The organism is Nocardia miyunensis NBRC 108239 (genome assembly GCF_001613065.1).
GTDB classification, from domain to species: Bacteria; Actinomycetota; Actinomycetes; order Mycobacteriales; family Mycobacteriaceae; genus Nocardia; species Nocardia miyunensis.
The window spans coordinates 1-171,332 of sequence record NZ_BDBQ01000040.1; the positions used below are offsets into that span (position 1 = coordinate 1).

152 protein-coding genes and 3 pseudogenes are annotated in these 171,332 nt (G+C 66.9%); 72 read left to right on the forward strand and 83 right to left on the reverse strand.

Translation table 11 applies throughout. The features are described from left to right. Positions 1 to 306: 306 nt before the first annotated feature. The 8 genes from speB to NM2_RS17130 form a co-directional block, all read right to left on the reverse strand. Positions 307 to 1,251 carry an agmatinase gene (gene speB, locus NM2_RS17095; RefSeq protein WP_067669721.1) on the reverse strand — a complete coding sequence of 315 codons (945 nt, stop codon included), beginning with the start codon at positions 1,249 to 1,251 and terminating at the stop codon, positions 307 to 309. Between the two features lie 48 nt (positions 1,252 to 1,299). Further along, positions 1,300 to 2,067 carry a class II aldolase/adducin family protein gene (locus NM2_RS17100; RefSeq protein WP_067669723.1) on the reverse strand — a complete coding sequence of 256 codons (768 nt, stop codon included), beginning with the start codon at positions 2,065 to 2,067 and terminating at the stop codon, positions 1,300 to 1,302. After that, positions 2,067 to 3,281, reverse strand: a complete 1,215-nt coding sequence (locus NM2_RS17105; RefSeq protein WP_067669726.1) for an aromatic ring-hydroxylating oxygenase subunit alpha — start codon at positions 3,279 to 3,281, stop codon at positions 2,067 to 2,069. Before NM2_RS17105 ends, NM2_RS17100 begins: the two co-directional genes overlap by 1 nt. A gap of 8 nt (positions 3,282 to 3,289) precedes the next feature. Beyond that, the gene (locus tag NM2_RS17110) at positions 3,290 to 4,156 is read right to left on the reverse strand and encodes a sugar phosphate isomerase/epimerase family protein (protein WP_067669727.1); all 867 of its coding nucleotides are present in this window, start codon (positions 4,154 to 4,156) and stop codon (positions 3,290 to 3,292) included. Continuing rightward, positions 4,153 to 5,127, reverse strand: a complete 975-nt coding sequence (locus tag NM2_RS17115; protein ID WP_067669729.1) for a C-terminal binding protein — start codon at positions 5,125 to 5,127, stop codon at positions 4,153 to 4,155. The genes NM2_RS17110 and NM2_RS17115 overlap by 4 nt, the downstream gene beginning before the upstream one ends. Positions 5,128 to 5,189: 62 nt before the next feature. Continuing rightward, positions 5,190 to 5,960, reverse strand: a complete 771-nt coding sequence (locus NM2_RS17120) for an amino acid ABC transporter ATP-binding protein (protein WP_067669731.1) — start codon at positions 5,958 to 5,960, stop codon at positions 5,190 to 5,192. After that, positions 5,957 to 6,700: an amino acid ABC transporter permease gene (locus NM2_RS17125; RefSeq protein WP_067669733.1), complete on the reverse strand. Its 744-nt coding sequence runs from the start codon at positions 6,698 to 6,700 to the stop codon at positions 5,957 to 5,959. The genes NM2_RS17120 and NM2_RS17125 overlap by 4 nt, the downstream gene beginning before the upstream one ends. Further along, positions 6,700 to 7,539, reverse strand: a complete 840-nt coding sequence (locus NM2_RS17130; RefSeq protein WP_169816181.1) for a transporter substrate-binding domain-containing protein — start codon at positions 7,537 to 7,539, stop codon at positions 6,700 to 6,702. The genes NM2_RS17125 and NM2_RS17130 overlap by 1 nt, the downstream gene beginning before the upstream one ends. A 249-nt stretch (positions 7,540 to 7,788) precedes the next feature. Between NM2_RS17130 and NM2_RS17135 the strand changes: the two genes are divergently transcribed. Next, on the forward strand, positions 7,789 to 8,721 hold the full coding sequence (locus tag NM2_RS17135; protein WP_067669737.1) for an Lrp/AsnC family transcriptional regulator: 933 nt from the start codon (positions 7,789 to 7,791) through the stop codon (positions 8,719 to 8,721). Between the two features lie 111 nt (positions 8,722 to 8,832). Here the strand turns inward: NM2_RS17135 and NM2_RS17140 are convergent, their stop codons facing one another. Beyond that, positions 8,833 to 10,251 (reverse strand): MFS transporter, encoded by a 1,419-nt coding sequence (locus NM2_RS17140; RefSeq protein WP_245718086.1) that lies wholly within the window; start codon positions 10,249 to 10,251, stop codon positions 8,833 to 8,835. A gap of 144 nt (positions 10,252 to 10,395) precedes the next feature. Next, positions 10,396 to 11,253, reverse strand: a complete 858-nt coding sequence (locus NM2_RS17145; protein ID WP_067669739.1) for an alpha/beta hydrolase — start codon at positions 11,251 to 11,253, stop codon at positions 10,396 to 10,398. 143 nt (positions 11,254 to 11,396) lie between these two features. On the opposite strand from NM2_RS17145, the gene NM2_RS17150 reads away from it, so the two are divergent. Then, positions 11,397 to 12,320, forward strand: a complete 924-nt coding sequence (locus tag NM2_RS17150; RefSeq protein WP_067669741.1) for a LysR family transcriptional regulator — start codon at positions 11,397 to 11,399, stop codon at positions 12,318 to 12,320. A gap of 407 nt (positions 12,321 to 12,727) precedes the next feature. Here NM2_RS17150 and NM2_RS17155 read toward each other — a convergent pair whose 3' ends face one another. The 4 genes and pseudogenes from NM2_RS17155 to NM2_RS47530 form a co-directional block, all read right to left on the reverse strand. Continuing rightward, the gene (locus NM2_RS17155) at positions 12,728 to 12,958 is read right to left on the reverse strand and encodes a hypothetical protein (protein ID WP_067669967.1); all 231 of its coding nucleotides are present in this window, start codon (positions 12,956 to 12,958) and stop codon (positions 12,728 to 12,730) included. Between the two features lie 35 nt (positions 12,959 to 12,993). Further along, positions 12,994 to 13,167 carry a CsbD family protein gene (locus tag NM2_RS17160; RefSeq protein ID WP_067669743.1) on the reverse strand — a complete coding sequence of 58 codons (174 nt, stop codon included), beginning with the start codon at positions 13,165 to 13,167 and terminating at the stop codon, positions 12,994 to 12,996. 232 nt (positions 13,168 to 13,399) lie between these two features. Beyond that, positions 13,400 to 14,050: a cysteine hydrolase family protein gene (locus NM2_RS17165; RefSeq protein ID WP_067669745.1), complete on the reverse strand. Its 651-nt coding sequence runs from the start codon at positions 14,048 to 14,050 to the stop codon at positions 13,400 to 13,402. Further along, positions 14,047 to 14,980, reverse strand: a pseudogene (locus NM2_RS47530) (transposase); the annotation flags it as partial. The pseudogene NM2_RS47530 and the gene NM2_RS17165, both read right to left, overlap by 4 nt. A 331-nt stretch (positions 14,981 to 15,311) precedes the next feature. Between NM2_RS47530 and NM2_RS17185 the strand changes: the two are divergent. From NM2_RS17185 to NM2_RS47540, 3 genes are all read left to right on the forward strand, one after another. Further along, positions 15,312 to 16,424 carry a ferredoxin reductase gene (locus NM2_RS17185; protein WP_067669754.1) on the forward strand — a complete coding sequence of 371 codons (1,113 nt, stop codon included), beginning with the start codon at positions 15,312 to 15,314 and terminating at the stop codon, positions 16,422 to 16,424. An 8-nt stretch (positions 16,425 to 16,432) separates the two neighbouring features. Further along, positions 16,433 to 17,674, forward strand: a complete 1,242-nt coding sequence (locus NM2_RS17190; protein WP_067669756.1) for a fatty acid desaturase family protein — start codon at positions 16,433 to 16,435, stop codon at positions 17,672 to 17,674. 479 nt (positions 17,675 to 18,153) lie between these two features. After that, on the forward strand, positions 18,154 to 18,714 hold the full coding sequence (locus tag NM2_RS47540) for a hypothetical protein (RefSeq protein WP_084531134.1): 561 nt from the start codon (positions 18,154 to 18,156) through the stop codon (positions 18,712 to 18,714). Between the two features lie 125 nt (positions 18,715 to 18,839). Here NM2_RS47540 and NM2_RS49080 read toward each other — a convergent pair whose 3' ends face one another. Next, entirely contained in the window at positions 18,840 to 19,070 is a 231-nt protein-coding gene (locus tag NM2_RS49080) for a hypothetical protein (RefSeq protein ID WP_067669758.1), read from the reverse strand. 502 nt (positions 19,071 to 19,572) lie between these two features. Between NM2_RS49080 and NM2_RS17205 the strand changes: the two genes are divergently transcribed. After that, positions 19,573 to 19,860 (forward strand): hypothetical protein, encoded by a 288-nt coding sequence (locus NM2_RS17205; protein ID WP_067669760.1) that lies wholly within the window; start codon positions 19,573 to 19,575, stop codon positions 19,858 to 19,860. Between the two features lie 155 nt (positions 19,861 to 20,015). On the opposite strand, the gene NM2_RS52990 is transcribed toward NM2_RS17205, so the two are convergent. Further along, complete coding sequence (locus NM2_RS52990; RefSeq protein WP_084531137.1) at positions 20,016 to 20,276, reverse strand: DUF305 domain-containing protein; 261 nt, start codon at positions 20,274 to 20,276, stop codon at positions 20,016 to 20,018. Between the two features lie 331 nt (positions 20,277 to 20,607). Between NM2_RS52990 and NM2_RS17210 the strand changes: the two genes are divergently transcribed. Both NM2_RS17210 and NM2_RS17215 read left to right on the forward strand, forming a co-directional pair. Further along, a complete protein-coding gene (locus tag NM2_RS17210; RefSeq protein ID WP_067669761.1) occupies positions 20,608 to 21,951 on the forward strand; it encodes a family 1 glycosylhydrolase in 1,344 nt (447 codons plus the stop codon). Positions 21,952 to 23,368: 1,417 nt separating this feature from the next. Then, the gene (locus NM2_RS17215) at positions 23,369 to 24,079 is read left to right on the forward strand and encodes a uracil-DNA glycosylase (RefSeq protein ID WP_067669971.1); all 711 of its coding nucleotides are present in this window, start codon (positions 23,369 to 23,371) and stop codon (positions 24,077 to 24,079) included. 94 nt (positions 24,080 to 24,173) lie between these two features. On the opposite strand, the gene NM2_RS17220 is transcribed toward NM2_RS17215, so the two are convergent. From NM2_RS17220 to NM2_RS17230, 4 genes are all read right to left on the reverse strand, one after another. Further along, the gene (locus NM2_RS17220; RefSeq protein ID WP_067669763.1) at positions 24,174 to 25,700 is read right to left on the reverse strand and encodes an acyl-CoA synthetase; all 1,527 of its coding nucleotides are present in this window, start codon (positions 25,698 to 25,700) and stop codon (positions 24,174 to 24,176) included. Between the two features lie 140 nt (positions 25,701 to 25,840). Then, positions 25,841 to 25,975 carry a hypothetical protein gene (locus tag NM2_RS52595; protein ID WP_281182451.1) on the reverse strand — a complete coding sequence of 45 codons (135 nt, stop codon included), beginning with the start codon at positions 25,973 to 25,975 and terminating at the stop codon, positions 25,841 to 25,843. 161 nt (positions 25,976 to 26,136) lie between these two features. Beyond that, positions 26,137 to 28,056 carry a vWA domain-containing protein gene (locus NM2_RS17225; RefSeq protein ID WP_067669765.1) on the reverse strand — a complete coding sequence of 640 codons (1,920 nt, stop codon included), beginning with the start codon at positions 28,054 to 28,056 and terminating at the stop codon, positions 26,137 to 26,139. Positions 28,057 to 28,313: 257 nt separating this feature from the next. Continuing rightward, a complete protein-coding gene (locus NM2_RS17230) occupies positions 28,314 to 28,763 on the reverse strand; it encodes a MarR family winged helix-turn-helix transcriptional regulator (RefSeq protein WP_067669767.1) in 450 nt (149 codons plus the stop codon). A gap of 197 nt (positions 28,764 to 28,960) precedes the next feature. On the opposite strand from NM2_RS17230, the gene NM2_RS17235 reads away from it, so the two are divergent. Then, positions 28,961 to 29,848, forward strand: a complete 888-nt coding sequence (locus tag NM2_RS17235; protein ID WP_067669768.1) for an NmrA family NAD(P)-binding protein — start codon at positions 28,961 to 28,963, stop codon at positions 29,846 to 29,848. A 174-nt stretch (positions 29,849 to 30,022) separates the two neighbouring features. On the opposite strand, the gene NM2_RS52995 is transcribed toward NM2_RS17235, so the two are convergent. Together NM2_RS52995 and NM2_RS51675 are read right to left on the reverse strand one after the other, a co-directional pair. Next, positions 30,023 to 30,271, reverse strand: a complete 249-nt coding sequence (locus NM2_RS52995) for a 2Fe-2S iron-sulfur cluster-binding protein (protein WP_369690321.1) — start codon at positions 30,269 to 30,271, stop codon at positions 30,023 to 30,025. Beyond that, a pseudogene (locus NM2_RS51675) lies at positions 30,245 to 30,613 on the reverse strand (MOSC domain-containing protein); the annotation flags it as partial. The gene NM2_RS52995 and the pseudogene NM2_RS51675, both read right to left, overlap by 27 nt. Positions 30,614 to 31,047: 434 nt before the next feature. On the opposite strand from NM2_RS51675, the gene NM2_RS17245 reads away from it, so the two are divergent. Then, entirely contained in the window at positions 31,048 to 31,992 is a 945-nt protein-coding gene (locus NM2_RS17245; protein WP_067669770.1) for an NADP-dependent oxidoreductase, read from the forward strand. 209 nt (positions 31,993 to 32,201) lie between these two features. Here NM2_RS17245 and NM2_RS17250 read toward each other — a convergent pair whose 3' ends face one another. The 3 genes from NM2_RS17250 to NM2_RS51680 are packed head-to-tail and all read right to left on the reverse strand — an operon-like array spanning position 32,202 to position 33,474. Continuing rightward, positions 32,202 to 32,489 carry a hypothetical protein gene (locus NM2_RS17250; protein ID WP_067669771.1) on the reverse strand — a complete coding sequence of 96 codons (288 nt, stop codon included), beginning with the start codon at positions 32,487 to 32,489 and terminating at the stop codon, positions 32,202 to 32,204. Next, the gene (locus NM2_RS17255) at positions 32,450 to 32,824 is read right to left on the reverse strand and encodes a DUF2218 domain-containing protein (protein WP_157121139.1); all 375 of its coding nucleotides are present in this window, start codon (positions 32,822 to 32,824) and stop codon (positions 32,450 to 32,452) included. Before NM2_RS17255 ends, NM2_RS17250 begins: the two co-directional genes overlap by 40 nt. A gap of 5 nt (positions 32,825 to 32,829) precedes the next feature. Continuing rightward, complete coding sequence (locus NM2_RS51680; RefSeq protein WP_439956886.1) at positions 32,830 to 33,474, reverse strand: class I SAM-dependent methyltransferase; 645 nt, start codon at positions 33,472 to 33,474, stop codon at positions 32,830 to 32,832. A gap of 338 nt (positions 33,475 to 33,812) precedes the next feature. Between NM2_RS51680 and NM2_RS17265 the strand changes: the two genes are divergently transcribed. Then, positions 33,813 to 35,555 carry an N-acyl-D-amino-acid deacylase family protein gene (locus NM2_RS17265; RefSeq protein ID WP_067669773.1) on the forward strand — a complete coding sequence of 581 codons (1,743 nt, stop codon included), beginning with the start codon at positions 33,813 to 33,815 and terminating at the stop codon, positions 35,553 to 35,555. A 74-nt stretch (positions 35,556 to 35,629) separates the two neighbouring features. Next, positions 35,630 to 36,226 carry a TetR/AcrR family transcriptional regulator gene (locus NM2_RS17270; RefSeq protein ID WP_169816182.1) on the forward strand — a complete coding sequence of 199 codons (597 nt, stop codon included), beginning with the start codon at positions 35,630 to 35,632 and terminating at the stop codon, positions 36,224 to 36,226. 501 nt (positions 36,227 to 36,727) lie between these two features. On the opposite strand, the gene NM2_RS17275 is transcribed toward NM2_RS17270, so the two are convergent. Further along, positions 36,728 to 37,234, reverse strand: a complete 507-nt coding sequence (locus NM2_RS17275; protein ID WP_067669775.1) for a MarR family winged helix-turn-helix transcriptional regulator — start codon at positions 37,232 to 37,234, stop codon at positions 36,728 to 36,730. A gap of 113 nt (positions 37,235 to 37,347) precedes the next feature. On the opposite strand from NM2_RS17275, the gene NM2_RS17280 reads away from it, so the two are divergent. Then, a complete protein-coding gene (locus NM2_RS17280; protein ID WP_067669776.1) occupies positions 37,348 to 38,286 on the forward strand; it encodes an NADP-dependent oxidoreductase in 939 nt (312 codons plus the stop codon). 684 nt (positions 38,287 to 38,970) lie between these two features. Here NM2_RS17280 and NM2_RS17285 read toward each other — a convergent pair. Continuing rightward, positions 38,971 to 39,840 (reverse strand): LysR family transcriptional regulator, encoded by an 870-nt coding sequence (locus NM2_RS17285; RefSeq protein ID WP_067669778.1) that lies wholly within the window; start codon positions 39,838 to 39,840, stop codon positions 38,971 to 38,973. Between the two features lie 122 nt (positions 39,841 to 39,962). On the opposite strand from NM2_RS17285, the gene NM2_RS17290 reads away from it, so the two are divergent. The 9 genes from NM2_RS17290 (at position 39,963) to NM2_RS17330 (ending at position 49,032) form a co-directional block, all read left to right on the forward strand. Further along, complete coding sequence (locus NM2_RS17290) at positions 39,963 to 41,297, forward strand: LLM class flavin-dependent oxidoreductase (protein WP_245718078.1); 1,335 nt, start codon at positions 39,963 to 39,965, stop codon at positions 41,295 to 41,297. A 48-nt stretch (positions 41,298 to 41,345) separates the two neighbouring features. Next, the gene (locus NM2_RS17295; RefSeq protein ID WP_067669780.1) at positions 41,346 to 42,908 is read left to right on the forward strand and encodes an ABC transporter substrate-binding protein; all 1,563 of its coding nucleotides are present in this window, start codon (positions 41,346 to 41,348) and stop codon (positions 42,906 to 42,908) included. Beyond that, positions 42,905 to 43,945 (forward strand): ABC transporter permease, encoded by a 1,041-nt coding sequence (locus tag NM2_RS17300; RefSeq protein WP_067669782.1) that lies wholly within the window; start codon positions 42,905 to 42,907, stop codon positions 43,943 to 43,945. Before NM2_RS17295 ends, NM2_RS17300 begins: the two co-directional genes overlap by 4 nt. Then, entirely contained in the window at positions 43,942 to 44,868 is a 927-nt protein-coding gene (locus NM2_RS17305) for an ABC transporter permease (protein WP_067669784.1), read from the forward strand. The genes NM2_RS17300 and NM2_RS17305 overlap by 4 nt, the downstream gene beginning before the upstream one ends. Further along, a complete protein-coding gene (locus tag NM2_RS17310; RefSeq protein WP_218025938.1) occupies positions 44,855 to 45,862 on the forward strand; it encodes an ABC transporter ATP-binding protein in 1,008 nt (335 codons plus the stop codon). The genes NM2_RS17305 and NM2_RS17310 overlap by 14 nt, the downstream gene beginning before the upstream one ends. Then, a complete protein-coding gene (locus NM2_RS17315; protein ID WP_067669786.1) occupies positions 45,859 to 46,905 on the forward strand; it encodes an ABC transporter ATP-binding protein in 1,047 nt (348 codons plus the stop codon). The genes NM2_RS17310 and NM2_RS17315 overlap by 4 nt, the downstream gene beginning before the upstream one ends. Continuing rightward, complete coding sequence (locus NM2_RS17320; RefSeq protein WP_067669788.1) at positions 46,902 to 48,032, forward strand: LLM class flavin-dependent oxidoreductase; 1,131 nt, start codon at positions 46,902 to 46,904, stop codon at positions 48,030 to 48,032. The genes NM2_RS17315 and NM2_RS17320 overlap by 4 nt, the downstream gene beginning before the upstream one ends. 65 nt (positions 48,033 to 48,097) lie before the next feature. Next, positions 48,098 to 48,289: a hypothetical protein gene (locus NM2_RS17325; RefSeq protein ID WP_067669790.1), complete on the forward strand. Its 192-nt coding sequence runs from the start codon at positions 48,098 to 48,100 to the stop codon at positions 48,287 to 48,289. Next, complete coding sequence (locus NM2_RS17330; protein WP_067669792.1) at positions 48,286 to 49,032, forward strand: alpha/beta hydrolase; 747 nt, start codon at positions 48,286 to 48,288, stop codon at positions 49,030 to 49,032. Before NM2_RS17325 ends, NM2_RS17330 begins: the two co-directional genes overlap by 4 nt. Positions 49,033 to 49,179: 147 nt before the next feature. Here NM2_RS17330 and NM2_RS17335 read toward each other — a convergent pair whose 3' ends face one another. The 3 genes from NM2_RS17335 to NM2_RS17345 form a co-directional block, all read right to left on the reverse strand. Then, positions 49,180 to 51,174, reverse strand: a complete 1,995-nt coding sequence (locus tag NM2_RS17335) for an alpha/beta hydrolase family protein (RefSeq protein ID WP_218025939.1) — start codon at positions 51,172 to 51,174, stop codon at positions 49,180 to 49,182. Positions 51,175 to 51,386: 212 nt separating this feature from the next. Next, positions 51,387 to 51,722 carry a YnfA family protein gene (locus NM2_RS17340; RefSeq protein ID WP_067669794.1) on the reverse strand — a complete coding sequence of 112 codons (336 nt, stop codon included), beginning with the start codon at positions 51,720 to 51,722 and terminating at the stop codon, positions 51,387 to 51,389. A 233-nt stretch (positions 51,723 to 51,955) separates the two neighbouring features. After that, positions 51,956 to 52,927, reverse strand: a complete 972-nt coding sequence (locus NM2_RS17345; protein WP_067669796.1) for an SDR family NAD(P)-dependent oxidoreductase — start codon at positions 52,925 to 52,927, stop codon at positions 51,956 to 51,958. Positions 52,928 to 53,047: 120 nt separating this feature from the next. Here NM2_RS17345 and NM2_RS17350 point away from each other — a divergent pair, with 120 nt between their 5' ends. Further along, on the forward strand, positions 53,048 to 53,563 hold the full coding sequence (locus NM2_RS17350; protein WP_218025940.1) for a TetR/AcrR family transcriptional regulator: 516 nt from the start codon (positions 53,048 to 53,050) through the stop codon (positions 53,561 to 53,563). Between the two features lie 34 nt (positions 53,564 to 53,597). On the opposite strand, the gene NM2_RS17355 is transcribed toward NM2_RS17350, so the two are convergent. Then, entirely contained in the window at positions 53,598 to 54,530 is a 933-nt protein-coding gene (locus tag NM2_RS17355; protein WP_067669800.1) for an SDR family NAD(P)-dependent oxidoreductase, read from the reverse strand. Between the two features lie 182 nt (positions 54,531 to 54,712). Next, positions 54,713 to 55,381 carry a cyclase family protein gene (locus tag NM2_RS17360; protein WP_067669802.1) on the reverse strand — a complete coding sequence of 223 codons (669 nt, stop codon included), beginning with the start codon at positions 55,379 to 55,381 and terminating at the stop codon, positions 54,713 to 54,715. Between the two features lie 151 nt (positions 55,382 to 55,532). On the opposite strand from NM2_RS17360, the gene NM2_RS17365 reads away from it, so the two are divergent. Both NM2_RS17365 and NM2_RS17370 read left to right on the forward strand, forming a co-directional pair. After that, positions 55,533 to 55,766, forward strand: a complete 234-nt coding sequence (locus tag NM2_RS17365) for a metallothionein (protein WP_067669804.1) — start codon at positions 55,533 to 55,535, stop codon at positions 55,764 to 55,766. A gap of 311 nt (positions 55,767 to 56,077) precedes the next feature. Continuing rightward, on the forward strand, positions 56,078 to 57,073 hold the full coding sequence (locus NM2_RS17370) for a helix-turn-helix transcriptional regulator (protein WP_067669806.1): 996 nt from the start codon (positions 56,078 to 56,080) through the stop codon (positions 57,071 to 57,073). Here NM2_RS17370 and NM2_RS17375 read toward each other — a convergent pair. The 11 genes from NM2_RS17375 to NM2_RS17425 all read right to left on the reverse strand — a co-directional run bounded on the left by NM2_RS17375 (position 57,021) and on the right by NM2_RS17425 (position 70,989). Next, positions 57,021 to 58,226, reverse strand: coding sequence for a cytochrome P450 family protein (locus NM2_RS17375; protein ID WP_157121141.1), 1,206 nt, complete (start codon positions 58,224 to 58,226; stop codon positions 57,021 to 57,023). The two genes, NM2_RS17370 and NM2_RS17375, sit on opposite strands and share 53 nt — an antisense overlap. A 372-nt stretch (positions 58,227 to 58,598) precedes the next feature. Further along, positions 58,599 to 60,059, reverse strand: a complete 1,461-nt coding sequence (locus tag NM2_RS17380; RefSeq protein ID WP_245718080.1) for a glycoside hydrolase family 27 protein — start codon at positions 60,057 to 60,059, stop codon at positions 58,599 to 58,601. 114 nt (positions 60,060 to 60,173) lie between these two features. Then, positions 60,174 to 60,410: a hypothetical protein gene (locus tag NM2_RS17385; RefSeq protein ID WP_067669812.1), complete on the reverse strand. Its 237-nt coding sequence runs from the start codon at positions 60,408 to 60,410 to the stop codon at positions 60,174 to 60,176. Positions 60,411 to 60,659: 249 nt separating this feature from the next. After that, positions 60,660 to 61,055 carry a PPOX class F420-dependent oxidoreductase gene (locus tag NM2_RS17390; protein WP_245718081.1) on the reverse strand — a complete coding sequence of 132 codons (396 nt, stop codon included), beginning with the start codon at positions 61,053 to 61,055 and terminating at the stop codon, positions 60,660 to 60,662. Positions 61,056 to 61,453: 398 nt separating this feature from the next. Further along, a complete protein-coding gene (locus NM2_RS17395) occupies positions 61,454 to 64,321 on the reverse strand; it encodes an aminotransferase class I/II-fold pyridoxal phosphate-dependent enzyme (protein ID WP_084531148.1) in 2,868 nt (955 codons plus the stop codon). A 217-nt stretch (positions 64,322 to 64,538) separates the two neighbouring features. Beyond that, on the reverse strand, positions 64,539 to 65,063 hold the full coding sequence (locus tag NM2_RS17400) for a DUF5666 domain-containing protein (protein ID WP_067669815.1): 525 nt from the start codon (positions 65,061 to 65,063) through the stop codon (positions 64,539 to 64,541). Between the two features lie 209 nt (positions 65,064 to 65,272). Continuing rightward, positions 65,273 to 66,124 (reverse strand): alpha/beta fold hydrolase, encoded by an 852-nt coding sequence (locus NM2_RS17405; RefSeq protein WP_245718082.1) that lies wholly within the window; start codon positions 66,122 to 66,124, stop codon positions 65,273 to 65,275. Then, positions 66,121 to 66,573, reverse strand: a complete 453-nt coding sequence (locus tag NM2_RS51685) for a MaoC family dehydratase (protein ID WP_067669817.1) — start codon at positions 66,571 to 66,573, stop codon at positions 66,121 to 66,123. The genes NM2_RS17405 and NM2_RS51685 overlap by 4 nt, the downstream gene beginning before the upstream one ends. Positions 66,574 to 66,583: 10 nt before the next feature. Further along, on the reverse strand, positions 66,584 to 68,293 hold the full coding sequence (locus NM2_RS17415) for a PHA/PHB synthase family protein (protein WP_067669821.1): 1,710 nt from the start codon (positions 68,291 to 68,293) through the stop codon (positions 66,584 to 66,586). 140 nt (positions 68,294 to 68,433) lie between these two features. Then, positions 68,434 to 69,612 (reverse strand): PucR family transcriptional regulator, encoded by a 1,179-nt coding sequence (locus NM2_RS17420; protein WP_067669824.1) that lies wholly within the window; start codon positions 69,610 to 69,612, stop codon positions 68,434 to 68,436. Between the two features lie 99 nt (positions 69,613 to 69,711). Then, complete coding sequence (locus tag NM2_RS17425) at positions 69,712 to 70,989, reverse strand: PucR family transcriptional regulator (protein WP_369690320.1); 1,278 nt, start codon at positions 70,987 to 70,989, stop codon at positions 69,712 to 69,714. Positions 70,990 to 71,158: 169 nt separating this feature from the next. On the opposite strand from NM2_RS17425, the gene NM2_RS17430 reads away from it, so the two are divergent. The 5 genes from NM2_RS17430 to NM2_RS17450 all read left to right on the forward strand — a co-directional run bounded on the left by NM2_RS17430 (position 71,159) and on the right by NM2_RS17450 (position 79,209). Further along, on the forward strand, positions 71,159 to 72,616 hold the full coding sequence (locus NM2_RS17430) for a class I adenylate-forming enzyme family protein (RefSeq protein WP_067669826.1): 1,458 nt from the start codon (positions 71,159 to 71,161) through the stop codon (positions 72,614 to 72,616). A gap of 33 nt (positions 72,617 to 72,649) precedes the next feature. After that, positions 72,650 to 74,470 carry a DUF3556 domain-containing protein gene (locus tag NM2_RS17435; protein ID WP_067669828.1) on the forward strand — a complete coding sequence of 607 codons (1,821 nt, stop codon included), beginning with the start codon at positions 72,650 to 72,652 and terminating at the stop codon, positions 74,468 to 74,470. Beyond that, the gene (locus NM2_RS17440; protein WP_067669830.1) at positions 74,467 to 75,924 is read left to right on the forward strand and encodes a phytoene desaturase family protein; all 1,458 of its coding nucleotides are present in this window, start codon (positions 74,467 to 74,469) and stop codon (positions 75,922 to 75,924) included. Before NM2_RS17435 ends, NM2_RS17440 begins: the two co-directional genes overlap by 4 nt. A gap of 90 nt (positions 75,925 to 76,014) precedes the next feature. Further along, positions 76,015 to 77,205, forward strand: coding sequence for an acyl-CoA dehydrogenase family protein (locus tag NM2_RS17445; protein WP_067669988.1), 1,191 nt, complete (start codon positions 76,015 to 76,017; stop codon positions 77,203 to 77,205). A 36-nt stretch (positions 77,206 to 77,241) separates the two neighbouring features. Beyond that, entirely contained in the window at positions 77,242 to 79,209 is a 1,968-nt protein-coding gene (locus tag NM2_RS17450; RefSeq protein WP_067669832.1) for an acyl CoA:acetate/3-ketoacid CoA transferase, read from the forward strand. A gap of 96 nt (positions 79,210 to 79,305) precedes the next feature. Here NM2_RS17450 and NM2_RS52600 read toward each other — a convergent pair whose 3' ends face one another. After that, positions 79,306 to 79,440, reverse strand: coding sequence for a hypothetical protein (locus tag NM2_RS52600; protein WP_281182452.1), 135 nt, complete (start codon positions 79,438 to 79,440; stop codon positions 79,306 to 79,308). Positions 79,441 to 79,609: 169 nt separating this feature from the next. Between NM2_RS52600 and NM2_RS17455 the strand changes: the two genes are divergently transcribed. Further along, positions 79,610 to 80,041 (forward strand): Rrf2 family transcriptional regulator, encoded by a 432-nt coding sequence (locus NM2_RS17455; RefSeq protein ID WP_067669834.1) that lies wholly within the window; start codon positions 79,610 to 79,612, stop codon positions 80,039 to 80,041. An 80-nt stretch (positions 80,042 to 80,121) separates the two neighbouring features. Further along, the gene (locus tag NM2_RS17460; protein ID WP_067669836.1) at positions 80,122 to 80,877 is read left to right on the forward strand and encodes an SDR family NAD(P)-dependent oxidoreductase; all 756 of its coding nucleotides are present in this window, start codon (positions 80,122 to 80,124) and stop codon (positions 80,875 to 80,877) included. Between the two features lie 12 nt (positions 80,878 to 80,889). Here NM2_RS17460 and NM2_RS49085 read toward each other — a convergent pair whose 3' ends face one another. Continuing rightward, positions 80,890 to 81,063, reverse strand: a complete 174-nt coding sequence (locus NM2_RS49085; RefSeq protein ID WP_157121142.1) for a hypothetical protein — start codon at positions 81,061 to 81,063, stop codon at positions 80,890 to 80,892. 15 nt (positions 81,064 to 81,078) lie between these two features. Beyond that, positions 81,079 to 81,219, reverse strand: a complete 141-nt coding sequence (locus NM2_RS49090; RefSeq protein ID WP_157121143.1) for a hypothetical protein — start codon at positions 81,217 to 81,219, stop codon at positions 81,079 to 81,081. A 330-nt stretch (positions 81,220 to 81,549) separates the two neighbouring features. Here NM2_RS49090 and NM2_RS17465 point away from each other — a divergent pair, with 330 nt between their 5' ends. Then, positions 81,550 to 82,704, forward strand: coding sequence for an SDR family oxidoreductase (locus NM2_RS17465; protein WP_067669839.1), 1,155 nt, complete (start codon positions 81,550 to 81,552; stop codon positions 82,702 to 82,704). Positions 82,705 to 82,819: 115 nt separating this feature from the next. Here NM2_RS17465 and NM2_RS17470 read toward each other — a convergent pair whose 3' ends face one another. Beyond that, complete coding sequence (locus NM2_RS17470; protein ID WP_067669840.1) at positions 82,820 to 83,410, reverse strand: TetR/AcrR family transcriptional regulator; 591 nt, start codon at positions 83,408 to 83,410, stop codon at positions 82,820 to 82,822. Positions 83,411 to 83,497: 87 nt separating this feature from the next. Between NM2_RS17470 and NM2_RS17475 the strand changes: the two genes are divergently transcribed. Beyond that, positions 83,498 to 84,442 (forward strand): alpha/beta fold hydrolase, encoded by a 945-nt coding sequence (locus NM2_RS17475; RefSeq protein WP_067669842.1) that lies wholly within the window; start codon positions 83,498 to 83,500, stop codon positions 84,440 to 84,442. 224 nt (positions 84,443 to 84,666) lie between these two features. Here the strand turns inward: NM2_RS17475 and NM2_RS17480 are convergent, their stop codons facing one another. From NM2_RS17480 to NM2_RS17495, 4 genes are all read right to left on the reverse strand, one after another. Next, positions 84,667 to 86,133 (reverse strand): amidase, encoded by a 1,467-nt coding sequence (locus NM2_RS17480; protein WP_067669844.1) that lies wholly within the window; start codon positions 86,131 to 86,133, stop codon positions 84,667 to 84,669. 439 nt (positions 86,134 to 86,572) lie between these two features. Then, positions 86,573 to 87,877: an NtaA/DmoA family FMN-dependent monooxygenase gene (locus tag NM2_RS17485; protein ID WP_067669846.1), complete on the reverse strand. Its 1,305-nt coding sequence runs from the start codon at positions 87,875 to 87,877 to the stop codon at positions 86,573 to 86,575. A gap of 310 nt (positions 87,878 to 88,187) precedes the next feature. After that, positions 88,188 to 90,422, reverse strand: coding sequence for a catalase/peroxidase HPI (katG, locus tag NM2_RS17490; protein WP_067669848.1), 2,235 nt, complete (start codon positions 90,420 to 90,422; stop codon positions 88,188 to 88,190). A 39-nt stretch (positions 90,423 to 90,461) separates the two neighbouring features. Beyond that, positions 90,462 to 90,905 carry a Fur family transcriptional regulator gene (locus tag NM2_RS17495; protein WP_084531158.1) on the reverse strand — a complete coding sequence of 148 codons (444 nt, stop codon included), beginning with the start codon at positions 90,903 to 90,905 and terminating at the stop codon, positions 90,462 to 90,464. A gap of 231 nt (positions 90,906 to 91,136) precedes the next feature. On the opposite strand from NM2_RS17495, the gene NM2_RS17500 reads away from it, so the two are divergent. Beyond that, positions 91,137 to 91,424, forward strand: a complete 288-nt coding sequence (locus NM2_RS17500) for an amphi-Trp domain-containing protein (protein WP_157121145.1) — start codon at positions 91,137 to 91,139, stop codon at positions 91,422 to 91,424. A 475-nt stretch (positions 91,425 to 91,899) separates the two neighbouring features. Continuing rightward, positions 91,900 to 92,832 (forward strand): TIGR03564 family F420-dependent LLM class oxidoreductase, encoded by a 933-nt coding sequence (locus NM2_RS17510; protein ID WP_067669856.1) that lies wholly within the window; start codon positions 91,900 to 91,902, stop codon positions 92,830 to 92,832. On the opposite strand, the gene NM2_RS17515 is transcribed toward NM2_RS17510, so the two are convergent. From NM2_RS17515 to NM2_RS17525, 3 genes are read right to left on the reverse strand one after another with little or no spacing between them, the layout of a single operon-like run. After that, positions 92,785 to 94,212 (reverse strand): amidohydrolase family protein, encoded by a 1,428-nt coding sequence (locus NM2_RS17515; protein ID WP_067669859.1) that lies wholly within the window; start codon positions 94,210 to 94,212, stop codon positions 92,785 to 92,787. The two genes, NM2_RS17510 and NM2_RS17515, sit on opposite strands and share 48 nt — an antisense overlap. Next, positions 94,205 to 94,954, reverse strand: coding sequence for a cysteine hydrolase family protein (locus NM2_RS17520; protein WP_067669861.1), 750 nt, complete (start codon positions 94,952 to 94,954; stop codon positions 94,205 to 94,207). The genes NM2_RS17515 and NM2_RS17520 overlap by 8 nt, the downstream gene beginning before the upstream one ends. Next, positions 94,951 to 95,406 (reverse strand): cupin domain-containing protein, encoded by a 456-nt coding sequence (locus NM2_RS17525; RefSeq protein WP_067669863.1) that lies wholly within the window; start codon positions 95,404 to 95,406, stop codon positions 94,951 to 94,953. The genes NM2_RS17520 and NM2_RS17525 overlap by 4 nt, the downstream gene beginning before the upstream one ends. A 139-nt stretch (positions 95,407 to 95,545) precedes the next feature. Between NM2_RS17525 and NM2_RS17530 the strand changes: the two genes are divergently transcribed. Further along, positions 95,546 to 97,105, forward strand: a complete 1,560-nt coding sequence (locus NM2_RS17530) for an AtzH-like domain-containing protein (RefSeq protein ID WP_067669865.1) — start codon at positions 95,546 to 95,548, stop codon at positions 97,103 to 97,105. A gap of 8 nt (positions 97,106 to 97,113) precedes the next feature. Here the strand turns inward: NM2_RS17530 and NM2_RS17535 are convergent, their stop codons facing one another. Both NM2_RS17535 and NM2_RS17540 read right to left on the reverse strand, forming a co-directional pair. Further along, entirely contained in the window at positions 97,114 to 97,836 is a 723-nt protein-coding gene (locus NM2_RS17535) for a GntR family transcriptional regulator (protein WP_084531162.1), read from the reverse strand. 180 nt (positions 97,837 to 98,016) lie between these two features. Then, a complete protein-coding gene (locus NM2_RS17540; protein ID WP_067669869.1) occupies positions 98,017 to 98,823 on the reverse strand; it encodes a BMP family ABC transporter substrate-binding protein in 807 nt (268 codons plus the stop codon). 36 nt (positions 98,824 to 98,859) lie between these two features. Between NM2_RS17540 and NM2_RS17545 the strand changes: the two genes are divergently transcribed. From NM2_RS17545 to NM2_RS17565, 5 genes are all read left to right on the forward strand, one after another. After that, positions 98,860 to 100,023 (forward strand): methylenetetrahydrofolate reductase C-terminal domain-containing protein, encoded by a 1,164-nt coding sequence (locus tag NM2_RS17545; RefSeq protein WP_084531164.1) that lies wholly within the window; start codon positions 98,860 to 98,862, stop codon positions 100,021 to 100,023. A 136-nt stretch (positions 100,024 to 100,159) separates the two neighbouring features. Beyond that, entirely contained in the window at positions 100,160 to 101,227 is a 1,068-nt protein-coding gene (locus tag NM2_RS17550; RefSeq protein ID WP_067669872.1) for a phosphotriesterase family protein, read from the forward strand. Between the two features lie 167 nt (positions 101,228 to 101,394). Beyond that, positions 101,395 to 102,465, forward strand: a complete 1,071-nt coding sequence (locus tag NM2_RS17555; RefSeq protein WP_067669873.1) for an ABC transporter substrate-binding protein — start codon at positions 101,395 to 101,397, stop codon at positions 102,463 to 102,465. After that, entirely contained in the window at positions 102,465 to 103,244 is a 780-nt protein-coding gene (locus tag NM2_RS17560) for an ABC transporter ATP-binding protein (RefSeq protein ID WP_067669874.1), read from the forward strand. Before NM2_RS17555 ends, NM2_RS17560 begins: the two co-directional genes overlap by 1 nt. 12 nt (positions 103,245 to 103,256) lie before the next feature. Then, positions 103,257 to 104,165 (forward strand): ABC transporter permease, encoded by a 909-nt coding sequence (locus NM2_RS17565; protein ID WP_084531168.1) that lies wholly within the window; start codon positions 103,257 to 103,259, stop codon positions 104,163 to 104,165. A 14-nt stretch (positions 104,166 to 104,179) separates the two neighbouring features. On the opposite strand, the gene NM2_RS17570 is transcribed toward NM2_RS17565, so the two are convergent. Together NM2_RS17570 and NM2_RS17575 are read right to left on the reverse strand one after the other, a co-directional pair. After that, complete coding sequence (locus NM2_RS17570) at positions 104,180 to 104,950, reverse strand: 3-hydroxybutyrate dehydrogenase (protein ID WP_067669875.1); 771 nt, start codon at positions 104,948 to 104,950, stop codon at positions 104,180 to 104,182. Next, on the reverse strand, positions 104,947 to 106,329 hold the full coding sequence (locus NM2_RS17575; RefSeq protein ID WP_067669992.1) for an MFS transporter: 1,383 nt from the start codon (positions 106,327 to 106,329) through the stop codon (positions 104,947 to 104,949). Before NM2_RS17575 ends, NM2_RS17570 begins: the two co-directional genes overlap by 4 nt. 104 nt (positions 106,330 to 106,433) lie before the next feature. On the opposite strand from NM2_RS17575, the gene NM2_RS17580 reads away from it, so the two are divergent. The 3 genes from NM2_RS17580 to NM2_RS17590 all read left to right on the forward strand — a co-directional run bounded on the left by NM2_RS17580 (position 106,434) and on the right by NM2_RS17590 (position 109,792). Further along, the gene (locus NM2_RS17580; RefSeq protein ID WP_067669876.1) at positions 106,434 to 107,396 is read left to right on the forward strand and encodes a LysR family transcriptional regulator; all 963 of its coding nucleotides are present in this window, start codon (positions 106,434 to 106,436) and stop codon (positions 107,394 to 107,396) included. Positions 107,397 to 107,705: 309 nt separating this feature from the next. Beyond that, on the forward strand, positions 107,706 to 108,986 hold the full coding sequence (locus tag NM2_RS17585; RefSeq protein ID WP_067669878.1) for an ATP-binding protein: 1,281 nt from the start codon (positions 107,706 to 107,708) through the stop codon (positions 108,984 to 108,986). A gap of 215 nt (positions 108,987 to 109,201) precedes the next feature. Further along, entirely contained in the window at positions 109,202 to 109,792 is a 591-nt protein-coding gene (locus NM2_RS17590) for a TetR/AcrR family transcriptional regulator (protein ID WP_067669880.1), read from the forward strand. A 76-nt stretch (positions 109,793 to 109,868) separates the two neighbouring features. On the opposite strand, the gene NM2_RS17595 is transcribed toward NM2_RS17590, so the two are convergent. Further along, a complete protein-coding gene (locus tag NM2_RS17595; protein ID WP_169816184.1) occupies positions 109,869 to 110,927 on the reverse strand; it encodes a PucR family transcriptional regulator in 1,059 nt (352 codons plus the stop codon). Between the two features lie 350 nt (positions 110,928 to 111,277). Then, positions 111,278 to 111,883 carry a TetR/AcrR family transcriptional regulator gene (locus NM2_RS17600; RefSeq protein WP_245718083.1) on the reverse strand — a complete coding sequence of 202 codons (606 nt, stop codon included), beginning with the start codon at positions 111,881 to 111,883 and terminating at the stop codon, positions 111,278 to 111,280. A 347-nt stretch (positions 111,884 to 112,230) separates the two neighbouring features. On the opposite strand from NM2_RS17600, the gene NM2_RS17605 reads away from it, so the two are divergent. Then, positions 112,231 to 113,829 carry a GMC oxidoreductase gene (locus NM2_RS17605; RefSeq protein ID WP_084531170.1) on the forward strand — a complete coding sequence of 533 codons (1,599 nt, stop codon included), beginning with the start codon at positions 112,231 to 112,233 and terminating at the stop codon, positions 113,827 to 113,829. 69 nt (positions 113,830 to 113,898) lie between these two features. Here the strand turns inward: NM2_RS17605 and NM2_RS17610 are convergent, their stop codons facing one another. From NM2_RS17610 to NM2_RS17625, 4 genes are read right to left on the reverse strand one after another with little or no spacing between them, the layout of a single operon-like run. Then, positions 113,899 to 114,993: an ABC transporter ATP-binding protein gene (locus tag NM2_RS17610; protein ID WP_067669883.1), complete on the reverse strand. Its 1,095-nt coding sequence runs from the start codon at positions 114,991 to 114,993 to the stop codon at positions 113,899 to 113,901. 27 nt (positions 114,994 to 115,020) lie between these two features. After that, positions 115,021 to 115,905: a carbohydrate ABC transporter permease gene (locus tag NM2_RS17615; RefSeq protein WP_067669885.1), complete on the reverse strand. Its 885-nt coding sequence runs from the start codon at positions 115,903 to 115,905 to the stop codon at positions 115,021 to 115,023. Further along, positions 115,902 to 116,747, reverse strand: coding sequence for a carbohydrate ABC transporter permease (locus NM2_RS17620; protein WP_067669887.1), 846 nt, complete (start codon positions 116,745 to 116,747; stop codon positions 115,902 to 115,904). The genes NM2_RS17615 and NM2_RS17620 overlap by 4 nt, the downstream gene beginning before the upstream one ends. Before the next feature lie 2 nt (positions 116,748 to 116,749). Next, positions 116,750 to 118,060, reverse strand: coding sequence for an ABC transporter substrate-binding protein (locus NM2_RS17625; protein WP_067669889.1), 1,311 nt, complete (start codon positions 118,058 to 118,060; stop codon positions 116,750 to 116,752). A 528-nt stretch (positions 118,061 to 118,588) separates the two neighbouring features. Here NM2_RS17625 and NM2_RS17630 point away from each other — a divergent pair. From NM2_RS17630 to NM2_RS17645, 4 genes are all read left to right on the forward strand, one after another. Beyond that, positions 118,589 to 118,885, forward strand: a complete 297-nt coding sequence (locus NM2_RS17630) for a hypothetical protein (RefSeq protein ID WP_067669891.1) — start codon at positions 118,589 to 118,591, stop codon at positions 118,883 to 118,885. Positions 118,886 to 119,290: 405 nt separating this feature from the next. Further along, entirely contained in the window at positions 119,291 to 120,229 is a 939-nt protein-coding gene (locus NM2_RS17635; RefSeq protein WP_067669893.1) for a universal stress protein, read from the forward strand. Positions 120,230 to 120,274: 45 nt separating this feature from the next. Continuing rightward, positions 120,275 to 120,937, forward strand: a complete 663-nt coding sequence (locus tag NM2_RS17640) for an Rv1733c family protein (RefSeq protein WP_157121147.1) — start codon at positions 120,275 to 120,277, stop codon at positions 120,935 to 120,937. Positions 120,938 to 120,983: 46 nt separating this feature from the next. Beyond that, positions 120,984 to 121,892 (forward strand): universal stress protein, encoded by a 909-nt coding sequence (locus tag NM2_RS17645; RefSeq protein ID WP_067669902.1) that lies wholly within the window; start codon positions 120,984 to 120,986, stop codon positions 121,890 to 121,892. Positions 121,893 to 121,928: 36 nt separating this feature from the next. On the opposite strand, the gene NM2_RS17650 is transcribed toward NM2_RS17645, so the two are convergent. Together NM2_RS17650 and NM2_RS17655 are read right to left on the reverse strand one after the other, a co-directional pair. Beyond that, positions 121,929 to 122,576, reverse strand: a complete 648-nt coding sequence (locus NM2_RS17650) for a response regulator transcription factor (protein ID WP_067669904.1) — start codon at positions 122,574 to 122,576, stop codon at positions 121,929 to 121,931. 38 nt (positions 122,577 to 122,614) lie between these two features. Beyond that, positions 122,615 to 123,157 carry a flavodoxin domain-containing protein gene (locus NM2_RS17655; RefSeq protein WP_067669906.1) on the reverse strand — a complete coding sequence of 181 codons (543 nt, stop codon included), beginning with the start codon at positions 123,155 to 123,157 and terminating at the stop codon, positions 122,615 to 122,617. Between the two features lie 197 nt (positions 123,158 to 123,354). Here NM2_RS17655 and ppsA point away from each other — a divergent pair, with 197 nt between their 5' ends. Both ppsA and NM2_RS17665 read left to right on the forward strand, forming a co-directional pair. Further along, on the forward strand, positions 123,355 to 125,811 hold the full coding sequence (gene ppsA, locus NM2_RS17660) for a phosphoenolpyruvate synthase (protein WP_067669908.1): 2,457 nt from the start codon (positions 123,355 to 123,357) through the stop codon (positions 125,809 to 125,811). 76 nt (positions 125,812 to 125,887) lie between these two features. Continuing rightward, entirely contained in the window at positions 125,888 to 126,859 is a 972-nt protein-coding gene (locus NM2_RS17665; protein WP_067669910.1) for an Acg family FMN-binding oxidoreductase, read from the forward strand. Positions 126,860 to 126,954: 95 nt separating this feature from the next. Here the strand turns inward: NM2_RS17665 and NM2_RS17670 are convergent, their stop codons facing one another. Continuing rightward, positions 126,955 to 128,325, reverse strand: coding sequence for a wax ester/triacylglycerol synthase family O-acyltransferase (locus NM2_RS17670; protein ID WP_067669998.1), 1,371 nt, complete (start codon positions 128,323 to 128,325; stop codon positions 126,955 to 126,957). A gap of 195 nt (positions 128,326 to 128,520) precedes the next feature. Here NM2_RS17670 and NM2_RS17675 point away from each other — a divergent pair. From NM2_RS17675 to otsB, 3 genes and pseudogenes are all read left to right on the forward strand, one after another. Next, positions 128,521 to 128,907: pseudogene (locus NM2_RS17675) on the forward strand (ATP-binding cassette domain-containing protein); the annotation flags it as partial. A 196-nt stretch (positions 128,908 to 129,103) separates the two neighbouring features. Further along, entirely contained in the window at positions 129,104 to 129,325 is a 222-nt protein-coding gene (locus tag NM2_RS49095) for a hypothetical protein (protein ID WP_157121148.1), read from the forward strand. 128 nt (positions 129,326 to 129,453) lie between these two features. After that, positions 129,454 to 133,449 (forward strand): trehalose-phosphatase, encoded by a 3,996-nt coding sequence (gene otsB, locus NM2_RS17680; protein WP_067670000.1) that lies wholly within the window; start codon positions 129,454 to 129,456, stop codon positions 133,447 to 133,449. Here the strand turns inward: otsB and NM2_RS17685 are convergent. Further along, positions 133,427 to 134,890 (reverse strand): bifunctional aminoglycoside phosphotransferase/ATP-binding protein, encoded by a 1,464-nt coding sequence (locus tag NM2_RS17685; RefSeq protein ID WP_067669912.1) that lies wholly within the window; start codon positions 134,888 to 134,890, stop codon positions 133,427 to 133,429. The genes otsB and NM2_RS17685 overlap by 23 nt on opposite strands. Before the next feature lie 282 nt (positions 134,891 to 135,172). On the opposite strand from NM2_RS17685, the gene NM2_RS17690 reads away from it, so the two are divergent. Then, positions 135,173 to 135,805, forward strand: a complete 633-nt coding sequence (locus NM2_RS17690) for a CBS domain-containing protein (RefSeq protein WP_084531186.1) — start codon at positions 135,173 to 135,175, stop codon at positions 135,803 to 135,805. 15 nt (positions 135,806 to 135,820) lie between these two features. On the opposite strand, the gene NM2_RS17695 is transcribed toward NM2_RS17690, so the two are convergent. From NM2_RS17695 to NM2_RS17720, 6 genes are all read right to left on the reverse strand, one after another. Beyond that, a complete protein-coding gene (locus NM2_RS17695) occupies positions 135,821 to 136,291 on the reverse strand; it encodes a hydrogenase maturation protease (protein ID WP_067669916.1) in 471 nt (156 codons plus the stop codon). 91 nt (positions 136,292 to 136,382) lie between these two features. Then, on the reverse strand, positions 136,383 to 137,156 hold the full coding sequence (locus NM2_RS17700; RefSeq protein WP_067669918.1) for an NADH-quinone oxidoreductase subunit B family protein: 774 nt from the start codon (positions 137,154 to 137,156) through the stop codon (positions 136,383 to 136,385). After that, entirely contained in the window at positions 137,156 to 137,965 is an 810-nt protein-coding gene (locus NM2_RS17705) for an FAD/NAD(P)-binding protein (protein ID WP_067670002.1), read from the reverse strand. Before NM2_RS17705 ends, NM2_RS17700 begins: the two co-directional genes overlap by 1 nt. 38 nt (positions 137,966 to 138,003) lie before the next feature. After that, complete coding sequence (locus NM2_RS17710; protein WP_067669920.1) at positions 138,004 to 138,507, reverse strand: Crp/Fnr family transcriptional regulator; 504 nt, start codon at positions 138,505 to 138,507, stop codon at positions 138,004 to 138,006. After that, positions 138,494 to 139,621 (reverse strand): 4Fe-4S dicluster domain-containing protein, encoded by a 1,128-nt coding sequence (locus NM2_RS17715; protein WP_067669922.1) that lies wholly within the window; start codon positions 139,619 to 139,621, stop codon positions 138,494 to 138,496. Before NM2_RS17715 ends, NM2_RS17710 begins: the two co-directional genes overlap by 14 nt. A gap of 162 nt (positions 139,622 to 139,783) precedes the next feature. Continuing rightward, a complete protein-coding gene (locus NM2_RS17720; RefSeq protein WP_067670004.1) occupies positions 139,784 to 140,428 on the reverse strand; it encodes a DUF2267 domain-containing protein in 645 nt (214 codons plus the stop codon). Positions 140,429 to 140,636: 208 nt separating this feature from the next. Here NM2_RS17720 and NM2_RS17725 point away from each other — a divergent pair, with 208 nt between their 5' ends. Next, on the forward strand, positions 140,637 to 140,915 hold the full coding sequence (locus tag NM2_RS17725; RefSeq protein ID WP_067670006.1) for a DUF1918 domain-containing protein: 279 nt from the start codon (positions 140,637 to 140,639) through the stop codon (positions 140,913 to 140,915). 24 nt (positions 140,916 to 140,939) lie between these two features. Here the strand turns inward: NM2_RS17725 and NM2_RS17730 are convergent, their stop codons facing one another. Continuing rightward, positions 140,940 to 141,422: an adenosine-specific kinase gene (locus tag NM2_RS17730; protein ID WP_067669924.1), complete on the reverse strand. Its 483-nt coding sequence runs from the start codon at positions 141,420 to 141,422 to the stop codon at positions 140,940 to 140,942. Between the two features lie 362 nt (positions 141,423 to 141,784). On the opposite strand from NM2_RS17730, the gene NM2_RS17735 reads away from it, so the two are divergent. The 6 genes from NM2_RS17735 (at position 141,785) to NM2_RS17765 (ending at position 148,689) form a co-directional block, all read left to right on the forward strand. After that, entirely contained in the window at positions 141,785 to 142,411 is a 627-nt protein-coding gene (locus tag NM2_RS17735; protein ID WP_067669926.1) for a CBS domain-containing protein, read from the forward strand. A gap of 439 nt (positions 142,412 to 142,850) precedes the next feature. Then, the gene (locus tag NM2_RS17745; RefSeq protein ID WP_084531176.1) at positions 142,851 to 145,241 is read left to right on the forward strand and encodes a heavy metal translocating P-type ATPase; all 2,391 of its coding nucleotides are present in this window, start codon (positions 142,851 to 142,853) and stop codon (positions 145,239 to 145,241) included. A 216-nt stretch (positions 145,242 to 145,457) separates the two neighbouring features. Next, positions 145,458 to 147,611 (forward strand): MMPL family transporter, encoded by a 2,154-nt coding sequence (locus NM2_RS17750; protein ID WP_067669930.1) that lies wholly within the window; start codon positions 145,458 to 145,460, stop codon positions 147,609 to 147,611. 82 nt (positions 147,612 to 147,693) lie between these two features. Further along, positions 147,694 to 147,963, forward strand: a complete 270-nt coding sequence (locus tag NM2_RS17755) for a metal-sensitive transcriptional regulator (RefSeq protein WP_067669932.1) — start codon at positions 147,694 to 147,696, stop codon at positions 147,961 to 147,963. Between the two features lie 36 nt (positions 147,964 to 147,999). Then, a complete protein-coding gene (locus tag NM2_RS17760) occupies positions 148,000 to 148,242 on the forward strand; it encodes a YgaP family membrane protein (RefSeq protein WP_067669934.1) in 243 nt (80 codons plus the stop codon). Between the two features lie 42 nt (positions 148,243 to 148,284). Continuing rightward, the gene (locus NM2_RS17765) at positions 148,285 to 148,689 is read left to right on the forward strand and encodes a DUF302 domain-containing protein (protein WP_067670009.1); all 405 of its coding nucleotides are present in this window, start codon (positions 148,285 to 148,287) and stop codon (positions 148,687 to 148,689) included. Between the two features lie 104 nt (positions 148,690 to 148,793). Here the strand turns inward: NM2_RS17765 and NM2_RS17770 are convergent, their stop codons facing one another. Continuing rightward, positions 148,794 to 149,897, reverse strand: a complete 1,104-nt coding sequence (locus tag NM2_RS17770; protein ID WP_067669936.1) for a glycosyltransferase — start codon at positions 149,895 to 149,897, stop codon at positions 148,794 to 148,796. A 224-nt stretch (positions 149,898 to 150,121) separates the two neighbouring features. Between NM2_RS17770 and NM2_RS17775 the strand changes: the two genes are divergently transcribed. Beyond that, on the forward strand, positions 150,122 to 151,897 hold the full coding sequence (locus NM2_RS17775; protein WP_245718084.1) for an ABC transporter ATP-binding protein/permease: 1,776 nt from the start codon (positions 150,122 to 150,124) through the stop codon (positions 151,895 to 151,897). 85 nt (positions 151,898 to 151,982) lie between these two features. On the opposite strand, the gene NM2_RS17780 is transcribed toward NM2_RS17775, so the two are convergent. Further along, on the reverse strand, positions 151,983 to 153,587 hold the full coding sequence (locus tag NM2_RS17780; RefSeq protein WP_067669940.1) for an HD domain-containing phosphohydrolase: 1,605 nt from the start codon (positions 153,585 to 153,587) through the stop codon (positions 151,983 to 151,985). A 476-nt stretch (positions 153,588 to 154,063) separates the two neighbouring features. On the opposite strand from NM2_RS17780, the gene NM2_RS17785 reads away from it, so the two are divergent. From NM2_RS17785 to NM2_RS17800, 4 genes are all read left to right on the forward strand, one after another. After that, entirely contained in the window at positions 154,064 to 155,287 is a 1,224-nt protein-coding gene (locus NM2_RS17785) for a glycosyltransferase (RefSeq protein WP_067669942.1), read from the forward strand. Continuing rightward, positions 155,284 to 156,627, forward strand: coding sequence for a lipopolysaccharide biosynthesis protein RfbH (gene rfbH, locus NM2_RS17790; RefSeq protein ID WP_067669944.1), 1,344 nt, complete (start codon positions 155,284 to 155,286; stop codon positions 156,625 to 156,627). Before NM2_RS17785 ends, rfbH begins: the two co-directional genes overlap by 4 nt. After that, positions 156,624 to 157,508 (forward strand): dTDP-4-dehydrorhamnose reductase, encoded by an 885-nt coding sequence (gene rfbD, locus NM2_RS17795; protein ID WP_067669946.1) that lies wholly within the window; start codon positions 156,624 to 156,626, stop codon positions 157,506 to 157,508. Before rfbH ends, rfbD begins: the two co-directional genes overlap by 4 nt. A 71-nt stretch (positions 157,509 to 157,579) precedes the next feature. Continuing rightward, positions 157,580 to 158,116, forward strand: coding sequence for a glutathione peroxidase (locus NM2_RS17800; RefSeq protein ID WP_067669948.1), 537 nt, complete (start codon positions 157,580 to 157,582; stop codon positions 158,114 to 158,116). Between the two features lie 124 nt (positions 158,117 to 158,240). Here NM2_RS17800 and NM2_RS17805 read toward each other — a convergent pair whose 3' ends face one another. Beyond that, on the reverse strand, positions 158,241 to 158,828 hold the full coding sequence (locus NM2_RS17805; protein ID WP_067669950.1) for a CGNR zinc finger domain-containing protein: 588 nt from the start codon (positions 158,826 to 158,828) through the stop codon (positions 158,241 to 158,243). Between the two features lie 103 nt (positions 158,829 to 158,931). Here NM2_RS17805 and NM2_RS17810 point away from each other — a divergent pair, with 103 nt between their 5' ends. Continuing rightward, the gene (locus NM2_RS17810; RefSeq protein ID WP_067669952.1) at positions 158,932 to 160,119 is read left to right on the forward strand and encodes an epoxide hydrolase family protein; all 1,188 of its coding nucleotides are present in this window, start codon (positions 158,932 to 158,934) and stop codon (positions 160,117 to 160,119) included. Between the two features lie 66 nt (positions 160,120 to 160,185). Here the strand turns inward: NM2_RS17810 and NM2_RS17815 are convergent, their stop codons facing one another. Continuing rightward, positions 160,186 to 161,757 (reverse strand): T6SS phospholipase effector Tle1-like catalytic domain-containing protein, encoded by a 1,572-nt coding sequence (locus tag NM2_RS17815; protein WP_067670011.1) that lies wholly within the window; start codon positions 161,755 to 161,757, stop codon positions 160,186 to 160,188. A gap of 429 nt (positions 161,758 to 162,186) precedes the next feature. Here NM2_RS17815 and NM2_RS17820 point away from each other — a divergent pair, with 429 nt between their 5' ends. Next, on the forward strand, positions 162,187 to 162,930 hold the full coding sequence (locus NM2_RS17820; protein ID WP_157121149.1) for a hypothetical protein: 744 nt from the start codon (positions 162,187 to 162,189) through the stop codon (positions 162,928 to 162,930). A 270-nt stretch (positions 162,931 to 163,200) separates the two neighbouring features. Next, on the forward strand, positions 163,201 to 166,749 hold the full coding sequence (gene car, locus NM2_RS17825; RefSeq protein WP_067669956.1) for a carboxylic acid reductase: 3,549 nt from the start codon (positions 163,201 to 163,203) through the stop codon (positions 166,747 to 166,749). A gap of 25 nt (positions 166,750 to 166,774) precedes the next feature. On the opposite strand, the gene NM2_RS17830 is transcribed toward car, so the two are convergent. From NM2_RS17830 to NM2_RS17845, 4 genes are all read right to left on the reverse strand, one after another. Further along, positions 166,775 to 167,218: an Hsp20/alpha crystallin family protein gene (locus tag NM2_RS17830; protein ID WP_067669958.1), complete on the reverse strand. Its 444-nt coding sequence runs from the start codon at positions 167,216 to 167,218 to the stop codon at positions 166,775 to 166,777. Positions 167,219 to 167,323: 105 nt separating this feature from the next. Continuing rightward, the gene (locus NM2_RS17835) at positions 167,324 to 168,028 is read right to left on the reverse strand and encodes a histidine phosphatase family protein (RefSeq protein ID WP_067669960.1); all 705 of its coding nucleotides are present in this window, start codon (positions 168,026 to 168,028) and stop codon (positions 167,324 to 167,326) included. Next, positions 167,961 to 168,950 (reverse strand): LysR family transcriptional regulator, encoded by a 990-nt coding sequence (locus NM2_RS17840; RefSeq protein ID WP_084531180.1) that lies wholly within the window; start codon positions 168,948 to 168,950, stop codon positions 167,961 to 167,963. The genes NM2_RS17835 and NM2_RS17840 overlap by 68 nt, the downstream gene beginning before the upstream one ends. A 194-nt stretch (positions 168,951 to 169,144) precedes the next feature. Further along, positions 169,145 to 169,954 (reverse strand): SAM-dependent methyltransferase, encoded by an 810-nt coding sequence (locus NM2_RS17845; protein ID WP_067669962.1) that lies wholly within the window; start codon positions 169,952 to 169,954, stop codon positions 169,145 to 169,147. A gap of 417 nt (positions 169,955 to 170,371) precedes the next feature. Between NM2_RS17845 and NM2_RS17850 the strand changes: the two genes are divergently transcribed. Continuing rightward, positions 170,372 to 171,332, forward strand: a 961-nt coding sequence (locus NM2_RS17850; protein WP_169816185.1) for a class I adenylate-forming enzyme family protein, incomplete at its 3' end; no start/stop codon positions are given.

Sequence of the window (171,332 nt, forward strand, 5' to 3'; positions counted from 1 at the left end):
CAAGGACCGTCGAGAACTGTGCTGCCCATGAGTTTCCTCCCGATCGTGTCGGTTCCGGGAAGGGATTCGCCGAGTTCGGGGGGTAATCGCACCGCATTGATCCCGGATATCTTGCGTGACACCGCGCATCGCGGAGCGGGGCCCGATACAGGGTTCGCGCATCGTTGCTCGAACGGAAGAACTGTCTCGACGAGACCGTGGGTGCGAGTCTAGTTTCGATCGCGGGTTCGTGGGCCGGGCCGAGAGTTACAGCTCGTTAAGTGTGTGCAAACAACCGACGCGGGACACTCCTGGGGGACCGAAGGTTCATCTCGGAAAGGTCCGCGCGGCCATCGCGGACAGCAGTTCGTATGCCACGTGGGCAGCGGCGATACCGGTGATCTCGGCGTGGTCGTAGGCAGGGGCCACCTCGACGATATCCGCGCCGACCAGGTTCGCCTCGCCGAAAGCCCGGAGCATGTGCAGTAGCTCGCGGCTGGTCATCCCGCCTGCCTCGGGCGTTCCGGTGCCGGGGGCGTGGGCCGGATCCAGCACGTCGATGTCGACCGAGACGTACACCGGCCGATCCCCGATCCGCGCGCGCATCCGCTCGACGGCCGCCGCGATGCCGTCGATCTCGATCTCCGGACTGGTGACCGCGGTGAAGCCGAGGCCGCTGTCGGCGGCGAGATCCCCCTCGCCGTAGAGCGGCCCGCGAATGCCGATGTGCATACTCGCCTCTCGGTCGATCAGCCCCTCCTCCGAGGCACGCCGGAACGGGGTGCCGTGCGTGTGGGACGCGCCGAAATACGTGTCCCAGGTGTCCAGGTGAGCGTCGAAATGCACGACCGCGACCGGGCCGTGCCGCCGTGCGGCCGAGCGCAGCAGTGGCAGGGCGATGGTGTGATCGCCGCCGATGGTCAGCAGCCGGGCTCCGGATCCGGTGAGAGCATCTGCGCCGCTTTCGATCTCGGCGATGGCCGCGGCGATGTCGAACGGATTGCAGGCCAGATCGCCCGCGTCGCAGACCTGCAGCGAGTCGAACGGTGCGACGCCGACCGCGGGGTTGTAGGGGCGCAGCAACTTCGACGAGGCGCGCACATGCCCCGGCCCGAACCGAGCGCCCGGACGATAGCTGACCCCGCTGTCGAACGGGACACCGACGATCGCTACGTCCGCGGCCCCCACCTCGTCGATGCGCGGCAGCCGCGCGAACGTCGCGGGCCCGCCGAAGCGCGGCACGGTAGTGGCATCGACCGGTCCGATCGTCATGGTCGGGATCTCCTCAGCGATAGTAGGTTGGGCACGGCGCAGGCGAATTCAGTCCGCGTAGCGCGGGTCGATCCGGTCGAGCAGCCGCAGCAGCGCCGCCCAGGCCATGTCGTAGGCGGCGGGGTCGGTGAAGTCGTCATCGATGTCCGCACCGGCCAGTTGCCGGGCACTGCGCTCGCAGACATCCGCAGCAGGCAGGTTCAGCGTCCCGGTGGCCGCCGCGCTCACCTGGATCTCGCACGCCCGATTCAAATAGAACATGCGCAGAAATGCCTGTGCCGCAGTCGTTCCCACGGTCAGCAACCCGTGGTTACGCAGGATCAGCGCGGGGTGCACACCGAGATCGGCCACCAGGCGAGCCTGTTCGTCCAGGCTCAGCGCGACGCCCTCGTAGTCGTGGTAACCGACCCGGTCGTAGAACTCCATCGACATCTGGTTCACCGGCAGCAGCCCCTCGACGGTCGCCGCGACCGCACACCCGGCCCGGGTATGGGTATGCAGCACGCAATGCGCGTCGGGCCGGGCGGCGTGCACCGCGGCGTGAATGACGAACCCGGCCGGATTCACCGGATGCCCGGTCTGCCGCTGCGCAATCCCATCCGGGCCGACAACCACCAGGTTCGAGGCGGTGATCTCCTCGAACAGCAGACCGTACGGATTGATCAGGAATCGTGCTTCGGGTCCGGGCAGGCGCAGCGAAATGTGGGTGAATATCAAGTCGGTCATCCCGAAGTGCGCAACCAGTCGATACACCGCCGCGAGCTCGCGCCGCAACCGCTGTTCGGTTGCGGCGCCGGACGGGGACTCCGCGTGCATCAGTACCCTCCCATCCGCTTCGCCACGCGCTGCTGGAACAGCGCGGTGACCTGATCCCAGTGCGAGACGAGGTTCGTCGCGTCGGCGGCCGGTGAGTGCCGGCCGGCCTGCAGGCGTTGCAGGATCGGCAGATCCTGCTCGTTGACCCGCCACAGCACCTCGGTCAGTTGCTCGCGCGCGGGCTCGAATTCCGCACCGGCGGCCGCGGAGTCGACGAAGACCGCCATATGTTCCACGGTGCGATCCGGCGCGAGCGGGTGATATCCGATCACCTGGAACCAGTCGGCCTCGAGGAACAGCAGTGCATTGGGAAAGACGCAGAAGATGTCCTGGCGCTCGAGCCGCTCCGCGGGCACATCCCCCAGCCATGGCAGTACCCGATCGGTCTTGTCGGCCTTGCCCACCGCCCCGCGCGGATAGCTGCCGCCCATGATGTCCGGGTGCAGTGCCACATCGTCCACGTCCAGCGCGGCGGTCACGGCACCGACCTGCGGGTGCACGAACGGCAGATGGTAGAAGTCGAGGAAGTTCTCCACCACCAGCTTCCAGTTCGCCGCCACGTCGTAGCGACGCTCCCCGGCCAGGTTCAGGCGGCCGAAATCGATATGGTCCCAGCGGGTCAGCAGCGGCGCGAGCCGCTCTCCGAAGTCCCGCGCACAGACTTGCGGGTCGGTGTGCGCCGCCGACAGATCGACGAAGACCATGCCCGCCCAGACGTGGCAGGCCACGGGCAACAAGCCGAGCGTCGCGGCCACTTCCGGCTCCACCTTCGCCCCGCGCTCGCGCCCGTAATACGGTGCGGTGGACAGTGATCCGTCCAGCCGATAGGCCCAGCAGTGATAGGCGCACTGCAGGCGCCGGTGCACGACCAGCGGCTCCTCGGTCAGGGCCATCCCGCGATGACGGCAGGAGTTGTGGAACACCCGGATCCGGTCGTCGTCACCGCGAACCATCAGCAGCGGTTTGCCACCGATCGTGATCGGATGCACCGCACCGGGTTCGGCGAGCCAGTGCGCGTAGCCCGCCCACACCCAGCCGGCCGAGAAGAGGCGGTCCTGCTCGAGCGCGAACTCCGCCGCGCCGGTATAGGCGCGGGCCGGCAACAGCGCACGGCCGTCGGGCCGATCCGGCAGCGGGCCGTCGACGACGACGTTCCCCAGCGAAGTGGTCCGTCCGGGCAGCGGACATACCGTATCGCTCGTGTGACTGGACATATTTCTCCTCAGGACGAGATCCGCCCGAGGTGCGCGGCGGCGTATGCGGCCATCGCGCGCTCGCGCAGGGTCAGGGTGTCGGCCCACCGATCGGACAGTTCACGGCCGTCGCGGTCGGTGATGGCGTAGGGGGTGGTGCCGAGTTCGGTGCAGAACAGCACCGGTTCGGAGTCGGCCGTGCTCGCGCGCCGCTCCAGGATGGCGTCGAAGGCCCGGACCCACCATTGCTCGAACAACGCTTCCCATTCGCGGTGCTGCGGGAAGCCGAGCGGTATCTGCACCTGGCAGCGGGTGGCTATGCGGCCCTGCACCGATTCCGCGCGCGCGAACAGCCGCTCGAGGTGGCCCTCGATCTCCGCGGTGGGCGGCACCGGGAATTCGCTACCGCAGACGTAGTGCGACAGGTCGATCGCGAGCCGCACCTGCTCGTCGAGCTCGCCCAGCAGCCTTGTGGTGCGGCGCATGTCGTCGGTGAGCGTGTTCCGGTGCGTCTCGAGCTGCATCGCCACGCCCGCCTCCGCACATCGGCGGAACCAGCGGTGCACAGCCCCGGCGACGGCGGCGTCCTCTCCGAAAATACAGCCGCACACCACCATCCGGTACGCGCCGATGCATTCGGCGTAACGCAGCGCGGCATCCAGATCGACATCGCTGGAGACGAAGGCGAAAACCAGCGCACCCAGCCCGCGTTCACGCAGCAGCGGAGCCAGGGCGGCCGCCTCGGGCCGGCGGCGAGCACCCAAGTCCACCGCTGCGCCATCGAATCCGGCCGCCGCCAGCCGGTCCAACTGCTCACCGAGCGTCCACGGCTCACCCCGGTACGGCAGGTCCTCCATGGCCCACAGCGAGTTGTAGATCTCCAGCGCGACAGTCATCGAGGCCCCCGCGGACTCACACCGCACCGGATCGCGGGCGGCTCGAGCGGACGTCCGGTGCGCTGCCAGTGCACAACGTTGCGCGCCTGGGTCAGGATGTAATCGCGGGCCGTCGCGTCGGACAGGTATGCCACGTGCGGGGTCAGCAGCACATTCGGATGTTCGGCGAGCCGGTCGCCGGCGGGGGGCGGCTCGGTGCCCAGGACATCGAGGGCCGCGCCGGCGAGGTGGCCGAGGTCGAGCGCATCGGCCAGCGCCCGCGCGTCGACGATGCCGCCACGCGAGACGTTGATCAGCCAGGAGCCCCGGGGCATCCGTCCGATCAGATCGGCGTCGAAGAGCCCAGAAGTGGCTCTGGTCAGCGGTAGATGGATGGACACCACATCCGAGCGAGCGACCAGATCCTCGAGCGACGTCCCGGTGACACCGGGCACGGACCGGCCCGGCCGGTCGAAGCCCAGGACGGTCTCGACCGAACCAACCGCGAATTCGGCGACCTCGGCGCCGATCCGGCCGAGACCGACCAGCCCCAACGTCAGCTCGGACAGGCGTCTCGGACCGTGAACCGGACGCTCCAGCCAGCCGCGCCCGCGCCGTGCGAAGAAGTCCAGCCGCCGCACCGCGGCCAGGATCAGAGCCCAGGTGTGGGTGGCCACCTCCGCGGTCGCGATGTCCCCGACGGTTGCGACCCGGATGCCTCGTGCGGCAGCGGCATCCACGTCGATGCTGTCGTGGCCGCGGGACAGGACCGAGATGATGCGCAGCCGCGGCAGGCGCGCGAGCAGGGCGGCATCGATCGGCGCGAAGCCCGCCAGCAACGCGGTGGCCCGCGCCGCCGAGGCGGCGATCTCGCCAGGATCGTGGGTTTCGAGCACACGGACCTCGAATCCCGCGGACTCCAGAAGCGCCACCCCGGGGGCAGGATCGAGGTCGCTGAGGTCGGTGTAGACCGCCAGTGGTCTGTCGGGCATGGGTATCGGTCCTCGCGGGAGTCGACGGTTTCGGGATGCACGTGAGGCAATGACGCTGCGCGTCAATGGATGTGGGACAGGAACGCTCGGGTGCGCTCGTGCGCGGGCTGGGTGAAGAACTGCTCCGGCGCGGCCTGCTCGACGATGCCGCCCGAGTCGAACAGCGCCACCTCGTGCGCCACCCGGCGCGCGAAACGAGTCTCGTGCGTGACCACTACCATCGTCATCCCTTGTGCGGCAAGATCTTCCATCACGGAGAGCACCTCGTTGACCAGTTCCGGATCCAGCGCGGAGGTCGGCTCGTCGAACAGCATCACCGACGGCTCGAGCACGAGCGCCCGGGCGATGGCGACCCGCTGTTGCTGCCCGCCGGACAGCTCGGAGGGATAGTGGCGCACATGCCCGGCCATGCCGACCCGCTCGAGCATCGACCGGGCCCGCTCGGCGGCCTCGGACCTGCTCAGCCCCCGCACCGCGGTCAGCCCCAGCATGACGTTGTGCAGCACGTCCAGATGCGCGAACAGGTTGAATCGCTGGAACACCATTCCGATATCGGCGCGCTGGCGAGCCAGTCGCCGCTCGGGCATCGGCGCCCGGTTCCCGCCGCGACCCGTCTCGACGCCGATCTCTCTGCCGTGCAACAGGATCGAACCTTCGTCGGCTTGTTCGAGCAGCGACATCAGCCGCAGCATCGTGGATTTGCCGGATCCCGAGGGGCCCAGCACGGCCTTCACCTGCCCGGGCGCGATGGCGAAGTCGACACCGTCCAGAATCAGGTTGTGGCCGTAGCTCTTGCGCAGACCCACGGTCTGCAGCAATGGAGTGGCGTTCAAACCTTCACCGCGTCTTTCTGTGTAGCAGTCTTCCGTTCGACGGCCCCGGGCGCGGCGGACCCCGTGGACACCCAGCGATACCGGCGCTCGATGAGGCTTTGCAGGCCCATCAGGGCGCTGACGATCACCAGGTAGTGGACGAGCGCGGCGCTGTAGTACTCGGCGTAGCGAAAGGTCGCCGAGACCTCGTTCTGGGCGCTGGTCAGCAGTTCGCGCAGCGAGATCACCGAGGCGAGGGAGGTGTACTTGAGCATCGCGATGAACTCGTTGCCGGTCGGCGGCAGCGCCACCTTGACCGCTTGCGGCAGAACGACCTTCAGCAGCACCCGATGGGGCGGCAGGCCGATCGCACGCGCCGCCAGATGCTGCCCCTCGTCCACGCTCGACAGCGCCGAGCGCAGAATCTCGGCCATATACGCGGCCTCGACCACGGCGAATCCGAGGAATCCAGCGATGAACGGAGTGAACCAGCTCTCCCGCAGGCTCGGGAACAGTTGCGGCCCGGCGTTCCAGATGATCAGCAACACCAGCAGCGTCGGAATCGCCCGGAAGAACCACACGTAGGCGCCGCCGAGCGCCCGCAGCACCCGGTTCCGTCCGATCCGCATCAGCGCCACCCCGAAACCGAGCAGGGTTGCCACCACCATCGAGACGGCGGCCAGCGCGAGCGACAGCCACGCGCCGTGCAGGAATTGTGCCGAGGTCAGCGCCGTCCAGAAGATGTGGGTGTCGAACGTCATTACGCGCCACCGCGGTGGATCCGTGCTGGGTCGAGCCCGTACTTGGCGGCCAGAGCACCCAGCGTGCCGTTGGCGGCCAGGGTGGCCACGGCCGCGGCCACCGGCTTGCTCAGCGGCGAGCCCTTGCGGGTGAAAACACCGAATGTCGTTTCCGCGGAGAAGATTCCGGGTGCGGACACCAGCGCGCCACTGGACTTCGCGACCATGTCGACGGTCGCGACATCGGTCTCTATCAGCGCATCGGCCTTGCCGTTGGTCACAGCCGCAACGGTTTCCGCTGTCTTCGGATACGCCTGTACGGTGATCGGCGCCTTGCCCGCCGCGGTGAACCCGGCCGAGAGCTGGTGCAGGGTTTTCTCGTTGGCGCCACCGCCCTGCACGGCAACGGTCTTGCCGGACAGATCGTCGGCGGACTTGATCCGGGAATCCCCGGTCCGCACGATCAGGCCGGGGCCGGTCCGCAGGAAGGGCGCCGCATCGGCCACCGCGGTGCGTTCGGGGCTGACGTACAGCGCCGACCACAGCACATCGCAACGCTGGGCCTGCAGCGCGGGCATGAGCCCGTCGAAGGCGGTGACCTGCCAGCTCACCTTCACCTTCCACAGATCCGCCAGGGCCCGGGCACCGTCGGAGTCGAAGCCGGTCGGATCGGTGGTGTCTGCGCCCTTGAAGTACTCCATCGGCGGATATTCCGGATCGGTACAGAACCTGACCTCGCCGCCGCGGATCAGCCCGGCGGGCGCCGCGCCGCTGGCCGCACTTCCGGCGGATCCACCACCGCAACCGGCGATCAGCAACGCCATACCCGATCCCATCGCCACCAGACCCAGCTTTTTCATCTGCTCAATCTCCTGCCAGTGCTGCGGCGTTATGGATAAAGTTCCCGCGCCGATCCTGCTCATCTCGATTGAGTAGCACCATAGAAACTGCGATAGGTTCGGTCCATAGGGGAAACCGGGATCCAGACATCGCTAATTGATTTTTGGACAAGATGATCGGCACACCCTCGGAAGTATCAGCATCGAAGGGAGAGTCATCTTGACGATAGGAAAATCAACACCGCTCCGGTCGGCGATTGTTAAGTTCCGATGACCGGGTCCGCGACATCGGCGGGGCAGGATCTGGATGCCCGCATCCTCGACGAGCTCCGCCTCGATGGGCGCATCGGCCGCAATGAACTCGCCGCCAAACTGGGCGCCTCCAGGCCGACCGTCTCCAAACGGCTCAATGCGCTGCTTACGACCGGTCGGGCCCGGGTGGTCGGCGTTGTGCATCCGGCCACCATCGGCCTGGAAGCCCTTGCGCACGTATCGATCAACGTCGATCAACCGGTGCGGCAGGTGGCCGCGCGGCTGGCCGCGCTCGCCGAGGTGCCGTATGTCTCGCTCACCAGCGGCCGCTATCCCCTGCTCGCCGAGATCCGCACCCTTGGTCCGGTCCAGCTCGCTGCCGCGCTCGACCGGATCCGCGGCATCGACGGTGTGCGCGAGACGAATACGCTGACCTACTCCGATCTGCTCATCGATGTGGGCCGGCCGGAGAGCGTCTCGGCGGCGTCGATCGACGGGCTCGATATGCGGCTGCTCGAGGTGCTGCAGGCTGACGGCCGCGCCTCCTACGCCACCCTCGCCGCGGCCGCCGAGACCTCACCCGGCACGGCACGGCTCCGGGTCAAGCGCCTGATCGAGGAGGGGGTGGTGCACATCGGGATGTTGTCCGGTGTGGCCCAGGGTGATTCGGAGTTCGCGGTGGGGTTCGGAGTGCGCGCGCGTGGGCACACCGCTAGCCTGGCGCCGCTGCTCGCGGAGATTCCCGGCCTGCATTTCCTGGCCGCGGCGATCGGGCGCTTCGATCTGGTCGGGACCGTGCACGTAGCGGCTCCGGAGGAGATCGTCGCCGCCCTCGATACCGTGCGCGCGCTCCGGCCGGTGCTCGAGGTCGACAGCTGGGTCCACCTGGTGACGGTCAAGGAGCGTTACGCGAGCGTGCCCATACTCACCCGGATTCGCAAGGAGAAGTGAAGGTTTCCGCCCTCGGCCAACCCCGGAGACACGCCTCGGTTCAGCGCGAATTCAGCGCGAACCGGTCCGGCGGTAGACCACCATTGCGGCAGTCGCCGAACGTGCACTCGATCACCTTGTAGCCCAGGACGTCGGGTCGATCATCTGATCGGATCGGCCCGCTGGGCGATGGCGTCGGCCGTTTCGGACAAGCCGAAGGCTGATCACGGCGGTGAGCAGGAATACGCCGATTTCGTAGGCCATGGCGTGGCCGAATGCGGCAGTCGGGCTCGCGGCCGGCAGGACGAAGACCAGTCCGGCCAAGCTCACGCCGATCGTTCCCCCGATCTGCTGCGCGGTAGGCAGCAGTCCGGAGGCCGAACCGGTGGCCCCGGGCTTGACGTCGGTGAGCACCAGGGAGAACACCGACGCCGTGAAGGTGCCGAACGCGGCGCCACCGACCGCCATCGCAGGCAGCGCTGCCCACCGGTGGCCGTCCCTGGTGATCACGACGGTGAGTGTTGCGATGGCCAGAGCCAGTAGTACCGCTGACGCGGGCAGGAGGGTGCCGCGATAGCGGCGGGCGAGTGCAGCGGCGGCACGGCTGCCGACGACGGCCGCCGCAGGGTAGGGCGCGGAGGTGAGCGCGGCGGCGAGGGGGGTAAATCCGAGTCCGGATTGCAGGTAGAGGAACAGCAAGTAGGTGAAAGACGGGACCCCGGCGTTGAAAACGAACACCAGGAGAATGCCGGATCGGGCGATTCGATCACGGAACACGCTGGGGTGCACCAGCGGCTCATCGTGGCGGAACTGGGTCAGAACGAACAGACCGAGAACCACTGCCGCGCTACCGAAACAGAGCCATGTCCAGGCCGGCCATCCGGTATCGGGGCCGACGCTCAGCGGAAAGACCAGCAGCCCCAGCCCGGTCATCGCGAGCGTGGCACCGACGACGTCCAATCGGGGTCGAGTGGTAGCGCGCGTGCTGGGGAGCAGGACGGAGCCGGCCAGCGCCAGCAGGCCGACCGGAACGTTCACCAGAAAGATCAGGCGCCAACCGAGACCGAACAGATCAGCCCCGAGGAGAATCCCGCCGAGCAGCGGGCCTGCCAGCGACGCGACCCCCATGGTGGCCCCGAGGAGCCCGAGCGCGTGGGGTCGTCGGGGGGCGGGCACTGCCGTTTGAATGATCGACAACACTTGCGGGGCCATCAGACCACTACCTGCCCCCTGAACGAGTCGGGCCAATACCAGAGCACTCGCGGTTGGTGCCGCGGTGCAGGCCACGGAGGCCAGGGTGAACAGGGACATTCCTACGGCGTAAAGCCGCCGGTAACCGTACCGGTCGCCCAACCTGCCCGCCGTGATCAGCAGGCAGCCGTAGGACAGTGTGTAGCCGGCGAGGACCAGCGGCAGGATGTCCTGGCTTGCCCGCAGATCACGCTGTATGGACGAGAGAGCAACCTGGGCGATCGTCACGTCGAGAAGTTGCATGAAGGTGGCGGTGAGCACCACCGGCAGGATGAGGGGGTGCGCTCGCAGGGCTGACACGGTCAACGTGAGTGTTCCAATCGGGGTGCGGTCTGCGGCCGTACGAAACGACTCGGCAACGGCGTGGCGTCGGATGAACCGCGTGGCCGAGACCACCAAGGCCGCGCGAATGTCGGCTCGCTGAACGCGCAGCTCCAGGCCGCGTCAGCGCTCGGTGGACAGCAAGGCGGCGGCAAGTTCTCCTGGGCGGGCGGCGAACGGCGTGTGGCTGCCCGGCAGGCTGCGGACGGTGAACGGATTGTCCGGAACGACCGCGTCGGCCTCCGCGATCATCAGATCCTGCAGCGCGGGCGTCGCAGCGCGGTCGTCGGTGCACCGAATGAAGGTGCGCGGGATACGGCCCCATCGCTGCCGAGTTACCGTGACCGGAGTGGTCGGCATCGCGATCGGCAGGTCGGGGCTCAGGGCGAGGCGCCAACGCGCGAACATCTCGGCAGGGATGTCGTGGTAGTGGGTCTGTCGCAGTTCCTCGACATACTCCGGATCGCGAGACATCGGGTTGATGCGGACGGCCCCGAGCGTTTCGGCATCGCCCAGCGGCAGGCCCCCTCCGAGCGCGGTGGCGGTCTGCTCGGTGGAGCCGAGGTAGTCGACGAAGCGCGGGCGACCGGCCGGGCAGAACGCCGAGAGGTAGACGATCCGGTCGACCAGGTCGGGGGCCTGCTCCGCGGCCAGGGACGCGGGTCCGCCGCCCGCGCTGTGCGCGACGAGCACGACTTTGCGGTACTGGCGTACCCCACGCAACGTGGACAGGATGGTGTCCGCGCACTGGTCCATGGTCAGCTCGGCCAGCACGGACTTCTGCGTGGTGAGCCCCGGTTGGCCGGGATCGAGGTAGCCGCGGGGGAGCGGCGCGTCGAAGCCGTGCCCAGGCATGTCGACCCCGACACTGGCCGCGCCGAGCCCGGCCAAGGCCCGTTGGGTAGCAGTCCACTGCCACGAGGAGTGCCAGGCGCCATGCACGAGCACGAACACCGTGACCGCTGTGGACGAGTAAGTCATGCGGAGATCACCTTCACCGATGGTTCCTGTTGATTCGTCGGAACCAGTTCACCCGGCTGACGCGATATCGTGTCATCTCATATCTGGGAGACCCCTCGGTGATATCTCTAGGGTATGGCCGTCGCGGACCGTAGGGTTGTGAAGTGGAGGCACGACATTTGCGCTACGCGCTCGCCTTGGCCGAGCACCAGCACTTCGGCCGGGCCGCGGCCGCCGTCGGTATCGCGCAGCCCCCGCTGTCCAAGCAGATCGCGGACCTGGAACGAGAAGTTGGCGCGCGGTTGTTCGACCGCACGCCGAACGGTGTACTACCAACCGCCGCAGGCGAAGCTTTTCTGATCAGGGCACGTCGGGCACTGTGTGAGATCGGCGCCGCGGCGACCGACGCAGGGCGAGCCGCTCGGGGCGAGACGGGTCGGCTCAGGCTGGGATTCATCGGCTCCGCGCTCTTGGGGGTGCTGCCCACTGTGCTCGGCCGATTCGTCCGTGACCACCCCGAGGTTCAGCTCGGGCTGCACGAGATGTCCACTGCCCAAAGCGCGTCGGCCCTGATCAGCGGCGAGCTGGACGTGAGCATCGGCTGGGGTGCGCCTCGGGGAGCCGGTGCCGAAGACCTGATGTCGGTCACGATCGCGCGAGACCGTCTGATCGCTGTCGTGGGCACTGCCCATCCGTACGCGGGCCAGGTCCGGGTCGGCCCGGAACAGCTCCGCGAACAGCACCTGATCGTGGCCCCCGCCGACGACGAACCGGCTATCATCGCCGGGCTTCGGGCACTGCTCGGCGACGTGCCCGCACTGGCCAGGGCTACCGAGGCGAGGGACGTGCACACGATCATCGGGCTCGCCGCGTGCGGGGTCGGCGTGGGCCTCGGCCCGGCGTGCATGGGAGCCGCCGCCCGGCCCGATACCTGGTTCTGCGAGGTGAGCCCCCGCGTTGAGCTGCCGGAACTTGTCATGTCGTTCCGCGCGAAGGACCGGTCGCCCGTACTCGCGGCGTTCCTGGAGATCACCCGGGAGCTTTGCCCCGGCGTGCGTGCTTCGCTGGACCGGCACAAGGCCCACTGACCGGCCCGGCGGTCGAGCCGCGGACCTGGGCACGGCGAATCCGGCGCAGCTGCGCGTCTCGTCCGAGTCGTCGATCACCCCTGGCCCGGCGAGCCGATTGCGCAGCCGCCCAACACATCCCGGCGCGTCCGGTTGGCCACGATCGTGTCGAACCAGCGATCGATACCGGCCATGGCCCCTGCCGAGAACATCGGAGAACGTCGGTCCACAGGGCTGGGGAGCGGGCGGGCCGTTAGCGCGTCCGACAGGTCCGATAATTGCGCGAAATTGCCTGCGGCACCGGTGGTGCCAGATTCAGCGTCGGCGTTGGTGGCCGGGTCCACCGCGGTGGCGGTGTGAGTGCTCTGATGTCTGTACCACACCGGCCGACCCGGTATCCACGTAGGATCGCCTCGGCACGGGCTGGGTTACTGGCTGGGTTGAGGGACGTCGACGTGGCAGTCGGCGATCTTCGGGTTTACTCCGAGGTAGTTCAGGGGGCCGGCGATGATGGTTACCGCTATGGTTCCGGTGCTTGCGCAATTGGTGGGGGCGCTGTCGTAATAGTGGCGCTGCCAGCCTGCAATGACGCCGATCACCAGCCATATCAGGACTATGGACATGACCAGCCGGGCGAGTGGGGACCTGGCGCCGTACATCGCGCGGCGATCGCTTGTGTAGCTTCTCATTTCAGTCACTTCCGGAAGGTATCTCTGATCTTCTCGGCCGTAGTCTTCAGATTGGACTTGACCTGGTCGGCCTTGCCTTCGTTCCGCAGCCTCGGGTTGTTGGTCATCTCGCCGATTTTTTCCTTGACCTGACCGGCGAGTTTGTCGGCCCGGTTCTTCGCCTTGTTCGTGAAGCCCATTACGTTCACCTATCGGTGTTGCCCGGCCGCCGGATGCTGCCGGTAGTTCTAGCAATAGACCGTTTCCGGGCTTTCAAACGGCGGCCGGCAGATATCCGACTCTCGCGGCGATCACAGAGATTCTCCGGCGTGCGCCCGAGATATCGTCAAATACTGTGGACCGGGCCAAGTTTCAGGTGGTTCCTTCCTTGGCTTGTAGTAGCGGTTGTTGGTGAATTTTGTATGTCGGGTGTCAATGGCCGTCCCCGGCTGTGGGGGTGCCGGCCAGGGCTGTGATCACTTCTTGGGTGGTGAGGATGTGCTCGGCGAACAGCGGGCCGTTGAGGTGGTGGGCTGCGTTCATCAGCTCGTTGCTGTAGGCGGCGGTCGCGTCGGTGACGAGCGTGACCAGGTATCCCAGTTCCATGGCGTGGCGGGCGGTGCCCTCGACACAGCCTGGTGCGGTCATTCCGGCGATGATGACTCGTTCGATCCCGCGCATGCGCAGCTGCAGATCCAGGTCGGTGTTCGCGAAGCCACTCATGCCCCAATGCTCGTAAGCCACGACATCGCTGTCCCCGGGTGCCAGCGGGGCATACCATCGGCCGCCGAAGCTGCCTTCGGCGAACAGGTGTGCCTGGACGACCGCGCCGTGCGGGCGGGGGGTGTGCTGCCAGCCTGCGCCGTCACCGGGGCGCCAACGCCGGTGTGGCGCATACATCACCGGTATGCCCGCTTGCCGGGCCGCGGTGAGTAGCTGTTCGAGATGCTCGCGAGTGCCGACTCGTTCGGCAACCTCGCGCAGCCGCGGCCAGACCTTGCCGCCCTCGGCGAGCATCTCGTTGTAGGGATCGACCACGACCAGCGCGGTCCCGGTGGCGTCGTAGTGCATCGCTCGCCTCATGAGGTGTCGGGCTTCTTTGACAGCTGATGCCAACTCGAGCACGCGGCGGGGTATTCCGGCCCGGACCTGCGTGCTGATCCGACCTGTGAGGCAACCTCCGTTCCGGTGGCGTCGGCCGGGCCGGTTGAGGCCGCCGGTGTGATGTCGCGGGGGCGTTCGAGAAGCTTGGGCAGCCTCGATCTACTTGTAGGCCATGGCGATTCCCGCTGCTCGCGCGCCAGGTCCCATGGTGACCTTGGTCCGGAGGCGTACGAACGCGAAGTCGACTCGATCGGGTTCGTCGTTCTCGAATGGATCCAGTGCTCGGCCGGGTAACGGTAGAACTCCATCAGCACGTCGAGTTCGTCGGTGATCTTCGCGACGGCTTTGGGATATTTTGCGGCGTAGTCGATTTCGAATGCTTTCACCGCCAGCTGTGCCTTGTCGATATCCGGCCATGTAGATGTCCTTCAAACGCGATCGCACCGGGATGCGCCGATTTCGGCAGTGCAGCAAGAACATTCGCCGATTTGTGGAACCAGCAGCACTGCTCCCGGGTTTCGGGCAAGACGTCCCGCAACGCTTTCCGGAACCCGAGCGCGCCATCACCGACCGCCAGCACCGGAGGTGCGAAGTCGCCGGTCGACAGACCGTGCAGATACAACAGCGGCAGCACCTCGGAAATCCGCGGCGAGCGGCGACACCAAGCTGGCAGGATCACCGAGGAAAACCGCTGGCGCTCATCGTTTCCGAATCGGTCCGCTTGTCGTTCACCCGTGGCGCACGGATGCTCACCGCGCCAGCAGAGCTCACGACCTCGCGTTCGACGTGGTAGCCGTTGCGCGCCACCAACCGGCGGCCCGCCTCGTCGACCTGGTCGGCGAACTGGTCGATGTGGGCGGCGACCTCCGCCTGCAACGCAGCGGCCAGCATCCGCCGAGCGTCCTCGCGCGGTCGACGTACATCGAGAGCGAGCTCGAATCCGAGTGTCGGCCTTCGGTGCTCGAGAGGACGCCGTCGCCCACAACCGTCCGTGGCCTGGGCATGAGCTTCGACCGTGTTTGCGGTCGTACTTGCCGGGTATTGCCAAGAACTAGGAAACACCTGTCCACCGGTGTGCATGCGTGGAGGAGATGATAGGTCACCGGCTGGATTGGTCTTGTGGCGGTCGTCGCGGGCGGCTCATCTGCGGTGCCTCAGCAGGGAGGCGTCGCCGTCGAGACGTCTCATCCTGAGCGAGGCAGATTTCAGTGTACAGTTGTGCACAGAAAGGGGATCTTCTGTGGGACTGCTGAAGTGGAGTAAACGTCCGGCCGCGGGTGTCGACGCGAACACTCCCGGGGGCAATGTCGTGCGCGGGCTGGTGGCCCGCGCAACCACACCGCTACTTCCCGACGACTACCTGCACCTGCTCAATCCGCTCTGGACCGCCCGTGAACTTCGCGGCAAAGTGCTCGACGTAGTGAAGGAGACAGAAGACACCGCCACGGTGACCATCCGCACCGGCTGGGGCTTTCCGGCAGCATACAAACCGGGCCAATACGTCGGTATCGGACTGCAGGTGGACGGCCGGTGGCGGTGGCGCTCCTATTCGCTCACCTCGATCAGCTCGGCCGAGAAGAAGACCATCGCGATCACCGTCAAGGCCAACCCCGACGGCTTCTTGTCCACCCACCTGGTCGATGGCGTCACGCCCGCCACCATCATCCGGCTGGCCGCGCCGCGCGGCGATTTCCATCTGCCCGAGCCCATTCCGGGCAAGATCCTGTTCGTCACCGCGGGCAGTGGCATAACCCCGGTGATCGCGATGCTGAGATCCCTCGCGGCACGGGGACAGCAGGCCGATATCTGCCACGTCCATTCCGCGCCGACCCGCGACGACGTCATTTTTCTCGACGAGATGGAAGCCCTCGCCCACAGCACGCCCGGCTATACCCTGAAACTCCAGCTCACCAGGGAAATGGGCAAGTTCACCGTCTGCCGTCTCGATGAGTGGGTGCCCGATTGGCGCGAGCGCGACTGCTGGGCGTGTGGACCGCCGCGCCTACTGGACGCGATGGAGTCGCATTACGAGCGTGGCGGCCTGCGGGAACGGCTGCACGTCGAACGGTTCTCGATCGCCCGCACCGACCACGGCGGCGAAGGCGGGACGGTGCGATTCGCCCTCTCGGACAAGAAGGCGGAGATCGATGGCGCGACAACACTTCTCGAGGCCGGTGAGAAGCTGGGAATCAACATGCCGTTCGGCTGCCGCATGGGCATCTGCCAAACCTGTGTCCTGCCACTCGCGGGTGGGTATGTCCGCGACCTGCGCACCGGTGAGGAGCGCCGTGAAGGAGAACGAATTCAAACGTGCATCAGCAGCGTCTCTGGTGAATGCACTCTCGATATCTAGGAGGCCGGGTGGCCATCACCGACATCGACATCTACGCGCATCTGACCCCGGCCGACATCGAGGCGCTCGGCGCCGAACTCGATGCCATCCGCCGCGATATAGAGGAGTCGCGCGGCGAGCGTGACGCCCGGTACGTCCGGCGCACCATCACGCTGCATCGCGCGCTGGCCGCCGGCGGCCGAGTCGCGCTGATGTTCAGCAACCGCAAGGCCGCATGGCTCGCCGGCACGGCGATGCTCTCGCTGGCCAAGATCATCGAGAACATGGAACTCGGCCACAATGTGATGCACGGCCAGTGGGACTGGATGAACGATCCGGAGATCCACTCGTCGTCGTGGGAGTGGGACACCACCTGTCCCAGCGTGCAGTGGAAACACTCGCACAACTTCGTTCATCACAAATACACCAACATCGTCGGAATGGACGACGATGTCGGTTACGGGATCCTGCGGGTCACGCGTGACCAGCGCTGGGAGTGGTGGAATATCGGCAACCCCGTATACAACCTGCTTCTCGGGACCCTTTTCGAGTGGGGCGTGGCACTGCATCATCTCGAGGTGGAAAAGCTGCGCGGGGGCGAGAAGACGTGGCGCCAAGCGTTCAAGGACCTGCGCATCATCGGAACCAAGGTCGGCAAACAGGCGGCCAAGGATTACCTGATCTACCCGGCGCTGGCTGGACGGAATTGGAAAACGACGCTGACGGCCGACGCCACGGCCAACTTCGTGCGCAACTACTGGGCTTATATGGTGATCTTCTGCGGTCACTTTCCCGACGGCGCCGAGAAATTCACCGTCGCGGAATTCGAGTCCGAGGACCAGCCGCGCTGGTATCTGCGCCAGATGCTGGGATCGGCCAACTTCCGTGCGGGGCCGCTGATGCGGTTCATGAGCGGCAATCTCAGCCACCAGATCGAGCACCACCTGTTCCCCGACCTGCCGAGCAACCGCTACGAGCAGATCGGCGTGCGAGTCCGGGAACTGTGCGACAAATACGACCTGCCGTACACGACCGGTTCGCTCGGCGGCCAATATCTCCAATCGTTCCGGACGATCGCCAAGCTCGCACTGCCGAACGCACTACTCGAAGCGACCCCCGACGACGCGCCGGAAACGGCATCGGAACTGCGGTTCGCGATCCGTGAAGGCATTCAGTCGCATTTCGGTGTAGATCCCGAAACCGGCAAGCGTCGCGGGTTGCGAACCGCGTTGCGCGAGTTGAAGAACTCTCGGGTTCGCAACGCGAACTGAGCTGAGGATTCTCCCGGCCGACTCACGCGGAACGGGACCTCGTCGGCCGAAGGATGTTGCTTCCCTGCGAAGCGGACCCCGGTCTATGCGGTACTCCCAGATCGCGCGCCGTCCGTCGGTGAAGAATCCACTGGGGTGGTGGTGCTGCTCGTCGGGGGTGCGGGCGAGGACTTCGGTGCGACATACCCCCGGCCCGCCGAGGATGTGGGCGGCGACCGGGCTCTCGAGCGTCGCGTCCGAGCCGTAGCAGGCCAGCAGCGCCTCTGGGGCGTGGCTCGCCAAGACCGTTTCCCATGCCCGGGTCACTCTTCGATGCCAGCCACGTCGCTTGTCTCTGTGGTGTTCTTCGCTGTTCCCACGTCTCCAGTGTGCGGTCCGGTATGCGATTCGCCGGAGCGTAATCGGGCATAGCTGAGTCGGCAGGACGGACCGCATCATCGCGTCGGTCCACACCGACACGTCGGCTGAGAGGAGACCTCATGATCCTGTTCCGGAACACCTCGCCGAGCACCGCGAGCCCCTCGCCCGTGGGACGGGCGATCCGCATCGCGATGGCCGGGGCGACCATCGGCTTCGTAGGCGGATGCGGTCAGGGAGCGCACTCGGCGGGCCCGGCCGAAGGCATGGCACCAGCCGCCGCTGTCGAAGCCAAGGCCGGTTCTCCGGCTACGGCCGACCCGGCCGAATACCACACCGATTACGGTACGACCTTCAAATCCCCGAGCGGTAAATTCCTCTGCGGAATGGACGCCGGCCGCGCGAGTTGTAACGGCCAATTCCCGCCCGACGCCCCGGCGGTCTCCGATTGCACCGGCAAACCGCTCAAACCCAATACCATCTCGGTCGGCACGGGCAGGAGGGCGTCGTTCGGCAACGCCTGCTCTCCGGTCGCGGGCCCGGATTCCAAGGTCCTGCCGTACGAGGTCGCCCTGCGCGTCGCCGACACCGAGTGCACCGTCCACGAAGCCACCGGCGTCACCTGCCGCACCGGAGACGGTCACGGATTCACCGTCTCCGACACCACCTATCACCTCACCTGAGATCGGTCGGCCCCATCGGCCCGTCCGTACCAACCGTCACGCAGCCCGGTGATCGATGAGCGGACCGCAGGACTGTCCGGGTGCGCGCCTGCTGTGCTCGGCGTGGCCGCTCGCGCCTTGCCATTTCATCGCAGACCGGGCCGCACGGCGGTGTCCCGATCGTGCGGTGCGTTGCCGAGGTGGGCGTGACCTGCGGGACAGGTGAGTGCGGGGCCGCGCCGGAGGACGAGACTCTCGATGCGATCCACGATCACAACGAGATCAGGGACGCGGTCGCCGAAGTAGTGCGACACCAGGTCGGTAGCGACGAGTGGTACGCGGCCGTCGCGGCGGCGAACCTGGCCAACAGCGATCATATGGCCGAAGAGAACGTGAGGGACTCACCGACTTCCGCCGCCTGGCCGGCCTGCAACGGCGACACCAACTGGCCGTCGCCTTCGCCGCTTACGAGGCACGCAATTACGCCGGTGTCGAGCCTGTGGACAAGGATCCGGCCGACTACGTTCGCGCGGCAGAGGCGACGATGCGCCGCGGGGTCAACGGATCGCTCAGTGTCGGCAGCCTGAGGCGCATGCCACCGAGCTGAGCACTTTCGGGCACATCTGGCGCCCCGGGGACCCGGCGGCGCTGTGGTTCGTGCGGATTCCGCGCGAACCACAGCCCGGCACCCGCGCTGACATCGGGTCGGGCGTGCCTGCCCGCACACCTGGTGTGTCTACCGTGCGGCGGGTGGCAAATGCGGTTCAATAACAGTGAATGACGAGTTCTACCTGCATGCTCCCGCCGGTTCTGAAGGCCATCCGGGCGAGTGGTCACGCCGGCATCACCCCAGCATCCGAGAGGACAACGAACGTGAGCATGGTTCTCGCCGCACATGAGACGTACACAACGGTGCTTGCCCAGATCGGCAACCCCACCCCGGAGACCCCTCCGGTGGCGGACAAGTTGCTCAAGATGGTCCATTACTTCACCTGGTTCACTCTGCTCTCCGGGGTCAGCGCCGTCACCTATGGCGGCGGCCGGTTCGCCTGGGAGAAGTGGAACGGCGGCAGCCTCGAGTCGCCGAAGATGGTGGCGGGCGCGATGATCGGCGGCGCCACCGTCACCAGCGCCGGAACCATCATGAACTCCGTCATCGGCAGCTGAGCCGATCCGCTCGTGCCCGGTTGATCGAGCGCGAGCGGGGTCTGCGCGCCACCGCCCGGGCGCCGCCTCGGCCACGCGCGCTCAGCCGATGATGTCGCTCGGATGAAGGTCCCGGTTGCGGGGACCTTCATCCGAGTATGTGATCAGGCTGTACGTCAGGATGCTCTACATCTGTTGGATCTGCGCCTGCCGGGTAGTGAGTATGCCCCGGCCACTGCCTTGGCGTCGGTGTTCATGCCGCTGGCCAGTTCGGTGTTCGACATCGTGATCGCCCCTTTGTGGAGGTCGATCATCATCGGCAACCACATCCTGTCGAAGGCCCAGCATCGCGTCGCTGCGCTGCCGTGTAGCCCATCCTGGCCAGCAGGGCGCCGAGTCGGTCGTTTGGTGTCCTTCTCGCGTAGGCCACCAGACATCAACGGTGGCAATCGGATTCACAAGTTTCCGCGCCTGGGTTGTCCATTGTAATCCTCTGCGGCACATGGTCTTTCGATCACTGATACCCTCGTACGGAATAGTAGTGCACACCACCGATTCCGGAGTTCCGTCAGTTCCATCCCATCGGCGGATCCGAGCTCGCGGGTTCGGCGGTCGCGGCCTGTACCGGAGCCACGCAGGGCACTTCGGTTGCCGCGCAGACCACGACGACCCGATGACGAAGGCTCATCACGCCGCGACGTCGCGCGGGCGGAGTGGGAATGGTGCCATCGCCAGCGCGGGCAGGGGTCCGTTCGTTACCCTGAATTGATGCGATCCTGGGTTCTTCGGATTGTCTCGGCGGTGTTCGTTGCTGCTGTGTCGGTGTCGCTGGCCGGGACTCCGGCACTGGCGGGGCCGCCGCGGGCGGCCGCGCTCTCGTCGCTGGGTTCCGGATTCCTCTGGGGGGTTGCCAGTTCGGGCTTCCAGTCCGAAGGTCGTGCGCCCGACAGTAATTGGACGCGTTATATCGCTCGGGATCGGGGATCGGAGCCGCTGGGGAATTCGGTCGACTTCGCCGATCGCTACCAGTCCGACATCCGGCTGGCCGCGGACATGGGGATGCGGGTTTTCCGTATCGGGATCGAGTGGGCCCGGCTGCAGCCCGCGCCCGGGATGTGGGACCAGCGCGCCTTTCGTTTCTACGATTCGGTCGTCGACAGCATCGTGCGGGCCGGCATGCGGCCGATGATCACCCTGGACCACTGGGTGTACCCGGGCTGGGAAGCGAGCCGGGGCGGCTGGCGCAATCCTGGAATGGTCGGGGACTGGCTGGCCGATATGCGTGCCGTCGTCGATCGGTACTCCTCGCGGAATCCGTTGTGGGTCACCGTGAACGAGCCCGTCGTATACATCCGAAACGAGGTCCGCGAGGGCGGCGCCGACGCCGACCGGATGCTGAACGAGATCGTCGATGTGCACAACGCCAGCTACGACTACATCCACAGCAAGCAGCCCGGCGCCCGGGTCACCGCGAACGTCGGATATGTTGCAGGTGCGGAGGACCAGGTCAACGGTGCGTTCGTCGACCGAATCGCCGCCCGGCTCGACTACGTGGGCGTGGACTACTACTTCGGCTTCGACCCGGCGCAGTCGCTGTACGGGGCGATCGGGCGGGCCACCGGTTCGGCGCTGCCGACCCTGCCGGGTCCGCGCATCTGGGAGATGCCACTGCGCACCGAGGGGATCTACTATGCGCTGCAGCACTATTCACGCCGCTTTCCGGGTAAGCCGCTGTACGTCGTGGAGAACGGCATGCCCACCGAGAATGCCCGGCCCCGCAGCGACGGCTACACCCGCGGCGACCATCTGCGCGACACCGTCTACTGGCTGCAGCGTGCGAAGGCCGCCGGTATGAACCTGATCGGGTACAACTACTGGAGCCTCACCGACAACTACGAATGGGGCAGCTACACACCGAGATTCGGCCTCTATACGGTCGATGTACGCACCGACCCGTCGCTCACCCGCCGCCCCACCGACGCTGTGGGCGCCTATGCGCAGATCGTCGCCGCGGGTGGAGTCCCCGTCGGCTATCGCCCCACCCGTGCCCCGGCTCTGTGCATTTTCGTCGACCCGCCGGCCAGCTGTCTCGACCCGGTCGCGGGGCCGTAGACCCGGAATCCACCTGATCGTCGGTGCAGTTCGGGATACCAACTGGCAGAAGATGATTCGGCTGTTCCGGTCGTGGCTCGAGATCAGGTTGCAGCGGTGTCGATGCGCGCGGTGACGGTGCCGGCCAGGTCGGTGGGATCGTAGGTTTCGGCGTAGCCCCAGTCGAGTTTGTCGATGTCGGTGAATACCAGCGTCCAGCGTGCCGGGTCGGGGTCGTGGGCGTCCCGCAGGCAGTAGTCGTCGCCGAAAGATCCACCCCCACTGGATCAGCGTCGCCGGATCCAGCGAGACCCCGTCCGGTACGTCGGCCGGGGGCTCGCCGAATTCATTGTCGCCGAGGGGTTCTCGCGCGGCGGGGGTGACCTCGGCCAGGTCCAGCCACGGTTCGGCGGCGGGCCGGAACAGGCGCAGCGCGTTGCAGAACCGTACATTCCCGTACACCGCCAGCAGTTGCGTGTAGTCCTGCGGCAGGCCGGTGACGCTGAGGCGTTGTTCGACTGTGGTCCAGTCGAACGATCGCCCGGCGTCGGGTGGGGGTGGCAGCAGCGTGGTCAGCTCCTGCAAGGCGGTCATCGCTGAGGTGGCCTGTCGTGCTGGTCGGAAGTTTCGGACGCTGCAGACGATGATGCGGCATGTTGAGTGAATATGGCTGTGGCCATCACGTTTTCGATGGCCGCCACACTGGAGGCGAAGGGTACGTGCCCCTGAAGGATGAACAGGTCAGGGTGCGCGCGAACGCCCGAACGATCCGGTCGCGCGTCCGGGCTCGGCGCCGAGTGCCCGTGCGTCAATGGGGATTACAGGTGAACAGGGTGCGACGTGCCGCTCCATGGATGCCCGCGATTGTGCGAGAACAGGTCTGCCGTTGTGCTCAACGATGTTGTGCCGCAGCATCATCCGTGGCAAGCGACGGACGGTCTGGTCGCACCGACAAGCTCGAAAGATCGGCCGCATCGAAAAACAGAAGCTTTCGTTTGTCGACGGACTCGATCGTCGACTGTAGCGACATGCGAATCAGAGAAAGCTGTTGAAGCAGAACGCAAACCGAGCAGTTTCACCGGCGGTGGTGAGCGGCGGGGCGAGTTTCCCAGCGTGATCTTCGAACGCTTGGAGGTTTGCCATGATCGAGGGCGCTGTTACTCAGCTCTCTGTGTGTGATCTTCGATCGTGTGCGAGGTGGCAAGCCTATTTCTCCTTTGGCCTGACGCCCAGTCCTACGACTCTACGAAACTGGTGGAGCATCAAACTCTCCGCGGAAACGGGAAAACCTCGAAATTCTGGCTGGCTGGCCTCCTCCTCGTTCCGATGGCCGCCGCACATCGCCGCCCGGGTCATCACCGCGCTCGCGCAGTTCACCGAGGGGAAACCGAGTCCCGGGGCAGTCGCCAATGGATCGCCGGGTCAGAATGGCTCGATGATGTGTCGGTCGATCGATGAACTCGACGGGGCGGTGGCCGACTGTCGGGCCTGTGCGCGTTTGGTTGCCTGGCGGGAGGAGGCCGCGCGCGTCAAGCGGGCGGCATATCGTGACGAAACCTATTGGGGACGGGCAGTTCCCAGTCTCGGACCGGCCGATGCTCGGTTGCTGGTGGTCGGGCTCGCTCCCGCCGCGCACGGTGGGAACCGGACCGGGCGCATGTTCACCGGCGATCGCAGCGGGGATGTGCTGTTCGCTGCGATGTACCGCGCAGGGCTGGCCAGTCAGCCCGACTCGACCAGGCGCGGCGACGGGCTCCGGCTGTTCGGCACGCGGATCACCGCCCCGGTGCACTGTGCACCCCCGGACAACAAGCCCACCCCGGACGAGCGCGATCGGTGCCGTCACTGGCTGATCACCGAGCTGGGCCTGCTCGCGCCGAGCCTGCGAACGATCGTCGTCCTCGGCGGCTGGGGCTGGCAGGCGCTGTTCCCCGCGCTGGCCGAATCCGGCTGGACCGTGCCCCGCCCGCGCCCCAAGTTCGGCCACGGCGTGCGCTGTTCGCTGGCCCCCGCGCTCCCCGGCCGCGCGGAGCTCACGATCTTCGGCTGCTACCACGTGAGCCAGCAGAACACCTTCACCGGAAGACTCACGCCGGCGATGCTCGAGGGCGTGCTGGTCGAGGCCAAGTCGACCGCTGGCCTGCGGTGAAGAAGACAACCCGGACGCACCCGTCCCGCAGGGGCTATCAGGTGGGAGGAGGCGGTGCTCCTTGCCGACCCGCGGGAATTCAGGACCGATCTGATCACCGATAGCGGTCCCGCAGCTTTCGCTTGACGAGTTTCCCCGTGGGGGTGCGGGGAAGCTCGTCGACGAAGTCGACACCTCGGGGCACCTTGTAGTGCGCGATCCGGTCCCGCAGGAAGGTGCGCAATTCCTCGGCGAGTTCGGGGGAGGCGGTGACGCTGGGGGCGGGTTGGACCACCGCCTGCACCGATTCGCCCATCTCCGCATCCGGGATCCCGATCACCGCGGAGTCGAATACCTTGGGATGCAACGCAAGTGCGTCCTCGATCTCCTGCGGGTAGATGTTCACCCCACCAGAGATGATCATGAACGCCTTGCGGTCGGTGAGGAACAGGAATCCCTCGTCGTCGACGTAACCGACATCGCCGGTGGTCGACCAGGCCGGGTGCTGAGGGTGGGTCGCCTCCGCGGTCTTGCCCGGATCGTTGTGATACGCGAAGGGCATCTCGTCGCGTTCGAAGTAGATCGTGCCGACCTCACCGACGGCGAGGTCCCGGCCGTCCTCCCCGCAGATGTGGACGACGCCCAGCGCCGGTTTCCCGACCGAACCCGGCCTGCGCAGCCACTGTTCGCTGTCGATCATGGTGACGCCGATACTCTCGGTGGCCGCGTAGTACTCGTACAGGACCGGGCCCCACCAGTCGATCATGGCCTGTTTCACTTCGACCGGGCAGGGCGCGGCCGCGTGTATGGCGACCCGCAGGCTGGACACGTCGTACGCCGAGCGCACGTCGTCGTCGAGTTTGAGCATCCGCACGAACATCGTCGGCACCCACTGGCTGTGCGTCACGCGGTGGCGTTCGATCGCGGCGAGCGCCTCTCGGGCGTCGAACTTCTCCATCATCACCACGGTGCCGCCGAGTGCCTGGACGGTGGCGCAGAACCGCAGCGGCGCGGCGTGGTAGAGGGGCGCGGGGGAGAGGTACACGGTCTCGGTGTCGAAGCCGTACATCGGCCCGAAGACCTGCGTGACATCGGTCGGCTGATCGACCTCGTGATCGCGAAGCGGCGGTTTGATGCCCTTGGGGCGGCCCGTGGTCCCCGAGGAGTAGAGCATGTCCATGCCCGCGGGCTGCGAGGCCAACGGTTCGGGGGAACTGCCCGCGAGTGCGTCCTCGTACGAGTCGTAGCCCTCGACCAGGCCCCGATAGGACAGCCGGATGGCCACCGCCGGGGTGTCGGGCACGATCTTCGCCGCCGTGTCCGCCAGATGCGCCGAGACGACCAGGGCTTTGGCGCCGCAGTCGTTCACGATGTACGCGATCTCGGCCGGGAACAGATGACTGTTGACGGCCGTGAAGTAGAGCCCGGTTCGCATTGCCGCCCAATAGACTTCGAACGTCCTGGGGTCGTTGTCGGTCAGCAGGGCGATATGGTCGCCGCGGCGCAGGCCCGCGGCATCCAGGTAGCGCGCCAGGCGCGCGGACTGCTCCTCCAGTTCGCGGTAGGTCACCACCCCCGTGCCGCCTGCGACGATGACGGCGGGTTTCTCCGGAAAATGCGCGGCATGGGCACCCGGGTACATACGGCCTCCTGAACTCACCGGACAGCGGCCGATCGATCGGGTCGCGCCGATCGCGAGGTTACCTGTTCGCAAGGCCACCCGGGGCGGCTCTCGGTTCTACATAGCTCGCACAACTTCGGGGTGGGGTAGCCCAGGATGGGCTACACCTCGGCGGTCTCGGTCTGCAGGTCCTCGACCGCTCGTGCCACGCCGGTGACGTCGATCAGTATCGTCAGCGATGATTCGGTCAGGCCGTCGATGTTACCTGCCAGTTGTCGAATCCGATTGTCGTGCAACGCATTCTACCAATTCCCGGTCCTGGTGACGCGGCCACTTCTCGGGCTCCTGGTCGCCTCGCAGGGGTGACGGGCGCGCCACCGTCACCGCCACCGAGCCGCGGTCCGTCATCCCCCGAATGCGATGACGGACCGGTCTCCGGTTTCTGCCGACGCCGGTGTCACATCCGCGACGACTTACCACGGCTGCGGAACACGAGTACTCCGCCGACGATCAGCCCCAGCGATACCACGCAAACCGCGATGACCAGGGCGAGGATCACCGGCGGCATTCCGTCGCCGGACTCCGCGGCCGCCGACACCGCCGACCGCCCGCCGGCACTGCCCGAGCCGGACGTGCCGGTCTGCGAGGGCGTCGCATTCTCACCGAAAGTGCCGTCCGCCGTGGATGATGCGTAATGCGGTCCTGGTTCGGGATGCCCGGCCACAGTGAGGTCCAGGCGAATCGGCACCGGGGCGCCCGCGCCTTCTGTTCTGGACGGGCCGACGGAGACGGCGATGTAGTACCAGCCGGGCAGGCTCTGTCCCCTGCCGCTGACGGGCCCGCCGTCACGATTGCTGTACCGCACGGGCAGGGTTGCCAGTGCGGGATGACCACTCGGCATCCCATACGGGGCACCGTCATAGGAGCTGAAAGCGTTATCGATCTCCTGGCGTACCGGCGTGTACAACGTGGACGTGACAGTCGACACGCCATCGAGGCCGTTTCTGTTCGATTGGAGGAAGTTCACCCGGTATGCCAGGCCCTGTCCCCAATCCAGCTTGACTCGATAGAACACGAACTCCCCGCGCTGCAACGTATCGGAGTAGCTGCCGGAATTGTTCAATATCGTTGCGGCATTGAATGATCCACCGCCCACCACCGGCACTTCGGCGCCCGAAGGCGCAGTGAAAGCCGTCGGTGTCGTCGATGTCGGCGGGCCAGCATCGGTGACGCCCGGCTCGATTCCGAACAGCAGTTCCATCGGCATCCGCTGGGGCATATTGTCGGCGGCGCGGTGCCATTCGGGAGCGAAGTAGTAGCGGCCGCCGCCGCGGCACTTGTCCGCTGATCCGTCCTCGGCGGACTTCGTCGCGCCGTCCCAGGCCTTCGTGACGGTGAGAGCCACGCCGCTACTGGTGTTCACCGCCTGCTCGAAGGTGAATTGGTTGCAGTCCCGGCCGTCGGCACCGTAGACCCGCAAATAAAGAACGCTGTTGTCGTTGGCGAGAGCCGGCTGCCGAATATGGGGGAACGCCGTCGTCGCACTGAAGTAGGCCATCGCGCCCTGCGGCACATCGATTGCGTAGTACCTGGTCTCGTGCTGGCCGATCGTATCCAGATACTGACCGGGTGCCGCGACCGGTGCGTCGCGATAGGTCGGCGTACCGGAAATCGGCGTCCCGATCGGTTCATAGGTCCGCAATGCCGTTTGAGTGACGCGTGGAAGTATGCGTTCGAGGGATTTGCCGTCGACCGCGTCGGTGTAGGTGCCGCCGGTCGTCTGGGCGATACATGTCAGCTGTTTCCGCGATGCCGCGTCGACGCCGAATCCGATGGCGTGGACGACGATTGCGACGCCCTGACGATTCAACTCCTGGGCAACCTCGCACGGATCCGGTGGGGCGCAGGTGTCTTCGCCATCGGAGACCAGCACGATCGACCGCGGACCCGATGTCGGCAGCGCCTTCGCGGCCGCGCGCAGCGAGGTTCCGATGGGCGTGTACCCGCTGGCCCGAATCTCCTCGACCGCTGAATTCAGTGCTGCCTTATCGATGGTGTCGGCGCCACGAAGCGTCCGCACATCCTGACATCCGGCCGCCTTTTCCGCATCCGAGGATCCGGTCCCGGTCCCGTAGACGGTCAGGCCGACCTTCGCCGCTGCCGGCGCGGCGCCCACGAAGGTGTGCACGGCCGTCTTGGCGGCATCCAACTTGGTCCCGCCACCAGGGTCGGCCGCCTGCATGGATCCCGACGCGTCGAGCACCAGCATCGTCGGCGCATACTCCGGTCTCGCCTCCTGCGCCTGTACCGGCACCGCTGCCGGCGTCAGTGCCGCGATTGCGGCCGCCGTCGTCAGCAGCTTCCTAATTGTCGACATACTCTCCAACTTCGGTGGTGACCAAGGTCGATCGACCTTACGCAGCCGGAGAGCCCGATGACCCTATCCGATTCACCACCCATGAAAACGGACAGTGAGAACATATCGGGCTCGGGCTCGAGGGGGCAGTGCATCACCGCGTGGATGATCATGTCGGCATGGAGGTTCGGGTGCGGGACTACGGGTGCCGTGCTGGATCATGAGCGTCACCCTGGCCGGCGCTGGCGGTCGCCGGTTCCCGGCCTGTACCGGGACGGTCACGACTGTGATGTCAGCCGGTCGTCCTCGGCGATTTCGTTCAACTGGTCGCGAAGCTGTTCTGCCACCGGCGTTCCGAGCGCTGTGGCGACGCGGTCCTGGGCCGAGCGCCACAGCGCGCGCGCCTGCTCGAACCGCCGCTGCCCTTCCTCGGTGAGTGTGACGTTCACGCTGCGCCGATCGGTGGCGTCCTTGTCCAGCCGGATCAGGCCGTCGCGCTGGAGCGGGCGTAGCGAGTGGCCGAGGCCCGAGCGGTCCAGGACGAGGGTCCGCGCCAGCTCGTTGATCGTGATCGGTTCGCCGTCGACGAGTTCACCGAGGATGGCGTACTGCGTCGAACGCAGACCGGCGGGAGCCAGCACGTCGTCGTAGAGGGCGGTCAGCCGCCGTGACGCCTTCCGTAGTGCCGTGGCGTAGCAGTCTCGCGTTGTCGACGCTTGTGGCTTCATCGTCTTCGCTCCTCCCGTCCATGGCGACTCTGAGCCGGGCAGGCCCCGTCCTCGCCTACGCCCGACAACGTCCGTTTTCAAGCCCGCATGCCGCAAAATACGGGTATGTGCCCCTAATCACAATGGGCATATGCCCGTATCTTGCGGTGTTGCAGCAGGCAGTGATCGAACCATCCATTGTCGGAAGGGATCTCGTTATGACTCGCCAGATACTCGTCACCGGCGCCACCGGTAAGACCGGTGCACACGCCACGAGCACGCTCCTGGACCAGGGCCACCATGTTCGCGCGCTGGTTCATCGCGCCGACGGCAGGGCCGAGCGGCTCGTTCGGGCCGGAGCCGAGGTCGTCGTCGCGGATCTGCTGGATTTGGACGCGGTGAGCGCGGCCGCCGAAGGTATGGACGCGGCGTACCTCACCTATCCGATCGCACCGGGATTGCTGGAGGCTACCGCCACGCTTGTGCAGGCAGCCGAAGAGAACGGCGTCGGCGCCATCGTCAATATGTCGCAGATTTCGGCCCGGCGCGACGCCGTCAGCAACGCCGCCCGTCAGCACTGGCTCGCCGAACGCGTCCTGGACCACTTCAGCGGGACGGTGACCCATATCCGGCCTACTTTCTTCGCCGAATGGCTGATCAGCTTCTGGGATGCCCCGACCGGAGAGCTACGGTTGCCGTTCGCCGACGCGCGCCACGCACCGATCGCGGCCGAGGATCAGGGGCGCGTCATCGCTGCGATTCTGGCTGATCCTGGGCCTCACGCCGGGAAGATCTACCCGCTCTACGGGCCGGTGGAGCTCGATCACCACCAGATCGCCGCGGCTATGACCCGGACTCTGGGCCGGCGGATCACTTACGTACCCATCGAACTCGACGAATTCCGGTCCGCGCTCGAACAGCGAGGATTCGATTCCCACTTCGTGCAGCATCTGGTCAATGTCGCGGTCGACTACCGCAACGGGATATTCGCCGGCACCAACGACATCGTCCGCGATCTCACCGGGGTGGAGCCGCTCACTGTCGAAGCCTTCATCGACCGGAACAGGCGGTACTTCGACGGCAGTGAAAGCTGGGGCAACCGCTAGTCCCGACCGCAGGAACTCCGCACTACTCCTCGCGTCGAGTGCCGAGGCTCTGGAGCGACCTCGGCGTCGCTTTTCGCTCGTCACGCGTGTGGTGTCGTGTGGGGTGAGGAGGCGTTCCGCGGTGTCCTCGACGGTGGGCATTGCGGCGATCTCGGCGGCGAGTCGGTCGGGCTGTCACAGATCCAGCACGATGTCGCTGTCCGGGCGGGCACAGCAGATCAGTACCCGACCGTTGTCGGGAGCCTCCAGTGGGTCGGGTAGGTACGTGGTGGCGCCGGCCAGGAGCGGGGTGATGCGTGTGTGGCACACGCCGGTGCGGCACGACCACCTGGTGGGCACGTCACAGGCCTCGGCGAGTTCGAGCAGTGATCCCGTATCGATCTGCCAGCGCGTGGACAAGCCACTACGACCGAACGTGACCATGGGTTCGAACTCGGCCTCACCGATCCGGTACCGGTCGCCGATGCACACATCCTGGTCGCTGAGCCCGTCCACGGTGAAGTTTTCGCCGAACTGGCCGAACTCGACCCCGGCGTGACCGAAGTAGTGCTGCCAGAACCGGATCGAGTCGATCTGGTACACGAGCACGGCGCGCTGCTCACCGCCGTGGCCGTCGAGGTCGCCCTGGCCATCGCCATCGATATTCAGTTTGCGCACCATCACCGAACCGCTGACCGGCGACTTGAATATCCCAGTGTGGACCGTTCGTCCGCGCCAGGCGACATCTTCGGGCATACCAACGTTGACCGAGAGCAAAGAAGCCATGGGTTTCGTCTCCGCGGTTGTTGTCGTATTCAAGCTACTCCGGCGCACAGTCATGTCCGAGGCTGTCGCGGATGCTCGGCGCCGACGACAATCGGCCGGATTACGCTGGTAGCCGCACCGGCAGGCCTGGAAGGTGCGGCGAGTCGAGCGGGTCGCTCGGGGACCTCACTGCGAGCATCAGGGCGGCGGAAACGGCTGAGCGGCCGATTGCCCGGCCCCATCGGCAGTACTTCGAGCGCGTCCGAGTGGAGGGAGCCGAGTCATGGGACTGTCATAGCAGCAGATCTCGGCACGACTGCCTGGTCCACCGTGACGACCGAAAGGTCAAGGGCAAAACGATCATCCGGGTTCGTCGGTAGCGACGCGGAGACAACGGAGACCCCTCAACGCCATAACGGGGGTAGGCGAGGACTGATACTGAGAGAGGTAGTCGGATGAAAGCGATCGTGGTGACGGACCGGGCCGCGGGAACTGCGGGGATGACGCTGGTGGAGCGGCCCGAGCCGGACGTGGCGAGGCTCGCCGGTCTCGAGGGCGCGAACTACGGCGACGTCGTCGTTGAAGTTCATGCGTCGGGATTCACCGGGGATGAGCTGGAGTGGCCCTCGACCTGGATCGATCGCCTCGGCCGTGACCGGACGCCGTCGATCCCCGGCCATGAGGTGGCCGGGGTGGTCACCGCTCTCAGCTACGGAACGACGGGGTTGTCGGTGGGACAGCGGGTGTTCGGCCTTACGGACTGGACTCGCGACGGCACACTGGCGGAATACGTTGTCGTCGAGGCGCGCAACCTTGCGCCACTGCCGGGCGACGTCGACTTCACGGTGGGCGCGAGCGTCGTGATGACGGGCCTGACCGCGTGGCAGGGGCTGTTCGAGCACGGCCACATCCGGGCGGGGCAGAGCGTCCTCGTGCACGGTGCGGCCGGCGCAGTCGGTTCGATGGCGACACAGCTCGCACGTGAGGCCGGCGTCTACGTCATCGGTACCGGACGCGCCGCCCACCGTCAGACGGCGCTCGATTACGGCGCGCAGGAGTTTGTCGACCTCGCGAACGACACGATGGAGGATGTCGGCGAAGTCGATCTGGTGTTCGACGTCTTCGGCGGCGACATCGGAAGGCGGTCCGCGGGTCTGGTTCGAGCCGGCGGAACACTGGTGACCGTCGCCGGTCCGCCCGAGGCACGGCCGGCCGGCGGACTGGCGATCGATTTCGTTGTCGTCTCCGATCGGGCGCAATTGAGTGAGATCGCCCGGCGGGTGCGGGACGGACGTCTGCGGACGCACATCGGACAAGTCGCGACTCTCGACGATGCTGTCGATGCTTTCAACCCGACCGAGCGAATAACGGGGAAGACGATCATCCGCGTTCGTCGGTGAGGACTCAGGGACAGGACGCATGCGCGATCCCAGGCCCCTTACGGAAAGCCGGTACGAATGTGAAGACCTTCGTGCGAGTGCCCGCGTCTGCACGACCAGGCTGGCTTTACCGAACAGCTGATGGAGACCAAGCTCTTCGCCGAAATCAAAATTCGGACTCCCCGCGCCGCGTCATGAGAAGCCTCTGTTTCGTGCTCCTTCATGACGCGTCAGCGCATCCCCGGCCGTCGGGTTGATCGCTGCGGTCCTGGAAATCCCCGCCGCCGGTGTGCGCGAAATACGGTGACCAACAGTAGTTTTCCCGCCAGCAGTGCGGTCATCGCGCCGAGAGCGGCAAGGGGCCGGTGCCACTGTGTGATCGCGTAGCCGATGCCCCCCAGGTGTATCGCCAGCACTGTCGCGAGGATTGCGGCCACCACGCCGTACGGTCCGGTGAACGAGTGCAGGTGCCGTGCCTTCACCGTGAACCGGCCGCCGGGGTGTCGCTCGGTGTCCATTCGATGATGAGCTCATTGCGTCCGAATCGCTCGAGATCACGGGTGACGATGTCGCGGATGCGTTGCAGCGCTTCAGCATCGGTGGCATCGATACGCACGCTCAGTACATTCGACGCCGCGTGCAGGACGCAGGTTCCCCACGGGGTGAAATGGGCGGTTACCTGATCGTCGTCCTGCTCCACACGCAGCATCGGCTCGCTCGTGGCATGGGCGGCGGTGTCGTGCATGCGCATGCGATGCCCTCGCGGTCCGGTCATTGCGGTGGCGTGTTCGCCGAACTGGCGCAGGTATCGTTCGGGCCGGTCGGTGCGGATGCGGGTGTGCAGGACGGGCATCGCGGTCACCTCCGGGTGGCGGTGGTCAGCCAGGCGGCCAGGCCGTCGGGTGCGGGGATGGTTTCCAGGCGGGCCGGTTCGATCGAGTCGATATGCCAGTCGCTAGTGAAGGCGGACTCGATGTCGGTGCGGGCCAGTCGATGTGGTCCCCATCCGCCGGGTTGCTGGTCGCTGAAGCCGAGCATGTAATAGCGGCCGCCCGGACGCAGTGCCGTGGCGACACCGGCGGCGTAGGCGGCGCGGGCGTCCGGGGCGATGACGTGGAACAGGCCGCAGTCCAGCACGGTGTCGAACGTTTCGCCGAGTTCGGACAGCCGCAGGGCGTCGTGGCGGCGGAATCGGACGGGCAGGCCGCGGTCGCGGGCTTTGCGTTCGGCGGCTTCGATGGCCTGTGCGGACTGGTCGATCCCGACCGCGTCGCATCCCAGCGACGCCGCCGCAAGCGCGTGTTCGCCTGTCCCGCAGCCGAGATCGAGCACGCGGCCGCGAATGTCTCCGGCCGCAGCCAGGGCGGCGAACACGGGCTGCGGGTGGTCGATATCCCACGGCGGTTTCGTGGTGTACAGGTCCAGGGTGGCGGCCGCTCGCGATACGTGTGCCCGAGCCGGGCCTCGAACCGGCTCACCGCCGCCGCCCCGGTCTCCGACCAGGCGAGCAGGACGAGACCCAGGACCAGCGCTGTCGCCGAGAGGATGAATTCGCGCGCGTGCACAGCGCCGGGACAGGATATGTCGTGGCTGATGAAGGCGGCTGGGCCGTGACCCGACGAGGGGGCGGCGATCGAGTGTTCGGGTCTCCCGGGCTGCCGGTCCAGCGACCGGAACGGTCCACAGGCGCGAGCGTGCAGTCGTGCGCCGGACCATCGCTGTCCTCAGTGGCTTGCCCTTGACGCGTGAAGACAAGAGTTACAAACTGTAACAATGGTCATACGTTACAAGCTGTCACAATAGTTGCCACGTGGCGTGACGCGGTGAGACGGGAGAAAACAGTGAGGTTTCAGTTACTGATCAAGGGCGGGACTGTGGTCGATGGGTCCGGGGCTCCGGCCTACGCCGCGGATGTCCGGGTGAGTGACGGTCGGATCACCGAGATCGGCGCGAATCTGCAGGCCGGCGTCGGCGAACGAGTGATCGATGCGACCGGCTGTTTCGTGACGCCGGGTTTCATCGAGACCCACAACCACTGGGACGGCGGGGTGTGGTGGTCGCCGAATATGGAGCCACTGCCCGCCTACGGTGTGACGACATCCATCAACGGCAACTGTGCCTTCTCGATGGCCCCCCTGCCGGACAAGCCCGAAGATCGGGAAAATCTCATCGAGATCTTCAACTTCTTCGAAGATATTCCCGAAGAGCCGATGAAGAAGCTCGTCCCCTGGGACTGGAGCAGGTGGAGCGAATACAAGCAGTCGATGCTCCGGAATGTTCGGGTGCCGGTCAACTACGCGGCATTCTGCGGCCATATTCCGATCCGGTTGTCGGTCATGGGACAGGAAGCCTGGAAACGCGCTGCGACACCGGACGAGATCGAACAGATGTGTGTCCTTCTCGATGATGCGCTGGCAGCCGGCGCCATGGGGCTGTCGTCGAACCAGTTGGATTACGACAAACATGATCGCCCGCTGCCCTCGCAATTGGCCGACGACGCGGAATACGAGGCGCTGTTGCGCGTCCTCGCTCGGTACGAGGGCGCCACCTTCCAGGTGATCGTCGATCACTTCATGCGCATGACCGGGCCGGATCAGACGGAGCGACTGGGCCGAATCGCGAAGGCGACCGGAGTCAGGATGCAGTGGGCCGGGCTGCCGACGCTGAAATTTCAGGCGGAGATCGGCAAGCGCTCCAAGGTTCTGCACGAGCGGTTCAAAGCCGAAGGGCTCGACTTCTATACGGGCTTCCATCATGTCTCGCCGACCTCGGTGATCAACTTCAGCCGGTCGCTGGTATTCGCTCAGAACGGTAATCAGGTGTGGCAGAACATGGTTGACGCCCCGACCTGGAACGAAAAGAGTGCGATGTTGTCCGATCCGGCGTGGCTCGATCGCGCCCGTGTCGCATGGGACGGTTCGTACAGCCACTCCTACCTTCACGATCCCTCAGCGCTCACTCTGCGGGAAAGCGAGTCCGGCTGGGGCCCTGTCGGACTCACCCTTGCCGATCTCATGGAACAGACCGGTACGGCGCACCCATCGGATGCTCTGGCGCGCTGGGTGCTCGAGAACGGAGCCGAATCGGTTGTGCACAAGCGCTCTTGGGAAGCCGACGAGGAGGTGCTGGTCGACCTGTTGCGCGACCCCAACTCGGTGGGCAACATCTCCGACGCGGGCGCGCATGGCAAGATGTTCTGCGGTGCGGGTGACAATGTCTACCTGCTCACCGACTTCGTCCGAGACCGTAAGTTGCTCACCATCGAGGAAGGCGTGCACGTGCTGACCGGCAAACTCGCTGCCTTCTTCGGGTTGGAGCAGCGAGGGCTGCTCCAGGTCGGGAAGGTCGCCGATATCACCGTGTTCGATCTAGACGAGATCGAGCGACGCCCGGAAGAGAAGATCTGGGATGTCTGGGACGGGCGTGGCGGTCGAACCTATCGCTACACCCGGGCCGCGGCGCCGATGCGGCTGACCCTGGTCAATGGCGTCCCGACGTTCGACAACGGAGCGTTCACGGGCCGCTTCCCCGGAGAATTCGTGGGTCCCGAGAAGAGCGGCGTGCTCACCGCCGCAACGGGATAAGGAACATGGCGGCCGAGTCGGAATCGGATCACGCGGCGTCGCCGGGTGACACCCCGGATCCACGCGTTGCGGGCTTGGCCGCCTTCCATCGTCGGCGTAAGCAGGACAGTCACGCTCGGATCGTCGACGCCGCGACCGAAAACTTCTGTGACCGTGGCTATCTGACGGTTTCCGTGGAGGACATCGCGGCCTCGGCGGGAGTGAGTCGGATGACCTTCTATCGGCACTTTCGCGGCAAAGCCGACCTCGCCGCGTTCTTGTTCAAGACCGCTGCCGCCACCGCGATGCCCGTCTACGCGAGCATCACGACTGTGGACTACACCCAGCGCAGGGACGTAACCGACTGGATCACAACGATATTCGAAGCAGATAGAAAAGAGAGCCGCCTACTGAAGGTGTTCGTCCAGGCCAGCGTCGACGACGGCGACTTCACTCCCCGTGCGCAACAGTTCATTCGAGATCTCATCAGTCGGCTGGGTACCGCGATACCGGCCTTTGCCGTCGACCCAGACAAGCCCGGCGAGCGGCGCAGATGGCTGGAGGCTTGGCTTCTGCTGTACGAGATCCTGGATCAAAGCAACCATGCGGCACTGGCTTCGGGCGTAGCCGGGGACCCGCTGATGATCGAAATCCTCGCGGATAGATTCCTGGGATTCGTAGAAGCCGGCTGAGCACACCCTGAGACCGGAGATTTCGATCGACAACGATGTAGGGGCGCAACGTAATTCGCGCTTTGGAATAGGCGACGCCCGCATCTTTCAGCTCGTCCTCGAGCAGCCAGGGTGCGCTCTTCGCGAACCGGTTGAGTAGTCCTCGCGGTTGGACAGGCCGGGTCATCCGGTAGCCGGCGAAAGGGGAGCCGTCGGGGGCGGTCGCGGCGAGAATCGCGGCCGGTGCGTGGCGCAGCAGGGAAAGCAGCCCACCGGAGGTCTCGTCATAGGCGAGGTCTTCCATCGGGCCATGACCGCCGGGGTAGACACGACGTCGAAGGCGTCCGGATCGACGCGGTCCAGATTCCGGTGGTCATCTGTGAGCTGGAGAGCTGATCGCGACTCTGCGACCCGATGATTCAGGGGGAGTCGCATGCGGCGAATGCCGATGCCGGCGGCACGATGGCGCTGGTGCTCATCGCACCGGCGATGGTGACCGGACCCCGCTACGCCGGCCGCTGGTCACCGCGTTCGCCGGCCGCGCCGCCGTGGTTCGGCCGAGCGCGGTGGCGTCCGGCGCATGTGGTCTCGCGCGCGGCCGAGGATGTCGGCGAGCGTCTCGATGTCGGTGCGGGACAGCGGGGTGAACAGCAGGTCGTCGATGACGGCGACGTGACCGGGGAAGACCCCCGCGAGGACGGCGCGTCCCTGGTCGGTGATGGTGACGGTGGTGCTGCGCTCGTCATCGGAGGACAGCGTGCGGGTCACCAGGCCCCGTTTCTCGAGTGTTTGGGCCTGGTAGGTCAGTCCGCTGCGGCTGTAGACGACACCGTCGGCCAGATCGGTCATCCGCCGGCTGCCGGTCGGGGAGTCGCCGAGGGTGGCCAGGAGCTGGAACTGCACGTAGCTGAGGTCCCCGGCCTCCCGCAACTGCTGTTCGACGGTGTGCTTGAGCAGGCTGCTCGCCTCGATGAGGGCGAAGTACGCGCCCAGCTGCGTGGCATCCAGGGACGGCGGCAAAGAGGGCATGAGCCGAGCCTATCAGTACTTCGAACTCGAAGCACTTGCTTCGAGTTCGAAGCAGTGCTAGCGTGGTCGGGAGTTGCTTCGAATTCGAAGCAAAATATCGAAGGGAAGACACCATGAAGGCAGTACGGTTCCACGAAACGGGCGGTCCGGAGGTTCTGCGCTACGAAGACGTCGACCAGCCGGTCCCCGGTGCCGGCGAGGTGCGCATCCGGGTCGCGGGGTCGGCGTTCAACCCGGCCGACGGCGGAATCCGCGGCGGCTTCCTGCCGATCCCGGTGACGCTGCCGCACGTTCCGGGCTACGACGTCTCCGGCACGATCGACGCGATCGGCCACGGGGTGGACGGCCTCGCCGTGGGCGAGAACGTCGTCGGGTTCATACCCATGAATGCCGACGGCGCGGCAGCGCAGTACGTCGCCGCCCCGGCGGAAGCGCTGGTGAAGGCTCCGACGAGCATTGCGCTGGCCGATGCCGCCGGGTTGCCGTCGGTCGGGCTCACCGCCTCGCAGGCGCTCTTCGAGGCGGGCGAGCTCGCAGCCGGGCAGCGGGTGCTGATCAACGGTGCCGGCGGCCCGGTGGGCGGGTATGCCGTGCAGCTGGCCAAGCGCGCAGGTGCGCACGTCATCGCCACGGCGAGCCCGCGCAGCAGCGAGATCGTCACCGCGGCCGGTGCGGACGAGATCATCGACCACACGGCCACCTCTGTGCTCGACGCGGTGACCGAGCCCGTCGATGTGCTGCTCAATCTGGCCCCGATCACCCCTGACGGGTTCACCGCCCTGGTCACGCGCGTGCGTGATGGCGGCGTGGTCGTCTCGACGACGCCGACCGTGACGACGCCGGGCGACGAGGAGCGAAACGTGCGCGCGGCCACGATCTTCGTGCACCCCGACGCGGAGACACTCTCGCACCTCGTCGCCCTCATCGACCGTGGCGAGCTGCACGTCGAGATCGCCCGGCGCGTGCCGCTGAGCGAGCTGCCCGCGATCCATCGGCAGGCCGACGCGGGAGAGATCCACGGCAAGGTCGTGGCCGTCCCGCCCGCAGTCTGACGCCGACACCTGAGTCGGGCCGGGAACTTCCCGCATGCGCCGGTTGCCTGGTCGGTTGTGCGTCCCCCGGTGTCCCTGGCGGGCGGTCGCCTCTCCAGCCCCGCCGCCTCGAACCGTGCATGCGGTCCTCCGGCACATGGCTCACCTACGCCGTTCACCGCCGGTATTCGGCTTCTCCCGCCAGGGCTTGTTCGCCCTGGGCGCGTTCACAGCTCCGTTCAGGTTCGCCACATTGCCACGGTGTCGGCGTTCCTGCGCGGGCCCGGCCAGTTCGGCGATCGCCCCGCAGCCCGAGAACGACTTTCTACCAACCGCCGGTCGCTGGCCGGCTGGGGTAGTGGCCGGTGAACGGGTCGGCGGACTTGGTTGCTGAGGACCCCTCGCGCGTGGTTCCGGGCAGGCGCGCCGATGGCTGCACGGCGATGCCGGCCGACATGTTTGTCGAACATTGGCACGGTTTGTGGGGCCGGGTGCCCCGAGTGCGCCCTCCGGCCGGTTCGGCACGCCGAAGTAAATACGCCTCCGATTCCGCCGATCCCGGGAGATCGAACGAATGGAGGGCTCTCCTGTGCAATAAATAAAATCATGTTGATTTCAACGAAGCATTCACGTCCTGAATCCTCGTCCGAGGAGAGGTCTGTATTTTAAAAATCATCATGATTGCAATGGCCGGTGGGTGAGATTTCACGCCCCCGCAGCCAGCCGCAGGTGCGGTGTGAGCAGTGGGCGCAGTGCGTCCGCCGCAATCGCCGCCGTCGCCGTCGGCAGACCTGGTCGAGCGCCCACAGACAGGCGCAACGGCTTCGCGGCGGGCAGGTCGGAGCGCGGGACGAGTCCCTCCGGCGTCTGTCCGAGCGTGGCGAGCAGTGCTACTCCCACGCCGGTCGCGACCGACGCGTGCACGCCGCCCAGCTGCGGTGCCTCGGCGCGGATCGACGCCGGGAGACCGGCCCCCGACAGGGTTTCCAGCGCGCGGCTGCGCAGTGCGCAGGGACTGTCGAAGGCGACTATCGGCACGGGATCCGGCCGGGGCGGGAGCTGCCAGCCCGGAGCGGAGTACCAGGTCAGCTCCAGTTCGCCCACGCGGATCGCGCTCGGATCATCGCTGTTGAGCAGCAATGCGAGGTCGATCCGGCGGCTCGCGAGACCGTCACGCAGAGCCATACCGCGGTCGATTCGGAACCGGACCGAGAGCTGCGGGGCCGCACGCTCGAGCGCGGTCGCGAGGGCTGGCAGCAGTTGTGCCGCGGCGTGCTCGGTCGACCCGATCGTGATGGTGCTCGTGGTCTCCGCGCCGAAGCTGCGCAGCGCGTCGTCGTGCAGGTCGAGGATCCGGCGAGCCACAGCGAGGAGTTCGTCGCCATCCGGCGTGAAGCGCGAGCCGCGGCCGTGGCGCTGGAACAGTTGCCGGCCGACCGCATCCTCGAGTCGGCGCACGTGCTGGCTGACGGCGCCTTGGCTCAAGTGCAGATGTGTCGCCGCTCGCTGGAAGCCGCCGCAGTCCGCGATTGCGACGAAGCTCCGTAACGGAGCAATGTCGAGGTTCTTCTGCATGATTCTTACGATTATGCACTCTCATCACGAATCATGATGGTTCCGATCACGAATGCTCGTTGGATAGGCCGCGGGAATTCCCGTAATTTCTATGGCGCAGGAAAATAATCGGACGGAGTGGCGTGCTGAGCAGACGGCAGATTCATCTGGGTTCCGTTCCCTATGGAACGGGTGGTCCGGGCAGCCACACCCTCTGGCTGGATCCGGACATCCCCGGCGACGCGAGCGTGAACATCGACTGGTTCACCGACGTCGCGCGGCTGGCGGAGCGCGGTCTGTTCGATCTGGTGTTCATCGTGGACAGCCAGTTCATCACGCCGTATTCGCCGCCGCACTACCTCAACCGCCTGGAGCCGTTGACGCTCCTGAGCGCGCTGGCGGTGCAGACCAGCCGGATCGGGCTGGTCGGCACGGCGACGACGAGCTTCAACAGCCCGTTCAACCTGACGCGAAGGTTCGGCTCACTCGACCTCATATCGCGCGGTCGCGCGGGGTGGAACGTCGTCACAACCGGTGACGCGGGCACCGCGCGCAACTACGGGCTCGACGAGCACTACGACTACGACACGCGGTACGGGCGAGCGCAGGAATACGTCGAACTCGCTCGGGCACTGTGGGATTCGTACGAGGACGACGCCTTCGTGCGGGACCGGGAGACCGGGCGGTTCCTCGACCGAAGCAAGCAGCATCGGCTGGACCACGACGGCGAATTCTTCCGGGTGCAGGGTCCGCTCAACCTGGTCCGCTCGCAGCAGGGGCACCCCGTGATCTTCCAGGCGGGCGACTCCGACCAGGGGCGGGACCTCGGGGCTCGCGTCGGCGAGGGCATCTTCACCCATGCCGCCGACATCCCCGCCGGCCAGGCGTTCTACGACGACATCAAGAGCAGGGCGGCACGGTACGGCCGCGATCCCGACCATGTGCTGATCCTGCCCGGTGTCAAGGTCGTGGTAGGTGACACCGACGCGGACGCTCGGGAGATCGAGGCCGCGAACAACGCGGCGGACCACACGTTCACCGCGGCGCTCGAGGAGTTCGGCCGACCCTTCGGGTGGCACGACTTCACGCGCTACGACCTCGACGCTCCGTTCCCCGCCGAGGCGCTGGTACACGGTGAGCGCTCCTTCTACACCCAGGCCAAGGCGATCACCGAGCGAGCCCAGCGCAACGGATGGACACTGCGGCAGGCCGTGGAGGCCACGCGCGAGCGGCGCAAGAGCGAGTTCGTCGGCTCCCCGGCGACGGTCGCGGACAAGCTCATCGAATGGTGGGAGGCGCGCGCGTGCGACGGCTTCAACATCGCCGTCGACCACCCCGCCAACTTCCGCCGGATCGTCGAGGAGGTCGTGCCGATCCTCCAGGAGCGCGGCGTGTTCCGCACCGAGTACACATCGGAGACCCTCCGCGGCCACCTCGGCCTGCCGATCCCGCCGAACCGATACAGCGCGGCCGTCTGACCACGCCGGTTACACCCGTCGCCCCCCGAGAAGGAACCAGCTCCGTCCATGTCTCTCAGCGTTCAGCGGACCGATCGCGCCGCTCCCGTCACCGTCAGCCGCCGGGCGATGCTCCGCCTGGGCCTCGGTGCCGGCGCCCTCTTCGCCCTCGGGGCCTGCAGCGATGCCGGCGCGGGCTCCGTCGGCGGCGGCGGTCCGGGCACCGTCTCGTGGGCCTGGCAGCTGCCGACCACATGGGATCCGGTGACCTCCTCCGCCGGCTCCGACGTCACGATGCTCGCGCTCGCCTACGACGCCCTGACCGCGCTGGACGGCGACGGCAACGCGGTCGGCTGGCTCGCCGAGCGGTGGGCCTACAACGAGGACGGCACCCAGGTCACGTTCACGCTCCGCCCCGGGCTGAAGTTCTCCGACGGCTCGCCACTGGACGCGACGGCGGTGGCCAAGTCCATCCAACGTGGGCGATCCGCACCGGGCTCCCTGATCGCCCCGCAGATCGCCGACCTCAAAAAGGTTGCGGCGCAGGGAGATCTGGATGTCGTGATCGATCTGAACGGGACCAACTACCAGTACCCGCTGCTGCTCGCCGGGAAGACGGGCATGGTGGTCAACCCCGCGGTGTTCGAGAAGGACGCGCACGCCCTCGCGACCCGGCCCGCCGGGTCGGGGCCGTTCACGCTCACCTCGTATGTCGACAACGACCACGCGGAGCTGCGCAAGAACCAGCATTTCCACCTGGCGGATCAGATCGGGATCACTCGGTTCCTGCTCTACCCGGCCGCCGACCCGGCGACCGTTGTCGCATCGGTGGCGTCGGGACAATACGACGTGGCGAAGATTCCGCCCTCGGGCATCAAGGCGGCCCAGGCCAGTGGCCTCGAGGTGCAGGTGCTCGACTCGATGTACGTCGCCGTGCTCGACGTCAACACCTCCAAGCCGCCGTTCGACAACCCCGCGGTCGTCGAGGCGCTGAAGTACGGCATCGACCGCGAGGCGATCAGGAAGATCGCCAACTTCGGCATCGGCGACGTCGACTACCAGCCCTTCCCGGAGGGATACGTCGGCTTCAACCCGGCGCTGAAGCGTGCGTTCGCCTACGACCCGGCGAGGGCGCGCAAGATCCTCGCCGATGCCGGGCTGTCCGGTAAGGTGCGCTCCACATTGTCGGCGGCGGCCCCGATCCCGGCCGCGGTGGAACAGATTCAGGCCCAACTCGCGGAGATCGGGATCGAACTCACCATCGACCCGGTGCCGATGTCACAGTGGACGCAGATCGTCTACCTCCATCGCGGCAAAGCGCTCGGCTACGACGGTTTCGCGGGCCGGGAGTCGCCGGTGCAGGCGTTCCAGGTCCTGTTCAGCTCCACCGGGCTGATGAATCCGGCGCGCTCCGGCGACCCGGAGCTGGTCGCCCAGTTGGCGAAGGTCGCCGCGACCCCGACCGACGCCCCGTCGTACGCCGCGACCCTGCAGGAGGCGACGCGCATCGCGGTCACCCGGTTCCCCAACACATTCCTGTACGAGGTGCCGAGCATCCTCGCGCGACGCAAATCGCTTGCGCCGCTGAAACAACACCCGAGTCTGCTCCGCTGGGAAGGAGTGCCCGCATGACGGCAGTGACGGCGACGCCCGGCGATCCCTCGGTCGCACCGACGCGCACGCCCTTCGGCCTGCTGGCGGCCCCGGTCCGCAGGTTCGCTCGCCTGCTGCTCACCTCGGTCACCGTGCTGTTCCTCGCGTCGGTGATCACGTTCACGCTGGGTGCGCTGAGCAAGAACAACCCCGCCGCCGTGGTGCTCGGCGAGACCGCGACGCCGCAGGACATCGCGCGGCTCAACCACCAGTTCGGGCTCGACCGGCCGCTCATGGTGCGCTACTTCGATTGGGTGTGGGCCGCGCTGCACGGCGATCTCGGACGGTCGTGGTTCACCACGGTCCCCGTCGCGCGGTCGGTTCAGCTCGCGTTCCCGGTGGATCTCTCGATCGCGTTGTACGCGTTGGTACTCGCGCTCGTCCTCGGTTTCGGCGCCGGTATCGTCGCCGCCGCCAGGCCCGGCGGAGTGGCCGACCGGATCGTCACCGTCGTCTGCTCGGTGCTTGCCACGATGCCGCCCTTCGTCATCGGTATCGCGCTGATCGTGCTGCTGGCGGTGAAGGCCCGCCTCTTCCCGGCCGGCGGCTACTCGCCGTACGCCATCGACCCGGTGCACTGGTTGCGCTACGCCACGCTGCCCGCACTCGCTCTGGCCCTCGAGGTCGCGGCGAACATCGCGCGCCAACTGCGCACCTCTCTGGTGACCGCACAGGCGGAGAACTACGCCATCGGCGCGCGCATGCGCGGATACAGCAGGGGGCGAGTGCTTTTCGGCCACGTGCTGCGCAATGCCGTCGCGCCGACGCTCGCCGTCGTGACCAACGCGCTCCCGCTGATCATGGGCGGCGCGGTGATGACCGAGAAGCTGTTCAACCTGCCCGGGGTCGCCCAGTTGGCGTTGCAGTCCGCCCAGCGCGGCGACGTGCCCGTCGTGCTCGGCACGCTGCTGGTCACCTCCGCTGTCGTGCTGCTCGGCACCGTGGCGCTCGCGGCGCTGCAAATCCTGCTCGACCCGGCCGCACGCCGCGGCGCCACCTCAGGAGGCCGACGATGACGACGTTGCGCAGACTCTTCTCGATCCCCAGCGCGCGGATCTGTCTGGTGATTCTCGGCGCGGTGTTGTTCCTGGCCGTCTTCGGCGCCGCGCTGGCGCCCTACGACGCGCTCCGCCAATCCCCGGACATCCTGCGGGGCCCCAGCGCCGCCCATCTGCTCGGCACCGACTACGTCGGCCGCGACGTACTCAGCCGCCTCATGGCCGGGACGCGGCTGTCGGTCGTCGGTGCGCTGGAAGTGGTCCTCGTCGGAATCTGCCTGGGCGTGCCCACCGGCCTCGCGTCCGTATGGGCGGGGCGGGCCGGCGAGTGGTTCGCGCTGCGCATGTCCGAGACGTTGACCGTGCTGCCCTTCACCGTTTTCACGATCGCGGTGGCCGCGACCCTCGGAAATGGCATGAGCCAGGCTATGATCGCGGTCGGGATCCTCTCCGCCCCAACATTTTTCCGCATCAGTCGCGCCGTTACCCTCGGCCTGCGCAGCACCCAGTACGTCGAGTCCGCCGAGCTGATGGGCGCATCCACCTGGTGGATCCTGCGCACGCACATGTGGAGCAAGGTGCTGCCGAACGTCGCGGTGGCTGCGGCGCAGGCCACCGGTGCGGCGCTGCTGATCATCGCCTCGCTCGCCTTCCTCGGGGTCGGTGTCACGCCGCCGACCCCGACCTGGGGCGGCATGCTGTCCTCGGACCTCGGATACCTGGAACTGCAGCCGTGGGCGCCGCTGTTCCCGGGCATACCGATGTTGCTCACCGTCGGTGCTCTCAACATCCTGGCCGACTGCGTCCGCGAGGCGGGCTCCGATGCGCCCCGCGCGCGGCGCGGCCTGTTCACGCGGCTCCTCGGGCGCAGTCCGTCGACCGCGGCTGTCGCGGCGAATCCCGCATTCCCCACCAAGGAGCTCGACCGTGTCACTGTCTGATGATCCGACCCCCGGCACCGACCGCTCGGTGCTCCGCGTCGACGGCCTGAACGTCGATGTCGGCGCCGGCCGCCGCGCCCTGCGGGACGTCTCCTTCGAGATCCGGCGGGGTGAGACCGTCGCGCTGGTCGGCGAGTCGGGGTCCGGCAAGACGCTGACCTGCCGCGCCGTCCTCGGGCTGCTGCCGCCCGGCGTCACGATCGAGGGCGGCGCCGTCAGGTTGGGCGCGGGCGAGTCCTCGATCGAGCTGACCGGCGCCCGGCCCGCCACCTGGAAACGGTTGCGCGGCAACCGGATCGCCGCCGTCTTCCAGGACCCCGGCTCGTATCTCAACCCCTCGCTGACCATCGGCCACCAGGTCGCCGAACAGTTGCGGGTGCGCGGGGGCCTGGCCCGTCGGGCCGCTCGGGACCGCAGCCGAGAGTTGTTGCGCGAGGTGGGGATTCATGATCCGGAGCGCGTCGATCGGCTGTACCCGTTCCAACTCTCGGGAGGGATGCTGCAGCGGGTTCTGATCGCCATCGCGATCTCGCTCGGACCGGAACTGCTGATCGCCGACGAGGCCACGACCGCGCTCGACACGGTCGTGCAGGCCGAGATCCTGGACCTGCTCGACCGGCTGCAGCGCAGCCATCGGCTCAGTCTGCTGTTGGTGACGCACGACCTGGCTGTGGTCGCCCGGACGAGTCACCGCGTCATGGTGATGTACGCTGGTGAACTCGTCGAGAGCGGGCCGACCGAGGAGGTCCTGCGCGATCCGCGCCACCCGTACACGCAGGCGCTGCTGCGTGTCGCGTCGCTGGGCGACTGGTCGCGGCGCACTCTGGAGACGATCGACGGGCAGCCACCGGCCGCGGGCGAGGAGATCACCGGCTGTCGTTTCGCCGCGCGGTGCGCGCATTCCGGGCCCGGCTGCGCCGAGGGCGTGATCCCGTTCCGTGAGGTCCATCCCGGGCATCTCGCACGGTGTGTCCGGGATCAGGTGGCCGCATGAGCACCGCACCACTGCTCCGGGTCACCGACCTTTCGGTCACCTACGGCGTACCGCGGCGGGGAGTGGGCCTGGGCACCGGCGCGGCATTGCGCGGCGCGAGCCTGGAGGTGTACCCGGGTGAGATCGTCGGGATCATCGGCGAAACCGGTTCGGGCAAAACGACATTGGCCCGCGCGACCGTCGGGCTGACCGCCCCGGCGGGCGGAACCATCGAGTTCGACGGCCGGGACCTGACCAGTTTGCGCGGCCGCGAACTGCGCAAATTCCGGCGGCAGGGCCGGATCCAGTTGGTGTTCCAGGATCCGCTGCGCTCGCTCGACCCCGATCTGACCGTCGCCCGGCTGGTCGGCGAGCCGCTCGAGGTGGCGGGCGGCCGCGACACCACCCGCGGCGAGCGGATCGACCGGGCGCTGCGTGAGGTCGGGCTGGATCCCGGCGTGGTGCGTGATCGCCGCCCGCGCGACCTGTCGGGAGGCCAGCGGCAGCGGGTGTCCCTCGCGCGCGCCATCGTCACCGAACCTCAGTTGCTCATCTGCGACGAGCCGGTCAGTGCGCTGGATGTTTCCAACCGCAACCTGGTGCTCAATCTCCTGGATCGGTTGCGGCGCGACCTCGGCCTCGCGGTCGTGATCATCGCGCACGACCTGTCCTCGCTGGCCGGTATCGGCGATCGTGTGGCGGTGTTCTACCGGAGCCGACTGGTCGAGCAGGGAAATCTGCACGAAGTCCTGACCCGGCCGGCCCACCCGTACACCGCGCTGCTGGTCGCGTCCGCACCGAGTCTCGGGGAACGGTCGGCGATCCGGCCCGACGACGTTCGCCTCGACCGCGAGGTCGCCGGTGCGGCGGACCCCGGCGGATGCGTGTTCGCCGACCGATGCCGGTTCGCGTTCGCCGACTGCGCGACACAGCCACCGCTGCTCGAGGTGGGTGAGCGCTGGTCCGCCGCCTGCCACATCGCAGCCCGGTGGCCTGACGAGATATCCGAGAACACTCCCATCCGGACGGGTAACACCGGCACACTCACGAAGGGCGACCGATGAGCTACGACGATGTCGAGATCCTGGGCATGATCGGCACCGCCGACGCCTCCGAGACGCGGGCGGGCGACGGAGCGGTGATCGACTCCGACTACACGATCCGGTTCGCCCGCGCCCACGAGGACGGGGGATTCGACCGGGTGCTGATCGGGTACGGCTCCGGCTGGCCCGAGGGCTCCCAGGTGGCGGCCGCCGTGGCCGCGCACACCGAACGACTCGGCCTGCTCGTGGCGCACCGGCCCGGCGTCGTGCACCCCACGCTGGCCTCACGCATGTTCACGACCCTCGACCAGTTCTCCGGCGGGCGCGTGGCCCTGAACATCGTCACCGGAAGCACCGACGTGGAGCAGCGTCGCGAGGGGGACTTCCTCCCGCACGACGAGCGTTACGCGCGTACCGACGAATACCTGCACATCCTGCGTGCCGCATGGGACACCACCGGGCCGCGCGACTTCTCGGGCGACTACTACCGATTCGAGGGATTCCACCCGCAGGTCCATCCCCACGAGGGCAGGCGCCTCGAGCTGTTCTTCGGCGGTAGCTCCCCGGCGGCGTACTCGGTCGGCGCGCGGCACGCTGACACCTACATGCTCTGGGGTGAGCCCCTGCGCGAGACGGCCGAGCAGATCGCCACCGTCGCCGACCGCGCTGTAGCAGCGGGCCGCGACCGCCGACCCCGGATCTCGGTGTCGCTCCGGCCGATCCTCGGGGCCACCGACGACGCCGCCTGGGAACGGGCACACCGCATTTTGGATACCATCACCGCCGGCATCGGCGGGGCGCACAACCTGCGCGCCAACCAACTCCACCCGCGCGGCGCCGAACCGCAGAACGCGGGCTCGCAGCGCCTGCTGGCCGTCGCCGAGAAGGGCGATCTGCACGACCGGTGCCTGTGGACCCCCACCGCGAAGGCGGTCGGCGGTGGCGGCAACTCCACAGCGCTGGTGGGGTCGCCCGAGACGGTGGCGGCCGCCCTTCTGGATTACATCGAGATCGGGGTGAACACCGTCCTGATCCGCGGGTACGACCCGCTCCAGGATGCGATCGACTACGGCCGGGACCTGCTGCCGCTGGTACGGCAGGAACTGGCCCACCGCAAGGCGACCCGCCCCGACCGGGCGGCGGTCTAGCGAGCTTTCCGGGATCCTCGACGCCCGGACTCCCTATCGCCTCGATCCCACAGTGAGGAGCTGGAATGACCCGACCTCCGATCGTCTCGGTGCAGACCGACAGTCCCGAGTCGGCTACCTTCGCCGACACCGCCGGGCGGCTGATCGACGACATCCCCGACGAGCGTGCGCTGACCGCCGCGATACGCGACGAGCTCGCCGCCGTACCGGCCGCCGGATTCGCCCCGTCCGCCTGGGCGGGAGGAGCGACCGAATGACCACGATGCGGACACACGCCGTCGCCGGCGCCTGGGACGAGCCCGAGGGCGCCACGCCGCGCGGCACCGTCGTACTGCTTCCCGGGCGTGGTGAGACCGCCGCGTCGTACGCGCGTCTGGGTCGGCGGCTATCCGCCGACGGGTACCGGGTGCGGTACGTACGGGTGGAGCTCGCGGACGTCCCCGGCACCCGCGCGGCCGTCGAAGAGCTGTTGGCGCAGGAGTCCCTACCGACGCCCCGGGTCTTACTCGGGTCGGACAGCGGTGCCGCGCTAGCGGCACGGTTCGTGTCGGAGCTGCCCGTGGAAGGCGCTGTGCTGGCGGCGATCGCGCTCCCGTCGTCCGCGTTGCGAAGTTCTGCGGCCGACACGGTGGATAGCGCTTGGGCAGACGAGATCGACGCGCGCACCGCGTGCCCGGTGCACCGCGCCGTGCTATCGGCGGACGAGGAGTTCGCGCGCGGCGCGATAGCTTCGCCGGTGCCGTGGGAGACCGTCGCCATCGGAGCACAGGACCGGCCGACGCTCGCTCTGCACGGCACCGACGATCGCGTCACGCCGCTCACCGCAGCCCTCGACGCGTACGGGCAAGCGCCCCGCACCGATGTCCGCCTCGTGCAGGGTGGGCGACACGACGTGCTCAACGATGTCGCGCACCGATCTGTCGCGGCGACGATCGTGCTGTTCCTCGAGTCGCTGCGAGTGGGGCCTGGTGCCCCGCCGATCGTGACCGGCCTGGGTTGAATGCATGACTCAGGGGTAGGTCGCCTGCGATCGGATGCGGGCGCGCGGACCGTGAGCCGACCAGGACCGCAACGGCCGAGTGCCGGGCGGGATCGGTGAGCGGCTCCGTTGCGGACTCGCTTTCTCCGGCCTGTCGAACTGTCCCGATCAGCGGTGCTCCTGCCCTCGGTCGTTCCGGAGGTTCTCGACGGTGACCGGCTCGATCCTTTCCGCAGCCGGTAGTTCGAATCCGAATACCTGTCCGTAGAAACTCAATTCGGAGTCCAGTGCCTTGCGGATGTTCTCGGCTCGTCGGAACCCGTGCTGCTCTCCGGCGAAGAGGAGGTAGGCGACCGGGATCTGCCGTTCGCGCAGCGCGTCGACGATCATCTGTGATTGATTGGGTGGCACCACGGCGTCCTCGCTGCCCTGTAAGACGATCAGCGGGCTGCGGAATCGGTCGATATGGTGGATCGGTGACCGTTCACGGTAGAGGTCACGTTCGGACGGGTATCGGCCGATCAGTCCGTCGAGATAGCGGCTCTCGAATTTGTGGGTCTCGGCGGCGAGGGCCTCGAGGTCGCAGATTCCGTAATGGTCGGCGCCCGCGGAGAAAGGTGTGTCCGCTCGGGCCAGTGCGGCCAGCGTCGTGTAGCCGCCGGCCGAGCCGCCGCGGATGGCGAGTCGGCGCGGATCGACGCGTCCGTTGTCGGCGAGCCATCGGGCGGCTGCGATGCAGTCGGCCACGTCCACCACACCCCAGGCGTCGCGCAGCAGTTCGCGGTAGGCGCGCCCGTAGCCGGTGGAGCCGCCGTAATTGACGTCCGCGACGGCGAATCCGCGGCTGGTCCAGTACTGGGTACTCGGTGCGAGCACGGGCAGCGCCTGCGAGGTCGGGCCGCCGTGGATGATGACCAGCAGCGGCGGCAGTTCCCCGTCGGGACCGCGGTATCGGCTGCTCGCGGGCGGGTAGTACAGCGCGTGCGCGGTGCGTGGTGCGCCGGTGCGATCTGTCGAAGGGAACGAGATCGGTTCGGGGACAGAGACATCGGTAGGTTCGAGACCGAGATCGCGTGGAGCGCGCAGGGTTTCGAGTTCGAGGGATGAGCCGGCGAACGTGATGCGATAGATGCCGGGTTCGGCGGTGGGTGTGCCCGCTACCACGATCACGGCGTTCTGGTCCGCTCGCTCGACCGCGGCGATCGCGGAGAAGGGGAGCTCCAGATCGGTCACCGATCCGTCCGGGTGACGCATGGCGAGTCCGTCGTAGCCGTCGCGCCAACGGGCGAACACGATGCGGTGATCGTCGAGCACCGCGTAGCGTGCCGAGCCGAGTTGCCATGCGGGCACACCGATTTCGGCACCCACCTCGATGACGGCCTCGATGTCGCCGCGGGGTGTCCATCGGTGGAGATTCCACCATCCGTTGCGGTCGGACAGGAACAGCAGAGAGCCGTCTTCCTGCCAGCGCGGTTCCTGCACCGACTCACCCGGGCCGCCCGCCACGACGGTGTCCGTACCGGTCGCCAGATCACGCACGCGCAGGACGGTGTCGTCCCATGGCATCGACGGGTGATCCCAGGTGACCACGGCGAGCAGGGCCTCGTCCGGGCTCAGTCGCGGTGCGGCGACGAAATCCGTTCCGCTGAACAGGATTTCCGGCTGTGAAGGTCGCTCGGCGGACAGCCGGACGATCTCGTTGCGTACATCGATCGCGCCGCGTCCGCCGACTGGATGGCTCTCCCGGATCGCCACGGTGGTGGCGCCGTCCGGACCGACTGCGCCGTCGCCGTAGCGGTCACCGCGCGGTACGGCGGGTTCCGGGCTCAGCGCGACGGGCACCCCGCCCGGCGCGATCCGGTACAGCCGCTGATCGGCCCAGTTGACGAAATAGAGCACTGCGTCGCGCACCCACCATGCGGCGCCGCCGTATTCGTGGACCGCGGTGCGGGCGTTCATCCCGTCGGGCAGCAGGTCGGTGCGCGTTCCGTCGGTGGCGCGGCGCACGATCTGGGTCCGGCCTCCTTCGTCGGGCCGTCCCTCCGACCAGTACACGTCGGTCCCGTCCACCCGTACCTCGCCGAGGCGCACAGCGGCGCTGACGACACTCTCGGAGGTGATGGAAGTGGGCCAAGACCCGAAGGGCAACTCGGTGATCGTCACCAGGACAGGCTAGTCGCCGTCGACGGCGCATTCGGGTGCCCCACAACCACCGCAAGACACCCATCGGGATACACCGACATCGTGCGGCGGGTAGATATCTCTTCGAGCTTCGGAAACAGTTTCGCGGGTTGCCGCCCCGGCAGGGCACATCGAACATGGGACCGGAAGTGACCCGCGGTTTTCGCGGCAACCCACGTGGTCCAGGTTCGGTCTCAGGCGCGGCGCGGGGCGTACATGATGACCGCGACGCCGATGAGGCAGATGATCGCACCGGTAATGTCCCAGCGATCGGGGCGGAACCCGTCGGCGGCCATACCCCACAGTAGAGATCCGGCGACGAACACGCCGCCGTAGGCGGCGAGGATGCGCCCGAAGTTGGCGTCGGGCTGGCCGGTGGCGACGAAGCCGTAGACACCCAGGGCGATGACACCGGCCCCGATCCAGACCCAGCCGCGGTGTTCGCGCACGCCTTGCCAGACCAGCCAGGCGCCACCGATTTCGGCGATGGCAGCCGCAACGAACAGCAGGATCGAGCGCACCACGGTCATCGGCGAAGTCTAAATGCCTGGTTGCGGCAAGACCCGGTGGCGCCTCGCCGGCCCGAGGCTCGCACAGGAACTCGCTGCGGGCCCACCAGCGGCGGGCCGTGGCCCGTTCAGCAGCCGCAGCTGCCTCCTTCACCAGTGCCCTCGGTGTCGAGCGGCACAGGGCAGATAGGAGATTCACCGCAGCCGAACCTCTTTCATATCGGCTGCACTGGTGGCGCGGACAGTGGCGCCGATTACGCTCGAAGAAGGTCGGTCGAGACCGCCCAGAGATGCTCCGCGGCAGCGGGATCGAGCGCCCATTCCTTGACGCCGTGCGGGTGCTGTGCGAGCTCGGAGTCGTTCGGCACGGTGTAGGCCTCCTGTGCGTCGTCGAGGTAGTGCCCACCGGTGTGCGCGAATTGCGGGGCGACGGCTGCGACGATGCTGGTTGCGGCCCCCTGCCCGACCGTCTTGTACGTGAAGACGCCGGCGGCCTCGGCCGCGTCGAGCGACTCCCTCTGCTGGGTCGTGAAGTTCCGTTGCAGCCCGGTCGCGACACCGCCCGGGTTGACCGCATTGGCGACGATGCCGTCGGACGCCCAGAGCCGGGTCGCTTCGACGGTGAACAGGGAGTTCGCGGTCTTCGATTGGGCGTAGGCGATCTGGGGATCGTAGCTTCGGCGCTCGAAGTGGAGGTCGTCGAAATCGATTCCGGAACGCATGTGCGCTGTCGAGCTGACCGAGACGATCCGCGCCCCGTCGCGCTCCGCAGCCCCCCGCGCCAATGCGTCGCGGAGCCCCACGGCGAGGCCGAAGTGGCCGAGGTGGTTCGTCGCGAACTGCAGCTCCCAACCCTCGGCGGTGCGCTCGAGGCCGCTCGTGACGACCCCGGCATTGTTGATCAGGAGATGCAGCGGGCCACTCCACGCATCGACGAAGGCGGTGACCGTGTCTCGGTTCGCAAGATCGAGTCGAACAACGCGCGGCCGGATCGCTCCGGTCGACCGCTCGATCTCGTCCGCGACGGTGTTTCCCGCATCACGATTACGGACCGCAAGTGTCACCTCAGCACCGGCTGCAGCCAGCACGCGGGCCGTCTCGGCACCGAGTCCGGAGGACCCGCCCGTGACGATCGCGCGTAGTCCGCCGAGGTCGATGCCGTAAAGCGCCTCTTCGGCGGTGGTGGCAGCGCTGAAAGCGGTGGTGATGAGAGCAGGCAAGGTCATATCGCCAACTATACGGAGTGAACGATACTTGTAAAGTTAGACTACTCCTCTTAGGCTCGACTCATGAGCAATCGGGAAGCACGCAGCGAGAGTGTGGCGACCGTCGGAGCGGATCGTCGCGTGGCTGTCCTGGATTCGGCGCTCGCCACATTCGCGCGATTCGGATACCGCAAGACATCGATGGAAGACGTCGCCCGGGCCGCACATATCTCGCGCCCCGGTCTCTATTTTCTGTTCGCGTCCAAGGAGGATCTCTTCCGCGCCGCCGTAGGCCAGGCTCTAGAGCAGGACATTGCTGAGGTGGAGCGGATTCTGGGGGAGTCCGACCGATCGCTCCGTGACCGACTTCTGGATTCGTTCGACCGCTGGGCTGGTCGTTACATCGGTCCGATGACCCGCGACGTCGCGGCAGTGATCGAGGGCAATCCCGACCTTCTCGGAACCATCGTGGAGACCGCGCCGCGACGCTTCGAAGAATTGATCACGGACGCGATTGCCGTCGAGTCGGGCGGAGAGGCGGCCGCCAAGGTGGCGCAGACGATGATCAGCGCATCGATCGGCATCAAGCACCAAGCCGGCTCACGGGAGCTCTACCTCGAACGCCTCGAGGTCGCTCTGGATCTCCTGGTGCCCTGAGGACGGCGTGCGGCCGAGCCCTCCCGCCGCCCTCCTATGGGGCTCCTTCGGGCGCGGCGAATGGATCGACGCCGGTGAGCATCGAACTGGCGGACCACAATTCGGCGGCGGTGCCGGGATCGGTCAGGTGCGCTCGGGGCGTCTCCCGATGTGCTTGTCCGCGAAGGCCGAAAATCCTTGGCCCCCACAGTTCCCCACCGGTGATGCCGGTGTCCAGGACCGTTCGGACGATGGCTCGGGCCCCCGCGTGCTTGCCGTGCAGCACGATGCCCGCGGGCAGTCCGCGCATTCGCTGGGACGCGGTGCGGACGAACAACGGTGGCCGAGCAGGAGTCAGCGAGTCCAGTGCGCCGCCGGGATGGACGACGATGCTGGCGGTGGTGGCACCGCGTGCTCGCAGCCGCCGATCGAGTTCGAAACCGAACAGCATCTGAGCCAGTTTCGATCGGCCGTAGCTGCGCTTGGCTCGATAGTCGTGCTCCGATTGCAGATCGGCAAGCTCCAGCCGCTCCGACCGCGCGGCGAAACTGCCCACGGTGATCACCCGGCTGTTCTCCGCCGCGGCCAGTACGGGCTCCAAGTGAGCGACCAGGGCGAAGTGTCCGAGATGGTTTGTCGCGAACATCAATTCGTGGCCTCGAGAGTCGATGCGGCGGTCCGGGCCCGAGGCCATCACCCCGGCGTTGAGTACGACCGCGTCCAGGCGCTCGACTCCGAGGTCGGCCACCGTCGCCGGCAGCGAGGACAGATCCGCCAGATCCAGGCGCACCCACCGGAGTCGAGCGTCCGGAACCCGTGCGCGGATCGTCTGCGCCGCGAGCTCGGCCTTGGCGGTGTCGCGGCAGCCCAGCACCACGGTGGCGCCGCCGGCCGCGAGTTGTTCGGCGACGAAGTACCCGATGCCCGCGCTGGCTCCGGTAACCAGAACCGTCTTCCCCTCGGCCCGCCGGCCGATATGCCATGTCATGCCCTCGAGCCTCACCTCCCGCGCTTGCACCGCGCTCACATTCCGCTGGCGCCGCACCTCCGGGGTTCGGCGCCAGCCGCGACGTTTCCGTACGCAGCTCTACGACGCGACCGAATTCGGTTCGACGTGGTGAATTGCTTTGACCGACGAACGTGGTGCGAGTTTCGTTCAGGCCGGATCGGCTACCCAGCACCGCCCTGATCGGTCCAGGCGACAACGCGTAACGGAAACGAGCCCATCCCGCGCACCGGCGCCGGCAGCGCGACCAGCCTGGCGCCGATGTCGGGAACCGCGTCCAGGTTGGTCATCTGCTCGATGATCGGAATTCCCGCACCGAGCAGAGCGTGATGGCACGGCCGCGTCGGCAGCGACGTGTCGTCGATGTCGAGCGAGTCGATTCCGACCAGCGCTACGTTGGCGGCGACCAGTGCATCCGCGACCTCGCCCACCAAGAAGGGATGGCCGGGGCCGCGGTACGCCGGCGAACCCCACCGGGCCGACCAGCCGGTGTGCACGAGTACCGCCTTGCCCCACAACCGTGCGGGGTCGCCGAGCGTATCCGGCCCCACCGCGCGGGCGCCCACCGCGCGGATCATCACGATCGCGACGTTGAACAGCCGTTCCAGCGGTAACTCGGCGATATCTGCGCGGTCGGCGTGGAATTGAAAGGGCGCGTCGATATATGTCCCGGTATTGCCGACCATGTTCACGCGCGCGATGTCGTAGGTCATGCCGATCAGCCGCGACCGCTCACGCGAGAGCTCCGTGGTGATCCGCGGACCAGGCAGGCCGGCGCAGGTGAGCATGCCGTCCGAGATCGGATGGGACAGCTCCACCATGACCTTGCTCATACCAGCGACCGTACCGGCCGACGCTCCGCCGTGGACTTGCGGATCTCGATGTCGTGATCGCGTTCGCCGGTCCCGGCCGGTATTCGAGGAGAATCATGGCGGTCACGGCGTTTTCGATTGCTGAACGGTAGCTGGGGCATATTATTGCTGAATGGCCCAATGTGAGGTTTGTGGCAACGAGTACTCGATGGCATTCACGGTCGAGGCGCAGGGCGCCCGGCACGTATTCGACAGCTTCGAATGCGCTATTCACAAGCTGGCACCTATCTGCGAGCACTGTCAGTGCCGGATCATCGGCCACGGAGTGGAGGCGGACGGGCGCTTCTTCTGCTGCGCGCACTGCGCGTTGTCCGAAGGCGCCAAGGGGTTGGTCGACCATATTTGACGGCGCGAGCGACTCCGCGGACTCCTAGGTCGGGGTATCCAGCACAGCGCGCAGCGGACACAGCACAAGGCGATCATCGCATCGTCGCCAACGACCGAGGGTTACAGCACGTTGTCTGCCCTCGGTCGTCTGGCGCTGTTGCCGTGCTGTTCATGGGGCGGGGGTAATCCGGGGTGAGATCGTCGATCGGCTCTGCCAGGACGGAAACACGTCGTTCCAGCACCGGCAATGTGTGAGTCCGGGTGTCGGGCAGAATAATCAGCGCACTAACCGCGTCCATCCGAATCTGCTGAGCCGATCGAGGTTTCGCATTGAACTACGACGAATGGCATGTGACCGGCGCCGCCGAATGGACCGAGCTGGCCAACAGCATCGTCCCGATGGATCACCGATATCGAGATCGGGATCGGTGGCAGGTCGATCTGATCATGCAATGGTCGGCCACCTACAGCCTGCTGAGCTGGGATCAGCCGGGCGACCGTGTCGCCTTCCGCACGCCCTCGCATATTCGCCGGGTACCTGCCGAGCACTTCTACTGGCTGGTCGTCCCGGAGCACGGCGGGTTCTCCGTCGGGGATGACGACGAAACCAACAGCATCGCACCGGGGCAGGCGCTGCTGCTGGGATTGGACCGATCCTGTCGGCTGCGGGTGCCCGGCTCGATGGCCTATGCCATGCAGATCCCGCGCACCGATGTCGACCACGCAATCTCGCCGATCGGAAGGCGGCGGCCGCATCTCGATCTGAGGTCCGGTCTGGGCCGGATCGTGCATGGCATGATTCGCGACCTGCATGCCGAACGCTCGCAGCTCACCAGCCGCCAATTCAACGCGGTCTGTGATCGGATCACCGAACTGGTGTGCATGATGGCCGTGGGCGATAACGGCCCGCAGTCGGCCCATCTGGCGGAGATCGCCGAGACCGTGCGCCGGTACGTGCGCGCCAACATCGGAGTCGCGGACCTGCGGATGCCCGCGGTGGCGCGGGCGCTCGGCTGGTCGCCACGACAGTTGCGCATTGCGTTGCAGCAAGCCGGGACTACGTATCGTGAAGTGCGCCAGGACGAATCACTGCGCGTCGCGCGCGATCTGCTCGAAAACTTGGATACGACAATGACGGTCGGTGAGATCGCGGTGCGAAGCGGATTCACTGTCACCTGGTTCTCGGCCGCGTTCAAGGTGCGATACGGCGAAACGCCACGAGAATTCCGCAGGCGCCGGCTCGCCGAGGGGCTCGGGCGGCCGGCGCCGCCGGTCAGTCGGCCGGATACAGCCGCACCGGCAGGGCGAGTGGGCCCGCGGTCATGATCTGCGGACTGATCGCGAGCAGTGCCGAATCTTGTGCCAGGCGCAACAGCGGGAAGCGGTTGAACAAGGCCGACAACGCAATACGCGCCTCCAGCCGGGCCAGCGGAGCACCCAGGCAGACGTGCGGGCCACGCCCGAAGGCCAGCTGACCACGGTGGTCATGATCGATGTCGAAAACATCGGCCTCCGGGTAGCGTTCCGGGTCCCGTCCGACATTGCCGTTCCAGATGACGATGGCGCCCTTCGGCAGGTCTACACCCGCGATGGTGACATCGCGCTGCGCGTACCGGAGATTGGCGCTGTACACCGGAGACCGGTAGCGCAGTGCCTCCTCCACCACATCCGCCCAGCGGTCCTGGGTCAGCGCCTTGTCCAGCTGTTCGGGATTGTCGCTCAGCGCGGTGATCGCGTTGGCCAGCAGGTGCACGGTTGTCTCGTGTCCGGCCATGATCACCAGCCACAACATGTTGACCATATCGTCGGTGGTGAGGTTGTCGGTGTTGGCCGCCAGCATCGCCGAAGTCAGGTCGTCACCCGGTTCGCGCCGTTTGGCCTCGAGGAAATCTCCCAGGAACGCCAGCATCTCGCCCATGGCCGCCTGCATCTGCTCAGCGGTGCTGGTGTGCGACATGAGGATGGCAGCCCAATCCCGCAACCGCGACTGATCTGCGTCCCGCACCCCGTACAGTTCGCAGATCACCCGCACCGGAAACGGAAGTGTGAAACGTGGAATGAGATCCACTTCGCCCTGCTCGTCGGCGAAGCCGTCGATGAGTTCCGCCGCGATCCGTCGGATCTGCGACTCGAGTGCGGCGACCCGCGCGGGTGTGAACGCGGCGCTGATCGTCTTGCGTAACCGTCGATGGTCTTCGCCGTCCTTGTTCAACATGTGGTCGATGTCGGTAAACGCGCGCATCGGCCAATCGGCGGGAATGGTGCCGTCGTGTAGAGCCGGACACTTCTGAGCATTCTTGCTGAAAACGGTGCCGTCGCCCGCGAGCACTTCGCTCACGGCTTGATAGCTCATCGCTGTCCAGGCCGCGACACCGCCGGTCAGTTCGACTGGAACCAGCGGCCCGCGCCGAGCGATCCGCTCGTAGGTCTCGAGTACTGTTTCTCCTGCGGTGGGTAGCTGGATGACCGAATCCGTCATGATGTCTCCGATGATCTGATCGAACGAGAGCGCCGGACCTTTCCGGTCCGTGCCTCGCTCAGTGTCGATCACCACCGCAGCCCTGGCGGGACGAGTCCAATTCTTTGCCTCGCAACGGAATTCGCAGTCTTCGGAACGTAACGCCCGAGTGTGGACGCTGTGCCGGGCGGGCGCGCACGCCGAGCCGCAAGTCCTTCGCGTCGAGAACGAAAACGGGAAAATCGGCGAGCGTCGAGCTCGGTGCAGATCCGGAAGTCGGAGTGAGTCGGCATGTCTGGCCTCGAGTTGCCGAAATCCTCAGCAGCACAGGCGAGTTCGAACGGTACCTGCGCAGGCCGACAGCCGATGACCGTTCATGGCAAGGGACTGAGCCTAGCCTCTAGCGCACTCCGGAGTCAGGCGCAGCAGCGCCAGGCCGTGGGGCGCGACGCCGAACTGGCTGACCAGACCGGTTGTCGTCGCCGATGTGTGGGCCCACAAGTCGCGCACCGTATAGCACTGTGCGCTCGGCAATCCGGCCGCAGAGGCCGTAGTGCTGATGTCGGCGGGGCGGTCGTCCGGGTTGTACAGGGCGACCGCGACCGAGCCGTCGGAGAGTGGTTTGACCATGACATGATCGTCGGTGGGCAGGAAGGTTCCCTGCACCGATGCCGGGTCCTGGTCGACGGCGATGACCTCATGGTTGGTGAGTATCGTCCGGGTCTGCTCGGTCATGGCACGTACGTCGTTGCCCGCGATCAGGGGCGCGGCCAGCATGGCCCACAGCGAGAAATGCGTGCGCTGTTCCTCGGTTGTCAGGCTGTACTGCGGATCCCGCAGGGCCGCAAGCTGTTCCGGGGTCAGCGTCAACAGCGATGTCGCGCGTTTGACGGCCGCGCGGGCGGAGATCCGCTGTTGCAGAGTCAGCGGCAGCGCCTTCAGCGCCGCGCTGGGCACCGTACCCGGGTGCATGCCGAGGAACTCGGCCAACTGGGTGCCGACGACCAGCATGTCGGGATCGTTCCAGTAGCCAGGACGGCTGCGCGCGGCGACAGGAGTCGCAGCGGCCAACTGATCGGTGATGCCCAGAAACTGCTCCGACGAGAAGTCGTTCACCGCGACGACCGGAGTTCCGTTGTGCCAGAACGGGTACAGATCGTGGGCGTTGCGAGTCAGGTCCGCGATACGGGACCAGTCGTAGTCCCGCGCCGCGTGCAGTCCGGCGGAACTGTTCGGGTTGATGCTGTAGAGGATGTGGCGGCCGGTGGCGCGCAACGCATCTCGCATCGCCGTGAACACGCGCACCTGAGTGGTCAGGTCGTCGTCGTTACGGCACCAGTCGTATTTCAGGAAGTCCACGCCCCAGGCGGCGAAGGTCCGCGCGTCCTGATTCTCGTGCCCGGCGCTCGCGTTCAGCAGGGATTGACCGCAGGTTTCGTTGTACGGGCTGGAGTACAGCCCCAGCAACATCCCCCGGTCGTGGGCGTAGCGCGCCAGCGCGGCGATTCCGCTGGGGAATCTTTGCGGGTCGGCCACCAGGTTCCCGGCGGCATCGCGAGCGGCTGCCGCCCACCCGGCGTCGAGATTCACATAGCGGTAGCCCGCATCCCGCATTCCCGAACTCACCAGGGCGTCGATCATCGTGCGGATGTTGGCTTCGGTCAACGGGATTCCGGAGTTCCACGAGTTCCATCCCATCGGCGGGCCCGCGCTCGCGGGTTCGGCGGCCGCGGTCGGTACCGGAGCCACGCCGAGCACCGCGGTCACCGTACAGACCGCCACAACCCAATGAAGAATCCGCATCGCGCCGCGACGTCGGGTGGCGGCGAACTTCACCGTTGTAGACCGGAGCATGACGTCATGGTCGCAGCGTCTCGCTGATGGGAAGGATTTGTGATCGCTCACATGGAGCCAGGGGAGGCGTTGACCGACGCCGTGATCGGTTTGCTGCCGGCGCCTCGCGCCGCGTCAGTCGACAGGCCCCCGGGCGGTCAGCACGGTTCTGAGCACGTGCTCGACCGCGGACTCGAACAGCGCTCCCCGTAGCTCGTTTCGTTCGGCGAGGTTGCGGGTGGCGAGGTCGAGCATCTGGTCGGGCGTCATGCGGCGAACCACCAGGGCGGCAACGTCTTCCAGATCGAGGTCGCTGTTCGCGTTGTCCAGTCTGGTCAGGGCGAACGCGACCACGATTTCCTCGTCGGTCATACCTCGCCTCCCGCCGTTCGCTCGTGCGGCAACCCCTTGGTAGCCAGGCTCAATGCTACGGCGTCGGTCCTCTTGCCTCCCATATGAGCGGGCACACACGATGCTGCGGCGGGCGGCGCAGCCCAGGTCATTTCGGGGCGAGACTTACAGGCGGTGGAACCCCCCGCGATGTGGTCAGGATCGCCCTCGACTTCAGCGGCGGCGTGACATCGGTGCGCCTGTCGCTGGTGATCATGTCGGCGCGGCGGCTCAGATCCCGTTGATCCGTTCAGGCTCGATGACGAACATGACCCGCACCTGGTCGCGGCCGCCGTACCACGGGTACGGCCCGCCGAGATAGCGCTGGGCGAGCTCCTCGATGTGCTGGGTCGCGCCCTCTTTCCGCACCTCCCGCACGCGTCCGCGTACCTGGAAGTACCGGCGCTGCTGCGCGGGATCGGTGACCGTGAGCGCCACCCGCGGATCGCGCTGGATGTTCTTCGTCTTCACGTGTGTGAGCACGCTGTTGATCAGCACATGCTCGCCATCGGTGTCCACCCAGGTCTGGGTGACCTGCGGCGACCCGTCCGGCATTGTCGTGGCCAGATAGCACAGCACGGGTTGCTGGAGCAGGTTGATGAGGTCTTCAGGCATCTTCACATGCATCACTCTATGAGCGCGTCTCGGCAACCCGCCTGTGGTCGGGTCGATCGCTGCCGATGCGGGTCCGTCCTCACCCACGTCCGAACCGTCTCGGGATGCCCTACACCCGACAACTCGGCGACCGCGTGCATCGCCGCCCACTCCGACCGGTGCCGCTCGGAGATCGGATGGTTGTGGATCGCCGAAATCTACTGGCGTGAGCGGGTTCTCGCCTCAGTGGTGTTCCGGGGGTACACGTCTCGATCGAAGGGCGGCGACGATCGGCACCCGGATTGGCACCGCGATCTCCAAGCTCATCCGGATGCCGAACCGGTGATCTACGCGCGTCGGCGCAGGGTGCGCACCCGCACCTGGGCCGACTTGTCCATCGGGCATGAGGTAGGGCGGCAACGTTCTGGAAGTCATTGCCTGACAGTGGAGTTCGCTCGCAGCGCCTCGTGTCGTCCGTCCATCGGTTGTGTGCTCGGGGTGGTCGGTTCCTGGTGCTCGGGTGAGGTCGCGGAGTGTGACGTCGGTGTGCTGCGCCCGGCTGAGGTGTCCGCGTGCCGAGCCGCGGTCAGGCGCGCGAGCGCGGCCTCGGTGAAGACCGACAACCCGAGATCGGGGTTGTATCCGTGAATCTCCTTGACGTCGAGCTGGGCCAGAAAATACAGGATGGCCCTCGAGATCACCTGGCCCGGGACGAGTACCGGGAAGCCCGGCGGGTAGGGGACGACCAAGGTGGTGGACACCAGGGGCTTTCCGTTGGCGAGGCGTCGCGCGGCGTCGCCGAGCAGGACGTGTTCGCGGTCGGACTCCTCGTACCCGGCGTAGAAGGCCGTTCGCATGTCGCCGAACGAGCTGGCGCCATCGGGACGGAATGCGCTGTCGAACTCACTGAAGTCGGGCAGCGGCGGCAGATCCTTGGTGATCTCGTCGACCCGGCGCTGGTGCAGGGCGCGATCGGCCCTACCGGCCGCGCTCTGGCCGCGTTCGAAGTCGGTTGCCACCCGGCGCAGCACGTCGAGCAAGTAGTGCACGCTCGACCAGGTGACGCCGATCGTGAAGATCAACAGCACACTGTTGATCGAGGTCTTGTTGATCTGGATGCCGAACCGGTCCATCAGGATCTTCTCGCGGAAGTCGTACCCGTTCATGCCGGTCTTGCCGATGAACAGGGTGACCCGGGTCGGGTCGAGCACGAACTGATCGGACCGCCACGCCTCGTTCCACTCTGCCAAGCCACCCTGCCTGACCTGCCGGTACGAGCTGACTTCGGACAGCCGGAACTCGTCGGGCACCAGGTCGGCCTCGTCGAGGATGCGGAACCACTTGCCGATCAGCCGGTCTTTGCGGACGCGGTGACGGAAGACCAGCGCCATGTTGTAGGCGTGCCGGACCATCTGGAAGCCTTCGAGGTCGACCTGCCGGCGCGCCAAGTCCAACGAGGCAAGGAGTTGCTGATTCGGCGACGTCGAGGTGTGGGTCAAGAACGCCTCACCGAACGCCTCGCGGGCGAGAGCATTGAAATCCTGGTCGCGAACATGGATCATCGACGCCTGCCGAAGCGCCGACAGTGACTTGTGGGTGGAATGTGTCGCGTACACGCGTACCCGCGCGCGTGCGGGGTCGGGAAGCAGCCGGTGATCGCTCCACTCGGCGCGGTCGACTCCCCGCATCGACGCACGCCACGCACGGTACTGTTCGGCGTACCCGGGCGAGGACAACGTCGATTCGAGTTGCTCGGCGGCGACCATCGCGGTCCGCTGCCGCGCCCACGGGACCGCGGTCGCGAACGCGTACCACGCCTCGTCCCACAGGAAGCAGATGTCCGGCTTGATCGCCAGGACCTCCTCCATCACGCGCCGGGGGTTGTAGACGATGCCGTCGAATGTGCAGTTGGTGAGCAGCAGCATGCGCACCCGGTCCAGTTGCCCGGCCGCCTCGAGGTCCAGCAGTGCCTTCTTGATGGTGTGCAGGGACACCGCTCCGTAGATCGCGAACGGCTCGAGCGGGTAGGCGTCCAGGTACATCGGGTATGCCCCGGCGAGCACCAGGCCGTAGTGGTGCGACTTATGGCAATTGCGGTCGATCAGGACGATATCGCCCGGCCGGGTCAGGGCCTGCACGACAATCTTGTTCGCGGTGGATGTGCCATTGGTGACGAAGTACGTGTGATCGGCACACCATGTCAGGGCGGCCTTGTCCATCGCCGCCCTGATCGTGCCGTGTGGGTCCAGCAGCGAGTCCAGCCCACCGGATGTGGACGACGTCTCGGCCATGAAGATGTTGCGGCCGTAGAACTCGCCCATGTCCTGCAGCGACTTGGAGTTGAAGATGCTGGCGCCACGAGCGACGGGAAGGGCGTGGAATTGGCCGACCGGCGCGGTGGCATAGGTACGCAGAGCGTCGAAAAACGGTGTGGCGTAACGGCTTCGGATGCCGGCGAGTATCGTGCTGTACAGGTCGGTGGCATCGTTGAGCCGATAGAACGTGCGGTCGTAGACGTCCAGCGCGTCCTCGGTCTCCGCGCCGATCGACTCGGCGGTGAGCAGATACAGGTCGATGTGCGGCCGTAGCTGTCTGATCCACTCGCCGCATTCGATCCAGTCGTGGGTTCGGTCGGTCACGACCGCGTCGTCGTTGACGCCGAGCAATGTGGTCATCAGCGGCACTCGGTCGCGTGAGCGCAGCGGCAGGTCGTGCCGGATTATCGCCGCCTGAATCTCGCCGTTCAACGCGACGGCGGTGATGGCGTCCTCGATGCTCGCCACGACGAGCAGCTCGAACTGGACATCTTCGGACGGGTCACGAAGCGCCCGCAGGCTCTGCGCCAGGCTCTCGGGAGCCTCGGGAGGGGAGTCGTCGCCGAGCAGGACGGTGTAGAACTGCTGCCGTTCGGTCCGCGCCACGAGTTCCTGATCGGGCAACGGCGCGGATGTGTCGAACACGGCCGCGTGGTCGCCGTATTCGGCAAGCAGGCGAACGGCCAGCGACACCTCCTCGGCGAGCTGTGCGGTGGCATGGTCGGCGAGATATCCGCGAAACGCCGCTACTCGCGCCGCGCCCGGATACAGCCAGTACCGCTCGTACGCCCCGAGACGATCGAGCAGCCGCCGCACCTGGGCGGCTTCGTGGGTGGTGTCCAGTCCGGCACGGTTGACATCGGCGAGCTGACGGCACGCATCGTCGAGCAGATTCCACGTATCGATTCGCGAGTACGACGGGTTCGCCACCGTCGCCAAGGCGGAAACATCGAGCCGTCTCGGGCGCGCGTCGTCTGGGTGCATGTCGTCGGTTTCGCCTCCGATCAGTGCGGGCGAAGCATATCGACGACGGCGGATCGACCCGGGGACATTCCTCCCTGCGCGTATCGCATCCTGCCGTCGAGCAAATTCCTGGCATACTCCGCCTGAAACATATTGTAGATACCTGGTCGTCCACCGGGAACGAGCAATCACCGCTCGCGAATCCGAGGCATGACAGGTCGAGGGCTCGGCGTAGCGATCATTTACCGGAAAGATCCAGGGGACCGCCGATGATCAAGGTCGCGACGATGGATCCGTCCGGGTTCGGGGCGCCGCGCACGAAAATCGTATAGCCGACGGCGATATCGGATATCCCTCTGACACCCAGTGCCAGCACCTCGGTGGCCGGGGTGCTGTGCACCACGACTGTGCCGCCGAGCAGCGCCTGCACGGTCAACGTCGTCCCGTCGGTGGCGGCGACCTGTCCGAACGTCATGTCGCGATCGGATTGCGCGGCGGCCGGGGGCGCGGCGGCCGGGGTGCTCGCCACCGGACGCGACGGCGCGGAGGGACGGTTGTCGCTGCGCAGGCAGGAGGACACTACCGCCAGCACCAGCAGCAGGCACAGTCCGATGACGACGAACGACGAGGGCGACATCTCGCGTATTCGCCGGCGCACGGCGGTCCACCGTGCTGGTGGCGAATGAACGACCTCGTCGCGCAACGGCTCCAGGGCATCGCCGGGTTCGGGCAGACGTGACCATGGTGTGCTCAGCTGCCGCATGACTGGAGGTTAGGCGCAATCACGCCGTGCCGCGCGAGACCTATTTTCACCACTGAGGTGGATCCCGCGCACCGGCGACTCCAGCGTCCGGTAACAGCATCCGATGTGCTACGCCGGGACGGGAACGTCGCGGGCAATGGCGATGTCCTCGACCATGATCGGAGATGTTGAGGCGCAATGCATCTCGCCCACCGATTACGGTGAATTGCTCATGGCGGTGCTCTTCCCCCGGCGCTGTTCGGTTCCGCGCGGAATGCTTCGATCACAGGGGCCAGCTCGCGGGCGTTGGTGATCAGGTCGACGTGCCCGCCCGCGTGCAGGCGCACGGTCGCATGGGGCAGCAACCGGGACATGATGCGCGCGTTGGCGATCGGGACGATCGGATCGTCGGTACCGGCCAGGATGAGTGTGGGCTGGCGGATCAGTGGCAGCGCGAACAGGCTGGTCCATACCGATCCGGCAAGGAGTTGATGCAGATAGCCGATGCGCGAGCCGGCCATCAGTTGCCGGTCGAACAGTTGCGCGACGCGACCGGAATCGGTGCGAGCGGTGCCGCCGTAGAGGTCGCCGGCTACGCGCGCGGCATACTCGTGGTCCAGAAAGCGTTGCGGGGTGAGCATTTTCAGCAGGATGCGTGGCCGACCCGGGATCATGAGCACGCCGGTGCCGGTGGAGACCAGGATGAGGGCGCGGCATCGGCGTGGATGCTGGAAGGCGAACTGCTGGGCCAGCGCGCCGCCCCAGGACAGGCCGAGGACATCGACTCGCCCGGGCGTGCCGAGTTTGCGCAACAGCTCGCCCAGCACTGCCGCGAGGTACGGGAATCCGTACGGCAGAAGCGAATCGGGCGACCCGCCGACCCCCGGGACGTCGAATCGCACCACGGTGGTCCGTGGTGCGAGGGCGGCGACCAGCGGATCGAGTACCTCGAACGCGGCCCCGATACCGTTGCACAGTACCAGCGGAACGCCCTCACCCCAGCGCACTCGGACCCGGATCTGTTGTCCCAGAACGGGGATGAGCCGCTCCTCGGCGGCGTCGTCGGGCAAGGGGGAGCTCACGGGTAGAGCACCACGACGTCGGCGACACAGGCGGGGCGGGTGCCGCCGTCGATCTCGTAGGTGAGCCCGAACACCGCCTCCACGCCGGAGGTTTTCTGCTGCGCGGCATTCAGCGTCACCACCGCCCGAATTTTCGACCCCACCGGTACCGGCGCGGGGAAGCGCACCTTGTTCAGGCCGTAATTCAGCGCCGCGGTGAGTTCGCGGATCTCGAGCACGTCGGCGATGATCTTCGGCGCGAGCGAGAGCGTGAGGTACCCGTGCGCGATGGTGCCATGGAAAGGTCCGGTGGCCGCACGCTGCGGATCGGTGTGGATCCATTGGTGGTCGCCGGTGGCGTCGCCGAATCGATCCACCTGTGACTGGGTGACTTCGATCCAGTCGGTGGTGCCGAGCTGTTGTCCGGTCAGTCCGATCATCTCGGCCGGTGCGGCGAGTTGTGTTGTCATGGAATGCCTTTCAGTGGGCGAGGACATAATTGCCGGGGGCCGGGTCCAGTGGCGGCAGTTCGGGGGAGCCGAGCGTCGCCGGGGCGGGTTTCTGCGGTCCGCTGCGGTCGGCGAGCCAGAGCGCGAAATCGGGCCACCACGAACCCTGTTGCTGCGCCGCGTTGTTCACCCAGACGCCCGGATCGGCCTCGTCGGGCGCGCCGATGCGGTAGGCGGCCTTCGGATTTCCGGGCGGATTCACCAGCGCGGCGATGTGGCCGCTGGTGGACAAGACGAACCGCGGATCCTTGCTGCCCAGCAGCCGGGCGCTGCGATAGCAGGCCTGCCACGGCGAGATGTGATCGGCGAGCCCGGCCACCACATAGGTGTCCGTGGTCACCCGCGACAGATCCACGGGGGTGCCGAGCATGGTCACCGAGCCGGGGACGGTCAGCGAATTGTGCACGCCCATGAGCACCATGTCGCGGTGCAGTGCGGCGGTCATGCGGGTGGTGTCGGCATTCCAGAACAGCACGTCGAAGGGTGAGGGCGCGCGGCCCTGCAGATAGTCGTTGACCCAGTATCGCCAGACCAGATCGGTCGGCCGCAGCCAGGCGAACACCTCCGCCAGCGCGCGACCGTCGAGATAGCCCTTGCGCTGGGAGACCGCAATGGCGATCTTGGCGGTCTCCTCGTCGATGGCGGCCGCGGCGAATCCGGCGCGGGACTGATCGAGGACGGTGACCATCAGGGTCAGCCCGGCCAGCCGATGATCCTGCCCGATCTCGGTGAGATGGGCCGCGGTCATCGCCGCCAGAATGCCGCCCGAGCACGACGCCTGCAGATGGGCGCGCTCGCAACCGGTGATCCTCTCGACGGCATCGAGCGCGTCGAGGATGGCCTGCCCGTAGGTGTCGAAGCCCCAATCCCGTTGTGCGGCCGTGGGATTGCGCCAGGAGATCGCGAACACCTGCTGCCCCTGCGACAGGAAGTATTCGATCATGCTGCGGTGCGGCGCGATGTCCATGATGTAGTACTTGTTGATCACCGGCGGCACCATCAGCAGCGGAATCGTACGCACCTGCGCGGTCTGCGGTGCGTACTGGATCAGCTCGAAGGCCTCGGTGCGCAGTACCACCGAGCCCGGCGTGACGGCGACGTTCTCACCAACGGTGAACGCGTCCGGCTCGACCATGGCGGGAACCCTTGGTGCACTGGCCATATCGCCGATGAAGCGCCGCAGGCCGCGCACCGCGCTGGCCCCGCCGGTGTCGACCAGCGCCTTCCAGCTCAGTGGATTGAGCAGCGGGTTGTTGCTCGGCGACAGCCCCTCCAGGACATTGTCGATCACGAAGTGCATCCACTGCTCGTCCTTCCAATCCAGGTGCGCGTCGGTGAGCAGTTCCTCGGCGGTGTCGCTGGCGGCCAGGTACGCTTGCATGCTGCGCTTCAGGATCGGATTGCCCTGCCAGGCGGGATCGGTGAAGCGCTTGTCCGACTTGGCCGGAGCTCGTTCGGATCGTCCGCGCACGATATCCGACAGCTCGTGCCGCAGCGCCGACACCCGTTCGCCGACCACGCGCGGTCGCCTGGCCAGGTGCACGGCCAGCCGGCTCCAAGAATTGTTGGGCAGCATACGGCGGCCGATGCCGATGGCCGAACTGGTCAGCAACAGGTCCAGCGGCGCGGCCAGTTCGTCGGCCTGTGCGAGGTCGTCGGCGTATTGGGTATTCGTCACCATGACTCACATCTCCTGTAATTGGGAAAAGAAAATCGGGGCGTTCGACCGCATGCCGTCTCCCTTCATGGTCGGGCGGCGCTGGTCCGGAGTCGATGTGTCGGCGCACAATGTGACCTCCGGGAGCGTGTGCGGCCGGACAATCAGAGCAACCGGCGCTGCACCTCGAAGGCGAAGACCAGTTCGGCCAGGTCTCGTGGTCGTGACAGCGACCGGCCGGTGCGCTCCTCGATGCGGTGTAGCCGGTAGCGCACCGTATTGGGGTGGCAGAAGAGCAGTTCGCCGGTGGCGCGCAGAGAGCCCTCGTGCTCGCCCCAGACCCGGAAGGTCTCGTAGAGCACCTCGCGTTCCTCCTCGGCCAGTTCCGCGAAGGAATCCAACAGGGGCGCAACAAGTTTCGTCGTCACCTCGGGTGCGCTCACGGCGGCGCTGCCGAGTATCGAGTTGTCGAAGATCGTTACGAACTCACCCGGTTCCGCCCGGCCGCGCAGGGCGATGCGGGCGTAGCGCAGGGCTTGGGCGGTGTCGCGCAGATCGTCGAAGCGGGGGCTCACGCCCACGCGGGCGGTGGCCGCGCGCGAGAGCAGGGCCAGTGCATTGCGCAATTGCGTATCGGTGCGGAAGCTCACGATGCCGACGCTCATTTCCGGCAGCCGCCACCAGGCCGAGAAGACATCGAGGCTGCGCAACTTGGGTTCGATCTCCGGCAGCGGCTCGGCGCCGAGCGCGGGCGCCCACGCGGCGATCACCACGAACGGTCCGGTCGTGGGCAGCCGTAGATGGTCGGCGGCTTCCCAGACGCTCCACTGATCGAACAACCGGCCGTGCAGCAGCGCGTCGACGAGGTCCGTGCGGGCGCAGGACTCACGCTGGATGCGGCGGGCCTGTTCGGCGCGGTAGCCGATCGCCATGGCGTCGGTGTAGCAGCCCTGTGCGGCCAGGACTCGCGTGGTGGCGGCGAGCCTCGCCTCGGCGGATGCGGACTCGGCCGCGTCGAGCAGGGTCTCCCAGAAGCGGTGGAACCCTACGCGGTAAGCCTCCAGCACGGCGGCCAGCGGCACGTCTTCGCGGGCGCGTTCGACGCCGACGACGGTCGCGGGGGCGGTATCGAAGTCCGTGCCGTTTGCCAGACCGTCCAGAACAGCACGCAGGTGCTCGGCGACCGCGGCGGCCACGATCGGGAACGACACCGGGACCGAACCGCTGTAGAGCACCACCTCCTTGGCGATCGCGCGGGCCAGTTCCGCGGTGAGTTCATCGGCACGCAGGGCCAGGGTCCGGGCTGCTGTGGCGATCTCGTGTACTGCTGCGCGGTCGTTCATGGCGAGAAAGGTAGGCCCTCGCCCGGCGGTTGCCATTGTCTCGCGGAGACGAAGATGTGGGCCGGTCTTGTCTTCCGCGGGGCGATCCGAACTCGGTGCTCAGCCATGATGCGGGCGCAGGACCGCTGGGCCGTACCAGTGGCAGGCCAGCAGCGCGAGTTCGACATCGAGCCGATCGGCGGTGATCGGCCGGCCGCGGCGCTCGATGGCCCGGCCGACGCGGTACTTCACGGAGTTGAAATGCAGGTCCAGTTCGGTGGCCGCCGCCTTGAAACTCGAACCGGCGCACAGGAATACGCGCAGAGTTTCGCGCAGCCGTTCGTTGTTGTCGGTGTCGCGGGCCAGCTCTCCCAGCACTTCGCGCACCCAGTCGCGGGTTTCGGCGAGATCACCGCCCAGCAGAGCCGCCGTGGCCAGGCCCGGGTCGGAAGCCGCCAGCACCGGATCCGGCGATCCGCTCGCGAGGGCCACCCCTTGTGCCCGCACGGCCTGCCGGTGGGAGGTTCGGAAACCGTCGAGGCCCGGCCGCGCCGGGCCGATGGCGATAGCGGGCGTGCCGGACTCGGCTGCGACGCCGGCTCGAATGCGCACGACCGGCTCGTGCGGGTCGGCGCGATAGGGCAGCCAGGCCCACGCGCCCGCTGGATCGGTGGCGACGAACAGGGGGCTCGCGTCCAGGGCCAGCTCCTGGCCGAGCTTGCGCACGAACTGCTGCAGCCGCGGGAGCCCGTCGTCCTGGGAGTCCCGATACCACAGCACCAGTGCCACATGATGCCAGCGCAGCGGGTAGCGGATGGTGGTGGAGGCCGTGTCGACGTCTACGGTCTTGCGGGTGGTCAGCAGTTCGCGGACGCGTAACGCGCGCAAGCTGTTCCGGTTCTCCAGCCATCGTTCGCGTTCGTCGTCGTAGATCGCCACGACCTGCTCGGTGATGCGATCGATGTACTCGAACAGGGTCGCGGTGATGCGCTCGATGGCGGTCACGCGTTCGTCCGCCGGGATGTCCATGGCGTGCAACTCGGCGAACACCATCTCGGTCATCCGGCGCTGCCCGAGCCGATAGGCGCGTACCAGCGCATTGGATGGAACGCCTTGCTGGGCAAGACGTCTGGCGTACTCGACGGCAGCTCCGGGGGCCTGGATGTGCGCTACCGGAATGTCGTGGCGCAGGGCGTGCAACAGGGTATCCACATTGGCTTCGACGCTGGCGCCGAGCAGGTCCACCATGCGGGGGTCGCCGCGCAGATCGACGATGTCGTCCTCGAGCGCGGCGCGAATGGCGGCGCTGACCTGCGTCACCCTGGCGTTCATCCGGGCTGCGATCGCTTCCACGTAGCTACCCACCGCGGCATCGATGCCGCGCCGCGCAATCGTCACATTTCCACTCTAGATCCGGGCGGCTCGATGGCGGCCCGATTCGCCGGGCGAGGTTTTGTCTTCTGGCGACAAGTGCGGGCCGGAACTTCGTTCGCGCACGACGGTGACCCGCGGATCGGCGCTTCCTACCGTGGTCAGCACCATTTTCCCTCCCATAAGGACACCGCTGATGAATCTCCCGGCACTTCCCGATCGCAGGGCAGCCCTGCGGCCGGACGCCCCAGCCCTCACCGACGACGGGGTCGATCTGTCCAACGCTCGTTTCCTCGAGGCGGTGCGCCGGGCAGCCGCGAGCCTGCGCGGCCGCGGCGTCGGCGTGGGTGACGTGGTCGCGGTGAGGTTGCCCAATACCGCGGATCTGGTGGTGACACTGTTCGCCGCGTGGCGGCTGGGGGCGGCGCTCACTCCCGTCAATCCGTCGCTGACCCTCGACGAGGTCACCTACCAGCTGGCTGACGCCGGCGCGAAGGTGCTCGTCACCGACAGGCCATTCGACGGCCCGGCGTGCGCGGTCGTGCCTGTGGGTGAGTTCGCCGATGGCGCGGGCGCCGACATCGAGCCGGTCGACGCGGACCCGGACGCGCTGGCCCTGGTGATCTACACCAGCGGCACCACGGGGCGGCCCAAGGGCGTCATGCTCGACCACGCCAACCTGCGCGCCATGTGCGGCATGGTCATCGACGCGCTGGAGCTGACCGAGGCCGACCACAGCCTGCTGATCCTGCCGTTGTTCCACGTCAACGGGATCGTGGTGAGCGTGCTGGCGCCGCTGCTGGCGGGCGGGCGTACCACCGTCGCGGGCCGGTTCGATGCGGGCAGCTTCTTCACCCGGATCGAAAACGCCCGGCCCACATACTTTTCCGCCGTGCCGACCATCTACACGATGCTGGCCGGGCTGCCGGAGGACGTGCATCCGGACACCTCGTCGGTACGGTTCGGCATCTGCGGGGCCGCTCCGGCGAGTGTGGAGCTGCTGGCGAGATTCGAAGCGCGCTACGGCATCCCGATCGTCGAGGGTTACGGCCTGTCCGAAGGCACCTGTGCCAGCACGCTCAATCCCGTTGCCGGTCAACGTAAGCCGGGCACCGTCGGTCTGCCGATGCCGGGTCAGAGCATCCGGATCCGGAGGGCGGACGGGGGTGACGCGCCGGCGGGGGAGACGGGCGAGATCGTGGTTTCCGGCCCGAATGTCATGCGCGGCTATCTGAATCGGCCGGAGGAGACCGCCACCACGGTGCTGGACGGCTGGCTGCGCACCGGCGATATCGGGCGACTGGACGCGGACGGCTATCTGATCCTGGTCGACCGGGTCAAGGACATGATCATCCGCGGCGGCGAGAACATCTACCCGAAGGAGATCGAAACCGTCGTCTACCAGCTGCCCGAGATCCGCGAGGCGGCGGTGGTCGGCCGGCCGGATCCGGTCTACGGCGAACAGCCGATCCTGTTCGTCGCTCTCGCCGCGGACTCGTCCCTGGATGAAGAGGCCATTCGCCGGTACGTCCGTAAGGGACTGGCGAAATACAAACTGCCGGTATCCATCTCGATTCTCGACGAGCTGCCCAAGAATGCGGTCGGCAAGATCGACAAACCCGCGTTGCGCCATCTCGACGCGCAAATGCGTTGATTCCCAACATTTTTCAGTAAAAGGAGTATCGTCATGGGATTCATCGGACCCGATCTGCCCGCCGTGGAGCCGGAGAGCTTCCTGCGGCTGCCGCTCATGGAGCGGATGCGGATTCTGGCCGTCAACTGGGCCGAACACGGCTTCGGCTCACCGCGCATGGTGCACACGATCTACATCCTGAAACTGATCGTGCTGTACGCCCTCGGCGGCATCGTCGTCGCCACCACCACCTCGCACCTGCCCGCCTTCTGGCACGTGGGCCAGTGGTGGAACCAGCCGATCGTCTACCAGAAGGTGATCCTGTGGACCGTTCTGCTGGAGAGTATCGGCATCGCCGGTTCGTGGGGCCCGCTGGCGGGGAAGGTGAAACCCATGACCGGGGGCATCCTGTTCTGGGCGCGGCCACGCACCATCCGGCTGCGGCCCTGGAAGTGCGTGCCGTTCACCGCGGGCGACCGCCGCGGCTGGTTCGACATCACGCTGTATGCCGCCCTGCTGATCAGTGTGGCCGTCGCCCTGTTCTCGCCTGGGGCGCACAGTGATTCGCTGTCGGCGGCGATGCCGGGCAATACCTCGGGCCTGGTGAACCCCGCGCTGCTCATCGCGCCGATCGTGCTGCTGGTCGTGAACGGGTTGCGGGACAAGACCATCTTTCTGGCCGCCCGGGGCGAGCAGTACCTGCCCGCGTTGTTCTTCTTCGCCGCGCTGCCCTTCGTCGACATGATCATCGCGCTGAAACTGCTCATCGTCGTCGTGTGGGTGGGCGCCGGTGTGTCCAAGTTCGGCAAGCACTTCGCGCTGGTGGTGCCGCCCATGGTGAGCAACAGCCCGTCGGTGCCGTTCGCCTGGTTCAAGCGCGCGCACTACCGGGACTTCCCGCGTGATCTGCGCCCGTCCCGCATCGCTGATGTGATGGCGCACGTCGGCGGCACCACGGTCGAGGTGATCGTGCCGCTGGTGCTGCTGTTCTCGACCGACCGGTGGCTCACCCTGGCGGCCGTGGCGGTAATGGTGATCTTCCACCTGTTCATCGTGTCGACCTTCCCGCTGGCTGTGCCGCTGGAATGGAACGTGCTGTTCGCCTACGCGACGGTGTTCCTGTTCCTGGGCTTTCCCAACTGGCACGGGTACGGCGTCTTCGACATCTCCTCGGCGTGGCTGGGACTCGCGTTGATCGCCGCACTGCTGGTCTTCCCGATCCTCGGCAACTTCCGGCCCGACAAGGTGTCCTTCCTGCCGTCCATGCGGCAGTACGCCGGGAACTGGGCCTCGGCGGTATGGGCCTTCGCCCCCGGCGCGGAGGGCAAACTGGATCGGGTGACGCGCACCGCGAGAAACCAGGTCGACCAGTTCGTCGAATTCGGCTACGAGCCGGAGTGGGCCGAGGTGACCATGCAGCAGGTCGTCGCCTGGCGCACCATGCACAGCCAGGGCCGCGGCCTGTTCTCGGTGCTGCTGAAGAACCTGCCCGACATTGATGCCCGCACCGTGCGCGAGGGCGAATTCCTGTGCAACTCGGTAATCGGCTTCAACTTCGGCGACGGCCACCTGCACAATGCGGATTTCATCGCCGCCGTGCAGCGCGAAGCCCACTTCGAACCCGGTGAGGCGGTCGTCGTGTGGGCCGAGTCGCAGGCGTGGGGCAGCCGGGTACAGCATTACCAGGTCATCGACGCCGCACTCGGTGTGATCGAGCGCGGCACCTGGAAGGTCGCCGATGCCGTGGCGGAGCAGCCGTGGCTGCCCGACGGCCCGATCCCGCTGACGGTCGACTGGACCCGGCCACAGCGAGAAGCGTTCGGTCCGAAGGAGATTCGCGACGAGCGGGATCACGATCGCGGAGCGCTGGCATGACCACCGCAACTGTCGTCGGCGGCGGGCCCAACGGACTCGCCGCCGGCGTGGCCCTTGCCCGGGCGGGCGTGCGGGTCACGGTGCTCGAGGCCGACACGGAGATCGGCGGCGGCGCCCGCACCGTGGAGGCCATCGTTCCGGGACTGCTGCACGACCAGTGCTCGGCGGTGCATCCGATGGCGGCGGGCTCGCCGTTCCTGCGCGAGCTCGGCCTGGATCGGTACGGATTGTCCTGGTGCACACCGGAGATCGACTGTGTGCACCCGCTCGCCGACGGCCGGGCCGGCGTCCTGCACCGGTCGGTCGAGCTGACGGCCGCTGGACTCGGCCGGGACGGGCGGCGGTGGAAGTCGTTGTTCGGCAAGCCCTCCGCCCGCTACGACACCCTGGCCGAGGACATCCTGCGACCCCTGCTGCGGGTGCCCCGGCATCCGCTGACCCTGGCCCGCTTCGGCGCACCGACCCCGTTGCCCGCTTCGGCGCTGGTCCGGATCTTCCGGACCGAGGAGGCGCGGGCGCTGTTCGGCGGTGTTGCGGCGCATGCCTTCCGGCCACTGCACCTGCCGATGACCTCGGCCATCGGCATGGGCATCCTCACCGCGGGTCACCGCTACGGCTGGCCCGTGGCGGCCGGCGGCTCACAGGCCATTACCCGGGCGCTGGCCGCTCTGCTCGTCGATCTCGGCGGCAGGATCGAGACCGGCGTCCGGATCCGGGCCGGCGCGCAGCTGCCGCGAGCGGACGTCACGATGTTCGATCTCGCCCCGGAATCGGTGGCCCAGATCCTCGGCGACCGGCTGCCGTCGCGAATCTCGCACGCGTATCGGCGATTTCGGCGCGGACCGGGTGCCTTCAAGGTCGACTTCGCGGTCGTGGAGGGTGTGCCCTGGGCCAATCCGGACGCCCGTCGCGCCGGGACGGTCCATCTGGGCGGCCCGTACCGCGAAGTCGCCGCGTCCGAGCGCGACATCCATGCCGGTCGCCTGCCCGAACGACCGTTCGTCCTGGTCGGTCAGCAGTATCTGGCCGACCCGCAACGCTCGGTGGGTGATGCTCACCCGATATGGGCCTACGCACATGTCCCGTACGGCTACACCGGCGATGCCACCGAAGCGATCATCACCCGCATCGAGCAGTTCGCTCCCGGTTTCCGGGACCGTGTCATCGGTTACACCGTCCGCCCGACTCTCGAGTTCGCCACCCACAATCCGAACTTCACCGGAGGCGACATAATGACGGGATCCAAGGATATCCGCCAGCTCGTGTTCGGGCCGCGAATCACCCTGTCTCCGTACGTGATCGGGATTCCCGGCATGTATATCTGCTCCGCCGCGACCCCGCCCGGGCCGGGCGCTCACGGAATGTGCGGCGCCAACGCCGCCGGGGCGGCCCTGGCCTACCTGGAGACGATGTGCCCTGGGACAACAGACGAGGGGCTTCGTTGTCGACCGTGACATTGTGAGGCCGCCGGTCCGGGCGCACCCTGACGAGAGTGATGTGGACCATACGTCCACGCTGGATGATTCTCGCGCATGGAGGCCGAAATGGATCTTCGGATCGGTGTCGCCGATGCCCTCGGGACCGACTACTTCTACTTGCAAGAACACCTCACCCCGGCGCAGCACGAGGTCCTGTTGCGGACGCGGGAGTTCGTCGCCGAAGAAGTCCGACCGGTCATCAACGACTACTGGGAGCGGGCAGAATTCCCGTTCCCCCTGGTGGAAAGGCTTGCCGAGGTCGGCATCATCGGTGACGGCATCGTCGGCTACGGGTGCCCGGACCTGGATCCGATCTCGGTCGGGCTGGCGTACATGGAACTCAGCCGCGGTGACGGCAGCATCGGCACTTTCGCCGGTGTGCAGGCCGGACTGGCCATGCAGTCGATAGCCCAGTGCGGTTCCGAGGAACAGAAACAGCGATGGCTGCCGGAGATGGCCCGGCTACGCAAGATCGGGGCGTTCGCGCTGACCGAACCCGAACACGGTTCCGATTCCATCGGACTCGAGACCAGCGCCCGTCGCGACGGGGACGGCTATGTCATCACCGGCGCGAAGAAATGGATCGGGAACGGCAGCATCGCCGATGTGATCGTGGTGTGGGCGCGCGACGCCGAGGACGGTCAGGTCAAGGGCTTCCTGGTGGAGAAGGGCACCCCCGGTTACCACGCGGAGGTCATCACCGGAAAGGGCGCGCTGCGCGCGGTGTGGCAGGCGCAGATTCGACTCGACGACGTGCGGGTACCGGCCGAGAGCCGGCTGCCCGGCGCGAACTCGTTCAAGGACTGCGCCAAGGTGCTGGTCGGTACCCGCAGTGCCTGCGCGTGGATGGCCCTGGGCCACGCCCTGGCCGGCTTCGACACCGCGCTCACCTACAGTCGACGGCGTACGCAGTTCGGCAAGCCGCTGGCCTCATTCCAAATCGTGCAGGACCGTCTGGTGAAGATGCTGGCCGATGTCACCTCCATGCAGTTGTACTGCCTGCAGATCGGCACGCTCGCCGCCGAGGGGCGCCTGCAACCGACCCTGGCCGGGCTGGCCAAGATGCACAACACCTCCACCGCGCGTTCGGTTCTGCACACTGCGCGGGACATGTTGGGCGGCAACGGAATTCTGCTGGACTTCCAGGTCATTCGGCACATGGCCGATGTGGAGGCGGTGCACACCTTCGAAGGCACCGAGACCATGCAGACCCTGATTGTCGGCCGCGACATCACCGGTATCAGCGCGTTCGCCTGAGACGCATCGCCGGTCGGCAGATTTCCGGGAGACGCGATGGCCGCATCAGCCGATATTCCGCCCATGTCCTCCGCTCGGGACAAGGTTGTCTCCGCCGCGGAAGCCGTCCGCCTCATCCGTGACGGTGATTCGGTCGCCGTCGGGGGCTTCGGGGGACAGTGCTTCCCCGAAGAACTCACGATCGCGCTCGAACGGCGCTTCCTGGAGTCCGGAACGCCGCACGATCTGGGCATCATCTTCGCCGTCGCCCAGGGCGATCGCAGGGGGCGCGGGCTGGACCGGATCTGTCACCCCGGATTGATTTCGCGCGCCATCGGCGGGCATTGGGGGATGAGCCCGGCCATCCAGAAGCTGGCCGTCGGCAACGAGATCGCCGCGCACAACCTGCCCCAGGGGGTGCTGTCGCAGCTGTTCCGCGACACGGCGGCCGGCAAACCCGGCCTGCTCACCCACGTCGGGCTCGACACGTTCGTGGATCCGCGGCTTGGCGGCGGCAAGGTCAACGAGCGCACCACCGAGGATCTCGTCGAACTGATCACCCTGGGCGGCAACGAGTTTCTGTTCTACAAGGCATTGCCCATGGATGTCGCACTGCTGCGCGGCACTACCGCTGATCCCGACGGCAACATCACCATGGAGCGCGAAGCGCTCACCCTCGAGGCGCTGTCCATCGCGACCGCCGCGCACAATGCGGGCGGGCTGGTAATCGTCCAGGTGGAACGGCTTGCCGAGGCGGGTTCGCTGTGCCCACGCGACGTGAAAATTCCCGGGGTGCTGGTGGATTGCGTGGTGGTGGCCGAGCGCGACCACCACTGGCAGACTTTCGGCACCCGGTACTCCCCGGCCTACAGCGGTGAACTGCGACGGGTGCCGCTGCACACCCTGGCGCCGCTGCCGCTGAACGAACGCAAGGTGATCGCCCGGCGCGCCGCGCTCGAACTGCGCGTCAACAGTGTGGTGAATCTCGGTGTGGGCATGCCCGAAGGCATTGCCGCCGTCGCGACCGAGGAGCGAATCGTCGACTACCTGACGCTGACCGCCGAACCCGGGGTGATCGGCGGAATGCCCGCCGGCGGAGCCGATTTCGGCGTGGCGGTCAATGCGCAGGCCGTGCTCGACCAGCCTTATCAGTTCGACTTCTACGATGGTGGGGGATTGGACGCGGCCTTCCTGGGCATGGCGCAGTCGGATCGGGACGGCAATGTCAATGTCAGCCGGTTCGGTAGCCGGCTCGCCGGATCGGGCGGATTCATCAACATCAGCCAGAACGCGAAACAGGTGATCTTTCTGGGCACCTTCCTCGCTCCCAGCCGCACCGCGGTGCTGGACGGGCAGGTGGTCGTCGAGCACGGGCCGGCCGCCGCCAAGTTCGTCGACGCCGTCGAACAGCGCACCTTCAGCGGGGCCCAGGCAGTGCGAACAGGTCAACCGGTGCTCTACATCACCGACCGGTGTGTGTTCCGGCTGACGGCCGACGGTCTGCAACTGACCGAGGTTGCGCCCGGCATCGACGTCGACCGAGACATCCTCGCGCACATGCCGTTCGAGCCGCTGCTCGAGGGGGATCCGGCCGTCATGGATGCGCGCCTGTTCACCCCGGATCCCATGGGGCTGAAGGACCAGCTCCTCTCGGTCCCGATGCCGGCCCGCATGACCTACGACGACACCCGCAACGTCTTCTTCCTCAATATGGAAGGCCTGGCTCCGGCCACCCCTGCCGAGGTCGAAACAATCCGTGCCGCAATCGAATCCCGCCTGATTCGGATCGGCAGGAAAGTGCACCTGGTCGCCAATTACGACAATTTCACCCTCCCCACCGACCTGCGCGACCTCTACGCCCGCTCGATACAGGACTTCGCCGAGCGCTTCTATCTGTCCGCGAGCCGCTACAGCACGAGTTCGTTCATGAGGCTCAAGCTTCACGACCACCTCGCCGGTCGTGGCGTCGCCCCGCACATCTACGAGAACCGCGCCGAGGCGCTGGCCAACCTGAGAGTGGATTGAGTCGGTCACCATGTCCGATGCCGGACGTGGCCGAGGTGTCCGCCGATCCGCAGTTGCGGGGGTCGCTGGGACGTCTCCGCACGCCGGGATCGGGGTTCAGGTATTGGTCGAGGCTGTATCCGGTTGTCCGGCAGGTAGTTCGATGGCCGACAGGTGCATTTCGAGGATCGGTCGGTAGAGGTCGACGTCGTCGAGTTCGCTGCCGAGGACGATTGCGTCGCTCGTGGTCACGAGGGTGTGCGCGGTGATGTCCGGGGCGGTAGCCGATTCACGGACACTGCAAGGTCGACTGATCGTCTTCGCAGTCTCCGACCACGGCCGGAATCTGCGAACAGTGATGGCTTGCCAACGATTGGTTGTAACTACTATGGTTACGACATGATCGGAAGGCCGGGGTGACGTGAGTGCCAACAGCAGGCTGACTGTCGCCGCGCATGCCCTGACCTGGATCGGGCTGTACCAGCGCCGCGGCAACGAGGTCGCCACCTCCGAACAGATCGCGACGAGCGTCAACACCAACCCGGTGGTGATTCGTCGACTGCTGGCCACGTTGCGCAAGGCTGGACTGGCCGACTCGCGGCGGGGTGCCGGCGCGGGCTGGACGCTGTCGCGAGATCTGGCGGCGATCACCTTGCTCGATGTCTACGACGCGATCGAGCCCGGGCCGATCTTCGCCCTGCATCCATCGACGCCGGACCCCGAGTGCGTTGTGGGCCACGGCATCGGACCCGCGATGGCTGCCGTCTACGACGGAGCCGAGGCCGCACTCCGCCGGGAGTTGGCGAAAACCACACTCGAGGACGTGCTGCGAGACATATTGCGGGTCGCCTAGCGTCGACCGGCCGCGCTGACGGCCTTCGACTCTGCCAACAGATGTAACAAAAGTAGTTACCTCGAAGATCGGAGAATCTCATGGGACAGCTGGACAACAAGACCGCCCTGATCACCGGAGCTTCCACAGGTATCGGACTGGCCGTCGCCCGCCGGTTCGCCGCGGAGGGAGCAACCGTCTACCTCACCGCGCGCCGCGAGGCCGAGCTGGACGCCGCCGTCGAACAGGTCGGCCACCGCGCCACCGGCATCCGGAGCGACGTGTCCGAACTCGACGACCTCGACCGGGTCTTCGCCGAAATCGCCGAGCGCAGCGGCCATCTCGACATCGTCGTGGCCAACGCCGGAGTCGGTGACTTCGGGCCGCTCGGTGAGATCACCGAGGAGGAATACGACCGCACCACCGCCATCAACCTCAAGGGCACCGTCTTCACCGTGCAGAAGGCCCTCCCGCTCCTGTCGTCCGGTGCGTCGGTGGTCCTGCTCTCCTCCAGTGTGGCCCTGCGCGCCGCCCCCGGCCTGGGCATCTACGCCGCCACCAAAGCCGCCATCCGCAGCCTCGCCCGCACATGGGCCGCCGAACTCGCCGGTCGGGGCATCCGGGTGAACGCCCTCACCCCAGGGCCGGTGACCACCCCCGGCGGCGACGAACTGCGAGCCGCGTTCCCACGAGACGATCAGGCCGCCGCCCCGGCCGAGTCCGCCGCACCCACTCCGCTCGGCCGCTCCGGACGTCCCGAAGAGGTCGCCGCCACCGCCCTCTACCTGGCCGGAGACCAGAGTTCCTTCACCACCGGCGCGGAACTGCTCGTCGACGGGGGCGTCACCCAGCTTTAGACCGCAGCTTGATCACCAATAGCCGCTGATGGCGGGCGGCGGGATCGTTCCGTGGATGCGGCCGATGAAAGTGGCGAAGTCCGCCATGAACCTGGTGGGGAACCGCGTGGTCGAGTCGTCGGGGACATCGCCGTCCGGGGTGAACACGTCCGGATGGAGCTGGATGCAGGCCTCGGGGGAAGTCATCCGCGGGGAATTGCGTCAGCCCAGCACGCTGCGCGGGCTGAGCTGAGCAATCGCGGTGCCGAGCTTGCCCGGCGAGGCGCCGATGACCGCGGACGGCTCGAGCGCGAACGAGTTGTGGCCCAGTCGATGGCGTTCTTCTGCGTGGGCACTTCCCACTCCCGGAGGGTGATCTGGCCAATACAGCCGTTGGCGTAACTGTGACACGGGACTGTGGCACGGGCGGCGCTGTTCGGTCGCCGGTATTTGCGATGCTTTCTGACAACCCGCTGACCAGCGGAAATGTGACCAGCGTGATCGCGTGAAGGCGGCCGGTCGATACCGTGCGGTCTGGGATAAACCGGGATACCATCCTCGAAATTACTGAATAAGGTTTTATTCGCGAACTGAGCGGTCGAAGGCCGTAGCAACAAGAATCCGGGAGGACTCATGCCTGGAGAGTGCGGTCGGCAGAACGTCTCGCCACTTCCGCCTGGTTTGACTGCCGATGTGCGGTGGAACCGGTCGATCTCGATCCGGTCGCCCACCGGGTCGGCGCACACCCCGCCACAACGGGTCCTGCTGACCGGCGGGACCGGGTTCCTCGGCGCCTATCTGCTGCACGAGTTCCTTACTCGTACGGACGCCAAGATCTACTGCCTGGTCCGGGCAGGGGGGCATGCCGAGGCATTCGATCGGATCGTGTCCGCGTTGCGCGGGTACAGGCTGTGGGATCCGCGGCACACCTCGCGGATCCTGCCGTTCGCCGGTGACGTGTCGGAGCCGGGGTTCGGTCTTCTCCAGCGAGAATATCGTGCGTTGTGCAGGTCGGACGTCATCGTGCACAACGCTGCCAGAGTCAACCACGTCGAGCCCTACTCCCGGCTGCGCAGCGCGAACGTGGAAGGGACTCGCCAGGTGCTCGAACTCGCGGCCGGCGGGGGGATACCGGTCCATTTCGTGTCGACGCTGTCGGTCGCCGCGGCCTGCGCACGACCGCCGGCCGGTCCGGTTCTCGAATCGGCCCGTCCGGGACCGGCCGAAGTGCACGGCAACGGTTATGTGTTGAGCAAGTGGGCGGGGGAGGAGCTGGTCGCGCAGGCGGGTGAGCGGGGATTGCCGGTGGCCGTTCACCGCCCCGACCGCGTCTGCGGCGGCGTGGTGACCGGAGCGGTGAGCACCGACGACGCCTTCTGGACATTGGTGCGCGCGGCGGTGATGCTCGGTGCGGTACCGCCGGAGTCCGCCGAATTCTCCCTGGTTCCGGCGGATTATGCGGCGGCCGCGATCGTTCACCTGGCCACCCACGGTGGCACGGGACGGACCTACCATCTGACGAATCGCTCCACTGCTCCGCTGACACTCGTGTGGGAAAGGTTGCGCGCCAGGGGATTCCCGCTGACCACGGCGACTCTGGCAGACCTGACCGCGCGTTTGACCGGTGCGGCCGCCACCGATCAGGGCCTCGCCCGCGCCGCGGCCATCCCCGTGCAGGGCTCGGTCGGCGAGGTGCGATTCGACGACAGCAATACCGTGCATGCTCTTGCCGGTACCCCGATCAGGTGCGCACCGATGAGCGCCGAACTCATCGACCGCCATATCGAGTACCTCGTCGACGTCGGTTTCCTGCCGTCGCCCCTCGTCGCTGCCGGGGCGAGCGCGTGATTCGAGCTGCGGGGATTTCATCATCGCTCCGGTTTGGGCCATAGGTCGGCTGTCCTCCGAGTTTTCCGGGTGTGGGTGCGCGGGAATGGACGGGAGCGGAACGCTCAGGACCTGGTCAGCTCCGGGCGCACAGCGCCTGCGAGAGCGCGCTCACGGTGATGTCGACTATCGCGTGGAGTTGCTCCTGACTCGCCCCGGCCCGGCTCATCACGGCCAGCGACTGGTTGACCGCCGCAATGTGCACGGCGAAGTCGTCGGCGTCGCTGTCGGCTAATTCCATGGTGTTCAAGGCGGTCCGCAGCCGCGCACGCTGAAAGCCCAGGGCTTCGATCGCGCGCGCGGCGATGCCGGGGCTCAGCACCGGTATCGCCATCGCGGTCTGGGCGACCAGGCATCCGTCCGGCACGTCGGGGTCGGCGATGCGCTTCAGTGTGACCTCGAAGAACTCCCGTACCGCTCGCAGTGGCTCCTCGGACGCAACTGATAGGGCCCGGTCGTACCTGTCCCCATAGCGCGTGGCGTAGCGGTCCAGACAGCGCAGATAGAGCGAGTCCTTGTCGCCGAGCGAGGAGTAGATGGAACTGCGGTTCAATCCGGTCGCCCTGGAGAGGTCGTCGAGAGATGTGTCGGCGTACCCGGCTCGCCAGAACTGAACCATCGCCGCATCGAGCGCGACGTCCACATCGAACTGCTTCTTTCCAGCCATCACGCACGCACCTCGTTCTCGGGTCCAGCCGTTGTGCCCTACATCGTATCTTGAACTAATCAGTTCAAGATGCGCTAGGCTCGAGACATGACCGACACCGCAACCACCGCGAACCGCTCGCACGAGCAGAACCCGATCTCCGGGTTGCCGCTGCACGACCTTGCGGGATTCACGCACCGCTGGGTCGACGCGGACGGCATTCGACTTCATGCCGTGGAAGGCGGCCAGCCGACCGGCCCTACCGTCGTCCTGCTCGCCGGATTCCCGCAGACCTGGTGGGCTTGGCGCAAAGTGATGCCAGGACTTGCCGACAGATTTCACGTGATCGCGATCGACCTGCCGGGGCAAGGCCACTCCGGCCGCCCGCGCGACAGCTACGACACGCACACCGTCGCTTCACGCATTCAGACCGCGGTGACGGCGCTCAACGTGCCGAAGTACTGGCTCGTCGCCCACGACATCGGGGCCTGGGTCGCCTTCTCGCTGGCCCTGAATTACGCAGAGCGCCTGCACGGTGTCGCTCTGCTCGACGCCGGCATTCCCGGAATCAGCCTCCCGGAGTCCATCCCAACGGATCCCGGCCGGGCCTGGAAGACCTGGCACTTCGCGTTCCACCTGGTGCCCGATCTTCCCGAGACATTGCTCGCTGGTCGCGAGCGTGACTACGTCGACTGGTTCTTGAAGGTCAAAGCATTGTCGCCGAACACGTTCGACAGTGCCGAGATCGACCATTACGCCGCCGCTGTCGCGGCCGAAGGAGGTCTGCGAGCGTCTCTCGCCTACTACCGCGACGCCGCCGAATCGGCGCGTAAGAATCATGACGCTCTCGGCCGACAGCACTTGACCGTTCCGGTCCTGGGAATCTCCAGCTCCCATGGCTCGATCCCCGACATGGCCGCTTCCATCAGCCCCTGGGCGGACAACGCGACAGGCGTCGTCATCCCGAACGCCGGGCACTTCATTCCCGACGAGCAGCCCGACGCGGTTGTGAACGCGTTGACCGCGTTCATCGATCACGAACGTGTGGGGTAGTTCGGTGATCACCATCATCGAATCCTCGACACCAGGCCGCCGCCCTCGTCTCGCACTGCGTGGAGTCGTCGCCTGAAGGTCCTGACGTAGAGTGGGTTTCGGGGGGACAAGCCGGGGATCCCGGTCGACGACCTGGACGGGCGGCCACGCCCATATGCGTGCCTCGATCTGCGATCGATGCTGCACCGCAGTCTATTTCGTGTCGCAAACCGCCCTGGCCTAGGTCATCGCGTCCGAGCTCGATCGGAGCTGCCCACGGTGCCGATCTTCTGCTCGAGCAGTTCGGCCAGCCGTAATGGGGTGCGGTCCTCGAACATCGGGCCGATGAGCTGCACTCCCACCGGCAGGCCCTCGGGGGACCGGCCCGCGGGGATGGCGGTGGCGGGCAGGCCGGGCATGGTCGCCAGACCGGCCCAGACCAGCTGGTCGAAGTACGGGTACTCGACGCCGTCGATGTCGATCCGGCGTTCCAGCAGATCGGGGTCGTGGTCGTGCGGGAACGCGGGAGTCGGCGTGATCGGGCACACCACGGCATCGAACTCGGCGAAGAACTGCCGCCAGCCGTGGCGGTGGAGCTCGCGACGGTTGTTCGTCTCGATCCAGTCGCGGTGGCTGAGCACCATGCCGCGCAGTCGCGCCGCGTCGAGACTCTGGTCGTCCGCGCTCAGTCCGTCGGCGCGGGTCCGTAGCTGCTCGTACGCGTCGACGGGAAAACGCGCGACGGAGCCCGAAAACAGCAATTGCGTATAGACCGTCCCGGATTCGGTCAGATCGGGCAGCAGCGGACTGTGCCGTTCGACGCGAGCCCCACCGGCGATCAGCGCGTCGGCCACCCGGTTCACGCCCGCCCGCACCGCGGACCCGGTCGGAATGAGCGGATGCTCGTCGAGGACCAGGACACGGAAGTCGCCGAGTCGCTCATGGCGCGCGGGCGGCAGGTTCGAGTCGTACGCGACGCCCTGCGTCAGCGGGTCCGGTCCGGCCATCACGTCGAGCAGGAGCGTGAGGTCGCGCGCGGTGCGCGCCATCGGACCGACGACGGCGAGGTCGAGATCGGTCGGCAGGGCCGGCGCGGTCGGCGCGACCATACCGCGAGTCGCCGCCAGCCCGACTGTCGGCTTGTGTGCGTAGACACCGCAGAAATGCGCGGGGGTGCGCAGCGAACCGGCCAGGTCGGAGCCGAGGGACAGCGCACCGAATCCGCACGCCAGGGCCGCCGCCGATCCGCCGGAGGAACCACCCGACGTGCGCTCGTGATCCCACGGATTGTTGGTGGTGCCGTAGATCTCGTTGAAGCTCTGGATATCTTGCAGCCCCAACGGCACATTCGTCTTCCCGAGCACCACCGCGCCGGCCGCCTTCAGTCGTGACACCTGTACCGCGTCCTCGGCCGGTACATAGTTCGCGTGTTGCGGCATGCCCCAGGTCGTGGGCAGCCCGGCCATGTTGTAGGACTCCTTGACCGTCACCGGAATTCCGAGCAGCGGCCGGTCCTCGCCGCGGGCGAGCGCCCGGTCGGCATCGCGCGCGGCGGCCCGCGCACGGTCGAAGTCCGGTACACAGATCGCGTTGATCACCTTGTCGTCCCGCTCGATACGCGCGATCGCCTCGTCGGTCAGTTCCACTGAGGTCACCTCACCGGCCCGCAACGCCGCCGACAATTCTTCTGCCGACCGAAGATTCCATTCCATGAATCCGACGGTATCGGCGCGCCACAGAAGCCATAAAATGGCGATTCACACAACGGGAAAGTCGAACCGTCCGCCGAAGTCACCCACCCGTTCTGCCTTCGTGGACGGTCTGCCCCAGGTCACGCTGCCGGCAGCGGGCCAACTCCGCCAGCACAGGCCATGAAATGCCGTTTCGCACAACGGGATACATGTCTCACTATTCGTCATGTTCGTCTCGGGCCGGAAGACTGTTCGCCTGACCGCCATGGCGGCGCGCGGCGAGTTTGCGACGACCGTCACCAACGCCCTGCCCAGTTCTCCGCGATACTCCTGTCCCGTTCGGCCATGCTCTGAACCCCGGTCGAGATCACGCGGGGCCGTCGTCGGTCCAGCGGATGCCGCGGGACCATCGTTTCGGGCAGTCCTGATCTGCCTCCGAATTCTGGTGCCGGATCGTGGATCAGTCTCGGAATCGTTCTCGCAGTGGGCGATCGGTGGCGGTGCTGGGATAGATGCCGCGGTCGACGAGGCGGGGCACGACCTCGTCGATGAACTCCCGGATGGCTGTCGAGCCCGTTGCGAACATGAGGTTGAAACCGCCGACGTTGCCGTCGGCGTGCCAGGCCGCGAAGTCGTCGACGAGGTCGTCGTAGGTGCCGACGAATTTGCGGTGCGTCGCCCCGCCGCGGCCGACCGCTTGTGCGACGACATCGCGCACCGTCACGTCGGGGTGCTGCTGAATCCAGTGGTAGAGCCCGACGTAGTTGCCGAAGGTGCTCTTGATCGTCTCCTCGACGTCTTGCGGGCGCGGTAGCAGATGGGCGGGGAACGGTTCGGTGATGTCGCCGAGCGGAATGTCGATGCCGAACTGGCCCAGCGCGAATGGTGCGAGGGGTTCCCAATCGACGTGACTGTCCAGTTCCCGCAGTTTCTCCTCGGCCTCCTTCGCGGTCCGGCCGAGGTAGGGGATGAGACCGGGGACGGCCGGGACCGAGCCCGGGGCCCGGCCCTGTTCGATGAGCGCCTTGTCCAGCGCCTCGCGGTAGACCGCGGCGCTGGCGCGGGTGGCGGAATTGGTGAACACCATCTCGGCATGTTTGGCGGCGACCACGATGCCGGGTCCCGACCCGCCGGCCTGCGCGATGAGCGGCCGGTGCTGCCGACTCGGCGCGATGTTGAGTGGTCCGGAGACGTGAAACAGGTTGCCCTGGTGGTCGATCGGTTCGGCGTAGAACCGGGGAAGGCCGTCGGGATCACGGCGAATCGCCCGGTTGTCCCACAATGCTCGCAGGACCTGGAGGAACTCGTCGGCGCGTTGATAGCGCGCCGCGCGATCCAGATGGTTGTTCAGGCTGTAATTCAGCGCGAACCGATCGATCACCGAGGTGACCGCGTTGTATCCGGCGCGGCCGTCGCTGGCCTGGTCGAGCGAGGCCAGCAGCCGGGCCAGGTTGTACGGGTCGTAGAAGGTCGTCGACGCCGTCGCGATCAGGCCGACGTGCTCGGTGTGCTGGGAGATCGCGGTCAGTGCGGTGATGGGCTCGGCCGGCCCGCCGTCGAATGCCGGAGACCCCTGCATGCCTGGGATGTCGCCGACGAACAAGGCGGTGAACAGACCCTCGTCGCCGAACGCACCGTACTCGAGCAGGCGCTCGAAGGTGCTTCGTTCGGGAACGCCCTGCGCCCGTTCGTATTTGTAGGCTCCCTGATGCAAGTTGAGGTCGTTGGCGACCAGGTTCAGATGCAGATGGCGTTGCTTCGGCATGGGCGGCTCCTGTCGTGGGCACACCCAGGGTATGAGGGCATCGTTCGCCGGCTACCCGTGAATCACGCATATTCGTGCCCCGGCACACCCACGCGGGTAGGGCGGCAAGGAAAGTCCATGATGCCGAATTGACCTGTGCGGCACCGACGATGGCTGCGGCAATTCGTGACGGCGCGGTCACGCCCCGCGTGAGCGCATCGGCGAGATCCGCCGACCACGCGTCCGCGTTGCGGAGACGCTCGCATGCACGCGATGCCCCGGCAGCGACTCGCCGGGGCATCGCATGCGGCGACCGCCCGAATAGGGGGTGTTACCGATGCAGGTCGAAGCGGTCGAGGTTCATGACCTTGGTCCAGGCGGCGACGAAGTCGCGCACGAACTTCTCCCCGGCACGGGCGGTGGCGTACACCTCCGCGACCGCGCGCAGTTCCGAGTTGGAGCCGAAGACCAGGTCGACGCGGCTGCCGGTCCACTTCGCCTCGCCGCTCGCGCGGTCCTTGCCGACGAATGTGCCGTCGTCGGCCGGTGACGGTTCCCATTTCGTGCGCATGTCGAGCAGGTTCACGAAGAAGTCGTTGGTGAGCGTCCCCGGCTTCGCGGTGAATACGCCCAATGGCGACTGCTTGTGGTTCGCGCCGAGTGCTCGCAGGCCACCGACGAGGACGGTCATCTCGGGAGCGCTGAGGGTCAGCAGGTTCGCCTTGTCGAGCAGCAGGTACTCGGCCGGGAGCCGGTTGCCCTTGCCGACGTAGTTGCGGAAGCCGTCCGCGGCCGATTCGAGCAGCGAGAACGACTCGATATCGGTCAGCTCCTGCGTAGCGTCGGTGCGGCCCGGGGTGAACGGCACCGTGATGTCGAATCCGGCGTCCTTCGCGCCCTTCTCGACCGCCGCGACCCCGCCGAGCACGACCAGGTCCGCGAACGAGATCCGCACGTTCCCGGACCGGTCGGAGTTGAACGACTCAGCAATGCCCTCGAGCACGCGCACCACCTGCGCCAGCTCGTCGGGTTCGTTGACCTCCCACCCGGCCTGCGGCTGCAACCGGATCCGGCCGCCATTGGCGCCGCCGCGTTTGTCGCTGCCGCGGAACGACGACGCCGCCGCCCACGCCGTTGAAACCAGCTGCGGCACAGTCAATCCCGAGGACAGGATGCGCTCCTTCAGGTCGGTGATCTCCGCGGGACCGACCAATTCGTGATCGACCTCGGGAACCGGGTCCTGCCACAGCAGCGTCTCGGCCGGGACGAGCGGCCCGAGGTAACGGGCCTTGGGACCCATGTCGCGGTGGATCAGTTTGTACCAGGCCTTGGCGAATTCCTCGGCGAGTTCCTCGGGATGGTCGAGCCAGCGCCGGGTGATCGGCTCGTAGATCGGGTCGAGTCGCAGCGCGAGGTCGGTGGTCAGCATCGACGGGGTGCGCGTGCGCGTCCCACCCTGCGGGTCGGGCACGGTGCCGGCCCCGGCGCCGTCCTTCGGGACATACTGCCAGGCTCCGGCCGGGCTCTTCGTTTTCTCCCACTCGTAGCCGTAGAGGATCTCCAGGAAGCTGTTGTCCCACTGCGTCGGTGTCGGCGTCCAGGTCACCTCGATACCGCTGGTGATGGCATCCGCGCCGACGCCGGTGCGGAAGCTGCTGCGCCAGCCCAGGCCCTGCTCCTCGAGCGGGGCGGCCTCCGGCTCGGGGCCGACGAGATCGGCATCACCGGCGCCGTGGGTCTTGCCGAAGGTATGGCCGCCCACGATGAGCGCCGCGGTCTCGACGTCGTTCATCGCCATCCGGCGGAAGGTCTCCCGGATGTCGACCGCCGCGGCCAACGGGTCCGGATTGCCGTTGGGCCCTTCGGGATTGACATAGATCAGGCCCATCTGCACTGCGGCCAGGGGGCTTTCCAGGTTTCGCTGGCCGGTGTAGCGCTCGTCGCCGAGCCAGGTGTGCTCGGGTCCCCAGTACACGTCCTGGTCGGGCTCCCACTGGTCGACGCGGCCGAAGCCGAAGCCGAAGGTCTCGAGGCCCATGGAGTCCAACGCCACGTTGCCGGCGAACACGATCAGGTCGGCCCACGACAGCGCCGGGCCGTATTTCTGCTTGACCGGCCACAGCAGCCGGCGGGCTTTGTCCAGGCTGGCGTTGTCGGGCCAGCTGTTGAGCGGTGCGAACCGCTGCATACCCCCGCCGGCGCCACCGCGGCCGTCGTGGATGCGGTAGGTGCCGGCCGCATGCCAGGACATCCGGATGAACAGTGGCCCATAGTGGCCGAAGTCGGCCGGCCACCAGTCCTGCGAGGTGGTCATGAGTTCCTCGAGGTCGCGGCGGACCGCGTCCACATCGAGGGTGGCGAATTCCGTGGCGTAGTCGAAGTCGGGGCCCATCGGGTCGGCGACCGCGGGATTCTGCGCCAGGATTCTCAGGTTGAGCTGGTTGGGCCACCACTCCCGGTTGCTGTTTCCGCCCTCGGCGGGGTACTTGAGACCGCCGGCGACCGGGCAGCCGCTGACGCCGGGCTCGGTGCTGGCCTCTCCGATGGGTGGGTGTTCCTCGGGCACGTCAATTCCTTTCGATAGCAAGCAAATTCGGGCTCTCGATCACGGATGATGTTGGGCGGAGGGAGAGTTCGAACAGGAAGGGCACAAACCCCAATAGACGACTTCGGCCTCGTCGATGACGAAACCGTGGCTGTCGGAGGCGGTCAGGCAGGGGATCTCGCCGACAGCGCAATCGACATCGGCGATCACGCCGCATTCTCGGCAGACGGCGTGGTGATGGTTGTCGCCGACGCGGGTCTCGTAGCGCGCCACCGAGCCCGTCGGCTGGATGCGCCGCAGCAGACCCGCCGCGGTCAGGGCCCGCAGCACGTCGTAGACGGCCTGATGAGACACCGCTCCCAGTGCCTCGCGCACCAGCCCGATGATCGAATCCGTATCCGAATGCGGCCTGTGATGCACCGCCGTGAGCACCGCTATCCGCGGTGCCGTGACCCGCAGCGCAGAGCTGCGCAGCATTGCCTCGAAGTCCGGGGGCGTGGACACACTCTGAAGTATGACTCATTCAATCAGGTGCATGGCAAGGTTCTGGCAAATCTTCAGAAATCCAGTGAGCTCGATTTTTTGATCTCGATCGCACGCTGTTGTGACCCTGGCAAACTACCGGACGCGACGGGCTGGCAGGTGGTGTTCGCGCGCCGGAAGGCCCTTCGGTGCACGTGCCGCGGGTAGTTCGACCCTGGTCGCGACCGGGGCCTCGGGGGTGTGCTGGAGGGTATGTCGAAGCATCGAAGGACTTACCGGGATCATCGCACGTTGACCCGGGCCGAGCTGGCTGCCGAACTGCGCCGCCTGGCCGACGACCTCGATGCCGGTGGGGAGCTGGGCTATGCCGGAATGGGCGGCGCCGTCAGCGTGCCTCAGCAGGTGATGCGGGAGCTGGAGATCGAGCGCAGCAAGGACGACACCGGCTGGAAGGTCGAGGTCGAATTCACCTGGGCCGACCGGCAGAGCGCGTTGGAAACGATCGCCACCCAGCCGGAACATTCCGCGCAGTCGCAGTAACCCGCGCAGGGGCCGGGCAGCAGCCGTGGCCGTCCGTCCGCCTCCGGCACCGAAACCCTTGCCGCACCACGAGCGAGCTGTCGTGGCGGTATCCGGATTCGCATGAACCGCCCGCGTCGTCGGTCCCGTCGCTGCCCCCGCGGGGCGTGGTGACCCTGCGCGAATGTGCCTGGCGTTGCGCGGATTTGGTTGATCAAGGCTCAGTGCCAGCGCCGTCGGCATCGTGTTCCTGGCCACCGCACTGGGGCGCCCGTTCGCGGGCGCCGCGGCGGACAGCGGCCGGGCTCGCACGGTGGTGAAACTCGGCGGGATTCTCACCGCGATCGGCGGATCGGGCATCTGGTGGCGCCCGATCCCGCCGTTCTGCTGTTGTCCAGGCTCTCCCGTCTCGGTCCGTCCGTAAATCGTTTTGATCACTGTGGTGCGAAAAGGGTTCCGGGGAAGGAGTGGGCCGATCGTGACGTTGTCCGAGAGCATGACACTCGGAGTAGCTCTCGCCGCGGACAATGCCGGCAACTACGTCGACGAGATCGTGCGGCAGGCACGGCTCGTCGCGGAGGCCGGCCTGGGATCGGTGTGGTTCGGGCAGCGAATGGATTACGATTCACCGACGCTGGCCGCGATCGTCGGACGGGAGGTGCCCGAGCTGCAGGTCGGCACCTCGGCGATCCCGGTGGTAGGACGTCACCCGCTGCTGGTCTCGTCGCAGGCGCAGACCGCGCAGGCGGCGACGCACGGTCGGTACCACCTCGGCCTGGCTCTCGGATCCGCCCTTGCCGCAAGCGCTTTCGGCGTGCCCTTCGACCGGCCGATCACCCGTCTGCGCGAATTTCTCACCGGGCTGCGGGAACTGCTGGAGACCGGGACCGCCGATGTCCACGGCGAACTGCTCACCACCGCGCCGCCGTTGCCGGCCGCGGTAGCCGGGGCGCAACCGCGGGTTCCGGTCCTGGTCGCCGCCATGGGCCCGCAGGCCCTGCGGGTGACCGGCGAACTGGCCGACGGCACGCTGCCGTATCTGGCCGGCCCGAAGACCCTGAGTGATCACATCGTCCCGGCGATCACCCGGGCCACCGCGACCGCTCCACGCGTCGTCGCCTTCGTACCGGGCGTGGTCACTTCGGATATCGACCGCATCCGCGCCAAGGCGGTGGAACAGCTGGCGTTCTACGAACAGGTGCCGTCCTACCGCCGCGTCATCGAACTCGAGGGGGCAACCCGGGCCGCGGACCTCGCCGTCATCGGCGATGAAGAGACCGTCGCCGCCGAAATCGAGCGCTACTACGATGCGGGCGCCACCGAGGTCGTGCTCACCACGACCGACCTGGCGGGTGAATCCGATCAGCACCGGACCTGGAAGCTACTCGGCGAGCTGGCGGCACGGCGGCGCGATTCGAACGGTCTCTAGGGTCCCGGGCACCAGCCCGTCGAGGCGTAGCCGCCTGCCCGCCTCGGCTGCCAGCGGGGACAGCGCCCGGCGCCCATCACTGACCATCGTGCCTCCCACGTAGACGCCGACGAGATTGCGCAGCCCGCAGGAGAGCACGTACGCGTCGACCGGTCGCCACAGCGGCCCGACGTCGGGAGCGGTGGGGTCGACGAGCACGAAATCGGCGAACTTGCCGGGCTCCAGGCTGCCGACGCGGTCGTCGACGCCCAGGATCCGGGCGGAACCGAGCGTGTGCATCTCCAGGACGCGCCGCATCGAGATCGCGGTCGGATCCCGCGTGCTCGCGCGCACGCTGTATGCGCCGATGCGCATGTTCTGCCAGGGATCGGCGAGGTCCGAGCAGGCCTGGTCGTCCAGGCCCATGCCGATCTCGATGCCGGCCCGTTCCAGCGCCGGGATGTCCGCGACACCCGAGCCCAGCCGGCCGTTGGCGGCGGCCTGCCAGCTCATCCGGGCGCCGGCGGCCGCGGTCCGCGCGATGAATTCCCTTGTCGGATGCACGAAATGGCCGAAGATGAAATCCGGCCCGAGCGCGCCCGCGCTGTCGTACCAGTCGAACTTCGCCCGCTGGCGCTCGAGAGCCACCGACGTCTCCAGGAAATGCGCCTGGTTGATGACGCCGAACTCCCGCATCAGCGCGACCTCGTGCCGGGCGGCGTCGCGGTTCTCGGCCCACTGGACCCCGCCCATGACGGCGGCGGCCAGCGCGTAGCGACGGTCCAGTCCGAGCACGTGGTCCACCGTTCCGCGGAACCGTTCGCGGATCTCGGCGAAGGTGCCGATGTCGGAGTCGGGGCGGGTGGCGTTGACGAACCGGATTCCGGCGTCGTACTTGGCGTCGATCTGACGCACGATGTGCTCGAGCGGTCGCAGGTGTGTGCCGGGTTCGGTGCGGTGACCGTCGACCATGTCCGCCCACGGTTCGCGCGGGTCGGTGAAGTCGAACGCCGTGGTGACGCCCGCGTTGAGGAAGTCGAAGGCACCGTGCAGCGTCGCCCAGTAGATCTGGTCGAGGGTGGCCTCGCGGGCCGCGCTCATCACGACGTTCGCCCAGTCGTAGAGCTGGTCGTCGGCGGCGAGCCCGCGCAGGCCCGAGGTCCACAGGTGACTGTGCGAGGAGACGAATCCGGGTGCCACGAACCGGCCCGCGGCGTCGAGCAGGGGCAGATCGCCGTGAACCGGAGTGCCTTCGCCGAATTCGGTCACGATCCCGTGGTCGATCCGTAGCCAGCCGTCGTCCAGGTAGTAGGGGAGGCCGGACTCCGGCGGGGCGCCGGTGATGAGCCGGGCGTGCACGATCAGCAGCGACGAGGTTCGCCGCGGGGTGTGGTCAGACATCGGATTCTTCCAGCATGGCGACGACGTCCTGCCATGCCGCGGTGAAACCGAAGCACTGGCGCACGTTGTAGACGGTGGCCTCGAGGCAGAAGGCGGGCGAGGAGGTGGTGGCCGCGCCCTCGACGAGCACGGTGTTGTAGCCGAGGCAGGCGGCGTCGGACAACGTGGCCAGCACGCATTGGTCGGCGTTGACACCGGCGAACAGCAGTGTGTCGACGCCGCGCAGACGCAGCACGCTGTCGAGTTCGGTGTCGAAGAAGCCGCTCATCCGGTACTTCGCCACCTGGATGTCCTCGTCTGCGACGGTCAGTTCGTCGACGACCGCGGCGCCCCAGCTACCGGCCGTGAGGACCGCGTCGCTGCGCCCGACCTGATCGCCGATGCCGCCGCCGGAGCCGTCCGGGTCGTACACGTGGATGACGTTCGCGGGCAGGTTCGCGCGATCGGGCCGGTTGCCCCAGTTGAGCCACACGACGGGAATTTCGGCGGCACGGGCCGATTCGGTCAACGCCCGGCAGGGCCCGATGGCCGCGCGAGGACCGGAAACATCCACACCGAGCGAGCCGAGCCAACCTTCGGGATGGCAGAAGTCGTTCTGCATGTCGATCACGATGACGGCGGCCCGCCGCAGGTCGAGGCCGAGTTCCTGGGGCCGGGCCGGGAGGCCGCGGATGCGCGGCGCGGGGGCCGGGGGATGCAGGTCGACGTGAGCTGCGGAACGAAGCCAGGATTGGCGGATCATGACTGTCCGAGACCGGCGAAGATCGCCTGCTTGTCCTGGTCGTCGAACGACGTCGGGGTGCCGGTGGTCACCAGGTGCTCGAATCCGTCCGGAAGTGAACCCTCGTCGTCCGTCGCCATGATCGTGACCGCGTAGAGGCGCTCGGTCGCCGAGGTGTTCCGGATCGTGTGCGTCGATCCCTTGGGCAGAACCAGTACGTCACCCCGGGTGAGCCGCACCACGTGCTCGTCGCTCGTGGCCTCGGCTTCACCGTTGAGGATCAGGAAGATCTCGACGGATTCCGGGTGGGAGTTCTTCGGTTGGGCTCCGCCGGGCTGCCAGATCTCGAAGAACACGCTCGCGGGCGAGCCGTCGGCGGGACCGGTCAACGGCACGAGTTTGACGGGGTCGGTGGGCGCGATGAGGCGTGCGACGAGGTCGTCGACGTGTTTCACCACTGGTGCTTCGGTCAAGGGAACTCCTCGATGGGGAAGGGGGCGACCGCGACTGCTCGCGTGTGGTTCATGGTCAGACAGCGCCATGACGGCGGAATTACACGACGTTTATCCCCGTGAAACGAATTCGGTCGGAAACAGGCGTTCTCATGAAGGCATGACCACGTCTCCGCTGTCTCCCGCCGTTCCCGTCGTCGCCGATTCCGAGTTGCCCGCGGGCTTGCTCGACGCGTTCTGGGCATACGATGCCGCCTTGCTGGCGAACGACACCGCGGCGATGGACGAGTTGTTCGTCGAGTCGGAGCACACGGTGCGGGGGGACCAGAACGGTGTACTCGTCGGGCACGACGAGATCGCGGCGTTCCGGCGCGCCCGCAACGATCGGCCGACCCGCCGCGTGCGCCGGCTCTGGACGCAGACGCCCGCTCCGGGCTGGGTGCTGACGCTGGCCGAGGTGGCCGGTGCGACCGGCGCGACCGGTTTGCAGACTCAGCTCTGGCGTCGGGACGAGTCCGGCTGGCGGGTGTACGCCGCGCACGTGATCCCACCGGCCGCGGCCATCGACCCGGCGGTGTGGCGAGTGGTCGGGGCTCCGCTGGTCACATCGACGGGTACCGGTGCGCTCGACGGTCACGGCATCGCCGTCAAGGACCTGTTCGCGGTGCGGGGGATCGCTCGTGGCGGCGGCGTCCGCGCCTACCTCGACGGGCAGGAGCCGCAACCCGCACATGCCGGCGCTGTGGCCGCGCTGTTGCGCGCCGGTGCGTCCGTCACCGGCATCACGCACACCGACCAGTTCGCCTTCGGCATCGGCGGGCGCAACGCCGACTTCGGCACCCCCGCGAATCTCGCGGCGCCCGCGAGGATTCCGGGAGGATCGAGCAGCGGTTCGGCCGTGGCTGTCAAGCGGGGCTGGGCCAGTGCCGGCCTCGGGACCGACACGGCCGGCTCGATCCGCATCCCTGCCAGTTACCAGGGCCTGTGGGGGTTCCGGCCGACGCACGGCGTGGTCGACACCACCGGGGTGCTGCCGCTGGCCCCGTCGTTCGACGCCGTGGGGTGGCTCGCCCGCGACGGCGAGACACTGGCTCGCGTGGGCGAAGTGCTTCTGCCACAGGACGTTACGCCGATCCGGCGCAGCCTCGTGCACAGCGACGACGTACTGGCGCTGGCGCCGGACCCGGTCCGTGCGACCGTCGAGCGGGCGTCGGCGCGGCTGGACATCGCGGGGAAGATCGGGCCGCTGCCCGACCTGGCACGGTGGACGGCGGCTTTCCGAGTCGTGCAGGCGTATGAGGCGTGGCAGCAGCACGGAGCCTGGCTCGAGTCGCATCCGGGCGCGGTCGCGGACGATGTGCGTCTGCGGTTCGAGGCCGGGCGGGATGTGACGGCGGGTCGGCTGGACGACGCGTGGGCGGTCCTGCGCGAGGCGCGAGCCGTGCTCGACGCCGCGCTGGAAGGCAATCAGCTCGTGCTTCCGGCCGCGAGCTCTGCGGCGCCGCCGCTCGACGCCTCGGCCGGGACGATCGAGTCCGTCAGACAACGCACGATCGCGCTGAACTCGCTCGCCTCGCTGGCCGGGTTGCCCGCCGTCACCATTCCCGCCCTGTCCGACGACGGCGCGCCACTGGGCCTGTGCCTCGTCGGCGAGCGGGGCAGCGACCTGTCGCTGCTGCGCATCGCGCGAGATGTCGCGACGCAGCTCGAGGCCGGGTGACCCGCGCGCTATCCGCGGCGCACGGCCCGGCGGACCATCCCGTACTCCAGGCCGTCCATCAGATGCAGCTCGTGCGCCCGGTAGAGGCGCGTGCCGTGCAGCGACGCTCCCACGAGCGTGATCGATAGAGCCGGGCGGGCGTCGTCGAGTGCCAGCACCTCACGCCACGCGCCCTCGGGGACCACCGCCCCGATCTTCGCGGACTCCCACTCCACCGACTCTCCCCGCAGCACCTCGACGGTCTCGAAGACCGAGTACTTCGTGTCGAAGACGACATCGTCGCGCCGCCGTGCGGGGATCACGTCCTCGGCGGCGATCCGCGGTGTGCCGTCGCCGAGCCAGCGCTTCACCACCCGCAGGCACTCCGATCCGGCCGGCACCGCGAGATCCGCGGCCTCGATGTCGTCCAGGGTGGACCATTCGACGCTGATGACGTCGACCTCGACCTCGAAACCAGCGTCCTCGAGCAGTTTCGACAGCTCGTAGGACTGGTCGATCCGCAGTGCCACGGAGAAGGCGCTCACGTTGGGGAACGTGCCCTGATGAGCTCGGCGGGCGACGAGCCCGTGCGCTTCCAGGCCCACCAGCGCCTCCCGCACCATGGGCCGGGACACGCCTAGACGCCGGGCCAGTTCGATTTCCGGTGGCAGGGGTGTGCCCATCTCCGCCGCTTCACGGCAAATGCGCTGCAATTGCTCGTGGAGCGAATCGGAGCCCGCCCTGTCTGCCATCGAATCTCCTGTTCGGTTGAAACGACACCTCTGGTGGTGAGAAAGCAGAGTAACCCGGCAGATGCGCCGGTGCTCGCCGAATCATCCTGTGACGCAACAGGAATGAAACCGCTGCGACCCGAGACCTTTACAACGCTGTCTTACCTTCGTGGTGTGCTTCTCCCCGTACTCCCGGCGTCGTCACGAAGGCGCGCGTTCGAGCCAGATCTCACCCGCCTCCCATGTGCACGTGTGAACGCCCGGCAGTTTCGTCCCGGCTACAGCTGTGCGGACCAGGTTTTCCAGCACCGGCGCGATCGCGCTTCGGATGCTCGCCGCGTCGTCGCCGACCGGTGTGAGGAATCCGTAGGTCGTCGCGCCGAGCCCCCGGGCAGCGGCCGTTGCCGCTGCGCCCGCCTCGTCGGCCGAATGCGCGACGAGGCCGCACCCGAAGTGCCGCACCAGGTGTCCGCCGGTGGCCGCGCCTCGGGCGGAGTCACGGAAATCGGGCAGGTGGACCACGACGACCGACCGCCGCTCATCCACAGCGGACACGCCCCGGACGAAAGCGGCCGCCGTTCGCCGCTGCGTCGGCACCGCGGGCCCCGCGACGAAACCGATCGGCCCCGCCGTCTCCGCCGCCGCGGCCCGGCCCGCGTTCTCCGCGCCCACCCACCAGCGCCAGTCCACGAGGGTGAGACCGGGCGGCGGCTCCGCGGCCCCGTCGGTGTACTCCAGCGGGACGTCGCTGAGGATCACCGACCGGACGGCGCCTTCCGTTCCGCCGAGCAGTTCGAGCGCCGCGTCGTAGTACTGGATGCCGTGCAGCACAACGACATCGGGCGCGGTACGGCCGAGCCATCCGCCAGGCAAGTCTCCGATCGCGGCCTCGACCTCCAGCCCGGTCGCGGTGAGGCGGTCGACCGCCTGCCACGCGCCGCCGATCCATCCTTCATCCCGGTCCGGTGCCGGGACCAGCACTCCGACCCGCGCTGACGACGCACTCATTCCGCCGCACTCTCCACAATCCGAATCGAGGACACCATGCAGACTGTGCTGCCCGTTCACCATAGCTGTCCCAAATCCATGAAAATCGGTCCCTGTGGCGGAGTATTCGCCGACGGCGGCTGTGAGACCGCGCCGGAGCACGCGTGCGTGTTCCTCGATCCGGGCCTGGCGACGCAGTACGCGGCGGACGAAACCACGTTCCTGACGAATCTTCCCGCGCCGGGCCCCGCCGGTGGGGGCAGCCGGTTCGAGCAGCGCCTGAAGTCGGGACGGTTCGCCGTGATCGCCGAGGTGAACGGCGCGGACAGTGCCGACGCGAGCGCGTTCGTCGAGGCGGCCCGCGTGGTGTCGAACGTCGCGGACATCGTGTCGGTCACCGATCACTCCGGCGCCAACGTGCACATGGGAAACATTGCGGCGGTAGCGCACCTGAAGGCGGCCGGAATCGAGGTGATGCCCACCTTCGGCTGCCGCGACCGCAACCGGATCGCCCTGCAGGGAGACCTGCTGGGCGCGGCCAGTCTCGGCGTCCGGGATGCGTTGCTGGTCACCGGCAATCATGTTCTGGTCGGTGACTCACCCGAGGCGACAGCGGTATTCGATCTGGACAGCCCGCGCCTGCTGGCGATCGCCGACCGGCTGCGCACCGAAGGCCGATTCGACAACGGCCGAGCGGTGGAGGTCAAACCCGACCTGCACCTCGGCAGTGTGGCCCACCCGTTCGCCCCACCACTGGGCGACCGCCCGCGACAGGTCCTGCGGAAGGTGCGTGCGGGCGCGGATTTCATTGTCACGCAACATATTTTCGACCTGCCCCGCTGGCGGGAGTTCATCGCCGGGGTCAACGCCCTGCGGGGCGACGAGCGTCCCTTCGCGCTGCTCGGCGGCGTCGCGATCATGCCGGATGAGCCGATCGCACGGGCGGTGAACGCCGGGCTGCGCGGGTTCTCGATCCCCGAACACATCCTCGAACGGTTACGCCACGCCAAGGATCCACAGGACACCGGGCTCGACATCGCCGCAGAGACCGTGCGGGAACTGCACGAGACCGACGGCGTGGCGGGATGCCTGCTCGCCCCGGTCACCGGCAGGCAGAACGCGCTCACCGCGTCCGCCGAGCAAGCCGAGCTGATCGCCGAGGTGCGGCGGCGCGCGGGCGTCCCGGTCGAGGCCTCCTCGCAGACCGGAGCGGTCGCATGAGCGAACGATCAACGCAGCGCGGTCCCGCGCACGACGAACTCCGGCGAGGTGGAGTGGTGAGTGCAGCGCAGCGGAACGAACCACGGGCACAACGTGTCCCGCGTTCGACGGAGTCGAGTGTCGGTGAGGTGGAGTCGTGAGTGGGAACGAGCTCAACGGGAAGACCGTGATGAGCGTGACCGGTCCGGTGGCGGCCACCGCCTTGGGCGTGACGCTGCCGCATGAGCATCTGATCGCGAACGCGGGTACGCAGTGGATCTACCCGTCCGATGTTGATTCGCTGGCGAGGTACACCCAGCCCTACCGGGCGGAGCTGCACGGAGCGGTTCAGCTGGAGCCGTTCTCGTACCGATCGGCGATGCGGCAGCTCGACTTCGACGTCGCGCGGGAGGAACTGGCCGGTTTCGCGGCTGTGGGCGGAACCACGGTCGTCGATCTGGGCATCCCCGGCTACGGCAGGGATCCGCAGGCGTTGCGCGCGCTGGCCGAACTGACCGGGATCACGGTCGTGATGGGATGCGGGGAGTACGTCGAGCACTCGCATTCGCCGTACGTGCGCCACTGCTCGGCCGAGGTGATCCGGGATGTGCTGCTGGAGGAGATCAGCGACGGCGCCGGCGCGACCGGTGTGCGTCCCGGTGTCATCGGCGAGATCGGCACCGGCAATCCGGCCACCGCGCAGGAGCGCAAGGTTGTCCGCGGTGCGGCACTGGCTCAGCTCGAATCCGGACTGGCATTGAACATCCACCGCACGATCTATCCCGATCCACTCGCGACGCTGCCGGTGATCGACGAGGTACTGGCCCTGGGCGTGGATCCGGCCAAGCTGATCATCAGCCACTGCGACGAGCGCCCGGAGCCGGAGTTCGCCTTCGAGGTCGCCCGGCGTGGCTGCTGGGTCGAGCTCGACACCTGGGGAATGGAACAGTGGGCCAGCTCCGCGCGCAGGGATGACGAGTATCCCCTGCGATCCTTCGACCACCATCGCGTCGACCTGCTGCTGTCCCTGCTGGACGCCGGTTTCGGGGACCAGCTCCTGGTGAGCCACGACATCGCGATGAAACCGCAGTTCACCCACTACGGCGGCTGGGGGCTGAGCCACCTGTCCAGCAACATCCGCCCCCGCCTGCTGGCTCGCGGCGTGGGGGAGAAGCAGTTCGACGAGCTGACCATCACCAATCCAGCGCTCGCGCTCGCGAGCTGACCCAGGAAGTAACCGAACCGGACGGTGTGAAACATCGACGCAATTGTCGCCGAACGATCGCGTTACACCGTCGTCTTACCTTGAGCCCGAACGAAGTTCACATACCTCCGCAACCCGCCAGCAGCCGGGCCAGGCGTCGAGTTCATCACCCCATCGAGGAGATCACCTTGTCGAAGATATTCACCGGATTGCGTGGCGTCGCCGCCGTCGCGGCCACCGCGGCTCTCGTCCTGACGGGCTGTTCGAGCACTGCGAGCACCCTCGCCAAGAGCACGGACGGGCTGACCAAGGTCACGGTCGTCCTGGGCTGGTTGCCCACTGCCGAGAGCGGCGGGTTCTACGCCGCACAGCAGCTCGGCTACTACAAGGCCGCCGGCCTGGACGTCACGATCGAACCCGGCGGCCCGCAGGTCTCCGGAACGCAGCTGGTCGCCAGCGGCAAAGTGCAGTTCGGCATCACCGGCTCCGGATCCAACGAGATCGTCGCCGCCCGCGAACAAGGTATCCCGCTGAAGGCCGTCAACGCGATCATGCAGGACAGCGCCACCGGCATGATGGTGCACGCGGACACCGGCATCGGCAGCCTGAAAGACACCGCCGGCATGACGTGGGTCAACTCGCCGGGTGTCCTCGGCCCGGAGTGGGCGAAGAAAACGCTCGGCATCACCTTCGCCCAGCAGCAGTACACCGGCAGCCTCGCCAACTTCCTGCATGATGACAAGCTAGTCCAGCAGGGCATCGCCTCGAACGAGCCATACATCGCCCACGAGCAGGGTGCGGCGGTGAAGTTCCTCCCGTTCTCCGACATCGGCTTCGACCCGTACAACACGGTCACCTACGTCACGGACAACTTCCTGAAGGCCCAGCCGGACATCGTGAAGAAGTTCGTGTCCGCGAGCAACCAGGGCTGGCACGACTACATCGGCGAGGTCGAGGTCGCCACGGACGTCAACACCCACTTGCTAGAGGACGTCGACAAGACGTTGGACGCCAAGCTGCTGTGGTTCGAATGGGACGCGCAGCGCAAGTACATCCTGGCGGGCGACGGCGCGACGAAGATCGGCGCGATGAGCCGGGAGCGGTGGCAGACGATGATCGACCAGATGACGAAGCTCGGTGTCGTGAAGAAGTCCATTTCGGTCGACGACGTGGCGGACTTCGGCGTGACCGGCAACCTGGCGCCCGCCGCCGAGAAACCGGCCGCCCCGAGCGGTTCCTACGACCCCATCACCTACTGATGACAACCAGCGCCGCCGAGACGGCGACCGCCCGGACCCGCGGACGGGCACCGATGCTCGAGTTCCGCGGGGTGGAGAAGGTCTTCCGCAACGGCTACCACGCGATCACACCCCTGGACCTCACGGTGAGCACCGGTGAGATCGTGTCCATCGTGGGGCCTTCGGGGTGCGGTAAGACGACGGTGCTGCGCATGGCCGCCGGGCTCACCGAGGTCAGCCGCGGCACGCTCACCCGGCACGCCACCGAGCAGGCGTACGTGTTCCAGGATCCGACATTGCTGGCGTGGCGCAATGTCCGCAGCAACGTGGAACTCGTCGCGAAGCTGAAGAAAATGCCGAAGCGGCAACGCCGCGCGGCCGCGCAGCAGGCGATCGAGACGGTCGGACTGACGGACTTCGCGAGTGCGCTGCCCCGTCAGCTGTCCGGCGGGATGAAGATGCGGGTCTCGCTGGCCAGGGCGATCACGAGCTCACCGAAGATCATGTACTTCGACGAGCCGTTCGCGGCCCTGGACGAGTTCACCCGCGCGCACATGTCCGACGTCCTGCTCGATCTGTGGCGGTTGCAGGACTTCTCGGCCCTGTTCATCACCCACTCCATCGCGGAGGCGGTGAACATCGGTCACCGTGTGGTCGTGATGGCCGCCCATCCGGGCCGGGTCGAGCAGGTCCTGACGTCCCCGAGCCCGCCCACGGCCGACCCCGCGGCGCCGCGTGACCGGGACGCGCTGGCCGGCATGGAACGCGAGATCGCCGGCATGCTCGCCGGCACGCATTAGAGGAATGGTTCGATGACACGCTCTGTCCATGTGGCGCAAGAGAATCCGGCCAACGTCGCGGCCGTGGTGGAACCGGCGGCAGAACACCCTGACGTGGCCGATGACCGGGAACTGGTGCGGCCGCCTCGGCGCAGCCGGGCGAAACAGCTGGCCCGCACCGGAATCCCGGTGGTCTTCGCGGTCGTGGCGATCGCCCTGTGGCAGTTCGCGGTCAAGGTGACCGGACAGCCGGCCTATCTGGTGCCGGGGCCGCTCGACGTCCTCGATGCGCTGCGCACGGGCGCGAGCGACCTCGTCGAGCCGACGGTCGTCACGATCAAGGAGGCATATCTCGGATTCCTGCTCGCCGCGGTCAGCGGTTTCGCCGTCGCACTCGTGATGGCGCGGTGGCGTGTCGCGGAGCTCGGCGTCTACCCGTACCTGGTGATCCTGCAGACCGTGCCGATCATCGCGGTCGCGCCGATCTTCGTGGTCTGGTTCGGCGCCGGCAATGCGACGAACATCATCATCGCGGCGATGCTGGCGGTGTTCCCCATCGCGGCGAACACGCTCCAGGGACTGCGGTCGACCGACCGGAACCTGGTGCAGCTGTACCGGATGGCCGGTGCGCCACCGCGCACGCAGCTGTTCTCCCTGCGGATCCCGCACGCTGTGCCGCAGATCATGACCGGACTGAAGATCGGCGCCAGTTCGGCCGCGATCGGCGCCATCGTCGGCGAGTTCGCCGCGGGCATCGGTGGCGGTGCCGGCGGCCTCGGCTACGCGATCACCCGGTACGCGAACCAGCTGCAGACCCCGCAGCTGTTCGCCGCCGTCATCGTCGCGAGCGTGATCGCCCTCCTGCTCTTCGGTCTCGTCACGCTGATCGAGTGGCTGCTGCTGCACCGGTGGCACGAATCAGCGACCCCGCAGGACGAGTAGGGCGGTTTGGAGGGTTATCGTGCGCTCCATCCGCCGTCCATGGTGTAGCTGGCTCCGGTCACCATGCGGGCCGAGTCGCCGCACAACCACCCGACGAGGTCGGCGACCTCGTCTGGTTCGACCAATCGCTTGATGGCCGCCTCGCTCAGGAAGATGCGTTCTTCGACTTCTCGCTCGGGAATGCCGTGCGCTTCGGCTTGCTCGGCGATCTGGTTGTCTACCAAAGGAGTTCGCACGTAGCCGGGGCTGACGCAGTTGCTCGTCACGCCGTGTTCGGCGCCTTCGAGTGCGGTGACCTTGGACAGGCCTTCCAAGGCGTGTTTGGCGGTGACGTACGCGGATTTGTAGGCCGAGGCTCGTGTTCCGTGCACGCTGGAGATGTTGACGATGCGCCCGTAGCCGTGTTCGTACATGTGTGGCAATGCCGCGCGGACGAGCAGGAACGGCGCCTCGACCATCAGCGTGAGCATGGTGCGGAACCGGTCCGGCGGGAAGTCCGCGATCGGGCTGACGGTCTGCACGCCGGCATTGTTGACCAGGATGTCGCAGTTCAGGCGCAGGGTCTCGAGTCCGCCCACCCGGCTGAGGTCGACTTGCCATGCGGTCCCGCCGATCTCGCCGGCGACCTGTTCGGCGCGCACACCGTCGATGTCGGCGACGGTCACCGAGGCTCCGCGGGCGGCCAGTTCCCGTGCGCAGGCCAGGCCGATCCCGCTGGCGCCGCCGGTGACCAGTGCGGTCCGCCCGGTGAGGGCGCCTCGGCTCGGGGAATACGTCCGGGTCACGCGGGACTCACTTTCGGCTCGGGTTCGGGTGGCAGGTGAGATGCGGCGGTCCGGTCGAGTTCGGTGAGATCCGCGCCCGCGGTCTCCCGGGCGGCCAGGACCGCGACGATGGTGACCACACCGGCGAGGGCGAGATAGATCGCGATGGGTACCGAGGACCGGTAGACCTCGAGCAGCCGGACGGCGATGATCGGCGCCAGTGAGCCGGCGAAGATCGCGGTCACCTGAGATCCCAGGGACACACCGGAGTAGCGCATCCGGGTGGGGAACATCTCCGCCATGATGGCCGGCTGCGCGGCATACATGGCAGCGTGTGCGACCAGGCCGAGCGCGATCGCGAGCACGATGACCACGCCGCGGCCGCTGTCCATCATCGGGAAGCCGACGAATCCCCAGACCATCGCCCCGATGGCCCCGGCGAGATACAGGGGCCTGCGCCCGATTCCGTCGCTGAGCCGGGCCATGCACGGGATGGCCACGAAGTGCACCGCGTTGGCCACGAGCAGCCACCACAGGATCGCGCCGGTCTTCACCCCGACGTGTTCTTTGAGGTAGGTGACCGAGAAAGTGACCAGTAGGTAGTAGACGATGTTTTCGGCGAACCGCAGCCCCATCGCGGTCAGCACAGCCCGTGGGTAGCGGCGTACCACCTCGAGCACGCCGGATGCGGCCGCGTCCTGCTGTTCGGATTCTTGTTGTGCCGCAACGAAGATCGGGGCTTCTCGCACCTTCGTGCGCACGTAATAGCCGGCCAGCACCACGACCGCCGACAGCCAGAACGCGACGCGCCAGCCCCACGAGAGGAACGCGGCATTCGACAGCGCCGAGGTCAGCACCAGCAGCACGACAGTTGCCAGGATATTGCCCAGCGGCACCGCGGCCTGCGGCCAAGAGGCCCAGAACCCACGGTTGCGGTTGGGGCTGTGCTCGGCCACCAGCAGGACCGCGCCTCCCCATTCACCACCCAAGGCGAATCCCTGAATGAACCGCAACAGCACCAGAAGTGCCGGAGCCCAGTACCCGACCTGCGGGAAGGTCGGCAGGCAACCCATCAGAAACGTGGCAGCGCCGACCGTCAACAGGCTGACCTGTAGCAGCGACTTGCGGCCGTGTCGATCGCCGAAGTGCGCGAACACGATCCCGCCCAACGGCCGAGCCGCGAACCCGACCGCATAGGTGACGAACGCGGCGAGTACCCCATCCAATTCACTGTGTCCGGCCGGGAAGAACACTTTGCTGAACACCAGCGTGGCCGCCGTGCCGTAGAGGAAGAACTCATACCACTCCACGACGGTGCCGGCCATGGAAGCCATTGCTACACGCCGCAACTCGCTCCCCAGGGGCTCGGAACCCGGTGGCCGCGCATCGAGCACGCTCATCGCCATCACTCCTTCGTGATTGCCGCCACATCACCCCTCATCTGTGATGCGGCACACAATTGGATCAGGGAATTGAGTATTCGTGCACATTCAATTCCGGATCAATGGCGAATCTCGCACCGCATGTCTGCAAGAATGCAGATATGGCAGGGGTGCATCCGAATCCTGATGATCTGCTTGTGCTCCTGGCGGTCGCCCGGACCGGGCGTTATGTCTCGGCGGCCGAGGAATTGGGCATCAACCACACCACCATCTCGCGCCGCATCACCAACCTCGAGCGCGCGCTCGGCGGCCGCGTGCTCAGCCGAGGTCCCGGCGGATGGGAATTGACCGACCGCGGCCGTGCGGCACTGACCGCGGCCGAGGCAGTCGAATCCGCGGTCCGCGCCCTCGTCGGCGACGAGCAGGGCGGGCGGGTTCTGCAGGGGGTGGTCCGCATGTCGGCCACCGACGGCTTCAGTGCCTATATCGCTGCCCCGGCCGTGGCCGAGGTCCGGCGCCGGCATCCAGGGATCACGGTGGAAATCATTGCCGCAACCCGCCGCGCATCGCCGCAGCGGTCCGGCCTCGACCTCGAGATCGTCGTCGGCGAACCGAGCGTGCGCCGCGCCCGCGCCATCCCGCTCGGCGACTACGTGCTCGGCCTCTACGGCACCCAGCCCTACTTCGACGCCCACGGCATCCCGCAGTCACCGGCCGACCTGGCCAACCACCCACTGGTCTACTTCGTCGATTCCATGCTCCAGGTCGACGACCTCGACCTGGCGCCCAGCTTCGTCCCCACCATGCGCGAATCCGTCACCTCAACCAACGTGTTCGTCCATGTCGAAGCCACCCGCGCGGCCGCAGGCATCGGCCTGCTGCCCTGCTTCATGGCCGACCGCCACCCCGACCTGATCCGCGTCCTGCCCGGCTCGGTCGCCGTGCGGCTCACCTACTGGCTCGTCGCCCGCCCCGAAACCCTCCGCCGCCCGGAAGTAGCCGTCCTCGTCGACGCACTTCTCACCCGCGTACGCGCCGAACGCGCCGCCCTGCTCGGCGGACCGTCGGCCAACCAGCGGGATTGATCCCTGCTGGCCAGAAGCGCACAGCGAAAAAGAAAGCGCGGCAACAATATTCGAGAAAGGAATCGAGCTCCATCCGCAGTCTGGCGTTCATCGATCACGGCAGTCACCGATTGCGAGCGACCTGACGAGGTGAAGCGAGATATCCAGGCCGACCGGGTGGTCGAGTGTCCCGGCGATCGAGGCGCTACGAAGGCGGGCGACGGTATTGATGGGTCCGCAAATTGTCGACCGGTCGCCTTGCCGAGATGCCGGTGGGTGTTTACTGGGGGGAGCGGTTCGATTGCTCTTGGATAGCTGGTCGAGGTGTGTATGTCGGTATGGCGACTACGCGAATTTCGTGACGCTGATCTGGATCAGGCGATTCAGATCTGGGAGCAGAGTCGTGCGGCCGGTGCGGACGAGCCGGTGTTCGCGTTGGCAGAGGTGCTGGGGTCCGCGCGGGCGGGGCAGCCGGCGGTGGTGGCCGAGGTCGGCGAGGAGATCGTCGGCATGGCGGTCGCACAGATTCAGGGTGAGCGTGCGTGGGTGCTGCTGGTGGCACTCGGTGCCCAGTGGCGGCAGCGTGGGATCGGCAGTGCGTTGCTGACCGACCTGGAGCGGCGGCTGCGCGCGGACGGCGTGCGGCGGATCTGCACCCTGGTCACCGAGGGAGCCACCGGATCGGTCGCGTTCGAGCACTCCGGATACCAGCGCAGGACTGGTTTGGTCTACTACGAACTGGTCGAGCCGTTGGCACCCGCGCAGGCCGGTCTGCTGACCGAATTGGGCGGGCGCCTGCTGCCGCCCGGGCTGTGGCAGTCGATGGCGGGAATGGACCGGGAAAAAGAGATCATCGAGCGACGGATCGTGCTGCCGTTGGCGAATCCCGATGTCGCCGAGCGCTATCGGGTTCGGCCACCCAAGAGCGTCATCCTGTTCGGGCCGCCCGGTACCGGTAAGACCAGCTTCGCCAAAGCCGTCGCGTCGCGGCTCGGGTGGCCGTTCGTAGAGTTGTTCCCCGCTCGACTGGCCACGACAGCCGGCGGCGGGCTCGCGGCAGCACTGCGTGAGGTGTTCGCGGACCTGGCCGAACTCGATGAACTGCTGCTGTTCATCGATGAGGTGGAGGAGATCGCCGGTGCCCGCGACGGCAAGGCGACCAGTCCGGCCCATGGTGTGACGAACGAACTGCTCAAGCTGATACCCGGCTTCCGGGAGAACTACAGCCGCCTGCTGATCTGCGCGACCAACTCGGTGCGCTCGCTGGATCCGGCGTTCCTGCGGCCGGGCCGTTTCGACTACGTGATACCGGTCGGCCCGCCCGACGAGCCCGCGCGTAAAGCGATCTGGCAGCGCTACCTGGGCCCCGCCGCCGAGACCCTCGACCTCGACCAGTTGGTCCGCGCTACCGATCACTTCACCCCCGCGGACATCGAGTACGCCGCCCGCGCAGGGGCGCAGTCGGCGTTCGAACGCGCGATATGCGAGAGAACAAGCGAACCCGCCCGCCTCGAGGACTATCTGGCCGCCATCGCCAATACCCGCCTGACCCTGACCCCGCAGATCCTGACCGCGTTCGACCACGACCAAGCGAACTACACCCGGCTCTGAAACCCAGCCGTCCCAGCACGAAACCGCCACGCGGGCGGGACGATCCCCGATCTGCATGTCCGGTTCGATGGCCGCTACGCCGCCGCGGGAGTCGAATCGCGCAGGACATGCGAATGAACTTGTCGTAGTCGATGTTTCGCGCGGCAGTCGACTGTTCGAGCATCTCGGCTCGTCGAGACGGGCCTGCCTCCTGCCGGTCGGCTAGGCTCGGTGATATGGCAGCGTGGGCCGATCCGCCGAGTGATGTCGTGGTCCGGCCCCCTTACAGTGCGGCCAAGCAGCGAACGGTCGATACGGCGCTGCGGTTGTTCGCCGAACACGGCGTCGGCGGGACGTCGTTGCAGATGATCGCCGACGCGGTCGGGATCACCAAAGCCGCTATCTACCACCAGTTCCGGACCAAGGACGAGATCGTTCTGGCGGCCGTCGAGTCCGAATTGAACGGGCTCGAGGCCGCGGTGGCCGCCGCTGAGTCCCAGGACAGCGCGGAACGCGTCCGTGAGGTGCTGGTCGAGCAGGTGGTCGGACTGGTGGTGCGGCGTCGGCAGTTGGTCGGAATGTTGCAGACCGATCCGGTGATGATTCGGTCCTTGGCGGAGAACGCGCCGTTTCAGCGAATGATCGAGCGGCTCATCGCCTCACATATCGGCGATACCAGTCACAGCGGCGTCAGGGTGAAGGTCGCGATGGTGTCGGCCGCTATCGGTGGTGCGGTCACGCATCCCCTCGTGACCGACCTCGACGACGAGGTGCTGTACACCCATCTGCTCGACATCACTCATCGGCTGCTACAGCTTCCGGACTGACGGCACCGCCGCGACCAGCGGCGGGCGTGACCCGAGCAGGTGGCTCCGCAAAGAACGGAGCCGGGTGTCGTGGCGCTCACTTGGCGGTGGTGAGGAAACCGGCTTGGCTGCGAGCGATGACGGCTGACCACAATGCCCACTGGCCGGTGGGGGTCAACGGGTCGAAGCCGGTGAGAGCCGCGACCCGTTTGAGCCGGTAGTCGACGGTATTGACGTGGATGTTGAGCCGGTGGGCGATCGCCTGGCGGCTCAGGACGCCGGGCAGGTGCAGGCGCAGGGTCTGCATGAGGTGCGTGGAGTCCTCTATCGGGGCGAGCACGGCAGCGAGTTGATCGCGCGCCGGTCCAGGGCGCGTCAGCTGGTATTCGACCGCCAGGTCGGAGAGCCGATACAACCTACCGATGCGGCCGAATACCATTGCCAGGTCGAGCAATTCGTGTGCGTGATGGACCGCGCCGGCGACGTCACTCGGTGCCGCGGACGTGGTGGCCGCAGTGAGTCCGACTCCGGCTGCCGACGACAGGTGCGTGAGCAAACGGTCCAGGACGGTGTCGTCGAGGGGGGACGGTACGAGCAGTGTGCCTCCCCGATTCGACAACCGTGCCAGCGCGGCACGGCTGGTCTGACGGTCCAGTTCCAGAACAACCCTGGTTCTGGAGTCGGTGCGCAGCGGCCCGTGCCTGCCCTGGACGGGAAAGGCCAGGGCCACCACCGCGTAGGACTGCGCGACGGCGATGCCACACTCGCGCGCGAGGGCGGTGGGATCCGCACCGTCGAGTAACGCGGACATCAGGCGTTGGCGCGGTGACTGCTGGTCACACAGTTCGGTCAGATACGCAGTCGAGATGGTCGCCAGAACCGCGGTCAGAGTCTCGACGACCGCATCCGGCAGTCGGGCACCGGCCGTGGGAACAGTGTCGCGACGAGCCGCGTTCATCACGCTGTCGGTCAGGTGTTTGTGCACCGTCTCCAGAGGGATTCCCGCCTGCGCCCATTCGATCGCGGCCGTCTCGGCCTCGTGTGTGATCTGGGTGGGGGACGGGTTGCGGCCGATGATCGAGTTGACCAGCACGCGACAGGCGCGCGTCAGCACCTGGTCGGAAAGCGCGGGCAGCGATGAGAGCGTGAGAGACATCGAACCACCTGGGTTTCGGAAGGGATCGACGAAGGAGATCGCGTGAAATGTCAGGTGTTTCGATCGGTGCATTCTCGTGTGGCAATGAAAGATGCCGATATCCACCGTGCTGAGAACCTGCGCAGGAATGTACGGGCAGTTCTCCTCGATAAACTGTGCCGGTTCATCTCGGCCTCCGCTTCTCATCGTCGAGTTGTGAACGGCACGCGAGGCCGAAATATCGCGCATCGCGAACATCGCATCGTCGGCTAGCCGATCAGCTAGGCTGAGGCTAGCCGAACGGCAAGTCGAGGGCAAGGCCCCCGTTGTCGTGGGTGGGCCCTACACCAGTTCGGTCGTCGAACGGCGGATTACGTCGGGTGATCCTCGGCCGGGAGTCGGAAGAGCCGTTGCGTCAGGTGCATAAGATGCAGCCGTAGGGTTGCGTTGTCGAAATTCGCGACCAACGGATGCGTGGCGGCGCCGCCGATGGCTGCCATCAGCATCGAGGTCGGTACCTCGGTCGTTCCTGTCGAATCGCCCGTCTCGAGCACCGCGAACAGTCGATCCATCACGCGATGAAACGGCTCGTAGTCGGCGAGGAATTCGGCGATGACCGGATCGGTCTGCAGCATTCCGACGAAGCCGCGCCGTTCGACGGTCAGGTCGATCATCCTGCTGAGCAGAACCTCGCGGGCGGTCACATCGCATTGCTGGGCTTCGGCCTCGTCCACCGCGGCCTCGAGCCAGGCCAATTCGCTGGTAGCCACACCGAGCACGATGTCGAACTTCGTCCGGAACTGGAAATAGATCGCCGCCTTGGTCACGCCGACCGCATCGGCGATCATCTGCAGCGAGGTCCCGCTCACCCCGTGCCGGCTGAACAACTCCACCGCCGCGGCGATCGTTCGAGCCTGCGCTGGGCTGTACGCACCACGATCCGCCGAGCTTGCCGACACCGTGTCCACGGAACTCACAGCACGAGAATAGGCGATCACTCATCGGGACAGTAGCCGATCGGCTAGCGCCTCGAACCGGATATCGCCGGGGTTGTTGTGGGTGAGGTCAGCTTCTTCGCTTGCGCGCCTGTTGAATTCCCGGAAACCCACTCGCCGGATCGAGTCTTCCCATATCGGCCACTAACGTCGTGTCCGCAGTCCGAATGGGTTTCATTTCTTCGTGCAACCCACATCGGTGCAGGTCATCCATTACTGATCCGTGGCAGTGCCGTGCGGAATTCGAGCGTTCTCGATTCTTCGCCGGTTGCCGCTCGTCGAGGTGAATTCGATGTCGAGTGTTTTCCGCGTGCTTTGGAGGTCGATCAATGTCTGTCATCACCCGTCGTTCATTTCTGGGTGGGGCGGTAGCGGCGGGGATAGCCGGTGCGGGGGCGAGATCGGGAACCGCCACCGCCGGTGGCATAGGCGCCGATATCGCCAGAGTGCGGGTCGTCCGTGAGGACCATCGGGTGATCGTGATCGGATCGGGTTTCGGCGGCGGGGTCACCGCGCTGCGGTTGGCTCAGGCCGGTGTGCCGGTTCTGGTACTGGAACGCGGATTGCGGTGGCCGGCCGGGCCGAACTCCGAAACCTTCCCGCGCGCAACAGCTCCCGACAAACGGATCCTGTGGTACAAGTCGGCGCCGCAGTTGTTCGGCAAGCCCGTCGCGTTCGATCCGTACGCCGGCCTGCTCGAAGCGGTCGTCGGGGAGAACATGACCGCCTTGTGCGCGGCCGGGGTCGGCGGCGGATCGCTGGTCTACCAGGGCATGGCACTCGAACCCGCGAAAGAGGTGTTCAACAGGCAACTTCCGGAGCAGTTGGACTGGGACACCATGCACCGGGTCCACTACCCCCGAGTGGCGAAGATGCTGCAGATCGCTGTGGCCCCTGACGAATTGATCAACACCCCCAACTACAGGGCCGTGCGAGTGTTCGCGGACCATGTGCGAAAAGCCGGGCTACCGGTGTCGAAGATTCCGATGCCGATCGACTGGAACTACGCGGTCGACGAGATCCACGGCAAGATGAAACCCTCGTACACCAACGGTGACGGCGCGCTCGGAGTGAACAACGGCGGCAAGCACTCGGTTGATGTCACCTATCTGGCCGCCGCGGAGGCCACCGGGCGAGTCAGCGTCGCGCCGCTGCACCATGTCACCGATGTCGAACGCGCCGAGGACGGGCGTTGGACCGTGCACGTGGACCGGACCGATGCCTCGGGCAGGGTCGTGGAGAACAAGATCCTGACCACTCCGGCGCTGGTGATGGCCGCGGGCAGTCTCAACACCACGCGGCTGCTCGTGCGCGCCGCTGCCACGGGCCGGATCCCGGACATGCCGGACGGACTCGGCGGCAGCTGGGGCACCAACGGCGACCGGATCTACACCTGGACTCCCTTGGACGCCGATGTCGGCTACCCGCAGGGCGGACCGGTCGTGTACGGCAGCCTGAACTGGGACAACCCTGCCACTGCCGCGACCGTGATCCAAGCATCGATTCCCCCGATGGGCATCGATGCGCGCACCACGATGCTGGTCGGCTACGGCGTCAGCGATGCCCGCGGACGCTTCGTCTACAAGTCGGCCTCCGACGAAGCCATCCTGCGATGGGCCGAGGAGGGCGACGCCGTCGCGCAGAACGGCCACATCGGACCATTGGTCCACAAGGTGGCGGGTTCGTCGAGCGTGCTCACCGACACCAACGCGGCATTGCCGTCCACTTGGCATCCGCTGGGCGGGGCGCCCATGGGCCCGGTGTGCGATCTGGATGGCCGGGTCCACGGACAGCGCGGCCTCTACGTGCTCGACGGTGCGCTCATCCCCGGCAACAGCGCGGCCTGCAATCCCTCGATGACCATCGCGGCGGTCGCCGAACGTGCGCTGGACAATCTCGTCCGACAGGACGTGGGCACGATCATCTGAGATGCGGCTGGTCCCAGGACCCACACTGGAGCCCCTGCGCCCGGCTGTCGAGCTCGGTGCGAGGGCGCGCTATTCACGGTCGGTCGGCAGCAGCAGGCCGGTCTCCGGGTCGTACCAGCGATGGGATTGCCAGGGGAGGTGGAGCGACAGCACGGTGCCGGGTTCGGCGCGGAAGGCCGGTGGCGCTTGGACTTTCACCGTCTGCCCGGCGATGGTGGTGGTGAGCAGGGTGGCGGAGCCGAGGGGTTCGAAAACCTGGAGTTCGGCGTCTACCGCATGGCCGGGGTGCTCGCCGTTCACGACGATGGACTCGGGGCGGATGCCGAGCCTGATCGTCTTCCCCGCGAAGGTGGACAAGGCGGCGGGTGCGGGCAGCGATTGGCCTCCCAGATCGAGGCGGGGGCCGGACTCGCCGGCCGCGATCGTCCCGGTGAGGAAGTTCATGGGCGGGCCGCCGAGGAATCCGCCGACGAATTCCGTTGCGGGATCGTCGTATACCTCGGTGGGCGCGCCGCACTGAACCACCACGCCCGCGCGCATGACCGCCACCCGGTCGCCCAGCGACAGCGCCTCCACCTGGTCGTGCGTGACATAGATCGTCGTGGTACCGAGCTCGGCGACCAGCTTCTTCAACTCGGCGCGAAACGACATGCGCAGCAGGGCATCCAGATTCGACAACGGCTCGTCCATGAGCAGGACGTCGGCGTCCATCACGATCGCGCGGGCCACCGCGACCCGTTGGCGCTGCCCGCCGGAAAGCTTCGCCGGATAGCGATCGAGATACGGTGTGAGCTGTAGCAGTTCGGCGGCCCAGGCGACCTTGCGCCGTACCTCCTCACCCGAAACCCCGCGCATGCGCAGCCCGAAACCGATGTTGTCGGAGACCTTTTTGTTGGGGAACACCGCATAGGACTGGAACACCATCGACAGGTTGCGCCGTCGCGGTTCGAGATAGGTGACGTCCCGGCCGCCGATCACGATCTGCCCCGAGTCCGGCACTTCCAGTCCGGCGATCATCCGCAGCAATGTCGTCTTGCCGCAGCCGGAAGGCCCGAGCAGCACCACGAATTCGCCGTCGGCGATCTCGAGTGATACCTCGTCGGTGGCGCGTCCCGTGCCGCCGGGATAGGTCTTCACCAGGTCACGAAGGACCACCTCAGCCATCGCAGATCCCTGTCGTCGGAAGGTCTTTCATCGAAGCGTCGTCCCCCACATGTTCACCAGATAGCGGCGCATCACCAGGATGAACAACAGCGCCGGGATGATCAGCGCGAACCCGCCCGCGAAGCGGTACGGCGCCGAGGCCTCCGACAGCGAGGTGAGCACCTGTGCCGGCAGCGTGCGGTGGCCCAGCGTCACGATCGTCGCGCCGAGGATCTCGTTCCAGGACAGCACGAAGGTGAAGATCGACGAGGCTGCCAGTCCCGGAAGCGCCAGCGGCACAACCACTTTGCGGGCGGCCTGCCAGCGCGTGCAGCCGAAGACCTGGGCGGCCTCCTCCAGATCGGCCGGCACCGCGACGAAGATGCTCGCAGTGATGAGCACGGTGGTCGGCAGGGCCAGTGTGGTGTGCACGAGTGTCACAGCCAGCACGGTGTCGTAGACGTGGGCGTGCAGGAAGATCGTCGCCAGCGGCACCGACAGCACCACGATCGGCAACGCGCGGACCAGCAGGATGAAGACCTGATAGGTGTCCTTACCGCGGAACGCGTAGCGCGCCAGCGCATATCCCGCGGGCGCGCCGATCACCAGGGACCAGAACACCGTGTAGAGCCCGACCAGCACCGAATTACCGAAGGCGGGCACCGTGCCCGTCGCCCGGAAGAACGACGACAGCGTTTCGCCCGAAAAGTGGTCGGGGATCAACGGTTTCGGAAACTCGTCGAGGGTCTCGCGGGAGGACACCGCCGACAGCCCGATGAGCACGATCGGCAACGCCATGAACACTGTCACCGCGATGCATCCCAGCTGGACACCTACGGCCCGCCACCGCCGCCTGCGCAGCGGTGTCCGGTCGACCGGCGGGAGGACGGTTCGCGACTCGGCGGCAACGGTGTTCGGGATCACCTCGCTCATCGTGCACCCTCCGGCTGCCGCACGGTCCGCAGATACAACACCGCGGTGCCGAGCGAAATAACCAGCACGACAAGGGAAACGCAGCTCGCGACCGCGGGATTCTGCAGATTCGAGTACCACTGATACGTCTCGCCGACCAGCAGTGGGAAATCGCGCCCGGTCAAGGCCTGCGCGACCGCGAAGGCCTGCAGCGCCAGGATGGTTCGCAGGATCAGCGCCGCCTGCAGGCTCGGTCCGAGCAGCGGCAGCGTGACGTGCCGCAGCCGCTGCCAGAGGCTCGCGCCGAAAACTTGTGCGGCCTCGTCGTAATCTCGCGGAATCAGCTGCACTCCCGCGACCACGATGACGAACACCAGCGAAGTGGCACGCCAGATCTCGGCGAGCACGACGGCCAACAGCATGGTGCCGGTGTGCTGGTAGCTCAACCACTGCACCCCGTCGTGGGACAGCCCGAGCCATACCAGCAGCGAATTCAGGTATCCGCGGTTGCCGAAGATCGACAGCCACACCAGGCCCGCGGCCAGCTCCGAGATCGCCAGTGGCAGGCACCAGAGATAGAAGTGCCCACTGGCGAATCCGGGCCGGGACTGCAGCAGCAGCGCCATCCCGACCGCGAGCGCCAGCTGGATCGGGACGACGATGACGAGCAGCAGCAACGTATTCCGCAGCGCTTTCAGGAAGTACGGATCACCGAACAGACGCTGCCAGTTGGCGAGCGTGAAGCCGTGACCGTTTCCGAAGGCGGCCAGCACGCCCTGTACCAGCGGCCAGCCGAACAGCGCCGCCATCAGCACCAGCGAGGGCAGCAGCAGCATCCACGGGGAGCGCGATCGTGCGGTCATGGCTACTCCACCCGACACAGTTCGGCGGCCGGGTCGGGGGCCCAGCACGGCACCTTCAGGTCGTCGAGGATGCCTTGCAGCACCCGCGCCTGCTGATCCAGTGTCGATCGAATATCGGCCCCGCCCAGCACGATCGAGCGAAAACTGTCTTGGAACACCTTGCTCACCTCACCCTCGCGCCGGCCCAGGCCCACCGGCGGCAGCGAGACGATCGCGCCGGGCGCCTGCTGCTGGCGTTGCACCGCATCGGCCTCGAGTTTTATCGCAGGGGGCAGATCTTGCGGGATCGCCGCGCTGACGGCAGGGAAGAAACCATTGGAGCGCAGCAGCGCGATCTGCTTGTCCGGCTGGGCGAATGCGGTGATGGTGCGCTGTGCCAGCTCGAAATCCGGGCAGCCCTCGGGAATTGCCAGCCCGGCCAGCACGGCCATGTAGCCCAGTCCGTGCTTGCCGCGCGGCGCGGGCATCATCCGCCAATTCTGCGGATCGCGTTCGGGTGCGTGTACCAAGCGCACCACGTGATCCCAGGCCATGCGCACCTCGCCGCTCTCGAGCGGCTCCTGCATGAAGTCGTAGGTCGTGCTCGCCGGGACACAGTTGGCCCACAGCTCGCGGAAATACTCCCAGGCGGTCACGGCCTCGGCGGAACGAAACGTGGTGATCTGGCCGCCGGTGAACGACGGCAGCAGATAACCCTGAGTGAACCTGTGCAGCAGGCCTTTCGGGCCCGCGGGCAGGCCCAGCATCGGGCGATTGCCGTTGGCGCGGCGCGCCGCGACGGCCCAGTCGAGAAACTGGTCGTAGGTCAGCGCCGCCGCATCGGCGCCGGAGGGCAGGTGCTCCAGCGCGTCGGCGTGTGCGGCGAGGACGTAACTCGCTGTGGCCCAGGGGATGTACCAGGTGCGGTCGGTGCCGGCCTTCGCGAGCTGCAGGTAATCCGGGGACCAGCCGCGGTTTCCGAGATCGATGAGCAACCCGGTCAAGTCCCGCAGGTATTTCGGGGCCAGCGGGGCCAGGTCGCCGTGCAGACCGGCGAGCAGCCCGATCTTCGTCGAACCCGCCCCCACCTGACTGCGCACCTGCGTCGAGAACGGGCCCTCCTCGACGGTCACATAGCTGACGCCGGGTGCGGTCCGGCCCAGCAGGGCCCGGAAGCGTTCGGCCTCGTCCGCGGGCCGAAACTGGGTGGACAGCAGGATCATCGCGCCACCACCGGTGGTGGCGAAGCCGGTGCATGCCGCCGCGGTGAGCGCCGCCGCGCCGATACCCGCCGCGTGCAGCAGGGATCTGCGCGTCGTTCCCAGTGGTGGCATCCCTTGCCCCTTGCAGCACTAGCAGTGACCTACAGCACGTTGCCAGGGTGGAACTTAAGTGCCGCAAGGGTGATTGTCAAAGGAACCGACAGGAAGGAACATGCCCGTTACATCACGGTTCGTGCCGATGCGGCCCCTGTGTGGCGGACTGGCCGATGCGAATGTCCTACGGCGGCATCGTGATACACTCGGGCGCGTGGTCGATGAGGCCGCGCGCGTACGTGAACACCGGCCACCGCTGCCCGAATCCGAGCCCGTCGGAAGCATGCTGGGTGCACGAGCCGGACGCGATGATATCGCCATCGCGAAAAAGGCTGTGGCCGAAATGCTTTCGGGGCTCACCGGAACATCCCTCGGTCGCGGTGAACGAGCGGGGCGGTCACGCGGACGTTCATCCGCCGCCGCAACCGTGGATGGTCGTGCGCCGTTGGAGTTCATCGCCGAACTCGATTTACCCGGCATCGACCCGGACTTGCTGGATCCCGGCGAGTCGTCGGTATTGCTGTTCCTGCATTGCTGTTCCTGCCAATGGCGCATGTACTCGGCCGGATCGTCGAGATCGCGGCGGCGTTCGCTCCGGTCCGCATTGCCCATGTCGGTGATGTCAAGAACGTCACCGCCGAACTCGGCGCCTTCCGTCCGACTCTGATCCTGGGTGTCCCGCGCGTCTTCGAAAAGGTCTACAACACCGCCCGAACTCGAGCTCAACTCGCCGCTCGCGGCAGAATCTTCGATATGGCGGCCACCACCGCCATCGATTACAGCCGCGCTCTGGACACGGCCGGGTTCCACTGTCCCTGCCGCATTCCAGGCAGCCATCGATAACGGCAACCGGGCCGTTTCCCAAGCCGAGGCCGTCCGCAAATTCCGCATATTGGATGCGGACCTCACCGAGGCGAACGGATATGCCACGCCTTCGCTGAAACTCGAGCGCAATATCGTGCTCCGAGACTTCGCCGCGGAGGTCACCGCTCTCTACGGCACATGAATACGGCGACAGCGGATCACCGAGCCGGTCCGGGACGCAGCGGTTTCAGCCCATTCCACGTGTGATCCCCCCTGAGTGCGCCGCCCCGGTATCCGCCGCCGCAGCCTTGCGCGGACATTGGGATGGTGTGCTCGGTGGCACGGGTCTTTCGGCCCTTTGGGGCGCGGAGGGTGGGGGGTGAGGCTGGGTGCAACGCATCATCCGGTGCGACGGATGGTGACCGTCCAGCGGGAGAGCCTGCGATGAATACTCACTACAGCGATGATGCCCGGCACCTGGCTTCCGCGCCGATCGTGGTGGGGGTGGACGGGTCCGTGGCCGCCGACACCGCGGTGGCCTGGGCTGCCGTGACCGCAGTGGATCGTGGGCGAGATCTGCGCATCGTGCAGGGAATGGACCTGAAGGGGATGCGCCGGGTGTTCGAGCCCTATTACGCGCTGGAACCGCCGGTACTCGACGCGTTGAAGGTGCACAGCCAGGAGACGGTGGACCGGTGTGCGCGGATGGCAGCGGATATCGCGCCGGGAATTCGGATCGAGACCGAGGTGTCCACGGCGGATCCGGTCGGATTGCTGTTGCGATGCGCCCCGACGGCGCATCTGCTGGCCCTGGGCGCGTCGGGCGCGAGTGGGCTTGCCGCACACGTGGGTTCGACAATGCTGGCGGTGACCTCGCACGCGGAAGGTGCGGTGGTGGTCGTGCGGACCGATCCCGATTCCGGTAGGCGGGTACGCCGGGACGGGCCGGTCGTGGTCGGCATGGACTGCGCCGGACCGGGAGAGGCCGCGCTCGGCGTCGCGTTCGAGGAGGCGTCCGAACGAGGCGCCGAACTGGTGGCGGTGCACGTCTGGAACGACATGAGTTTCGGACGGTATGCGGGCGATTCCGCCATACTGTTCCCGGCGCCGGACGTGGAGATGACCGAGCAGGCCCTCGTCGCCGAGCGGCTGGCCGGATGGCAGGAAAAATACCCGGAAGTCCTGGTGAATCGCCGCGTGTATCCCTCGGACACGGCAGGCACGCTGCTCGCCTGGTCACGGTCGGCTCAGTTGCTGGTTGTCGGCAGCCGCGGCCGAGGCGCCTTCCGGAGTCTGCTGCTCGGCTCGACCTCCAATGCGCTCGTGCAACACGCGCTGTGCCCGGTGATGGTCGTGCACGCCCACGATCGGAGCTCAGCATGAACGCCGGCCCGACGGCGCACTGCACGCGGCGAGGTGGAGTGACCCATGAGCGGTGACATTCGGCCGTTTCGGTGGATGCGGAAAGGACACCCCGAGCATCCCGCCGCCATGGTGGCCTATCCGTCGATACTGTTGCGGTGGTGGCGATTCCAACCGTTCAGCCACAACCCGCTGATGCGGGGATCGGACCGGGTCCAAGGGTTTGCACGAGCGATAGCGCTGATCGTGGTACTCGCGGCGATTCCGTGCGCGGCGGCGGCGGGCACTGCCGGTTATACCGCGGCCGCGGAGCATATCCGGGCCGATAACGCGACGAAGGTGGCGGTCCAGGCCACCTTGACGGCCGACCCGATCAAGGGTGTCACGGTCGGCTCCGGTGTGGCCGCTACCGCGGCACAGGCGCCGGTGAGCTGGGTTCGGAACGGACGCGGCGGGCAGGCGAATGTCGATGTTCCCGAGAATGCGGTGCGCGGCGACACGATCGAAGTGTGGCTCGGCCCGAGCGGCCGGCCGGTCGCTGCCCCGACGCCGTCGGAGACCGCCGGAGTCTTCGGTTTCGGTGCCGCCCTCACCCTGCTGGTGATCGTATGGGCAAGTGTCGCAGCCGTTCTCGGTGTGGTGCAGTGGGTGCTGAATCGACGCCACGGCGTCGACTGGGCGCGCGAATGGCGCCTGATCGGGCCTTCGTTCGGCCGGGACAACCGGTGATGGGACGGATACGAGCGACTCGACGGACGATCCCGCGGAGAACACCATGACCTCACCGGTCGCATCGTCGCAGCCCGATCCGAACCCTTCCGTACTGGCCGCGGTCGACGGCTCGGCCGTGTCCTACCAGGCTGCGGCATGGGCGGCGGCCGACGCGGCGCTACACGGATGCGGGCTGCATCTGGTGACCTCGGTGTCGCTGCCCGCCGGGTACGGGCCCGGGGCGATACTCACCGGAACCGACACCGACTGGCTGCGGACCGAAGGGGAGCGGATTCTCACCGAAGGCGCCCGAGCCGCCCGAGCCGGCGCACCGGGCTCGGTGCCGCCGATCAGCACCGAGGTGAGTTGGTCGCGGGTCATTCCGGATCTGATCGAACGATCACGCAGTGCCCGGATGCTCGTGGTCGGCAACCACGGCATCGGCGCACTGCGCCGCGGGCTGCTCGGATCGGTGACCACCGCGATGCTGCGCCATGCCCACTGTCCGGTCGCGGTCATCCACTATCGGCAGGCCGACGATCCCGCCGCGGCGAGGGGACCGGTCGTGGTCGGAGTGGACGGAAGCGCCAACAGCATGCCCGCGGTGGCCGTGGCGCTCGAGGAGGCGTCGTTGCGGAAGGCCGGCCTCACCGCGGTGCACGCCTGGAGCGACGTGCCGGTGACGTTTCCCATGTCGGTGGACTGGGAGGGCGCGTTGCGCGATACCGAGGACGCTGTACTGGCCGAGACCATGGCCGGCTGGGCCGAGCGATATCCGGACGTGCCGGTGCGGCGAATCCTGGTGCAGGACCGCCCGGTTCGCGCATTGCTCGACCAGGCCGAGTCGGCGCAGCTGATGGTCGTGGGCAGTCACGGCCGCGGCGGCTTCAGCGGGATGCTACTGGGAGCCACCAGCAACGCGCTGGCCCACTCCGTGGAATGCCCGATCGTCATCGTTCGCGAGCGCGGGTGAGTCCCGTCGACGGCAGGTGCGTGGCCGCATGGATGCTCAGTTCAGGTTCGTCTTCTCCGCACGAAGCTTCGATGCGTAGACCGCGGCCTGCGTGCGGCGTTCCATGCCGAGCTTGCCCAGCAAGCGAGATACGTAGTTCTTGACGGTCTTCTCGGCCAGGAACATCCGCTGGGCGATCTGGCGGTTTGTCAGGCCGTCGCCGAGCAGATCGAGCAGTTTACGTTCGGTGTCGGTGAGATCGGCCAGCGGACCGTCGGGCTCGGCGCTGCGGCGCAGCCGATCCATCAGCGCGGCCGTGGCCCGGCTGTCCAGCAGCGAACGTCCCGCGGCGATCGTCTCGACAGCCTGAGCCAGCTCCATCCCTTTGATGTCCTTGACGACATAGCCGCTCGCGCCGGCGAGGATCGCGTCGAGCATGGCCTGCTGGTCGGTGAAGGAGGTCAGGATCAGGCACCGCAGGCCCTCGACCTTGGACAGCAGCTCGCGGCACAGCTCGATGCCATTGCCGTCGGGCAGGCGCACGTCGAGTATCGCGACGTCGGGGCGCAAGGCCGGGATCCGAGCCAGGGCGTGAGTGACATCGCCGGCCTCGCCGACGACGGTCAGTTCGGGGTCCTCCTCGAGTAGTTCGATCAGACCACGTCGCACTATTTCATGGTCATCGACGAGAAAGACCCTGGTCATGGGGTATCCAATCTATCCGACCAGTATTGCCATGAACACTAACCCCGCACAGCGGTCACCGATGGGGCCGAAAGTCCCCACGCAAAGGTCGGCGCCGCTTTTCGAATGTCTCGGACAGTGGCCGACGACTTGTTGCCGGTCAGGTCGGCCGCTCGAATATCGACGACGAGGGCATCGGGCCGCCCAAAAACCTGTGCAGGGCACGGTGGGCAGCGGGACTCCGGTCCGTTCGTATTGTCCGGCGAAGGCGGCGTATTCGACCGAGTGGATCGAATCACGCAGTGTGGCAATCTTTTCCGGCACACGCGCAGTGCGGGAACGAGGCCGACGCTGAAGACCCAAACCGGTAAGGCGTTCAGTTCCGAGGCGTGGTGACGCACATATTCGTTGATGCTGCGCAGTAGGGCCATGTTGTGCACCGCGCTGCCGAGAATCACGGCATCGACGCATGACAATTCGGGAGCATGTTCGACGTCGGCGAATTCGACGGCTGCGCCGCGTCCGGCGAGGTCGTCGGCGATGAATTCAGCAATTTCGCAGGTGGAGCCTTGTGCGGTCGCATATATCACGGCGATTGCCATCCCGCGAGGCGTCGGAACCGCCTGCCTCGCGTCGGCCCTCCAGTACGGGACAGGTGCCGGGGTGACGGGGACTTCTGTCTCTAGGCCGACTCGAAGACGACAAGTTGAGTGGTATGTGCCGAGGTCTCCAGCGGCGTACCAGACACGACCGTGAGGGACTGACTCCGGACGGTACGACGACAGCGGGAGTGGCAGAGATGACCAAGCGTGGTTACGTTCGATTCTTCGACGAGTTCGGCATCGCGGATGTGGCGTCGGTGGGCGGAAAGAATGCCTCGCTCGGCGAGATGTATCGCTCACTGTCCGACGCGGGTGTACGGGTACCGAACGGCTTCGCGATCACCGCCGATGCCTACCGCGACATGCTGACCGCGGCCGATGCCTGGCAGCCACTCGCCGACATTTTGGACGGGCTCGATCCCGGCGAACTGCGCGACCTCGCACGACGTGGCCGACGCGCCCGCGAAATCGTCTACCGCGCAGGGCTTCCGGACATCCTCGTGCGGGAGGTGCTGCGCGGGTATCAGCGATTGCGGAACCAGTATGGTCCCGAGGTCGGTCTGGCGGTGCGAAGTTCGGCGACGGCAGAGGATCTTCCGACGGCCAGCTTCGCCGGGCAGCAGGAAACCTACCTCAATGTCCGGGGCGAGGAGCACCTGCTGGAGGCGGTTCGACGCTGCTTCGCGAGTTTGTTCACCGACCGGTCCATCCATTATCGCGTCGACCAGGGCTTCGACCATCTGAAGGTGGGCCTGTCGGTGGGTGTGATGAAAATGGTCCGCTCGGATCTCGCCTCGTCAGGGGTGATGTTCACCCTCGACACCGAATCCGGCTTCCGCGACGTCGTATTCATCACCGGCGCATACGGTCTCGGCGAGAACCTCGTACAGGGAGCCGTCGATCCCGACGAGTTCTATGTGCACAAGCCGACATTCGAGGCCGGACATCGGGTAGTGCTGCGGCGCAGGCTCGGCGACAAGGCGGTGAAGATGGTCTATCTCGAGGGGGAGACCGGCCGCACCACCCGAAACATTCCCACACCGCATGCCGATCGTGACCGGTTCTGCCTCTCCGACGACGAGGTACTCACCCTGACGGACTCGGCGTGCGCGATCGAACGGCACTACCGCCGGCCGATGGACATCGAATGGGCCAAAGACGGCATCGACGGTCAGCTGTACATCGTGCAGTCTCGGCCCGAGACCGTCGGCTCACGCCGGACGACGAACACTCTGGACAACTACGTGCTCGACGGCCGCGCGGAGATACTGACCGACGGGCGAGCGGTGGGGGAGAAGATCGCCACCGGCCGCGCCCGTCGCATCGACACGGTGGCGCAGCTGAATGAGTTCCGGCCAGGGGAGGTACTGGTAGCCGACACCACCACGCCGGATTGGGAGCCGGTGATGAAGACCGCCTCGGCGATCGTCACCAACCGGGGCGGGCGCACCTGCCATGCCGCGATTCTGTCCCGGGAGCTGGGAATTCCGGCGGTTGTCGGTACCGCGGAGGCCACCATCGTGATCCCGGCGGGCGAAGAGGTGACCGTGTCGTGCGCTGAGGGCGACACCGGGCGCATCTACCGCGGCGCCCTCGCCTTCCACGTCGAGCATCTGACGATCGCCGAACTTCCTCGTCCGCGCACACAGGTCATGGTCAATCTGGCCGATCCCGAACGCGCCTTCGCCACGGCGATGCTGCCCAACGACGGTGTCGGGCTGGCCCGGATGGAGTTCGTCATCATGGACTCGATCAAGGCGCACCCGCTGGCCCTGGTACATCCGGAACGAATCACCGACCCCGGCGTGCGAGCCCGGCTGGCGCGGCTGGTCCGCGGGTACGCCGACGGCGCCGACTACTTCGTGCAGCGATTGTCGGAGGGCATCGGAACCATCGCCGCGGCCTTCTGGCCCAAACCGGTCGTGGTCCGGATGTCGGACTTCAAGACCAACGAGTACGCGGGGCTGCTGGGTGGGCAAGACTTCGAGCCGCAAGAGGCGAATCCGATGCTCGGCTTCCGCGGTGCGTCCCGCTATGCGCACCCCGCCTACGCCGAGGGGTTCGCGCTGGAATGCGCGGCGATACGTCGCGTGCGGGAGAAGATGGGACTGACCACCGTGATCGTCATGCTGCCATTCGTACGCCGCGTCGCCGAGGCCGAGGCGGTCCTGGCGCGGATGGCCGAGCTCGGGCTGGCGCGCGGTGAGAACGGCCTGCAGATCTACGCTATGTGCGAGATACCGAACAACGTTGTACTGATCGACCGGTTCGCGAGGTTGTTCGACGGATTCTCCATCGGCTCCAATGATCTGGCCCAGCTCACGCTCGGCGTCGACCGGGACAGCGAGATCGTCGCGTTCGACTACGACGAACGTGATCCCGGAGTGCGGGAAATGATCCGGCTCGCCGTGGAAGGCTGCCGGCGCAACGGAATTCACTCCGGACTGTGCGGACAGGCGCCTTCGGACTACCCGGATATGGCCGAATTCCTCGTCGAACTCGGCATCGACTCCATCAGCCTCGATCCCGACACCTTGCTGACGACCACCAGGACCATCCTCGAGGCCGAGCAGCGCCGCGGTCCTGACTGCCGGCAGTCGGCGGCGGCTGATTCCGGCGAGCCGGTCCGGGCCGAGTCGCGGGGATCGTCATGACGATCCTCACTCTCACGATGAATCCGGCCATCGATATCCTCGCTCAGCCCGGTGAATCCTGATCGGAGACAACACGATGTCGCACACCCATCCCGATGCCGACACCCTGAGGTCCGCACTACAGCTGGCTGTGCGGGCCCCGTCGGTACACAACACCCAACCCTGGCAGTGGCGAGTCGGCGAGCAAACCGTACATCTGTACGCCGACCCTGCCCGCCGTCTCCCGCACACCGATCCCGATGGGCGCGACCTGCTGATCAGCTGTGGCGCGGCGTTGCATCATCTGTGCGCCGGCGTGCGGGCGTTCGGCTGGACGACTCGTGTGCACCGCCTGCCGAATCCCGCCGAGCCGGATCACCTGGCCGCTGTGGAATTCCGCCCCGAACCCCCGACGCCCGAGGCGATCCGCTTGGCGCAGGCCATCGAGAGGCGCCGCAGCGACCGCCGCCGGTATACCTCGTGGGAGGTCACCGGCTCGCACATCGCGGAACTCGTGGAGGTCGGCCAATCACACGGCGTGCTGGTACGCAATGTCGGAGGCGACTACGAACGCGCTCGGTTGCTGCGGGCGTTCGAACGAGCGGCCCAGGATCACGCCCGGGACTTCGAATACGGTGCCGAACTGCATCAATGGAGTGGCCGCCACGCCGCCGCGCAGGGCGTGCCCGCGCACAGCGCGGTGATATCCACCGACCCGACCGTACGGCGGTTCGCCGATCCCGGCCTACCGCAGGCAGTGCTCTGCGATATCGACGGCGAGGACTCGATGCTGCTGCTCAGCACCCCGGGAGACGAGCGGATATCGCAACTGCGCGCGGGGGAGGCCACCAGCGCGATAATGCTCACCGCCACGGTGATGGGCCTCGCGTCCTGCCCCCTGACCGAGCCGCTCGAGATCACCGCGACACGCGCCGCTGTGCGCTCGGAGGTGTTGCACGACAGCGGATTTCCGCAGATGATCATCCGGCTCGGCTGGGCGGCGCAGAGTGCCGACCCGCTCCCGGCCACTCCGAGACGTCCGATGGACCAGGTGATCCGGCCCCTGTGACTTCGGACCGAATCCCACCGGCCACACCGGATTCGGCTGTGGTCGCGCCGGTACACCTCGGCGCGACCAGCAATGCACGGTGAGTCGGGCCTTCGTCAGTTCCTGGAGACGAGCTGCAGGCGCCTCGGTGGCCGTCGTCCCCGGGCGCGGGCGAGCAGCACGGAGATCTCTGTTTCGATGCTCGCGGAGATCGTGTCGATGTCGGGTGTGCTGTCGTAGTCGGCGGTGATGCCGAAGATGAGTTGGTCGCGGTAGCTCAGGATCGCGATCGTGGTCCGCAGCCGCATCGCGGTGGGAATGCACGGCCATAGTTCGATGATCTCCCGGCCGCCCAGGGTCAATCGGTGGCGTGGCCCCGGGACGTTGGTCGCCAGCGTGCCGATCGCGCGCTGGGGGAAGTGGGTGACGACGCGCAGTGCGCTCGCGACGATCCCGGCCGGCAGCCGGCGGGCGAGCGTGAGCACGGATTTCTCTGCCTCGGCCTCGCCCCGGGTGCGGTGGTCGCGGATGCGGCGGTGTACGAGTGCGAGTCGGGTGCCCGGATCGTTCACATCGATCGGGAGTTCGGTGACTGTCGCTGAAATGCGGTTGTCCAGTATCTGTTTCGCATCTTTGGCTCGGGTGGATACGGGTATCACGACGCGCAGTTCCCCGGGGTGGGGAGTTTCGCCGCGAAGCAGTAGCAGGCGACGGTATGCCGCGGTGATGGCGGCGACCGCGACGTCGTTGACCGTCACTCCGAGGGCGGTGCAGATCTCCTGGACCTGCGGTAGTTCGGCTCGTGCCACCGCGTAGCGGCGCTGTTGCCCGATGGTGCCGTTCAGGGAGGATTCGGCGGTTGGCGCGATCGCTGAATACAGCACCGGGGCCAGCGCGCGGATGGTTCCGGCGGTGGCCAGTGGCACCGTCACCGGGAGTTCGAGGATGGCCTTCAGTCGATCGAAATATCCTGTGCGCCAGTGATTTCCCGGCCTCGTGCCGTGCTGGTGTGCCGTGCTGGGGCCGTCGCAGAAGTCTTCCAGGAGTGTGATGCCGGAGATCCCGTCGATCAATGTGTGGTGTGCGCGGAGGATCAGTGCCCAGCGGTCGTGGGCGAGGTGTTCGACGATCGTGATTCGCCAGAGCGGGTGATCGCGGTCGAGGCGTTCGGTGAGTTCGGTGGCGATCAGCTCACGCAGCTGTTGTTCGCCGCCGGGGCCGGGGAGTGCGGTCCGGCGGATGTGGTGTGCCAGAGCGAAGTGCGGATCGTCTTCCCATGTCGGTGCGCTCACGTCCAGGGGTGCGCGGCGCACGCTCTGTCGCAACCGTGCGTGGGATTCCAATCCTCTGTCGATCCAGATCCGCAGGTCCTGCGGGCTCGGTGCCGGGCCGTCGACTATCGCGGCCACTCCGATGGCCAGACTGACGTGGGGATCGGCATCCTCGAGTTCCAGGAAACCCAGCTCCAACGGTCCCAAATGTGTCATCGTGAGCACCTGCTCCCCGTGGCTGCCGCATCGGGAACCGAAGCCTACGAGAACAGCCACGCTTCACCATGACTTTCGCGCGTTCAGCGAGGACCAGGCGAGATGCCAAGGTAATCGGTCCAGAGGTCGTTCCTCCCCGGATCATCCCGGCCGCGCGAGATCCGTGGTCACCGCAGCGACGGAGCAGGAGACTCCATGGGCGCGATCATCGAGGGCCGGGATCCGCACAAGAATTTCGGGCACGTTCATGCCCTCGACGGGCTCGACCTCACCGTCGAGGAGGGCGAGATCCATGGCTTCCTCGGACCCGGCGGCGCGGGCAAGTCCACCAGCTTGCGTATCTTGCCGGGTGTTCTGCGCGCCACATCCGGCCGGCTCACGCTGATAGGCAGCGATCCCTGGGCCGACGCCGTGGCACTGCACCACCGGATCGCCTACGTGCCCGGTGATGTGGCGCTGTGGCCGTCGTTGACCGGAGGCGAGACCATCGACCCGCTCGGGCGGATGCGCGGTGGCATCGATACCCGACGCCTGGCAGAGCGGTTCGATCTGGACCCCCGCAAGAAGACGCGCTCCTACTCGAGTGTCACGCACCGCGATCACCGCCGAAATGGACAGCGGCCCAATCGATATCAGCGGCATCCCCGGAATCGAGAATCTGACCGTCGAAGGCTCGAACTCTGCACACCGGCGGCGGCGCGATGAGCGCGGGATGGGTGGCGGGAAGCGTTCGGGCGGCCGGGCTGTGCCGACGACGACGCGCACGGGGTGAGATGACATGGCCGCGTTACGATTTCCGCCCGGACGAGCCGGTCGCACATGGTTGCGCGAACGCTCGGCCGTGGCCGTCTCGGCGCTGTCGCTGCTGGAGAGCAAACGCGCGCTGCTCGAGGCGGAGTCACGACGGCTGCGCGCGCGCCAAGAGCGGACCGCACGGGACCTGGAGCTGGAAGAACGCGAGCGTGACGAGCGTGTCCAGACCCGTCGCGCCGGTAGGTGAATCCTCGCGGGGCCGATCGCTTCCGCCGGGTTTCCGGTGCGGGCTCGCATGGTGGGGCGCGGTGTGGCGTCGGAGGGGCTGGTTGTCGACCTGTGGCCCTAGTTCGCATCGAGGGAGTGGAGCACGCTGTGGTGGTGCGCGATGAACATCGGACGGGGCTCGTGATCGACTCTCGCGTCTTCGATGCGGTCATCTTCGATATGGACGGGGTAGTGACCGACAGCGCGTTGATTCACCAGGCGGCCTGGACGGAGCTGTTCGACACGTTCCTCGGCCCGCGCCGGGCGGTACCGGGGGAAGATCTGTCGCCGTTCACCGAGGACGATTACGAGCGGTTCGTCGATGGCAAGCCGCGCTACGACGGGGTCACGGATTTCCTTGCGGCGCGGGGCATATCACTGCCCCGCGGGGAGCGATCCGATCCGCCCGACGCGGTCACGGTGTGCGGTCTGGGCAACCGGAAAGACCTGCTGTTCCTTCGGCGAATCGCGAAAAACGGTGTCCCCGCGTTCGATTCCACCGTGGATCTGATCCGGAGCCTGCGCGCCGCGGGGATCGGCACGGCGGTCTTCTCCGCCAGCCGCAACTGCGTCGAGGTGCTGGCCGCAGCCGGTCTCGGTGATCTGTTCGGAGTCCGGATCGATGGAGTGGTCGCCGACGAACTCGGCCTGCGGGGCAAGCCGAATCCGGCGATGCTGCTCGAGGCCGCCCATCGGCTGCACGCTCAACCGGAGCGGACGGTGGTGGTCGAGGATGCCGAGGCGGGCGTGCGAGCGGGCCGCCGTGGTGGGTTCGGGCTGGTGATCGGCGTGGACCGAGTCGGGCACGCCGACCGGCTGCGTGCGGGAGGCGCCGACGAGATCGTCACCGATCTGGCCCAGGTGCGGCTACACACCGGGTTTCCCCGGATGTCGGAGGTTCCCGACGCGTTGGAATGCTGGCTGCGGATCGCGGACCGGCTGCAAACCGGGAAACCGGCTGTATTGCTGGATTTCGACGGCACACTGTCCGACATCGTGGACGATCCCGCGGCCGCGGTTCTTCGCGAGGATGCGGCGGATGTCCTGGTGAAACTGGCGCACCGGTGCCCGGTGGCCATCGTCAGTGGCCGTGAGCTGGACGATCTACGGGCCCGGGTGGGTGTGCCCGGTATCTGGTACGCAGGGTGCCACGGGTTCGAACTGATGGCCCCCGATGGCCGTCGGCACCCGCATTCGGCGGGCGCGTCCGCGCAAGCCGCTCTGGTCGGCGTGGCAGACCGACTCGACCGCGATCTGCGCGGCATCCCGGGGGTCGTGGTCGAGGACAAGCGCTTCGTCGTGGCCGTTCACCACCGCACCGTTCCCGAACAGTACGTCGCCGATGTCGTCGGCGCCGCACATCGCATCGGTCAGGCGGCCGGTCTGCGTGTCACGGCTGGACGCAAGGTCACCGAACTTCGTTCGCCGGTGCGCTGGGACAAAGGTCGCGCTGTCGACTGGATTCTGGAGCATCTCACCACGCCGGTCGTTCCCGTCTACGCAGGAGACGACCTGACGGACGAGGATGCGTTCGACGCGGTCGGCGCGGGCGGCATCACGGTATGTGTGCGTCACCGCGAGGCCGGTGACCGCCGGACCGCGGCCGAATTCGGCGTCGACGACCCGGACCGGATGCATGACCTGCTCGCCAGGCTCACCACCTTTCTCACCGAGGCGAACACCTCGGTCGCCCCGGAGTCGTGGATTCTGGCCTTCGACGGATACGACCCGTCCACCGAAAAGCTGCGCGAGGCACTGTGCAGCGTCGGCAACGGGTATCTGGGGGTACGCGGCGCCGCCCCGGATTCCAGGGCCGGCCCACACCACTATCCGGGCACCTATGCCGCGGGTATCTACAACCGCCTGCGCGATGAGATCGACGGACACGAGGTCGAGAACGAGAGCCTGGTGAACCTGCCGAACTGGTTGCCGGTGACCTGGCGCATCGACGGCGGCGACTGGTACGACGTCGACGCTGTCGAATTACTGTCGTACCGAATCGAATTCGACCTGCGATACGCCGTGCTGACCCGGAGCTTCCGTTTCCGCGATGCTGTCGGGCGAGTCACGGCGGTGCGCGAACGCCGGTTCGCGGCCATGCACGCACCGCACATCTGCGCACTCCGGCTCGAGATCACCGCCGAGAACTGGAGCGGGGTGTTGACGATTCGCTCCGGTATCGATACGGCCGTGCGGAACGAACTGGTGGAGCGTTACCGCGATCTGTCCGGATGCCACCTCGATGCCGCCGAGGTGGCCAGGCCCGCCCCCGATGCCGTCGTCACGGTTGTCCGCACCCGCCAGTCCGATATTCCGATCGCCACCGCGTCGCGGACCGCGGTGCACAAGCACGAGACCGGCCGTTCCGGTCCCTGGCGTGCGACCGCGGAATCCGGACTGTTCGGCCACCGGACCGATGTCGCGATGGCTGCGGGGGAGGCCGTGGCGGTGGACAAGCTGGCCACCCTGTTCACCGGCCGTGACCCCGCGGTCTCCACCCCCGCCGACCAGGCGTGGCGTGAACTCCGAGCCGTCGACGAGGTGGACACGCTGTTCGACCGTCACGTCCTGGCGTGGGAGCACCTGTGGGCGCGATTGCGAATAGACCTGGACACAAGCGCCTCTTCGGCGCGCACATTGCGGCTGCATCTGCTGCATCTGATCCAGACGCTGTCGCCGCATACCGAGGGCTTCGATGCCGGGGTTCCGGCGCGCGGCCTCAATGGCGAGGGGTATCGCGGCCATGTCTTCTGGGACGAACTCTTCGTTCTGCCGGTGCTGAACCTGCGATTCCCGTCGCTGACTCGGTCGTTGCTCGAATACCGTTACCGCAGGCTGCCCGAGGCCAGGCGCTCGGCTGCCGAAACAGGTTGCGCGGGTGCGCTTTTCCCATGGCAGTCCGGCAGCGACGGCAGAGAGGAAAGCCAGCGCCTGCATCTGAACCCCCGGTCGGGGCATTGGACTCCCGATCCGAGCCGGCGCGCCCACCACGCCGGAATCGCGGTGGCCTACAACGTGTGGCAGTACTACGAGGTCACCGGAGACCGCGAGTTCCTCGCCCGGACGGGCGCCGAACTCCTGGTGGAGATCGCGCGATTCTGGGCCGCCAGCGCCAGGTACGAGCGCGGCGACGACCGCTATCACATCCGCGGAGTGATCGGTCCCGACGAATTCCACTCGGGCTATCCGGACGCACCCGACGAGGGCATCGATGACAACGCCTACACCAACGTCATGGCCGCCTGGGTGATCCGGCGCGCACACGATGCGCTACGCCGGATCCCACCGCGGGTCCGCGCCGAACTCATGGAGTCGCTCGGGATCTCGCCGGAAGAGCCTCGACGCTGGAGTTCGGTCGCCGACCTCATGTACGTCCCCTTCCATGACGGGGTGATCAGTCAGTTCGCCGGGTACGACCACTTGTCCGAACTGGACTGGCCCGCCTATCGGCAACGCTACGGCGACATCGGTCGCCTGGATCGCATTCTCGAGGCCGAGGGTGATGATGTGAACCGCTATCGCGTCGCCAAGCAGGCGGACGTCCTGATGCTCTTCTACCTGCTCTCGGCTGATGAGCTTCGAGAACTGCTGGGACACATGGGGTATCGGCTGCCACCCGAGATGATCCCGCGCACGATCGAGTACTACCGGTCCCGGACCTCGCATGGCTCGACATTGAGTGCGGTGGTGCATTCCTGGGTAACGGCACGGGCCAACCGCGATCAGGCTGTGCGGTTCTTCGATATGGTGCTCAACTCCGATATCCACGACATCCAGGGCGGAACCACGGCCGAAGGCATCCACCTCGCTGCCATGGCCGGAAGCATCGATCTGCTCCAGCGATGTTTCACGGGCCTGGAGTTCCGCGCTGGTCGGCTGATCTTCAATCCGCGCTGGCCTCGGGCTCTCGGGCAGCTGAACTTTCCGATGATCTATCGCGGTCACCATCTGGCTGTGCGTATCGCTTCCGACATCCTCGAGGTCGCCTCCGAGCCGGGCATCGCGCCCGCGCTCACCATCGAATTCGACAACCACCGGCACAGGCTCTCGGCGGGTGGCACGATCCGGCTGTCGATCCCGGCTACCCCGGTGGCGCAGGGGTGAGGTTCTCGTACATCCGCAGCGCTCTCGCCGCGGTGTATTCCAGTGGTCCCGTGGTGTCCAGGACTATGGCGCCGGGCCAGGCCGCGCGATCGCCTGCCATGGCTTCGGCGACGGCCGATGTGGCATCGGATTCGGAGCCGGTCCGTGCCGCGATGCGGGAATGTGCGAGTGACCGCGGTGCGCTACAACATATTTCGATCAGCTCCGAGGTCGTATCGGATGCGATCCGGTATGCCCGGCGACGTTCAGCGTCGTCGATCCAGCTGGCATCGAGAACGACCGACCGTCCTGCTGCGAGAAAGGTCTGTGCCTCCGCCCGCATGACGGAGTAGACATGTTCGCGGGCTGCGGGAGCGTACAGGCCGCGGCCGTACTCCCCAGTCTCACCGGCCAGGACACCGTCTGCTCGTGCGACGGCGCGAATATGGTCGCTGGACAACAGGATCGCACCGGTGGCATCGGCCAGGCCCCGGGCGACGGTCGACTTTCCGGTGCCGGGCAGGCCCCCGATCAGCACCAGCCGGACCGCGCCCGACCTCAGATGCCGCAACGCGAGATCGACGTGTGCGCGGGCACCCTCGGCAGCATCGAGCGCTCCTTGACCGTGCCGAACGCAGTCGACCTTGGCACGCACACATGCCCGGTAGGCGATGTAGTGGTGGCGCAGCGACGAAGGCGCCGGATCGTGGGTGGTGCGCAGGTAGTCCTCGACGAATTCCGTGGCCGGCTCGGGCTGCCCGAGCCGTTCCAGGTCCATAGCGAGAAAGCAGATGTCGTCGAGCCGATCGACGTATCGGAGTTCGTCGTCGAAGTCGAGACAATCGATGACTCGCAGGCCTTCGTCGGTGACGAAGATGTCATCGGCGCGGAGGTCGCCGTGACCGTCGACGATACGTCCGGCGGCGATGCGCTGGTCGAACAGTGGCTTACGCCCGGCGAGGTAGCGCATCGCCGACTCGGTGAGACGGCGGACCGCGGTCGGCTCGATCGGTGGGCATCGGAGTCCGGACAGCAGCGACAGCCACCGGTCACGCACCGTGTCCACGGCTGCGGCTCGGTCGATTTCGGGCCCGGTGGGCGCTCGGTCGTGCCAGGCGGCCACCTGGCGCACGAGATGCCGCAGGACATCGCGGACGGCAGCGGGGTCGTCCAGACGTCGGGACAGGCGGGTGGCGTCGGGTAACCGGCGCATCACCAAGACCGGTTCTCTCGTTCCCGTGACCGGATCCTCGAGGTGCGCTATCCCCAGATAGACCTCGGGAGCGAATCGCCTGTTCAGTTCGAGCTCGCGGGTGCACGCGGCTTCCCGCGCGGAATATGTGGAGAAGTCGAGAAAGTCGGTCAGCACCGGCTTTTTGACCTTGTAGGCTCGATTTTCGAGCAGCACCACCACTGCCGAGTGCGTCTCGGCGACGCGGGCATAGGGCTCGGTGATGTCCATCGTTTACAGCGTGGCCGACCCGCGTCGGCTTCGTGATGGGCGAAGGTCACTCGACCGTGGACCATGCGGCCCGGCCGCAAGGCAGGTGACCTGCGAAGGCGGCCGATACCCCGAGCGCAGTCCACCGGTGACCAGTGTCACCGCCGGGTGCAGACTCGATGCCCTGTGGGCACGGCACATGGCGAACGATTCGAGCACAGATGACTTGTGGCTCTGGGGCTTCGCGTGATCGTCCGGTTGGCTCGAATGATCGAGGTATTCGACCACAGGAGGCGACTCGTCATGTATGCCCGCGATATCTTCAGCCGTCCGGTGGTGACGGTCCAGCCGCGGACGTCGCTGCGCGATGCGGCGGCACTGCTGAGCGAACATGGTTTCGCCGCCCTGCCGGTGGTCGATGACGAGGATCATGTCGTCGGGATGTTGTCGGAGTCCGATGCTCTCGTGGCCGATGATTCGCAGCTCGGCGTCACTGTCGATACGGTGATGTCCGTTCCGGTGGAGGTCATCGAGCCGGGCACCGATACGTCGTCGATCGCCGCCCGCATGCTCGCACTGCATATGCGCTCGATGCCGGTCGTCGAGGCCGGAGTGCTCGTAGGCATCGTCGCGCGCCGTGACCTGTTGCGTGCGCTGATCCGTGATGACGCCACGATAGAAGCGGAAGTTCGCGCGCGGCTGGACAATTACGCCGGCAGCCGACGGCAGTGGTCCGTTACCGTCGCAGACGGTCGTGCGAGCATCCGAGGACGATTCGCCGACTCGGCCGAGGAGCGAACCGTGTCGGCACTCGCCATGACCGTCGACGGCGTCGACGAAGCGGCAACCGGTCCCGAGACGCCGGCGCGGTCGACCAGCGCCGCACCGCCCCTGTCGGAGTGGTTGCAGCGCAAGGCGGATGAGGCCATCGGCTAGGCACTGCGCCGAGGCTCAGGTCTCGCTATGTCCGGTCGAGGTCAAGATTTGTCGGACGGTGTCCAGGACCGCGGGGACCGCGGCTTCGACGGGCGCGGAAAGGCCGGGGCCGGGGCCGAGATTCTCGGCCTCGACAGTGATCACGACGAGTTCGCGCGGCAGCCGGTCCAGTGCCCGGCCCAGTGGGATCGCATCTCGCAGGCCGAGTGTGTGGGAACTGGTAGCCGTGACGCCGGTGAGGGTCTGGATCGAGGTGCGCCGGATGCGTCCGGGGTCGGAGGGCTGGCACAGGACGGCGTCGATGACGATGGCCAGGTCGGTATCCGCCCAGCTGTCGAGCAATCTGGTGGGTTCGCCGTCGCACACGGTGACGCGGACTCCTGGGATGGCCAATTTGTCGAGCTCACGCGCCGCGATGACGCCGATCGCGTCGTCACGGCGGTATTCGTTGCCGATTCCGATCACGACGGCGCGGGGTCGGGTCATCGATGCTCCAGTTCGAGTCGCAGGAAATGTGCCGCGCAGGAGGTGCACGGGTCGCAGGGTGTAGCGGGCCGGCGACCCGGCGCGGATGTGCCTACTGTGCTGCGCCATCGGCTTTCCGCTGGTCGAATTCGGGTGCGGCGGCGGCGAATGTGTGGAATACCCGGTCGATTTCGGTCGCGGACATACCGTTGATGCGCAGAATGGGAAGCAGCGCACCGATATTCGGATCGGCCATGGGGCCGAAGCAGCCGTAACACCCGCGGTGGTAGGCCGGGCACAGCGCACCGCATCCGGCGTGTGTGACCGGGCCGAGGCACGGGATCCCCTCCGCCACGGTCACGCAGGTGGTGCCGCGTCGCTTGCACTCGGTGCAGACGCTGGTGTTCGGAATGTCGGGTGTTCGTCCCGCAAGCAGGGATTGCAGGACGTTCAGGAGTTGGCGGCGGTCGATCGGGCAGCCGCGAAGCTCGAAATCGACTGGCACGTGGGCGGATATCGGTGTCGATTCCGCCAGGGTCGCGATGTGCTCGGGACTGGCGTAGACGAGGGAGGTGAATTCGGCGACATCGGCGAAATTCCGCAGGGCCTGAATGCCGCCGTGGGTAGCGCACGCGCCGATGGTGACCAGAATTCTCGACTGCTCCCGGATCTCGGTGATCCGGCGCAGATCGGCGGGTGTCGTGATCGACCCTTCGACCAGGGAGATGTCGTAGGGCCCCGGTTCGACCTCGCTCGAGGCTTCCAGGAAATGCGCGATATGGACCTTGGCCGCGAGCATGAGCAGCTCGTCTTCGCAGTCGAGCAGGGTGAGCTGGCAGCCGTCGCAGGAGGTGAATTTCCATACCGCCAGGGTCGGGATGTCCATCACAACTCCCGTACGGCCAGTAGCGGTTCGGCGGTCGCGTAATCTACCACCGGACCGTCGCGGCAGATCAGCAACGGCCCCAGTTGGCAGTGACCGCAGCGCGCGACGCCGCATTGCATGTTGCGCTCCAACGAGATTCGGATGTCCGCGGCCGCAACGCCGTTGCGTCGCAGGCTCTGCGCGCAGAATCGCATCATCGTCTCCGGCCCGCACAGGAAGGCGGTGGTGCGCTCGGGAATCAAGCGCAACCGGGCCAGAGGTTCGGTGACGAATCCGACCTGCCCGGTCCATCCGGGCGCGGGACGGTCGACGGTCTGGTACAACTCGATCGCTCCGGTCTCGGCCCACCGGGACTGGTCGCGGCGGAACAGGATGTCGGTCGGCGTGCGGGCACCGCTGATCAGCACGAGCCGCCGAAACTCGGCGCGGGCCGACAGGGCGGCCAGCACCAGCGGCCGCAGCGGCGCCAGTCCGACACCGCCGCCGACGATCACCAGCTCACGCCCGGTCGCCGACTCGGGTTCCCAGCCGATCCCGAACGGTCCGCGTACTCCGATGCGGCCGCCGATGGGAGTGTCGTGCAGCGCGCGGCTGATCGGGCCGACCGCACGAATGGTGTGTTCGAGCAAATCGTCTGTGGCGGAAGGATCTCCGCTGATCGACACGGCGATGTCGCCGACGCCCCAGCGGTAGAGCATCATGAACTGTCCCGCCCGGAAAGGCTGTGCCGCATGCCGAATCGGTTCCAGCAGGAGCGTGACGGTGTCGCGGTTCTGCTGGGCACGGGCCACAACCCGATACGGCAGCATGGTGTCGGTGCTGACCGATGCCGCGCGAGGCGCGGTGATCACGAGCGATCACCGCTGTCGGACAGTGCGGTGCCGGGGGCGGCGTCGGCCGGATTCCGATAGAGATCGAGCAGCCGGGCACGGGTCCCCTGTAGTCGCTCCAGCACGGCATGGAACGCGATGGTGAGCAGCGTCCGGCCGAATACCGGATCCCTGGACGCCAACTCGATCAGTGTTGCGGCGTCGAATTCGATCGCTTCGACCGGCGCGAGGACCCTGGCGTCGAATCGCCAGCGGTAGGGAGGCGCGAGCCAGGACCAGCCGAGTAGCTCACCGCTGGTGAGTGTCTGCACGGCGATGTCGCCGCGACCGGGGATGTGCGTGTCGAGACTGATCAGGCCGCTGCGGATCAGCCAGCAGCGGTCTGCGGCTCGTCCCTCGGTGATCACCCGCAGGCCTGTCGGCAGGGTGACATCGCGCCCGGCCGTGGCCAGGATGGTCAACTCGTCTTCGGTCAGTCCGGCCAGATCTGGGAAGACCGAAAGGTCCTCAACCGTCGTCATCGGTGGTTCCCGGACGGAGTTCGGCCAACCGGGCGACCTCGGCGGTGATATCGATGCCGGCCGGGCACCATGCGATGCAGCGGCCACAACCCACGCATCCGGAGCTGCCGAACTGGTCGTACCAGGTGCTCAGCTTGTGGCTGAGCCACTGCCGGTATCGGCTCGCACCCGACTGTCGGACGCTGCCGCCGTGCAGGTACGAGAAGTCGGGCTCGAAACACGACGCCCAGCGCTGCCACCGCTCGGCATGGTCGCCGGTTAGGTCGGTGACGTCTTCGGTGGTGGTGCAGAAACACGTCGGGCACACCATGGTGCAGTTGGCGCAGGTGAGGCAGCGGCTGGCCACATCGTCCCAGTGCGGTGATTCGAGGGAATCGCGGATCAGTGCCCGCAGATCGAGGTCGGGCATCGCCCGTCCCATCCGGCTCGCGGCCGAAGCGACAGCGTCCCGCGCGCGGGCGATGTCGGTGGCGGCAGCGGTGGATGGTCTTACCGCCGTGAGGATTTCGGCTCCGGCGTCGGTGCCGATGTCGACCACGAATCGGTGACCGGCGGAATCGATGAGTTCGGTGAGGGCCAAATCGAATCCGGTCGACACTCCGGGGCCGGTGCCCATGGAGGCGCAGAAGCACACGGTGCTGGGTTCGGTGCAGTTGACCGCGACCAGGAACGGCCGCCGACCGGCGGGGGAGGATCGGTCCGGGTACACCGCATCACCCAGGACGTGTTCCAGGATGCCCATGGCCGCCAGATCACAGCCGCGTACGCCCAGGAATGCGGTGGGAACCGTGGATCGTGGGGCGGATTCGACCGTCAGATCGGGTTCGATGTCGCCGAGTTTGCGGTGTGGTGGATGCAGGAACTGCTTCCAGGAGCTGGGTCCCGCGCAGTGTGCGAATACCGCGTCGTCCTCGCGCTGTCGTACCCGGTAGCGGCCCGGGGCCGTCTCGACGCCCCAGCCTGCCGGCAGTTGCGCGCCGGACTCGAGCACATCCAGAATGATCGCGCCGTCACGCAGTACCGGGCCGATGACGCGAAGCCCGCGGTCGTGCAGCACATCGACCAGGCGGTCCAGGCCCGGCCGGTCGATCGTGGCAGTGTCTCCAGGAATCATCGTCGGGCTCGGTTCATCGAGGAAGTCGCCGTCGGCGTCACCGGGGATGGGAAAGTAACGCCGACCGAAACGAGTCTGCCGCGTGAGCCGACCCGGGTGCGAGAGACGAAGGTCACCGCTCGAGGGGTAGCGCGGCGGTGTTCGGCGGGGACTGCGTTCGGATCACGCGTTGGCTGAGCTGGGGGTCGTTGTCAGGTCTTCGGCCATGATGAGGTTGTGGGCCTGCTGAGCGGCACGAGACCGCTGCCGGGTGTCGAGTCCGTCCGGAGGCGATTCCATCAACGCCCGGGACAGCACGGCCACAGCGTCACCGAGTAGCCGGAGCCGGTGTTCGAGCCCGGAATGCTCGATGGTTTCGTCCGCCATTTCCGGGGCCGGGAGGTGTGCTGTCGTGCCGCGCAGGAGATCGCACAGATGGATCGGAAGTACGGCGAAGACATGATCGAGTTGGCCTGGTGAGCAAAGATCGGTGAGCGCGTCGGTCACCGCGCTCGCCAAGCCGGGCACTTCCCGAGTCGACACATTGGCTTCGTGTGCGAACTGGTGCACGAACGCGCCGGTGCTGTGATCTGCGGTACGAGCAGGAATCCAGCTCTCGTAGTAGAGGCCACGAATCAATTCCGGCAGCTGCGCTGTGAGGTGTGCCGATCCGGGAACGCCGATGCGGTCTCTGATGGCGTGCAGCCAGGCTCTCAGGACGCGGTAGGCGAAATGATGATCTTCGGTGCCGATCGCCTGCGCGACCGCGTTGAGCCAATGGTGTGCAGTGTGCACGGTGGGTGCGAAAGGATCGTTGGAATGGGACATGTCTGTCAGCATCGGCCGCGGTCAGTTTCCCTCGGTAGGGCCGGAGGTCCCGGTCCGCGCATGATCCGAATGATGTCGGCAGGGCAGGGCCGGCAGGCCCGGCGAACTGGTGAAACGGTACGTGTGTCGGGGTCGAACGGCCCTATCACCGGATGAGGTGACTCGCGAGGATCGGTGCTGTGGCCCGCGCGAGGAAGAGGTGCTGATCGTGCATGCGAAACCGGGAAACTGGCTGGTGGCGCAGGGGCGCTGTGTCGATGGCGTCGTCCGCCGCGGATTGATCGAGGAGGTGCACGGAGAGGATGGTGCACCACCGTACCTGGTGCACTGGTCCGACACCGGGCATCGGGCCCTGGTGTTTCCAGGTCCGGATTCGTACGTGCTCAAAGCCGACGAACTGCTCGAGGCACGGCCCGACCTCCGTGGGCGGTCATCTTCCCAACCAGTCGCTGAGAAGGCGGCGGATAGAACGACCAGTGGCGTGTGACGTACGCGTCTGAACTTCGCAGCACTAGAGCTTGTAACCGATGTGGCGCAACAGTTGTCTGCGGTCACTCTGGTCGGCCGGGCTTTCCACGCCCAGCGGCGGAGGACCGTCGATGACGCCGACGATGCCGCGCCCGAGACTGTTCTCGGCGATCACGATCTGGACGGGATTGGCTGTCGCGCAGAAGATTGTGCACACCTCGGGGACATGGCGTATCGCATTGAGCACATTGACCGGGTGACCTTCACGCAGGAATATGACGAAGCAGTGACCGGCACCGATAGCCATCGCGTTGCGGGTGGAGAGGTCGACGAGATCGGCGTCGTTACCGGAATGCCGAATCAATCGAGGCCCGGACGCTTCGCAGAACGCCAGCCCGAAGCGCAATTGGGGGCCGGTCCCGACGAGCGCCTCGTGCAAATCGTCGACGGTCTTGATGAAATGCGATTGCCCGACTATTACGTCGAGGTCGTCGGGCTTGTCGATGGGTACTGTGCTGAACTCCATGCTGCTGATGCTGCGGTGCGCCGGTCCGCTACACCAGGGCAGATCGGCTCTTGATTTCGGGAGGAATCGAGTGCCCCCCGATTCTCCGAGCGCCCGCCGGTTACTGTTTCGGCGGGTGCACGACCATGACGGGGCAGTGCGCGGGGTCGAAATCGCGGTACGGGCGATAAAGGGGGTCTTTCGTCCTTCAGCAGGGCCGCCGATACCTTCCGAATTCCGACCGTGCGGGTGACATTCGGCCGTGCTGGGCGGCGTGTGCGCGGGCAATGCTGAGATTCGGGGCCTTCGCGCCGGGAAGCAGCGGACACAGGCGATATGTGCGGAAAACCTTTGTGGCATCGGAGGACAGGAGAAGATTCATCATGTACGCGCGTGATATTCTCAGTCGTCCCGTGGTGACGGTACAGCCGCAGACTCCGCTCCGGGAGGCGGTCGCGCTGTTGACCGAGCACGGTTTCGCAGCGCTTCCGGTGGTCGATGACGGGGAGCATGTGCTGGGCATGTTCTCCGAGGCCGACGCTCTCGCCGCGGAAAGTACGCATACCGGGGCGAACGTGGCGGCGGTTATGTCGGTTCCGGCCGACGTGGTCGAACCCGGCACACTCGTCGGCGTCATCGCGGCCCGCATGCTGGCATTGCATCGGCGGTCCATGCCGGTGGTGGAGGCCGGGGTGCTGGTCGGCATCGTGGCCCGGCGCGATCTGCTGCGCGCACTGATCTGCGACGACGCCGCGATCGAATCGAAAGTCCGTGCCCGGCTGGATAATTACCTCGGCAGCCGCAGACAGTGGGCCGTCGCTGTAGCCGACGGCCACGTGAGTATCCGGGGTCCGTTCGCCGACGCCGCCGAGCAGCGCACCGTCTCTGCGCTGGCGATGACCGTGGAGGGGGTCGAAGAGGTGCGTACCTTGCCCGACCCGCCGCCTCCGGGTGGGGCGGTGCCGTCGTCGGAAAGGCTGCAGCGCGAGGCCGACCGAACTGTCGGATGAGCACGTCGGGCTGCCCAGGATCCGGGGCGCGAATGCCCGGTGTCCGAAACAGACCCGACGACCAGTGCTGGAGGTGTGTGCCATGACCACCGAATGCGGTTCGTACACAACAGAATCGAACTATCCCATGGTTGCCGTGGTGGACGGCTCCGCGGTGTCGTATCGAGGCGCGGTCTGGCCGCGCTCGACGCGGCCGTGCGTCACCGACGGCTGCACACCCGGTGACCTCGACCGTCATCTGGATATCGGATCTGACGCGGTGTGGATACGCGGACGCCCGTTGATGCGCGGGGCAGACCGGCGAGCGCTCGCTGAGGTGCGGCGGGGTCGGGGGACATAGGGCAACGATTCAGGGGACCGCTTTCCCTGTCGCTGTTGTCCTCCGGTTCGGTTCAGTGGGATCAGACTGGATTCGCGGGCCGGTCAGGAGGAACATGCGATGGCCCAGGTATTGACGAGATTCAAGTCGCGGTCGTGGCGGGATCGGTTCGCCGCGTGGTTCGAGCCGTCCCTGGTGGTGGTCACGGTGGTGCCGCTGGTGATCGGGGCGTTGTTGTGGATGCTGGGGTTGCGCGGTGCCGCGGATGCGTTGTGGATCGCGGCGACCGTGGCGGCGTTCGTTCCGGCTCTTTACTGGATGATTGCCACGCTGGTGAAGGGCCGGGCGGGTGTTGATCTGATCGCGGTGTTGTCCTTGGCGGGAACGCTTCTGGTCGGGGAATACCTTGCCGGCGCGTTGGTCGCGGTCATGCTGGCCAGTGGTCGTGCGCTCGACGCCGCGGCCGAGCGGCGCGCATCGCGGGATCTGCGGGCGTTGCTCGAACACGCGCCGCGTTCCGCACGTCGCCGCGTTGGCGACGATGTGCAGGTGATTCCGCTGGACCGGGTCGCGGTCGATGATGTGCTCGTGGTCGCCACCGGGGAGGTGGTGCCCGTGGACGGCCGCATTCTCGATCCCGTTGCGGTTCTGGACGAGTCGGTGTTGACCGGGGAGCCGCTGCAAGTGGAGCGGGCATCCGGCGAGCCGGTACGCAGTGGTGTGGTGAACGCGGGTGATGCGTTCGAAATGCGGGCCGGTGCGACGGCAGCCGACAGTACGTACGCCGGGATCGTGCGGTTGGCGCAGCAGGCAGGCGCCGAGAACGCTCCGGTGGTGCGACTGGCCGATCGGTATGCCGCATGGTTCCTGCCACTTGCGCTGCTCGTCGCGGCTGTCGCCTACGCGTGGAGCGGGTCGGCGGTGCGAGCTGTCGCGGTGTTGGTGGTGGCGACTCCGTGCCCGCTGTTGCTGGCCGCGCCCGTCGCGATCGTTTCGGGGTTGTCGCGCGCGTCGCGTTCGGGCGTCGTCGTGCGGGGTGGTGGCGCGCTGGAAACCCTCGGACACGCGACGACACTCCTGATGGACAAGACCGGAACACTGACCCGAGGCCGTCCACGGGTCGTCGATGTGGTTACCGCGCCGGGCCGCGACCCGGCCGAGATGATACGGCTGGCCGCCTCGGTCGACCAGGTGTCACCGCATGTGCTCGCCGAAGCGATCGTCAGCGAGGCGCTGGCCCGTGGCCTCGAGCTGTCGGCCCCGGCCGATGTGGCCGAACAAGCCGGGCGCGGCGTCTCCGGCACTGTCGGCGGGCACCGAGTGGATGTCGGCAAACTGCCGGAGGCACTCACCGCGGTGGATTGGGGGCGTACGGTCGTCAATCGCGCGACTCTGGACTCGGCCGCGATCGCGTGGATTGTCCTGGACGGTGCGCTCGCTGCGGCCATCCTCCTGCGAGATCCGCTGCGGCGCAACGCACCACGTACGATCCGCCGATTGCGGCAGGCGGGTTTGGACCGCCTGGTCATGCTCACCGGAGATCGGTCCGAGCCCGCACGCGAGGTGGCCACCGTCCTCGGATTGGACGAGGTGTATGCGGGGCAGAGCCCGTCGGACAAGGTGGAAGCCGTGCGCCGCGAACGCGAACGCGCGGTCACCGTGATGGTCGGCGACGGCGTCAACGACGCGCCCGCGCTGGCCGCGGCCGCGGTAGGCGTCGCGATGGGGGCGCGCGGGTCCACCGCATCCTCGGAGGCGGCCGATATCGTGCTCACCGGTGACAGATTGGATCGCCTCGCCGATGCGATGGACACCGCCCGCTGGTCGCGTCGTATCGCTGTGCAGAGCGCGGCCGTCGGCATGAGCCTGTCGCTGGTGGCCATGATCGTCGCCGCCCTCGGCTGGTTGCCCCCTGCCGCCGGTGCGCTGTTGCAGGAGGGCATCGACGTCGCGGTGATCGTGAATGCTTTGCGTGCGCTGCGCGGCAATCCGGCGCTGCGGGTCGAATTGACCGCCGACACCGAAGCGTTGCTGCACCGCTTCGCCGGGGAGCATGACACTCTGCGCGACACGCTTGCTCTGCTGCGCACCGCGGCCGACGGTCTAGCCGTCCGCGGTGGTGACCCGGTTGCGCTGTCCGCGGTCGAGGAGGCGCACAGGTTCCTGGTCGATGAATTGCTGCCGCACGAACAGGCGGAGGAAACCGAGCTGTATCCCGCGCTCGCCAAGCCACTCGGTAGCCCCGAGGCGACCGCCACCATGAGCCGCACCCACGCCGAAATCCAGCGCCTGACCATACGTATCGGCAACCACCTGGGCGTGGCCCGCGCCGCCGGCCGCATCGGCCCCGACCAGACCGACGATCTGCTGGCGTGCCTGTACGGCCTGTACGCGTTGCTGCAGTTGCACTTCCGGCAGGAAGAGGAGAACTATTTCACGCTCAGCGACGATGGGTCCGAATACGCTGGCGCGCCTGGGAAATCCGACTCCGGGACATCTGTGCAACCGTGACCCCGCCGGGCCCGTTACTCCCGGCCTGAGCGCGGAGGTTCGTGTCTGCACGGCCGCCGCCGCGTTGCGTCGCACTCGAACCGAGTCTGTTCTTCCTACTCTCCCGGCCGCCCCGGCAGGTCCTGTGACCAAGACCGCCCTGGCCGATGATACCCCTGGGGGTATATTGGGTGCCATTGACCAATATACCCGCGGGGGTATTCGAACGGAGAAGTGATGACCGACTCTGGGATTGTTTCGCCGCCCGAGATCACCTCGGGAAATGCTGGTGGACTGCTGGGCGGCATCGGTGCCACGATGGCCGGTCGGGCCCGGATCGTGTTCGGCGTGTGGCTGATCGTGCTGGTGGCGCTGGGGGCTGCGGCGCCGAGTGTGTTCAACTCGCTCGCGGGTGCGGGATGGCAGGCCGACGGGTCGGATTCGGTGCGGGTGCGTGAGCTGGCTCAGCAGCACTTCGGCGGCGATTCGTCGGCCGCTTTGCAGGTCGTGGTGCATTCGGATACTCAGGCCATCGCTGGCCCCGCGGTGCAGTCGGTGCTCGGGCGGGCCGCCGCGATCTTCGCGGCCGATCCGCGGTTCGGTGAAGTCGTCGCCCCCGAGCCGGGGGTCTCGATCAGTCGCGACGGGCACACCGGGATCCTCATCGCCGGTGCCGCTGCCTCACCCGATGACATGGTGAAGGCGGTCGATGCGCACAAGAGCGCGTTGACGGCGTTGTCCGGCAACGGGATCGAGGTCTATCCCACCGGCGCTTCGGCGCTGTGGAGCGATTTCAACAAGGCCAACCACGAGGCGATGCTGAAGGCGGAGATGTTCTCCTGGCCGGTGACCCTGGCGATCATGGTGATCGCGTTCGGGTCTCTGGTGGCTGCTGGGCTGCCGCTGCTGCTCACCCTCGCCGGATTGATCGCCTCGGCAGGCGGCTTGGTGCTGCTCAACCATCTCACCCCGATCTCGGTGTGGGCCATGAATTTCGCGATGATGTTCGCCTTGGCCCTGGGCATCGACTACGCCCTGTTCATCGTCGCCCGATTCCGCGGAGCTCTCGCGAGGACGCCCGATGCGCGCGCGGCGGTGGCCGAGACGTTGAGCACGGCGGGCAAGGCCGTCCTGTTGTCCGGACTGACCGTGCTGGTGAGCTTGTCGGCGGTGCTGATCGTTCCGGCGCCCGCGGTGCGGACGATGGCGGTCGGGATCATGTTCGCGGTGGCCTTCGTTCTGGCGGCGACGATGACACTGCTTCCCGCCGCGCTGGGAGCACTGGGCAGCAGGATCAATGCCGGATCGCTGCCGAAGGTCGGGCGGCAGCGTCATCGCTCGGCCCGGTTCGCGGCCTGGGGGCAGCGCCTGCACGACCGGCCGTGGCCCTTCGCGATTGCCGCACTGCTGGTGCTGATCGCCCTCGCGATCCCGGTGACCGGCTTGAAGGTCGCCATGCCCTCGATTCAGGTCGTGCCCTCGGACGCACCCGTTCGCCAGGGATATGAACTCGTGCAGGCGCAATTGGGCAAGGGCGCGCCCGGAGCACTGCAGATCATCGCACCGGCGGCCGAATCCGCCCAGGCCGCGACGACAGCGTCGGCGGTCGACGGCATCGCCGTGCTCACCCCGCCCCAGCCCGCTCACGACGGCAGCGGCCTGGTCATGATGCAAGCGCTGCCGACGGTGGACCCGTCCGATGCGCGGATGGGCGCCATCGTCGATCAGTTGCGTGCGCAACTCCCGGCCGGAGCGCTGGTCGGTGGCGCTCCTGCCGAGAACCTCGATCTGCAACACGCCTTGAATCACTACTTCCCCATCATCGTGGGGATCATCCTGGTCCTCGGTTTCGCGTTGCTGCTGATCGCTTTACAGGCTCCGCTGGTCGCGGCACTGGGAACGGTGGTCAGTCTGTTGTCGACCGCCGCGGCTTTCGGCGTGGCGAAGCTGATCTTCCAGGACGGGCATGGTGCGGGCCTGCTCGGCTTCACCCCACAGGGGTTCCTCGACGGCTGGGGACCGGTGTTCTTCTTCGCGATGATCTTCGCCATCGCGATGGACTACACCGTCTTCCTGCTCGCCACGGCTAAAGAGCACTACGAAAAGTCCGGTGATCCGAGCCGCGCTCTCGTCGACGGCCTCGCCCATTCCGGCCGGGTGATCTTCGCCGCCGCCGCGGTGATGGTCGCGGTGTTCTTCACTTTCGCGCTCGCCCAGCCGCTCCCGCCGAAGGAGATGGGCGTCATCCTCGGCGTCGCGGTACTGCTCGACGCCGCCGCCGTGCGACTGGTGCTGCTGCCGGTGCTGTTGCGGCTCACCGGGCATCGTGCCTGGTGGTCCCCGCGATGGCTCCGCGCGATATTGCCGCCGATCAGCTTCGCGCATGACTGACGCCACGGCCACACACTATACCCCTAGGGGTATAGTGTGTGGTGGGTGAACAACAAAATAAACGACGAGAGGGACTGTGGCCATGGTGGGCAATGAAGAGACGATCGCGCTGGTACTGAATCGGTTGCGTCGCGCTCAAGGGCAGCTCGGCGGCGTGATCGCCATGATCGAGCAGGGGCGCGACTGCAAAGAGGTCGTCACCCAACTCGCCGCGGTGTCACGGGCTTTGGACCGGGCCGGATTCAAGATCGTCGCCACTGGGCTGCGGGAATGCCTGACCGGCGAGGGCGCCGACGGAACTGAACCCATGAGCGAAGCCGAACTCGAGAAACTCTTCCTCGCTCTCGCCTGAACACGCGGGCGCGCAACCGATTACGGAGGTCAACTCATGCCGAACCTACCCCGTCACCAGGGCTGGTCCATCGCCCGTGTCGTCCCTCTGCTGGCAGGGTCCTTCGTGCTGATCAGCCTGATTCTGGCGACGACGTGGTCGAGCTGGTGGCTGGTGTTCACCGGGTTCGTGGGCGCGAATCTGCTGCTGTACGGCACCGCGGGCTGGTGCCCGGCGAGCCTGCTGCTGCGGCGGTTGGGTCTGCCCAGCACGGCTGGTTGTGCCGTGCCTCGAGCTTGACCGCTTGCCACATCCCACCAGCGAAAGGAAGTGCCGGTAATCATGAACATGGCCATCTCCACCACATTGCGCACCGATCGGTTCGCCGACGCGGTCGAACGAACTCGTGAGGCGTTGGGCGAGCAGGGCTTCGGCATCCTGACCGAGATCGATATGGCCGCGACACTGAAAGCCAAACTCGGCGAGGACATGGAGGACTACCGCATCCTCGGCGCCTGCAATCCGCCGCTGGCGCACCGCGCTGTCGAGGTCGACCGCCAGATCGGATTGTTGTTGCCCTGCAACGTGATCGTCCGTCGCGACCCCTCCGACCATGCCACTGTCATCGTCGAAGCCATGGATCCCGACGTCATGGTTCAGGTCACCGGTGAGTCGGACCTCGAGCCGATCGCGTCGGAGGCAACGGCCAAACTGCGTGCCGCCATCGACGCCCTGGGTGACCGCTGAAGATACCGCGGACGGGATCGACCGGGTGACCGTCGCTTTCGGCTCTCAGCCGGTGCGATACGCCGAACACAGGGCGGAGCCGGCCGCTGGTCTCGGCCAGGCGGCTACCGATGCGTCGTGTGGGCGAGGAGGCGGTCCGCGGTGTCCTCGACCGTGGGCATCGCGGCGATCTCGGCGGCTACCGCCTGAGCCGAGTGGGTCAGGCTCGCGTCGGTGATCAGCGTATTGAGGTGTGCCGCGGTAATTTTCGATGCCGGTACGGCGAGGCCCGCGCCGCGGTACCGGACCGATTCCGCGTTCCAGCGGCGGTCCCCGGGCGCGGGTGTGGCCAGTTGCGGGATTCCCGCGCGCAGCGCGGCGAGCACCGAGCCGGCACCGCCGTGGTTGACCATCGCGGTGCAGGTGGGCAGGGCGCGGTGCAACGCGATCCATCCGACGGTGTGGACGTTGCGAGGCAGGTGTGACGAGCGCGCGATCGCGCGGTTCGGGCGGACGATGATGATGTCCGCGTCCACCTGTGGGGCGGCGCGAAGCACCGCGCGCAGCATGGCATCGGGCCCGTCGCCGAGCATGGTGCTGCGAGTCACGACGATGCGTGGCCGCACCGGTGGGTCGCGGAACACCGGCGGAACCGGCGCGCCCGATGGCGCGTACGGGGTGTATCGCACGGACCAACCGGGCACCGACACGATGCTGGGCGGAGCGACCGACAGGGTCGCCGCGGCGGCGGGCTCGTCACGACCCCACAGCAGTCGTAGCAGCTCCCGGCGGATCAGCGTGCCGTCGTCGAGGGCGATGTTGTGCAACACGGCCGGGACACCGATCCGGGCCGCCACGATCGCCGCTGCCGCGGCGAAGGGTTCGTGCACGACGAGATCGGGGTGGAATCGTTCGGCGGTCCTGGTGAGCGGTGCGATCATCGGTCTGTTGGTGACCGCGAAGACATGGGCGCCGCCGCGGGCATCGGCCCTGCCGGTCGCCGATCGGGCTGCCAGGACGGGATGCAGGCCCAGCCCCCGCACCACCGACCGCACATTCCCGATGCTGGGCGCGATATCGACGGCGTCGATATCGCCGGTGACTGCGGCGACTGCTGCTGCGCCGCTGGCCACCAGCACGTCGTGTCCGCGATCGCGAAAGCATCGTGCCAGTGGCATCATCGGGAACAGATGCCCGATCAACGGTGTCGCCGCGAACAGGATCCTCACGACGCCCGGCCTCGATCGGGCCCGCCGGTAGTCGGCAGCCATCCGATTTCGACGTTGCGGTGTCCACCGTCCGGCATGGGCGCATTCTTCATGGTGTCGATAATGCCGCGACTCTAGCCTGGGCCCAGCAGGTGTACGACCCGGCGAGGCGGTCGCCTCCCGGTGGCGCGATTTGAGGCAAACGCCTCATGCGACCACGGAGGCGGCGGACCGATGATCAGGGCATGACGAAGCGAATTCAGGAAGCACAGAGATCATCGGTCATGACCGAACTCACGGTCGAATTGCCGAACGTCGAGTTCGGTACGCGCACTTCGGATCACGTGCCCGAAGTGGCGGGTGGCGGGCGCATCGACGCGGTGGATGTGAGCAGGCATGTCGGGGGGCGGCACATTCTCCACGAACTGTCGTTGTCGGTCGAACCGGGCGAGCTGGTCGCCATCGCCGGCGGCAGTGGGGCAGGAAAGAGCACGTTGCTGGAGATCCTCGCGGGATTGCGGCCACCGTCCGCCGGGGAGGTTCGGCATGACGGCGTCGTTCGCGGAACACGGGTCAGCGCAGATTCCCGTATCGGCTACGTGCCCCAGGAGGACATCATCCACCTCGAAATGCCCCTGCGCCGCACGTTGCGCTACGCGGCACGGCTGCGGTTGCCCGCGGGCACATCGGCGGCCGAGGCGGACCGGGTAGTCGAGGAAACCATGAACGACCTCGACCTGGCTGATCGGGCCGAGGTGCCGGTCGGTGCGCTCTCCGGCGGCCAGCGCAAGCGGGCCGGTATCGCCGTGGAACTGCTGACCCGGCCACACCTTTTCTTCCTCGACGAACCCACCTCCGGGCTCGATCCGTCGACCGCGGCCGATGTGATGCGCCTGCTGCGCCGACTCAGCCGGCGCGGGGTCACGGTCGTCCTCACCACGCATGAGCCGGCCGGCATCGACCGGTGTGACCGGGTGGTATTCCTGGCGCGCGGCGGCCACCCGGCCTTCACCGGCAGCCCGACCGAGGCTCGGCGCTACTTCGGCGTGGAGGATCTCGCCGACGTGTACGACCGGCTGGGTCATGAGCACACCCCGCAGATCTGGGCGGAGCGATTCGCGGATAGCCGTGGGAAGTCGCAAGCCAGGCCCGGCTCGGCTCGGCTGCCCATCCCCGCGACCCGTTCGGACGTCGAGCGCACGGGCGCGGTCCGGCAATGGTGGCTACTCACACGACGCAATGTCGATGTTCTCCTGCGCAACCGGTTGACCCTGGCGGTTCTGCTCGGCTCACCGGTGCTGGTCACTGCGATGATGGCGACGTTGTTCAAGCGCGGCGCGTTCGATCCGCGTAGCGAAGCCGACCTGGGCCCGGTCCAGATCGTGTTCTGGATCGCGTTCGCGGGCTTCTTCTTCGGCCTCACCTATGGCCTGCTCCAGATCGTGGGGGAGATGGCCGTCTTCCGGCGGGAGCGGCTGGCCGGGCTCAGCGTGGGCGCCTACGTGGCATCCAAGGTGACAGCGCTGCTTCCGGTGCTGGCCGGAGTGAGCGCGGTGCTCCTGGGTGTGCTGCGGGCGCTCGGCCGGCTCCCGGCCGTCGGCTGGGACGTGGCCGGTTTCCTGTTCGTGACGATTGTGATCGAGGCGACCTCGGCACTGGCCCTCGGATTGCTCGCCTCGGCCGCGGTCTCCAACGCAGCGCAGGCCGCCCTCGCCCTGCCGATGCTCTGTTTCCCTCAGGTTCTGTTCGGCGGAGCCATAGTCCCGGTCGACCAGATGGCCCTCCCGGGACGCCTGATGAGTCTGGGTCTGTCCAACCGGCACGCATTCGAAGCGCTGGGCCGCGACCTGGATCTCGAGCGGTACACCGCCACGCTGCCCGCCATGTCCGCCTATGGCGACACCTTCCACGGAGGCGCCGGTGCCGCTCTCGTCGCGCTCGCCTCGCTGGCCGTCGGCCTCGTACTGGCCACGATATGGGTCTTGGACCGCCGGTCCCGGCCCGGCGCGTACCGCTGGTGAAGGCCCCGCGCATATCGGCTCGGCCACCCGTCACCGGGGGCCGAGCGTGCGTAATCAGCCGGGTCTCCATATACCGGCCTGCTCGTCAACCGGACGCGTCAGTCCCCGCGACCGCGTTGACCGGGAACTCCGCCAGACCGCGATCGATCGCGGCGAGACTGGCCTGCGTGCGGTTGTTGACGCCGAGCTTGGCGTAGACGCGTTCGACGTGGTTGCGGGCCGTTTTCACGGCGATGAACAGTTCGGCGGCGATTTCTCGGTTCGATCGGCCCTGTGCGACGAGCCGCAGGATCTCCACCTCGCGGTCGGTCAGCCCGGCGGGCCAGGGCGTCCGCCGCGAGCTCCGCGGACCGGCCACCGCGAGCACGGCCGCGGCCGACTCGGCGTCGAAACGTCCGGCACGCGCCTGCTTTCGCAACTGATCGGCGGCGCCGCGAGGATCGAGCGGTAGTCGGTAGGGACGCGGCTCGAGCAGTCGCTGATAAGCCTCCGCCGCGGCAAGCAGCCGGTCCTGCGCGGTCAACTCCGCGCCTGCGATCCCCCGGGGAAAGCCGGACCCGTCCAGCCGTTCCCGGTGTTTCATCGCGAGGGACACCACCGACTCCAAGCCACTGACCCGGCTGAGTATCCGCCCGGTCAGATCCGGATACATCCGTACCCGTTCCCATTCAGCCGTAGTGAGCGGCTTCTTCTTCTCCCAGATCCGGTTGGACACACCCATTTTGCCGAGGCCGTGCACCAGGCCGGCACGGTAGAGATGCGTGATGTCCGACGACGGCATGCCCAGGTGCCGGGCCGCCCCGGCCACCAGATTCGCGACGCCGCGTGAATGTCCCAGGGTGAACGGAGATTTGAGATCGACGAAATCCGCCATGGCCTCGAGTAACTCGTCGGTCTCGGCGGCCGTCAGGGTTCGGTCACGATCCGGCGCCGCCGCCAACGCCGTTGTCCAGACGTCGATTTCGAGCAACTCGTCGACGATCGCCGCCGCGTCGCGATCGAACACCGCCACCACGGCCGGGCTGAACTGACTGCCGCGTCGAGAACGCAGGATATCCTTCGCGTGCTCGAGCCCGCCCGTCCGCAGGTGCACCTCGACGACATCCGCCACGTGAGCGATGTGGATCTCGATCGGGATGTCGTCTCCGCGAGAACCGTTGGGCAACCCCCGGCCGTCCCAGCGTTCGAAGGCGTAGGCCAGCGCCTTTCCGACCTGCTCGTCCAAGCCCATCCGGTCGGACAGCACTCCTGCGGAACTGCAATGCGACTGGATCAGCGTGGCGACCTGGCTGCGAGCCGTGACCAGAAAGGCGGTGGCACGGATGCCTCGCTCCCAGCTCGGCGATCCGCTTCCGACATGACTCATCATCAGCCGCAGAAACGGCAGGCCGGTCATGTCCACCGTGTAGGTGTCGGCCCGGAAGGCGATGTCGTCGCCGAAGAGTGCCGAAAGTTCGTGCGAGTCGGCGTGACAACCGATCCACCCCACCAGATTGGCGTAGTACACGGTCGCCCGCTGTTGCCGGTCGAGCCCCATCCGCTCGGCGATCCGTGTCGCGATCAGGGACGACCGGAGCATGTGCTCCATCGGCTGCCCCAGCCCGAGGTCGATCGCCAGCGATATCGCGGCGAGCAGTTCGGCTCTGCTCAGGCCCCTTCCCGACCCGGGCAGCATCCCGTGCGGGTGCATCTCCCCATTGTCCACCCCGAACAATGGCCATCTCCGCGACGGTGTAACCGCGCCGCAGCCCGCGCGACGTCGTCGCCGGCCGACGCAGCGGTACACGGGTTCGGAGTCGCCGTCGCAGAGCGTGCGGAGGTGGGGGTCGGCGTGGTGGAGCCACCGGGCAGGGCGAACCTCGTTGCTCGCGAGGAGTGCTACGGCGTCCGGAAAGGCGGCCGGCGGTCGCACGGGTGACGATCGGACCGACGGATGTCGTTCTGGCAGAGCAGGAATGGTCTTCGCGGTGTCCCGGGCGGCGAGGTCAGGGTGCGACGGTTGGCGGTGCGACTCTCAATGATCCTGCCCCGCAGGAGATTTGAACACGCCTTGCTCTCTTTGATTCGTCAAAAGGTTCCGGGCGCAGGCCGACCCTGCCATGATGCTGTCATGGCCCGAGCGGCGCTCGGACCTGACATTTCGGGACTCATGATGGGGGTACCTCGATGGCCACTCCGCTCTACGACCGCATGCGAGTGTTGGTCACCGTCAACCCGATCGAATCGCATCTGCGTGGGCTGGTCACGCTCGTCGACACGTTGAGCCGACTCGGCCACGACGTCCGGATCGCGGTGCCCGGCAAGTGGTCCGGATGGTTGCACGACAACTACGGCGTGGAGATCATCGATATCGGACCGTCGTGGCTCGACCCCGAGTTCGACACGATCGTCTTCGGCGCCCTGCTCGATGGCGGCGCAGCTGCCTTCGACCGGGCTCTGATGATGGAATTCACCTCCGCTCGCGTCGCCGGATATGTCGCCGACGGCGTCCTCGAGCTGTCGCAGCGCTGGCGGCCACACGTCATCGTGCACGAATGCACTGAATTCGGCGGCTACCTGGCCGCGGAGGTGCTCGGGATACCGCACGTCGTCGTGGATATCGGCCCGCTGGAGGCGGTTGTGCAACGCCTCCATCACGAGGTGGTCCGGCCCGGGCTGACCGCCCGGCGGTCGGAACTCGGGCTCGCGCCGGAGCCGCTCGTACCCGGAATCCTGCGTCATCTGACCGTCTCGCTGACGCCGGAGGAGTTCAACCACGCGGACTTCGACGCGCCGCTCGTTCGTTATCGGCACGAACTTCCCACCCGCCGCGACGAGCGGTTGCCCAGCGAATTCGCCCAACTGCCCCGAGACAGACCGATCGTCTATCTCTCGATGGGGTCGATCGGTCCCCGTTCCACCCGGTTCATGCGGCGATCGACCGAGATCTACCAGGAGATCTTCGCGGCGCTGGCTGAGCTCGAGTGCTCCGTCATCGCCGCGTTGCCCTCGCAATATCAGGACATATTCCGGTCATTGCCGCCGCATGTGCACACCATGCCCCGGGTTCCCCAGTCACTCTTGCTGGGAAATGTGGATCTGTTCATCACCCATGGCGGTTTGAACTCGATTCGGGACACGATCACCTGCGGAGTGCCGCAGGTGCTGCTGCCCTTCTTCGCAGACCACCCCGGTAACGCCCTGCGGTGCGAAGAGCTCGGGACCGGCATTCGGATCGATCCGGCGACGGTCACCGCGGCGGGCGTGCGGACCGCATGCGAGACAGTGCTGGCCGATGCCTCCTACCGGCGGGCCACGAGAGAACTTCAGGGGCATATGCGAGCACTGCCCGGTCAGACCGCATTCGTCGGCGAGCTGCGCCACCTCATGAGGAAAGTCGACGTCCGATGATCGACAGAGAAGATCTGATCAGGAACATCAGAGAGTTCCACGCGCAGTCGGCGGATCGTCCGTTCGTGCCGGGCGTCACCGAAATCCAGTCATCCGGCGCATGCCTCGATGCGGATGACAAGACCGCACTCGCCGAGGCCGCGTTGGATATGCGTATCGCCGCGGGAGGCTTGGCGCACAAATTCGAGACATCGTTGGCCCGGAAGATCGGAACGCGCAAAGCGCGGCTGACCAATTCCGGATCGTCGGCGAACCTGCTGGCGATCACCGCGCTGACCGCGCCGGAGTTGGGCGATGCCCGGCTCCGCCCGGGAGACGAGGTGATCACCTGCGCGGCAGGGTTTCCGACAACGGTCAATCCGATCCTGCAGAACGGTCTCGAGCCGGTGTTCATAGATATCGATGAGCACACGTACAACGCGTCGCCGGAGCTGATCGGGGCAGCCATCGGGCCGAAAACCCGTGCGGTGGCGCTGGCTCATACGCTCGGCAACCCCTTCCCGGTCGCGGAAATCGCCGAAATATGTAGCGACCACGGCATGTTCCTGATCGAGGACAACTGCGATGCGGTCGGGTCGACATACCGGTCGCGGCGGACCGGCACATTCGGTGACCTGTCGACCGTCAGTTTCTATCCGGCACACCACGTGACAACGGGCGAGGGCGGATGCGTCTTGACCGACAACCTGGTCCTGGCCCGAATAGTGAAGTCCCTGCGTGACTGGGGGCGCGACTGCTGGTGTGAGCCGGGCGAAAGCAACAGGTGCGGAAGACGATTCGGCTTCGAGCTGGGCAGTCTGCCGTACGGATACGATCACAAATACATCTATTCGCACATCGGATACAATCTGAAGGCGACCGATCTGCAAGCCGCTCTCGGGCTGTCCCAGCTGGCGAAGTTGGATGATTTTTGTGCTGCCAGGCGGCACAATTGGCTCAGGCTGCGCGAGAAGCTCGACGGGATCGACTACTTGCGTCTGCCGGAACCGACGCCCGGAAGCGACCCGAGTTGGTTCGGGTTCGCGATGACCGTCATGTCGGACGCCCCTTTCGATCGCTTCGGCATCGTCAATTTTCTCGAGAGCCGCCGGATCGCGACCCGTGGCCTGTTCGCCGGAAATCTGTTGCGCCATCCGGCCTACTCGAACATTTCGCACCGTGTTTCCGGAGACCTGACGGTCAGCGATCATGTGGCCGACCGCACCTTCTGGGTCGGTGTATACCCCGGAATCACCGACGAGATGATCGATTACATGGTCGCCTCCATACGGGAGTTCGTCGCGGGCTTCCGGCGATCCCCGGCCCGGCCCCTGGAGTCCTCGATCGAGGAGAAGCGGTGAGCAGGCTGCTCGTCACCGGCGCCGGCGGCCTTCTGGGCGCTCGGATGACGAGTCCGGCGAGCCCTTTTCGGGACGGGACGTGGACGGTCACAGGACTCGGGTCGAAAGAACTCGACATCACCGATGCCGAAGCGCTGGACACGGCCATCGCTCCGGGTGACGTGGTGATCAACTGCGCGGCATACAGCGCCGTCGACGCCGCCGAGACCGATATCGACCGGGCATTCGCGGTCAACGCGTCCGGCGCCGGACTGCTGGCCCGGACCTGCGCGCAGAAACGAGCGCGGCTGGTGCACATCTCCACCGGGTACGTCTTCGACGGCACGGCTTCCCGACCCTATGACACCGATTCGCCGACGGCGCCGGTCAACGAGTACGGCAGGTCCAAACTGGCTGGTGAACGGGCCGTGCGGCAAGAATTCCCCGATGCTCTCATCGTCCGCACCATGTGGCTGTACTCGGGCGCGACCACCGGATTCCCGGCCGCGCTCCTGCGGAAATGCGAACGAGGCGAAACCGCCGCAGTCGTTTCCGATCAGATCGCCTCTCCCACCTTCACCGACGACCTCGTGGCCGCATTGTCCGACCTTCTCGCGCATCCCGACCCGCCACTGCTGACTCATGCGACGTCGGAGGGCGCGGCCTCGAAATTCGAGTTCGCCCGTGCCATTGCCGAAGAAGCCGGTCTGGCGGCCGGGCTGCTGCGTCCGTGCCGGACAACGGACTTCCGGAGCGCGGCGGACCGCCCCCGAAACGCCGTGCTGTCGGATGCGTCGTGGATCGACGCCGGCCTGAAGCCGCTGCCACACTGGCGCGATGCGGTGCAGCGCGCGATGATGCCGTACCGGCGGAAAGCGGCTGCGAGACCGCGATCGCGTTGACGCTGTGCGACCAGCGGGCCCATCCGCCAGTTCCTCGACGCGGCGTCGAGAGGTGAAATACTCTCGGCGCTATGACAATTCACGAATTCTCGGTCAGGACCGCCGACGGCGGGGACCGTTCACTGGACGCCTACGCGGGCCGGGTGGTGCTCATCGTCAATGTGGCCAGCAAGTGTGGTTTCACGCCGCAATACGAAGGTCTCGAGGCCCTGTACAGGGAGGGCCGGGACCGTGGTCTCGATATCCTCGGGTTCCCGTGTAACCAGTTCGGCGATCAGGAACCGGGCGCCGACGCCGAGATTCAGGAATTCTGTTCCACGAGTTACGGTGTCACCTTTCCGGTCTTCGGCAAGATCGAAGTCAACGGTCCGGGCGCGGACCCGCTGTTCGCCTATCTGCGCGCGCAGGCGCCGGGCGACTTCGGTCCCACCGCCGGGCCGCTGTACCAGCACGTCAAGGCCACGCGCCCGGAAGCGCTCGGCACCGACGAGGTGAAGTGGAACTTCACGAAGTTCCTCGTCGGCCGCGATGGCAAGGTGATCGGCCGTTTCGAGTCGACGGTGACCCCTGAGCAGATCAAGTCCGAAATCGCCGGACTCCTGGACTGATCGGGCGAGTTCGGTGGGGGTGAGGGCCGGAACAGGTCCTGGATCAGGTGCGGCACTCACGCCACCGGTTCGGTGACCGCCTTCGCCGGACTGGTGGCGCCGGCATCGGCGAGGGCAAGCCGGATCAGGTGACACCTGTCCGTTCGGCAGTCCCGTTCTTGCGCTGGTTGGCGTTGAAGCGCGCCTTCTTCTGACGATTCCCGCACGTGTTCATGTCACACCATTTGCGGGTGCGACTTTGACTGGTGTCGAAGAATGCGGCTCGGCAGGTCGGCGATGCGCACAACGCCATCTTTCCGTCTCGTTCGCCTGCGATGATGCTGATCGCGTCCGCGGCGATTACGCCCAGGGCATCTTCTACGCGGGAAGCCGAGCCGAGTCGCCATCGACGATCGCCCTCGGGCGTCAGGATGGCCGCGGCCCGACCCTGAATGCTGCATTCATTGATGATTCGAACAGCGGACGCGGGGAGAGCGTCCCGAGTCGCGGTCGCTGTCGCGGCGGCGTGAATTGATTCCCTCAGTTCCCGGGCGAGTTCGAGCTGGGCGGTGGTGCAGGACTCCACGGCCAGGCCGTTCACCGCCAGCCAGTCGACGAGTCGCTGCGGCGTGGGAATTCGCTCCACAGCCTTGCCGCGCCGCTCGGTCAGAGTCGCCGTGAAGCTGGTCGCCAGGACGCTACCGAGGCGAAAGTCGGGGAACTCAGCAGGCATGGAACCACCTTAGCCGGTTGCATGCTGGTATGAAGGCATGTTAGAACCGTCTTAGCCGGTTCGCGATAGGTTGTAGCCGGTTCCGCGACGGCCAGGAGGTCTCATGCCCCGTCCAATCAGCGACGTGCACGCATTCGAAGCCCACGCGACCGACGCCGACCTCGGCGATCTGCGCGCGCGACTGGCCGCGGCGCGGCTACCGGAGGCCGAGACGGTCCATCGCGCCGCGCCCGGCCCTCGCCGCTGGGAACAGGGCGTTCCGCTCGCCGCCCTCGTCGATGTCGTGAACTACTGGCGCACCGGATACGACTGGCGGTCGTTCGAAGAGCGCCTCAACCGGATCGGCCAGTACCGCACGAGGATTGATGATCTGCGAATCCACTTCCTGCACCGCCGATCCGCGCGCGCAGATGCCACTCCTGTGATCTTGACGCACGGGTGGCCGGGCAGCATCGCCGAGTTCGTCGACGTAGTGGACGAGCTGGCAGATCCGAAAGACGCGGGCGCGCCGGCGTTCCACGTCGTGGTTCCGTCGCTACCGGGCTTCGGTTACAGCGACAAGCCTGCCACCACCGGGTGGGGAACCGAAAAGATCGCGGCCGCATGGGTGGAACTGATGGGAAGGCTCGGCTACAGCGAGTTCGCAGCCCACGGCGGCGACTGGGGAGGCAATATCACCACGGTTCTCGGCGGCAGGTTCCCGGCACACGTTCTCGGCATTCACACAACGTTCGCGGAGGCGCCGCCCGGATTGACAACGGACGGGCTGACTGCGGTCGAGCGCGAATGGGCCGAGGAAACCCGCGATTTCTGGTGCGGATCGCCAACGCGCCTCCGCGCGGCGTACGCGAAGCAGCAGGCGACCCGACCGCAGACCATCGGCTACTCGCTCGTCGACTCACCGGTCGGGCTTCTCGCCTGGATCCTCGACAAGTTCGCCGAGTGGACAGATACCGAAGACAGCCCGTTCGAGACGATTTCCAGAGACAGAATTCTCGACGACGTCACCCTGTATTGGCTGACCCGGACCGGCGCATCGGCGGCCCGCATCTACTACGAAAGCCACAACTCGCTGGACCCCGAACTTCGGGTCGACGTCCCGTCGGCGATCACCATGTATCCCCGCGACATCGACAAGTGTCCGCGCCCCTGGGCGCAGGAGCGATACCGGCAGATCGTCCGATGGCGGTCGCCCGAAACCGGGGGACATTTCCCGTCCCTGGAGGTTCCCGAGTACTTCGTCCAGGACCTCCGGGAAGGCCTCGCGGCAGTGCTGGCCGCCGATCGGTGAACGCGGCTGGGTGCCGGGAATCGGAATGCACTGCGTTCGAATCGTTTTCAGCAACACAGCGCGCGCTCAGCTGTTCCTGGTCACTTCGAGTCGCACACTGCCCTGGTTGCTGCCGTAGAAGCCCCACGCGTTGTCGGCGAAGGCGTACAGGTACCCGGGGCGCCAGACCCGGTGGTTCGTGCCTGCGCCGATGGCGATCTTCTCGTGCAGGGCCTGTGCTCCTTCGAGCGGGATCGCGTCGTTGGCGACGACGCCGATGAGCGACATCCACGGCATGTCCTCATCGCGCCGGGCCAGCGGGAAATAAGCCTGCGGGTTCCGGGTCACGCGCCGGAAAACTCGCTCCGCCCGGCCGATCAGCGTGCCGACCAGGTGGATTGCCTGTCTCGGCTGGAACCGCCGCCGGCCGCTGATGCCCGCGGGCCCGGACGGTACGTCCAGGCAGGTCCACTCGCCCGTGGCGGCGAAGGTGTAGTCGCCCGCTTCGAGGTAGAGGCCTGTCCAGTTCCACGGATCACGGGCGGACACGGTGACGGTGCTGGACTCACCCGGTGTCAGCGTCCTGGTGGGCCGGTACGGTCCGGTGACGATCGGTGGAATCTGGTGCCGCTCGTATACCGACGAGTGCAGCGCGGGGTTGTTCCCGTCGTTGTCGATCATCGGGGTGGCGCGGGGCCGCGGTTGGAAAACCGGTTCGAGCAGTGGGCGCAGCAGCGGCTCGTACAACAGCTCGAACAGACCGTAGATCCCCTGGTTGTCGTCGTGCAGGGTGTCGAGCGCGTTGGGGCGGATCTGGTCCTCCACCTGCTTGCGGAATTCGACTCCGATCGCGGCACGCGCTTCCTCGATCATCCACTTCAGCGCGCCATCGCTCAGCCCGTTGTCCGGATGGCCGCCGCCCACGTCCATATGGCTGCCCGGGAACCAGACCTGCTTGACGTCCTGATCCGGTTCCGGCTCGGACCACAACGTCGGGGTGAACTCACTGCGCTGCTCGTCGAGCGCCACCGCGTGGCGAGCGTGCCGCACGGCCGGGTTCAGCCGCACGTTGTGGAACGCGTAGCGGCGGGCGGAGTCCAGCAGGCTCAGCCCGCCCAGGGTGTCCGGGATGCCCAGTGACCCGACGGTGTCCCACACTCCGATGAAATCCACCGGCATCGGATCACGCTCCGGGACGTAGCTGAACAGCAGACCGTCGCTCCACCCGGGATCCGCGGCCTGTCCCAGGCGGTACCGCCGCTGGTAGACCTGCCGGATCTGACGCCGGACCGTGTCTTCGTCCAGGGGCCGGGTATCGATCAAGCCACACGCGGCGATCATGGCCGCGGTGCTGCGCGCCGTGTACGCGCCACGACTGAAACCGAACAGCGCGATCTGGTCTCCGGGCCGGTACGTAGAGGTCAGCCAGTGATAGGCGTCCATCACGTTGCTCGATAATCCCGCCCCGGTGATTCCTCCCAGCAGCCAGCCGGACAGCTCACCGGTCTCGGTACCGACCCCGGGCTGATACCGGGCGAGCTGCTCCTCCCCGTTGCTCATGGTGTCTGCCAGGGCGTTGTACATGCGGCGCACATTCGTGACCGCCAACTGGCTCGGTGTGTTCCACGTACCGTCGCAACACATGATGAGTCGACGCATCGTCGCACCTCCCTCGACCGGGCGGATGACTTTCATGAAGCGGTGAAACCGGTTGGAAGTCCCGGCCGAGGCGTGGTGGACCTCGAAGCCGGTCTATTCATGCTGCTCTCGAGGCCGGGCGATTGTCACTGGTCGTTAGGCCTCGAAACGATGAGGCGAGATGCTCCGACGGCCTCGGCCGCCGCTCTCCGGTGCGGCCGGGAGACCGTGGGCTCGCCGACCGAGCCCCTGATCGAACATCCTCTGCGCGCGGTCCGGGTCCGAATTGTCCAATGCCGCAAAGTAGTTGGTAACGCGACGGGACGGTTCACGATATCCATCTGCTCCCTCGCGTTCGGCCGCGTTATCCGGTCCGAATCCACGCGAGGGTGTCGCGTGTCAGTTCACATTTCTTGCGGAACTCATCGAGAGTCGAAAGAGAGGTCGTTCATGGCAGCACAGCATCGCGCTCGGCCGGGCAAGCGGTCCGGGCGTGGCGGATCACTACTGGTCATGGCAGCGGTTCTGTCGTCGGGGGCACTGTTCGAGGCCGCCCCCGCAACGGCGGCGGCGAGCAAATCTCCCACGGCGACCAGCCGTAACGATACGAGCGGGAAGCGAGCCGTCCCGGATGGCGCCCTCGCCCCGGTCGACCCTTCCCGTCTGCACCTGCCGACTGCCCTGGCCCCGCCCGTCGCGCCGATCCAGCCGCCGGACGGGACCATGCGCATCGGTTCGGCCCAGATCGGGCGGCCGGACTGGGTCGATCCCAAGCTCGCCGAGGGGATCAACGACTCCTTCGCTCAGCAGGAGGCCATGTTGGCCCAGGGATTCGACTCGGTCGGATTCGATCCGGCCCGGTCGGACCGGATGGCCGGCGACACCCTCGTCGGTGCGCTCGCCGGGAACGTGGCGGCAGGGGCCCTCGCCAGCCCGCTGACCTCCACCAGCGCGGCGGTCGGCGCGGTCGCCGGATTCATCGCCGGTATTCCCTTCCTGCCCGCGGGTTTGGTGGTCATGCCGGTAGTGGGCGCGCTCATCGGCGCCGCGGTGATCGCGGTCCCCGCGGCCGTGGTCGGTTCCGGTATCGGTGCGGGGGCGGGCGCCCTGGAAGGTGCGCTGGCGCCCGCGACCGCGAACCCGCCCACCGACCAGCGCGCACCGCAGGTGAATCAGGCGGCGCGGAGCGCATAGACGTCATCGATGGCCGGTCGGTGTTCCCGGCCGGCCACGCCATGGGATCTGCCTATTGAAGAGCCGGCCCGGCGGGGCTTCACTGGATGTGAGCCGAACCTACGTCCAGTCCTTGGGCGAGGCGGTGGTACGGACCAAGTGTCCGACGCTAGACAGCGATGGACGAGCGAACCATCACGGTGCTCCTCGAACCCCTGACCGAGCCTGAAAGTGGTGGTGTGAAGCCCCGGACCGGGCGGCGACGGACCCCTCCCGAAAAGGTAGCGAATCATGGCAGAGAAAGAGCGAGAACAGCGATTGATCCATCGGGTCGACCATTTGTACGCGACCGACCCCCAATTTCGGGCGGCAGCACCACTGCCGGAGGTAACCGCCGCCGCACACGAGCCCGGATTGCGGCTGTGGGACGTGGTGCAGGAGTATCTGAACGGTTATGCGGACCGTCCGGCGCTGGGGCAGCGAGCGCGGGAGGTGAGGCGGGACGAGGCCACCGTACGCCGGACCACGACGCTGCTGTCGGGATTCGACATGATCACCTACGGCCAGCTTGGTGACCGGGTCACCGCGTTGGCCAACTCGTGGCGGTCCAGCGGCTTACAAGCCGGTGACTTCGTGGCCGTGCTGGGTTTCACCAGCACCGATTACGCGATGATCAACCTGGCGTGTATCCGCCTGGGCGCTGTGTTCGTGCCGTTGCAGTCCAGCTCGACGGCCGCCCAGCTGGCCCCCATCGTCGCCGAGACCGAGCCGCGGATCCTCGCTGCCGGCGTCGAATCGCTGGACATCGCGATCGACGTGGTGCTCGGCGCATCCTCGGTCGAGCGGCTCGTCGTCTTCGACTACCGCAGCGATGACGACGAGCAGCACGAGCGTTTCGAGTCGGCGACGGCGCGGCTCGCCGCCTCGGGGCGCACGCTGAATGTGATACCGGTACGGCAGGAGCTGGATATCGGGCGCGGGCTGAAGGAGACGCCGGCGTACGTCCCACCGGCGGGCGAGGACCCGCTGGCCACCCTGATCTACACCTCGGGCAGCACCGGCACGCCCAAGGGGGCGATGTACACCACCGATCTGGTGGCGCGACTGTGGCTACGTCCGCACAGCCCGTCGCTCGACACCGGCATCGAGATCCCGGCGATTCACCTGCAGTACATGCCGTTGAGTCACGTGTACGGGCTGGCGTGGCTGATCAGCACGCTATCCGCCGGCGGCACGGGATATTTCGCCGCCGAGAGCGATATGTCCACTTTGTTCGAGGATATCGGGCTGGTTCGTCCCACCGCGCTGAATCTCGTTCCGCGGGTGTGCGACATGATCTTTCGGCGTTACCGCAGAGAGCTGGATCAGCCGGCGGTCGAAGGGCAGAGTCCCGAAATCCTGGACGAGGCGGTGAAATCCGAACTGCGCCAAGACTTTCTCGGTGGTCGCGTGGTGTCGGCGATGTGCGGCAGCGCGCCGTTGTCGACGCAGATGCATGATTTCATGGAGTCCCTGCTCGACTGTGCCGTCAGCGATGGCTACGGCTCGACGGAGAACGGCGGCGGAATCATGCGCAACGGAGAGATCCTGCGTCCGCCGGTCACCGATTACAAGCTCGTCGACGTTCCCGAGCTCGGGTACTTCACCACCGACCAGCCGTATCCGCGCGGTGAACTGTATATGAAGTCGATCAGCCTGATTCCCGGCTATTACAAGCATCCCGAGCTGACGGCCGAGATATTCGACGAGGACGGTTTCTACAAGACCGGCGACATCATGGCCGAGACCGCTCCCGATCACCTGGTGTACCTCGACCGCAGCAACAACGTCATCAAACTGTCGCAAGGTGAGTTCGTCGCGGTGTCCAAGCTCGAGGCCGACTATTCCACCAGCCCCTACATCCGGCAGATATTCGTGTACGGCAGCAGCGAACAGTCGTTCCTGCTCGCGGTGGTCGTGCCGAACCGCGACGCGATCGGCGACGGCGACGCGCGTGCGCTGATCGCCGAGTCGTTGCAGCAGATCGCGGCCGATAATCGCCTCAACGGCTACGAGATTCCGCGCGCGTTCCTGTTGGAGTCCGAGCCGTTCACCCGTGCCAATGGTCTGCTGTCGGGGATCGGCAAGCTGTTGCGCCCGGCGCTGAAGGCCCGCTACGGCGAACGGCTGGACGCGATGTACGCCGATATCGAAGTGGGACAGGAGAACCGGATCGATCAGCTGCGCGCCGACGCCCGGGAGCTCCCGACGATCGAAACCATCCGGCGCGCCGCTCTCGTAACGCTCGGTTCGGAGGCCGCCGGAGCGGGCATGTCGGCCGACGCCAAATTCATCGAACTCGGCGGTGATTCGCTCTCGGCGTTTTCCTTCGGTTCGCTGCTGGAGCAGATCTATCACATCGACGTGCCGGTGCAGACGATCATCGGTCCCACGGCAACGCTGGCCACCATCGCGGATTACGTCGACGGCGAGCGTACTTCGGCCTCGGCGCGGCCCACGTTCGCCTCGGTGCACGGTCGTGACGCCACCGTCGCGCACGCGTCCGAGTTGACGCTGGACAAGTTCATCGACGCGGATACGCTGGCTGCCGCGCCCGCGCTCGACGCGCCGACCGGTACGGTGACCACTGTCCTGCTGACCGGCGCCAACGGGTATCTCGGCCGCTTCTTGTGCCTGGAGTGGCTGGAACGGCTGGCGAAGGTCGGAGGAACACTGATCTGCTTGGCCCGTGGCGCCGATCCGATCGCGGCCCGGCAGCGCATCGAGGCCGCGATCGACAGCGGTGACGCCGAGTTGTCCGCCCACTTCCGCGCCTTGGCCGACAAGCATCTCGAAGTCCTCGTCGGTGACGTAGGTGCGGCCAACCTCGGCCTCGACACTCTCACCTGGAACCGTCTCGCCCGGTCGGTGGACCTGATCGTGCATGCGGCCGCGATGGTCAACCACGTGCTGCCGTACAGCCAGCTGTTCGGCCCGAACGTGGTGGGTACCGCCGAAATCGTCAAGTTGGCGATCAGCAAGCGGCTCAAGCCGATCGATTACATTTCCACGGTGGCGGTAACCGCACTGCCCGACGGCACCTTCCTCGGCGAAGACGCGGACGTGCGCGCGGCCAGCCCGTCCCGTTCCCTGGACACGTCGTACGCCAGCGGTTACGCAACCAGCAAATGGGCCGGGGAGGTGCTGCTGCGTGAGGCACGCGATCTGTGCCGTTTGCCGGTGGCGGTGTTCCGATCGGACATGATCTTGGCGCACAGCCGCTATACCGGCCAGGTCAACGTGACCGATATGTTCACCCGCCTGGTGCTGAGTCTGGTGGCGACCCGGATCGCGCCCCGGTCCTTCTATCAGCTCGACCCGGGCGGCAACCCCCAGCGCGCCCATTACGACGGACTGCCGGCCGATTTCACCGCCGATGCGATAACCACCCTGGGCGGGTACATCACCGACGAATACCGCACCTACAACGTGCTCAACACCTACAACGACGGTATTTCCCTGGACACGTTCGTCGACTGGCTCATCGCGGCGGGCAACGATATCGACCGGATCGACGATTACGACGAGTGGCTGACCAGGTTCGAAGCGGCGCTGAAGGCCCTGCCCGAGGACCAGCGGAAGAACTCCGTACTACCCCTGCTGAGTGCCTACGCCCGCCCCGCGCCGCCGATGCCGAGAACCCCGATGCCCGCGGAAAAGTTCTGCACCGCGGTGCAATCCGTCGCGATCGGCAGTACCGAGGACGTGCCACACCTGACCGAACCGTTGATCGACAAATACGTGACCGATCTGCGGCAGTTGGGGCTGCTCGAGTCCGCCTCGGGAGCCAACGTGGCGTGAGTTCTCGCCATACGGCGGCCGGATCTTACTGTTTGCCGGCCTCGATCGTCTTCGGTGCCTTGCCGGTTCCGCCGATGCTGATGCGGCGGGGCTTGGCCTTCTCGGCGATCGGGAGGGTCACCGACAGCACGCCGTCGTTGTACGTGGCGCTGATGTTGTCGAAGTCGATGGCATCACTCAGCGAGAGCTGCCGCATGTAACTACCGGCGAATCGTTCCGACGCCACCCACTCGACGTGTTCGTCGCCGGGCAGGCTGCGCTGGGCGCGCAGGGTCAGGGTGCCGTTGTCGACGCTGACGTCGATCGAGCCCGGGTCGACGCCCGGTAGATCGGCATTGAGCACGTAATGATCGCCGGCCCGGAACATATCCATCGGCATGAACCGAGGTGCGCGAGCGGTTCCCGGTGTTTCACCCAGCAGTTGGCGGGCAACGGAATCGAGGTCGTGGAACGGGTCGAACCTCAGCACAGCATTCACCTCCGTATCGAAAGTGACGCTCACCACGGCGGTGAGCGCCGTGAGCTGTCCACCACCAAACTTAGCACTCTGAGGTCGAGAGTGCCAGCTGTCGCGTCAGGTGAGCGGCGCGGCGGACCGGCCGAATATCGGTCCCAGATGGGCGGTGTCGTTGAAGCAGCGCACGATCCATGACTCTCCGGTCACCACGATGTGCGAGATCGAGCCGTTGTCCGCGCCGAGGAAAGCGAACGGGCGAGAGCCGCTGGCCAGCGACAGCGCCTGGCCGATGACGCCGCCGTGGGTGAACACGGCCAGGCGTTGGCCGGGATGCTCGTCCGCGAGCCGCTTCACCGCCTTACGGACGCGGGTGGCGAATTCCTCGGCGGGCTCGGCCCCGGGGATGACATCCCAGCGTTCCTCCGCCTGCATTCGCCGTGCCACCGGATCGCCTTCGGCGATCATCTTTCGCAACAGTCCGCCCTCCCAGCTACCGAGATGCACCTCTCGCAAGTCGGCTTCCACACGCGCGGCGAGCCCGAGCCGGGCGATGAGTGGCTCAGCCGTCTGCACCGTCCGCCGCAGTGTGCTGACGTAGATGGCGTCGATGCGTTCCGTGCGGAGCCGTTCGGCCACACGTTCGGCGTGCCGTCGTCCCTCCGGGGCGAGCTCGGGATCTCCCTGTCCGTCCACCAGGGGAAACGGTTCGTCCGGGTAAGCGGGCGCCGACTCGCCGTGACGGATCAGCAGCAGTTCAGTGGAGCCGGCCGGCGGTTGGAATCGAGCTTGGCGGTACTCGGTGCGGGCTCTGGGTGTTGTCACAGCTAGGGGATCTTAGCGACTTCGCGGATTCCGGCGATTCCAGGCAATCGAGAAAGGCGGCCACCGCGGGGTTCGTTTCTCCCGACCGCCACACCACATACAAATCCAGGGTCGGTACCGGATCGATCAATTTCACCGCGACCGAAGGGCTGCCGGGCTCACCCATCCCCATGGAGATCGCGCGCGGCAAGGACGCGAATCCGACCAGCGGCCGTACCGACACCATGTGCGCGGTCGCGCCCGGATCATCGGCGTGATGGGACACCGACAGCGAGATCTGCGACCGCGCGGCCGCACGGAAGATGGTGTCGTACATGGCCGGACATTGCTCGCGGCCGAACAGCACACACTCCTGATGCTGCAATTCGCTGAACGACACACCCGGCCGGTCCGCCCACCGATGACGCCGCCCGACCACCGCGACCAGCGGCACCCGGTGCAGCACCCGCCGATACCGGAATTCCGAGGTGCTGGGATGGCCGTAGACGAGGGCGATGTCCAGCGATCCGTCCGAAAGCGCGGCGATCTGCGGCCCGGTGCGCTTTTCCCACAACGACACCACCACATCCGGATGTCGCTCGGTCATCCGGGTCAAAGTGCCCGGCAGAACGTGGCGGCTGGCGGGCAAGTTGTAACCGACACCGACCGAGCCTGCCCGGCCCTCGGCGGTGGCCTTGGCCACCTCGGCCGCGCGGTCCATCCGGGCCACGATCTGACGGGCTTGCAGCTCGAATTCCCGTCCAGCCGCGGTCAACTGCACCTCGTGGGAGTTGCGGGCGACCAGTTGCACCCCGACGGACTTCTCCAACTTCTGCAGCTGGGCGGACAGACTCGGCTGGGTGAGATGAAGGCGCTGCGCCGCGCGACCGAAATGCAGTTCTTCGGCGATCGTGATGAATGAGACCAAATGCCGGAATTCCATGACGCCGCTCCTTCCGAGCACCCGTCACGGTAACCACGAGAGGTAACCGGCGATGAACCGCAGGGGCACGGCTACAACCAATTCGGTTGCATACCAGTGAATCCCGAGTCCGTTCGGCGCCGTCAACAATAGCCCATTTTCACCAAGCGTCCAGTTGTGTTGCGGTGGCTGGCGATAGGTACTTCGTTCTGCGGTCAGGGTTTCCGCCCGACCGCCCCGTACATGGCGATGTCGGCATCGTCGATGGTCCCGATATGTATCGGGTCGGGTCGCCACTTGTGCATCTGCACCAGGCCCGGCTCTTCCAGTTCGAGTCCTTCGAAGAATTGCTGCGCTTGGGCTCTGGTACGCCATCTGAGGGTTTCGCCGTGCGAGTGGTAGAGGTCGCGGACCCTGGCGAGCGGTTCGGGGGCGAAGTCGTCGGTGGCGATCGTGGCGGCGAAGTAGCTGCCCGAGGGCAGGACGTCGATGACGTGGCGGGCGACGCGCAGCGCTTCGTCGTCGTCTTCGATGAAGTGCAGCATCGCGATGAGCAGCAGCCCGATGGGTTGGCTCAGGTCGAGGGTGTCGCGTAGTTGCGGGGCGGCCAGGATCGCTTCGGGGGCGCGCATATCGGCGTCGATGTAGGCGGTGCGCCCCTTCCGGTCGCTGGTCATCAGTGCCCTGGCATGCGCGAGCACGATCGGATCGTTGTCCACGTACACGATTCGAGCCTCGGGTGTCACCGCTTGGACTACTTCGTGCAGGTTGGGCGGGGTGGGAATGCCGGTGCCGATGTCCAGGAACTGGCTGATGCCACGCTCGGCGGCCAGAAAACGGCCTACGCGGTGCATGAACGCGCGGTTGGCCTGCATGTGGATCCGCAACCCCGGCCACACTCGCAGAGATTCCTCACCGGCGGTACGGTCTGGCTCGTAGTTGTCCTTACCGCCGAGGATGTAGTCGTAGATGCGGGCTCCGTGAGCTCGCGTGATGTCGAGGTCCGGCGCTTGCTCGTCGCCCACTGGACCTGCCTCCCTTTGGATTTCGTGCACTGTTCGAATCGTTGTGGCATTGATCCTAGGGCCTGCGCGAGGCGGCTCGCCACGCCAAACTCGTTGGGACGTATATCAATCGAGTGACGTCCCGAGAGACGCCGCTACGGTTCGGCAAGTCCCGGGCCATCTTTCACCAGTTCACCGATCCGCGTCGCCCAGCGGAGGGCCGCCGGTAAGGTGCTGATCTTCGGCTCGAACGCGTCCAGTTCGTCGACGGGACCGGTGTCATGTGGCGCTTCGGCGTGATGGGTCGGAAGTGGTGTGTCGTGTGCCCGCCACCCGGTGTTCTCTCCGTGACCTACAAGCGTGATCGCTGACGCCTTGTAGATGCCGCATCCCGCTTCTATTCTGGCCAAGAGAGGGGACGGCCCCTGCGGAGTAGAGATGATCTACGACAATCTGCTCGAGCTGACAGCGCGGGCACCGATCACCAGCGGATTGCGGGAGGGCGAGACTTTTACGCCGTACGCCGCTCTGGTCGAGCGGATCGGCCGACTCGCCGCCGGTTTCGTCGACCGTGGCATCCAGAGCGGCGATCCCGTCGCCCTGCTGATTCCGAACTCGCCCGATCTCTTCGTCACCGCGCACGCGCTCTTCGCCATCGGCGCGATCGCGATGCCGCTGAGTGAGAAGGCCCCGCGGTCCGAACTCGCCATGCTCGCACGAAAGACCGACCCCAAGGTCGTCGTCTCGACTCCCGGCCTCGCCGCTGCTGCCGAGACGCTCATCGCCGATATCGCCGACGCGGCTCCCGGCATTCCGCTGTTCCTGACGAATGCCCTGCCCGAAGCGCATACAACCGCCGAGCTGCCGAAGCCGGCGGGCGACACGACGGCGCTCTACCTCTTCTCCTCCGGTTCGACCGGGTTGCCCAAGGTGGTGCCGCACACCCATGCCGAGCTCATCGCCGATGGTGAACGAGCCAGCACGGCCTGGGACATTCAGCCCGACGACATCGTCCTGAACATTCTGCCGGGCAACTTCTCGTTGGGTTTCATTATGGGCGCGACCCAGGCCGTCGCCGGCGGTGCGACGACGCTCTATTGGAGTGATCCGCTGCCGTTGGCGTTCTCGCGCGAGAGGCTGCTCGAGACGATGGTCCGTGAGCGTGTCACGGTGATGGGCGCGGTTCCGGCGATGTACGAGATCCTCGCTGGTCACCGGGGCGTTTTCGATCTGCGGATGCGTTTGGCCTTCGCGGGCGGTGTCGCGCTGAAACGGGCGGTGTTCGAAATGGTGCGTGAGCGTCTCGGTATCACGCTTCGCCAGGATTACGGTTCGACCGAGGCGAGTATGTTCTCGCACAACGACTCCGCCGATCCCGACGCGAGCTGGGCGTCGGTGG

Excerpts from the sequence above, each read along its gene's own strand:
- NM2_RS17440 (WP_067669830.1), top strand. The coding sequence starts at position 74,467 with ATGACCACCGCAACTGTCGTCGGCGGCGGGCCCAACGGACTCGCCGCC.
- NM2_RS17625 (WP_067669889.1), bottom strand. The coding sequence starts at position 118,060 with ATGCCACCACTGGGAACGACGCGCAGATCCCTGCTGCACGCGGCGGGT.
- NM2_RS17110 (WP_067669727.1), bottom strand. The coding sequence starts at position 4,156 with ATGACTGTCGCGCTGGAGATCTACAACTCGCTGTGGGCCATGGAGGAC.
- NM2_RS17115 (WP_067669729.1), bottom strand. The coding sequence starts at position 5,127 with ATGCCCGACAGACCACTGGCGGTCTACACCGACCTCAGCGACCTCGAT.
- NM2_RS17375 (WP_157121141.1), bottom strand. The coding sequence starts at position 58,226 with ATGACGGATTCGGTCATCCAGCTACCCACCGCAGGAGAAACAGTACTC.
- NM2_RS17580 (WP_067669876.1), top strand. The coding sequence starts at position 106,434 with ATGGCGAATCTCGCACCGCATGTCTGCAAGAATGCAGATATGGCAGGG.
- NM2_RS51685 (WP_067669817.1), bottom strand. The coding sequence starts at position 66,573 with ATGACAACACAACTCGCCGCACCGGCCGAGATGATCGGACTGACCGGA.
- NM2_RS17435 (WP_067669828.1), top strand. The coding sequence starts at position 72,650 with ATGGGATTCATCGGACCCGATCTGCCCGCCGTGGAGCCGGAGAGCTTC.
- NM2_RS17395 (WP_084531148.1), bottom strand. The coding sequence starts at position 64,321 with ATGCACCCAGACGACGCGCGCCCGAGACGGCTCGATGTTTCCGCCTTG.
- NM2_RS17840 (WP_084531180.1), bottom strand. The coding sequence starts at position 168,950 with ATGGAATTCCGGCATTTGGTCTCATTCATCACGATCGCCGAAGAACTG.
- NM2_RS17805 (WP_067669950.1), bottom strand. The coding sequence starts at position 158,828 with ATGCCTGCTGAGTTCCCCGACTTTCGCCTCGGTAGCGTCCTGGCGACC.
- NM2_RS17420 (WP_067669824.1), bottom strand. The coding sequence starts at position 69,612 with ATGAACGACCGCGCAGCAGTACACGAGATCGCCACAGCAGCCCGGACC.
- NM2_RS17430 (WP_067669826.1), top strand. The coding sequence starts at position 71,159 with ATGAATCTCCCGGCACTTCCCGATCGCAGGGCAGCCCTGCGGCCGGAC.
- NM2_RS17230 (WP_067669767.1), bottom strand. The coding sequence starts at position 28,763 with ATGAAGCCACAAGCGTCGACAACGCGAGACTGCTACGCCACGGCACTA.
- ppsA (WP_067669908.1), top strand. The coding sequence starts at position 123,355 with ATGACCAAGCGTGGTTACGTTCGATTCTTCGACGAGTTCGGCATCGCG.
- NM2_RS17225 (WP_067669765.1), bottom strand. The coding sequence starts at position 28,056 with ATGTCGACAATTAGGAAGCTGCTGACGACGGCGGCCGCAATCGCGGCA.
- NM2_RS17325 (WP_067669790.1), top strand. The coding sequence starts at position 48,098 with ATGACCCGACCTCCGATCGTCTCGGTGCAGACCGACAGTCCCGAGTCG.
- NM2_RS17295 (WP_067669780.1), top strand. The coding sequence starts at position 41,346 with ATGTCTCTCAGCGTTCAGCGGACCGATCGCGCCGCTCCCGTCACCGTC.
- NM2_RS17705 (WP_067670002.1), bottom strand. The coding sequence starts at position 137,965 with ATGCTGCCGTATCGGGTTGTGGCCCGTGCCCAGCAGAACCGCGACACC.
- NM2_RS17510 (WP_067669856.1), top strand. The coding sequence starts at position 91,900 with ATGACACTCGGAGTAGCTCTCGCCGCGGACAATGCCGGCAACTACGTC.
- NM2_RS17275 (WP_067669775.1), bottom strand. The coding sequence starts at position 37,234 with ATGCCCTCTTTGCCGCCGTCCCTGGATGCCACGCAGCTGGGCGCGTAC.
- NM2_RS17365 (WP_067669804.1), top strand. The coding sequence starts at position 55,533 with ATGGCCCAATGTGAGGTTTGTGGCAACGAGTACTCGATGGCATTCACG.
- NM2_RS17360 (WP_067669802.1), bottom strand. The coding sequence starts at position 55,381 with ATGAGCAAGGTCATGGTGGAGCTGTCCCATCCGATCTCGGACGGCATG.
- NM2_RS17720 (WP_067670004.1), bottom strand. The coding sequence starts at position 140,428 with ATGTCCCATTCCAACGATCCTTTCGCACCCACCGTGCACACTGCACAC.
- NM2_RS17755 (WP_067669932.1), top strand. The coding sequence starts at position 147,694 with ATGGTGGGCAATGAAGAGACGATCGCGCTGGTACTGAATCGGTTGCGT.
- NM2_RS17540 (WP_067669869.1), bottom strand. The coding sequence starts at position 98,823 with ATGAGTGCGTCGTCAGCGCGGGTCGGAGTGCTGGTCCCGGCACCGGAC.
- NM2_RS17655 (WP_067669906.1), bottom strand. The coding sequence starts at position 123,157 with ATGGCAATCGCCGTGATATATGCGACCGCACAAGGCTCCACCTGCGAA.
- NM2_RS17690 (WP_084531186.1), top strand. The coding sequence starts at position 135,173 with ATGTATGCCCGCGATATCTTCAGCCGTCCGGTGGTGACGGTCCAGCCG.
- NM2_RS17355 (WP_067669800.1), bottom strand. The coding sequence starts at position 54,530 with ATGACATGGCATATCGGCCGGCGGGCCGAGGGGAAGACGGTTCTGGTT.
- NM2_RS17530 (WP_067669865.1), top strand. The coding sequence starts at position 95,546 with ATGACCACGTCTCCGCTGTCTCCCGCCGTTCCCGTCGTCGCCGATTCC.
- NM2_RS17520 (WP_067669861.1), bottom strand. The coding sequence starts at position 94,954 with ATGATCCGCCAATCCTGGCTTCGTTCCGCAGCTCACGTCGACCTGCAT.
- NM2_RS17470 (WP_067669840.1), bottom strand. The coding sequence starts at position 83,410 with ATGGCTGGAAAGAAGCAGTTCGATGTGGACGTCGCGCTCGATGCGGCG.
- NM2_RS17160 (WP_067669743.1), bottom strand. The coding sequence starts at position 13,167 with ATGGGCTTCACGAACAAGGCGAAGAACCGGGCCGACAAACTCGCCGGT.
- NM2_RS17250 (WP_067669771.1), bottom strand. The coding sequence starts at position 32,489 with ATGGACACCGAGCGACACCCCGGCGGCCGGTTCACGGTGAAGGCACGG.
- NM2_RS17500 (WP_157121145.1), top strand. The coding sequence starts at position 91,137 with ATGTCGAAGCATCGAAGGACTTACCGGGATCATCGCACGTTGACCCGG.
- NM2_RS47540 (WP_084531134.1), top strand. The coding sequence starts at position 18,154 with ATGATCCTGTTCCGGAACACCTCGCCGAGCACCGCGAGCCCCTCGCCC.
- NM2_RS17615 (WP_067669885.1), bottom strand. The coding sequence starts at position 115,905 with ATGAGCGAGGTGATCCCGAACACCGTTGCCGCCGAGTCGCGAACCGTC.
- NM2_RS17205 (WP_067669760.1), top strand. The coding sequence starts at position 19,573 with ATGGTTCTCGCCGCACATGAGACGTACACAACGGTGCTTGCCCAGATC.
- NM2_RS17575 (WP_067669992.1), bottom strand. The coding sequence starts at position 106,329 with ATGAGCGTGCTCGATGCGCGGCCACCGGGTTCCGAGCCCCTGGGGAGC.
- NM2_RS17315 (WP_067669786.1), top strand. The coding sequence starts at position 45,859 with ATGAGCACCGCACCACTGCTCCGGGTCACCGACCTTTCGGTCACCTAC.
- NM2_RS17715 (WP_067669922.1), bottom strand. The coding sequence starts at position 139,621 with ATGATTCCTGGAGACACTGCCACGATCGACCGGCCGGGCCTGGACCGC.
- NM2_RS17695 (WP_067669916.1), bottom strand. The coding sequence starts at position 136,291 with ATGACCCGACCCCGCGCCGTCGTGATCGGAATCGGCAACGAATACCGC.
- NM2_RS17730 (WP_067669924.1), bottom strand. The coding sequence starts at position 141,422 with ATGGAGTTCAGCACAGTACCCATCGACAAGCCCGACGACCTCGACGTA.
- NM2_RS17665 (WP_067669910.1), top strand. The coding sequence starts at position 125,888 with ATGTCGCACACCCATCCCGATGCCGACACCCTGAGGTCCGCACTACAG.
- NM2_RS17485 (WP_067669846.1), bottom strand. The coding sequence starts at position 87,877 with ATGCCGAAGCAACGCCATCTGCATCTGAACCTGGTCGCCAACGACCTC.
- NM2_RS17585 (WP_067669878.1), top strand. The coding sequence starts at position 107,706 with ATGTCGGTATGGCGACTACGCGAATTTCGTGACGCTGATCTGGATCAG.
- NM2_RS17750 (WP_067669930.1), top strand. The coding sequence starts at position 145,458 with ATGACCGACTCTGGGATTGTTTCGCCGCCCGAGATCACCTCGGGAAAT.
- NM2_RS52990 (WP_084531137.1), bottom strand. The coding sequence starts at position 20,276 with ATGTCTGGTGGCCTACGCGAGAAGGACACCAAACGACCGACTCGGCGC.
- speB (WP_067669721.1), bottom strand. The coding sequence starts at position 1,251 with ATGACGATCGGACCGGTCGATGCCACTACCGTGCCGCGCTTCGGCGGG.
- NM2_RS17775 (WP_245718084.1), top strand. The coding sequence starts at position 150,122 with ATGACGAAGCGAATTCAGGAAGCACAGAGATCATCGGTCATGACCGAA.
- NM2_RS17780 (WP_067669940.1), bottom strand. The coding sequence starts at position 153,587 with ATGCACCCGCACGGGATGCTGCCCGGGTCGGGAAGGGGCCTGAGCAGA.
- NM2_RS17645 (WP_067669902.1), top strand. The coding sequence starts at position 120,984 with ATGACCTCACCGGTCGCATCGTCGCAGCCCGATCCGAACCCTTCCGTA.
- NM2_RS17320 (WP_067669788.1), top strand. The coding sequence starts at position 46,902 with ATGAGCTACGACGATGTCGAGATCCTGGGCATGATCGGCACCGCCGAC.
- NM2_RS17385 (WP_067669812.1), bottom strand. The coding sequence starts at position 60,410 with ATGACCGACGAGGAAATCGTGGTCGCGTTCGCCCTGACCAGACTGGAC.
- NM2_RS17245 (WP_067669770.1), top strand. The coding sequence starts at position 31,048 with ATGAAAGCGATCGTGGTGACGGACCGGGCCGCGGGAACTGCGGGGATG.
- car (WP_067669956.1), top strand. The coding sequence starts at position 163,201 with ATGGCAGAGAAAGAGCGAGAACAGCGATTGATCCATCGGGTCGACCAT.
- NM2_RS17285 (WP_067669778.1), bottom strand. The coding sequence starts at position 39,840 with ATGCAGAAGAACCTCGACATTGCTCCGTTACGGAGCTTCGTCGCAATC.
- NM2_RS17210 (WP_067669761.1), top strand. The coding sequence starts at position 20,608 with ATGCGATCCTGGGTTCTTCGGATTGTCTCGGCGGTGTTCGTTGCTGCT.
- NM2_RS17685 (WP_067669912.1), bottom strand. The coding sequence starts at position 134,890 with ATGGACATCACCGAGCCCTATGCCCGCGTCGCCGAGACGCACTCGGCA.
- NM2_RS17565 (WP_084531168.1), top strand. The coding sequence starts at position 103,257 with ATGACACGCTCTGTCCATGTGGCGCAAGAGAATCCGGCCAACGTCGCG.
- NM2_RS17610 (WP_067669883.1), bottom strand. The coding sequence starts at position 114,993 with ATGGCTGAGGTGGTCCTTCGTGACCTGGTGAAGACCTATCCCGGCGGC.
- NM2_RS17165 (WP_067669745.1), bottom strand. The coding sequence starts at position 14,050 with ATGAGGCGAGCGATGCACTACGACGCCACCGGGACCGCGCTGGTCGTG.
- NM2_RS17415 (WP_067669821.1), bottom strand. The coding sequence starts at position 68,293 with ATGGTGACGAATACCCAATACGCCGACGACCTCGCACAGGCCGACGAA.
- NM2_RS17100 (WP_067669723.1), bottom strand. The coding sequence starts at position 2,067 with ATGCACGCGGAGTCCCCGTCCGGCGCCGCAACCGAACAGCGGTTGCGG.
- NM2_RS17620 (WP_067669887.1), bottom strand. The coding sequence starts at position 116,747 with ATGACCGCACGATCGCGCTCCCCGTGGATGCTGCTGCTGCCCTCGCTG.
- NM2_RS17535 (WP_084531162.1), bottom strand. The coding sequence starts at position 97,836 with ATGGCAGACAGGGCGGGCTCCGATTCGCTCCACGAGCAATTGCAGCGC.
- NM2_RS17545 (WP_084531164.1), top strand. The coding sequence starts at position 98,860 with ATGCAGACTGTGCTGCCCGTTCACCATAGCTGTCCCAAATCCATGAAA.
- NM2_RS52995 (WP_369690321.1), bottom strand. The coding sequence starts at position 30,271 with ATGGTCACGTTCGGTCGTAGTGGCTTGTCCACGCGCTGGCAGATCGAT.
- NM2_RS17345 (WP_067669796.1), bottom strand. The coding sequence starts at position 52,927 with ATGACCTTGCCTGCTCTCATCACCACCGCTTTCAGCGCTGCCACCACC.
- NM2_RS17145 (WP_067669739.1), bottom strand. The coding sequence starts at position 11,253 with ATGACTTACTCGTCCACAGCGGTCACGGTGTTCGTGCTCGTGCATGGC.
- NM2_RS17390 (WP_245718081.1), bottom strand. The coding sequence starts at position 61,055 with ATGCATGTGAAGATGCCTGAAGACCTCATCAACCTGCTCCAGCAACCC.
- NM2_RS17595 (WP_169816184.1), bottom strand. The coding sequence starts at position 110,927 with ATGTCTCTCACGCTCTCATCGCTGCCCGCGCTTTCCGACCAGGTGCTG.
- NM2_RS17475 (WP_067669842.1), top strand. The coding sequence starts at position 83,498 with ATGACCGACACCGCAACCACCGCGAACCGCTCGCACGAGCAGAACCCG.
- NM2_RS17135 (WP_067669737.1), top strand. The coding sequence starts at position 7,789 with ATGACCGGGTCCGCGACATCGGCGGGGCAGGATCTGGATGCCCGCATC.
- NM2_RS17700 (WP_067669918.1), bottom strand. The coding sequence starts at position 137,156 with ATGGACATCCCGACCCTGGCGGTATGGAAATTCACCTCCTGCGACGGC.
- NM2_RS17105 (WP_067669726.1), bottom strand. The coding sequence starts at position 3,281 with ATGTCCAGTCACACGAGCGATACGGTATGTCCGCTGCCCGGACGGACC.
- NM2_RS17300 (WP_067669782.1), top strand. The coding sequence starts at position 42,905 with ATGACGGCAGTGACGGCGACGCCCGGCGATCCCTCGGTCGCACCGACG.
- NM2_RS17330 (WP_067669792.1), top strand. The coding sequence starts at position 48,286 with ATGACCACGATGCGGACACACGCCGTCGCCGGCGCCTGGGACGAGCCC.
- NM2_RS17605 (WP_084531170.1), top strand. The coding sequence starts at position 112,231 with ATGTCTGTCATCACCCGTCGTTCATTTCTGGGTGGGGCGGTAGCGGCG.
- NM2_RS17235 (WP_067669768.1), top strand. The coding sequence starts at position 28,961 with ATGACTCGCCAGATACTCGTCACCGGCGCCACCGGTAAGACCGGTGCA.
- NM2_RS17255 (WP_157121139.1), bottom strand. The coding sequence starts at position 32,824 with ATGCCCGTCCTGCACACCCGCATCCGCACCGACCGGCCCGAACGATAC.
- NM2_RS17280 (WP_067669776.1), top strand. The coding sequence starts at position 37,348 with ATGAAGGCAGTACGGTTCCACGAAACGGGCGGTCCGGAGGTTCTGCGC.
- NM2_RS17380 (WP_245718080.1), bottom strand. The coding sequence starts at position 60,059 with ATGCTCCGGTCTACAACGGTGAAGTTCGCCGCCACCCGACGTCGCGGC.
- NM2_RS49085 (WP_157121142.1), bottom strand. The coding sequence starts at position 81,063 with ATGACTTCCCCCGAGGCCTGCATCCAGCTCCATCCGGACGTGTTCACC.
- NM2_RS17450 (WP_067669832.1), top strand. The coding sequence starts at position 77,242 with ATGGCCGCATCAGCCGATATTCCGCCCATGTCCTCCGCTCGGGACAAG.
- NM2_RS17820 (WP_157121149.1), top strand. The coding sequence starts at position 162,187 with ATGGCAGCACAGCATCGCGCTCGGCCGGGCAAGCGGTCCGGGCGTGGC.
- NM2_RS17815 (WP_067670011.1), bottom strand. The coding sequence starts at position 161,757 with ATGCGTCGACTCATCATGTGTTGCGACGGTACGTGGAACACACCGAGC.
- rfbH (WP_067669944.1), top strand. The coding sequence starts at position 155,284 with ATGATCGACAGAGAAGATCTGATCAGGAACATCAGAGAGTTCCACGCG.
- NM2_RS17650 (WP_067669904.1), bottom strand. The coding sequence starts at position 122,576 with ATGACCAGGGTCTTTCTCGTCGATGACCATGAAATAGTGCGACGTGGT.
- NM2_RS17215 (WP_067669971.1), top strand. The coding sequence starts at position 23,369 with ATGTGTCGGTCGATCGATGAACTCGACGGGGCGGTGGCCGACTGTCGG.
- NM2_RS17220 (WP_067669763.1), bottom strand. The coding sequence starts at position 25,700 with ATGTACCCGGGTGCCCATGCCGCGCATTTTCCGGAGAAACCCGCCGTC.
- NM2_RS17765 (WP_067670009.1), top strand. The coding sequence starts at position 148,285 with ATGAACATGGCCATCTCCACCACATTGCGCACCGATCGGTTCGCCGAC.
- NM2_RS49095 (WP_157121148.1), top strand. The coding sequence starts at position 129,104 with ATGGCCGCGTTACGATTTCCGCCCGGACGAGCCGGTCGCACATGGTTG.
- NM2_RS17125 (WP_067669733.1), bottom strand. The coding sequence starts at position 6,700 with ATGACGTTCGACACCCACATCTTCTGGACGGCGCTGACCTCGGCACAA.
- NM2_RS17640 (WP_157121147.1), top strand. The coding sequence starts at position 120,275 with ATGAGCGGTGACATTCGGCCGTTTCGGTGGATGCGGAAAGGACACCCC.
- NM2_RS17400 (WP_067669815.1), bottom strand. The coding sequence starts at position 65,063 with ATGCGGCAGCTGAGCACACCATGGTCACGTCTGCCCGAACCCGGCGAT.
- NM2_RS17445 (WP_067669988.1), top strand. The coding sequence starts at position 76,015 with ATGGATCTTCGGATCGGTGTCGCCGATGCCCTCGGGACCGACTACTTC.
- NM2_RS17810 (WP_067669952.1), top strand. The coding sequence starts at position 158,932 with ATGCCCCGTCCAATCAGCGACGTGCACGCATTCGAAGCCCACGCGACC.
- NM2_RS17745 (WP_084531176.1), top strand. The coding sequence starts at position 142,851 with ATGGCCCAGGTATTGACGAGATTCAAGTCGCGGTCGTGGCGGGATCGG.
- NM2_RS17340 (WP_067669794.1), bottom strand. The coding sequence starts at position 51,722 with ATGACCGTGGTGCGCTCGATCCTGCTGTTCGTTGCGGCTGCCATCGCC.
- NM2_RS17735 (WP_067669926.1), top strand. The coding sequence starts at position 141,785 with ATGTACGCGCGTGATATTCTCAGTCGTCCCGTGGTGACGGTACAGCCG.
- NM2_RS17635 (WP_067669893.1), top strand. The coding sequence starts at position 119,291 with ATGAATACTCACTACAGCGATGATGCCCGGCACCTGGCTTCCGCGCCG.
- NM2_RS49080 (WP_067669758.1), bottom strand. The coding sequence starts at position 19,070 with ATGATCGCTGTTGGCCAGGTTCGCCGCCGCGACGGCCGCGTACCACTC.
- NM2_RS17305 (WP_067669784.1), top strand. The coding sequence starts at position 43,942 with ATGACGACGTTGCGCAGACTCTTCTCGATCCCCAGCGCGCGGATCTGT.
- NM2_RS17590 (WP_067669880.1), top strand. The coding sequence starts at position 109,202 with ATGGCAGCGTGGGCCGATCCGCCGAGTGATGTCGTGGTCCGGCCCCCT.
- NM2_RS17710 (WP_067669920.1), bottom strand. The coding sequence starts at position 138,507 with ATGACGACGGTTGAGGACCTTTCGGTCTTCCCAGATCTGGCCGGACTG.
- NM2_RS17670 (WP_067669998.1), bottom strand. The coding sequence starts at position 128,325 with ATGACACATTTGGGACCGTTGGAGCTGGGTTTCCTGGAACTCGAGGAT.
- NM2_RS17480 (WP_067669844.1), bottom strand. The coding sequence starts at position 86,133 with ATGGAATGGAATCTTCGGTCGGCAGAAGAATTGTCGGCGGCGTTGCGG.
- NM2_RS17785 (WP_067669942.1), top strand. The coding sequence starts at position 154,064 with ATGGCCACTCCGCTCTACGACCGCATGCGAGTGTTGGTCACCGTCAAC.
- NM2_RS17800 (WP_067669948.1), top strand. The coding sequence starts at position 157,580 with ATGACAATTCACGAATTCTCGGTCAGGACCGCCGACGGCGGGGACCGT.
- NM2_RS17760 (WP_067669934.1), top strand. The coding sequence starts at position 148,000 with ATGCCGAACCTACCCCGTCACCAGGGCTGGTCCATCGCCCGTGTCGTC.
- NM2_RS17560 (WP_067669874.1), top strand. The coding sequence starts at position 102,465 with ATGACAACCAGCGCCGCCGAGACGGCGACCGCCCGGACCCGCGGACGG.
- NM2_RS17130 (WP_169816181.1), bottom strand. The coding sequence starts at position 7,539 with ATGAAAAAGCTGGGTCTGGTGGCGATGGGATCGGGTATGGCGTTGCTG.
- NM2_RS17630 (WP_067669891.1), top strand. The coding sequence starts at position 118,589 with ATGGCGCATGTACTCGGCCGGATCGTCGAGATCGCGGCGGCGTTCGCT.
- NM2_RS17460 (WP_067669836.1), top strand. The coding sequence starts at position 80,122 with ATGGGACAGCTGGACAACAAGACCGCCCTGATCACCGGAGCTTCCACA.
- NM2_RS17515 (WP_067669859.1), bottom strand. The coding sequence starts at position 94,212 with ATGTCTGACCACACCCCGCGGCGAACCTCGTCGCTGCTGATCGTGCAC.
- NM2_RS17155 (WP_067669967.1), bottom strand. The coding sequence starts at position 12,958 with ATGTACGGCGCCAGGTCCCCACTCGCCCGGCTGGTCATGTCCATAGTC.